General features: G+C 71.8%; 156 protein-coding genes and 2 pseudogenes (1 of these 158 running past the window's edge). 79 read left to right on the plus strand and 79 right to left on the minus strand.

Translation table 11 applies throughout. From position 1 onward, the window contains the following. Positions 1 to 200: the 3' end of an NAD(P)H-binding protein gene (locus tag ACIP63_RS26750; protein WP_401520326.1), read on the plus strand. 694 nt of this gene lie to the left of the window's left edge; only the last 200 of its 894 coding nucleotides appear in the window; its start codon lies off the left edge, out of view; the stop codon is at positions 198 to 200. An 89-nt stretch (positions 201 to 289) separates the two neighbouring features. Further along, complete coding sequence (locus tag ACIP63_RS26755) at positions 290 to 655, plus strand: darcynin family protein (protein WP_401520329.1); 366 nt, start codon at positions 290 to 292, stop codon at positions 653 to 655. Positions 656 to 690: 35 nt separating this feature from the next. Here the strand turns inward: ACIP63_RS26755 and ACIP63_RS26760 are convergent, their stop codons facing one another. Continuing rightward, positions 691 to 1,455 (minus strand): peptidyl-tRNA hydrolase, encoded by a 765-nt coding sequence (locus ACIP63_RS26760; RefSeq protein WP_401520332.1) that lies wholly within the window; start codon positions 1,453 to 1,455, stop codon positions 691 to 693. 73 nt (positions 1,456 to 1,528) lie between these two features. Here ACIP63_RS26760 and ACIP63_RS26765 point away from each other — a divergent pair, with 73 nt between their 5' ends. Genes ACIP63_RS26765 through ACIP63_RS26775 form a run of 3 tightly spaced genes read left to right on the plus strand, consistent with a single transcriptional unit; the run spans position 1,529 to position 4,043 of the window. Next, complete coding sequence (locus tag ACIP63_RS26765) at positions 1,529 to 2,203, plus strand: AIM24 family protein (protein WP_401520335.1); 675 nt, start codon at positions 1,529 to 1,531, stop codon at positions 2,201 to 2,203. Continuing rightward, positions 2,200 to 3,849: an ATP-binding cassette domain-containing protein gene (locus ACIP63_RS26770; RefSeq protein WP_401520338.1), complete on the plus strand. Its 1,650-nt coding sequence runs from the start codon at positions 2,200 to 2,202 to the stop codon at positions 3,847 to 3,849. The genes ACIP63_RS26765 and ACIP63_RS26770 overlap by 4 nt, the downstream gene beginning before the upstream one ends. Before the next feature lie 14 nt (positions 3,850 to 3,863). Beyond that, positions 3,864 to 4,043, plus strand: coding sequence for a hypothetical protein (locus ACIP63_RS26775; protein WP_401520341.1), 180 nt, complete (start codon positions 3,864 to 3,866; stop codon positions 4,041 to 4,043). Positions 4,044 to 4,058: 15 nt separating this feature from the next. Here the strand turns inward: ACIP63_RS26775 and ACIP63_RS26780 are convergent, their stop codons facing one another. The 4 genes from ACIP63_RS26780 to zapE form a co-directional block, all read right to left on the minus strand. Continuing rightward, positions 4,059 to 4,991 carry a polysaccharide deacetylase family protein gene (locus tag ACIP63_RS26780; protein ID WP_401520344.1) on the minus strand — a complete coding sequence of 311 codons (933 nt, stop codon included), beginning with the start codon at positions 4,989 to 4,991 and terminating at the stop codon, positions 4,059 to 4,061. Between the two features lie 95 nt (positions 4,992 to 5,086). Beyond that, the gene (locus ACIP63_RS26785; protein ID WP_401520346.1) at positions 5,087 to 6,463 is read right to left on the minus strand and encodes an alkaline phosphatase PhoX; all 1,377 of its coding nucleotides are present in this window, start codon (positions 6,461 to 6,463) and stop codon (positions 5,087 to 5,089) included. Positions 6,464 to 6,597: 134 nt separating this feature from the next. Continuing rightward, positions 6,598 to 7,023, minus strand: a complete 426-nt coding sequence (locus ACIP63_RS26790; RefSeq protein ID WP_362936546.1) for an OsmC family protein — start codon at positions 7,021 to 7,023, stop codon at positions 6,598 to 6,600. Between the two features lie 84 nt (positions 7,024 to 7,107). Continuing rightward, on the minus strand, positions 7,108 to 8,199 hold the full coding sequence (gene zapE / locus ACIP63_RS26795) for a cell division protein ZapE (RefSeq protein WP_401520350.1): 1,092 nt from the start codon (positions 8,197 to 8,199) through the stop codon (positions 7,108 to 7,110). Between the two features lie 37 nt (positions 8,200 to 8,236). Between zapE and ACIP63_RS26800 the strand changes: the two genes are divergently transcribed. The 4 genes from ACIP63_RS26800 to msrB all read left to right on the plus strand — a co-directional run bounded on the left by ACIP63_RS26800 (position 8,237) and on the right by msrB (position 11,485). Next, on the plus strand, positions 8,237 to 9,016 hold the full coding sequence (locus ACIP63_RS26800; RefSeq protein ID WP_401520352.1) for a pyrimidine reductase family protein: 780 nt from the start codon (positions 8,237 to 8,239) through the stop codon (positions 9,014 to 9,016). Between the two features lie 158 nt (positions 9,017 to 9,174). Next, on the plus strand, positions 9,175 to 9,627 hold the full coding sequence (locus ACIP63_RS26805) for an indole-3-glycerol phosphate synthase (RefSeq protein WP_401520354.1): 453 nt from the start codon (positions 9,175 to 9,177) through the stop codon (positions 9,625 to 9,627). A gap of 45 nt (positions 9,628 to 9,672) precedes the next feature. Continuing rightward, a complete protein-coding gene (gene murC / locus ACIP63_RS26810; protein ID WP_401520356.1) occupies positions 9,673 to 11,067 on the plus strand; it encodes a UDP-N-acetylmuramate--L-alanine ligase in 1,395 nt (464 codons plus the stop codon). 10 nt (positions 11,068 to 11,077) lie between these two features. Continuing rightward, positions 11,078 to 11,485 (plus strand): peptide-methionine (R)-S-oxide reductase MsrB, encoded by a 408-nt coding sequence (gene msrB, locus ACIP63_RS26815; RefSeq protein WP_393764154.1) that lies wholly within the window; start codon positions 11,078 to 11,080, stop codon positions 11,483 to 11,485. A gap of 51 nt (positions 11,486 to 11,536) precedes the next feature. Here msrB and ACIP63_RS26820 read toward each other — a convergent pair whose 3' ends face one another. The 7 genes from ACIP63_RS26820 to ACIP63_RS26850 form a co-directional block, all read right to left on the minus strand. Next, positions 11,537 to 13,714, minus strand: a complete 2,178-nt coding sequence (locus ACIP63_RS26820) for an MMPL family transporter (protein WP_401520360.1) — start codon at positions 13,712 to 13,714, stop codon at positions 11,537 to 11,539. A 40-nt stretch (positions 13,715 to 13,754) separates the two neighbouring features. Then, positions 13,755 to 14,309 (minus strand): TetR/AcrR family transcriptional regulator, encoded by a 555-nt coding sequence (locus ACIP63_RS26825; protein WP_401520362.1) that lies wholly within the window; start codon positions 14,307 to 14,309, stop codon positions 13,755 to 13,757. A 94-nt stretch (positions 14,310 to 14,403) separates the two neighbouring features. Beyond that, on the minus strand, positions 14,404 to 15,774 hold the full coding sequence (locus tag ACIP63_RS26830; RefSeq protein WP_401520365.1) for an amidohydrolase family protein: 1,371 nt from the start codon (positions 15,772 to 15,774) through the stop codon (positions 14,404 to 14,406). Between the two features lie 62 nt (positions 15,775 to 15,836). Continuing rightward, complete coding sequence (locus ACIP63_RS26835; RefSeq protein WP_401520367.1) at positions 15,837 to 17,129, minus strand: amidohydrolase family protein; 1,293 nt, start codon at positions 17,127 to 17,129, stop codon at positions 15,837 to 15,839. Between the two features lie 181 nt (positions 17,130 to 17,310). Continuing rightward, positions 17,311 to 17,997, minus strand: coding sequence for a GntR family transcriptional regulator (locus tag ACIP63_RS26840; RefSeq protein ID WP_401520369.1), 687 nt, complete (start codon positions 17,995 to 17,997; stop codon positions 17,311 to 17,313). 16 nt (positions 17,998 to 18,013) lie between these two features. Beyond that, the gene (locus ACIP63_RS26845) at positions 18,014 to 18,496 is read right to left on the minus strand and encodes a hypothetical protein (protein WP_401520371.1); all 483 of its coding nucleotides are present in this window, start codon (positions 18,494 to 18,496) and stop codon (positions 18,014 to 18,016) included. A gap of 95 nt (positions 18,497 to 18,591) precedes the next feature. Beyond that, positions 18,592 to 21,006, minus strand: coding sequence for a GTPase-associated protein 1-related protein (locus tag ACIP63_RS26850; protein WP_401520374.1), 2,415 nt, complete (start codon positions 21,004 to 21,006; stop codon positions 18,592 to 18,594). 196 nt (positions 21,007 to 21,202) lie between these two features. Between ACIP63_RS26850 and ACIP63_RS26855 the strand changes: the two genes are divergently transcribed. Beyond that, the gene (locus tag ACIP63_RS26855; protein ID WP_401520376.1) at positions 21,203 to 22,039 is read left to right on the plus strand and encodes an alpha/beta fold hydrolase; all 837 of its coding nucleotides are present in this window, start codon (positions 21,203 to 21,205) and stop codon (positions 22,037 to 22,039) included. Positions 22,040 to 22,102: 63 nt separating this feature from the next. Here the strand turns inward: ACIP63_RS26855 and ACIP63_RS26860 are convergent, their stop codons facing one another. Further along, positions 22,103 to 23,689 carry an MFS transporter gene (locus tag ACIP63_RS26860; protein WP_401520379.1) on the minus strand — a complete coding sequence of 529 codons (1,587 nt, stop codon included), beginning with the start codon at positions 23,687 to 23,689 and terminating at the stop codon, positions 22,103 to 22,105. Between the two features lie 131 nt (positions 23,690 to 23,820). Continuing rightward, positions 23,821 to 24,294, minus strand: a complete 474-nt coding sequence (locus ACIP63_RS26865) for a MarR family winged helix-turn-helix transcriptional regulator (RefSeq protein WP_401520382.1) — start codon at positions 24,292 to 24,294, stop codon at positions 23,821 to 23,823. Between the two features lie 161 nt (positions 24,295 to 24,455). Here ACIP63_RS26865 and ACIP63_RS26870 point away from each other — a divergent pair, with 161 nt between their 5' ends. The 4 genes from ACIP63_RS26870 (at position 24,456) to ACIP63_RS26885 (ending at position 28,278) form a co-directional block, all read left to right on the plus strand. After that, on the plus strand, positions 24,456 to 24,902 hold the full coding sequence (locus ACIP63_RS26870) for a MarR family winged helix-turn-helix transcriptional regulator (protein WP_401520735.1): 447 nt from the start codon (positions 24,456 to 24,458) through the stop codon (positions 24,900 to 24,902). Between the two features lie 175 nt (positions 24,903 to 25,077). Further along, positions 25,078 to 26,106: an L-threonine 3-dehydrogenase gene (gene tdh / locus ACIP63_RS26875; RefSeq protein WP_401520385.1), complete on the plus strand. Its 1,029-nt coding sequence runs from the start codon at positions 25,078 to 25,080 to the stop codon at positions 26,104 to 26,106. 42 nt (positions 26,107 to 26,148) lie between these two features. Next, entirely contained in the window at positions 26,149 to 27,342 is a 1,194-nt protein-coding gene (locus tag ACIP63_RS26880) for a glycine C-acetyltransferase (RefSeq protein WP_401520387.1), read from the plus strand. A 30-nt stretch (positions 27,343 to 27,372) separates the two neighbouring features. Further along, a complete protein-coding gene (locus ACIP63_RS26885; RefSeq protein WP_401520390.1) occupies positions 27,373 to 28,278 on the plus strand; it encodes a LysR family transcriptional regulator in 906 nt (301 codons plus the stop codon). A 16-nt stretch (positions 28,279 to 28,294) separates the two neighbouring features. On the opposite strand, the gene ACIP63_RS26890 is transcribed toward ACIP63_RS26885, so the two are convergent. Further along, positions 28,295 to 28,681: a VOC family protein gene (locus ACIP63_RS26890; protein ID WP_401520393.1), complete on the minus strand. Its 387-nt coding sequence runs from the start codon at positions 28,679 to 28,681 to the stop codon at positions 28,295 to 28,297. A gap of 86 nt (positions 28,682 to 28,767) precedes the next feature. On the opposite strand from ACIP63_RS26890, the gene ACIP63_RS26895 reads away from it, so the two are divergent. Next, positions 28,768 to 29,394, plus strand: a complete 627-nt coding sequence (locus ACIP63_RS26895; RefSeq protein WP_401520395.1) for a nucleoside/nucleotide kinase family protein — start codon at positions 28,768 to 28,770, stop codon at positions 29,392 to 29,394. Between the two features lie 67 nt (positions 29,395 to 29,461). Here ACIP63_RS26895 and ACIP63_RS26900 read toward each other — a convergent pair whose 3' ends face one another. Continuing rightward, complete coding sequence (locus tag ACIP63_RS26900) at positions 29,462 to 29,833, minus strand: winged helix-turn-helix transcriptional regulator (protein ID WP_401520398.1); 372 nt, start codon at positions 29,831 to 29,833, stop codon at positions 29,462 to 29,464. Between the two features lie 91 nt (positions 29,834 to 29,924). Between ACIP63_RS26900 and ACIP63_RS26905 the strand changes: the two genes are divergently transcribed. Next, positions 29,925 to 30,764, plus strand: a complete 840-nt coding sequence (locus ACIP63_RS26905) for an SDR family oxidoreductase (RefSeq protein ID WP_401520401.1) — start codon at positions 29,925 to 29,927, stop codon at positions 30,762 to 30,764. 153 nt (positions 30,765 to 30,917) lie between these two features. Continuing rightward, complete coding sequence (locus tag ACIP63_RS26910) at positions 30,918 to 32,048, plus strand: M24 family metallopeptidase (RefSeq protein WP_401520404.1); 1,131 nt, start codon at positions 30,918 to 30,920, stop codon at positions 32,046 to 32,048. 60 nt (positions 32,049 to 32,108) lie between these two features. On the opposite strand, the gene ACIP63_RS26915 is transcribed toward ACIP63_RS26910, so the two are convergent. Beyond that, positions 32,109 to 32,696 (minus strand): TetR/AcrR family transcriptional regulator, encoded by a 588-nt coding sequence (locus tag ACIP63_RS26915; protein ID WP_401520406.1) that lies wholly within the window; start codon positions 32,694 to 32,696, stop codon positions 32,109 to 32,111. Between the two features lie 70 nt (positions 32,697 to 32,766). Between ACIP63_RS26915 and ACIP63_RS26920 the strand changes: the two genes are divergently transcribed. Both ACIP63_RS26920 and ACIP63_RS26925 read left to right on the plus strand, forming a co-directional pair. Continuing rightward, positions 32,767 to 33,660 (plus strand): NADP-dependent oxidoreductase, encoded by an 894-nt coding sequence (locus tag ACIP63_RS26920; protein WP_401520408.1) that lies wholly within the window; start codon positions 32,767 to 32,769, stop codon positions 33,658 to 33,660. A gap of 147 nt (positions 33,661 to 33,807) precedes the next feature. Continuing rightward, positions 33,808 to 34,470, plus strand: a complete 663-nt coding sequence (locus ACIP63_RS26925) for a hypothetical protein (protein ID WP_401520411.1) — start codon at positions 33,808 to 33,810, stop codon at positions 34,468 to 34,470. A gap of 24 nt (positions 34,471 to 34,494) precedes the next feature. On the opposite strand, the gene treZ is transcribed toward ACIP63_RS26925, so the two are convergent. Then, complete coding sequence (gene treZ / locus ACIP63_RS26930) at positions 34,495 to 36,255, minus strand: malto-oligosyltrehalose trehalohydrolase (RefSeq protein WP_401520414.1); 1,761 nt, start codon at positions 36,253 to 36,255, stop codon at positions 34,495 to 34,497. Between the two features lie 204 nt (positions 36,256 to 36,459). Between treZ and ACIP63_RS26935 the strand changes: the two genes are divergently transcribed. Next, complete coding sequence (locus tag ACIP63_RS26935) at positions 36,460 to 37,854, plus strand: GH1 family beta-glucosidase (protein WP_401520417.1); 1,395 nt, start codon at positions 36,460 to 36,462, stop codon at positions 37,852 to 37,854. On the opposite strand, the gene ACIP63_RS26940 is transcribed toward ACIP63_RS26935, so the two are convergent. Further along, the gene (locus tag ACIP63_RS26940) at positions 37,826 to 38,737 is read right to left on the minus strand and encodes a GNAT family N-acetyltransferase (protein WP_401520420.1); all 912 of its coding nucleotides are present in this window, start codon (positions 38,735 to 38,737) and stop codon (positions 37,826 to 37,828) included. The genes ACIP63_RS26935 and ACIP63_RS26940 overlap by 29 nt on opposite strands. A 201-nt stretch (positions 38,738 to 38,938) precedes the next feature. Further along, complete coding sequence (locus ACIP63_RS26945) at positions 38,939 to 39,901, minus strand: GNAT family N-acetyltransferase (RefSeq protein ID WP_401520422.1); 963 nt, start codon at positions 39,899 to 39,901, stop codon at positions 38,939 to 38,941. A gap of 164 nt (positions 39,902 to 40,065) precedes the next feature. Here ACIP63_RS26945 and ACIP63_RS26950 point away from each other — a divergent pair, with 164 nt between their 5' ends. Then, positions 40,066 to 40,632, plus strand: a complete 567-nt coding sequence (locus ACIP63_RS26950) for a DUF1707 and FHA domain-containing protein (RefSeq protein ID WP_401520425.1) — start codon at positions 40,066 to 40,068, stop codon at positions 40,630 to 40,632. Positions 40,633 to 40,645: 13 nt separating this feature from the next. Here the strand turns inward: ACIP63_RS26950 and treY are convergent, their stop codons facing one another. Further along, positions 40,646 to 43,030, minus strand: coding sequence for a malto-oligosyltrehalose synthase (gene treY / locus ACIP63_RS26955; protein WP_401520428.1), 2,385 nt, complete (start codon positions 43,028 to 43,030; stop codon positions 40,646 to 40,648). A gap of 109 nt (positions 43,031 to 43,139) precedes the next feature. Then, positions 43,140 to 45,296, minus strand: a complete 2,157-nt coding sequence (glgX, locus tag ACIP63_RS26960; protein ID WP_104784647.1) for a glycogen debranching protein GlgX — start codon at positions 45,294 to 45,296, stop codon at positions 43,140 to 43,142. 377 nt (positions 45,297 to 45,673) lie between these two features. Between glgX and ACIP63_RS26965 the strand changes: the two genes are divergently transcribed. Then, positions 45,674 to 46,906 carry an SAV2148 family HEPN domain-containing protein gene (locus ACIP63_RS26965; RefSeq protein ID WP_401520432.1) on the plus strand — a complete coding sequence of 411 codons (1,233 nt, stop codon included), beginning with the start codon at positions 45,674 to 45,676 and terminating at the stop codon, positions 46,904 to 46,906. A gap of 78 nt (positions 46,907 to 46,984) precedes the next feature. Further along, positions 46,985 to 47,746, plus strand: coding sequence for a 3'-5' exonuclease (locus ACIP63_RS26970; RefSeq protein WP_401520435.1), 762 nt, complete (start codon positions 46,985 to 46,987; stop codon positions 47,744 to 47,746). On the opposite strand, the gene ACIP63_RS26975 is transcribed toward ACIP63_RS26970, so the two are convergent. The 3 genes and pseudogenes from ACIP63_RS26975 to ACIP63_RS26985 all read right to left on the minus strand — a co-directional run bounded on the left by ACIP63_RS26975 (position 47,729) and on the right by ACIP63_RS26985 (position 49,604). Continuing rightward, on the minus strand, positions 47,729 to 48,082 hold the full coding sequence (locus tag ACIP63_RS26975; protein ID WP_401520438.1) for a DUF4333 domain-containing protein: 354 nt from the start codon (positions 48,080 to 48,082) through the stop codon (positions 47,729 to 47,731). The genes ACIP63_RS26970 and ACIP63_RS26975 overlap by 18 nt on opposite strands. A gap of 91 nt (positions 48,083 to 48,173) precedes the next feature. Continuing rightward, positions 48,174 to 48,685: pseudogene (locus ACIP63_RS26980) on the minus strand (hypothetical protein). Positions 48,686 to 48,737: 52 nt separating this feature from the next. Beyond that, complete coding sequence (locus ACIP63_RS26985) at positions 48,738 to 49,604, minus strand: phosphotransferase (RefSeq protein WP_401520440.1); 867 nt, start codon at positions 49,602 to 49,604, stop codon at positions 48,738 to 48,740. Between the two features lie 126 nt (positions 49,605 to 49,730). Between ACIP63_RS26985 and ACIP63_RS26990 the strand changes: the two genes are divergently transcribed. The 4 genes from ACIP63_RS26990 to mgt all read left to right on the plus strand — a co-directional run bounded on the left by ACIP63_RS26990 (position 49,731) and on the right by mgt (position 54,074). Next, positions 49,731 to 50,669 (plus strand): carbohydrate ABC transporter permease, encoded by a 939-nt coding sequence (locus ACIP63_RS26990; protein ID WP_401520443.1) that lies wholly within the window; start codon positions 49,731 to 49,733, stop codon positions 50,667 to 50,669. Beyond that, positions 50,666 to 51,505, plus strand: a complete 840-nt coding sequence (locus ACIP63_RS26995) for a carbohydrate ABC transporter permease (RefSeq protein ID WP_393764077.1) — start codon at positions 50,666 to 50,668, stop codon at positions 51,503 to 51,505. Before ACIP63_RS26990 ends, ACIP63_RS26995 begins: the two co-directional genes overlap by 4 nt. Beyond that, positions 51,505 to 52,800 carry an extracellular solute-binding protein gene (locus tag ACIP63_RS27000; protein WP_401520446.1) on the plus strand — a complete coding sequence of 432 codons (1,296 nt, stop codon included), beginning with the start codon at positions 51,505 to 51,507 and terminating at the stop codon, positions 52,798 to 52,800. The genes ACIP63_RS26995 and ACIP63_RS27000 overlap by 1 nt, the downstream gene beginning before the upstream one ends. 65 nt (positions 52,801 to 52,865) lie before the next feature. Then, on the plus strand, positions 52,866 to 54,074 hold the full coding sequence (gene mgt / locus ACIP63_RS27005; protein WP_401520449.1) for a macrolide-inactivating glycosyltransferase: 1,209 nt from the start codon (positions 52,866 to 52,868) through the stop codon (positions 54,072 to 54,074). Positions 54,075 to 54,101: 27 nt separating this feature from the next. Here mgt and ACIP63_RS27010 read toward each other — a convergent pair whose 3' ends face one another. Beyond that, positions 54,102 to 54,848: a UDP binding domain-containing protein gene (locus tag ACIP63_RS27010; RefSeq protein ID WP_401520452.1), complete on the minus strand. Its 747-nt coding sequence runs from the start codon at positions 54,846 to 54,848 to the stop codon at positions 54,102 to 54,104. Between the two features lie 447 nt (positions 54,849 to 55,295). On the opposite strand from ACIP63_RS27010, the gene ACIP63_RS27015 reads away from it, so the two are divergent. From ACIP63_RS27015 to ACIP63_RS27040, 6 genes are all read left to right on the plus strand, one after another. Beyond that, the gene (locus tag ACIP63_RS27015; RefSeq protein ID WP_401520454.1) at positions 55,296 to 56,498 is read left to right on the plus strand and encodes a S8 family peptidase; all 1,203 of its coding nucleotides are present in this window, start codon (positions 55,296 to 55,298) and stop codon (positions 56,496 to 56,498) included. Positions 56,499 to 56,594: 96 nt separating this feature from the next. After that, the gene (locus ACIP63_RS27020; RefSeq protein ID WP_401520457.1) at positions 56,595 to 57,143 is read left to right on the plus strand and encodes a DUF1697 domain-containing protein; all 549 of its coding nucleotides are present in this window, start codon (positions 56,595 to 56,597) and stop codon (positions 57,141 to 57,143) included. Next, complete coding sequence (locus tag ACIP63_RS27025; RefSeq protein ID WP_401520460.1) at positions 57,136 to 57,531, plus strand: DUF4440 domain-containing protein; 396 nt, start codon at positions 57,136 to 57,138, stop codon at positions 57,529 to 57,531. The genes ACIP63_RS27020 and ACIP63_RS27025 overlap by 8 nt, the downstream gene beginning before the upstream one ends. Before the next feature lie 548 nt (positions 57,532 to 58,079). Continuing rightward, positions 58,080 to 58,997, plus strand: a complete 918-nt coding sequence (locus ACIP63_RS27030) for a S1 family peptidase (RefSeq protein ID WP_401520462.1) — start codon at positions 58,080 to 58,082, stop codon at positions 58,995 to 58,997. A gap of 103 nt (positions 58,998 to 59,100) precedes the next feature. Beyond that, positions 59,101 to 60,102, plus strand: coding sequence for a ketopantoate reductase family protein (locus ACIP63_RS27035; RefSeq protein ID WP_401520465.1), 1,002 nt, complete (start codon positions 59,101 to 59,103; stop codon positions 60,100 to 60,102). Positions 60,103 to 60,165: 63 nt separating this feature from the next. Continuing rightward, positions 60,166 to 60,639, plus strand: a complete 474-nt coding sequence (locus ACIP63_RS27040; RefSeq protein ID WP_401520467.1) for a TIGR03086 family metal-binding protein — start codon at positions 60,166 to 60,168, stop codon at positions 60,637 to 60,639. Here the strand turns inward: ACIP63_RS27040 and ACIP63_RS27045 are convergent. From ACIP63_RS27045 to ACIP63_RS27125, 17 genes and pseudogenes are all read right to left on the minus strand, one after another. Further along, the gene (locus ACIP63_RS27045) at positions 60,634 to 62,940 is read right to left on the minus strand and encodes an FdhF/YdeP family oxidoreductase (RefSeq protein WP_401520470.1); all 2,307 of its coding nucleotides are present in this window, start codon (positions 62,938 to 62,940) and stop codon (positions 60,634 to 60,636) included. The two genes, ACIP63_RS27040 and ACIP63_RS27045, sit on opposite strands and share 6 nt — an antisense overlap. A gap of 37 nt (positions 62,941 to 62,977) precedes the next feature. After that, positions 62,978 to 63,487, minus strand: coding sequence for an SRPBCC family protein (locus ACIP63_RS27050; RefSeq protein WP_401520472.1), 510 nt, complete (start codon positions 63,485 to 63,487; stop codon positions 62,978 to 62,980). 452 nt (positions 63,488 to 63,939) lie between these two features. Further along, positions 63,940 to 64,206 (minus strand): annotated as a pseudogene (locus tag ACIP63_RS27055) (DUF1345 domain-containing protein); the annotation flags it as partial. Between the two features lie 306 nt (positions 64,207 to 64,512). Further along, complete coding sequence (locus tag ACIP63_RS27060) at positions 64,513 to 65,265, minus strand: sirohydrochlorin chelatase (protein ID WP_401520474.1); 753 nt, start codon at positions 65,263 to 65,265, stop codon at positions 64,513 to 64,515. A 6-nt stretch (positions 65,266 to 65,271) separates the two neighbouring features. Continuing rightward, positions 65,272 to 66,150: an ABC transporter permease gene (locus ACIP63_RS27065; RefSeq protein WP_401520476.1), complete on the minus strand. Its 879-nt coding sequence runs from the start codon at positions 66,148 to 66,150 to the stop codon at positions 65,272 to 65,274. Next, positions 66,137 to 66,928: an ABC transporter ATP-binding protein gene (locus ACIP63_RS27070; protein WP_401520479.1), complete on the minus strand. Its 792-nt coding sequence runs from the start codon at positions 66,926 to 66,928 to the stop codon at positions 66,137 to 66,139. Before ACIP63_RS27070 ends, ACIP63_RS27065 begins: the two co-directional genes overlap by 14 nt. Positions 66,929 to 66,974: 46 nt before the next feature. After that, on the minus strand, positions 66,975 to 68,090 hold the full coding sequence (locus ACIP63_RS27075; protein ID WP_401520482.1) for an aliphatic sulfonate ABC transporter substrate-binding protein: 1,116 nt from the start codon (positions 68,088 to 68,090) through the stop codon (positions 66,975 to 66,977). Between the two features lie 234 nt (positions 68,091 to 68,324). Then, positions 68,325 to 69,668 carry a sulfate adenylyltransferase subunit 1 gene (locus ACIP63_RS27080; protein ID WP_401520485.1) on the minus strand — a complete coding sequence of 448 codons (1,344 nt, stop codon included), beginning with the start codon at positions 69,666 to 69,668 and terminating at the stop codon, positions 68,325 to 68,327. 2 nt (positions 69,669 to 69,670) lie between these two features. Beyond that, entirely contained in the window at positions 69,671 to 70,606 is a 936-nt protein-coding gene (cysD, locus tag ACIP63_RS27085) for a sulfate adenylyltransferase subunit CysD (RefSeq protein WP_401520488.1), read from the minus strand. Beyond that, positions 70,603 to 71,172: an adenylyl-sulfate kinase gene (gene cysC, locus ACIP63_RS27090; protein ID WP_099174957.1), complete on the minus strand. Its 570-nt coding sequence runs from the start codon at positions 71,170 to 71,172 to the stop codon at positions 70,603 to 70,605. Before cysC ends, cysD begins: the two co-directional genes overlap by 4 nt. Beyond that, positions 71,172 to 71,888, minus strand: a complete 717-nt coding sequence (locus ACIP63_RS27095) for a phosphoadenylyl-sulfate reductase (RefSeq protein ID WP_401520492.1) — start codon at positions 71,886 to 71,888, stop codon at positions 71,172 to 71,174. The genes cysC and ACIP63_RS27095 overlap by 1 nt, the downstream gene beginning before the upstream one ends. Then, positions 71,885 to 72,064, minus strand: a complete 180-nt coding sequence (locus ACIP63_RS27100) for a hypothetical protein (protein ID WP_401520495.1) — start codon at positions 72,062 to 72,064, stop codon at positions 71,885 to 71,887. Before ACIP63_RS27100 ends, ACIP63_RS27095 begins: the two co-directional genes overlap by 4 nt. Further along, positions 72,061 to 73,758 carry a nitrite/sulfite reductase gene (locus tag ACIP63_RS27105; protein ID WP_401520498.1) on the minus strand — a complete coding sequence of 566 codons (1,698 nt, stop codon included), beginning with the start codon at positions 73,756 to 73,758 and terminating at the stop codon, positions 72,061 to 72,063. The genes ACIP63_RS27100 and ACIP63_RS27105 overlap by 4 nt, the downstream gene beginning before the upstream one ends. A 115-nt stretch (positions 73,759 to 73,873) precedes the next feature. Beyond that, positions 73,874 to 73,957 carry a putative leader peptide gene (locus ACIP63_RS27110; RefSeq protein ID WP_349817346.1) on the minus strand — a complete coding sequence of 28 codons (84 nt, stop codon included), beginning with the start codon at positions 73,955 to 73,957 and terminating at the stop codon, positions 73,874 to 73,876. A gap of 169 nt (positions 73,958 to 74,126) precedes the next feature. Then, the gene (locus ACIP63_RS27115) at positions 74,127 to 74,720 is read right to left on the minus strand and encodes a GNAT family N-acetyltransferase (protein WP_401520500.1); all 594 of its coding nucleotides are present in this window, start codon (positions 74,718 to 74,720) and stop codon (positions 74,127 to 74,129) included. Positions 74,721 to 74,768: 48 nt separating this feature from the next. After that, entirely contained in the window at positions 74,769 to 76,061 is a 1,293-nt protein-coding gene (locus ACIP63_RS27120; protein ID WP_401520503.1) for a GAF domain-containing protein, read from the minus strand. A gap of 274 nt (positions 76,062 to 76,335) precedes the next feature. Next, the gene (locus ACIP63_RS27125) at positions 76,336 to 77,973 is read right to left on the minus strand and encodes an acyl-CoA dehydrogenase family protein (protein WP_401520506.1); all 1,638 of its coding nucleotides are present in this window, start codon (positions 77,971 to 77,973) and stop codon (positions 76,336 to 76,338) included. A 17-nt stretch (positions 77,974 to 77,990) separates the two neighbouring features. Here ACIP63_RS27125 and ACIP63_RS27130 point away from each other — a divergent pair, with 17 nt between their 5' ends. Next, positions 77,991 to 79,118: a YihY/virulence factor BrkB family protein gene (locus tag ACIP63_RS27130; RefSeq protein WP_401520509.1), complete on the plus strand. Its 1,128-nt coding sequence runs from the start codon at positions 77,991 to 77,993 to the stop codon at positions 79,116 to 79,118. A gap of 32 nt (positions 79,119 to 79,150) precedes the next feature. Beyond that, positions 79,151 to 79,912, plus strand: coding sequence for a DUF6597 domain-containing transcriptional factor (locus tag ACIP63_RS27135; RefSeq protein ID WP_401520512.1), 762 nt, complete (start codon positions 79,151 to 79,153; stop codon positions 79,910 to 79,912). Here ACIP63_RS27135 and ACIP63_RS27140 read toward each other — a convergent pair. The 4 genes from ACIP63_RS27140 to ACIP63_RS27155 form a co-directional block, all read right to left on the minus strand. Further along, positions 79,849 to 80,244, minus strand: a complete 396-nt coding sequence (locus ACIP63_RS27140) for a VOC family protein (protein WP_401520515.1) — start codon at positions 80,242 to 80,244, stop codon at positions 79,849 to 79,851. The genes ACIP63_RS27135 and ACIP63_RS27140 overlap by 64 nt on opposite strands. A 68-nt stretch (positions 80,245 to 80,312) precedes the next feature. Then, entirely contained in the window at positions 80,313 to 81,842 is a 1,530-nt protein-coding gene (locus tag ACIP63_RS27145) for a 3-hydroxyacyl-CoA dehydrogenase (RefSeq protein WP_401520518.1), read from the minus strand. A gap of 63 nt (positions 81,843 to 81,905) precedes the next feature. Further along, positions 81,906 to 82,682, minus strand: coding sequence for a CoA-transferase subunit beta (locus ACIP63_RS27150; RefSeq protein ID WP_401520521.1), 777 nt, complete (start codon positions 82,680 to 82,682; stop codon positions 81,906 to 81,908). A 26-nt stretch (positions 82,683 to 82,708) separates the two neighbouring features. Then, positions 82,709 to 83,626 carry a CoA transferase subunit A gene (locus tag ACIP63_RS27155; protein ID WP_401520738.1) on the minus strand — a complete coding sequence of 306 codons (918 nt, stop codon included), beginning with the start codon at positions 83,624 to 83,626 and terminating at the stop codon, positions 82,709 to 82,711. Between the two features lie 155 nt (positions 83,627 to 83,781). Here ACIP63_RS27155 and ACIP63_RS27160 point away from each other — a divergent pair, with 155 nt between their 5' ends. The 4 genes from ACIP63_RS27160 (at position 83,782) to ACIP63_RS27175 (ending at position 87,981) form a co-directional block, all read left to right on the plus strand. Next, entirely contained in the window at positions 83,782 to 84,672 is an 891-nt protein-coding gene (locus ACIP63_RS27160) for a LysR family transcriptional regulator (RefSeq protein WP_401520740.1), read from the plus strand. Positions 84,673 to 84,788: 116 nt separating this feature from the next. Further along, positions 84,789 to 86,015, plus strand: a complete 1,227-nt coding sequence (locus ACIP63_RS27165; RefSeq protein ID WP_401520524.1) for an acetyl-CoA C-acetyltransferase — start codon at positions 84,789 to 84,791, stop codon at positions 86,013 to 86,015. Positions 86,016 to 86,130: 115 nt separating this feature from the next. Next, positions 86,131 to 87,474, plus strand: coding sequence for an MFS transporter (locus tag ACIP63_RS27170; protein WP_401520527.1), 1,344 nt, complete (start codon positions 86,131 to 86,133; stop codon positions 87,472 to 87,474). A gap of 48 nt (positions 87,475 to 87,522) precedes the next feature. Then, on the plus strand, positions 87,523 to 87,981 hold the full coding sequence (locus tag ACIP63_RS27175) for a MaoC family dehydratase (protein ID WP_401520530.1): 459 nt from the start codon (positions 87,523 to 87,525) through the stop codon (positions 87,979 to 87,981). Here the strand turns inward: ACIP63_RS27175 and ACIP63_RS27180 are convergent. From ACIP63_RS27180 to ACIP63_RS27200, 5 genes are all read right to left on the minus strand, one after another. Continuing rightward, positions 87,972 to 90,854 (minus strand): FAD-binding and (Fe-S)-binding domain-containing protein, encoded by a 2,883-nt coding sequence (locus ACIP63_RS27180; protein WP_401520533.1) that lies wholly within the window; start codon positions 90,852 to 90,854, stop codon positions 87,972 to 87,974. The genes ACIP63_RS27175 and ACIP63_RS27180 overlap by 10 nt on opposite strands. Before the next feature lie 97 nt (positions 90,855 to 90,951). Continuing rightward, the gene (locus ACIP63_RS27185; protein ID WP_401520535.1) at positions 90,952 to 92,436 is read right to left on the minus strand and encodes a sialate:H+ symport family MFS transporter; all 1,485 of its coding nucleotides are present in this window, start codon (positions 92,434 to 92,436) and stop codon (positions 90,952 to 90,954) included. Positions 92,437 to 92,480: 44 nt separating this feature from the next. Then, a complete protein-coding gene (locus ACIP63_RS27190; RefSeq protein ID WP_401520538.1) occupies positions 92,481 to 93,161 on the minus strand; it encodes an N-acetylmannosamine-6-phosphate 2-epimerase in 681 nt (226 codons plus the stop codon). Beyond that, the gene (locus tag ACIP63_RS27195; RefSeq protein ID WP_401520541.1) at positions 93,158 to 94,102 is read right to left on the minus strand and encodes an ROK family protein; all 945 of its coding nucleotides are present in this window, start codon (positions 94,100 to 94,102) and stop codon (positions 93,158 to 93,160) included. Before ACIP63_RS27195 ends, ACIP63_RS27190 begins: the two co-directional genes overlap by 4 nt. Continuing rightward, positions 94,099 to 95,058, minus strand: coding sequence for a dihydrodipicolinate synthase family protein (locus ACIP63_RS27200; RefSeq protein ID WP_401520543.1), 960 nt, complete (start codon positions 95,056 to 95,058; stop codon positions 94,099 to 94,101). Before ACIP63_RS27200 ends, ACIP63_RS27195 begins: the two co-directional genes overlap by 4 nt. Before the next feature lie 165 nt (positions 95,059 to 95,223). Here ACIP63_RS27200 and ACIP63_RS27205 point away from each other — a divergent pair, with 165 nt between their 5' ends. After that, positions 95,224 to 95,937, plus strand: coding sequence for a FadR/GntR family transcriptional regulator (locus ACIP63_RS27205; protein ID WP_401520546.1), 714 nt, complete (start codon positions 95,224 to 95,226; stop codon positions 95,935 to 95,937). On the opposite strand, the gene ACIP63_RS27210 is transcribed toward ACIP63_RS27205, so the two are convergent. The 4 genes from ACIP63_RS27210 to ACIP63_RS27225 all read right to left on the minus strand — a co-directional run bounded on the left by ACIP63_RS27210 (position 95,907) and on the right by ACIP63_RS27225 (position 100,563). Then, positions 95,907 to 97,097 (minus strand): FAD-dependent monooxygenase, encoded by a 1,191-nt coding sequence (locus tag ACIP63_RS27210; protein ID WP_401520549.1) that lies wholly within the window; start codon positions 97,095 to 97,097, stop codon positions 95,907 to 95,909. The genes ACIP63_RS27205 and ACIP63_RS27210 overlap by 31 nt on opposite strands. 105 nt (positions 97,098 to 97,202) lie before the next feature. Continuing rightward, positions 97,203 to 98,639: an exo-alpha-sialidase gene (locus tag ACIP63_RS27215; RefSeq protein ID WP_401520551.1), complete on the minus strand. Its 1,437-nt coding sequence runs from the start codon at positions 98,637 to 98,639 to the stop codon at positions 97,203 to 97,205. Positions 98,640 to 98,702: 63 nt separating this feature from the next. Continuing rightward, a complete protein-coding gene (locus tag ACIP63_RS27220) occupies positions 98,703 to 99,686 on the minus strand; it encodes an acetylxylan esterase (RefSeq protein ID WP_401520554.1) in 984 nt (327 codons plus the stop codon). Between the two features lie 145 nt (positions 99,687 to 99,831). Beyond that, the gene (locus ACIP63_RS27225) at positions 99,832 to 100,563 is read right to left on the minus strand and encodes a FadR/GntR family transcriptional regulator (RefSeq protein WP_401520557.1); all 732 of its coding nucleotides are present in this window, start codon (positions 100,561 to 100,563) and stop codon (positions 99,832 to 99,834) included. Positions 100,564 to 100,731: 168 nt separating this feature from the next. On the opposite strand from ACIP63_RS27225, the gene ACIP63_RS27230 reads away from it, so the two are divergent. The 5 genes from ACIP63_RS27230 to ACIP63_RS27250 all read left to right on the plus strand — a co-directional run bounded on the left by ACIP63_RS27230 (position 100,732) and on the right by ACIP63_RS27250 (position 107,263). Next, on the plus strand, positions 100,732 to 102,327 hold the full coding sequence (locus ACIP63_RS27230) for an ABC transporter substrate-binding protein (protein WP_401520560.1): 1,596 nt from the start codon (positions 100,732 to 100,734) through the stop codon (positions 102,325 to 102,327). A gap of 71 nt (positions 102,328 to 102,398) precedes the next feature. Beyond that, positions 102,399 to 103,349 carry an ABC transporter permease gene (locus ACIP63_RS27235; protein WP_401520563.1) on the plus strand — a complete coding sequence of 317 codons (951 nt, stop codon included), beginning with the start codon at positions 102,399 to 102,401 and terminating at the stop codon, positions 103,347 to 103,349. Between the two features lies 1 nt (position 103,350). After that, a complete protein-coding gene (locus ACIP63_RS27240) occupies positions 103,351 to 105,327 on the plus strand; it encodes a dipeptide/oligopeptide/nickel ABC transporter permease/ATP-binding protein (protein ID WP_401520565.1) in 1,977 nt (658 codons plus the stop codon). Continuing rightward, a complete protein-coding gene (locus ACIP63_RS27245) occupies positions 105,324 to 106,331 on the plus strand; it encodes an oligopeptide/dipeptide ABC transporter ATP-binding protein (RefSeq protein ID WP_401520568.1) in 1,008 nt (335 codons plus the stop codon). The genes ACIP63_RS27240 and ACIP63_RS27245 overlap by 4 nt, the downstream gene beginning before the upstream one ends. Continuing rightward, on the plus strand, positions 106,328 to 107,263 hold the full coding sequence (locus tag ACIP63_RS27250) for a dihydrodipicolinate synthase family protein (RefSeq protein ID WP_401520571.1): 936 nt from the start codon (positions 106,328 to 106,330) through the stop codon (positions 107,261 to 107,263). Before ACIP63_RS27245 ends, ACIP63_RS27250 begins: the two co-directional genes overlap by 4 nt. 243 nt (positions 107,264 to 107,506) lie before the next feature. Here the strand turns inward: ACIP63_RS27250 and ACIP63_RS27255 are convergent, their stop codons facing one another. Then, complete coding sequence (locus ACIP63_RS27255; RefSeq protein ID WP_401520574.1) at positions 107,507 to 108,274, minus strand: chaplin; 768 nt, start codon at positions 108,272 to 108,274, stop codon at positions 107,507 to 107,509. 274 nt (positions 108,275 to 108,548) lie between these two features. On the opposite strand from ACIP63_RS27255, the gene ACIP63_RS27260 reads away from it, so the two are divergent. The 6 genes from ACIP63_RS27260 (at position 108,549) to ACIP63_RS27285 (ending at position 111,509) form a co-directional block, all read left to right on the plus strand. Further along, positions 108,549 to 108,950 carry a rodlin gene (locus ACIP63_RS27260; RefSeq protein WP_401520577.1) on the plus strand — a complete coding sequence of 134 codons (402 nt, stop codon included), beginning with the start codon at positions 108,549 to 108,551 and terminating at the stop codon, positions 108,948 to 108,950. Between the two features lie 221 nt (positions 108,951 to 109,171). Further along, positions 109,172 to 109,405, plus strand: a complete 234-nt coding sequence (locus tag ACIP63_RS27265; protein WP_401520579.1) for a chaplin — start codon at positions 109,172 to 109,174, stop codon at positions 109,403 to 109,405. Between the two features lie 189 nt (positions 109,406 to 109,594). After that, the gene (locus ACIP63_RS27270; RefSeq protein ID WP_401520582.1) at positions 109,595 to 109,897 is read left to right on the plus strand and encodes a hypothetical protein; all 303 of its coding nucleotides are present in this window, start codon (positions 109,595 to 109,597) and stop codon (positions 109,895 to 109,897) included. 184 nt (positions 109,898 to 110,081) lie between these two features. After that, positions 110,082 to 110,492 carry a rodlin gene (locus ACIP63_RS27275; protein WP_401520585.1) on the plus strand — a complete coding sequence of 137 codons (411 nt, stop codon included), beginning with the start codon at positions 110,082 to 110,084 and terminating at the stop codon, positions 110,490 to 110,492. 267 nt (positions 110,493 to 110,759) lie between these two features. Then, the gene (locus ACIP63_RS27280; protein WP_401520588.1) at positions 110,760 to 110,984 is read left to right on the plus strand and encodes a hypothetical protein; all 225 of its coding nucleotides are present in this window, start codon (positions 110,760 to 110,762) and stop codon (positions 110,982 to 110,984) included. Positions 110,985 to 111,101: 117 nt separating this feature from the next. After that, positions 111,102 to 111,509 (plus strand): rodlin, encoded by a 408-nt coding sequence (locus ACIP63_RS27285; protein WP_401520591.1) that lies wholly within the window; start codon positions 111,102 to 111,104, stop codon positions 111,507 to 111,509. 130 nt (positions 111,510 to 111,639) lie between these two features. On the opposite strand, the gene ACIP63_RS27290 is transcribed toward ACIP63_RS27285, so the two are convergent. Continuing rightward, complete coding sequence (locus ACIP63_RS27290) at positions 111,640 to 112,140, minus strand: DUF5949 family protein (RefSeq protein ID WP_401520594.1); 501 nt, start codon at positions 112,138 to 112,140, stop codon at positions 111,640 to 111,642. Between the two features lie 320 nt (positions 112,141 to 112,460). Between ACIP63_RS27290 and rsgA the strand changes: the two genes are divergently transcribed. Beyond that, entirely contained in the window at positions 112,461 to 113,624 is a 1,164-nt protein-coding gene (gene rsgA, locus ACIP63_RS27295; RefSeq protein WP_401520597.1) for a ribosome small subunit-dependent GTPase A, read from the plus strand. 53 nt (positions 113,625 to 113,677) lie between these two features. Here rsgA and ACIP63_RS27300 read toward each other — a convergent pair whose 3' ends face one another. Both ACIP63_RS27300 and ACIP63_RS27305 read right to left on the minus strand, forming a co-directional pair. Beyond that, complete coding sequence (locus tag ACIP63_RS27300; protein WP_401520600.1) at positions 113,678 to 114,160, minus strand: DUF456 domain-containing protein; 483 nt, start codon at positions 114,158 to 114,160, stop codon at positions 113,678 to 113,680. 70 nt (positions 114,161 to 114,230) lie between these two features. Further along, positions 114,231 to 115,217, minus strand: coding sequence for a helix-turn-helix domain-containing protein (locus ACIP63_RS27305; RefSeq protein ID WP_362939867.1), 987 nt, complete (start codon positions 115,215 to 115,217; stop codon positions 114,231 to 114,233). A 310-nt stretch (positions 115,218 to 115,527) separates the two neighbouring features. Here ACIP63_RS27305 and ACIP63_RS27310 point away from each other — a divergent pair, with 310 nt between their 5' ends. Next, positions 115,528 to 116,880: a protein phosphatase 2C domain-containing protein gene (locus ACIP63_RS27310; protein WP_401520605.1), complete on the plus strand. Its 1,353-nt coding sequence runs from the start codon at positions 115,528 to 115,530 to the stop codon at positions 116,878 to 116,880. 60 nt (positions 116,881 to 116,940) lie between these two features. Continuing rightward, entirely contained in the window at positions 116,941 to 118,683 is a 1,743-nt protein-coding gene (locus tag ACIP63_RS27315) for a pyruvate dehydrogenase (RefSeq protein ID WP_401520607.1), read from the plus strand. 16 nt (positions 118,684 to 118,699) lie between these two features. Here ACIP63_RS27315 and ACIP63_RS27320 read toward each other — a convergent pair whose 3' ends face one another. Continuing rightward, positions 118,700 to 119,089, minus strand: coding sequence for a barstar family protein (locus ACIP63_RS27320; RefSeq protein ID WP_401520610.1), 390 nt, complete (start codon positions 119,087 to 119,089; stop codon positions 118,700 to 118,702). 97 nt (positions 119,090 to 119,186) lie between these two features. Next, complete coding sequence (locus ACIP63_RS27325) at positions 119,187 to 119,585, minus strand: ribonuclease domain-containing protein (RefSeq protein WP_401520612.1); 399 nt, start codon at positions 119,583 to 119,585, stop codon at positions 119,187 to 119,189. A gap of 253 nt (positions 119,586 to 119,838) precedes the next feature. On the opposite strand from ACIP63_RS27325, the gene ACIP63_RS27330 reads away from it, so the two are divergent. Beyond that, on the plus strand, positions 119,839 to 120,249 hold the full coding sequence (locus ACIP63_RS27330) for an ATP-binding protein (RefSeq protein WP_401520615.1): 411 nt from the start codon (positions 119,839 to 119,841) through the stop codon (positions 120,247 to 120,249). Positions 120,250 to 120,252: 3 nt separating this feature from the next. Here the strand turns inward: ACIP63_RS27330 and ACIP63_RS27335 are convergent, their stop codons facing one another. Continuing rightward, on the minus strand, positions 120,253 to 121,338 hold the full coding sequence (locus ACIP63_RS27335) for a DUF2637 domain-containing protein (protein WP_401520617.1): 1,086 nt from the start codon (positions 121,336 to 121,338) through the stop codon (positions 120,253 to 120,255). Between the two features lie 204 nt (positions 121,339 to 121,542). Further along, on the minus strand, positions 121,543 to 122,391 hold the full coding sequence (locus tag ACIP63_RS27340; protein ID WP_401520620.1) for a (2Fe-2S)-binding protein: 849 nt from the start codon (positions 122,389 to 122,391) through the stop codon (positions 121,543 to 121,545). A gap of 143 nt (positions 122,392 to 122,534) precedes the next feature. On the opposite strand from ACIP63_RS27340, the gene ACIP63_RS27345 reads away from it, so the two are divergent. Then, positions 122,535 to 123,281, plus strand: coding sequence for a GntR family transcriptional regulator (locus ACIP63_RS27345; RefSeq protein ID WP_401520623.1), 747 nt, complete (start codon positions 122,535 to 122,537; stop codon positions 123,279 to 123,281). 62 nt (positions 123,282 to 123,343) lie between these two features. On the opposite strand, the gene ACIP63_RS27350 is transcribed toward ACIP63_RS27345, so the two are convergent. Next, a complete protein-coding gene (locus tag ACIP63_RS27350; protein ID WP_401520626.1) occupies positions 123,344 to 124,129 on the minus strand; it encodes a hypothetical protein in 786 nt (261 codons plus the stop codon). Between the two features lie 194 nt (positions 124,130 to 124,323). Then, a complete protein-coding gene (locus ACIP63_RS27355) occupies positions 124,324 to 126,036 on the minus strand; it encodes a PucR family transcriptional regulator (protein WP_401520628.1) in 1,713 nt (570 codons plus the stop codon). 270 nt (positions 126,037 to 126,306) lie between these two features. On the opposite strand from ACIP63_RS27355, the gene ACIP63_RS27360 reads away from it, so the two are divergent. The 6 genes from ACIP63_RS27360 (at position 126,307) to ACIP63_RS27385 (ending at position 136,925) form a co-directional block, all read left to right on the plus strand. Beyond that, complete coding sequence (locus ACIP63_RS27360) at positions 126,307 to 127,197, plus strand: xanthine dehydrogenase family protein subunit M (RefSeq protein WP_104784529.1); 891 nt, start codon at positions 126,307 to 126,309, stop codon at positions 127,195 to 127,197. Between the two features lie 2 nt (positions 127,198 to 127,199). Further along, positions 127,200 to 127,796 (plus strand): (2Fe-2S)-binding protein, encoded by a 597-nt coding sequence (locus ACIP63_RS27365; protein WP_401520630.1) that lies wholly within the window; start codon positions 127,200 to 127,202, stop codon positions 127,794 to 127,796. A gap of 2 nt (positions 127,797 to 127,798) precedes the next feature. After that, the gene (locus ACIP63_RS27370; protein ID WP_401520633.1) at positions 127,799 to 130,216 is read left to right on the plus strand and encodes a xanthine dehydrogenase family protein molybdopterin-binding subunit; all 2,418 of its coding nucleotides are present in this window, start codon (positions 127,799 to 127,801) and stop codon (positions 130,214 to 130,216) included. Positions 130,217 to 130,430: 214 nt separating this feature from the next. Continuing rightward, the gene (locus tag ACIP63_RS27375; RefSeq protein ID WP_401520636.1) at positions 130,431 to 131,888 is read left to right on the plus strand and encodes an NCS2 family permease; all 1,458 of its coding nucleotides are present in this window, start codon (positions 130,431 to 130,433) and stop codon (positions 131,886 to 131,888) included. A 42-nt stretch (positions 131,889 to 131,930) separates the two neighbouring features. Further along, a complete protein-coding gene (locus ACIP63_RS27380; protein ID WP_401520639.1) occupies positions 131,931 to 133,070 on the plus strand; it encodes an XdhC family protein in 1,140 nt (379 codons plus the stop codon). Positions 133,071 to 133,277: 207 nt separating this feature from the next. Continuing rightward, positions 133,278 to 136,925 (plus strand): S8 family serine peptidase, encoded by a 3,648-nt coding sequence (locus ACIP63_RS27385; protein ID WP_401520743.1) that lies wholly within the window; start codon positions 133,278 to 133,280, stop codon positions 136,923 to 136,925. A 118-nt stretch (positions 136,926 to 137,043) separates the two neighbouring features. On the opposite strand, the gene ACIP63_RS27390 is transcribed toward ACIP63_RS27385, so the two are convergent. The 5 genes from ACIP63_RS27390 to ACIP63_RS27410 all read right to left on the minus strand — a co-directional run bounded on the left by ACIP63_RS27390 (position 137,044) and on the right by ACIP63_RS27410 (position 141,784). Next, the gene (locus ACIP63_RS27390; protein WP_401520642.1) at positions 137,044 to 137,877 is read right to left on the minus strand and encodes a DUF3626 domain-containing protein; all 834 of its coding nucleotides are present in this window, start codon (positions 137,875 to 137,877) and stop codon (positions 137,044 to 137,046) included. Positions 137,878 to 138,215: 338 nt separating this feature from the next. Then, a complete protein-coding gene (locus tag ACIP63_RS27395) occupies positions 138,216 to 138,641 on the minus strand; it encodes a DUF3291 domain-containing protein (RefSeq protein ID WP_401520644.1) in 426 nt (141 codons plus the stop codon). Positions 138,642 to 138,805: 164 nt separating this feature from the next. Beyond that, positions 138,806 to 140,350 carry a peptidoglycan-binding protein gene (locus tag ACIP63_RS27400; protein ID WP_401520646.1) on the minus strand — a complete coding sequence of 515 codons (1,545 nt, stop codon included), beginning with the start codon at positions 140,348 to 140,350 and terminating at the stop codon, positions 138,806 to 138,808. A gap of 212 nt (positions 140,351 to 140,562) precedes the next feature. Then, positions 140,563 to 141,294, minus strand: a complete 732-nt coding sequence (locus ACIP63_RS27405; RefSeq protein ID WP_401520649.1) for a nitroreductase family protein — start codon at positions 141,292 to 141,294, stop codon at positions 140,563 to 140,565. A 76-nt stretch (positions 141,295 to 141,370) separates the two neighbouring features. Next, positions 141,371 to 141,784, minus strand: a complete 414-nt coding sequence (locus ACIP63_RS27410; RefSeq protein WP_393765478.1) for a nitroreductase family deazaflavin-dependent oxidoreductase — start codon at positions 141,782 to 141,784, stop codon at positions 141,371 to 141,373. Positions 141,785 to 142,053: 269 nt separating this feature from the next. Between ACIP63_RS27410 and ACIP63_RS27415 the strand changes: the two genes are divergently transcribed. From ACIP63_RS27415 to ACIP63_RS27425, 3 genes are read left to right on the plus strand one after another with little or no spacing between them, the layout of a single operon-like run. After that, positions 142,054 to 142,287 carry an acyl carrier protein gene (locus ACIP63_RS27415; RefSeq protein ID WP_401520652.1) on the plus strand — a complete coding sequence of 78 codons (234 nt, stop codon included), beginning with the start codon at positions 142,054 to 142,056 and terminating at the stop codon, positions 142,285 to 142,287. Next, positions 142,284 to 143,558 carry a beta-ketoacyl-[acyl-carrier-protein] synthase family protein gene (locus ACIP63_RS27420; protein ID WP_401520655.1) on the plus strand — a complete coding sequence of 425 codons (1,275 nt, stop codon included), beginning with the start codon at positions 142,284 to 142,286 and terminating at the stop codon, positions 143,556 to 143,558. The genes ACIP63_RS27415 and ACIP63_RS27420 overlap by 4 nt, the downstream gene beginning before the upstream one ends. Before the next feature lie 18 nt (positions 143,559 to 143,576). After that, positions 143,577 to 144,530, plus strand: a complete 954-nt coding sequence (locus tag ACIP63_RS27425; protein WP_401520658.1) for an alpha/beta fold hydrolase — start codon at positions 143,577 to 143,579, stop codon at positions 144,528 to 144,530. Between the two features lie 43 nt (positions 144,531 to 144,573). Here ACIP63_RS27425 and ACIP63_RS27430 read toward each other — a convergent pair whose 3' ends face one another. From ACIP63_RS27430 to ACIP63_RS27440, 3 genes are all read right to left on the minus strand, one after another. Continuing rightward, on the minus strand, positions 144,574 to 146,988 hold the full coding sequence (locus ACIP63_RS27430; RefSeq protein WP_401520660.1) for an endonuclease/exonuclease/phosphatase family protein: 2,415 nt from the start codon (positions 146,986 to 146,988) through the stop codon (positions 144,574 to 144,576). Positions 146,989 to 147,114: 126 nt separating this feature from the next. Beyond that, entirely contained in the window at positions 147,115 to 148,287 is a 1,173-nt protein-coding gene (locus tag ACIP63_RS27435) for a DUF1266 domain-containing protein (RefSeq protein WP_401520663.1), read from the minus strand. Next, positions 148,284 to 149,486 carry a DUF1266 domain-containing protein gene (locus ACIP63_RS27440; protein WP_401520666.1) on the minus strand — a complete coding sequence of 401 codons (1,203 nt, stop codon included), beginning with the start codon at positions 149,484 to 149,486 and terminating at the stop codon, positions 148,284 to 148,286. Before ACIP63_RS27440 ends, ACIP63_RS27435 begins: the two co-directional genes overlap by 4 nt. Before the next feature lie 414 nt (positions 149,487 to 149,900). On the opposite strand from ACIP63_RS27440, the gene ACIP63_RS27445 reads away from it, so the two are divergent. The 7 genes from ACIP63_RS27445 (at position 149,901) to ACIP63_RS27475 (ending at position 157,210) form a co-directional block, all read left to right on the plus strand. After that, entirely contained in the window at positions 149,901 to 151,163 is a 1,263-nt protein-coding gene (locus tag ACIP63_RS27445) for an ROK family protein (protein WP_401520668.1), read from the plus strand. Positions 151,164 to 151,515: 352 nt separating this feature from the next. Then, complete coding sequence (locus ACIP63_RS27450) at positions 151,516 to 152,073, plus strand: flavin reductase family protein (RefSeq protein WP_401520671.1); 558 nt, start codon at positions 151,516 to 151,518, stop codon at positions 152,071 to 152,073. A gap of 13 nt (positions 152,074 to 152,086) precedes the next feature. Further along, positions 152,087 to 153,151: an ABC transporter substrate-binding protein gene (locus tag ACIP63_RS27455; RefSeq protein ID WP_401520674.1), complete on the plus strand. Its 1,065-nt coding sequence runs from the start codon at positions 152,087 to 152,089 to the stop codon at positions 153,149 to 153,151. Continuing rightward, positions 153,148 to 154,032 carry an ABC transporter permease gene (locus tag ACIP63_RS27460; RefSeq protein WP_401520677.1) on the plus strand — a complete coding sequence of 295 codons (885 nt, stop codon included), beginning with the start codon at positions 153,148 to 153,150 and terminating at the stop codon, positions 154,030 to 154,032. Before ACIP63_RS27455 ends, ACIP63_RS27460 begins: the two co-directional genes overlap by 4 nt. Continuing rightward, entirely contained in the window at positions 154,008 to 154,754 is a 747-nt protein-coding gene (locus tag ACIP63_RS27465; protein ID WP_401520680.1) for an ABC transporter ATP-binding protein, read from the plus strand. Before ACIP63_RS27460 ends, ACIP63_RS27465 begins: the two co-directional genes overlap by 25 nt. Positions 154,755 to 154,775: 21 nt before the next feature. Continuing rightward, positions 154,776 to 156,164 carry an LLM class flavin-dependent oxidoreductase gene (locus ACIP63_RS27470; RefSeq protein WP_401520684.1) on the plus strand — a complete coding sequence of 463 codons (1,389 nt, stop codon included), beginning with the start codon at positions 154,776 to 154,778 and terminating at the stop codon, positions 156,162 to 156,164. After that, positions 156,161 to 157,210 (plus strand): aldo/keto reductase, encoded by a 1,050-nt coding sequence (locus ACIP63_RS27475; protein ID WP_401520685.1) that lies wholly within the window; start codon positions 156,161 to 156,163, stop codon positions 157,208 to 157,210. Before ACIP63_RS27470 ends, ACIP63_RS27475 begins: the two co-directional genes overlap by 4 nt. Here ACIP63_RS27475 and ACIP63_RS27480 read toward each other — a convergent pair. Next, positions 157,207 to 157,611, minus strand: coding sequence for a VOC family protein (locus ACIP63_RS27480; protein ID WP_401520688.1), 405 nt, complete (start codon positions 157,609 to 157,611; stop codon positions 157,207 to 157,209). The two genes, ACIP63_RS27475 and ACIP63_RS27480, sit on opposite strands and share 4 nt — an antisense overlap. A gap of 129 nt (positions 157,612 to 157,740) precedes the next feature. Here ACIP63_RS27480 and ACIP63_RS27485 point away from each other — a divergent pair, with 129 nt between their 5' ends. Then, complete coding sequence (locus ACIP63_RS27485) at positions 157,741 to 159,237, plus strand: MFS transporter (RefSeq protein WP_401520689.1); 1,497 nt, start codon at positions 157,741 to 157,743, stop codon at positions 159,235 to 159,237. Next, positions 159,234 to 160,265, plus strand: a complete 1,032-nt coding sequence (locus ACIP63_RS27490) for a glutathione S-transferase family protein (RefSeq protein WP_401520691.1) — start codon at positions 159,234 to 159,236, stop codon at positions 160,263 to 160,265. The genes ACIP63_RS27485 and ACIP63_RS27490 overlap by 4 nt, the downstream gene beginning before the upstream one ends. 9 nt (positions 160,266 to 160,274) lie before the next feature. On the opposite strand, the gene ACIP63_RS27495 is transcribed toward ACIP63_RS27490, so the two are convergent. Continuing rightward, a complete protein-coding gene (locus ACIP63_RS27495; RefSeq protein ID WP_401520693.1) occupies positions 160,275 to 161,144 on the minus strand; it encodes a DMT family transporter in 870 nt (289 codons plus the stop codon). Positions 161,145 to 161,250: 106 nt separating this feature from the next. Here ACIP63_RS27495 and ACIP63_RS27500 point away from each other — a divergent pair, with 106 nt between their 5' ends. Further along, positions 161,251 to 162,369, plus strand: coding sequence for a winged helix DNA-binding domain-containing protein (locus ACIP63_RS27500; protein WP_401520696.1), 1,119 nt, complete (start codon positions 161,251 to 161,253; stop codon positions 162,367 to 162,369). A 68-nt stretch (positions 162,370 to 162,437) separates the two neighbouring features. Here the strand turns inward: ACIP63_RS27500 and ACIP63_RS27505 are convergent, their stop codons facing one another. Beyond that, positions 162,438 to 163,289: a response regulator transcription factor gene (locus ACIP63_RS27505; protein ID WP_401520698.1), complete on the minus strand. Its 852-nt coding sequence runs from the start codon at positions 163,287 to 163,289 to the stop codon at positions 162,438 to 162,440. A 115-nt stretch (positions 163,290 to 163,404) separates the two neighbouring features. On the opposite strand from ACIP63_RS27505, the gene ACIP63_RS27510 reads away from it, so the two are divergent. Next, positions 163,405 to 165,081: an AMP-binding protein gene (locus ACIP63_RS27510; RefSeq protein WP_401520701.1), complete on the plus strand. Its 1,677-nt coding sequence runs from the start codon at positions 163,405 to 163,407 to the stop codon at positions 165,079 to 165,081. Continuing rightward, a complete protein-coding gene (locus tag ACIP63_RS27515) occupies positions 165,078 to 166,685 on the plus strand; it encodes an AMP-binding protein (protein WP_401520703.1) in 1,608 nt (535 codons plus the stop codon). The genes ACIP63_RS27510 and ACIP63_RS27515 overlap by 4 nt, the downstream gene beginning before the upstream one ends. 21 nt (positions 166,686 to 166,706) lie before the next feature. Here ACIP63_RS27515 and ACIP63_RS27520 read toward each other — a convergent pair whose 3' ends face one another. Then, positions 166,707 to 166,928: a hypothetical protein gene (locus ACIP63_RS27520; RefSeq protein WP_104784478.1), complete on the minus strand. Its 222-nt coding sequence runs from the start codon at positions 166,926 to 166,928 to the stop codon at positions 166,707 to 166,709. A gap of 71 nt (positions 166,929 to 166,999) precedes the next feature. Then, positions 167,000 to 167,737: a hypothetical protein gene (locus ACIP63_RS27525; RefSeq protein WP_401520706.1), complete on the minus strand. Its 738-nt coding sequence runs from the start codon at positions 167,735 to 167,737 to the stop codon at positions 167,000 to 167,002. Positions 167,738 to 167,994: 257 nt separating this feature from the next. Between ACIP63_RS27525 and gcl the strand changes: the two genes are divergently transcribed. Then, on the plus strand, positions 167,995 to 169,779 hold the full coding sequence (gene gcl / locus ACIP63_RS27530) for a glyoxylate carboligase (protein WP_401520707.1): 1,785 nt from the start codon (positions 167,995 to 167,997) through the stop codon (positions 169,777 to 169,779). 165 nt (positions 169,780 to 169,944) lie between these two features. Further along, complete coding sequence (locus tag ACIP63_RS27535) at positions 169,945 to 170,463, plus strand: hypothetical protein (protein WP_401520709.1); 519 nt, start codon at positions 169,945 to 169,947, stop codon at positions 170,461 to 170,463. Positions 170,464 to 170,616 lie beyond the last annotated feature (153 nt).

Below are 170,616 nucleotides of genomic sequence, written 5' to 3' on the forward strand. Positions count from 1 at the left end.
AACGCCGGCCGTTCGACGAGCTGTACGCCGACCTCATCGGCTACGGACTCGACGCGGCGTTCGCCCAGGGCATCGTCGACATGAAGCGGGCCAAGGACGAAGGGCTCGACGCGGGTGTCGCCCGCACGCCGGACACCGCCTCGCCCACCACCTTCGAGCAGTGGTGTGCCCGGACCCTCAAGCCCGCCGTCCTCGTCTGAAGACGCATCGCCTGAAGATGCGCCACCCCGTCACCGGCCCACAAGACGCCCACCGCACCACAACAACCGCCACCCCGGAGGCTCCCGTCATGTCCACCGAGGAAACCGCACCGCCGGTCACCGCGTTCATGCTCATCAAGACCATGCCCGAGTGGCTCGCCATGACCCCCCAGGAACGGGTGAACGCCTTCGCCACCCAGGTCATCCCCGCGATCAAGGCCAAGACCACCGGAGTCCGGTCACGCTTCTACGACACGGAGTTCTACTCCACCCGCGTCACCGACGTCTGGGTCTGGGAGGCCGACGACCACAACGCCTACCAGCTCCTCATCGACGCGCTGCGCGAAACCCCTTTCTGGGACCGCTACTTCGAGATCGTCGACCTCCTCGTCGGCACCGAGAACGGCTACGCCCGTACCTACGGGCTCGACCCCGTCGCCACCATCAGCACCTGACGGACCGCCCGCCCGGGCCGGCCGGCCCGGGCGGGTCAGCCGCGCAGGGCCGGGTGGTCGGCGACGACCGTGCAGGACCCCGGGGCGATCTCGGTGAATCCGGCGTCCCGCACCACCGGCAGCCCGGCGGAGGTGAGTTCGCGCCAGCGGGCGGCGTCCGGGGTGGCGACGGAGAGCGGGAACCCCGCCTCGCGCCACGCCTTGCGCTCCGTGTCCGACAGCTCCCACCAGGCGAGCTGGGCGCCGTGGCCCGCCTGAGCCATGGCCTTGCCCGCCGACATGTCGACGTCCGGACTCATCCACAGCACCGGACCGGCCGGATCGGGAGCCTGCGGAGGCTCCGGGTCGTCCAGGTCGGTGCCCGACACCTGGAGCTTGGCCAGCTCCTTGGGCCAGCCGTCCAGGGGCACCGGCGGGAACACCCGGACCTCGGCGTGCTCGCCCGTGACCGTGATCCCGGGCAGCGCGGAGGCCTTGCGCCACTCCGCGCCGCGCGCCCGCCGCACCACCTTGCGGATCCGGGCGTCCTGCCAGTCCCGCATGACCTGCGCCCACTCACCCTCCGCCCCGCCCTCGTCCTCACCGAGCGAGCGGGGGTCCGAGAGGATCGTGAGCACCGCGCGGGCCGCGGTCACCAGGGCGTCGTTGCGCGCCGGGGGGTCGGTCTTCTCGAGGTGGACCACCAGCGGCAGGACGAACTGCGGGGCCTCGTCACGGGCCGTCGGCTCCGTACGGAACGGGCTGTCGGCGGAGGTCTCCGGCGCGGCGGGAAGGGGTTCAGGAATGCTGTCGCTGCTCACGCGTCCAGTCTGCCAGGCCCCTGGGACAACGCGTTCTTGGCGGAACAGAGGGCTCCGGGTGAGGATGCGCGCTATGAAGAGCGACCTCTTTTCCAGCGAGCACATGGCGCAGCAGGCCACCGCCCCCGGCATGACCCTGCAGAACGCCAAGTCCATCAAGTACGCCGTCAACGGTGAGATGCACGCGCGTCAGGGATCCATGATCGCCTTCCGTGGCAATCTGAAGTTCGAGCGCAAGGGCCAGGGCATCGGCGGCATGCTCAAGCGGGCCGTGACCGGCGAGGGGCTGGCCCTGATGGCGGTCACCGGCCAGGGAGAGGCCTGGTTCGCCCATGAGGCGGCCAACTGTTTCATCGTGGAGATGGAGCAGGGCGACGTCCTGACCGTCAACGGCCGCAACGTCCTCTGTTTCGACGCCAGTCTGTCCTACGAGATAAAGACCGTGAAGGGCGCCGGAATGACCGGCGGCGGCCTCTTCAACAGCGTCTTCAGCGGATACGGCAAGCTCGGCCTGATCTGCGACGGCAACCCCATCGTGATCCCCGTCACCGCGCAGCAGCCGGTGTACGTCGACACGGACGCGGTCGTCGGCTGGAGCGCCCAGCTCTCGACCTCCCTGCACCGCTCGCAGAGTGTCGGCTCCATGGTGCGCGGCGGGTCCGGCGAGGCGGTCCAGCTGATGCTCCAGGGCGAGGGGTTCGTGATCGTACGCCCGAGTGAGCTCAAGCCGGAGAAGTCGTCCTCTTGATCCTTCGAGGAGTCGGCCGCCGATACGGCCTGCGCGGCCCCTGGGTGCTGCGCGGGCTCGATCTGGAGCTGCCCGCGCGCACCCTGGTCCGGATCGAGGGAGCCAACGGCGTCGGCAAGTCGACTCTGCTGAGGCTGCTCGCCGGCATCGACGCGCCGACCGAGGGGCGGCTCACGGACCGGCCGCGCACGGCGTACGTCCCCGAACGCTTCCCCGCGGCGCTCCCGTTCACCGCGGCCGGCTACCTCATCCACATGGGCCGCGTCCACGGGCTCCCCACCGCCGAGGCCGCCGTGAGGGCCCAGGAGTGGCTGGCGCGCTTCGGGGCCACCGGACACGCCCGTACACCTCTCGCGGAACTCTCCAAGGGGACCAGCCAGAAGGTCGCCGTCGCCCAGGCGCTCCTCGCCGAACCGGACCTCCTCGTCCTGGACGAGGCCTGGACCGGGCTCGACGCCGCGGCCCGCGGCGAACTGGACCGCGCCGTTGCCGAGCGGGTCGCCGAGGGCTCCACGGTGGTGTTCGTCGACCACGACCCGCGGCGGCTCGCCGGGGCGGCCGGCCTCGCGTACCGGCTGGAGGGCCGCACACTCACCCCGGCGGCGGATTCGCCCGGTGATACCGGCCCGCACGTCCGGATCGAGGCGACGGGCCGCCCGTCCTCCGCCCTCCCGCCAGGGCTGCCGGGCGCGCCCGTGGTGGAACGGGACGCCGGGAACCCGGCCGCGGTCCGGCTCACGACGACCGCGGCGCACTCGGACACCGTGCTCCACGCCCTCCTCACGGCCCGTCCGCCGTGGCACGTCACCGGGCTCTCACAGCTCCCCGCACCGGTGCCGGCCCCCGGACCCCCCGCCACGGACGGGGCGTCCGTGGATCTGATGCCCCGTCCGTCTCCCGGGACCGCGGGCACCGCCGCTCCCGTGCCGGAGACGGCCTCCCGCCCGGCCCGTGCGGTCCGGTCGCCGGTGGGTGCCACGACCGCCGTGATCCGCTACCAGGCCGCGACCCTGGCACGCTCCCAGCGGTGGCTCGCGCCCCTCCTCCTGTACACGGCGGTGCTCGGCATCGGCGTACGGGCGGGGCAGCCCCTGCTGGACTCGCTCGGCTACGCCGCCGCGGCGCTGCTCCCCGCGGCCGCCTGGTTCGTGCGGCTCTGCGTCACCCAGGAGCCGCTCGCCGCCCGGACGGTCACCGCCTCCGCCGCCGGGCCGTCGCGCGCCCACCTCGCCTCACTGCTCACCGGCCTGGGGTGCGCGCTCGCCCTGGGCGCCGTGGGTGCGGGGATCGTCCTGCTGATCAGCGAACCGGTCAGCACCGACCACACCGTCGCCGTCCCGCTCCTGCCCGCCGCACTCGCCGGACTGCTCGCGGCCGGGTGCTCCGCGCTGCTGGGGGCGGCGGTCGGGGCGCTCTGCGCCCGGCCGGTCCTGCACCGGCACGGCTGGTCGCTCGCCGCCACCGTGTCCGGCGCGCTGCTCGCCGTCGTGACCGAGGGTTCACCCGCGAAGGCCGCGGTGACGGGCCTGGTCTCCGGTTCGCTCACCGGCACGGTGCGGGTGCCGCTCCTGCCCCTGGCGGGGGCCCTCGTCATCGCCGTCGCGGTGGCCGCACTGACGTCCCGGACCGCCGCTCTGCGCGAGTGAGTACGCTCGGGCGTATGGACGATGCGTACTGCGAGACGCCCGCGCCGGACCCCGCACCCGTGGACGCGGGCCCGCCGTACGCCGAGTGCGTGCTGTGCCGGAAGCCGACCGAACCCCCCGAGTCGACGAAGGGCGCCACCCTCTGCCCGGTCTGCGCCTGGCAGGAGGCGGGGCGTAACGCCTGTTCCGGCTGACGCGGGCGGGGGTGCTCAGCCGCGCATCAGCTCGGAGACCTTGACGAAGCGGTAGCCGCGCTCGCGCAGCTCCGGGACGATCCGGCGTACGGCGTCCTCGGTGACGGGCGCCGCGCTGCGGGTGCAGTGCATGACCACCAGGGACCCCGGTTCCACCCCGTCCAGCACCTGCTCGGCCACCGCGTCCGCGTCCGTGGCGAAGGCGTCACCGCTGACCACGTCCCACTGGACGGCGGTCACCCCGGCCGGGCCCAGGGCCTTCAGCGACGCGTCGTCGTAGCAGCCGCCGGGGAAGCGGAAGTACGGCACGACGTTGCGCGCCCCGGTCTTCCGGATCGCGGTGAAGGCCCGCTCCACATCGCCCCGCATGTCCGCCTTCGCGACGGCCGGCAGGCCGTAGCAGGGGGAGGAGAAGGCGTAGTGGCTGAACGAGTGGTTGGCGATCTCGAACAGGGGGTCGGTGCCGATCGAGCGGGCCTGGGCGGGATACTCCTGCGCCCACCTGCCGGTCATGAAGACCGTCGAGGGGACCTTCAGCCGGCGCAGCGACGCGATCAGCCCGGGGTTGTCGAAGCGCTCGCCGTCAGCGGCACGAGGCCCCTGATCTGCCGTCATGTCCGCGTCGAAAGTGAGGGCCACGACCTTGTCGGCCCCGCCCGCCCCGCGCCGGGCGCCGGAGCCCTTGCCGGTCCCGCCCGCCCGTCGTTCGAAGACCGGCGTGAGACCACCGGGGCCGGGGGCCAGGACGGGCGGCTCGCTCTCCGGAACCCGCGACGGGGATGAGGGCCCCGTCGCGGGTTCGGTCGCCGGTGCCGTCGCCGTCGCCGGTGAAGGAGAGGCCGTCGGGAGCGCGGCGGTCGTCGCGCGGGTCGCCTCGGAGCTTCCGCAGCCGGTGAGCACTCCACCCACCACAGCCAGCACGATCATCGTACGAACGGATTTGATCATCGAAGGACGCTAGCCGTGGATCGGCGGATCGTGCTCGCGGCGCTCCGGCCGCCGGCCGGCCGGGCAGCCGGATCACCCGACTGCCCGTACCCCCGTCAGCGCCAGGGGCCCGTCACCGCGAACGTCGTCCCCGGCGTGTAGCAGTTCACGAACATCGTCCCGCCGTCCGGTGAGAACGTGACGCCCGCGAACTCGCCCCACTCCGGCTCCTCGGGCGTCCCGATGTTCTGCCGGCCGCGCGCCATCGCGTAGACCTCGCCGCGCCGCGTCACCCCGAGCACGTGCTGTGCGCCTCCCCCGTCCTCACAGACCATCAGCCCGCCCCCTGCGGCGAGGCAGATGTTGTCCGGGGACTCGCCGGGCAGCTGGACGTCGGTGTCCGGGCCGAAGACGATCACCAGGGTGAGCCTCCGCCGCTTCGGCTCGTACCGCCACACCTGGCCGAAGTGGTCGGCGGCCGATCCCTCCGCGCTGTGCGCGAAGCTGGAGACGAAGTACACCGAGGAACCGCCCCAGTAGCAGCCCTCCAGCTTCTGGGCGTGCGTGATGCCCTTCGGCCCGAAGTCCTGCAACCGGATCGGCGTCCGGGCCGCCTGCGGGTCGGGTACGGGGACCCACTCGATCCGGTCGAAGCTCGCACCCGTCTCCTGGATCACCGAGAGGTCGGGCACGCCGGGAACCCGCATGGCCTCGAGCGCGCCGCCCGCCCGGAGGGAGCCCGTGCCGCCGAGCGGCTTCTCGGGGAGGAAACGGTAGAAGAGCCCGAACGGCTTCTCGAAGGCGTCCTCCGTCTCGTACACGATGCCGTTCTTGGGGTCGACCGCGACGGCCTCGTGCTGGAAGCGCCCCATCGCGGTCAGCGGTACGGCCCCGGTGCGGCGCGGATCGGCGCCGTCCACCTCGAAGATGAAGCCGTGGTCCTTCGTGTAACCGTTGGTGCCGGCCCTGTCCTCGGTCTCCTCGCACGTCAGCCAGGTGTTCCAGGGGGTGGGCCCGCCCGCGCAGTTGACGGCCGTTCCCGCGATGGCGACGCGCTCGCCGCGTACGTTGCCGCGGCCGTCGAGTTCGAGGGACGTACAGCCGCCCTTGCCCATCGGGTCGTACGTGAGGCCCTCGACCGTGGGCACACCGATCTTTCCGGTGCTGCGGTTCTCGTGGTTGCGCACGAGGTGGACGCGGCCGTTGCGGCCCGCGAAGGCGGCCATGCCGTCGTGGTTGCTGGGGACCTGGCCCTCGCCGGAGCGGAGCTGGTCGCCCTCCCGGGAGAGCACCCGGTAGCGGAAACCTTTCGGCAGATCGAGCAGGCCGTCGGGGTCCGGCAGGAGGGGGCCGTAGCCGCTGTGCCCCCTGGCTTCGGCGGTGCCGGAGAAGAGCTCGGTGAAGGCCCCGGTGAAGGCGACGGAGGCTGCGGTCGCGGCGCTGCCGGCCAGGACCTGTCGTCGTGTTGCGAGGTGTCGGGATGTGGATGACATGAGGCAACTCCCTGTTGGCGGACAGGTGAAGTGACCCGCATGTGTGTACCACGCGCCGTGGCGCGCGGGAACCATGCGCGCCACGATGCCGCCTGTGCCCCCGGGGCGGACGAGGCCCCGGGGGCGGGTGGTTCTCAGGCCAGCGACGCGGTGAGCGTGATGGTGGTGCCCGAGAGCGCCTGGCTGACCGGGCAGTTCGCCTTGGCGTCCTCGGCGGCCTTCACGAAGCCCGCCTCGTCCAGGCCCGGGACCTCGCCCTCCACCGTGAGGTGGATGCCGGTGATACCGGTGCCGGGCTGGAACGTGACCTCGGCCTGGGTGTTCAGCCGGGTGGGCGGGGTGCCCGCCGTGGCCAGGCCGTTGGACAGGGCCATCGAGAAGCAGCTGGAGTGCGCGGCGGCGATGAGCTCCTCGGGGCTGGTCTTGCCGTTCGCCTTCTCCGCGCGCGACGGCCAGGAGACCGGGTACGCCCCGATCCCGGAGGAGTCGAGGGTGACAACGCCGTTGCCCTCGAGCAGGTTGCCTTCCCAGACCGTGTGCGCCTGACGCGTGGTAGCCATGCTGGATCCCTTCAAACGGTGTGCGCGGTTGTATCGGGCGTACGCGGCACCCGGAGGCACTCGTACGCCCTGCAACCCCCGAACCTACTGCGCCACCAGTCCCTTTGCGTCACGTGCCAGTGCTGTCAGCCGCGAGATGGCCCGGAAGTACTTCTTCCGGTACCCGCCGTTCAGCATCTCGTCGCTGAACAGCCGGTCGAAGGGAAGACCGGAGGCGAGCACCGGGACCTCGCGGTCGTACAGCCGGTCCGCGAGGACGACCAGGCGCAGCGCCGTCGACTGGTCGGGCACCGGCCGCACATCGGTGAGGCAGACCGCGGTGATCCCGTCCGTCAGCGCGCCGTACCTGCTCGGATGCACCCGGGCGAGGTGGTCGAGCAGGGCGGGGAAGTCGTCGAGCGAGGACCCCGGAGTCGCGTACGCGGCCCTGGTGACCTGGTCGTCGGAGTACGGCGGCGGTGCCTCGGGGAGCCCTCGGTGGCGGTAGTCCTCGCCGTCGATCCGCTGTGGCCGGAAGTGGGCGGACAGCCCCTGGATCTCGCGGAGGAAGTCGGCCGCCGCGAAACGGCCCTCGCCGAGCTTGCCGGGCAGGGTGTTCGAGGTCGCGGCCAGCGCGACACCCGCCTCGACGAGCCTGCTGAGCAGGGAGGACACCAGGACCGTGTCACCCGGGTCGTCCAGTTCGAATTCGTCGATGCAGAGCAGCCGGTGTTCGCTCAGGGTCCTGACGGTCTGCTGGAAACCCAGCGCGCCGACCAGGTTCGTCAGCTCGACGAAGGTGCCGAACGCCTTGAGCGAGGGGTCGGCCGGGGTGGCGTGCCAGAGGGAGGCCAGCAGGTGGGTCTTGCCGACGCCGTAGCCGCCGTCGAGGTAGACACCCCGAGGTCCGCTGGGCTCGGCGGCCTTCCTGCCGAACCACCTGCGCTTGCCGGTGCCCGTCGCGTGCGCCCCGCCGAGCCCCGCCGCGAACGAGCTGAGGACCTCGACCGCCTCGGTCTGGCTCGGCTGGTTCGGGTCGGGTACGTACGTATCGAAACGCACCGAGTCGAAGCGCGGCGGCGGCACCATCTCCGCGACCAGACGGTCGGCGGGGACGCGCGGCTCGAGGGCGCACAGGGACTGCGGGGCCGTTTCGGCTATGGGGCTCTGCCCCGGCACGGCTGTGGAGGACGACACAACCATCCACTCTAAGCGCCGTGCCAGACTGCTGGGCATGCGACGCCTGCTCCCTGTGACGGACCTGACAACCCCGCCCGCCGCCACCGCGGCCGCCGACCGCGAGTGGACGCTCGACGAGCTGGCGGACGCCTACGCGTATCCCGGCGGTGAGCGCCCCTGGCTCCGCGCCAACATGGTCACCACCCTGGACGGCGCCGCCCAGCACGACGGCCGCTCCCAGGGCATCTCCTGCCCCACCGACATGCGGATCTTCGGCACCCTGCGCGGCCTCGCCGACGTGGTCGTCGTCGGCGCCGAGACGGTGCGCCTGGAGGGCTACCGGCCGGCGCGGGCCCGCGAGGCCTTCGCCGCCCGGCGCGAGGCGGCGGGCCAGGGCCCCGCCCCGGCCGTCGCGGTCGTCAGCGCGAGCCTGGACCTGGACTTCTCGCTCCCGCTCTTCGTCTCCCCGCTGGTCCCGACCCTCGTCGTCACCGGGGCGACGGCACCCTCGGACCGGGTCCACGCGGCCCGGGAGGCCGGGGCCGAGGTGCTGTTCGCCGGGGACGGCGCCGCCGTCGACCCGGCGCGTGCGGTCGCCGCGCTGGGCCGTCGGGGCTTCAGCCGGCTCCTCACCGAAGGCGGACCGCGTCTGCTCGGCCAGTTCGTGGCGGCCGGGGTGCTGGACGAACTCTGCCTGACCCTCTCCCCGCTGCTGACCGCCGGAGACGCGCAGCGCATCGCGGCCGGTCCCGCGGTCACCGTGCCGGAACGTTTCTCCCTCCTCTCGCTCCTGGAAGAGGCAGGATTCCTCTTCACTCGGTACGGGAAGATCTGACACTTAGCGGAATTACCCGTTCCGGTTAGCTCCGGGTGGGCACACTTAGTCCTGCTACCCCGTGCAATTGCGGGGAAGGATGGTTTCAGCAACAGCGGCCGACCCTGCGGCCGACGAGATGAAGCGGAAGGGCGCCTGTCGTGTTCACAAGCGTTTTGATGATCGAGAAGCCCCTCACCCCCGAGGACGTGGAATTCGTCACGACCCTTCACGGCGAGGAGCGGATCTCGTTCGTCGTACTGATGCAGCCCCGCGGTGACCAGGCCGACGTGCTGCTGCGCGCGATCGACGACGTGGCGATCGGCGAGCTGCGGGAAGCCGTCCGCGAAGGGGAGCAGCCGGAGGGGAAGGAGGCCAGGGAGCCAGCGGAGATGGCGCTGGAGTTCTCGCTCCGGGAGCTGCGCGAGGCGGGGTCGGAGGCTGTCGGACAGGTGGTCGAGGACCACCCCCTGGACAAGCTGAAGACCGTCGTCGACGACTCCGGGGCCGACGAGGTGATCGTCCTGACGGCGCCGCACTACGTCGAGGAGTTCTTCCACCGCGACTGGGCGTCCCGGGCCCGCCACAAGGTCGGCGTACCGGTGCTCAAGCTCTTCGCGCACAGCGAATAGGCTGGGGCCGACCCAGACCCACCCCACAGCTCGGGAGAGACACGTATGGCACCCGGTATTCCTGCCGCCCTGGAACGGCCGCACTTCATCGGCATCGGCGGCGCCGGAATGTCGGGCATCGCGAAGATCCTCGCCCAGCGCGGCGCGAAGGTGGCGGGCAGCGACGCCAAGGAGTCCGCCACCGCCGAGGCCCTGCGCGCGCTGGGAGCTGCCGTCCACATCGGGCACGCCGCCGGACACCTGGCCGACGACGCGACCTCGGTGGTCGTCTCCAGCGCCATCCGCGCCGACAACCCCGAGCTGGTCCGCGCCGCCGAGCTGGACATCCCCGTCGTCCACCGCTCCGACGCGCTCGCCTCCCTGATGGACGGCCTGCGCGCCATCGCGGTCGCCGGCACGCACGGCAAGACGACCACCACGTCGATGCTCGCCGTCGCCCTCTCCGAGCTGGCCCTGGACCCCTCGTACGCCATCGGCGGCGACCTGGAGGGCCCCGGCACCAACGCCACGCACGGCAGCGGCGACATCTTCGTCGCCGAGGCCGACGAGAGCGACCGGAGCTTCCAGAAGTACGCCCCCGAGGTCGCGATCGTCCTCAACGTCGAGCTGGACCACCACGCGAACTACGCCTCGATGGACGAGATCTACGAGTCCTTCGAGACCTTCGTCGGCAAGGTCGTCCCGGGCGGGACCCTGGTCGTCGCCGCCGACCAGCCCGGCGCCGTCGAGCTGACCCGCCGGGTCCGCGAGCTCTCCTCCCTCGACGTCGTCACCTACGGCGAGTCCGAGGGCGCGGACGTACGCGTGCACAAGGTCACCCCGCGCGGCCTGACCAGTGAGGTCACGGTCGTCCTCAACGGCAAGTACCTCACCTTCACGGTCTCGGTCCCGGGCCGCCACTACGCGCACAACGCGGTCGCCGCGCTCGCCGCCGGTGTCGCCCTCGGCATCCCCGCCCACAATCTGGCCTCCGCCATCGGCAAGTACACCGGGGTCAAGCGCCGCCTCCAGCTCAAGGGCGAGGCGGCCGGCGTCCAGGTCATCGACTCGTACGCCCACCACCCCACGGAGATGACCGCCGACCTGGAGGCCATGCGCGGCGCGGCGACCGATGCCCGCCTCCTGGTGGTCTTCCAGCCCCACCTCTTCTCCCGCACCCAGGAGCTCGGCACGGAGATGGGCCAGGCCCTCGCCCTCGCCGACGCCTCGCTGGTCCTGGACATCTATCCGGCCAGGGAGGACCCGCTCCCGGGCGTCACGAGCGCACTGATCACCGACGCCGCGAAGGCCGCCGGCGCCGATGTCACGGCCGTGCACGACAAGGCCGCCGTCCCCGCGGCCGTCGCGGGAATGGCGAAGCCCGGCGATCTGGTTCTCACCATGGGAGCGGGCGATGTCACCGACCTCGGCCCGCAGATCCTGGACCACCTGTCGAGCTGAGGGAGCCACCGTGTCGTACGACGTCGAGAAGCCTGACGAACAATGGCGGGCGGAGCTGACGCCCGCCGAGTACGCGGTGCTGCGCAAGGCCGGCACCGAGCCCGCCTTCGTGGGTGAGTACACCGACACCAAGACGGCGGGCGTCTACTCCTGCCGTGCCTGCGGTGCGGAGCTGTTCCGCTCCGACACCAAGTTCGAGTCGCACTGCGGCTGGCCGTCCTTCTACGACCCGAAGGACACCGACGCGGTCGAGCTGCTCCAGGACAACACCCTCGGCATGGCCCGCACCGAGGTGCGCTGCGCCCGCTGCGGCTCGCACCTGGGGCACGTCTTCGAGGGCGAGGGCTACCCGACGCCCACGGACCAGCGCTACTGCATCAACTCGATCTCGCTGACGCTGGCGCCGGACGAGAGCTGAGCCGCCGCACCACCGGTGCCCCCGGCCTTCGGGCCGGGGGCACCGGTGCGCTCACGTCTTCACGAGCTCGACCGGCCCCCGCTGCGCCGGGATCTCCCGCCGCAGGCGCTCGCCCTCGATGTCGAGGTCGGGCAGCACCCGGTCGACGGGGCGTGGCAGCCACCACGCGGCGCGTCCCAGAAGGTGCATGACCGCCGGCACGAGGGCCATCCGCACCACGAAGGCGTCGACGAGCACGCCGATCGCCAGGGCGAACCCGATGGACTTGATGATCGGGTCGGGCATGAACACGAATCCGCCGAACACGGCCGTCATGATCACCGCTGCGGCCGTCACCACGCGTGCGTTGTGGCCGACACCGCTGATGACCGACTCGCGGGCGTCGGCGCCGTGGACGAAGTCCTCCCGCATACGTGAGACGAGGAAGACCTCGTAGTCCATGGCCAGCCCGAAGAGGATGCCGATCAGAAGGATGGGCAGGAAGCTGACCAGCGGCCCGGGCGTGTCGAGGCCGACCAGCTCCGACAGGTGGCCTTCCTGGAAGATCGCGACGGTGATCCCGAAGGTGGCGCCGATGGTCAGCAGGAAGCCCAGCGCCGCCTTGAGGGGCACCAGGACCGACCGGAAGACGAGCATCAGCAGCAGGACGGACAGCCCGACCACGAGCAGGAGATAGACCGGCAGCGCGGCGGCGAGCTTCTCGGAGACGTCGATGCCGACCGCGGTGGCGCCGGTCAGCGAGACGGCGGCGCCCCCGACGTCCGCCACCCGGTCACGGATCTCGTTGACGGTGTCCTCGGTCGCGGCGGCGGTCGGACCGGTCTCGGGTATCACGGCCAGGAGGGCGGTGGTGCCCTTCTCGTTCATCTGCGGGGCGGCGACGGCCAGTACCCCGTCGGTGTCCGTGATGAGCGCGGCGGTCTCCTTGGCCGCCGTACCGGTCGCCCGCGCGGTGTCGCCCGACACGACGGCGACCAGCCGGCCGTTGAAGCCCTCGCCGAACCCCTCGGTCGTCAGGTCGTACGCCTCGCGGTTGGGTGACCCGACCGCCTCCGTACTCGCGTCGGGCAGCGCCAGACGCATGTCCTGCACGGGCAGGGCGAGAGCGCCGAGCCCGGCCACCCCGAGGACGAGGACGGGCACCCGCAGCCGTGCCACGATCCTGCCCCAGCGGAAGCCGAAGCCGGCCTCGGCCCCGGCCTCGACGGGGGCAGGAGCGGGTGTCCGGTCCCGGGTCCGCTGCTTGCGGGGCAGTACGCGGGCGCCCGCGAAGCCGAGGACGGCCGGCAGCAGCGTGAGGGACACCAGCACCGCGAGAGCGACCGTGGCCGCGGCTGCCAGGCCCATCACCGTCAGGAAGGGCACACCGGCGACGGCGAGTCCCGCGAGCGCGATGACGACGGTGGCACCCGCGAACACGACGGCCGAACCGGCGGTCCCGGCCGCCCGGCCCGCCGCTTCCTCCCCGTCCATGCCCTCCAGGAGGTAGTGGCGGTAACGGGAGGTGATGAACAGGGCGTAGTCGATGCCGACCGCCAGGCCCAGCATGAGCGCCAGGATGGGCGCGGTGCTGGTCAGCTCCACGGTGCTGCTGAGGGCGAACAGCCCCGCCATGCCGGCCGCCACGCCGACCAGGGCGTTCAGCAGGGTCATGCCCGCGGCCACCAGGGAGCCGAAGGTGAGGACCAGGACGAGGGCGGCGACGGCTACACCGATGATCTCGGTCGAACCGATCTCCGGCACGCCCCGCATGATCTCGCCGCCGTGTTCGACCCGCAGGCCGGAGACGGACGCGCCCGCCTCGGTGAACGCCTCCCGCTGCGCGTCCGTGATGCCGTCGGCACCCGACTCGAACTGCACCTGGATCAGGGCGTAGCGGCCGTCCTGCGAGACGGCCTTGGACACGAAGGGATCGACGGCCGCGAGAACACCGGGAACCTCCGCGGCCTCCTCGGTCACGGGAGCCACAGCCGATGGCGTGAGCTTCCCGCCCTCGGGTGCGGCGACGACTATGGTCCCCGTCGCGCCGCCCGCCTGCGGGAACTCCCGGGCGAGCGAGTCCAGGGCCTTCTGGGACTCGGTGCCGGGGATCGAGAACTTGCTGGTGGTGGGCCCGCTGAAGGCCGCGGCGCCCCCACCGAGCAGGGCGAGCAGCAGGAGCCAGAGGGCGAGGACACGCCCTCGGCGCCGGAAGGACAGCCGGCCGAGCCGGTACAGCAGTATTGCCATGCGAAGGAGGCGTCTTTCTCTTCGGTCTGGACGGCTTCTGTCAGCTCCGGCCGGTCGGATGCCCGAGGGTTCTCAGGGCTCCCCGGACCAATTCGGCGCGCATCGTGCCGGGTTCGACATCCACGCCGGACGCGACCGTGACAGCCACGCCGCCGATCACCATCTGCGCCGTCACGCGTGCACGGGGCTCGTCCGAACCACCGGCCAGCGCGGCCGCGAGCTGGTCGACGGTCCGGGGGATGACGGCCAGCACGGGATGGCCGAGCATCTCGGGCAGCTCGGCGAAGATGATCTTTATTTCGAGGTGGAAGCGCATGGCGAGGCCGACGTAGCCCGTGACGGCGGATTCGACGGCCTGACCGCCGGTCAGCGCGGCCAGCTCCTCGCCCATGGCGGAGAGCCCCTCGGCCGGAGGGGTCAGCAGTTCGGTGAGGATCGCGTCCTTGCCGGCGAAGTGGTACAGCAGGGACGCCTTGGAGCAGTGCGCCTCGACTGCGATGTCGTGCAGCGAGGTTCCCTTGAAGCCGTGCTCGGCGAAGAGACGCAGTGCGGAGTCGAGAATCTGACGACGCATCGCGGAAGGCGGACGTGGCATGGGGCCACCGTAGCTGACCGATCGGTCAGAGCTGACCGATCGGTCAGGCGTTTCGGGTGACGCACGCCACATCCGGGTCCGTGGGGGAGGGGCGCTACTTCTCCGGTCGGCTCCGGCCGACGAGCTCTCCGTCGCGCGCCACGACCACTCCGCCGTGCACGACCATGTCCCGCCGGGGCATGTCCACGACGACCTGAGGCAGGCACTCGCCCCGCAGCAGGACGAAGTCGGCCGGGGCCCCGGGCCGGAGGTCCGCGTGCGCGAGGCCCATGACGTCCGCGCCCCCGTGGGTCGCGACGCGATAACAGTCCGCCAGCTCCTCGTCCAGGCGCACGTCCGTGACCCATCCGAGCAGATGGGCGCGGTGCAGCATGTCGGCGTCGCCGAAGGGGCTCCAGGAGTCGCGTACGCCGTCGGAGCCGAGCCCGACCCGCACGCCGTGCTCGCGCAGCCGTGCGATCGGCAGCACCAGGGAGTCGGAGGGCGCCACCGTGGTGAGCGCGATGTCCAGATCACCCAGTTCGGCGGCGAGGGAGCCGAGTTCGCCGTCCGCCAGCCCGGGCAGGCAGAAGACGTGGCTCACGGTGACTTTGCCGGTGAGGGACAGTGCGCGCGTCCGGTCGATGATGCCGCGCAGTGCCTCGATCCCCTGTGCTCCCCGGTCGTGCAGGTGGATGTCCACGCCGATGCCGTGACGGTCGGCGATACCGAAGACGAGGTCGAGCTGCTCGTCCGGGGCCTGGTCGAAACCGCCTGGGTCGATGCCGCCGATCATGTCGACGGCGCCGGTGCGTGCCGCTTCCTCCAGCAGCTCCGCCGTGCCCGGAGTGCGGATGACACCGTGCTGCGGGAAGGCCACGATCTGGACGTCCAGGGCGTGCCGGAGCCGCTCGCGGGCCTCCGACAGACCCTCGACCCCGGCCAGGTCGTAGGCCGGGGCCACGTCGGCGTGGGCGCGCATCGCCCGCGTGCCGCGCGTGACGGCGTGGGCCATCAGGCCGTACGCGCGTTCCGCGACGGGCCGGCGCTGACTGTGGAACAGGTCCACGTCCTGGGCGACGTAGTCCGCGATACCGCTCGCCGGCCGGCGCGACACCCAGGACCCGCCCCAGGTGGTCTTGTCGGGGTGGATGTGCGCGTCCACGAGGGACGGCAGTGCGATCCGGCCGCCACCGTCGACGACCTTCGCGCCGCGAGGTGCCGGGCCCCGTGAGACGCGGCCGGCGACGACCACGAGGTCCGTGGTCTCCGGAGCCCCGTGCAGGCGTACGTCGCGGAAGACGACGGTCCTGCCGTCGTCCGGTGCGGCACCGGACGCGGCTGCTCCGGCCGGGGCGGCGTCGGCCCGGGCGGCCGGGGCCACCACGGCCGCGGTCGTCGTGGCCGTGGTGCCGGCGAGTGCGGCGGCACCGGCCAGCACCGTGCGACGGGAGAAGGTGCCGGGAGCGGGCGATGACGGCTGCATGGGGACTCCTACTGCGGGTCGGCGCGGCGAGGGTGCGGGGGAGGGGCGGGGGCCCGGACGGGTCAGAGTGCGACGCCTGCCCGGATCACCCGCACCGGCTTCGTGAGGACGGAGACGTCGGCCAGAGGGTCGCCGTCCACGAGGATCGCGTCGCCCGCGTAACCGGACGCGAGACGGCCCACCGTGCGTTCCAGTCCGAGGAGGCGGGCCGCGCCCGTCGTGGCGGTGCGGATCGCGTCGAGGGCGGGCAGTCCGGCCGCGCGCATCAGCTCCACCTCCCGGCCGATGGGCCGCACCGTGCCGCCGGACGAGTCCGTCCCGGCGGCGAGCGGCACGCCGAGTTCGTGCGCGGCGAGGACCGCCCGTTCCAGGACGGGGAGGTAGGTGCGCCCCCGCTCGGCGAGGACCGGGTCCGTGGACTGTGCCAGGCCGGCGATGGCGGTGAGGGTCGGCGTGAAGTACGTACCCCTGCGGAGCATTTCGTCCAGAGTGCGCTCGCCGACGAACGCGCCGTGTTCCAGGGAGCGGATGCCGGCGGTGACGGCGTCGTGGCAGCCCTGCTCGCTGTAGCTGTGGCAGAGGACGCCCTTGCCCCGTCGCCGTGCCGCGGCGACGACCTCCGAGAGCTGCTCGTGCGAGTACACCTGGGTGAGCGGGTCCTGTTCGGGCAGCCCGGCGCGCTCGTTGACCCGCGTCTTGATCACGTCCGCACCACGCGCGATGTTCACCTCCACCACGCGGCGCAGGGCCTCGGCCGAGCGGACACCGTCCTTGAGCCGGGCAAGCGGGGTGAGGTCCGGGTCCGCGAGCACGGTCTCACCGAGGTCCGGGGTGACGAAGACGCCCGCCGCGGTCAGCCGGGGCGCGAGGCCGGGGCTGTGCCGGGCCAGTTCGCGGACGGCGATGTCCTGGTAGAACGACGTCGACCCGCTGCGTGCGCTGGTCGCCCCCTGGCGGACGGCGTCACGGGCCTCGGCGGCCGTGCTCAGGTGGATGTGCGCGTCGACCAGGCCCGGCAGGACCCAGCGCCCGTGCGCGTCCAGGACGTCGGCGTCGCCCGGTATACCGACACTGCCGCGTGGTCCGGCCGCGCGCACCGTCCCGTCGCGGATGACGACGACGGCGTTCTCGGTGACCTCACCGGTCGCCGGGTCGAGGAGAGTGCCGCCCCGGATGACGAGGCTGCCGCCTCGCACCGCGCCGCCGGAGGCGCTCCGGGCGGCCGCGCCCCGGTCCGCGGGAGCGGCCACCGCCGGAGCCGCCGCGGCCACGGTCCCGGCGAGGGCGGCGGCACCGGCGAGAACTCCGCGGCGGGTCAGCCTGCCTGAGGGTGGGGGGAGGGCTTCGACGCACATGAGAGCTCCTTGGGGGAGTGGGCCGATGGGTACGGAATTTGTATACCAAGCATCGGGCGACGAGCAAGGATCATGTCGACGAACAGCCGGAATGCGGGTTTTGGGGCCATCGGCACCCAAGGTGGCGCATGTGTGAGTCCGGCTTGGTATACAAGCTTGGCTCGCGGGCCCCTTGCCAGGATCAGGCGTCGCCGAACAGCGAGCGCAGGGCGACGGCTCGGCTGTCACGTACATGCAGGAGCGTGCAGGCCGCGGCGGCCTCCACGTCGCCGGCGGAGATGTGCCGGAACATCTGCGCGTGCTGGGCCCGCATGTGGGCGGGCTCCTCGCGCATGCCGAACAGCAGCCGGAGCTGCCAGCTCAGCTGCTCCATGGTGCGTGCCAGCAGGGGATTGCCCGACATCGCCACGACACCCTCGTGGAAGGCGGTGTGGGCGGCCACCTCGCGCGTCCCCTCGTCCGACGCGGCGGCCGACTCGGCCTGGCGGAGGGTGGATTCGAGAACGGCCAGCCCTCCGCTCCGGCCCGCCGCCACCGCACGGGCCGCGAGCCGCGACGCCTGGACGGCCAGGGGCTCCCAGACCTCGTACAGGTGCTCGACATCGGAGTATTCGAGGCGGCGCACGCGGACGCCGCTGTGGGGGAGCAGCTCCAGCAGACCTTCCGCGACCAGCGCGCGAAGAGCCTCGCGTACGGGCACGCGGGACATGCTGAGCTCCTCGGCGACCTCCCGCTCGACGAGGCGGGCGCCCTGCGCGTACCGCCGGTCGACGATGCGCTGCAGGACGGCTTCACGCGCCCTCGCGCTGAGCGAGGCCGGCACCGGCGCCCCCGGCGCACGTGAACCGCTGTCGCTTCCGTCCGCCACCTGTTCCGCCCTGAACCTAGTCCTCGTCGGACCCGGACCCGGACTCCGCGGCCGCCTCGGCCCGCAGCAACGGGTGCACCACCCCGGGGAACACCCTGGCCCGCACGACCTCCTCGGCCGCACCGCCCCGCACCACGGTCTCGGCCACGCCCCACGGGCGCCCCGCCAGGCGGACGGTGAGCGTGTACGACGACGAGCAGCCCATGCACTCGTAGCGGTCCGCCCAGACCTCGACGTCCGTGACACTGCCCGGGTAACGCTTCACGTGCCGGTGCCGGGCATGGCAGTGATCGCACGTCTCACCCGGCTCGCACGTACCGCCGCACGGACACGGCACGTCCAGCGACTCCGCGGGCTGCCACCGCTGGACGAGCCGGGCCTCGCGGGTGGCGCCCATGTCCTTCATCGCCTTGAGGTTCCGCGCGGCGACGTTGTACGACTCGCCGGTCGCGGCCATCCGGTCCCGGATGACGTCCTTGCGTCCGCGGTTCGTCGTCATGCCGTCTCCTCCTGGGGTGTCACGCAGCCCGCCAGGAGGCACACGAGATCAGAACATCCCACGGTACCCGCCGTCAGGAGCGTCCGGCGACCTCGTCACGCCCTCCGGACCCGCCCCGCGATGCGTCTGCCGAGGCGTCCCAGGGAGCGGGGCGGCCGGTTCCAGGCGCGGAACGCTTCGAGAGTGCGGCTGCTGCCCTCGCGTTCCACGGCCTCCTCCACCGCCGCGAGCCCCTCGGGGGAGAGGGCGCGTACCGCGGGGCGCAGCACCTCGTCGAGCAGCGCGGTCCGGGTCAGGGACCAGCCCGCGCCCGCGTGCGGGTGGGCGTTCCACACGGTGAAGCAGTCCGCCACGTACGCGGGATCCGCCCGCAGCAGCGCCAGGACCGCTTCGCGGCGGGCCGCCCCGCCGTACGCCGCGATCAGGTCCTCGTCCCCGCTGTGCACGAACGCGTACAGCTCGTCCCCGGGCCGGTCCGGAGCGAGCAGCCGCTCGGACAGCGCGGCCAGGGCGTGCTCCAGGGCCGGGGGCTCCGCCGGTCCGGCCTGGCCGCGCAGCGTCCGTACCCGGTCCGTCCAGCCGGGTTCCGCCGTTCCGGAGCGCATGTCGCGCGCGAAGTCGAGCAGCATCAGGCAGCCGCGTACCCGGGCGCCGATCTCCTGCGGGAAGCCGCGCAGCAGGTCGTGGGCGAGCTCGGGGGCGTCCTCGTCGCCGACGGGCGCGGCGAGCGCGGCGTCGACCAGCCGCGCCCAGGTGCCGGCCGTCCGGTGGGCGTCGGACGTGGTCTCGCCCAGCAGCGACCGCGCCTCGCCCGCCGTCGGGGTGTCCTCGCCCCACACCAGGCCGACGGCCGTCCGCAGCACCAGCGGCTCGGCGAACGGGGACATGCCCGCCGCGCGCAGCACCGTGTGCAGCACCCCCACCCGGTCGGCGCCCCGTGCCTTCGCCCCGGGCGCCTCGGCGCACATCCGCAGATGAGGCAGCGCCTGGGTCCCGGTGAAGGGCAGGGGCACCCGGACCAGCAGCCGTTCCGCGTCCGCCGGGCGGTCCGGGGCGAGCCGGTCCAGCTCACCCAGGAGCGCCGTACGGACGTCGAACTGCTCGTCCAGCAGGTCCGGCAGCGCGCGGCACGCGCCCGCCTCGGGGTCGTCGAGCAGTGCCCGCGCCAGCCGGCCCACCACGCCGGGCAGCAGCTCCGCGCGGTCGACGCCGAGCAGCCGGGCGATCCGCAACAGTTGCACGGTCCGGGCGACGCCCCCGGGCGTCGCGGCGGAGAGCTCGGCCAGCAGCTCCTCGCCGAGCTCCTCGACCAGTGCGGCGAGCGCGCGCTCCCCCGCGGGCTCCTCGAACGCCGAGCGCGCGGGCGGCTCCAGGTCCACATCGCCGCCCCGCACCGCCTCAGTCACCAGCAGCGCGGCCAGCGGCGCGGTGACGGCGGCGGGGCAGCGGCCGTCGAGCGCCGTCAGCAGCCGGAGCGCCGCCGCGCACTCGGCGGCCGTACGGTCGTCGGCGGGCGCGGTCAGGGCGTCGGTCAGCCGGCGGGTCCGCTTCTCGTCCAGCGCGTAGGGCCGCTCGGCAGCCCAGTCGGCCGCCGCCGCCCGCTCGGCCGACCCGAGCGCGATGCCGGCGCCCAGCGCGGTGACGGCGAGCGGCCCCGCGGCGAACGGCTCGCCCGGCAGCTCCGCCGCCTCCCGGAAGAGCTCCGGGGACCGGCTCCGCCAGATCCGGGCGGCCGTCCCCGCCCACGCGTCGTCCACCGTCCCGGAAGGCCGCGGACCGGAGGCGGCGTGCACGCGGAAGCGGGGGTCGCTGATGTCGGGCGCGTCCTCGGGGAGGACACCGATGACCTGGTGCGTGGTGAGTCCGGGCTGCCGGGTGTACGTGGTGAAGGTCAGCCGCTCCGCGTGCTCCGGGGGCAGCACGGCGCTCGCCAGCGCGACCCACCGGGCCACGTCCGCGCTCTGCCGCTCCACGAGCACGACCGGCGGCGCCGACGGATCCTCGCTCACCCGGCGCAGATCGCTGAGCACGGCGGCGAGCCACGGGCTGCGGGCCACGGCGAAGTCGCCGAGACCTTCCCGGGTGAGCCCCCGCGAAGGGCCGTGCGCGGTGAGCATGGAGGTCAGGGGATCGGGCGGCATGCGGTCCGGTGTGGCGGAGAGCCACCCCGCGGCCCCCCACGCGGCGACCGGCAGCACCCGGCCGGGTATCGGCGTGCCGGGCAGGAGATGTACGGCGTGGGCGTGGAACCCGCCCGCGCCCGTGGCCACCGTACGGCTGAGCAGATGACTGCCGTCGGAGAGCAGGGCGAAGCCGAACGCCACCGGCAGCGCGCGGAGTCCGGCGTCGGGGAGCCGCTCGGGGGTGCCCGCCGGAGCGTCGTACGCCAGGATCGGCGCGGCCTCCGCGCGCACCGGCCCGGGTATCGCGGGGTCCACGGCGGTGAACCGGCCGGAGGGCACCCGGTCCCCGGACACGACGGAGGTGTAGTGCAACTGCGGGAGGCTCATGCGTAGGCCCTCATCGTCCCTGCCACGTGCGTCCCCGTCACACGCACCGGCCGCCGCTCGCCGCCCTGTCGGTGCGGCCCGGCCCGGCGGAGCGACGACCCCGGCGGGGAGCTTTCCGCAGTCGTGCGGGCGACGCTATCAAGCCCTGACGCCCCGTTGGGCCCCACGGAGGCGGAGGACGCCCTAGGTTGACCGTATGACCGAGGTGACGCTTTCCGCGGGAGTGGTGGAGTACGAGGACACCGGGGGCGACGGGCCCGTGGTGGTCCTGCTGCACGGGGTGGCGATGAACGGCTCGCTCTGGCGTCACGTCGTCGACGGGCTGCGCTCGGACTACAGGTGCGTCGTGCCCACGCTGCCGCTGGGAGCCCACCGCAGGCCGATGCGCCCGGACGCCGATCTGACGGTGCTCGGAGTCGCCCACCTGGTGGCGGAATTCCTGGAGAAGCTGGACCTCCGGGACGTCACCCTGGTGATGAACGACTGGGGCGGGGCGCAGGCCCTCGTCGCGGACGGCCGGGACCAGCGGATCGGCAGGCTGGTGATCACGTCCTGCGAGGCGTTCGACAACTTTCCGCCGGGGCTGCCCGGCCGCAATCTGTACGCCGCGGCCAAGGCGCCCGGCGGCCTGCGGCTCGCCTTCGCTCTGCTGAAGTCGAAGCGGATGCGCCGGCTCCCCCTGACGTGGGGATGGATGAGCAAGCGGCCGGTTCCGCACGACGTGATGGACGAGTGGTTCCGGCCGCTGTGGACCTCCGCCGCGATCCGGCGGGACCTGCGGGCGTACGTGCTCGGGGTGCCGCCCGAGGACGAGCTGCTGGCCTGGGCGGAAGCGCTGCGCACGTTCGACCGCCCCGCGCTCGTCGTCTGGGCGACGGAGGACAAGGTCATGCCGATCGCCCACGGCCGGAGGCTGGCGGAGATGCTGCCCAAGGGCGAACTCGTGGAGATCGCCGACAGCTTCACGCTCATCCCCGAGGACCAGCCCCGGCGGCTGAGCGAGGCCGTCAGGTCGTTCGTACCGCTGTCCTGAGCGCGGCCCGGCCGGGTGCGGGAGGTGCGTGTCCGCCCCTCCCGCCCCCGGACAGGAGGGGCCTCAGCTCTCCACGGCCCCGGTGCGGCCGCGCATCCCGAACCCGGCCAGCAGCGCCCCGGCGGCACACAGGACCGCCGTGACGACCACCGCGGCGTGCATGCCGTTCATGAAGGCGTTGCCGCTGCCCTCGATCACGGCGGCCCTCAGCTGGGCCGGCATGTCGGCGGAGACCGGAGAAACGCCCATGGACACGGCGTCCTTGGCCTCTTCGAAGCGGGTCGCCGCCTCGGCCGGGACACCGGCGGAGGTCAGCTCGCCGGTGAGCGTGGACCCCACCTTGCCGCTGATCAGGGAGACCAGCACGGACGTGCCGAGCGCACCGCCGATCTGCAGCGAGGTGGCCTGGAGCCCGCCCGCGACGCCGCCGTCCTTCCGGGGGGCGTTGCCCACGATGGCGTCGGAGGAAGCGGACATCACCATGCCGACGCCCAGACCGATGGCCAGGAACGGCGGCCACATCGCGGTGAACGCCGAATCCGCGTCCCAGGTCAGCATCCACAGGGAGGCCGCCGCCTGGAGGACCATGCCGGCCGGCATGGTCACCCGCGGGCCGAAGCGCTGGGTCAGGGCGGCGCCGAGCGGCGCCGCCACCACGGTGGCCAGGCTGAACGGCAGCGTGCGGACACCGGCCTCGACCGGCGTGAAGCCACGCACGTTCTGCAGGTACAGCATCACGAAGAAGATGACACCGAGCATCACGAAGAAGTTGATCGCGGTGACGAACGTGCCGATGGTCAGCGAACGGTTGCGGAAGAGGCGCATCGGCAGCAGCGGGTGCTCCTGGCGCGTCTCGTACCAGCAGAAGACGGCCAGCACGGCCAGGCCCGCGACGATCGACCCCAGCGTTCCACCGGAGGTCCAGCCCCACGTCTCCCCCTTGACGACGCCGAAGATCAGGGCGACCAGACCGACGGCGAGCAGGAACACGCCGGGTACGTCGAAGCGGTGGCTCCCCGTGGAGTCCTTGCTCTTCGGAAGGACGAACAGGCTGAAGACCAGGGCGAAGACACCGATGGGGGCGTTGATGTAGAAGACGGACTCCCAGTTGACGTGCTCGATGAGCAGTCCGCCGACGATCGGGCCGAGCGCGGTCGAGCAGGACGCCACCATGGCCCACAGGCCCACGGCCATCCCGAACTTCTGGGGCGGGAAGACCGCGCGCAGCAGACCGAGGGTGTTCGGGATCAGCAGTGCGCCGAAGAGGCCCTGCACGGCACGGAAGGCGATGACGCCCTCGATGGAACCGGAGAGGGCGATAGCGACCGAGGCCAGGGTGAAGCCGACGGTGCCGACCATGTAGACCGTGTGCCGCCCGAAGCGGTCACCGAGCTTGCCGCCCAGGATCAGCAGGGCGGCCATGGCGATCAGATAGGCGTTGGTGACCCACTGCAGGTCGGCGGTGGACGCGTCGAGGTCCCGGCCGATCTCGGGGTTGGCGATCGCGACGACCGAACCGTCGAGGTTGACCATGAACAGGCCGATGGCGACGGCGATCAGCGTCAGCCAGGGATTGGCGCGCCTGCCCCGGGGCAGGTCGGGTGGACTGCTCTCGGGCAGGGCGGAGGTGTCCACGGTGGTGGAGGACATGAGGAAGCCTTGTCTGTGGAACTCGGTACGGAGGAAAGGGACTTCGGGACGGCCGAGGACGCGCCCCGGCTACGACGGCAGCGCCGCGGGCGCGTCGGCGGACCCGGTCACGGCCGGGCCCGGTGGCGGAGTCAGCCGAGGGGGGAGTGGAGGCCCCGGTTCAATGAGGTCAGTGCGCCCAGGGCGGCACCGAGAGCGTCGAGCTCCCCCTCGGTGAGGGTGCGCAGCGCGCCGGCCAGCTGGGCTTCCTTGAGCCCCCGCGCCTCGGCGAGCCGCTGCCGGGCCGTGGCCGTCGGATACAGATGGGCGACCCGCTTGTCGGCCGCGTCCTGCCGGCGTTCCAGCAGGCCCCGGTCGGTGAGCTGGGAGACGAGGGCGCTGACGTTGTTCGGCTTCATCAGCAGGGCTTCGGCCGCGTCCCTGACGGTGATCCCTTCGCGCTCCTCGACGAGGAAGAGCAGCGCCAACTGGCCGTCAGGGAGCCGTGGGTGCGGGAAATCGCGTGCGACCTGCCGCTCCAGACCCCGGTGCAGCGCAGGCAGGGACGCCACGAGCGCGGAGGCTACGTGGTCGATGTCCTGGTCGGGCGCGGTGGGGTCGGGCACGTCCACAGCATAGGTACCGGAAGATAGCTATGTCAACATACCTAAATGTGATGCGGTCCGCCGGGTGGTATATGTGCCGTGAAAAGAGCCCCCGAGGCGCCGCGCACGCGGTCGAGAGAAGGACCGTGGACAAGCCGACGCACTTGATCGAATTCGAGGCGATGCTGCTCGGGCGGCACCTCCAGCCGGGCGCGTCCCGGTCGAGGCGCGGCGGCGGACACCTCGACCGCAGCGCGTACACCCTGCTGAGCCGGATCCGCATGGAAGGCCCGATGTCCATCGGGCAGCTCAGCGACGCCTTCGGCCTCGACGCCTCCACCCTGAACCGGCAGACCGCCGCCATGCTGCGGGCCGGTCTGGTCGAACGCATCCCGGACCCCGAAGGGGGCATCGCCCGCAAGTTCCGCATCACCGGTGCGGGTGAAGACAGTCTCGACGCGGAGCGCGCGGCGAACATCAGCGGCCTGGAGCGGGTCATGGCCGACTGGTCGCCCGACGAGGTCGCGGCCTTCGCCGCGTGTCTCAAGCGCTTCAACGGCGACATCGAGAACCTCGCCGGACGGCCCTGGCCCCGGCCCTGCGTGAAGCGGAGCTGCGGCGGCGCTTAAGAAATCCTCGATGGACCTGCGGTCCGGCGTGCGGCATGGTCTCTGTGACGGCAGCGAGCGGCGGATGACGCGCTCACACGCGCCGTCACCCACCCAGCCACTCCGGGCCGCAGGCTGCCTCCGGCATGCCCCTGCCCGGGTGTTCACCAGGTACCAGGTACAGGGAGCCGCAGCTGTGAAGGCACTCGTGAAGCACAAGGCCGAGCCCGGACTGTGGCTGATGGACGTGCCGGAGCCGGAGACCGGCCCCGGGGACGTGCTGATCAAGGTACTGCGCACCGGGATCTGCGGCACGGACCTGCACATCCGCGACTACGACGGCTGGGCACAGCAGGCCGTGCGCACCCCGCTCGTCCTGGGCCACGAGTTCGTCGGCGAGGTCGCCGGGATCGGCGCGGACGTCGTGGACATCAAGATCGGCGACCTGGTCAGCGGCGAGGGCCACCTGGTCTGCGGGAAGTGCCGCAACTGCCTCGCCGGGCGCCGGCACCTGTGCCGCTCCACCCTCGGGCTCGGGGTCGGCCGCGACGGTGCGTTCGCCGAATACCTGGCGCTGCCCGCGTCGAACGTCTGGGTGCACCGGGACAAGGTCGATCTCGATGTCGCCGCGATCTTCGACCCGTTCGGCAACGCCGTGCACACGGCCCTGTCCTTCCCCCTGGTCGGCGAGGACGTGCTGATCACCGGCGCCGGCCCGATCGGCATCATGGCCGCCGCCGTCGCCCGCCACGCGGGCGCCCGCAACGTCGTCATCACCGACGTGAGCGAGGCGCGGCTCGACCTGGCCAGGAAGGTCGGGGTGGACCTCGCCCTGAACGTCGGCGGCGCGACCGTCGCCGACGGCCAGCGCACCCTCGGCCTGCGTGAAGGCTTCGACATCGGCCTGGAGATGTCCGGACGCCCCGAGGCCATGCGGGACATGATCGCGAACATGACGCACGGCGGCCGGATCGCGATGCTCGGACTGCCGTCCGCCGAGTTCCCCGTCGACTGGTCCCGCGTCGTCACCTCGATGCTCACCATCAAGGGCATCTACGGCCGCGAGATGTACGAGACCTGGTACGCCATGTCCGTACTCCTGGAGGGCGGACTCGACCTCGCCCCCGTCATCACCGGCCGGTACGGCTACCGCGACTTCGAAGCCGCCTTCGACGACGCCGCGAGCGGTCTCGGCGGCAAGGTCCTGCTCGACTGGGCCGCCTGACGCTCTTCGTACGCACCCGTATCCACCTGGGAGACACCCCTGATGTTCGATTCCGTACGCGATGACCTGCGCACCACCCTCGACGAGATCCGCGACGCCGGACTCCAGAAGCCCGAGCGCGTCATCGGCACCCCGCAGTCCGCCACCGTCGCCGTTACCTCCGGGGGCCGCGCCGGTGAGGTCCTCAACTTCTGCGCCAACAACTACCTGGGCCTCGCCGACCACCCCGAGGTCGTCGCCGCCGCCCACGAGGCGCTGGACCGCTGGGGCTACGGGCTCGCGTCCGTCCGCTTCATCTGCGGCACCCAGGAGGTGCACAAGGAGCTGGAGCAGCGGCTCTCGGCCTTCCTCGGCCAGGAGGACACGATCCTCTACTCCTCCTGCTTCGACGCCAACGGCGGAGTCTTCGAGACCCTCCTCGGCCCCGAGGACGCGGTGATCTCCGACGCCCTCAACCACGCCTCGATCATCGACGGCATCCGCCTCTCCAAGGCGAAGCGCCACCGCTACGCCAACCGCGACATGGCCGACCTGGAGCAGCAGCTCAAGGAGGCCTCCGGGGCCCGCCGCCGCCTCGTCGTCACCGACGGCGTCTTCTCCATGGACGGGTACGTCGCCCCGCTGGCCGAGATCTGCGACCTCGCCGACCGCTACGACGCCATGGTCATGGTCGACGACTCGCACGCCGTGGGCTTCGTCGGCCCCGGCGGCCGGGGCACCCCCGAGCTGCACGGCGTCATGGACCGCGTCGACATCGTCACCGGCACGCTCGGCAAGGCGCTCGGCGGCGCGTCCGGCGGTTACGTCGCGGCGCGCGCCGAGATCGTCGCGCTGCTGCGCCAGCGCTCGCGCCCGTACCTCTTCTCCAACTCGCTCGCCCCGGTCATCGCCGCCGCCTCCCTCAAGGTCATCGACCTGCTGGAGTCCGCGGGCGACCTGCGCGAGCGGCTGAACGCCAACACCGCGCTCTTCCGCTCCCGGATGACCGAGGAGGGCTTCGACATCCTGCCCGGCGACCACGCCATCGCTCCCGTCATGATCGGGGACGCGGCGAAGGCAGGCCGGATGGCGGAGCTGCTCCTCGAGCGCGGTGTGTACGTGATCGGGTTCTCGTACCCGGTCGTCCCGCAGGGGGCCGCGCGCATCCGCGTCCAGCTCTCCGCCGCCCACTCCACGGACGACGTCAACCGCGCCGTGGACGCGTTCGTCGACGCCCGGGCCGCCCTGGAGGCGTAGAACCGTCTCACGATCTGGGATCATGGGCGCATGATCGATGCACGGCGGCTGCGCATCCTCCGTGCGGTGGCGGACCACCGCACGGTGACGGCCGCGGCCGCCGCGCTGTATCTGACCCCCTCCGCGGTCTCCCAGCAGCTCGCCGCCCTGGAGCAGGAGACCGGCCACCGGCTGGTCGAGCGCGGGGCGCGGGGGGCCCGGCTGACCGTGGCGGGGGAGATCCTGCTGACCCACGCCAACGCGGTCCTCGCCCAGCTGGAGCGGGCGGAGGCGGAGCTCGCCGACTACAGCGCGGGCGTCGCGGGGACGGTCACCGTCGCCGCGTTCGCCACGGGGATCGGGCTCGTCCTCGCCCCCGCGATCGCCGAACTCACCCGCACGGCCCCGGGCATCCGGGTCCGGGTGCAGGACGCCGAGGGCGACGCCAGCGTGCCGATGGTGCTGGACCGGCAGGCCGATGTGGCGGTCGCCGTCGAATACCGGGGCGCGCCCGGTGACGACGACCGGCGGCTGACCCGGGTGCCGCTGTACTCCGAGCCCTTCGACGCGGTGCTGCCGGTCGGCCACCGTCTCGCGGGCCAGGACCACGTCGCCGTCGCCGATCTCGCCAAGGACGCGTGGATCGGCCCGTACCCCGGCAACCCCTGCCACGACGTGGTGGTCCTGGCCTGCGAGTACGCCGGCTTCGAGCCCCAGCTGGAGCACTCGTCGGACGACTTCCACGCCGTCGTCGCCCTGGCCGGAGCGGGCGCCGGGGTGGCGCTCGTGCCCCGCTCGGCGCTGCGCGGCACGGAGCTCGGCAGGGTCGTCGTACGTCCCGTGGAGGGCGCCGCCCCGACCCGGCGGGTCTTCGCCGCCGTACGCCAGGGGGCCGAGGGGCACCCCCTGATCAGGCCGGTCCTGGAAGCACTGCGCGCGGCGGCCGGGCCGGCGTGACGTCCCGGGCGGGCCGTCACGCGGGCTGCAGCAGGTCCCACCGGTTGCCGTAGAGGTCCTCGAACACCGCGACGGAGCCGTACGTCTCGTGCCTCGGCTCCTCCAGGAAGCGGACCCCGGCGGCCCGCATCCGCTCGTGATCGCCCGCGAAGTCCTCCGTGTGCAGGAAGAAACCGACCCGGCCGCCCGTCTGCGCCCCGACGCTCGCGAGCTGCGCCTCGTCCTTGGCGCGCGCCAGCAGCAGCCCCGTGCCCGTGGTGCCGCGCGGCCGCACGACGACCCAGCGGGAGCCGTCGCCGCGGTCCGTGTCCTCCACCAGCTCGAACCCGAGGGCGCCGGTGTAGAAGGAGAGGGCCTCGTCGTAGTCGCGGACGACCAGCGTGACCAGGGCGATGTGAGACATGGGGACCTCGTCCTCGACGTACGGACACTGACTGAGTTATACGTAACACTAACGTGCCCCGGTCCCGTGCGGGGACAATGCCCGCCATGGACACGATCGACCTCGCCGCGCTGGCGGACCGCGCCCGGGACCTCGCCGCCGGGGGGCACCGCCGCATCCTCGGCATCGCGGGTGCGCCCGGAGCCGGGAAGTCCACGCTGGCCGCCCGGATCGTCGAACGGCTCGAAGGCCGTGCGGTCCTCGTCCCGATGGACGGTTTCCACCTGGCGGGGGCGGAGCTGGTACGTCTCGGCCGGGCCGGCCGCAAGGGCGCCCCCGACACCTTCGACGCCGCCGGGTACGCCGCCCTGCTCCGGCGGCTGCGCGACCCCGGGGGCCGGGACCCGGTGTACGCGCCCGCCTTCGACCGGGCGCTGGAGGAGCCGGTCGCGGGCTCCGTGCGCGTCCCGGCGGACATCCCGCTCGTCGTGACCGAGGGAAACTACCTGCTGCTGGACGAGGGGCCCTGGGCGCAGGTGCGCGGACTGCTGGACGAGGTGTGGTTCCTCGACGCCGACCCGGGGCTGCGGGTGCGCAGGCTCGTGGACCGGCACGTGCGCTTCGGGAAGCCGCGTGACCACGCCGAGCGCTGGGTCGCCGGCTCCGACGAGCGCAACGCCCGGCTGGTCGAGCGCCACCGCGACCGCGCCGACCTGGTCGTGCGGCTTCGCTGAGCGGGGCGCGGGAGGGGGCGGTGGTGCCGCCCTGTCCAGGCCGCGCGCGGCTGCCGGTCGCTGCGCGCTATCCGGCGTCGCGCGGCGACAGCCGCCGTGTGATCCGGTCGAACAGCTCCGTCAGCGGCTCGCCGACATCCCGGCCGAACTCGGTCAGCCCGTAGGTGACCTGGGGCGGTGTCGTCGGTTCGACCTCCCGCCAGACCAGGCCGTCCTGGACCAGTGCGCGCAGGGTCTGGGCGAGCATCTTCTCGCTGATGCCCTGGATGCTCTCGCGCAGCTCGTAGAACCGGAGGCTGTTGCTCCGCAAGGAGATCAGCACCCAGACGCCCCACCTGCTGGTCACATGGTCGACCACGTCACGGGCTACGCAGTCCGTGTGAAACACGTCATACCGTCTGCCTGGCTCGACCTGCCTGCGCTGCACACCTTCCACCATGTCATGAGCTTACCTTGAGGTATGTCCTTACCAAAAGTTAGCCGCGCTCCTAGCGTCGAGCCCACAGAAGGCATCTGACGAGGAGCTGACCATGATCGTAGTGACCGGGGCCACCGGAAACATCGGCCGTCCGTTGACGCAGGCACTGGCCGAGGCGGGCCGGCAGGTGACGGCGGTGTCGCGGCACACGGCGGCGGTGCCGAACGGCGTCCGCCACGTGGTGGCCGACCTCACCGAGCCGGCCGGCCTCAAGCCGGCGCTGGCCGGGGCGGAAGAGCTGTTCCTGCTGCTCTCCGGCGACCTGCACGCCACCGGGGCCAACCCTGCCGACATCATCGGCGAAGCCGCTGCCGCCGGCGTCCGCCGGGTCGTCCTGCTGTCCACGCTGGGTGTGGTGACCAGGCCCTCGGGCCGGACGCGGATCGCGATGCGCGCCCTGGAGGACATGCTGCGGGAGTCCGGCCTTGAGTGGGTCATCCTGCGGCCGGGCGGCTTCGCCTCCAACGCCCTGTGGTGGGCCGAGTCCGTCCGCACGCGACAGGCCGTCGCCGCGCCCTTCGGCGACGTCGGGGTGCCGGTCATCGACCCGGCGGACATCGCCGCCGTCGCGGCGGCCTGCCTGCTGGACGAGCGGCACACCGGCGGCGTGTACGAGCTGACAGGTCCGGAGGTGATCACTCCACGCCTGCAGACGGAGGCGATCGCCACCGCGCTGGGCTCACCCGTGCGGTTTCACGAGCTCACCCGCGACGAGGCCAGGACCGCCATGAGCCGGAGCATGCCGGCGGAGCTCGCCGACGACACCCTGGACATCCTCGGCTCTCCGAACCCGGCCGAGCTGCGCGTCAGCCCGGACGTCCAGCGGATACTCGGCCGCGCTCCGCGTCCCTTCGCCGACTGGGCAGCCCGCAACGTCGACGCGTTCCGCTGAATCATGTGCATCCGCACGGCCGGTCCGGGCCGCACCTGACCCGCCGGCGTACGGCTTCGTCGGGCCGGGCGCGGCACACCCGGAATCCTGCTCGCGTCCGCCCCGGCGGCCGGGCAGGATGCTGTGTGCCGCGTCGCCCCGCCAGGAGGTCCCATGTCCAGCACCGACCAGCCCCTGCCCTTCACCGCCGACGACTACCGGGCCAGGATGACCCGCGCCGCCGAGACGGCCGACGCGGCGGGCCTGGCCGGCGTGCTCGTCGCGCCCGGCCCCGACATGGTCCACCTCACCGGCTACCGGCCGACCGCGGACACCGAGCGCCTCACCCTGCTCGTCCTGCGGGCGGGCCACGAACCCGTCCTCGTCGTACCGGCCCTGGAGGCGGCCGACGCGGAACGCGCGCCGGGTTCCCCCGCCCTGGCCCTGCGGGAGTGGACCGACGCGGCGAACCCCTACACCCTGACCGCCGGACTGCTGCACGCCAAGGGCCGGTTCGGGATCAGCGACAACGCCTGGGCGCTGCATCTGCTGGCCCTGCGCAAGCTCCTCCCCGACTCCTCGTACGCCTCGCTCACGGAAGCCCTGCCGATGCTGCGGGCGGTCAAGGACGCGGCCGAACTGGAGCGGCTCGCCGCCGCGGGGGCCGCCGCCGACGCGACGTACGAGGAGATCCTGAAGGTCCGCTTCTCCGGCCGGCGGGAGAGCGACGTGGCTGCTGATCTGGCCGCCCTGCTCACAGAACACGGGCACTCCCAGGTCGACTTCACCGTGGTCGGCTCCGGCCCGAACGGTGCCAACCCGCACCACGAGGCGGGCCACCGCACCATCGAAGGGGGCGACATGGTCGTCCTGGACTTCGGCGGGCTGATGCACGGCTACGGCTCCGACACCTCCCGCACGGTCCATGTCGGCGAACCCACTGCCGAGGAACAGCGGGTCCACGACGTCGTACGGGAGGCGCAGGAGGCCGGCTGCCGTGCGGTCCGGCCCGGGGTCGCCTGCCAGGAGATCGACCGTGCGGCCCGTGCCGTCATCACGGAGTTCGGCTACGGCGAACGCTTCATCCACCGCACCGGCCACGGCATCGGCGTCACCACCCATGAACCGCCCTACATGATCGAGGGCGAGGAGCAGCCGCTCGTCCCCGGGATGTGCTTCTCCGTCGAGCCGGGCGTCTACCTCCCGGGCCGCTTCGGCGTCCGCATCGAGGACATCGTCACGGTCACGGAGAGCGGAGGCAGGCGACTGAACACCACCGCGCGTGAACTGGCGGTCGTCGAGTAGCGGTTCCAGCCGCCGGGGCCGGGTCCGGGCCCCGGCGCGGTCCCGGCGGACCGCCCTCGCTCACGCGGGCCGAGCGGGGCGCGTGACCTCCCAGGCCGCCTCGATCATCCGGAAGATCTCGTCCACCGCTCCATCCGGATCGGCCGCCTCGCGGGCCAGCGCATGGGCGTCGACCACGAACCGCGCGATCGTCCGGCTCGCCGTCGTGCCCCGCGACAGTCCGGGACCGGCGGCGATGGCCGTCGCCAGCGTCTCCGCGTGGCGCAGCCTCATCGACTCCTCGTACTTCCGCAGAGCGGGCGACCCGTCGATCATGCGCCAGATCGTCGCGCCGCCGGGCGCCGTGCAGTGCCGCACCATCGCCTGGATCTCGCGGCGCAGAGCAGGGATGAGCGGCTCGTGCGGGGCCCGGCCGGTGACCGCCCGCGTGAGGCGTTGCTCGAAGTCCTCGTCCTGCTCGAAGACCAGGGCCTCCTTCGAGGCGAAGTGGGAGAAGAGCGTGGTGACGGCCACGTCGGCCTCGGCGGCCACCTCACGGATGCCCACCGCGTCGTAACCGCGTTCCAGGAAGAGCCGCAGGGCGGCGTCGGCGATCTTCTGGCGGGTCGCGGCTTTCTTGCGCTCACGGCGCCCGGGGGGCTCGGTCATGCCCGCACGCTATCAGCTAGGAAACCATAACCGTTTCAAAACACTAACCGTTAGTGTTACGGTCCACCGCATGAAGAAAGTGAGCTTCGCCGAGTTCGGCGGCCCGGACGTCCTGCACCTCGTCGATGCCGAGGAGCCCCATGCGGGCCCCGGCCGGATACGCGTCGCCGTGCGGGCGGCGGGCGTGAATCCCGTCGACTGGCGGGTCCGTGAGGGCCAGATGCTGAAGGCCCATCCGATCGAACTGCCCGCCGGGGTCGGGCTGGACGCCGCCGGGGTGGTGGACGAGGTCGGCGAGGGCGTCGAGGGGGTCGAGGTCGGCGAGCCCGTCTTCGGCGAGGGCTCCAGCACCTACGCCGAGTTCGCCGTCCTGTCGGCCTGGGCCCGTATGCCCGAGGGGCTGACGTTCCAGGAGGCCGCCGGGTACCCCTCCGTGGTCGAGACCGCGCTGCGCGTCCTCCGCGAGGTCGGCGTGCGGCCCGGGGAGACGCTGCTCGTCAGCGGTGCCTCCGGGGGAGTCGGGTCGGCGGTGCTGCAGATCGCCCGCGACCGCGGCATCGCGGTGATCGGTACCGCCGGGGCCGCCAACCAGGACTATCTGCGGAGCCTGGGCGCCCTCGCCACGACGTACGGCGACGGCTGGGCCGAGCGGGTGCGGCAGCTCGGCCGTGTCGACGCGGCGCTCGACCTGGCCGGCTCGGGCGTGGTCCGCGAGCTCGTCGGGCTGACCGGGGACCCGCGGAAGGTGATCTCCATCGCCGATCTCGACGCACCGGCGCTCGGTGTCCGGTTCTCCGGGGTGGCCGGGAGCGTGCCGGACGCGCTCGCCGAGGCCGTCCGTCTCATCTCGCTGGGGAAGCTCCACATCCCGGTCGAGAGGTCCTACACGCTCGCCGAGGCCGCGGCGGCGCACATCGACAGCCAGGCCGGTCACTCGCGCGGGCGCCGGGTCATGGTCGTCTGAGCCCCCCACCCGGCCGCACGGGCTCGCGAGGGGGAAACCCCTTGTCCGGAGGGCGAGTTGCCCGGCGCCTGAGGCGGAAGCGCCCTCGGGGTCGTAGGATCCGTACGCTCCTCGCACCGGCGGGGAGCGTACGAGGGGGGACACCGGATGGCCGGCATTCTGACGTTGAGTCACCCGAGGCGACAGGAAGGCGTCGCTCCCGAGCCGGTCGCCCGCAAGATCGACCTCTTCGTCAAGCCGGGGCCGCCCCGGACCGTGGCCCACGTGGAACGGGAGCTGCCGCCGGGTGGCGTGCCCGCCTATCTCGCGGCCCGGGGCAGCGGCGCGCGCTCCTTCGTCCTGTGGGCGGACGAGTACCGCGCGGCACGGGCCGCCACCGTGGTGACCGTCTCCTGCGGGAAGGGGACCTCGGTGTATCAGGTACTCGGCGCGCAGGGCGAACTCCTGTGCACCGTCGTACGCGAGAAGGCGTTGAGGAGGGGGCTGCGCGTCCGGTGGACGGTGAGCCGGCCCGGCGCACCCGACGCGGTGGGGTACAAGGGCCGGATCTTCTGGTGGTGCGTGTGGTGGCTGTTCTCGCCCCTGCTGCCGTTCCTCCTCGTGGGGGCCGTGTTCGGTGGCGACGTTCCTCGTGGACCGGGCCGCATCGTCTGGCGCGAGGGCGGCCGGGTGCCCCTGGAGTTCAAGGCGCACGGAAACCAGCTGCATCTCCAGGAGGCCTTCCTGGACCCGCGGTCGGGGGCCGCCGTACTGGCCCTGGTCCGCTCCTTCGACGGCGCTCTGAACTCATGGGACCGGGGCAAGGTCTGACGGCCGCCCGCAGGGGGCGCGGCCTCAGTCGTCGGCCAGCACCACGCACGACTCCGGCGGCAGGCGCAGCACCCCGTCGCCACCCGGGGCCTCGGCCGGCTCCCAGGCGGCCAGCACCCTGCCCCCGGGCGCACGGTGGCGGCCGGCCCCCAGCGGGATGGCGGCGGGCTTCGCGGACAGGTTGACCGCGATCCGCAGGTCGCCACGCCGGTAGGCGATCCAGCGGGCCTCCTCGTCGTACGCCGTCCGCACCGACGCCAGATCCGGATCGGAGAGGTCCGGCAGCGCGCGGCGCAAGGCGGTCAGCTCGCGGTACCAGGCGAGCAGCCGGGCGTGGGGCTCGCGCTCCGGTTCGCTCCAGTCGAGGCACGAGCGGGCCCTGGTGCCCGGGTCCTGCGGATCGGGGATGTCCTCCTCGGCCCAGCCGTGCGCCGCGAACTCCCGCCGCCTGCCGTCGCGCACGGCGCGGGCCAGCTCCGGGTCGGTGTGGTCGGTGAAGAACTGCCACGGGGTGCGGGCGCCCCACTCCTCGCCCATGAAGAGCATCGGGGTGAACGGCCCGGTGAGCACGAGCGCCGCGGCGCACGCCTGGAGCCCGGGGGAGAGCCCGGCGGCGAGCCGGTCACCGAGGGCACGGTTGCCGATCTGGTCATGGGTCTGGGCGTAGCCCACGAAACGGTGGGCGGGCGTCCGCGTGACGTCGACCGGGCGGCCGTGCGTGCGGCCCCGGAAGCTGGAGTACGTACCGTTGTGGAAGAACGCCCTGGTCACGGTCTTGGCGAGGGCCGCCAGCGGGGCGGCCGCGAAGTCGGCGTAGTAACCCTGGGACTCACCGGTGAGCGCGGTGTGCAGGGCGTGGTGGAAGTCGTCGTTCCACTGGGCGTGCAGCCCGGTGCCGCCCTCCGTGCGCGGAGTGGTCGTCCGCGGGTCGCAGAGATCGGACTCCGCGATCAGCCCGAGCGGTCTGCCGAGCTCCGAGGCGAGGGCGTCGACGGCCGTGGAGAGCTCCTCCAGGAAGGTGAGCGCCCTGCCGTCGGCCAGCGCGTGGACGGCGTCCAGGCGCAGGCCGTCCAGCCGGTAGTCCCGCAGCCAGGCGAGCGCACTGCCCAGCAGGTAGGCGCGCACCTCGTCCGAGCCGGGGGCGTCGAGATTGACGGCCGAACCCCAGGGGGTGTGGTGCGTGTCCGTGAAGTACGGGCCGAAGGCCGGGAGGTAGTTGCCCGAGGGGCCCAGGTGGTTGTGGACCACGTCCAGGACGACCGCGAGCCCCAGACCGTGCGCCGTGTCGACAAAGCGCTTCAGTCCCTCCGGGCCGCCGTACGGCTCGTGCACCGCCCAGAGGGACACTCCTTCGTACCCCCAGCCGTGGGTTCCAGGGAACGGGCAGACGGGCATCAGCTCCACATGGGTGATGCCGAGGTCCACGAGGTGTCCGAGCCGCTCGGCCGCGGCGTCGAAGGTGCCCGCCTCGGTGAACGTGCCGATGTGCAGCTCGTAGAGGACGGCGCCCGGCATCCCGCGCCCGGCCCAGACGGTACGCCAGGCGTGGGCGCCGTGGTCGACGACCGCGCTCTCGCCGTCGGGCCCGTCCGGCTGGCGGCGGGAGCGCGGATCGGGCAGCACGGGGCCGCCGTCGAGCGAGAACCCGTAACGGTCCCCGTCCGCCGCCTCGGCCTCCGCGGTCCACCAGCCCGCACGCAGCGGATCCCGCTCCATCGGCCGGCGGCCGCCCGCCACGCACAGCGCGGCGGAATCGGCCTCGGGGGCCCACACCTCGAACTGCATCCAGCACTCCTCGTCCATGAACCTGACGCCTCGCCGGAGGCCCCACGATCGGCGGAATTCGCACGCACGGCCCCAGGACACTGGAACGAGCCCGTAACTGGCGATTAGGGTCTGGTCCTGATCATTGCCCTACTGGGTTCTGCTCATTCGCGGCGAGCCCGGGTAGTACCCCCGAGGTCCCTCCTACGGCTGCTGGAGGCCGAGATGACCGTGCCGACCTTCCCACCCGGCTTCCTCTGGGGTGCCTCCGCCTCCGCCTTCCAGACGGAAGGGGCCTTCGACGCCGACGGCAAGGGTCCCTCCGGCTGGGACGCCTTCGCCGCACAGCCCGGCCGGATCAAGGACGGCACCGACACCACCCGGGGCACCGGCTTCCACGAGCACTACCGCGAGGACGTCGCCCTGCTCGCCGGACTCGGCGCGGACGCCTTCCGCTTCTCCATCAGCTGGCCCCGTGTCGTACCGGGCGGCAGCGGCGCGCTCAACCCGGCGGGACTGGACTTCTACGACCGCCTCGTCGACGAACTCTGCGCCCACGGCATCACCCCCGCCCCCACGCTCTACCACTGGGACACGCCGCTCCCGCTGGACGAGGCGGGCGGCTGGCTCAACCGGGACACCGCCTACCGCTTCGCCGAGTACGCGGGCATCGTCGCCGAACGCCTCGCCGACCGGGTCCCCATGTGGATCACCATCAACGAACCGGCCGAGGTCACCATGCTGGGCTACGCGCTCGGGGAGCACGCCCCGGGCCGCACGCTCCTCTTCGACGCCCTGCCGGCCGCCCACCACCAGCTGCTCGCGCACGGACTGGCCGTACGGGCGCTGCGCGCCGCCGGAGCCGGCAACATCGGCATCGCGCTCTCCCACTCACCCGTGTGGACGGCGGGGGACTCGGACGAAGACCGCATGGGCGCTGAGCTCTACGACACCCTGACCAACTGGCTGTTCGCCGACCCGGTCCTCACCGGCCGCTACCCCGACGAGGGCTTCGCCGCGCTGATGCCGGGGCCCGTCGAGGACGACCTCAAGGTCATCTCGGCGCCCCTCGACTGGTACGGCGTCAACTACTACAACCCGACGCTCGTCGGCGCCCCGCGCCCCGAAGCTCTCGGCTCCTTCTCCGGCTACACCATGCCCGAGGGACTTCCCTTCGGCATCAGGGAGATCGAGGGCTACGACACCACCGACTTCGGCTGGCCGGTCGTCCCCGAGGGGCTCGCCGAGACCCTCGGGCAGCTGAGGGACCGCTTCGGCGACCGGCTGCCGCCCGTCTACATCACGGAGAACGGCTGCGCCGTCGACGAGCCCGTCGCCGACGGCCGCCGCATCGCCTTCCTGGAAGGGCACCTGGAGGCGCTGCGTACGGCCATCGACGCGGGCGTCGACGTGCGCGGCTACTTCACCTGGTCGCTCACCGACAACGTCGAATGGACCGAGGGCGCCAGCAAGCGGTTCGGCCTGGTCCACATCGACTACGAGACGCTGCGCCGCACGCCCAAGGAGTCGTACGCCTGGTACCGCGACGTGATCAGCGCCCAGCGCACCGGGGGCTCGCAGGGCACGGCGCTCACACCAGGTGGACACGCTCCTGCGTGATGCGGTGACCGGCCCGGGCGAACGCGGCCGCCATCGGCGTGTTGCTCCGGTCCGTCGCCCCCGCGACGGACGTCGCGCCCTCGGCCGCCAGGAAGCGGGTGCACTCGACGAGCAGGTCGTAGCCGTAGCCGTGACCACGATGCTCCGGTACGACCCCGATGAAGCCGATGCAGGGCCCGCCCGGGTTGCGGGCCGGCACATGGATGCCCGCCAGGCTCCCGTCCGGGGTGTAGGCGAGCTGCCACCAGGAGCGGGGCGACGGGCACCAGTGGAAGAAGTCCAGCTCCTCCTGGGCGGCCTGCTCCAGACCACCCGGGCCCTCGATGGTGCGCCGGGCGTGGGCGTCCAGCGTCTCGGAGTGGACCCGGCGCAGGACCTCCAGGACCACCGCGTCGTCGGGCTCCTCGCGGAACTCCAGCCGGCCGGGCGGCTCGGGCAGCCCGTCGGCGGGCGTCCACTCGTAGCGGTAGCGCTCGACCAGCGGCCTCATACCGGCGGCCTCGGCCGCCGCGATCCGCGCCGAGGCCGCCGCCCGGACCGCGGGCACGTCCCGCCAGCGGGGCGGCACGATCAGCTCGTACTCGACGGACCACGGGGCACGGCGCAGCAGTTCGGTGCCCGCGGCGTCCTCGCCCTCGGCGAAGTCGAAGTAGTTGAGCAGCACGGGCTCGGTGTCCTCGGGCCCGCCCCACCAGGCCGCCCTGGCGACGACGACGCCGTCGCGCAGGGCCACCCAGGTCCACTCGGGCCGGTACTCGCCGCCCTCGTCGACGGTGGCGTAGCGATGGCCGAACGCGGCTCGGCCGACGAGAGAGGGACCCTGCAGGGAAGCGAAGAGATGTGCGTCGCCCGTGGTGAGCGAACGGATGACCGGAACGGTCATGGTGGTGTCCTCCGGGACTCGGCGCCCCCGGTCAGACCGAGTCCGACACCGCCCTGCGGACGGGACGGGAGCGCGTGAACGTGGTGCTACGGGTGGTGCCTGTGTCACGCACGTGTCTCGCCTCCTTCCTCGTCCTGGGCAGGCGCCCGAGGGGGTGCCGGGCGCCGACATTACGGCCTCCGGCACCCCGTGTCCACCGGTTTACGGCTGGTCCCACACCATGTCGAAGGCCCGCTCGAAGTTGACGTACCCCAGGCGCTCGAAGGACCTCGCCATCGGGACGTTGCCGAGGTCGGTCGCCGCCCTGATCCGCTCCACCCCCTCCTGCCCGGCGAGCACCCGGGTCCCCTCGGCGAGGATGTCGTCGATGTAGCCGTGCCCCCGGTGGGCCGGCAGGACCCCGATGTAGGCGATCATCGGGTGGTAGTTGTTGCGGGCCGGAACGACGAAGCCGACCGGCTCCCCGCCCGGCAACTCCGCGACCCGCCACCACTCCTGCGGGGTCCTGAGACCGGCGAACTCCTCGTCGTACTGCTTCTCCGCCGCCTCACGGGCACTCAGGCCGGAGGCCACGTCCGCCTGGCCGTGGGCGTCCAGGGTGCCTTCCATCACCGGGGTCATCAGCGCGACGAGGTCCTCGCGTCCGGTGACCCGGCGGAACACCAGCCGGCCGGTGTCCTCGGGCACCGGTGTGCCGGCCCGCCACTCCAGACGCAGCCGCTCGACCAGCATCCGGGCGCCGCTCGCCTCCATGACCCGTATCCGGGACTCGACGACCTCGCGGGCGGCGGGGTCCTCGCGCCAGTCCGGCGGGACGAACCGGCCGTACTCCAGGCGGGCGGACCCGGCGGGAACGACCGCCGCGCTCGCCTTCTCGACCAGTTCGAGCCCGATCGTCCCGCGCTCCGGCTGGGGCAGGGTGTCGTCCAGGTCGAAGAAGTCCAGGAGCTGAGGACTGCCGCCCTCCTGGCCCGTCCACCAGGCGATCCGCCCCACCACGCGGTCGCCGCGCAGGGCCACCCACATCCACTCGGGGCGGCGGCGACCCATGGCGAGGTCGTCCGCGAGCTCATGGTCGAGCACGTAGGACAGCCGCAGGAAGAGACCGAGTTCGTCCGCTCCGGTCAGCGGACGGATGGTCAGTTCCGATGGTGCAGGGGTCACGGGGTCTCCTCGACGCGAGTGCCGCCCACGACGGCGGCAGCGCGCGAGGGTAACAAGCCCCGGGCCCCCGGCGTGCGGTATTTACCCACTGCGGCGCAGGTCAGGGTGGCCGGAAACGGGCATCGTCTGGACACCTCGGGCCCCTCGGCCCGACAATCGGTGCTGTGACGTCCTCCTTCGAGCACTACACGTATCCCGCGCGGCTCTCGGACGCCGAGCGCGACCGTGTACTCGGTGTGCTCAGAGACGGCGCCGCCCAGGGCAAGCTCTCCCACGACACGTTCCTGCGACGCATGGAACTCGCCCTGACCGCCCGGCGCTCCGAGGAGCTGAAGGCGCTCACCTCGGACCTGGAGTCGGGCGGACGCTGGTCCCGCGGCCTGTACCGCGCGGTGGGCGGGGTCTCCGCCTTTCCGGCCCGGGTGCGCAGGGCGTGGCAGTCCGAGCGGCTGCCCAGACTCCTGCTGCCCGTGCCCGGACCGCAGCCGCTGCGCATCGGCCGCGACCCGGGCAACGGACTCCGGCTCAGCCACGAGACGGTGTCGCGGCTGCACGCCGAACTGACCGCGCACGGCAGCCGGTGGATCCTGCGCGACCTGGGCTCGACGAACGGCACCTGCGTCAACGGCCAGCGGGTCGTCGGCTCGGTCGTGGTGCGCGACGGCGACCAGGTGAGCTTCGGCCGCATGACCTTCCGGCTCTGCGCGTCGCTGCCCGTGCCCCCTCCCTGAGCGCGCGCCCCGCTCAGCGCCCCGCCCTCACCAGCAGTGCCACCGGCCGGTCCGCGAAGAGCTCCGCGACCGGGACCACGGGTCCGGTGAACTCCCGTCCGGCGGCCAGGAGATCGCTCCACGGCCCCTCGTCGGGCAGCGCCAGCTCCGTGTCGCGCCAGCCGCCCTCCTCGTCGAGCCGGAGCGACAGCCGGGTCACCGCCGTGACCACCTCGCCGGAGCGGCAGAACGCCAGACAGTGCGCGGCCGCCGGGCCCCGCGCAGTCAGCGGGGCGTAGGTCCCCGACTCGCCGAAGAGCTCCGGGCGCTCCCGGCGCAGCCGCAGCGCGGCCGTGGTCAGCGCCGCCTTCTCGTCCTCGCCCCCGGGGGGCCTGCCGAACGGCCTCCGGTTGTCCGGGTCGACCAGCGCGATGTACTCCCGCTCCGTGCCCTGATACAGATCGGGCACCCCGGGCATCGTCAGATGCACCAGCGCGGCACCCAGCACATTGGCCCGCACGAAGGGGGCCAGCGTGTCCGCGAAGCCCGTCAGCATCGACCGGGCCTCGCCCGCGTCGCTGCCCGGGCCGGCCGCCACGAAGTCGGTCACCGCGCGCTCGTACGCGGGATCCGGCTCCGTCCAGCTGGTGAACAGCCCCGCCTCGCGGACGGACTTCAGCAGCGCGGGCTCCAGCCTGCCCGCCATCTCACCGGCGGGAAGGCCCGCGCAGCCGTACGCCGACTGCCAGGCCTGCCAGGCCAGCTGGGGATCCGGGGCCGGCACGGAGGCCGCCCTGGCCAGCCGCCCGACCAGCGCGGACCACCGCTCGGGGCACTCGGAGAGCACCGCGATCCTGGCCCGTACGTCGCCGCTGCGTTTGGTGTCGTGGGTGGTCAGCACCGTGCCGGTGGCCGGCCAGTCCCGCGCGATCCGCGCGCAGAAGGCGTGGAACTCCTCCGGGCTCACCGCCGGCCGGCCCGGGTCGCCGCCCACCTCGGTGGCCGAGATCAGCGGGACGTAGCGGTAGAACGCCGTGTCCTCCACCGACTTGGCGTGCAGCGCCGAAGCGGTCTGCGCGAACCGGGCACAGAACGCCACGTGTTCCGGCCCGTCGCCGAGCCGGCCCAGCGCCAGATCCCGCACCACATCGACGGCGTCCGCCTCCTGGGCGACCGAGAACACCGCCCTGGCGTCCCGCACCGCCTCGGCCGGGAGCGTCGACTCCGCGACCTCCGTGAGCGGGCCCCCCGCGGTCACGTAGGGCCGGTAGACGGGCACCCGCACCAGCAGCTCGCGCACCGCCGTGTGGAGCGCCCACGGCGCGTGGTCGCGCAGCGCGGCGTCCCCGGCGCACGCCTCGACGGCGAGGCGGGTCAGCCACTCCGTCTCGGCGGCCAGCTCATGGGTGACCACGCGGTACGCCGCGCGGCGGACGGTCGCGGTCCAGTAGCCGCCGCGGTCCCCGGGAGGACCCGCGAAGTCCCGGTAGCGGCCCAGCAGGTCGGCCGCGCCCATCGGATCGGTGAACACGCCGTCGATCCGGTGCAGCGCGTCGTAGCCGGTCGTGCCCGCGACCGCCCAGCCGGCCGGCAGGGCCTCCGGACCGGTGAGGATCTTCTCCACCACCGTCCACCGCCCGCCGGTGGCGTCGCCGAGCCGCCCGAGATAGGCGGCGGGGTCGGCCAGCCCGTCGGGGTGGTCGATGCGCAGCCCGTCCACGACCCCGTCGCGGACCAGTTCGAGGATCTTGGCGTGGGTGGCGGCGAAGACCTCCGGGTGCTCCACCCGGACACCGATCAGATCGGAGATCGTGAAGAAGCGCCGGTAGTTCAGCTCCGTCCTGGCCAGCCGCCACCAGGCGAGCCGGTAGTGCTGGGCGGCGAGCAGCTCGTCCGGCGGAAGATCCGCTGTACCCTCACGCAGGGGGAACTCCAGGTCGCCGTAGCGGAGCACCGGCGTGCCGTCGTCCCGGGTGCCCGGCTCGATGCTGCCGCTCTCCTCGCCGAACCGCCCCGCCAGCACGGGCAGCAGCACCTTGCCGCCGCCCGCCGCCCAGTCGATGTCGAACCAGCGGGCGTACGGGGACTCCGGGCCCTCGCGCAGCACCTCCCAGAGCGGCAGGTTGTGCCGGGGCGCGGCGGCCATGTGGTTCGGCACGATGTCGAGGATCAGCCCGAGGCCGTGGGCGCGTGCCGTGACGGCCAGCTCCCGCAGCCCCTCCTCGCCGCCGAACTCGGCCCGCACCGTGTGGTGGTCGACGACGTCGTAACCGTGCCCCGAGCCGGGCACGGCCTCCAGGACGGGGGACAGATGCAGATGGGAGACGCCGAGCTCGGCGATATACGGCACGGCGTCCGCGGCGGCGGCGAACGGGAAGTCCGGTTGAAGCTGCAGCCGGTACGTGGCGGTGGGCGTCATGGACTCGTACGTACCCAGCCGGACGCCTCTCTCCCACCTTCTGCGCCACCCGGACCGACCGGGCGGCCCCGCCCGGTCGGTCCGGTCACCCCAACGGCCGAAGGCCGGCCTACGCGGGACGCTTGAGCACCGTGAGGCTCCGCCCGACGAGCGTCACCCGCTCGCCGGCCGACACCTTGGGTCCCGCGCCCGGCGGTACGCCGTCCGGGATCGCCGTGTCCACGACGACCTGCCACTGCTTGCCGTGGTTCATCGGAACGGCGAACTCCAGCGTCTCGGCACCCGCGTTGAACATCAGCAGGAACGAGTCGTCGGAGATCCGCTCACCGCGCGGCCCCGGCTCCGAGATCGCGTGGCCGTTCAGGAAGACGGTCATGGCCTTGGCGTGCGCCGCCTGCCAGTCCCGCTGGGTCATCTCCTCACCCCTGGGGGTGAACCACGCGATGTCGGACAGCTCGTCGTGCGTGCCCTCCACCGGACGGCCGTGGAAGAAGCGTCTGCGCCGGAAGACCGGATGGTCGCGGCGGAGCCAGACCATGGACCGGGTGAACTCCAGCAGGCTCGTGTCCGTGGAGCCGCCCTCCTCGTCGCCGTCCTCCGCGTGCGAGGCGGCGGCCGGATCGGGCCAGTGGACCCAGGAGAGCTCGTTGTCCTGGCAGTAGCCGTTGTTGTTGCCCCGCTGCGTCCGCGCGAACTCGTCGCCGTGACTCAGCATGGGCACGCCCTGGGAGAGCATCAGCGTGGCGATGAAGTTGCGCATCTGACGGCTGCGCAGCTCCAGGACCTCCTTGTCCTCTGTCTCCCCTTCCGCCCCGCAGTTCCACGAGCGGTTGTGGCTCTCGCCGTCCCGGTTGCCCTCGCCGTTGGCGTCGTTGCGCTTCTCGTTGTACGAGACCAGGTCGTGCAGCGTGAAACCGTCGTGGCAGGTGGTGAAGTTGATCGAGGCCAGCGGGCGTCTGCCGTCGTCCTGGTAGAGGTCCGAGGAGCCTGTCAGACGCCCGGCGAACTCCGCGAGGGTCCGGGGCTCACCCCGCCAGAGATCCCGCACCGTGTCCCGGTACTTGCCGTTCCACTCGGTCCACAGCGGCGGGAAGTTCCCCACCTGGTAGCCGCCCTCGCCCACGTCCCAGGGCTCGGCGATCAGCTTCACCTGGCTCACCACGGGGTCCTGCTGCACCAGGTCGAAGAAGGAGGACAGCCGGTCCACCTCGTGGAACTGGCGTGCGAGTGTCGCGGCCAGGTCGAAGCGGAAGCCGTCCACGTGCATCTCGGTCACCCAGTACCGCAGGGAGTCCATGATCAGCTGGAGGACGTGCGGGGACCGCATCAGCAGGGAGTTCCCGGTGCCGGTGGTGTCCATGTAGTACTTCTGGTCGTCCGCCAGGCGGTAGTACGAGGCGTTGTCGAGGCCCCGGAAGGAGAGCGTCGGACCGAGATGGTTGCCCTCGGCGGTGTGGTTGTAGACCACGTCGAGGATCACCTCGATGCCCGCCTGGTGCAGCGCCTTCACCGCCTGCTTGAACTCCAGCACCTGTTCACCGCGGTCACCCCAGGAGGCGTACGCGTTGTGCGGGGCGAAGAAGCCGATGGTGTTGTAACCCCAGTAGTTGGCCAGGCCGGCGTCGGCGAGACGGTGGTCCTGGACGAACTGGTGCACCGGCATCAGCTCGATCGCGGTGACGCCCAGCTCCGTCAGATGGGCGATGATCTCGGGATGCGCGAGTCCCGCGTAGGTGCCGCGGAGCTCCTCGGGCAGGCCCGGGTGGAGCATCGTCAGGCCCTTCACATGGGCCTCGTAGATCACCGTGCGGTGGTAGTCGGTGCGCGGGCGGCGGTCGTCACCCCAGTCGAAGTAGGGATTGACCACGACCGAGCTCATCGTGTGCGGTGCCGAGTCGAGGTCGTTGCGCTCGTCCGGCTTGCCGAACGGATAGCCGTACACCGCCTCGCCCCACTGGATCTGCCCCGAGATCGCACGTGCGTACGGATCGAGGAGCAGTTTCGCCGAGTTGCAGCGCTGTCCGTGCTGCGGCTCGTACGGTCCGTGCACCCGGAAGCCGTAGCGCTGCCCCGGCATCACCCCGGGCAGATAGGCGTGACGGACGAAGGCATCGGTCTCGCGGAGTTCCACCGCCGTTTCTGAACCGTCGTCGTGCAGAAGGCACAACTCGATCCGGTCGGCGGCCTCCGAGAAGACCGCGAAGTTGGTTCCGGCGCCGTCGTACGTGGCGCCGAGCGGATACGCGTGTCCCGGCCAGACCTGCATAGATAGGACTCTTCCACTTCTGATCCGGGTGCTGGGGGTTTTCGCCCCGATACTCCCCGAAAGACGGTCCCGTACCTAGTACGTCGACCGGTGCGGCCGGTTTCCGTCGTGGGATCCCACCGGTCCGGTCAACCCGGTACACCTCGGTGTCGCCCGGACAGGTGCACGGGCCGCCGGGCAGCTCCTCCGTCCGGTATGCGGCGTGCGAGGGGTGCGCAATCACTATGAACCATCTCACTCCACCCGATCTCACCGCAAGGAACGAGCCTGCGGCATAGGGGAGTTGAGTAAGGAGCCTGTGCATCCTGCTGCACCGGCTCCCGGTGGCGGAGTACCCTTCCTTGATCGTTGGTGGGGGAGCGGAAGGCGGTACACGGGTGAGCTCGGGAGGGTTCGAGCTGCCCCCAGGTGACGCGGGTCACGAGGGGGAATCGACCGATGCCCCGCCAGGGGCTGTCTCCCTCGCACAGCCCATGGAGATCGGTGCCGATCTGACCTGGGGAGCGGACGCCTGGAACGAGGTGCGCACACGCGCCCAGCGCGCCGGGCGGGCGTACATCTGGCTGAATCTGGTGGAACAGCGGCTGCGCGCCGTGGTCTCCGCCGTGATCCGGCCGATCTACGAGCCGGTGCACGGCGAGGACTGGGTGGTGGCCGCCGCGGGGCCCGCGGGGCAGGAGTGGGTGCAGCGCGCCGTCGCGGTCCGGGAGGTCTCGCGCCGCAAGGGCTATCTGCTCGACCCGGCCGACGACAACGTCCTGAGCTTCCTCACGCTGCCGCAGCTGCGTGAGCTGATGGTCCAGCACTGGCCCTGCTTCGAGCCGTACTTCGACGACCGCCGCGAGGTGGAGCTCGCGCTGGACGAGCTGGAGGTGGCGCGCAACGTCGTCTCCCGCAACCGCGCGCTCAACGAGGCGGTCCTGGCGCAGGCCGAACGCGCCTCCGCGCGGCTCCTGGAGATCCTCGGCAGCGGCGCGGCGGTCCCCTCCGCCGAGCGGCTGCCGGTGGACGCCGTGGAGGAGCTGGTCGGCGACCGCTACGCCGACGTGGTCTCCGTCCACCCGGACCGGGTGCGGCTGCAGCGTCAGCTGCCCGCCGAGGACCTGTTCGGGAACGCGCGCCGGCTGGACGCGATCGGCATCGGGCTCAACCTCCTCACGCAGAACTTCTCGGGACGCCGGCTGGTGCGCCTCGCCGAGTCGGGCTGCCGGGTCCGGCTGCTGTTCATCAATCCGGCGAGCAGCGCCGTCAAGCGCCGGGAGCGCGAACTGGGCCTCAAGAAGGGCGAACTGAGCCGCTCCGTCGAGATGAACATCCTCCATATGCGCCGGGTCCGCTCCAAGCTCCGCGACCCGGGCGCCTTCCAGATCCACGTCTTCGACGAGACACCGCGCTTCACGGCCTATCTGGTGGACGGCGACGGACCCGACGCGGTCGGGGTCGTCCAGCCCTATCTGCGGCGCGCACGCGGCATGGAGGCGCCCGTGCTGGTGCTGCGCGGCGGGGGGCGTGCGGTGGTCAGGGCGGGGCAGGACAGCGAGCACGGCCTCTTCGAGACGTACCGCGAGGAGTTCGAGTCGGTCTGGACGGACTCCAGGCCCGTCTCCTGACGCTCCTTCCAGCGTTGTCAGTGGTGCGTGCGAAGGTGGTCATCACTTGGGGGAACGCACCACAGAAGGAGGTACGGGATGAGCTGGATCAGCGGGCCGCTGCTGGCGTTCGACCTGGAGACCACGGGGACCGACGTCGAGACCGACCGCATCGTGACGGCGGCGGTCGTCCGGCTGGAGGCGGACGGCTCCGTTTCGCAGGAGCGGACCTGGCTGCTGGATCCCGGTGTGGCCATACCGGAGCAGGCGTCGGCCATCCACGGCATCTCGACCGAACGCGCCCGCGAGCACGGGATGCCGGCCGCCTCCGCGATCGAGGAGATCACCCGGGCCGTCGTCGACGGGCTGCGCTCGGGGACGCCTCTGGTGGTGATGAACGCGCGCTACGACCTCTCCCTGCTCGACCGTGAGTGCCGGAGGTACGGCGTGGAGTCGGTCAGCGAGCGGCTGGGGGACGCGCCCTCGCCCGTCATCGACCCGCTGGTGATCGACAAGCATGTCGACAAGTACCGCAAGGGGAAGCGCGCCCTCCACGCGCTGTGCGCCCACTACGGGGTGTCGCTGGAGGACGCGCACGACGCGAGGGCGGACGCCGTGGCCGCGGCCCGGGTCGTGCGGCGGATGGGGGAGAGGCACCAGCCCGTCGGGGTGATGCCGCTGGAGGACCTGCACGGCCTCCAGGTGCACGCGGCGGCCGAGCAGTCGCTCTCCCTGCAGGCATATCTGCGGCGCACGGCGGATCCGGCGGCCGTCGTGGAAGCCGCCTGGCCGCTCATCCCCCGGAGGCGCGAGCCGCAGCCGGACGAGAGCGATGCGGGGGCGTCAGTTCGGAGCCGGTGAGGCCGTTTCGTCGGCCTTGATGCCGAAGTCGATCCGGTCGCCGTCGACCGAGGTCACGGTGACGGACACGCCCAGGGTGCTGCCGTCGTCCGCCGTCAGTGTGCAACGCGTGGTGGTGCCGGTCTTCCCGACGAGGTCCTCGGGGCAGGTGACGTCAGGCTTCGGCTGGTTCATGGTGCTTGCGAGCTTCTCGGCCACCGTGTCGGCCAGCTTGTCCGCGGACATCTTCGGCTCGGAACTCCCGACGTCGACCGAGGCCGAGCAGCCGACGAGCAGCAGACCGGCGGCCAGGGCCGAGAGGCTCCATGTCGCCGCGGCCGAGCGGGTTATGACCATGGGGGAGCTCCAGTTCCGGATGTTCGAGGCAGTGGCCGGAAGCATACGCGGCGGGGGTGCGGCCGATACGGGGCGTCCGGATCCGGCCGGATCACAGCTTCCCGAAGAGCACTCCGCGCCAGGTCCAGCCGGACGTGAGGGCGGTGTCCCGCAACGGTCCGGTCAGCTCCGCGCTGTCGAAGCTGAAGGTCTCCGTCGTCTGGAGGCGGCCGTCCTCCCCGCGCTGGAGCGACCAGCGGCGCGAGACGGTCCTGCCCGAGCCGCGCCCGTACTCCGCCGACGTCCGGAGCCGAGGGGATCGCCGACGCGGGTGACCTCCCACTGCTCCTCGACGGCCCGCACCTCATGGCTCTCCCCGGCCAGGCGCATCCGGATCCGGATGGCGTGCGTCAGCTGGGACCCGATGAAGAAGGTCTGCCAGGCGGGCTCGGCGATCCGCCACTCCGCCACCAGGTCCGCGCCGTCCGACGCGCCGTCACGGATGACGTAGGGGACGTCGGGCCGGTTGAGAGCGAGCAGGGCGTTCCGCAGCTCCTCGGCCGGACGTGGCACCACCCCGTCCTCGGGGTGCCGGGTTCCGGTGAGCTTGTCGAGGATTCCCATGTGGTCAACCTATGCCACGCGCATCCGGGGCCGTGCGCGGCGGGGATGCCGTTCAGAAGGGGTACCAGCGCACCTCGGGGTCGTCCTCGCGCAGGGAGGCCACCCTGCGCCGGAACTCCGCCAGCGCCTTGGGGTTGGCCGGGGCGTGCTGGGACACCCAGGCGCAGCTCGCCGTCTCGCGGGCGCCGCGCAGCACCGCGCAGCCTTCCCAGGCGCGTACGTCCCAGCCGTACGCCTCCGTGAAGGCGTCGTAGGCCCGCGCGGGCAGGCCGTACCGGTCGCGGGAGAGTGCGAGGACCACCAGGTCGTGCTCGCGCAGGTCGGCGGAGAAGGTCTCCAGATCGACCAGCACCGGCCCGTCCGGGCCGACGTGGACATTGCGGGGGAGCGCGTCGCCGTGGATGGGACCCGGCGCCAGGTGCGGGGCGAGCGCCGCCGCGGCCTTGGCGAAACCGTCGCGCCGGCCGCGGAGATAGTCGGCGTCGGCCGGATCGATCGCGTCGCCCGCCAGACGCAGCCAGCGCTCGACACCGCCGAGCAGCTCACGCCGCGGCAGCGTGAAGCCCTGCGGGGCGGGCAGCGCGTGCACCTGGGTGAGCAGCGGGGCAAGATCGCGCGGTTCGGACGGGCGCACGGCGTCGGCCAGCCGGTGCCACAGGGTCACCGGGTGCCCCTCGACCACACGGGCCAGAGGTTCGGCGGCCCGCACGGCGGGTACGCCCGAGTCGGCGAGCCACAGGGCGACGGCCACTTCGCGCTCGGCCCGCTCACGGAGCTCGGGGTGGTGTGTCGAGTCCCGGCCGACCTTGACCACCAGGTCGCCGAGGCCGAACACCGCGTTCTCGCCGAGCGCGAGGAGCTCCGCACCGGCGGGCAGTCCGGCGGCCGTCAGTACCTCGCGCGCACGCATGTCGTCCATGGCTCGATTTTCTCATCCTCGCAGGCCACCTTGACGAACGGGCGGCCCGTCAGCACGATGACGGGGGCCGCCCGGGCGGCGATACGGGGATGAAACCGATCCAAGGAAGTAAAAGGGGTCGAATTCATGACATTGGCGACCGCAACGGAGCGGTCCGGGCGTAAGAGCCCACAGGGCGGCCGGAGTCAGGGCCGCGGACGGGACGGCGCCACCTGGTTCCTGGTGCTGCCCGCACTGATCCCGATCCTGATCCTGAGCGTCGGCCCGCTGGTCTACGGCATCCTGCTGGCCTTCACCGACGCCCAGTCGGGCCGCACCCGCTCCACCCAGTGGATCGGGGCGCTCAACTTCCAGGACCTGCTGCACGACACCCTGTTCTGGGACTCGTTCCGGATCGGTCTGCTGTGGGCGGTCGGGGTCACGGTCCCGCAGTTCGTGCTGGCCCTCGGCCTCGCCCTGCTGCTCAACGCGAACCTGCGGATGCGCTGGCTGGCGAGGGCGCTGGCGATCATCCCCTGGGCCATGCCGGAGGTCGTCGTCGGCATCATGTGGCGGCTGGTCTACAACCCCGACGCGGGCATCCTCAACGAGACCATCCGCGATCTCGGGCTCGGTGACGGCAGGGACTGGCTGACCGGCCTCGCCACCGCGCTGCCCGCCGTCATAGTCGTCGGCGTCTGGGCCGGCATGCCGCAGACCACCGTGGCGCTGCTGGCCGGACTGCAGAACACCCCGCACGAACTCCACGAGGCCGCCGCCCTCGACGGAGCGGGAGCCTGGCGCCGCTTCCGCACGGTCACCTGGCCCGCCATCCGGCCCGTGGCGCTCGCGATCAGCGCGCTCAACTTCATCTGGAACTTCAACTCCTTCGCCCTGGTCTACGTCCTGACCAGCGGCGGACCGGGAGGCCGCACCCGGCTGCCCATGCTCTTCGCCTACGAAGAAGCCTTCCGTTACGGGCAGTTCGGCTACGCCGCCGCGATGGGATGCGTGATGGTCGCCGTCATCTCGGTGCTCCTCGCCTTCTACCTCGTCGGCCGGCTCAGGGGAGGCGAGGACGCATGAGCCTCCGTACGGGCAGAACCGCGCGCGCCGGGCAGTACGCCGCGCTCCTGTGCTACCTCGTCTTCCTGGCGTTCCCCTTCCTCTGGCTGATCTCCACCGCCTTCAAGCCGGCCCGTGAGCTCGGCTCGCTGCACCCCACGTGGATCCCCGAGGACCCGACGCTGGACAACTTCCGGCAGGCATTCGACGAGCAGCCGCTGCTCCGGGCCGCGGCCAACTCGCTCACCGCGGCGCTCTGCGCCGCCCTGATCGCGGTCGTCATCGCCACGCCCATGGCCTATGTGATGGCCCGTCATCGCGGACGGCTGTCCACGGCGGCCACCGGGTGGGTCGTGGTCAGCCAGGCGTTCCCCTTCGTCCTGGTGATCATTCCGCTGTTCCTGGTCCTCAAGTACCTGCACCTGATCAACTCGCTGTGGGGGCTGATCCTGGTGTACGTCGTCTGGTCGCTCCCCTTCGCGCTCTGGATGCTGGCCGGATACGTACGGGCCGTGCCGCCCGAACTGGAGGAGGCCGCCGCTGTGGACGGGGCCGGGAAGGCGCGGATCCTGATCTCGGTCACCGCGCCGCTGCTGGCCCCCGGGATCGTCGCCACCGCACTCTTCGCGTTCATCACCGCATGGAACGAGTTCTTCTTCGCGCTCGTCCTGCTCAAGACACCGGAGAAGCAGACCTTGCCGGTCGTACTCACCCACTTCCTCGGCGCGGAGGGTGTGGCCGACCTCGGGCCGCTCGCCGCCGCCGCGTTCCTCGCCACCCTTCCCTCGCTCGTGCTCTTCGCGGTCATCCAGAAGCGCATCACGGGCGGTCTCACGGCCGGGGCGGTGAAGCACTGATGCGCCGCCGGATGCCCGCGCTCGCCGCGGCGACCACCGCCCTCGTCCTCCTGCTGGCCGGCTGCTCGGGGGAGGGCGGCGGTACGGACGCGGACGGCACGATCCGGCTCAGCTTCCAGTCGCTCGCCTGGCAGAAGGAGTCCGTCGACGCCAACAAGCAGCTCGTACGCGAGTGGAACGCCGCCCACCCCGACGTGCAGGTGGACTACGTCCAGGGCAGCTGGGACAACGTCCACGACCAGCTGCTCACCTCCTTCGAGGGCGGCGAGGCGCCCGACATCATCCACGACGCCTCCGACGACCTGGCGGACTTCGCGTACGGCGGATACCTCGCCGATCTGCGGACCCTGCTGCCGGACCGGCTGACCGAGGACATCCCGCAGGCGTCCTGGGACACCACCACCTTCGGCGACGGGGTCTACGGGGTGCCGTTCCTCCAGGAGCCCAAGGTCCTGATCGCCAACAAGAAGATCCTCGAGTCCTCGGGCGTCCGTATCCCCACCCCCGAGAAGCCCTGGAGCTGGGAGGAATTCCGGCAGGTCACCGAGAAGCTGACGAAGAAGGGGACGTACGGGGTCGCCTGGCCGCTCAAGGAGCCGGTCTCCGTCACCCTCAATCTGGGGCTCTCCGCCGGCGGGCAGCTCTTCCACCGCGGCGCGGACGGCAAGGTGACCATCCGGTCCGGCGAGGGTGACCGTGTCATGCCCGGTACGGTCCGGGACCAGGTCAACTCCGATCGGAGCGCGGCGCGTTCGGCGCTCGGCATGGGGGGTTCGGACACGCTCCCAGGATTCTTCGGCGGCAAGTACGCCATGGTCCCGCTCGGCTTCTCCTACCGCCAGCAGGTCGTGGAGCAGGCCCCCGAGGGCTTCGAATGGACGGTGCTGCCCACCCCGGCAGGCAGCGGAGGTCTCACCCAGGGGGTCAGCCCGCAAACCCTCTCGGTGGCCGAGGACAGCCCGCACAAGAAGGAGGCCGCGCGGTTCATCGACTTCCTCCTGCGTCCACCGAACATGGTGCGGCTGGCCAAGGGCGACTGGATGCTGCCGACCGGCACCGAGGCGCTCGCGGATCCCGCACTGCGCACCGAGGAGAACGGCTGGGCGACGGGCACCGCTCTCGCCCGGTCGCTGCGGCCGGCCCCCGCGCAGTCGGTGCGCGGCTATCCCGAGTGGAAGGACAAGGTCGCCACGCCCGCGCTCCAGGAGTACTACAGCGGGGCCATCGACACCGAGGAGCTGAGGAAACGCCTGGTCGACGACGGGAACAGGGTGCTGGCCCGCTATCAGCGCTGAGCCGGGCCCGGCGCGGACCGGGAAATAGGCTGGACGAGACGTTGCGTCTCGTTTACGGTGAGGGCATGACATCGACCCCGCGTGCCCACATCGCCATGTTCTCCATCGCCGCCCACGGGCACGTGAACCCGAGCCTCGAAGTGATCCGGGAGCTCGTCGCCCGTGGGTACCGCGTCAGTTACGCCATCCCGGCCTCCTTCGCCGAGAAGGTCGCCACGACCGGAGCCGAGCCGGTGATCTACACCTCGGTGCTGCCCACCGAGGACAACCCGGAGGACTGGGGGACCGAACTGATCGACAACCTCGAACCGTTCCTCGCGGACGCGATCCAGGCCCTCCCGCAGCTCGCCGACGCCTTCCAGGGCGACGAACCGGACCTCGTCCTGCACGACATCACCTCCTACCCGGCCCGCGTCCTCGCCCACCGCTGGGGAGTGCCCGCAGTCCAGCTCTGGCCCAACCTGGTCCCCTGGGAGGGGTACGAGAAGGAGGTCGGGGACCCCGCGACCGCCGAGCTGAAGCAGACCGAGCGAGGCCGTGCGTACTACGCGCGCTTCGCGGCCTGGCTCGGGGAGAACGGCCTGGGCGACCTCTCGTCCGACGACTTCGTGGCCCGGCCGCGCCGCGGGGTGGTGCTCATCCCCGAGGCGCTCCAGCCGAACGCCGACCGGGTGGACCACGCGAGGTTCACCTTCGTCGGCGCCTGCCAGGGTGAGCGTGCCGACCAGGGGGAGTGGCAGCGGCCCGCCGGGGCCGGGAAGGTCCTGCTGGTCTCCCTCGGCTCGTCGTACACCAACGAGCCCGCGTTCTACCGCGAGTGCGTCAAGGCGTTCGGCGACCTGCCGGACTGGTACGTGGTGCTGCAGATCGGCCTCCACGTCGACCCTGCGGACCTCGGGGACGTACCGGACAACGTCGAGGTGCACTCCTGGGTCCCGCAGCTGTCCGTGCTGAAGCAGGCGGACGCCTTCATCACCCACGCGGGCGCGGGCGGCAGCCAGGAAGGGCTCGCCACCGCCACCCCCATGGTGGCGGTCCCGCAGGCCGTCGACCAGTTCGGCAACGCGGACATGCTCCAGGCCATCGGTGTCGCCCGGCACCTGCCGAAGGAGGAGGCCGACGCCGCGTCCCTGCGTGACGCGGTGCTCGCCCTGGTGGACGATCCGGACGTCGCCGCGCGGCTGGCGCGGATCCGGGAGCAGATGGCGGGGGAGGGCGGGGCGAAGCGGGCAGCCGACATCATCGAGGCCGAACTCCCCGCCCGCCAGAGCTGACCGGCATCGGCGGGGCCGCAGGGGCCACTACCCGCGTCGTGCCGCGTCCTCCCCGTGCCGGAGCGGGGGGTCGGCGGGGGTGCCCCGTTGCTTGAGCGCCCGTATCCCGCTGGGGCGCAGACGCGCGGGGGCCGGCCGGTCCGGCCCCGCGCCGAGAAGCCGAAGAAAACCATCTCGGCGTTGTGGCCGCGCAGCCCGACCCCGCCCGCCTCCGTCAGCCGGCCCGGTTCCCGGTCCTCCGCGTCGAGGACCGCCCGTCCGTTCAGGGGCAGCGCGATCCGGACCCGGTCGCCGACCCGGCGTCGGGCGTTTGCGCTTGAGAACGACCATGCCGTCGCGACGGCGGAAGCTCAGGGCGTACAGCTCCTGCGCGCTGTGGTGGCGAAGCCGGAGATGACCGCGGGCGTCGACGCTGCGCCGTATGGCGCCTGGCCGGTCCGGGCTCGTTACCAGCGGGTCCGTGTGCTCGACGGTGGCGCCCTGGGCCGTGAGCCGGTCCATGCTCTCCAGGGCAGGGCTCTCGCGCAGATCCGCCGCACCGGGTTGGCAGGCAACGCCCAGGATCAGCACCCGGGCGGGCTGTTCGGCGATCGCCGTCGTCGCGGTGTCCATCAGGGGGCGTCCTCTTCCTCGCCCGCAACTGCCGCAGCAGGTGGTGCGGGTCGCAGGGGATGCAGTGCCCGCCGATGCCCGGGGCCGGGCAGAGGGGCATGAAGCCTCGTTCGCCAGTGCGATGTTCACCGCCCGGAAGGTGTTGTTCCACAGCTTGCTCATCTCCGCTGCCTCCGGGCTGCCACCCGGTGGACGGAGGGCGCGCGCCGCGCCTGCTGACGTTCGTCACCCCGACGTGTCGGCACAAGCGGTGTGCCGAGCTTTTCGTGTCAGGAAGGGGAGGGATCGCTGGGGGTGTGCACAACCGAAACATGGCATTCCGTTCCCGCCTTCATCAGCAATGAGGTGCGGTTATGCAGGCTCGATCGTGCGAAGTTCACCCGACCGGAACCCGCGTACGTCCTCATGTCCGGCCGGAGGTACGGCGGTTTGCCCGACATGGCGGGGAGTGCGCAGGTTTTCTGTGACGAAAGATTGCCGAGTACGTGACGGCTACATGAAGGTCTTGATCTGGGCGCGTCAATCGAGCAGGGTTTCGAGGCAGCCCCCGGAGATCTTCCGGCCGAGGGCCAATCCCCCCACAAAAGAATGACGAGGAGACCCCTCTTCATGGCAATTCACAAGCGTGTGCGTTCGGTCAAGCTCACCGCCGCGATAACCGCAGTGGCAGCGGCCGCCGGTGTCACCCTGCTCACCACCCCGTTCGCCGGAGCCGCCACGGCGCCCGCGACGGGCACCGTCTACGGCACGGACGCGGCGACGGCCGTCTCCGGCAGCTACATCGTGATGCTGGACCAGAAGGCCGACAAGGCCGGCCTGGCCGAGGAGTACGGCGGCACCCTCAAGCGGAACTACAAGTCGGCCATCAACGGCTTCTCGGCCAGCGGGCTTTCGGAGACCGAGGCCAAGCGGCTCGCCGCCGACCCGGCCGTCTCCAAGGTCGTCCAGAACAAGAAGTTCCACATCGACGCCACCCAGGACAACCCGCCGTCCTGGGGTCTGGACCGGATCGACCAGGCCGAGACCGCCGGTGACGGCGCGTACACCTACCCCGACGCCGCGGGCGGGGACGTCACCGCGTACGTCATCGACACCGGTGTCCGCGTGACCCACAAGGACTTCGAGGGCCGCGCCACTTCGGGCTTCGACGCCATCGACAACGACGACGACGCCGACGACGGCAACGGACACGGCACCCACGTGGCCGGAACCATCGCGGGCGCGTCCCACGGGGTGGCCAAGAAGGCGAAGATCGTGGCCGTCCGCGTCCTGGACGACGCGGGTTCGGGCACCACCGAGCAGGTCGTCGCGGGCATCGACTGGGTCACCGCGAACCACGAGGGCCCCTCCGTCGCCAACATGAGCCTCGGCGGATCCGCGGACCCGGCCCTGGACGCCGCCGTACAGAAGGCCATCGCCTCCGGCGTCACGTTCGCGGTCGCCGCGGGCAACGAGTCGAGCGACGCGGGCGAGGGCTCCCCCTCCCGCGTCCCCGAGGCCATCACCGTCGCCTCCTCCACGGTGGACGACGAGCAGTCCTCGTTCTCCAACTTCGGCTCGGTGGTGGACATCTACGCCCCCGGCTCGGACATCACGTCGGACTGGAACGACAGCGACGACGGCACGAACACCATCTCGGGCACCTCCATGGCGACCCCGCACGTCGTCGGAGCGGCCGCCGTCTACCTCGGCGGACATCCCGACGCCACGCCCGAGGAGGTCGCCACGGCGCTGACCGACGGAGCCACCCCGGACGCCATCTCCAACGCGACCGAGGGCACGGCGAACAAGCTCCTGAAGATCGTGGAATAGGCCCTGCGGGCCGGGTAGAACACGCAGGAGGCCGCCGCGCCCTCCCCCACGGGGCGCGGCGGCCGTCGCCGGTGGAAAAAGATCTAGGGTGGGGGCATGAGCACGATGTACGCGGCGCTGCTGCGCGGGGTCAACGTCAGCGGTCACCGGCGGGTTCCCATGGCGGAACTCCGTACGCTGCTCGGGGAGCTGGGACACGAGGACGTGGCCACCCATCTGCAGAGCGGCAACGCCGTGTTCCGCAGCGCGTCGGGCGACGAGAACGCCCTGGCCGCCGAGCTGGAGCGGGGGATCGAGGAACGGTTCGGCTTTCCGGTCGACTGCCTCGTCCGCTCGGGCGCCTATCTCGCGGGCGTGGCCGACGCCTGTCCCTTTCCGGCCGCCGAGCTCGAGGCGAAGCAGCTGCACGTCACCTACTTCGACCGGGCCGTGGACGCCGCCCGGTTCGCCTCGCTCGACGCCGACGCCTTCCGCCCCGAAGAGTTCCGGCTGGGGGACCGCGCCCTCTATCTGTACGCGCCCGACGGGCTCGGGCGCTCCAAGCTCGCCGTGGCGCTCGGACGGCCCGCCTTCACCCGTGGCCTCGTCGCCACGAGCCGTAACTGGAACACCGTGGTCAAGCTTGTGGAGATGACGCGTGACTGAGCACTCGCCCGCCGTGGCCGCAGCCATCGAGGGCGAGCTCCGCCTCCTCGACCCCGTGGTGCGGGCCTCCGCCGATGTGCTGGCCACGCTGCTGCACCCGGACTTCCGGGAGATCGGCACCAGTGGCCGTCTCTGGCAGCGGGACACGATCATCGCCATGCTCACGCAACCGGACGTGGACCCGGGTGCTCCGCCTCCCGTCGCGATCACCGCGTCACGGATGCGGGGCGACCAGCTCGCACCGGACCTGGTGCACCTCACCTTCGACACGGAGTCCCAGGGCCTGCGGTCCCACCGCAGTTCACTGTGGCGGCTGGCGGGGGACGGCTGGCTGCTCTACTTCCACCAGGCGACGCCCTTCATCGACGATCCGTTCGCCGAGGTCTGAGCCGGCGCCTCCCGCCGGTTCCCGCACCCCCGCAGCACACGCCCGGGCGGCCCCGCAAGAGTGCCGCGCCGGTCTGATCTGTGCCCGTCGCCCGGCCGGTTTTCGCCGGAGGGGCTGATTCCGGCCAATTGGGGCCGCCGGGCAAAACGCCGGTAAGCCACCCGAACGGGCCGCACGCCGACGGGCCCGGTCCGGGCCGCGGAGACCCGCGCCGCCGCGCTTTCCGGGCGGGGGTGGTGTGTGTGAACGCGATGCGCGTAGACAGGGGCCGACGTCCGCTCCCCGTTACGGGCTTTGCTGCAATTCGCTGTCCTCCTCCGTTCGGTGAGCGGACGCCGTTGTTCGGAGGTCATCCGCACGCATATCGGAGTTCAGGGTCCGTTCTCCGTTCCGGTCCGGAAGACGTCCTTGTCACCGGTTCAAGCGGAGTCAAGGATTCGAGGCGTGCGGTTGGCAGGTCCACGACTAGAACCCACTGGTCTCGGACGGCCGCATACTCCGGACCGCCCACCCAGCGGACCGGACACCCCCCAATGACGGAGGATCCTGTGACCTTCAAGCGCTTCGCCCCCCTCTCCTCGATCTCCAGACGCGCCCGTCTCATCGCCGCGACCTCAGGTCTGGTCACCGCCGTGGCGCTCGCCGCGCCCACCGCGGTCGCCCAGGCCGCACCGGACACCACCGTGACGAAGGCCGAGCTGGCCGAGGCCAGTTCAGCCGTACGCGGTGCCGACATCGCGGGCACCGCCTGGTACACCGAGGCGAGCACCGGCAAGGTCGTCGTGACCGTCGACAGCACGGTCACCGCCGCCGAGATCGCCACGATCAAGAAGTCGGTCACCGACTCGGGCGCGAAGGCCGACATCAACCGCACCGAGGGCACGTTCAACAAGCTCATCGCGGGCGGCCAGGCCATCTACGCCGGCGGCGGCCGCTGCTCCCTCGGCTTCAACGTCCGCAGCGGCAGCACCTACTACGCGCTGACCGCCGGGCACTGCACCGAGATAGGCAGCACCTGGTACACCAACTCCGGGCAGACCACCACCCTCGGCACGAGGGCCGGCTCCAGCTTCCCGACCAACGACTACGGGCTCATCCGGCACTCGAGTTCCGCCGCCGCCGACGGCCGGGTCTACCTGTACAACGGCAGCTACCAGGACATCACCTCCGCCGCGACCCCCAGCGTCGGCCAGTCCGTCAAGCGCAGCGGCTCCACCACCGGCGTCCACAGCGGCACCGTCACCGGCCTCAACGCGACGGTGAACTACGGCAGCGGTGACATCGTCTACGGCATGATCCAGACCAACGTCTGCGCCGAGCCCGGCGACAGCGGCGGTTCGCTCTTCTCGGGCACCACGGCCCTGGGCCTCACCTCCGGCGGCAGCGGCAACTGCTCCTCCGGCGGCACCACGTTCTTCCAGCCGGTCACCGAGGCACTGAGCGCCTACGGCGTCAGCGTCTTCTAGACCTCACGCACAGCACCCCCCGCCGACGGGCCGCGCTCACCGAGCGCGGCCCGTTGTCGTGACCGCTTCCCGTGCGGGCGGGCGCTGTGCCAGGCTCGTGGGCATGCGTCACATCATCGTGGGAACCGGCGCCGTCGGCGGCGCCATAGGCGGGCGGCTGGCGGAGGCGGGCCACGAGGTGGTGCTCGTCGCGCGCGGAGCGCAGTACGAGGCCCTGCGTGACGACGGGCTGCGCCTCACCACACCAGAGGGCACCCGCACCCACCGCCTCCCCGTCGTCGACGGCCCGGAGGCACTGGACCTCGGTCCGGACGACGTCCTCGTCCTCGCCGTCAAGACCCAGGACAGCGTCGCCGCCCTCGACGCCTGGAGCGCACGGCCCGTGGCGGGCGGCGGAACCGCGGGGGAGCGGCTCCCCCTGATCTGCGCGCAGAACGGCGTCGAGAGCGAACGCCTGGCCCTGCGCCGGTTCCACCGTGTCTACGGCTGCTGCGTCTACCTCCCCGCGAGCTTCGTGGAGCCGGGCAGGGTCCTCGCCGCCGGAGCCCCGCTCACCGGCATCCTCCACCTCGGCCGGTATCCGTCCGGCGCCGACGACACGGTGCGCGCCGTCTCCGCGGACTGGGAGAAGGCGAAGCCGGAGGCCCCCGTCGTCCCCGATGTGATGCGCTGGAAGTACGCGAAGCTGCTCTCCAACCTCGCCAACGCGATCGAGGCGGTCACCGGGGTGCTCGACGGCCCGGAGGGATTCGCCCTCTTCGACCGGGCCCGGGCGGAAGGGCGGGCGGTGCTCGCTGCGGCCGGCATCGAGGCGACGGGAAGCGAGGAGCAGGAGGAGGCCCGTGGCGGCAGGATCCGCTTCGACCCGTTCGACGGGGCCGAGCGCGGCGGCGGCTCGTCCTGGCAGAGCCTCAGCCGGGGCACGGGCACCATCGAGGCCGACTACCTCAACGGAGAGATCGTCCTGCTCGGCAGGCTGCACGGCATCCCGACACCGGTCAACGAGGTGCTGCGGCACACCGCGAACGCCTTCGCCCGGGAGCGCCGCGCCCCCGGCTCGATGACGGTCGCCGAACTCACCGCCCTGGTGGACGCGGCGTCCTGAGACCCGAGGGCGCTGTCGCATTTCTTCATGACCCGGCCGCCGGGCGGAACGCACGATGGGCGCATGCAGACCGCGTACACACACGTGGCCGAATGCGCCACGGAGTCCGCCCGGGTCGCCCGGGGCATCGAGGCCACGATGCCGCTCACCTCCACGACCCCCTGCCACGGCTGGGACCTGCGGGAACTGATCAACCACTGGGTGCTCTACAGCGCGTACGGCCTGGAGCACCGGGCCCTGCGCACCCCCATCCCCGGCGAACTGACGGCGCGTGACTTCACGGCCGACCCCGGCCGGCCCGACCGGTACGCGGCCCAGCTGGAACGCGCGGTCGCCGCCTGGTCCGACCCGGCGGCCCGGGAGGGCACCGTCGACACCGGGCACGGCTCCACCCCTGCCGGGGAGATGGCCGCGATGCTCCTCATGGAGATGGTGCTGCACGGCTGGGACGTGGCCCGGGCCACCGGACAGGAGTGCGGCCCGGAGCCGTGGGCCACAGTCTCCCTTCTTCGAGCCCGGGGCGCCCGGCCCTCATGACGATGGTTTCACCGAGACGGTGGGCTCCAGCCGGACCACGATGCCCTTGGCGGTCGGCTGGTTGCTGGTCGCGGCGACGCTGTCCAGCGGCAACAGGACATTGGTCTCCGGGTAGTAGGCGGCGGCGCATCCGGCCGACGTCGGGTAGGGCACCACCTTGAAGTCCTCCGCCCGGCGCAGGACATCGTCGGCCCACACGCTCACCAGGTCGACGCGCTGACCTTCCGCCAGGCCGAGCCGGTCCATGTCGTGCGGGTTCACCATGACCACCCGACGGCTTCCGTGGATACCCCGGTAGCGGTCGTTCTCGGTGTAGGGGATGGTGTTCCACTGGTCGTGGGAGCGCAAGGTCTGCAGCAGCAGGTGGCCCTCGGGGGCGCGCGACATCTCCCAGGCGTTGCAACTGAACAGGGCCTTGCCGACGGGGGTGGGGTAGATCCCTTCGTTGACCGGATTGGGCAGCCTGATGCCACCGGGGCGGATCACGCGCCGGTTGAAGTGGTGCAGCCCTGGCACCACGTGGGAGATGCGGTCACGGATGGTCCCGTAGTCGGCCTCGAACTGCTCCCACGGAATCCCGCCCTTGCCGTCGAGAGTCCGCACGGCGAGCCGGGCCAGGATGGCGACCTCGCTGAGCAGGAGTGTGGAGGCCGGCTTCAGACGCCCGTAGGAGGTGTGCACCTCGCTCATGGAGTTCTCCACGGTGACGAACTGCTCACCGGTCGCCTGCGTGTCCAACTCGGTACGGCCGAGGGTGGGCAGAATGAGGGCGGTCCGGCCGCAGACGGTGTGAGACCTGTTGAGCTTCGTAGAGATGTGGGCGGTGAAGTCGCACCGCCGCATGGCGTTCTCGGTGTAGGTGCTGTCCGGAGCGGCCCGGACGAAGTTGCCGGCGACGCCGAGGAAGACCTTGACACGGCCCTCCTGCATGGCCCTGATCGAGTTCACCGAGTCGAGGCCGTGGGCGCGGGGCGGTTCGAAGCCGAATTCCTGCTCCAGCGCGTCCAGGAACGAATCGGGCATCTGCTCCCAGATTCCCATCGTCCGGTCGCCCTGCACGTTGCTGTGCCCCCGGACCGGGCAGGTGCCGGCTCCGGCCTTGCCCAGGTTGCCGCGCAGAAGCAGGAAGTTCACGATCTCCCTGACGGTGGGGACACCGTGCTTCTGCTGCGTGACCCCCATGGCCCAGCACACGATGACACGTCTGCTGCTCAGGACCTCGTCGCGGACCGCCTCGATCTCCTCGCGAGTGAGATCCGTGGCGGTGAGGACGTCGTCCCAGGCGACGGTCCGGGCGTGCCGGGCGAACTCCTCGAACCCGCTGGTGTTCGAGCGGATGAATTCATGGTCGAGCACGGTGCCCGGCCGTTCGTCCTCGGCTTCGAGCAGAAGCCGGTTCAGACCCTGGAACAGCGCGAGGTCTCCGCCGCTGCGGATGTGAAGGAAACGATCGGCGATCCGGACGCCGTCGCCGATGACACCACGGGCCTTCTGAGGGTTCTTGAACCGCAGCAGTCCGGCCTCCGGCAGGGTGTTCACCGCGATGACGCGGGCGCCGTTCGCCTTGGCCTCCTCCAGCGCGGAGAGCTGTCGCGGGTGGTTGCTTCCGGGGTTCTGTCCCACCAGGAAGATCAGATCGGCGTGGTGGATGTCATCGAGGCTCACCGAGCCCTTGCCGGTGCCCAGGGTCTCGTGCAGAGCGAAGCCACTGGACTCGTGGCACATGTTGCTGCAGTCGGGCAGATTGTTGGTGCCGAAGACCCTGGCGAAGAGCTGAAGGAGGAACGCGGCCTCGTTGCTCACCCGGCCCGACGTGTAGAAGACCGCTTCGTCCGGCGAGTCCAGCGCCTTCAGTTCCTCGGAGAGCAGCCCCAGGGCGTCGTGCCAGCTGATCGGCTCGTAGTGGTCCGAACCGTCCCGCTTGACCATCGGCTCGGTGAGCCGGCCCTGCTGGTTGAGCCACAGATCGGAGCGCTTCCCCAGTTCGGAGACCGAGTGCCTGCGGAAGAAGTCGGCGGTGATGCGGCGCGTCGTGGCCTCATCGTTGATGTGCTTGGCGCCGTTCTCGCAGTACTCGTTGAGGTGCCGATGGCCCGGGGAGGGATCCGCCCAGGCGCAACCGGGGCAGTCGATGCCACCCACCTGGTTCATGGTCAGCAGCGTCGTGCCTGTCCGCCGGACCGATGTCTCCTCCAGGGAGTACTCCAGGGCGTGCGTCACCGCGGGCACTCCGGCCGCCCATTTCTTGGGCGGAGTCACGCTGAGTTCGTCACCGGGTTCTTGGCTCGGGGGCTTCTTCATCGGGCGTCTCTCGCTCTCTTGCGCTGAAGGAAGCGGGTCACCCGACAGGCCAGTGGGCAACCCGGCTTCTGGGCGGTTCCGGCTCCATCGGCTGGACGTGGCCGTTCCGGATGGAACCTCGCCAGGCGCCGCCCTCCTGGCCCAGACCCTCGATGAATTCTTTGAAATGCGCGAGTTCGGATCGGACCACGCGGTGCGTGAACCTGCTGAAGAGGTCCGCGGCTCCGTGCTGCTTCACTCTTATGCGTACGGAAATCTCGGTGCGGTCCGGTTCCGTCGTACGGAATGACACCTCACCCTGATGGCCGGAGCGCCCCCCGAGGCTTCGCCACACCACATGCGAGTCGGGAATCTGTTCCACGATCTCAGCCGCGAACTCGCGTCGCACCGGGCCGAAACCGATCACCCAGTTGGTGAGATTCGGCCGGATCTGCTCGACCCTCTTCACCGTGGACATGAAGCGCGGGAAGCTTTTGTACTGCGTCCACTGGTTGTAGGCAGTACGAACCGGCACCGCGACTTCAATTGTCTCTTCAATGATATTCATGTCCCACCTGTCCTGCCGCCGCCGCTCTCGGTGTCACCGCTTCTGTCCACGACGAAGCCGCTTCCGTGCCCGCCTCGTCAATTCCGTTCCGGGTTTCCGGCGTCGTTCGAGCGCGTCGATCCGCGGTCCGGTGCACCCACCGCTCCGTTTGACTTGTGGTGATGTGTCATCGCGTTCTCCTCGTGGCGTCGCGAGCGCATTGCATGGGCATGAGGCCGGGCAAGGAAAAAGGCACCGACCACCGGTGGTGGAGTCGCTGAGTCCCCGGGTTCCGCCCCCGCAGGAACAACGCGGGACAGGGGTACAGACAGTCAAACCTGCCGCATATCGCGCCGCAAGTGGCGGAGCCCGTGGCAGGGCCCGGCCGGGTACTTCATTCCCGTACATCGCTGTGGGCGGGGACGGGCAGTTCCGGTCACCTGCTTCTAGGCTTGGAAAAGCCGGATGGAACGACCGCACAGGGCGGACCCGACGACAGCGAGTTCCTCGGTGACAGGACGGAACTCCTCGCGTCGGGCGTTGTGGTGGGTGGTGGCGGCGTCCATGGGCCACAGTACGATCCACCCCGCGACGATGAAGATCGTCTCCGCCGAGGCGATGCCTGCGAGGATGCCCAGCGGCGTATTGGTCAGGCCACTGACGACCGCCCCGGCAACCGCTCCGAGGATCGACGCGCCGGTGAGCCGGGGAACGGCGGAGAGCAGCAACCTGCGGATCATGGGGACCTCGAAGCGGTGCCTCGGCTGTACCGAAAGGGGCCATGGCCTTCCGGCATCTTCAGCGTATTTACGCACGGGCCGGGCGGCAGTCCGGCCGTCGTGACGTCACCGCCGTCGGACGAGGCGCTCCAGGAGCGGGTGGGCGCGCTGTCCGCGGTGGCGAGGTACGGGCGGAGCGTGCGCCGGCCGCGTGCACGGCGGCGTCCGGGTGCGGACGATCCCGAGAGTGCTGCTCGGTGCCCGGTCCTGGAAGAGGGCCGCCGCTGACGAGGGGCGGCCCACGCCGACGGAGCGCGCCGGACGCGCTTAGGCGCTCAACGCCCCGTCGACCGGAACGAGCGCCTCGTCGTACCGGGTCAGCAGCAGCCGGGCCAGCGCGGGGGACGGCCCCAGGACCCCGGCCAGCACATCAGCCCCGGCCTCCTCCGCCCCCGCCGCGATGCGGTCGGGGAGACGGCCGGGCGCGATGACGTACGGGGCGACCGCGACCCGCCGTACGCCGTCGGCCCGCAGGGCGCGTACGACGTGGGCGGTGCGAGGGAGGGATGCGGAGGCGAACGCAGGCCGCACGGCGCACCAACCGGTGTGCCGCAGCTCCCGCGCGATTTCAGCGATCACTGCGATCGCCTCCGGGTCTGTGGAGCCCGCCGAGGCCAGGACCAGCCCGGTCGAGCGCTTGTCGCCGGGGGAGACCCCGGCCTCGTACAGCCTCTGTTCCAGCGCCGCGTTCAGCAGCGGGGACGGGCCGAGGACCTCGGCCTGGCCGATCCGCAGCCGCGGCAGCCGTGCGCGGGCCTCGCGCAGCACCGAGGGGATGTCCGACTTGGCGTGGAAGGCCCGGGTCAAGAGCAGGGGGAGCGCGACGACGTCGCCCGCCCCCTCCGCGGCCAGGCGCTCCAGCACCCGGGGCACGGACGGGGCGTTGAACTCCAGGAAGCCCGTCTCCACGCGCAGCCCGGGCCGCAGCGACCGTACCCGCGCGGTGAGCGCGTGGACGGTCGCCGCGTGCCGCGGGTCGCGGCTGCCGTGGGCGATGACGAGCAGGACGGGGGAGGCCATGGGAGATCAGCCCTTCACGAGGAGACCGCGGCTGCGCAGCACCCGCCGCTCCAGCGGGCTGAAGATCAGCAGGTCGATCGCGATGCCGACGAACAGGATCAGGAGGATCGCCAGGAAGATCCCCGGCATGTCGAAGTTGTTCCGGCCGTTCTCCAGCAACTGGCCGAGTCCCAGGCCCAGATCGGGCGAGGACGCGATGATCTCGGCGGCCATCAGCGAGCGCCAGGAGAACGCCCAGCCCTGCTTGAGGCCCGCCAGATAGCCGGGCAGCGCCGCCGGCAGGACGATGTGGATCGTCCCGCGCAGCCCCGTCGCACCGATCGTGCGGCCCGCGCGCAGGAAGAGCGGCGGCACCTGGTCGACACCGGAGACCAGACCGTTGGCGACGGACGGCACCGCGCCGAGCAGGATCACCGCGTACATCGTCTTGTCGTCGAGGCCGAGCCAGATGATGGCCGGCGCCACCCACGCCACGGACGGCAGGGACTGCAGCCCGGAGAGGATCGGGCCGATCGCCGCCCGGACCACCTTCACCCGTGCCACCAGCAGACCCAGCGGGGTGCCGATCGCGACGGCCATCACGAAACCGAGGAGACCGCGCGACACACTGGTCCAGACGACCTCCAGCAGGGTGCCCTGCATCCACATGTCGGTCAGGCTGTCCCAGACGGCCGCGGGCGGCGGGAGCTTGTAGTCGTCGGTGACCTTCGCCCAGACCAGCACCTGCCAGACGAGCACCACCAGGACGACCGCGACGACCGGCGGCAGGACCTTGTTGAGCAGGATCTCGCGGGTCGGCGTCCTGCGCACCTGTACGGCGTCGAGGGCGTCCAGGCCCGCCTCGAGCCCCGCCAGGTCGTCGGCCTTCGTCTCAGTGCTGGCCATGTCGGCGGATCTCCCCACGCAGTTGTTCGGTGATCTCGACGGACAGCTCCGCCACGGCGGTGTCCTCGATGCGGCGAGGCTGCTCGATGTCGACCGTCCACTCCCGGGCGATCCGGCCGGGACGCGACGACAGCAGGATGACGCGCTGGGCGAGCCGCACCGCCTCACGCACGTTGTGGGTGACGAAGAGGACGGAGGCGTGCGTCTCCCGCCAGATCCGGGTCAGTTCGTCGTGCAGCACATCGCGAGTGATGGCGTCGAGCGCGGCGAACGGCTCGTCCATCAGCAGCAGCTGGCTGTCCTGGGCGAGCGCCCGGGCCATCGCCACACGCTGGCGCATCCCGCCCGAGAGCTCGTGCACCCGCTTCCCGTACGCCCCGCCGAGGCGCACGAGTTCGAGCAGCCGCTCCGCCTCGGGGCGGCGGTCCGACTTCGGCACCCCGCGCAGCCGCAGGGCGAGTTCGATGTTCTTGCCCGCGGTCAGCCACGGGAAGAGGGCGTGCTCCTGGAACATCAGGGCCGGCCGCCCGCCGGGGGTCTCGATGGACCCCGCGGTCGGGCGGTCGAGTCCGGCCACCAGGTTGAGCAGGGTCGATTTGCCGCACCCGGATGCTCCCAGGAGGGTGACGAACTCGCCCGGAGCGACATCGAGCGTGATGTCGTCCAGGACGAGCTGCTGCCCCGTGGGCCCGGCGAAGGACTTGGACACGTTCGTGATGCGAGCGGCGTGCTCGACCGCTGCACGGTCCTCGGCCTTGGTGAGGGTGGTGGTCGCCATGGTCGTCACCTCCTGGGAGTCGTCAGTGATCCTGATGCGGTCGGGCTTACTTGACGCCGAGACCGGCGTCGGCGACCTCGGGCTGCCCCGCGGCCTTGAGGATCTTGTTCAGCGGCTTCAGGTCGTAGATGCCGCCCAGATCGGGCTTCTCCAGCAGGCCGGCCTTGACCGCGTGGTCCGCCTGCGCCTCGAGCGTGGCGGCCAGCGGGTCGTCGGTGATCTGGATGGACTCCCAGGCCGGGTCGAGTACCTCGGCGGGCAGGGCCTTGCCGCTCAGCTCCTTGAGCGCCGCGTTGGCCGAGGCCTTCGCCTTGTCCGGGTTGGCGTTGATCCACTTGTTGGTACTCACCGTGCCGCGCAGCACCGCGTCGACGACGTCCGGGTGCTCGGAGAGGAACTTCTGCGACACGATGATGTTCGTGATGACGAACTTGTCGTCCGGCCACAGGGACGACTCGTCCAGCAGGACCTTGCCGCCCTCGGCGACCAGCTTCGAGGCCGTCGGCTCCGGAACCCAGGCGCCGTCCAGGGACCCTGCCTTGAAGGCGTCGGGGGTCACCTTGTTGTCCGAACGGACCACGGAGACGTCGCCCTTGCCGCTCTGGGCGTCGACCTTCCAGCCCTTCTCGGAGATCCAGTTGAGGAACGCCACGTCCTGCGTGTTGCCGAGCTGCGGGGTGGCGATCTTCTTGCCCTTGAGGTCGTCCAGGGTCTTGATCTTCTTCGGGTTCACGACGAGCTTCACGCCGCCGGAGGCCGAGCCGCCGACGATCCGCAGGCTCTGGCCCTTGGACTTGCTGTAGCCGTTGATCGAGGGCGAGGGGCCGATGAAGCCGATGTCGATCGAACCCGCGTTGAGCGCCTCGATCTCGGAGGGCCCGGCGTTGAACGTCGAGGGCTTGACCGTGGTGCCGCCCAGCTCCTTGGCGATGAGGCCTTCCTGGATGCCGACCAGGGCGGTGGCGTGCGTGAGGTTCGGGAAATAACCGATCTTCACGGTGTCGGCCGAGAGCTTCTTCCCGCCGGCGGAGACGTTCGACTTCGCGGAGTCGTCGTCCTTCGCCTCGGAACCGTAGCCGCAGGCGGTGGCCGCCACGGCGAGCAGCGGCAGAGCGGCGGCAGCGGCGAGGCCGCGGCGGAGAGTGGTACGGGTGGCAGGCACGGGAGGCTTTCCTCTCGTTGGCCCGGTGCTCACGTCCCTCTGGGACCAGGGGGCGCGGCCGGGCGATCGGCAGGTCTTCGTCTGAACTGGCGGTGCGGTCGGTGCGAGCGGGCGCGCAGGCAGTGCGCGTACGTCATCACGCACATCGCCCGACCCCGCCCTGGCCGCTGCCGAGGGCGCCGCTGCCGACCCGGCCGCCCTCCTTCGCGAAGGTCGAGAAGAAGTCGGTGATCATCAGAAGTCCCACTCCGCGTCCTCGGCGGAGGTGTCCGCGTCCGCGTTCCCGTCGGTCACGGCGGCGAACGAGGCGCCCGCCATGCCGGCCGTCAGCGTGGTGCCGTCGGCCGGGTCGATCAGCAGGAACGAGCCGGTGCGCCGCGAGTCGGCGTAGGCGTCGAGCGCGAGCGGCTCGGCGGTACGCACGACGACCCGGCCGATGTCGTTGGCCACCAGCTGCCCGGGCGCCGGGTGCTGGGAGAGGTCGTCCAGCGTGAGCCGCGACGGGATCTCCTTGACGATCGCCTTGACCGTACGGGTGGTGTGCTTGAGCAGCACCCGCTGGCCCACCGTGAGCGGCTGGTCGGCCACGTGGCAGACGGTCGCCTCGACGTCCTGCGTGGTGGCGGGCACGTCCGCGCTCGGCGCGATGAGATCGCCGCGGGAGATGTCCAGGTCGTCGCTGAGCCGCAGGGTCACGGACTGCGGCGCCCAGGCGATGTCGACGCTATCGCCGAGCGCGTCGATCCCCTCGATCGTGGTGGTGCGTCCGGACGGCAGCACGGAGACCGACTCGCCGACCCGGAACACCCCGGCGGCGATCTGGCCGGCGTACCCCCGGTAGTCGGGGTGCTCGGCGGTCTGCGGGCGGATCACGTACTGGACCGGGAAGCGGGCGTGGCACTCGGTCAGGTCGTGGCTGACGGGCACCGTCTCCAGGTGCTCCAGGACGGTCGGTCCGCCGTACCAGTCCATGTGCGCGGACGGCTCCACGACGTTGTCGCCGGCCAGTGCGGAGATCGGGATCGCTGTGATCTCCGGGACGCCGAGCGAGGCGGCGTACGCGGTGAACTCCTCCGCTATCGCCGCGAACACGGGCTCCGCGTACTCCACGAGGTCCATCTTGTTGACGGCGAGGACGACGTGGGGGACGCGCAGGAGTGCGGCGACGGCGGCGTGGCGGCGGGTCTGCTCGACGACGCCGTTGCGGGCGTCGACCAGGACGACGGCGAGTTCGGCGGTGGAGGCGCCGGTGACCATGTTGCGGGTGTACTGCACGTGGCCGGGAGTGTCGGCGAGGATGAAGCGGCGGCGGGGCGTGGCGAAGTAGCGGTAGGCCACGTCGATGGTGATGCCCTGCTCGCGCTCGGCGCGCAGTCCGTCGGTGAGGAGTGCGAGGTCGGGGGTGTCCTGGCCGCGGTTGGTGGAGGCCAGGGTGACGGCTTCGAGCTGGTCGGTGAGGACCGACTTGGAGTCGTGCAGGAGGCGTCCGACGAGGGTGGACTTGCCGTCGTCGACGGAACCGGCGGTGGCGAACCGCAGCAGGGTGGTGGCCGAGAGCTGCTCGGTGGTGGTGGTCATTTTTAGAAGTACCCCTCGCGCTTGCGGTCTTCCATCGCGGCCTCGGACATCTTGTCGTCGGCGCGGGTGGCGCCCCGCTCGGTGAGGCGGGAGGCGGCGATCTCGGTGATGACGGCGTCCAGGGTGGTGGCGTCGGAGTCGACGGCGCCGGTGCAGGACATGTCGCCGACGGTGCGGTAGCGCACCTGGCGGGTCTCGACCTTCTCGTGGTCCTTGGGGCCGCCCCAGTCGCCCGCGGTGAGCCACATGCCGGAGCGGCTGAAGACCTCGCGCTCGTGGGCGAAGTAGATCTCCGGGAGCTCGATGCCCTCGCGCTCGATGTACTGCCAGACGTCGAGCTCGGTCCAGTTGGAGATCGGGAAGACGCGGACGTGTTCGCCGGGGGCGTGGCGGCCGTTGTAGAGCTGCCACAGCTCGGGGCGCTGGCGGCGGGGGTCCCACTGGGAGAACTCGTCGCGCAGGGAGAAGACGCGTTCCTTGGCGCGGGCCTTCTCCTCGTCGCGGCGTCCGCCGCCGAAGACGGCGTCGAAGCGGTGCTGCTGGATCGCCTCGGTCAGCGGGACCGTCTGGAGCGGGTTGCGGGTGCCGTCGGGGCGCTCGCGGAGCTTGCCGGCGTCGATGTACTCCTGGACGGAGGCGACGTGCAGGCGCAGCCCGTGCTTCTCGACGGTGCGGTCGCGGTATTCGAGGACCTCGGGGAAGTTGTGCCCGGTGTCCACGTGCAGCAGGGTGAACGGGATCGGTGCGGGGGCGAACGCCTTCAGCGCGAGGTGCAGCATCAGGATCGAGTCCTTGCCGCCGGAGAAGAGGATCACCGGCCGCTCGAACTCACCCGCCACCTCACGGAAGATGTGCACCGCCTCCGACTCCAGGGAGTCCAGGTGGCTCAGCGCGTACGGGTTGACAGTGCCTTCCGGCACGGTGGCGACAGTGCTCACGCCAGGCCCCTCTCGGTGAGCAGCGCACGGAGCGCCGCTGCGGACTCCTGCACGGTCTGCTGGTGCGACTCGATCCGCAGATCCGGCGACTCGGGTGCCTCGTAGGGGTCGTCGACCCCGGTGAGACCACTGATCTCGCCCGCTGCCTGCTTGGCGTACAGCCCCTTCACATCGCGCTCGGAGCACACCTCGACCGGGGTCGCGACGTGCACCTCCAGATACGCGGTGCCCTCCTGCTGATGGCGCTTCCGTACGGCGTCACGGCTGTCGGCGTACGGCGCGATCACCGGGACGAGGGCCTTCACGCCGTTGGCGGCCAGCAGTTCGGCGACGAAGCCGATCCGCTGGACGTTCGTGTGCCGGTCCTCGCGGGAGAAGCCGAGGCCCGCGGAGAGGAACTCCCGGATCTCGTCACCGTCGAGCACCTCGACCCGGTGCCCGTCGGCACGCAGCCGGCCGGCCAGCTCGTAGGCGATGGTGGTCTTGCCCGCGCTCGGCAGACCGGTGAGCCAGACGGTGGCTCCCGTCTCCGTCACGCTCATCGATATCTCCTGATCAGTCGTCATCAGCCGTGCAGCCCGCACTCGGTCTTGCCCCGCCCGGCCCAGCGGCCGGCCCGTGCGTCCTCGCCCTCCAGCACCCGGCGGGTGCAGGGCGCGCAGCCGACGGAGGCGTAACCGTCCATCAGCAGCGGGTTGGTGAGTACGCCGTGTTCGGCGACGTACGCGTCCACGTCGTCCTGGGTCCAGCGGGCGATCGGTGAGACCTTGACCTTGCGGCGCTTCTCGTCCCAGCCCACGACCGGGGTGTTCGCCCGGGTGGGGGACTCGTCGCGGCGCAGCCCGGTCGCCCAGGCCGAGTACGCCGTCAGCCCCTCCTCCAGCGGCTTGACCTTGCGCAGCGCGCAGCACAGGTCGGGGTCGCGGTCGTGCAGCTTCGGTCCGTACTCGGCGTCCTGCTCGGCCACCGACTGACGCGGGGTCAGGGTGATGAGGTTGACGTCCATCACGGCGTCCACCGCGTCCCGGGTGCCGATCGTCTCCTCGAAGTGGTAGCCCGTGTCCAGGAAGACGACGTCCACGCCGGGGAAGACCCGGGAGGCGAGGTGCGCGACGACCGCGTCCTCCATGGAGGAGGTGACGCAGAAGCGCTTGCCGAAGGTGTCGGCCGCCCACTTCAGGATGTCGCTCGCGGAGGCGTCCTCCAGGTCGCGTCCGGCCTGCTCGGCAAGGTCCCTCAGTGCCTCGTCGGTGAGCTCGGCGGTGTGCAGCGTGTCGGTCATGTCCCGTCCCCTTCCACGTCGTTGCGCTGGAGTCCCTGGGACAGCAGGCCCAGGAACTTCAGCTGGAACGCGCGATTGCAGGAAGCACATTCCCAGGCGCCGTGCCCTGCCTCGTGCGGGCGCAGGTCCTCGTCGCCGCAGTACGGGCAGTAGAACGGCGCGGCTCGCTCGCTCATGACAGCGACTCCGCACTGGCCCTGGCGGCCCAGGTCGCGAAGCGCTCGCCGTCCTCGCGCTCCTCCTGGAACCTGCCGAGCACCCGCTCGACGTAGTCCGGGAGTTCGGCCGAGGTGACCTTCAGACCGCGGACCTTCCGGCCGAAACCGGCCTCCAGGCCGAGCGCGCCGCCGAGGTGCACCTGGTAGCCCTCGACCTGGTTGCCGTCGCCGTCCAGCATGAGCTGGCCCTTGAGGCCGATGTCCGCGGTCTGGATGCGGGCACAGGCGTTGGGGCAGCCGTTGATGTTGATGGAGAGCGGCTCGTCGAAGTCCGGCATACGGCGCTCCAGTTCGTCGATGAGCGCGGCGCCGCGCGCCTTCGTCTCGACGATCGCCAGCTTGCAGAACTCGATGCCGGTGCAGGCCATCGTGCCGCGCCGGAAGGGGGAGGCGTTCACCTGGAAGTCCAGTGCCTCCAGACCGGCGGTCAGGGACTCGATCCGGTCCTGCTCCACGTCCAGGATGAGCATCTTCTGCTCGACCGTGGTGCGCACCCGGCCGGAGCCGTGTGCTTCGGCCAGGTCGGCGATCTTGGCGAGGGTGGAGCCGTCGACACGGCCGACGCGCGGGGCGAAGCCCACGTAGAAACGGCCGTCCTGCTGGGCGTGCACGCCGATGTGGTCGCGCCAGCGGGAGGACGGCTGCGCGGGCGGCGGTCCGTCCAGCATCGGGCGCTTGAGGTACTCGTCCTCGAGGATCTGGCGGAACTTCTCCGGACCCCAGTCGGCCATCAGGAACTTCAGGCGTGCGCGCGTGCGCAGCCGGCGGTAGCCGTAGTCGCGGAAGATCCCGACGACGCCGGCCCAGACGTCGGGGACCTCGTCCAGCGGCACCCAGGCGCCCAGGCGCTCGGCGAACCGCGGGTTGGTGGAGAGGCCGCCGCCGACCCACAGGTCGAAGCCGGGGCCGTGCTCGGGGTGGTCCACCCCGACGAAGGCGATGTCGTTGATCTCGTGCACCACGTCCTGGACCGGTGAGCCCGAGATCGCGGTCTTGAACTTGCGGGGCAGGTTGGAGAATTCCTTGCTGCCGATGTAGCGCTCATGGATCTCGTCGACCGCAGGCGTGCCGTCGATGATCTCGTCGGCGGCGATCCCGGCCACCGGGGAACCGATGATCACACGGGGGCAGTCGCCGCAGGCCTCGGTCGTCGAGAGCCCGACGGCCTCGAGCTTCTCCCAGATCGCCGGGACGTCCTCGATGCGGATCCAGTGCAGCTGGACGTTCTGCCGGTCGGTGACGTCGGCGGTGCCGCGCGCGTACTCCTGGGAGATCTCGCCGATGACGCGCAGCTGCCCGGTGGTCAGCCTCCCGCCGTCGATGCGGACGCGCAGCATGAAGTAGCGGTCGTCCAGCTCCTCCGGCTCCAGGACGGCGGTCTTGCCGCCGTCGATGCCGGGCCGGCGCTGGGTGTACAGCCCCCACCAGCGCATACGTCCGCGCAGGTCGTTCGGGTCGATGGAGTCGAACCCGCGCTTCGAGTAGATCGTCTCAATGCGCGTCCGCACGTTGAGACTGTCGTCGTCCTTCTTGAACTGCTCGTTCCCGTTGAGCGGGGTGTAGTGACCCATGGCCCACTGACCTTCACCACGGTGACGTCCGGCCTTGCGGCGGGGCGTGGCGGTAGCAGGCTTCTCGGGGATGGCGGCCATGGCTATACGTCCTTCGGGACTGCAGGAGGGCGGCTCTGAACTGCACACTCGCGTGAGGCGCGGCGGTGCGCAGGGGTGGAGCGGAGACTTCGGGAATTCGCGGTGCTGGAGACTCTCAGCGGACCGGACAGATGGCGCTGGACATGCGGCCGAGGTCGACGTGCCGCCGACTCACCAAGGCAATTCCAGTTCCAGACATGACGGAAGCGTGTCACGCGGATCTCGGGCCAGTCCACCACGATCCAACATGTGGACGAGATGGTCCCGAGGGGTGAGACGCTGTGGTGTCGGTCACGCCCTCGCTGTCGACAAGGCGACATGAGGGCGTGCGACCAGGCGGGCGATCAGGCGTGCGATCAGGCGTGCGATCAGGCGTGCGCACCGGGCCAGGGGCCGGGGTGGGCGACCTGGAGCTCCTGCTCGATCTTCGTGTCGAACAGCCGGAACCCCCGCCGCAGATAGTTGTCCATCGCGTGCGGGCCGTCGTCGGAGCACGTGTGCAGCCACACCCTCTTGGTGGGGGTCCGCTCCGGGTGGCGCTCCGCGAGGTCCCAGGCGCGCGCCACGCCGTACGACAGCAGGTGCCCGCCGATCCTGCGGCCCCGGAAGGCCGGGATCAGGCCGAAGTAGGTGATCTCGACGGCCCCGTCCTCCTGGGCGTCGAGCTCGATGAACCCCGCCGGGGTCCCCTTCTCGTACGCCACCCAGGTCTCGACCCCCGGCCGCTCCAGGAAGGCCCGCCACTGCGCGTGGGTGTGGTCCAGCCGGTCGGTCCACCGGACGTCCGCGCCCACCGCCGTGTAGAGGAACCGGCTGAACTCCGGCAGCGGTATCTCCGAGCGGGCGACCGTCACGCCGTCCGCGGGGAGGGCGGCGGGGCTCAGGTCGGAGGGCGACGTCTGTTCCAGATACCAGACGGTCACGTCGGAGACGGCGGAGGCGGAGTGGGTGGAGTCGCTCATGGCGGTCAGAAAACCACGGCCGCGACCTCCGGCCAAACCCGGGGCGGGTCAGAGCGTCCCCGCGGGCATACGCGCCCTGAGCACCACCGGAGCCGTCGAACGGGGCAGCAGATCGGCCGGCACGTCCGGGTGGACCACCTCCACCTCGACGCCCTCGCGGAAGCGGTACGGCCGATGGGTCAGCACCTCCGCGAGATGGCGGCGCATCCGGGATATCTCGGCCCGCACCGTCACCGTCCTGGAGGCGTCACCGAAGACGTCCTCGGCCAGCTCGGCCGCGGTGCGCCCCTCCCGGTGCAGGGCCAGGGCGTACAGCAGCTCCGCGTGGCGGGGCGAGAGCGGGTGCGTCCAGCTGCCCACCGGGCCCGTCACATGGATCGTGAGGCCCCGCTCCCGGCTCAGGTCGAGCACCACCCGGCGCGGCGGGCGGTCGTGCGCGCCCTCCGCGACCTGGACCAGCCAGCCGCCGGGCAGCGGCTCCACCCGGCACATCCCGAGCGAGGCCAGCCACACCGTGCCCGGCTGGAGCGACTTCGGAAGCGGCAGCCGGTCCATGGGCGGCATCCCGCTGACGGCGGCCAGCCAGCCGTGGGTGTCCACCACCAGCGCCCGGCCGCCCAGCCGGCACAGGAGCGGCGCGGCGACCGAGCGGAGCCGCTCGATCGCCACGAGGTGACGGCCGCGCAGCTCGCTCTCCGCCAGCGCCGCGACCGAACCCACCAGCGCCAGCGTCGCCGGGTGGAAGGTGGAGGCGGGCCCGCTGATGTCGACGATGCCCATCAGACGGCCGTCCCGGGGGTCTCGCACCGGGGCCGCCGCGCAGGTCCAGGTGTGCAGGGCGCGGATGAAGTGCTCGGCGGAGTGGACCTGGATGGGTGTGCGTGCGGCGAGTGCCGTACCGATGGCGTTTGTGCCCGTCGCCGACTCCGCCCAGGCGGCACCCTCCTCCAGGCAGATGTCCTTGGCCCGGCGCATCACGGCCGAGTGTCCCTGACGCCACAGGACCCTGCCCTCGGCGTCGGTGACGACCATGATCTGCTGCGTCGCGTCCGCGATCGTGGCCAGCCCCTCCCGCAGCACGGGCATGACCTCGCCGAGCGCCGTGTCCCTGCGCCGGTGCTCGATCTCGTCGGTCTCCAGCAGCCTGCTCTCCGGCGACTGTTCGGGATCGATCCCGCTGCGCAGCACACGGTCCCAGGACGCGCCGATCTCCGCGCGCGGAGCGGCCTCCGTACGCTCGCCCGCCAGCCGGGCCTCCCGTGCACGGTGGACCAGGCGCTCGGTCCGCGCCGGGTACGAGGCCTTCTCCGGCCGCGGTCGCGCGACAGGATCTGCTTCCATGACGGTCCCCCCAACACGACATGGGCCCGGTCCGGAAGAGAGAAACCCGGCCCAAAGGACACATCCTGCCGTGCAGGGTGCCCGTTGACTCGTACTCCACGCAATGGTTGCAACCCTTTGCAACTCTGGTGAACAGGCCGCGGACCGTACGAGAGTGGCGGGACGCCGTGCGACGAGTCCTCGACCCGCCGTGCGGTGGTGCACAAGCGTGGAGGGTGGTGCCGTGTCGGCGCAGCACCACCCTCCGTCGTTTGTCATCGTTCCTCCGGAATTCCTACCCCTCCTGCGCCCGCGCCCGCTCCACGACCGTGGCCAGATCCAGACTGTGCGGCAGCGTCCCGAAGGCCGAGCCCCAGTCCCCGCCCAGCCGTGAGGCGCAGAACGCGTCCGCGACCTCCGGCGGCGCCCAGCGCAGCAGCAGCGAGCCCTGCAGCACCAGGGCCATCCGCTCCACCACTCTCCTGGCACGTGCCTCGACCGCGTCCAGGTCGGCCAGTTCCGTCAGCAGGCCCTTGATCGCCGCGTCGAGCCGGTGGTCCGCGCCCCGCGCCTTCCCGACCTCCTGGAGGAAGGCGTTGAGCGCCTGCGGCTCCCGTCGCAGCGCCCGCAGCACATCGAGGGCCTGTACGTTGCCCGAGCCCTCCCAGATCGAGTTGAGCGGCGCCTCCCGCAGCAGCCGGGGCATTCCGGACTCCTCGACGTAACCGTTGCCGCCGAGGCATTCGAGGGCCTCTCCGACCACCGCGGTGCACCGCTTCGTCACCCAGTACTTGGCCGCGGGCACCGCGATCCGCAGGAAGGCCCGCTCCTCCTCCGTGTCCGCGTCGTAGGCGGCGGCCAGCCGCAGCGCGAGCGTCGTCGCCGCCTCCGACTCCAGGGCCAGGTCGGCCAGCACGTTGCGCATCAGCGGCTTCTCGATCAGCAGCCCGCCGAAAGCGCTGCGGTGGGCGCTGTGGTGGATCGCCTGCGCCACCGCCTGGCGCATCAGCGCCGCCGAACCGACCACGCAGTCCAGCCGGGTCGCCGCCACCATCTCGATGATGGTGCGCACCCCCCGCCCCTCCTCGCCGACCCGGCGGGCCCACGTCCCGTCGAACTCGACCTCGCCGGACGCGTTGGACCTGTTGCCCAGCTTGTCCTTGAGGCGCTGGATCGCGAAGACGTTGCGCGCACCGTCCGGCAGGACCCGCGGCACCAGGAAGCAGCTCAGCCCGCCCGGCGCCTGCGCCAGCACCAGGAAGCCGTCCGACATGGGCGCCGAGCAGAACCACTTGTGGCCGGTGAGCAGGTACTCCCCGTCGCCGGCCAGCGGCACGGCCCGGGTGGTGTTGGACCGCACGTCGGTGCCGCCCTGCTTCTCCGTCATGCCCATCCCGAAGAGCGCACCGGCCTTCTGCGACGCGGGCCGCAGCTCCTCCTCGTACACGTGCGACGTCAGCAGCGGCTCCCACTCCGCGGCCAGCGCGGGGTCGGTCCGCAGCGCCGGGACCGCCGCGTGCGTCATCGACAGCGGGCATCCGTGGCCCGCCTCGGCCTGCGTCCAGACGAGGAACCCGGCAGCGCGCCTGACATGGCCGCCCTGCCTGCCCCAGGCGTCCGTCAGCCCGGCCGTGACCGCGTGCCCCAGCAGCCGGTGCCAGGCCGGGTGGAAGTCCACCTCGTCGACGCGGTGGCCGTAGCGGTCGTGCGTACGCAGCTTCGGCGGGTTCTCGTTGGCCTGCGCGCCCCACTCCTGGGCCTGCACGGAGCCGGCGGACCGGCCGAGACCGCTGAGCTCCTCCCGGGCCTCGTCGAGGATTCCGGGCGCGAGATGCCGCTCGACGGCCTCCGTCAGCGCCCGGTCGGCCGCGAAGACGTCATAGCCGACCAGCGGCGGAACCTGGTTGGTCACTGTGTGGGTGCTAGGTGCCATGCCGATACGGTAAGGAGGTGCAGGCAGCAAATGAAACACCCGAGCGGCCACCGGGTCGGCTCCACCGGGCTCGAGTTCTCTACCGCAACGTCTCGAAGCGGCAGATGGCATGGCAGTTGCTCAAGGACACGGTCAATTCGTGCATCGAGTACCGCATCCTCGGCCTCGCGGCCGAGGCGGCGTTCTTCACCCTGCTGTCCCTGCCGCCGCTGCTGCTCGGCCTGATCGGGCTGCTCGGCTACGTCGACGACTGGACGTCCACCACGACGGTCGCCTCCATCGAGCGCAACATCCTGGGCGCGGTGCAGACGGTGCTCTCCGAGCGGGGCGTCAAGGAGATCGCCGAGCCCCTCATAGCCGACGTGACCACGGGCGCGCGCCCCGACGTCATCTCCCTCGGTTTCGCGATCGCGCTCTGGTCGGGCTCGCGCGCGGTGAACGTCTTCATCGACACCATCACCGTGATGTACGGACTCGACGGCCACCGCGGCATCGTCAAGACCCGTCTGCTCGCGTTCCTGCTGTACGTGGTCGCGCTGTTGCTGGGCGCGGTGGTGCTGCCGCTGCTGGTGGTCGGTCCCGACCGGGTCGTGGAGCTCGTCCCCTGGGGGACCGAGGTGCTCGCGGTCCTGTACTGGCCGCTCGTGATACTGCTGTCCATCGCGTTCCTGACGACGCTCTACCACGTGTCCGTCCCCGTCCGTTCGCCGTGGATAGAGGACGTGCCCGGGGCGCTCGTGGCGCTCGGGATGTGGGTGGTGGGAAGCTTCCTGCTGCGGATCTACCTGACGAGCACGGTCGAAGGGCCCACCATCTACGGCTCGTTGGCCGCGCCCATCGCCGTCCTCCTCTGGATAGGAATCTCTGCGTTCGCCGTGCTCGTGGGCGCCGCCGTGAACGCGGCGATCGACCGTGTCTGGCCCTCGCTAGCCACCGCCGCCGCCCGCGCCGCCAGTGACCGGATCAAGGCCGCCCAGGCCGCGCAGTTCGTGGCACGGGCGGCGAACTGGGACGCGTACGCCGACGAGGACGACGAGGAGGACGTGTCCATGCCGTCCGAGTTCCCCGAGCGCTGGTCACGCTTCCTGCCCCCGGACGACGTGAAGTCCCGCCTGCACGGGAACCGGGACAAGGATTCCCCCTGAGGACCCGGGGGCTCTCCCGATAGCCTGGTGACATGGGCGCACGGTACGAGGAGCGGGCATCGCGCTTCGGCGGCGCGGTCCTGTGGACCTGGTCCGGGCCGCGCGAACCCTCACGGCCCGTCCTGCCCGACGGTTGCATGGACCTTCTGTGGGCCGGCGGGCGGCTGCTGGTGGCAGGCCCCGACACCCACGCCTTCACCCCCGCCGCGGCGCTCTCCGGCAGCTGCGCGGGCATCCGCTTCGCCCCCGGCACGGCGCCCGCGCTCCTGGGCGTCCCCGCGCACGAGCTGCGCGACCGGCGGGTCGCGCTCGACGCCCTCTGGCCGGGCCCCGAGGTCCGCGGGCTCACCGAGCGGACCGGCGAGGCCGCCGACCCGGCCGCCGCGCTGGAGGGCATCGCCCTGCGCCGGGCGGCCGGCACCGAGCCCCCGGACCCGCTCACGGCGGCCGTCGCCGCACAGCTGCGGCAGGGGCGTTCCGTCGCCGCCACCGCGCAGGAGGTCGGGCTCGGCGCCCGCCAGCTGCACCGGCGCTCGCTGGCCGCGTTCGGCTACGGCCCCAAGACGCTGGCCAGGGTCCTCAGACTGCAGCGCGCCCTGGACCTCGTACGGGCGGGAACGCCCTACGCCGAGGCCGCGTACGCCGCGGGCTGTACGGACCAGGCGCACCTGGCCCGCGAGATGCGGGACCTGGCCGGAACGACCCTCGGCGGCTACCTGGCCGCGACGGGCTACGACGGGTCGGCCGCGAACAGCGAGACCCCGCTGCCGTCCGGGTCGAGGACGACCGCGTAACGCTGTCCCCAGACCGCGTCCCAGGGCTCCAGACCGCCCTCGTACCCGGCGGCGGTCAGTTCGGCGTACACCGCGTCGACCTCCGCCGGGCTGTCGCAGAGGAAGGCGAGTCCGAGGCGCTCACCGCCCTTCGGAGCCGTCCAGCCGGGGTCGAACGAGCGGATGACGTCCTCGGTGTCCCACAGCAGGCGCTGCCCGCCCGGAAGGGTCACTTCGACATGGGGTGCCGATTCGGCCCCGGCGGGGATGTCGAGCCCGAGCCTTCGGTAGAAGGCGAGCGATGCGGCCATGTCGGCGGTGACGACGGAGATCGCGTCGAGTCGTGGAGTCATGGAAGGACCGTACGGCGGAGGCCGTGACCAGGTCTTGTACGAAACGGTCACGGCCCCCGGCGTACGGCTCAGGCGCAGTCGGCCGGCGAGGTGCCCGGGTCCGTCAGCGCCAGCCCCAGCTGAGCGCGCTCGGTGAGCCAGCGGGTCGGCCGGTGACGCGGGTCGCCCGTCGTGGCGTGCAGGGACCGCTGCAGCTCCAGCATGCGCGCGGCGCCGACCCGGTCGCCCCAGGCCAGCGGCCCCGCCGGGTAACCGAGGCCCGTCGTGACGGCGAGGTCGATGTCCGCCGGGGTGGCCAGCGAGCGTTCCGCGATCGACGCGGCGACCGAAACCACCGACGCGAGCAGCCGCTGCGCCACCGAACCCGGGGTGTCCCGCACCACCGACACGGCCCAGGGGTCCTCACCGTCAGCCGCGCGGGCCAGGACGGCGCGGGCGTCCCGCGCGGCTGCCGGGTCCGCCGCGGGCGTCACCGCGAGCACCCGCCGTCGGCCCGCCGGGGCCAGCGGGTCGACGCCGAAGGTGCGTGCGGCGGGGAGCCCCAGCGAGGCCACTGCGGCCGCCACCGTCGTGCCCCAGACCGGGGCGAGGACGAGGGCCCGGCCGGAGGGCTCGGCACCGCTCTCCACCGCCGCACCGGCTTCGGACAGCGCGGTCCGCAGCCCCTCGGCGCCCTCGCCGCCCGCGACGAACACCGGCCGGTCCGCGTCACCCGTCACCGGCGCCTCCGGGGCCGGGGCGGGCGCCTCGGGGCCGTACGCGAACCAGCCCTGCCCGGTCTTGCGGCCGTGCAGGCCCGCGGTCACCCGGTTCGGCGTCAGGTAGGAGGGGCGGAGCCGGTCCTCGTGGCGGAAGCCCTGCCAGATCGAGTCGATCACGGCGGCCGTGACGTCGAGGCCGGTGAGATCCATCAGCTCGAAGGGGCCCATGCGCAGCCCCAGCACGTCCCGGGCGATCCGGTCGATCCCGGCCGGGTCGGCGACGGACTCCTCCAGCAGCGCCAGGGCCTCGGTCACCAGCCCCCGGCCCGCGTGGTTGACCAGGAAGCCGGGGGTGTCGGCGACGGTGACCGCGCGATGGCCGCAGCTCTCGACCAGCTCCGTGAGAACCGCCGGGATCCCGGCACGGGTGGCGGCGCCCGGCACGACCTCGACGATCCTCATCAGCGGCACGGGGTTGAAGAAGTGCAGCCCCGCGAGCCGCCCCGGATCCCGGAGCGACGCGGCGATCCGGGTCACCGACAGGGACGAGGTGTTGGTCGCGAAGACCGCCGACTCCGGCAGGACCTGCTCCAGCTTCCCGAAGACCTCGGCCTTGGTGTCCAGGTCCTCCCGTACGGCCTCGACGACCAGCCCGACCTCCGGGCCCGGAGCCCACGGGTCGTCCAGCGGGACCAGCCGCTCCAGGGCCGCGTCCCGGTCCCCGGCGGACATCCGCCCCTTGTCCACCGCGCGCTCCAGCATGGACCGTACGAAGCCGACCGCCGCCGTCACCGCCTCGGTCCGGACGTCGCAGAGCTCTACGGTGTGTCCGCCGGCCGCCGCCCACTGGGCGATACCGCGTCCCATGGCTCCGGCGCCGACGATCCTGATACGCATGGCAGTTACGGTCCTCTCGGGGTGGGGATCGGGGAAGTGCTCCCCGGGGTCGGGGTGGTGCCCTCAGCGAAGATAGACGCGGCCGGGGTCGACGTCCTCCCGGAGGAGCCGCAGCTCCGCGGCGGTCGGCGGAGGCACGGTGCCGACCTCGTCGGACACCTTCAGGTCCCAGCCGGTCGCCTCCCGGACCTGCTCGACCGTGACACCCGGGTGGACCGCGATCAGCCTCAGCTCCTCGCCGACGCCCTCGCGTGCCAGGATGCCCAGTTCGGTGATGACCCGGGTGACTCCCGCGCCCAGCGGCCTGATGCCCTCGGCGAGCGCGCGGTCCGGTCCCGGGGTGGTGCAGAAGTCCAGGGTCCCGGTGAAGGAGCGCGGGTTGTGACGGCGCATCACCACGAACACCTCGTGGGAGTTGGCCATCACCTCGACCGCGCCGCCGGAACCGGGGAGCCGTACCGCGGGACTGTCCCAGTCGCCGATGACGGAGGTGTTGAGGTTGCCCCACCGGTCGATCTGCGCGGCGCCGAGGAAGCCCACGTCGATGTGGCCGCCCTGGAGCACGCAGCCGAAGAGCGCCGGCATCGACAGCACGGCCTCCGCGCCCGAGATGAGTACCGCGTCGGCGATGGTCTCCGGCAGGTGCGAGGGGTGCGCCCCGCAGACCCCGGACTCGTACACGACCTCGATCTGCGGCGCGACGGTCAGACGGGCGAGCTCGGTGGCGAGCGTCGGCAGCCCGATGCCGGCGAACACCGTGCGGCGGGAGGCCAGTTCGCGGGAGGCGACGACGGAGAGCAGCTCGGACGAGGTGACGGTCTCCGGTGCGGTGGTGGTCATGGTCCGTTCCTTCCCCTGCGGCGCGCTCACAGCCGCCGCCCGTAGTTCACCGGTTCGCTGAGCGCCTCGCCCACCGCGAGCCCCGCCCAGAAGTCCTCGCCCAGCTTGTCGACGTACGCGGCGTGGTCCGCCGTGCCGTACACCCACTCCTCCAGCCACGCACGGAGCCGCTCCGGGTCCTTGCTGATGTGCGACCAGGCCCGGTAGAAGGCGTTGTCGCGGTCGTAGTACCCCTGCGCGAAGGACGGGTGCGCGCCGCGCGGACAGACGACGACGGCGTCCACGGCGTGCGACGGGACGAGCGTGCGGTTGGGGTCCGAGCGGACCACCTCGTCCCCGACGACCTCCTCGACGACGACGATCGCCTTGTCCGCCGCGTACACCGCCTCGGCCTGGATGCCGGTCAGCCCCCAGATCTGGGTGTTGCCCCGGCGGTCGGCCCGCTGCGCGTGGATGATCGTCACGTCCGGGTTCACGGGCGGCACGACGTAGATCTGCTCCGGCTCCCCGTCGGGCCCGGGGTAGGGCGACGTCACCTTGCGCAGATCGCTGTTGACGGACGGCAGATCGCTGCCGCCGTAGCTGCGCAGCGGATAGAACGGCAGCCGCTGGGAGCCCGCGAGGTAGCGGCAGACCATCCCGTAGTGGCTGTACTCCTCGAAGGTCAGCGGAGCCGGGTCGGCGCGCTCGATCCTGCGCCGCAGCTCACCGAGCGAACCGGCGGAGGAGTTGCCCACGAAGGAGGAGACCAGCCGCGAGACGCAGCCCGCCGCGATCATCTGGTCCACCACGATGTCCGCCGTCATCCGTACGACGGTGAGGTCCTTGCGGCCCTGCCGGATGATCTCGTGCCCCGCGGCGGTGGGGACGAGATGGGTGAACCCTTCGAGGCTGACGGTGGCCCCGTCGTGCACGAAGGAGGCGACGGCCTCCTTCATCGACATGACTTTGCCGGCCCCGTCGGCCGTATCCGTCCGCTCCACGGTGCTCCTCGGGCGAGTGCGTGCTGGTCGCCCTTACCGTGTCAGCGGCCATTGATTGCTGTCCAATACCAAATTAAGGTCGGATCAAGACTGATCGTTTATGAATGGAAGTCCTGATGGAACTGCGTCATCTGACCGCGTTCACCGCCGTCGCCGAGGAGCTGCACTTCGGCCGCGCCGCCAAGCGGCTCCAGATGGCGCAGCCCCCGCTCAGCCAGCAGATCCGGCAGCTGGAGAAGGAGCTCGGCGTCCAGCTCTTCGAGCGCAACACCCGCTCGGTGCGGCTCACCAGCGCGGGGGAGTCCTTCCTCGAACCCGTACGGACCGTGCTCGACGACCTCGACATCGCGGTACGGGCCGCGAAGGCGGCGGGGCGCGGGGAGTACGGCCGGGTCACCATCGGCTTCGCGGGAGCGTCGAGCCACGAGACGCTGCCCCTGCTCACCCGGGCCGTGCGGGCCGCCCATCCCGGGATCGAGCTGGCCATGAAGGGCCAGACCTACGCCAACGTCGCCCTGTCCCGGGTCGCCGACGGCTCCCTCGACCTGGGATTCGTCCGGCTGCCGGTCACCCAGCCCGGGGTGGCCTACCGGGTGATCGACGAGGAGGAGCTGCTCTGCGCGCTGCCCTCCGACCACCCGCTCGCGCGCCTGGAGAGCATCCCGATCGGGATCCTCGCCGACGAACCGTTCGTCTCCTTCCCCGCGAACGCCGGCTCCACGGTGCGCGACGCGATGGTCCAGGTCTGCGAGGGCGCCGGATTCAACCCGCGCGTGGTGCAGGAGGCCCCCGACTCGTACACGATCCTGGCCCTCGTCGCCGCGGGCGTCGGCGTCACCCTCACGGTCTCCTCCGTCCGCCACATCCAGCAGAACGGGCTGGTCTACCGGTCCCTCGCCGGCCCGCCCGTCCGGCGTCAGGCGGCGCTGGCCTGGCGCACGGACAACCCCTCGGCCGCGCTCCGAGCGGTGCTCGCGGTCGCCGAGGAGGCCCTGCCCACGCCCTGAAGGCACCGATTGAGACGCGTGGCGTCTTGAAAGTGCGGTAACTCGATATTGGACCGACTCAGTGGTCCAGTGCGAAGGTCACCCCACACACCCGAGCCGCCGAAAGGTGTTCCGCCGTGCCCGACCAGACCGATGTCGTCATCTGCGAACCGCTGCGCACCCCCATCGGGCGGTTCGGCGGAGCCTTCGCCCAGCAGACGCCCGCCGCGCTCGCCGCACGCGTCATCGCCGAGGTCGTCGCCCGTACGGGAATCGACCCGGACCGGGTGGACGAGGTGATCCTCGGACACGCCTACCCCTCGTCCGAGGCCCCCGCCATCGGCCGCGTCGCCGCCCTGGACGCCGGACTCCCCGACACCGTCACCGGCGCCCAGACCGACCGGCGCTGCGGCTCCGGGCTGCAGGCCGTCCTCGACGCGGCGATGCAGATCCGGGCCGGCTTCAGCGACGTCGTCGTCGCCGGCGGCGTCGACGTCATGAGCGCCGCCCCCTACTACACGCACGACGGACGCTGGGGCATCAAGGGCCCCGGCCTCCAGCTCCACGACTCCCTGGCCCGGGGCCGGGTCACCGCCGGCGGCGTCCACCACCCCGTGCCCGGCGGCATGATCGAGACCGCCGAGAACCTGCGCCGCGCGTACGGGATCAGCCGGGCCGACCAGGACGCCCTCGCCCTGCGCTCGCAGGCCCGCGCCGCCCGCGCCGTGCGGGAGGGACGCTACGACGCGGAGACCGTCCCCGTCACGGTGAAGACGCGCAAGGGCGGGACGGTCGTCACCGCCGACGAGCACCCCCGCCCCGACACCACCGCCGAGCAGCTCGCCGCACTCCGCCCGATCATGGCCAAGGCCGACCCGGAGGCCACCGTCACCGCGGGCAACGCCAGCGGGCAGAACGACGCCGCGGCCGCCTGCCTCGTCACCAGCGCCGCCACCGCCGAACGGCTCGGGCTCACCCCGCTCGTCCGTCTGGTCTCCTTCGCCCGCGCGGGTGTCCCCGCCGCGACGATGGGCATCGGCCCCGTCCCGGCCACCCACGCGGCCCTCGGCCGTGCCGGTCTCACCCTCGCCGACCTCGACCTGATCGAGATCAACGAGGCCTTCGCCGCCCAGGTCCTGGCCTGCACCCGGGAGCTGGGACTCGGCGAGAAGGACCACGAGCAGCGGATCAACGTCAACGGGTCCGGCGTCTCGCTCGGCCACCCCGTCGGCGCCACCGGCGCCCGCATCCTCGCCACGCTCAGCCGGGAGATGCATCGCAGCGAGGCACGCTACGGCCTGGAGACCATGTGCATCGGCGGCGGCCAGGGCCTCGCCGCAGTCTTCGAACGCATCGCCGCCTGACACCCCTCTCACGTCGAGAATTCCGTCCCCTCCCCACCACGCGACCAGGGCGTCCCGGACGACGCCGGGTCAGCCGTGTCCATCCGCTCGATCAACCATGTCCACGGGAGCCACCATGAGTGCGAACACCGCAACCGCACGCGAGCGAACGAAAGCCGCCAACCGCGCAGGGTTCGGAGCCTTCATCGGCTCCACCATCGAGTGGTTCGACTTCTACATCTACGGAACCGCGGCAGCGCTCGTCTTCGACAAGGTGTTCTTCCCCGAACTCGAAGGCCCCATAGGCACCCTGGTGGCCTTCGCCACCTTCTGGGTCGGCTTCCTCGCCCGCCCCCTCGGCGGCATCATCTTCGGCCACTACGGCGACAAGCTCGGCCGTAAGAAGACCCTCGTCATCACCCTGCTGATGATGGGCATCTCGACCACCGCGATCGGTCTGCTGCCCGGCTACGCCTCCATCGGCATCGCCGCCCCGATCCTGCTGGTCTGCATCCGCATGATCCAGGGCATCGGCCTCGGCGGGGAGTGGGGCGGCTCCGTCCTGATCGCCTCCGAGCACGCGCCCAAGGGCAAGTCCGTGCTGTACGGGGCGTTCGCCCAGCAGGGCTCGCCCGTCGGCAACACCCTGTCCACCGTGAGCTTCCTCGCCATCAGCCAGCTGCCCGACGACGCCTTCGTCTCCTGGGGCTGGCGGGTGCCGTTCCTCGCCTCCGCCGCACTCGTCATGGTCGGCCTGCTGGTCCGCCTGAAGGTCACCGAGTCCCCGGCGATGGCCAAGCTCATCGAGAAGAAGGAAGTCGTCAAGCTCCCGCTGACCGAGGTCCTGCGCAGCCACCCCATGCTGATCGTCCTCGGCATCGGCGCCTGCACCATCGGCCTCTCGGCCACGTACTTCAAGTCCACGTTCGCCCTGTCCTGGGCCACCACGTCCCTGGACTTCGACCGCAGCTCGTTCCTGACGATCATCCTCGTCGCCAACGTCACCCAGATCATCGTCCAGCCCTTCGGCGCCCTCATCGCCACCCGGATGAAGAGCTGGTCCCGCGCGGTGACCGTGATGCTGCTTCCCGAGCTGATCCTGATGCCGGTGATGTTCCTCCTCATCAGCACCGAGAACTACGGCCTCGCGATGCTCGGCGTCGCCGTCGCCACGATCCCGCACTGCCTCTACTACGCGGCCCTCGCCGGCATGCTCGCCAGCCGCTTCCCGGCCCACCTGCGCTACACCGGCATCTCGCTCTGCTACCAGCTCTGCGGCACGCTGCTCGGCGGCACGACCCCGATCATCGGCCAGTTCCTGCTCAACCGCACCGGCTCGATCACCGCCGTCATCGCGTACGCCGTCTTCCAGGTGGCGCTGACCCTGGGCTGCATGCTCCTCCTGCTCAAGCGCCCCAACCACGACGAGCAGGCCGCGGAGCCCGTCACCGCGCCCCGCACCGCGCCCGTCACCGCCTGACCACACCCCCGTACGAGACCCCCGTACGAGCAGAACGGAGCACCACCGATGCCCCTGACCGTCAACGGCATCCCGGAGATCCTCGCCCTCGGCGGGCGCGACCTCGGGCACTCGGAGTGGAAGGAGGTCACCCAGGAGCTGATCGACGCCTACGCGTACGTCTCGGGGGACCACCAGTGGATCCACACCGACGTCGAACGCGCGGCCGCCGGCCCGTACGGGCGCACCATCGCCCACGGCTACATGGTGCTGAGCTGGGGCATCCCGATGTTCGGCGAGCTGCTCCAGGTCCACGGCGTGGGACGTGCGCTCAACTACGGGGTCAACCGGGTCAGGTACCCGGCGCCCGTCCCCGTCGGCAGCCGCGTACGGCTGCACGCGTCCGTGGCCGGGGTGACCGAGGTCGCGCGGGGCGGCGTGCAGATGACCCGGGCCTTCACCTTCGAGCTCGAAGGGTCGCAGAAGCCGGCCTGCGTCGCGGAGTCGCTGACCCACTTCTATCCCTGACGGCCGTTGCTCCCGTCAGGGGCATCCCGGGGGAGTCCGCGCGTGAGGAGCTCCGCCAGGTGCAGGCCGGTCCGGCCGGTCAGGTCGGCGATCTGGGTCCGGCAGGAGTAGCCGTCGGCGAGGACGGCCGTGCCCTCCCGCGCACCGCGCAGGGCCGGCAGGAGCTGCTGCCCGGCCACCGCGACGGACACCTCGTAATGGCCTTTCTCGGCACCGAAGTTGCCCGCCAGCCCGCAGCATCCGCCCAGGCGCCGGACCGTGGCACCCGCCGACTCCAGGAGCTCCGCGTCGGTGTCCCATCCCATCACCGCGTGGTGGTGGCAGTGGGGCTGGGCGACGACCTCGCGCCCCCTCAGATCCGGGGCCGTCCAGGCCGGGGTCTCCGCCAGCAGTTCGGCGAGGGTGCGGGTGGCTTCGGCGACCGGCCGTGCCCTGTCCCGACCGAGCAGTTCCAGGGAGTCCGAGCGGAGTGTCGCGGTGCACGACGGCTCCATGCCGACGACGGGCGTGCCCGGGGCCGCCGCGGCCCCCAGGACGTCGACCGTCCTCCCGAGGAGCCTGCGTGCGGTGTCGAGCTGCCCCGTGGAGATCCAGGTGAGACCGCAGCAGAGCTGTTCCCGGGTGATCTGCGGCCGGTACCCGGCGGCCTCCAGGACACGGACGGTGGCGATGCCCACCTCGGGGGAGAAGTGGTCGGTGAAGGTGTCCACGAAGAGCAGCACGGGCCTGCCGCCCGCGTCGCGCCCGGGCCGGGTCCTCCCGAACCACTTCCGGAAGGTCTCGCGCGGGAACGACGGCACGGTCCGGCGGCTGTCCACGCCGGCCGCCGCCAGCGCGAGCGGGGCGATGCCGGGCAGCCGTGCCACCCGGTTGACCAGGCCGGGTGCGTGACCGGCGAGGCGCGCCCAGCGGGGGAGCCACCCCAGGGAGTAGTGGATGGCGGGACGGATCCGGTGCCGGTAACTCTGGTGGAGCACCTCGGACTTGTACGCGGCCATGTCCACACCCGTGGGGCAGTCCGAGAGGCAGCCCTTGCACGACAGACACAGGTCGAGGGCCTCGTGGACCTCCGGCGACCGCCAACCCGCGCCGACCAGCGTCCCGTTGGCCATTTCCTGGAGGACCCGGGCCCGGCCGCGGGTGGAGTCCTTCTCCTCCTTCGTCGCCAGGTACGACGGGCACATCACACTCCCGGCGGAGGTGTTGTCCGCCCGGCACTTGCCGACGCCCGTGCAGCGGTGCACCGCCTGGGTGAAGTCGCCGCCGTCCTCCTCGTACAGCAGGGCGAGCCCGCGGTTCACCGGTGGTGCGGCGGGGACCCGCAGGTCGGCGTCGACGGGCCGGGGATCGACCAGGACACCGGGGTTCAGGATGTTGCCGGGGTCGAACACGGCCTTGACGCCGGCGAAGAGCTCCAGGGCCTCGGGGGAGTACATGGCGGACAGGAGTTCGCTCCTGGCCCGTCCGTCACCGTGCTCACCGGAGAGCGATCCGCCGTACCCGGCGACGAGTTCGGCGGCCTCGCCGAGGAACGCGCGAAGGACGGCGCTGCCCCCGGGTCTGTCGAGCGGCAGGTCCAGCCGGATGTGGAGGCAGCCGTCGCCGAAGTGGCCGTACGGCAGCCCGGTGACGCCGAACCGGTCCATCAGCCGCTCGAAGTCGCGCAGATAACCGCCGAGTGCCGCAGGGGGGACTGCCGCATCCTCCCACCCGGCATGCGCGGGAAGACCCGCCGGGCTGCGCCCCGACAGGCCCGCGCCGTCCTCACGGATGCGCCAGAGAGCCGCCGCCCGGGCGGGATCGGGGACGACCAGGCTGTCCTGTGCGCCGCATTCGCGGCCCACCTCGCGGGCCCTGTCGGTGAGTTCGCCGAGGGAGTCGCCCGACACCTCGACGAACAGCCACGCCCCGCCCGTCGGCAGCGGAGGCACGGCACCGGCTCCGTGGCGCGCCCGGACCACGTCGACGATGCGTGAGTCGATCGCCTCGCACGCCGTCGGCAGGTGTGCGGCCGCCGCGGGCGCGTGGTCCGCGGCCGTGGCGATGTCCGGGTAGCCGAGGACCACGAGAACGCGGTGGCGCGGGTCGGTGACCAGGCGGACGGTGGCCTGTGTGGACACGGCCAGCGTTCCTTCGCTGCCGACGAGGAACCGGGCGACGTCGAAGCGGTTCTCCGGCAGGAGGTGCTCCAGCGCGTACCCGGACACCTGGCGCCCGAACGTGCCGAACTCGGTCCGGATGGTGGCCAGGCCCGCGCCGACGACGCTCCGCAGCGCGGACAGTTGCGTACTCCCGGGCACCCGGCCGGGCGGCGAGGTGAGGGCGAGTGTGCTGCCGGTGCCCGTCAGCACGGTGAGCCCGAGGACGTTGTCGGACGTCCGGCCGTACGCCAGCGTCCGGGTGCCGCACGCGTTGTTCCCGATCATCCCGCCGATCGTGCAGCGGGAGTGGGTGGACGGGTCGGGGCCGAAGCGCAGACCGTGACCGGCGGCGGACCTCTGCAGAGTGGCGTGCACCGTGCCGGGTTCGACGGTCGCGGACCTGTCGGCCGGGTCGATCTCCAGTACGCGGTTCATGTGGCGGCTGAAGTCCATGACGACGCCCGGCCCGATGGAGTTTCCCGCCACCGAGGTCCCCGCGCCGCGCGAGGTGAGGGCGACCCCCCGCCGCCGGCAGACCTCCAGCGTCGCGGCGGCCTCCTCGGCCGAACGCGGCCGGACGACGACGAGCGGCGGCACACGGTAGAGGGAGGCGTCGGTGGAGTGGGCCGCCCGCGACGTCGTGTCCGTGAGGACGTCGAGGACGCCCGCCCGGCGCAGGTCGGTGCGGACCGCTGCGCCGAGACGGGGGTGGCGGGACTCAGTCGTCGACAAGGCCACTTCCGACGGTTCCGGGCTTGCTCGTGGTGAACGCGATGGCCAGAGCATAGGGGAAGGAGAAACCGGGGGCCGGGAACCGCGGAGGAAGAGCTCAGGCCAGGTCTTGGCCCACCGGGTCCTTCCGCTCGGTGCCCACGGCCTCGGAGGGCGCGGCCAGATGGTCCCTCGGCGCGTCGGGGTCCGTGAGCCGGTTCAGCCGGGCCGGTACGTCGAAACCGACCAGCAGCACCACGATCACCGTCCCCGCGAAGGTCAGCACCGCCAGGGCCTGTCCCAGGTCCATCCCGGACGCCAGGTGCGCCCCGAGGACCGGCGCGACGGCCCCGCCGAGCGCCCCCACGTTGTACGTGAAGCCCAGCGCGGCCCCCCGGTTCGCGGTCGGGAAGTGGCCGCCGATGTAGCGCGGCAGCAGCCCCGAGATGCCGAAGCTGGTGGCCTGCAGCAGGAACAGCAGACAGCCGAGCACCAGCAGGTTGTCCCGCACCGCGAAGACCGGGTAGACGAAGGCCAGCGAGGCCAGCAGCGTCAGCGCGTACGCCTTCTTCGCCCCGATCCGGTCTCCCAGGAAGCCCGCGGCCCAGCAGCCGGCCATGGTGCCGAAGCCGGCGAAGTAGAGGACGTCGGTGACCTGGCCGGTGCTGTAGCCCAGCTCGGACTTCAGATACGTGGGCAGCAGGGCCTGGATGGGCCAGGAGTAGAGGAACGCGAAGAACAGCGTCACGATCATCGAGACGTACAGCAGCCAACCGCGCTTCCCGCCCAGCTGCACGGCGAACGCCACGAGGGCGAGTCCGGCGACCACCGACAGGACCGGGACCATCCCCTCACCGCTCGGGGTGAAGACCATGAAGAGCGCGAGGGTGGCGACCACGATCAGGACCGTGTTGACCAGGGCCGGCCGCGGGCTGCGGAACAGCGGCTGGAAGGGGTTGGGCCTGGCGCCCCGGTCCGCGACGTCCGCGGTCCACTCCTCCGCCTCCGGCAGCGCCCGCCGCATCCACAGCGCGACCACGATCGGGATCAGGCCCAGGTAGAACATCCACCGCCAGCCCAGCGACGGCACCACCCAGTCGTAGACCTGCGCCGCGAGGACCGAGCCGACGGAGAAGCCGGATATCAGGAAGCCGCTGGCGCGGCTGCGCAGGCGGGCCGGCCAGCTCTCCATGACGTACGTGGCGCTGGCGCTGTACTCCCCGGCCATGCCCATGCCGATGGCGAGCCGGGCGGCGAAGAGGCTGTGGTAGTTCCAGGCGAAGCCGCAGGCGAAGGTGCCGAGCGAGTAGAGGAGGATGCTCAGCACCATGGAGAGCTTGCGGCCGTACCGGTCGCCGATCGCGCCCAGGACCGCGCCGCCCAGCCAGCGTGTGATGAAGGCACCGGAGATCAGGCTCGCCGCCTGGACGGTGCTCAGTCCGAAGTCGTCACTGATCTCGGTGAGGACGAGCGTGATGAGGACGAAGTCGAAGCCGTCGAGGACGTAGCCGATCCAGGCGGCGAAGAATGACTTCCACTGCGTACCGCTCACCTCGCGGTACCAGGGGAGCGTGGGGGAGGATTTCTGCACGGTGCGCTCCATGGTGCGGAACGGCGACGCGTCGCCGCCCGCGTGGTGAGGGCTGCTCAGGGCCGGGCGAGACCGGCGACGAAGCGGGACGTCAGGGCGGTGGGTGCGGTGATGGCCGTGCCGACCACGACGCTGTGGGCGCCGCGGGCGAGGGCCTCGGCAGCCTCCTCAGGGGTATTGATACGGCCTTCGGCGACGACCGGTACAGGGACCGCGGCCGAGAGAGATGTCACAAGGTCCAGGTCCGGGCCGGTCTGCTCCGGGGACCCCGGCACATAGCCGGACAGGGTGGTGGAGACGAAGTCCGCCCCCTGCCCGGCGGCGGTGACCCCCTCGGCGAGCGTGGAGACGTCGGCCATGACCAAGGCGCCCGCCGCGTGCACGGCGGTGACCAGCTCGGCGAAGGTCGAGCCGTCGGGGCGCGGCCGGTCGGTGGCGTCGGCGGCGACGACGGCCGCACCGGCCTCGACGATCGCCAGGGAGTGCCGGACGGTCGGGGTGATGTAGACCCCGGTGTCGCCGTCCTTCCACAGGCCGATGACCGGCAGGTCCACGGCCCCGGCGATCGCGGCGACGACCTCCGGCTCGTTGGCGCGGATCGCGGAGCCGCCGCCGGCCACGGCCGAGAGGGCGAGGCGTACGAGGGTGGCGGTCTCCCGCATCGGGTCGCCGGGAGGCGCCTGGCAGGAGACGATCAGCCGGCCCCGGAGGGCGTCGGCCAGGTCCTGTGCGGTCATCGGAGAGCTCCCGGGTGGTGGAGGGGAAGGGTGGTGGTCAGAGCCGCGGCGCCCAGGACGGCGGCGTCGTGGCCGAAGCGCGGGGGCGCGGGGACGAGCCCGCGCAGCGGAGGCATCAGTTCGGCGGCGAAGGCGGCGGCCAGCGCGTCGCCGTACAGTGCACCGATCCGCGGGACCCCGCCCCCGACGACGACCCGGTCGGGGCCGAGCGCGTTGGCGAGACCGCCGAGGACCCGTCCGGCGGCGGTCGCGCCGGTGGTGACGGCGCGTACGGCGGCGTCGTCGCCACCGGCCGCCCTGAGGGCCACCGTTTCGAGCCGGTCCGCCGGGGCGCCGGTGAGCCGCTCGTAATGCGCGGTGATACCCGGGCCGGAGGCGATGACCTCCAGGTGCCCGGTGGCCCCGCAGGTGCAGGGCAGTCCGGCCGCCTCCGGGCTGGGGAGGTGGCCGAGGTGGCCGGCGATGCCGGACGCGCCGTGGAGCATCCGCCCGTCGACGGCGAGCGCGCCGCCCACCCCCGTACCGACGGCCGCGAACAGCAGCGAGCCGCGCCCGTCCGGCAGTTCGGCGAGCTCCGGTCCCGCGGTGGCGCGTACGTCGTTGTCGCAGGCCACCGGCAGGCCCGTACGGTCCGCGAGACCCGCGCCGAGCGCGGTGCCCGCCCAGCCGCTGATCGAGTCGGTGGCGCTGGTGACCATGCCGCTGCGGGGGTCGACGACCCCGGCGGCGGCGATGCCGAGCACCGTGGCCAGGCGGCCGGGGTCCACCTCGGCCGCCGCCGCGGCGAGCGCGTCGAGCACCGCCACGGCGCCGTCCCGGGCGGGGGTGGGCCGGGTGTGCCGGGCCAGCACCGTGCCGTCGGCTGCGACGAGCGCGGCCGCGATCTTCGTACCGCCGAGGTCGAGGCCGATCACCACGGTCCCGGTCGCCCGCCCGCTCATCGGACCGGCGGCAGACCGGCGGCGCGCAGCCGCTCGGCGATCAGCGCGACGGAGCCGTCGGAGAGCTGGATCTGCGGGAAGGCGGTGGCGCCGCTGTCGATGACACCGAGCAGCCGCAGCGCCTGCTTGAAGGAGCCCAGCGCCGAGGAGCTGCGGCCCATGTCCTGCTCCGGGCCGGCGTCGACCATGGCGAACAGCTCGACGAGACGCTCCTGCTCCCGGGCGGCGAGCTCCCAGTCACCGGCGCGCGCGGCGTCGTACAGCCGGACGTAGCCGGCCGGGTCCACGTTGCCGATGCCGGGCACGACACCGTCGGCACCGGCCAGCAGCGCCGCGTCCACGGTGAGTTCGGAACCGGTCAGCACGCTGAAGTGCGGCACCGGGCCACCCGCCCGGCCCTCGCGTCCGCCGAGCTCCACGACGAGCCTGCGGAGCCCGCCCTCGTCACCGCTGCTGTCCTTGAGGCCGGCCAGGGTGCCGTCCTCGGCGAGCTCGCGCACCAGGGCGGCGGAGAGCTTGGAGTGCACGGCCACCGGGATGTCGTAGGCGAACAGCGGGAGGTCGACGGCTCCACGCAGCCGGCGGAAGTGCCCGGCGATCTCCTTGGGGTGCGTACGGGTGTAGAAGGGCGCGGTCGCCACGAGGGCGTCCGCGCCGAGCTTCGCCGCGGTCCGGGCGTGCTCGACGACGCGGGCGGTCGTCGTGTCGATGACCCCGGCGAGGACCGGGACCCGGCCGGCGGCCGCGGTGACCACGGTCTCCAGCGCCGTGGCGCGCTGGTCGTCGGTCAGATAGGCGACCTCGCTGGTCGAACCGAGGGCGAACAGACCGTGCACACCGCCGTCGACGAGGTGGCCGACGAGCCGGGTGAGGGAGGCCGTGTCGACCTCCCCACGGGCGTCGAGCGGGGTGCAGACCGGCGGTACGACGCCGTGCAGCGGTGCGGTCAAGGACATGGTGTGGGGCTCCAGCTCGTTAGGAACATTGGCCCGTCGCCCGGGAAGGGAGGCGGGACCGAGACATGGGACGTAAGATGTCCTATGTCTGGACTCACCTTAGACAGATGCCCCGGCGACCGGTCAAGAGGTCCCGGCGGCCGGCGACACCGCAGGAGGACCGTTGTGGCCCGCCCCACCATGGCTCAGGACATCGAGCGAAAGATCAAGGAACTGATTCTCGAACGCAGGCTGGGACCGGGCGATCCGCTGCCCACCGAGACCGAGTTGATGGAGCTGTTCACGGCCGGACGCGTCTCGGTTCGCGAGGCGCTCAAGGCGCTCCAGGCCATGAACGTCGTCGAGATCCGGCGCGGCTTCGGGACCTTCGTCGGCTCCCTCTCCCTGTCGCCCTTCGCCGAGGGCCTCGCCTTCCGGGCCGCCGTCCGGCACAGACAGGGCGAACCGGGCCTGCTGGAGCTGATGAAGGTGCGCGAGGCGCTGGAGACCGGGCTGGTCGGCGCCGTCACCGTCGGCGTCCCCGCGGAGGACCTGGCCGTGCTGCGGGCCCTCGTCGTGACCATGGAGGGCGAGGCCGCCCGGGGCGGCCGGGTCGCCCGCTCCACCGACCGCGCCTTCCACCTCGCGCTCTACGCCTCCCTCGACAACCACCTGCTCAGCGAGGTGCTGGACGCGTTCTGGGCGGCCATGGACCGGGTGCGCGAGGACATGGACGACGGCCACCAGGACCCGGCCGTCACCTGCGCCCAGCACCACGAGATCGTCGAGGCGGTCGCCGCCGCCGACGGAGCGCGTGCGGTGCGCGCGATGAGCACCCACTTCGACGGGATCCGCGGCCGCCTGGAACCTCAGTCCGCGTCCGTGCCCGTTTCCGCGTAGAGATAGCTGCTCGTGCCCGCCAGGGTGGCGCGGCACCACGCGTCCACCGCTCCCTGGTCCATCGCGGTCCAGTCCGGGGCCCGCTCCACCTGGGCGCGGCCCAGTCTGCGGCCCAGCTCCACCAGCCGGGCCCCCTCCGGGGTGCGCTCACGGGCGTAGTGCCGCAGCGCCCCGGCGGCCGAGGCCGACGTCCGCAGCACCTCCTCCAGGCAGAGGGCGTCCTGCAGCGCCTTGACCGCTCCGCTCGCCGTGTGCGGGCGGGTCACCCCCGCCGCGTCGCCCGCGAGGAGGAACGGGAGCTCCGCGGCGAGGGGCGCGTGCAGATCGGCGACGGGGTGGCAGGTCGTCGCGGTGTGCTCCCCCCGGGCCACGATCTCGGCCCACTCCCGGGGGAAGTGCTCCTCGGCCAGCTGCCGTACGTACCCGGCCTCGCCCGGTGCCCGGCCGGGCGGGGTCGCGTAGATCGCGTAGGCGAGCAGGCGGTCGTCCGGCCCGGCGCCCCCGCCCCGGGGGATCAGGTAGAAGATGCCGTGCCCGCCGGGGAAACCGATCGTCACCCAGGCGCCGCGCAGCAGCTCCAGAGGGCGGCGGTGGTCCGCGAGCGCGGACAGGGGGAGCGTGCCGCGCCACACGGTGTACCCGGCGGGGGTGGGCCGCAGGTCAGGGGCCAGGACGCGGCGGGTGAGCGATGCGTGCCCGTCGGCGCCCACGACGATGTCGTAGGTGCCCTCGCTCACTGCCGTACGGACGACGGCGCCGCCGGAGGGTGCCCGCTCGACGGAGACGACGGGGCGTCCGCGGTGATGGCTCGCGCCGGCGGACGCGGTGCGCAACGCCTGCCACAGCAGACCCCAGTTGCACGGGGTCACGGGGCTGGACTGCCGGGCGAACTCGCGTGCCGAGCGGTCGCCGGGGGCCCGGGTCAGCCAGACGCGGGTCGCCACGGGAGCGGTGGGCATGGCGGCGTCGAGATAGCCCGTGGCGACCAGCCGCTCGTGCAGGGCGGGCGGGATCACGATGCCGAGCCCCCGGTCCTGGAGCGCGCCCGCACTGCGCTCGTACACGGTGACGTCGGCCCCCGCCCGGAGACCCGCGACCGCCGTCGCGCACCCGGCGATGCTGCCGCCGACGACGCCCATCCGTAAGCCCGTTGCCGCCATGCCGCTACCGCCTGTCGTCGTCCCGGGTCCGGCGAGATGCCGTCCCCCATCGTCGCAGCCGGGCGGGCGCGGACGGGGGAACCACACCACCCTCGGGACGGGGCGTCACGGCGTGACGGTCACCGTCCGGCTCCCCGAGGCCTGCTTGCCGTCGGCCTTGTAGGTCACGGTGAGCCTGGCGTCCCCGGAGGCGCCGGCCGGGATCGTGACCGGGACCTTGATGTTCGCGCCCTCGCCCGGGCGCGTCGCCGGGAAGGCCACCTGCTTCGTCGTCCAGCCGCCGGGCACCGTCAGGTCGAGCGTTCCCGCACTCCGGGTCACGTCCATCCGGTTGACGACCCGGACGGTGACCTCGGTGCTGGTCCCCGCCTTCAGCGTGGCCGGCGGGGTGATGGTGATGTCCGCGCAGGTGCCGCCGAGCCACTGGAGGTCGAAGGAGGAGTAGGTGATGTTCTTGTAGTGGTCGCGCTCGTGGAGCAGGCCGACCCGGCCGTTCGACAGCTTCGTCATCGTGGAGTACGCGGCGCTGCCCGCGTCCACGACCTTCCGGATCGGCCAGGACTTCCCGTTGTCGCAGGACATCTTCACGGTGAGGTTGCTCCGGGAGGAGGTGCTCTCGGTGTTGCTGAACAGCAGCCACGAGGACTGCGGGTCCGACGCCGCGGCGTCCGGGGCGTACCGGATGACCGAGGCGTTGTTCGCCGGGTCGGGCAGCTCGGTGTCCTGGGTGAACGGCGTGTAGTTGACGCCACCGTCGGTGGAGTAGGCGATCGTCCGGTAGGGCGCGGAACGGTTGTTCAGCATGATCCGGCCGTCGTTGAGCTCGACGGTCTTGTTCTCGTCCCCGCCGGGGCCGACCGGGTTGCCCGTCCTCCAGGTCGCGCCGTGGTCGTCGCTGTACGCGCTGACCGCGTAGTTGGCCCCGTTGTCGCGGATGGCGTACTGCTGGATCAGCCGCCCCTTGTACGCGCCGTTGCGCACCTGGATGCCCTCGCCCGAGGCCGCGAACATCCCGGCCCAGGCCGGGTTCTTGATCTGGCCGGTGATCCGGCGGTGGGTCCAGGTCAGCCCGTCGTCGTCGGAGTAGCTGTAGTCGGTCTGGAGGATGTCCGGGTCGGTCTCGTCGTTGCCGGTGCCCGATCCGAGGAAGCCCTGGTTCACGGAGCCCGCGTAGAAGACGAAGATCCGGCCCGTCGTGCGGTCCACGAGCAGGCTCGGATCACCGAAGCCCTTGGGTGCGGCCTCCTTGCGGACGACCTGCTGGGTCCCCCAGGTGATGCCGCCGTCGGTGCTGCGGCGCAGCACGATCCCGAGGTTGCCGGGCAGGTCGCCGAGGGTGGGACGGGCGTCGTAGGCGGCCAGCAGCGTGCCCTTGGTGGAGGTGGTCAGCGCGGGGATGCGGTAGTAGGGGGATCCGGCTCCCGCGGTCGCGATGTCCTGGGAGGTCAGTTCGCCGGCGGCGGGGGCGCCGTGCGCGGTGCCGGCCGCGGTGGCCACCATGACGGCGGCGGACAGCATGGCGAGGGTGACTCTGCGCTGCATGTACGGTCTCTCTTCTCGTGAGGGGGAGAGCTGCGGAGACGGAGCGGAGCGAGTGGGATCCGGTCAGGAGCGGCCGGCGAACAGGGAACGCACCCAGGCCAGTTGCCCGGCCCGATGGTGCTCGGCGCCGCCCTCGTGCCCGTTGAACTCGTAGACGCGTACGTCCTTGGGGCCGGCGTAACGGTTGTAGGCCGTGAAGCAGGTGGAGGGCGGGCAGATCTCGTCCATCATCGCGATGGAGAACAGTGCGGGCGCCGTCGCGCGGGTGGCGTGGTGCGCGGCGTCGAAGTAGGACAGCGTGCGGAAGGCCGACGCGGTGCGGTCGCGGTGGAGGCGGAGGTGGTCGGCGATCTCGGTGTACGGCGGCACCCCGGCGATCCGGGCGGCCCGGGGGATGTTGCACAGGAACGGCACGTCCGGCATCACCCCGGCCAGCCCCGGCACGAGCCCGGCCACGGCCAGCGCGATGCCGCCGCCCTGGCTGAACCCGGTCACCACGATGCGGGCGGGGTCGACCTCCGGGTGGTCGAGCATCGCCTCCACGCAGCGGACCGCGTCGGTGAACACCCGCCGGTAGTAGTAGGTTTCGGGGCTCTCGATGCCCCGGGTCACGAAGCCCGGCACGGTCCCGGCGGCCCCGGCGTCGGTGTCCGGGGTGACGCCGCCGGCCACCGACCATCCCTGGCCGCGGGTGTCCATGATCAGGTGCGCGTATCCGGCGCAGGCCCACATCAGCTGCTCGTGCGCGAGCCCCCGGCCGCGTCCGTACCCCAGGAACTCGACGACACAGCCGAGCGGTTCGGTGGCACCGGCGGGCATGTGCAGCCATCCGCGCACCGGCCGGCCGGCGTACCCCGGGATACTCACGTCGTACGTGCGCACCTGGCTCAGCCCGCAGTCGACCGGCCTGTAGCGCGGCTTGTCCGGGACGCCGTCGTGAGGCGCCTCGCTCAGGGTGCCGGACCAGAAGGCGTCGAAGCCGTCGGGCAGCGGCATTCCGGGCCGATAGGTGAGGCATTCCTCGAGCGGGAGATCGGCCGACGGCATGGCTGTGCCCTCCTGGGGACGGGAAGCGACAGGACAGAAGACGTCAGATGTCCTGGTGGCATCCGGACCCTAGGGAGCCTTGCGGCCGGCCGTCAAGGGTGGGGCGGTGCCGGGGCCCCCGCCCCGGGAGGCGGGGGACCCGCGGTCAGAGCGGGTCCGCTCCGCGTGACCTGGCCTCGGCGATGCGCCGCCTGACGGGTGCGTAGTGCTCGCCGAGAGCCTTGAGGAACGCGGTGGTGTCGCCCGCGCGGGCCGCGTCCACGATGTTCTGATGGGCGGTGATCGTCGCCGTCTCGTCGGCGTGTGTGAATCCGTCGAGGTGCGGAGCGACGATCGTGTACACGTCCCAGAAGGCCATCGAGAGCTGGCCGATCAGGTCGTTGCCCAGCGGGGCCACGAGCAGGGCGTGGAACGCCCGGTCCGCCGCGACGAATCCGTGGCCGTCGCCCGCGCCGGTGGCGCGCATGGTCGCCACCAGCCCGTCCAGGGCGTCGAGCTGTTCGGTGGAGAGCGAGGAGATGATCCGGTCGGCCATGCCCCGCTCGAAGAGCTCGCGCACGTCGACGAGGTCGGCCATCACCTGGAAGTCGTCGTCGGGGGAGAGCAGGCCGCGGAAGGTCAGGCTTTCCACCAGCGCGGACAGGCTCAGCCGGCCGACGTACGTCCCGTGGCCGTGGCGCACCTCGACGATGTCGAGGGCGGCGAGGATCTTGACGGCCTCCCGGACGCTGGACCGGCTGGCGCCGAGCGCCTCGCACAGGGCCGGCTCCGTCGGGAGCGGGTCCCCGGGGCGCAGCCGCTCGTCGAGGATGTAGCGCTTGATGCCCTCGACGACTTCCTGCCGCAACAAGGTGCGACCGGGGCGTGTGCCGGACATATGTGAACTCCCCACCTCTTGACCCTTCTCGATTGTCAAGCTACGTTCCCACGCTATCAAGGCATCAGACATCTGACGTCTGATGCTTGGCGCTTCATCGGCCTGCCGAGAACGCCAAAAACAGCCTTCTTCACCTGTTTCCCCATCCTCAACTCCCCTGGAGGACCCGTGCCCGAGCTGAGGCCGGCCGGCGTCGAGCGCCGCACCTTCCTGCGTTACACCAGCGCCATCGGGGCGGCCGCCGCCATCACGGCAGGCCTCTCGGCGTGCGGCGGGCCCTCCTCGACCGCCGACGGAGCGGCGGGCAGGAGCGACGGCAACGGCACCATCGAGGCCGGTCTGTCGTACCCCCTGTCGACCGGATTCGACCCGATGATCACATCGGGTGCCACGCCGTACGCGGCCAACATGCACATCTTCGAGGGCCTGGTCGATCTCGACCCGGCCACGCTCGTGGCCGCTCCCGCACTCGCCACCGAGATGCCGAAGAAGATCAACGCCACCACCTACCGCGCCACCCTCCGCGACGGCGCGACCTTCCACGACGGCTCGGCGGTCACCGCCGAGGACGTGGTCTTCAGCTTCGAACGCATCCTGGACCCGAAGAACTCCTCGCTGATGGCACAGTTCGTGCCCTTCATCGACACCGTCACCGCGGTCGACACCAAGACGGTCGAGTTCAAGCTCAAGTACGCCTTCGCGCTGTTCCCCTCCCGCATCGCCGTCGCCCGGATCGTGCCGAAGAAGATCGTCGAGGCGGACGTCAAGGGCTTCGACGCCAAGCCCGTCGGCTCGGGCCCGTACAAGTTCGTCGAGGCCACCCGCGAGGACAAGATCGTCTTCGAGAAGTACGACACCTACAACGGCCCGCACCCCGCCAAGGCCGAGAAGATGGTCTGGCGCCTGATGTCGGACCAGTCGGCCCGCGTCAGCGCCATGGAGTCCGGCCGTGTCCAGGCCATCGAGGACGTCCCGTACATCGACGTCAAGCGGCTCTCCGCGACCACGAAGACCGAGTCCGTGCAGTCCTTCGGCCTCCTCTTCCTGATGTTCAACACCGCCGACGAGCGGTTCGCCGACAAGCGGGTCCGCCAGGCCCTGCACTACGCGCTGGACACCGAGAAGATCATCTCCACCGCGATGGTCGGCAACGCGGCGGCCGCCACCGGCTACCTCCCCTCGACCCACCCCGACCACCACCAGGCCGCCACCGTCTACACGCACGACGTGGCCAAGGCGAAGAAGCTGCTCACCGAAGCGGGCGTGGGCAAGCTCGGGTTCACCGTCCTGACCACCGACACCGGCTGGGTCAAGGACATCGCCCCGCTGCTCAAGGAGAGCTGGGCCGCCGCGGGCATTGAGGCCACCCTCGACATCGCGCAGTCCCCGGCCCAGTACGCCAAGGTCGACGGCGGCGACTTCGAGGTCATGGTCGCCCCCGGCGACCCCTCGGTCTTCGGCAACGACGTGGACCTCCTGATGCGCTGGTTCTACTACGGCTTCTGGCCGGAGAAGCGCTACGGCTGGGCGAAGTCCGCCGAGTACAAGCAGGTCAAGCAGCTTCTCGACAAGGCAGCCCAGACCGCCGACGAGGCCACCCGCAAGCAGCTGTGGGGCCGGATCACCGACGTCGTCGCCGACGAGGCCGCGCTCTACCCGATCCTCCACCGCAAGCTGCCCACCGCCTGGAGCGAGAAGGCCCTGCCCGGCTTCAGGCCGCTGCCCACCACCGGCCTGTCCTTCGTGGACGTCGGCCGCGCCTGACGTCCACCGGTCCGGGCCGCCCTCCCCGGCGGCCCGGACCCGCCGTCCGCCCAACCGCAAGGAACCCGACGATGGTTGCTTTTCTCCGGCTCGCGCTGCGCCGCGTCGCGATGATGCCGGTGATGATCCTCGGCATCGCGCTGCTGGTCTTCGTGGTGCTGCAGTTCTCGCCGGCCGACCCGGCCTTCAACGCGCTCGGGGAGAGCGCCACCCCTGAGGCCAGGGAGGCCTTCGCCGAGGCGAACGGGCTCAACGCCCCGCTTCTCGTACGCTACTTCGACTTCCTCGGCCAACTGCTCCACTTCGACCTCGGGATGACCGCCCCACCGAGCCGGCCCGTGATCGACCGGATCACCGCGGCCTTCCCGCTCACCCTCCAGCTCACCTTCCTCGGGCTGCTCCTCGCGATCGTCCTCGCCGTCGCCGGCGGCGTCGTGGGCGCCATGTACCGCGACCGCTGGCCCGACCAGCTCTTCCGGATCCTCTCCATGGCCGGCGTCGCCATCCCGTCGTTCTGGCTCGGCGTCCTGCTCATCCAGCAGTTCGCGCTGAACACCCGGATCTTCCCGACCGGCGGATACACCAACCCCGCCGACTCGTTCGGCGGCTGGCTCACCACGATGGCCCTGCCCGCCGTCTCGCTCGCCGTGCCCGTCGCCGCGTCACTCGCACGCCTCGTCCGCACGTCGATGGTCGCCGAACTCGACCGCGACTACGTCCGTACGGCCCGGGGCAACGGCCTGCCGGTCCACCTCGTGATCCGCTCGGTGCTCCGCAACGCGCTCGTCACCCCCCTCACCGTGCTCGGCGTCAAGGTCGGCTACCTGCTCAGCGGGGCCGTCGTCATCGAGGCGATCTTCGACCTGCCCGGCATGGGCAAACTCATCCTCGAAGGTGTCACCGGCGGCGACGTCGCCCTGGTCCAGGGCACCGTACTGACCATCGCCATCGCCTTCCTGGTGGTCAACGTCATCGTCGACCTGCTCTATCTGCTGGTCAACCCGCGCATCAGGACGGTGTGACATGTTCGCCACGGGCCGTCTGGCCGACAAGCTCTCCCGACCGGGCATCGCCTTCCGCGCCCTCCCGGTCACCTCCCGCATCGCCCTCGGCGTGCTGATCGTCGTCGTCCTCGGCGCCGTACTCGCCCCTCTGCTCACCCAGGACCCGCTCACCACGGGCACCCCCGTACAGGCCCCGGACGGCGACCACTGGTTCGGCACCGACCGTGCGGGCCGCGACGTCTTCGCCCGTGTGGTGCACGGTTCGCGCTACTCGCTGGTCATCGGCCTCGGCGCGAACGCCGTCGCCCTGGTCGCCGGAGCCCTGCTCGGCTCGCTCGCCGCCACCTCGCGCAAGCTGGGTGACGAGTCCGTCATGCGCACCCTCGACGTCGTGATGTCGTTCCCGCCGATCGCCCTCGCGGCCGTCCTCGTCGCCGTCTTCGGCACCAGCGTCCCGGTGATCATCTTCACCATCGCCTTCGTCTACACCCCCTCCCTCGCCCGCGTCGTACGCGCCAACGTCCTCGCCCAGTACGGAGAGGACTACGTCGCCGCCGAGAAGGTCATCGGGGCCCGCCGCGGCTACATCGTGCTCCGCCACGTCGCCGTCAACTGCATGGCCCCGGTCATGGTGTTCGCGACCGTCATGGTGGCCGAGGCCATCATCTTCGAGGCCAGCCTCTCCTTCATCGGAGCGGGCGTGCAGGATCCCGACCCGAGCTGGGGCAGTGTCCTCGCCTACGGCCGGCAGATCCTCCTCGCCGGCGGATGGTGGGCCACCTTCTTCCCCGGCCTGGCCCTCCTCGTCACCGTCCTCGCGCTCAACATCCTCTCCGAAGGCCTCACCGACGCCTCGGCGGCGCCCAGGAGCGCACGCCCCGCCGCCGAGCCGGCCGCCACCACGGCACCGGACCCGGTCGAGGCCGCCTCCACCGCCGACATCGACGCCGCCCTGGCCGAGCTCGCCCGGCACATCGACGCCACCGAACCCACCATCACCCCCGTACGCGAGGACGCCGACGACCTCCTCGTCGTACGCGACCTGGCGATCCGATTCCCCGACCGCTACGGCGACATCCCGGTCGTCGACGAGCTGAACTTCACCGTCCACGAGGGCGAGACCCTCGGCCTGGTCGGCGAGTCCGGCTGCGGCAAGTCCGTCACCAGCCTCGCCGTCATGGGTCTCCTCGCCCGCAACGCCGAGGTCAGCGGCGAGATCCTCTACCGGGGCCGGGACCTGCTGAAGCTCCCGCCCAAGGAACGCCGCGCCCTGATGGGCCCCGAGATCGCGATGGTCTACCAGGACGCGCTCTCCTCCCTCAACCCCTCCGTGCTCGTCGGCACCCAGCTGCGGCAGCTGACCTCACGCGGCGGCACGAAGACCCCCGCCGAACTCCTCGAACTGGTCGGCCTCTCGCCGGAACGCACCCTGCGCAGCTACCCGCACGAGCTCTCCGGCGGGCAGCGCCAGCGCGTCCTCATCGCCATGGCCCTGTCCCGCAGCCCCCGCCTCCTGATCGCGGACGAGCCGACCACCGCCCTCGACGTCACCGTCCAGGCCCAGGTCGTCGAACTCCTCATCCGGCTCCGCGACGAGCTCGGCTTCGCCATGGTGCTGGTCTCCCACGACCTCGCCCTGGTCGGCGACCTCTCGCACCGGGTCGCCGTGATGTACGCGGGCCGGCTCGCCGAGATCGGCGACACCCGGTCCGTCCTCACCGACCCCGCCCACCACTACAGCCGCGGCCTCCTCGGCTCCGTCGTGTCCCTGGAAGCCGGAGCGAACCGCCTCCACCAGATCCGCGGCGTCGTCCCCGCTCCCCAGGGCTTCGGCGGGGGATGCCGCTTCGCCGGGCGCTGCGGTGCCGCGACCGACCTCTGCCGCACCACGCCCCCCGCACTCACCGGGCGCGGCATCAAGAGGGACCACGGCTTCGCCTGCCACCACCCGTCCGGGGCCGACGCCGCGAAGAAGCTGGAAGGGAGCGCCCTGTGATCAGGCTCGACGGAGTTCACGTACGCCACAAGGCACGCAGCGGAGGCCTCTTCAGCCGCGACGCGGTCCACGCCCTCACCGACGCCACACTGGAGGTCAGGCGCGGCGAGATCGTCGGGCTGGTCGGTGAGTCCGGCTGCGGGAAGTCCACCCTGGCCCGGGTGCTGACCGGACTGCAGAAGCCCACCGAGGGAGAGGTCCGCTTCCACGGGCGCGACCTGTGGCAGATGACGGGCGCCGAGCGGCGCAACGACTTCGGCTCGGCCGTCGGCGTCGTCTTCCAGGACCCCTCCACCGCGCTGAACCCGCGCCTCACGGTCCGGCAGATCCTCCGCGATCCGCTGGACGTGCACAAGCGCGGCACCCGTGAGGAGCGCGAGGCACGCGTCGAGGAACTGCTCGACCTGGTCGGGCTGCCCGGCCACACCCTCGCCGCGCTGCCCGGGCAGCTCTCCGGAGGCCAGCGCCAGCGCGTCGCCATCGCCCGCGCCCTCGCCCTCGAACCGGAGCTGATCGTCGCCGACGAACCGACCTCCGCGCTCGACGTGTCCGTACGCGCCCAGGTGCTCAACCTCCTCGTCGACCTGCGCGAACGCCTGGGTCTCGGCATGGTGTTCATCTCGCACGACATCCAGACCGTGCGCTACCTCGCCGACCGCATCGCCGTCCTCTACCTCGGCCGGATCGTCGAGGAGGGCCGCGCCGCCGACGTGGCGGGCACCCCCAGGCACCCGTACACCGAGGCGCTGCTCTCCGCGACCCCCAGCCTGCTGGAGGCCACGGAGCGCATCGTGCTCACGGGCCCGGTCCCCTCCGCGACCAACCCGCCGCCCGGCTGCCCGTTCAGCACCCGTTGCCGGCATGCGGACGCGGAGTGCACCACGGCCTTCCCGGCCGGGGCCTCCGGGTCCGGCGAACACCGCTGGCACTGCGTCCACCCCAGGCCCCCCGTCTCCCTCACCGGGGACCTGACCCCCGTACCGCCCGCAAGGAGCACCGCATGACCGCCCCCACCACCCCGTACTCCGGAGTGATCCCGCCCGTCGTCACGCCGCTCACCGCGGACGGCGAACTCGACAGGGCGTCCCTGGAGCGGGTCGTCGGCCACCTCCTCGAAGGGGGAGCCGGCGGACTCTTCGCCCTCGGAAGCTCCGGCGAGACCGCCTATCTGACACCCGCGGAGCAGGACGAGGTCATCAAGGTGATCACGTCGGCCGCCGCAGGACAGGTGCCCGTCCTCGTCGGCGCCATCGAGACCACCACCAACCGGGCGATCGAGCGGGCCCGCGCCGCGGCCGGCCTCGGCGCCGACGCGATCGTGGCCACCGCGCCCTTCTACACGCGCACCCACGCCCCGGAGATCGACCGCCACTTCCGCGACATCGCGGCAGCCGTGGACCTCCCGCTCCTCGCGTACGACGTGCCGGTCTGCGTGCACAGCAAACTGGACCCGGAACTGCTGCTGCCGCTCGCCGCGGACGGGGTGCTCGCGGGTGTGAAGGACTCCAGCGGGGACGACGGATCCTTCCGCCGACTGGTCATCGGGGCGCGTGAGCACCCGGGCTTCTCGGTCCTGACGGGGCATGAGCTCGTGGTCGACTCGATGATGCTGAGCGGCGCGGACGGGTCGGTGCCCGGCCTGGGGAATGTGGACCCGCACGGCTACGTCCGTCTGCACGAAGCCGCCGTGAAGGGGGACTGGGCCGCCGCCAGGGCCGAACAGGACCGGCTGGTCGCGCTGTTCGACATCGTCGGGGCCGCCGCACCCGGCACCGCCTCGGCGACGGCCGCCGGGCTGGGGGCCTTCAAGACCGCCCTGATGCTGCGCGGCGTCATCGCGACCAACGTGATGAGCCCGCCGATGCGCCGCCTGGACGCCGGCGAGGCGAAGGCGATCGCCGCGCTCCTGGACCGGGCGGGCCTGTCCCGCGTCTGACACCACGTCCCCGCACAGGAGGAGGGGCCGGGGGGGGGCCCCCAAAATGGAGGGGCGCCCCCCCCCCCCCGGGGGGGGGGGGGGGGGGCGCCCCGCGGGGGGGGGCCGGGGCACCCCCCCCCCCCCCCCCGCCCGCACCCAGCCGCGGGCGCGTACCCCCCCCTCGACCCGCGCGCCCCCCCCCGGGGGGGCGGCGGGCCCGCCGCCCACCGCGCCCCCCACCGCCCCTCCTCCTGTGCGGGACTAGTTGCGCGAACCGCGGGTGCGGCGCATGAGCACCGCGCCGCCCAGCAGCAGTGCGGCGCTGGCGCCGGCGGCCATGCCGATGTCACCCGCACCGGTCTGGGCCAGCTGGGTGTCGGGAGTGTTCGGACCGGGGTTGCCGGCCGGCGGCACCACGGCCGGGGGCTCCTCGGCCGGGGGCTGGACCGGCGGCTTCGAGGTGGGGGGCTCGACGGTCGGGGGCTCGACGGTCGGCGGCTCCACCACCGGCGGCTCGACCGGCGGGTGCTCGTAACCGCTGTCGTTGACGCAGGTGTTGCCGAAGGCCGGGTTCAGCAGGCCGACCACGTTGACGCTGTTGCCACAGGCGTTCACCGGGACGTGGACCGGGGCCTGGGCCACGTTGCCGGACAGGACGCCGGGGGAGCCGACGGCCTGGGCGTCCGCGCTCGCGCCGGAGCCCTGGCTGCCCTGTCCGCCCCCGTAGGCGTCGTCGTGCTCGTCCCCGTAGGCGCCGCCGTGCTCCTCCTTGTGCTCGTCGCCCGAGCTGACGTTCGCGCAGGTGTTGCCGAAGGCCGGGTTGAGCAGGGCGATCACGTCCACGGTGTTGCCGCAGAGGTTGACCGGAACGTGCACCGGGACCTGCACGGCGTTGCCCGAACCGACGCCGGGGGAGTTCGCGGCCACTCCGTCGGCCGAGGCGTCGGCGTGTGCGTAACCGCCTGCGGCGGTCAGGATGCCCGACGCCGCCGCCATGACGATCATGCTTTTGTTCAGAACCTGTCGCATTACATGCCCTTCTCCGGAAAATCGCGTGGGCGGTGACCCTGATGGCGGTCATGCCATCGACGCGGACGCATCCATAACGACGCGAAGGATGCGGGGGAAACTTGGAGATCCGTGGAAATCGTGTAACCACCCGAAAGGGTCACGTACGCGTGTTCGTCTCGCGGCGGAGTTCTGGCATTCGGGTGAATGGGGGTGAACGGGGGGAACCAAATGCCCGGCGGCGAGTTGATCAGGGTGCTCCGCTGCGGGGCACTCGGTACGAGAAGGGTTCATCGTGATCAAGAAGGTTCTGGCCACGGGCGCCGTCGCCGCCTCCATCCTCGGTCTCTCGGCGACCAGCGCCATGGCGATCGGTGACGACACGGGCACGACGTCGATCAACGGCAACGGCGCCGAGGCGGAGTACGGCAACAGCGAGACCAAGGGTGACCAGAGCCCGCAGCTCACGCTCGTCCAGGGCTCGCTGAACAAGCCGTGCATCGCCCTGCCGGTCAAGGCCAACGTGGGTTCGCTGATCGGCCTCGTCCCGATCGCGGTCCAGGACATCAACGTCCTGTCCAACCCGCAGAACCAGCAGTGCGCCGACAACTCCACCCAGGCCAAGGGCGACGAGCCGCTGTCGCACATCCTGTCGGACATTCCGGTTCTCTCCGGCAACGGTGCCGGCAACAGCTGACCGGCCCTCAACGACCGGCCCGGGCCGCCGACACTCCTCCATCGCGCGGCCCGGGCCTGCAGCATTCGGGCGGTTTTCCGAGAAACGGCTCCCATAGCGTTTCGATGTCGCCCGCCACTCGTTACGGATTACAGCTCCGGAGTCACGAGCGCATTCACGTAATCGCTCGTGCGGCACGAAAGACGTGCCCGCCCAGGACTCCGCTGCAGAAAGGGATGAAAGTGAAGTACACCAAGGTTGCCGCCGTCGCCGCCGGAACCCTCATGGCGCTCGGCGCCGCTGCCCCGGCCATGGCTGACGCCGGCGCCGGTGCCGCTGCCGTCGGTTCCCCGGGCGTCCTGTCCGGCAACGTCGTGCAGGTTCCGATCCACATTCCGGTCAACGTCTGCGGCAACACCATCAACGTGATCGGTCTGCTCAACCCGGCCTTCGGCAACACCTGCATCAACGACTGATCTTCTGTCGTTCGAGCCGACGGCTCGTCATGAGAAGGCCCCGGAGCGCATATCGCGCCCCGGGGCCTTTCCCACTTTCCGGGCCCAGCGCGAAGGGGGAAATGCCGGCGTACGCAGTTTCCCGGTCCGGGGCTCGGTCGTTGTCCCGTTCAGAGGCGGCGGACGCCGCCCGCAGAAGGGATTTGAGAAGTGAAGTACGCGAAGACCGTCGCCGTTGTCGCAGGTTCCGTGGCCGCTCTCGGAGCGGCTGCCCCCGCCTTCGCCGCCACCACCCCCACGGCCCCCAGGCTCAGCCTCACCACCGGCGTGAACGAGCTGACGTCCACCGCGCCGCAGATCCCCGACCAGGTGGTGAACCCCGTGGTGGACGCAGTCGGAGAGACCGCCGGAGCGGTTCACGAGGACGGCACGGTCAGCAGGTCGGCCGACGCGGTGAACGGTGTGGCCGATGCGGCGGGGCCGCTCCTGGGCGGGCTGCCGCTGGGCGGCTGAACGGCCGCGTGGCGCCTGGCCCGCCCTTTCACTCCGCACTGTTCCCATGACGGGGGTCCCCGCATTGTGCGGCGGTCCGGCCGAGGAATCGTTCGGGTGAAATGGCGCAACCATTGCCACGGGGCCGAGTTGAACAGAATGCTCCGGACAGGCGGGCAACAGAAATACCAGAAGGGCACGTTTCATGATGAAGAAGATTCTGGCGTCGGCGGCAGTCGCCGCCTCCGTCGCCGGCGTTTCCGCCGCCGCGGCCCCCTCGGCCATGGCGATCGGCAACGACCAGGGCACGACGTCGGTCAACGGCAACGGCGCCGACCAGTACTACGGCAACAGCAGCACCCACGGCGACATGAGCCCGCAGATCGGCCTGATCCAGGGTTCGTTCAACAAGCCCTGCATCGCGCTGCCCGCGAAGGCCAACGTCGGCTCGCTCCTCGGGCTCATCCCGGTCGCGGTCCAGGACATCAACGTCCTGTCCTCCCCGCAGAACCAGCAGTGCACCGAGAACTCCACCCAGGCCAAGGGTGACGAGGCGCTGTCGCACATCCTCAACGACATCCCGGTGCTCTCGGGCAACGGCGCGGGCAACAACTGACACCGCGCGACTCCGGATCCCCCTGCGCCATTCCGGCCAGGGTGCACCGTTTCCCGCCTCGTCGTAGTTCGTGAAGACGCGTGGGGCTGTTCCGTCCGTGCAGCTGCCGACCTCGGTCGGCCGCGGGGGCGGAGCGGCCCCACGTGTCTGTCCGCGCCCGGCCGGTCGTCCGCCGGTCTGCACGTCGGGTAGCCCGATAGTGCGGGGATTGGGCCGGTTGCCTCACGCGCGGCCCACGCCGCACGCGCGGCCGGGTAGATGCGCCTCATGGACCCGTACGACAGTCATCACGCCCCCGGCCGCGACCGGTTGCCCGAGAGCTCCACGCCGATCTACGACCGGCTGTTCGCCGAATGGCAGGAAGCGGCGCGGCGTGCCGCCCGGCCGGGCCCGGTGGACGCGTCGCCCGGCGCGCGGGTGACCCGCGGCTCCGCGCGACGGCGGAAGGGCGCGTTCGTCCCCGCCGCACGTGCGGAAGAGGGGCGCGGGTAACGGCCTCGTCGACCGCGAACGTGATCCAACTCGTTCGAGTGGTGTAGCGGAACCAAACCTTCCGTTCTTGGTTAACCAGTACGTTCCACAACGGGACGCTCCGAAAGGTGAAGCGTAATGAAGAAGATGACCGCCGCCGCCGCTGTGGCTGTGTCCCTTATCGGTCTCTCCGCCGCCGCGGCCCCCTCGGCCATGGCGATCGGCAACGACCACGGCACCACCACGGTCAACGGCAACGGTGCCGAGGCGGAGTACGGCAACAGCGAGACCAAGGGTGACCAGAGCCCGCAGCTCAGCCTCGTCCAGGGCTCGCTGAACAAGCCGTGCATCGCCCTGCCCGTCAAGGCCAACGTGGGCTCCCTGATCGGCCTCGTCCCGATCGCGGTCCAGGACGTCAACGTCCTGTCCAACCCGCAGAACCAGCAGTGCGCCGACAACTCCACCCAGGCCAAGGGTGACGAGCCGCTGTCGCACATCCTCAACGACATCCCGGTGCTCTCGGGCAACGGCGTCGGCAACAACTGACACGATCGAATGCGGGCGGCTCCGGGCGTATCGCCTGCGGGCCGCCCGCATTCGGCTGCGTGGCACACACGGCGGTGCCCACCACTCCACGGGGGGTGGTGGGCACCGTTCGCGCACGAGGGGGAGCGGGTCAGCCCAGGCTGCGTACCGGCATGAGGCAGTGGGCGGAGGTGCTGATGACCTCGGGGTCGCCCACGAAGGACCGCAGCAGATCCTCACCGACCGGCTGCCCGGGGACGGCCGCGGGCCAGGGGCGCGTGGCGAACATCCCGTGCACCGTGCCCTCCGACCGTGCCGCGGCCAGCCACTCCGGCGGAACGGTGTACTGCGCCGTGAAGTGAGGCAGCGTCAGGACGGCCTGGCCGGCCTGGATGAGGAGCTTCACCGGAAGGTTCGGCAGATCCGTGGCGTCCAGGGTCTCGCCCCCCACTCGCAGGCCGCTGCGCTCCAGGGCGGTGCGCATGGCCCTCTCGCCGGCCTCCGGTCCGCCCGGAGCGTCGCCGAGGGTGTAGGTGAGCAGGAAGGCGGTCTCACGCCCTGTTCCAGGGTTCGACCCGCTCCAGCCGATCAGGATCTGGGTGCCCAACTGGGCCGGTGAGAAAGGGGCGGTGGCGGATTTGGGTGAGGTCATGTCCGGCACCCTAACGGCCCGAGACCGGTCCTTGTGCATGCGTATCACCTGATCGGGGAATATTCCTGCCAACCCGGTCCAATCCGCCGCGCGCGAAGTGCTGTCCGGAAAAACCCTTTGACTGTCCGGGGAGCCCCCGGGCTAGGCTGTGCCCAGTTCGAGGAACCAGGAGGTGAGGACATTGATGACTGTCGTTGCGGTGGGCGCTGCCCACGACCCGAAGTGCATCGTTCCCACCCCTGCGGCCGCCGGCTGACCTTGACCTTCTCTCTCCGCGCCTGAACGCGCGGTGCCGGGGCCGCCCTTGTGAAGGGTTTCCCTTGTCTTTCCCGATCTCCCAGGCTTCCACCCCGTCGCACCCGCTGGCCCCGTACGGCTGGGACGACGCATGGGCCGACACCTTCGCCCCGTACGCCGAGCAGGGACTCCTGCCGGGACGCGTGGTGCGGGTCGACCGCGGTCGGTGTGACGTGGTCACTCCGGACGGCACCCTCAGGGCGGACACCGCCTTCGTGGTGCCCCGCGACCCCATGCGGATCGTCTGCACCGGCGACTGGGTGGCCGTCGACCCCGACGGCGACCCGCAGTTCGTCCGTACGCTCCTGCCCCGCCGCACCGCCTTCGTACGCTCGACGTCGTCGCAGCGCTCCGAGGGCCAGGTCCTCGCGACCAACATCGATCACATCGTCGTCTGCGTCTCGCTCGCCGTCGAGCTGGACCTCGGACGGCTGGAACGGTTCCTGGCGCTGGCCATGTCCAGCACCGCCGGCGCCGCTCTGCTCGGCGACGCGAGCCGCTCCGCCGCTCACGAGGGGTACGAGGCTCACCCGCTCGTACTGCTCACCAAGGCCGACCTCGTCCCCGACGCCACGACGCTGTCCCACCTCGTCGAGGACATCGAGCGCATCGCCCCCGGGGTTCAGGTGCTCCCCGTCAGCTCCGCCACGGGGGAGGGCGTGGACGTCTTCGGGGCGATCGTCGGCGGCGGGACGAGCGTGCTGCTCGGGACCTCCGGCGCCGGCAAGTCGACGCTGGCCAACACGCTGCTCGGCGAGGACGTGATGGATGTGCGGGCTGCGCGGGACGTGGACGGCAAGGGCCGCCACACCACGACCACCCGCAACCTCCTCGTGCTGCCGGGGGGCGGCGTCCTGATCGACACCCCCGGGCTCCGGGGGGTGGGTCTCTGGGACGCGGAGGCCGGCGTCGGCCAGGTCTTCTCGGAGATCGCGGACCTGGCCCGGCAGTGCCGTTTCCATGACTGCGCCCACGAGGCCGAGCCCGGCTGTGCCGTGCTCGGCGCCATCGAGGACGGGTCGCTGCCCGAACGTCGCCTCGACAGCTACCGCAAGCTGCTCCGCGAGAACCACCGCATCGCGGCGAAGACGGACGCCCGGCTGCGCTCCGAGACCCTGCGTGAGTGGAAGCGCAGGGGAGCGGAGGGCCGGGCGGCGATGGCGATGAAGCGCGGCAGGACGCGCTAGCCGGAACGGCGGGAGGAGGCCGGGCGCCGTCGCCGTTCCGGCCCCCTCCCGCCTCAGCCCCAGATGACCGCACCCAGCCACGCACCCACCGCCAGAAGACAGCAGAAGAGCTCCAGGAGCACCGAGTACCCCGTCGCCCGCATCACGGACCGGAGCGAGGTCCAGCCCGCCGCCCGGCTGCCGAGCCGCAGGCGTTCGGCGCAGTAGACCGCGCCCACGTATCCGAGGATCCCGCCCACCACCGGTACGACGAAGAAGCCGGCGATCGCCGCGAGGCCGCCGGCCATCAGCGTTTTGCGCGGCGCCCCCGACTCGCGGGGGCGCCGCGAGGGCAGCAGCGCCTTCAGCGCCTGGTTCAGCAGCAGGAGGCAGGTCGCGCCGATCAGCACGCCCCAGGCGACCGGGGTCGGGTCGGTCAGCGCCCACCAGAGCACCGCGGCCCAGACGATCGCCTGCCCGGGCACGCCCGGCACCAGGACGCCGACCAGGCCGAGCAGCATCACCGCCCCGACGGCAACGAGCTGCCACACACTCATTCGACCAGCGTGCCGGAGTACGCCGGGTCCCGCCCGTCAGCGCTGTCCCGACGAGCTGCCGAAGCCGCGGTCAGCGCGGGGCGCGGGCCACCCAGCCACGTTCGTACGCGTGCCAGCCGAGCTGCAGCCGGGTGGTGACCCCGGTGAGCTCCATGAGCCCCTTCACCCGCCGCTGCACCGTCCGCAGCCCCAGGTCCAGCTGCTTCGCCACGCTCGCGTCCGTCAGACCCGCCAGCAGCAGCGAGAGGATCTCCAGGTCGGTCGGGTCGGCGCCCGGCCCGTTCTCCTCACGGATCCCGCTCCCGCCGAGCCGCAGCGGCATCGCGTCCCGCCACACCGCCTCGAAGAGGCCCATCAGGGACTCCAGCAGCCCGCTGGCATGGATCACCAGGGCGGCGGGCTCGGCCCCCCGGCCGGTCAGCGGCACCATGGCCAGTGCGGCGTCGGCGACCACCAGTTTCGTCGGTACCCGGTCGACCACCCGGCACTGCTCGTCGCGGCCCAGCGCCGCCGACAGCTCCACGATCCCGGACGGCAGCGAGAGCACGTCGCGCTCGACGACCACGCGGTAGGACACACCGCGCATCGCCGCCCGTTCCTCGGACTCGTTCTCCATCCCGGTGACCGCGATCGGCTTCCCCGTGACCAGCGCGCAGACCTCGGACGTCGCGCCCAGCTGAAGCTGGTGGAACCGGTGGGCCACCGCGCTCGCGCCCGTCACCACCTCCACCAGGTCGTGCACGGCGGGTTCGGCGGCCTCCGCCCGGTACTCCTCGGCGAGCAGCGCGGACGCCAGCTCCGCCTGTTCGAGCTCATGGCGCTGCTGGGTCAGCAGCGCGCCCAGGGCGACCCCGGGCGGGGCGGCGACCCAGCGGTCCGCCCGTGACGACGACTGGGCCACGAGCCCCTGCTGCTCCAGCCGGCGCAGCGCACGCTCGGTGTCCGCCTCCGGCAGGGCGAGCCGGCGCGCGAGGTCGGAGAGCTCCGCGGCACCGGCCGCGACCAGTGCCCGGTAGGCCGCTTCCTGTCTCTCGTCGAGACCTATCGCTGACAGCATCCTCGGCCCTCCCCGGCTCCGTGCTCGCGCCTTCCCGCGCCCGTCGGGCGGGGTGTGCGGTGGCGGGAAACAGCCACGGCGTAAACCCGCCGGGCCCATCATGCCCCGTCGTACCCGTCTCTCTGACAATCTGGCGCCACCGAGGCGACGCCCGCGCCATGGGCGGCGGGCCGAGCACACAGACCGGCCCGCCGGGCGACCTTCCCGTGGGGGGTGGGGACGCCTGGCGGGTCACCTTTCCGGAGCCACTTCCGGGCCACTTTTCCGGATGACCCGGTTTCGTACGCCCCGAGCGGTCGACAATATGGGCATGAGCCAGCAGGGGGAGAAGCCCGCCGCCCATGAGGACGACTGGTGGCGGGCGCTGTACGACGAGACCGCGCCGGACGCCGGGCCGAGCGGCGCGGCCGACAGCCTCGACGACCGCTTCGACTCCGCGTCGGACGCCGTGGGCGGCCCGGAGACCGACCGGGCGGAGCACGTGGACCACCCGGTCACGGTGGTGCCGCTGCCCGACCCGCGCCTGCCGGAGGCGGACCTCGCGCCGGAACCCCCGCCTCCCGCGCCGGAGTCCCCGCCCGCGCGCACCGTCGCGGTCGGGCGCGCCCCCTGGGAGGCCCCCACCGGACCTCCTGAGCCGCGGACCTTCGCGGTACGGACGCCGGCCGCCGGCCCACCCGCCGTGCCGGAGCCGGCCGGGGCCCCGCCCGTACGCCCGGCCGTCGGCCACATCGGGGACCGGCCCCCCACCTACGACGCCGAGCCCGCCGCCCTGCCCGCCTCCGGCCCCGACGACCTCGACGGCCTCGTCCCCGACACGGTCCTCGACGGCGCCAGGTACGGGACGTACACCCTGCGGGCCGCGTCCGTACGCGGCGACTCGGCGCGCTTCCGCGGCGAGCCCCGCCGCGACGCCCTGCTCACCGCGCGTTTCGGCGCCGGGGACAGCGCCCTGGTCCTCGTCGCGGTGGCCGGCGGAGCCCGCGGCACGGAACAGACCCGCCTCGCCGCAGCCGACGCCTGTCGCTGGATCGGCGGATCCGTCGCCCGCAGTCATGCCCGGCTCTCCGACGACATAAGGGCAGGACGCAGGGGCGACCTCAAGTCGGGGCTGCAACGCCTCACCGACCGCACCTACGGCAAGCTGCGCGGCCGGGCCGCCGAGCTCGGCCTCCAACCGTCCGCGTACAACGCCGACCTGCGCTGTCTGCTGCTGTCCGCCGACCCGGAGTGCCGTACCCGGGTCTTCTTCGGCATCGGACGGGGCGGCCTCTTCCGCCTGCGCGACGGGGTCTGGCAGGACCTCGACCCCGTGCTCCCCGCGTCCGGCCGGGAGGCGGACGAGGAGAGCCCCGGCGGGGACCGGCTGACGATGGATCTGCAGATCACCACGGCCCGGCCCCCGCACGCCGGGAGTCCGCCGCCACCCCCCGCGGAACCCTTCCGCTTCCGTGCCTCCGTGGCACGGCCGGGTGACACGCTGCTGCTCTGCGGAAACGGCCTGGCCGAACCCATGCGCGGCGAGCCGGCGCTCGCCGCGGAGCTCGCGCGGCGCTGGACCGCCGACGGGCCGCCCGGACTGCCCGCCTACCTGGCCGACACCCAGCTGAGGGTCAAGGGGTACGCCGACGACCGTACGAGCGCGGCGGTCTGGGAGGCGTAACCCGGCACGCCATGGGTTGATGGAGGCACGGACAGCCGGAGGCAGAGAGGGTGCGCACCCATGGCCAAGCAGAACGTGTCGGAACAGTTCGTCGACATCCTCGTGCGGGCGGGGGTCAAGCGGCTGTACGGCGTCGTGGGCGACAGCCTCAACCCCGTGGTCGACGCCGTCCGGCGTAACGCCGCCATCGAGTGGGTCCAGGTCAGGCACGAGGAGACCGCCGCGTTCGCGGCCGGTGCCGAGGCCCAGATCACCGGCACCCTCGCGGCCTGCGCCGGTTCGTGCGGGCCGGGCAACCTCCACCTCATCAACGGCCTCTACGACGCCCACCGCTCCATGGCCCCGGTGCTCGCCCTCGCCTCGCACATCCCGTCGAGCGAGATCGGCCTCGGCTACTTCCAGGCGACGCACCCCGAGCTGCTCTTCCAGGAGTGCAGCCACTACAACGAGATGATCTCCAACCCGCAGCAGATGCCGCGGCTCCTCCAGACGGCGATCCAGCACGCGATCGGCCGGGGCGGCGTCAGCGTCGTGTCGATGCCGGGTGACATCGCCTCGCAGCCGGCCCCGGAGAAGTCGATCGAGCACGCCCTGGTCACCTCGCGGCCCTCCGTGAAGCCCGGTGACGAGGAGATCGACAAGCTGTGCCGGATGATCGACAAGGCCAAACGGGTGACGCTGTTCTGCGGAAGCGGAACGGCGGGCGCGCACGCCGAGGTCATGGAGTTCGCCGAGCGGGTGAAGTCCCCGGTCGGCCACGCGCTGCGCGGCAAGGAGTGGATCCAGTACGACAACCCGTACGACGTGGGCATGAGCGGACTGCTCGGCTACGGCGCCGCCTACGAGGCCACCCACGAGTGCGACCTGCTGATCCTGCTGGGCACCGACTTCCCGTACAACGCGTTCCTCCCGGACGACGTGAAGATCGTCCAGGTCGACGTGCGTCCGGAGCACCTGGGCCGGCGGTCCAAGCTCGATCTGGCCGTCTGGGGCGATGTGCGGGAGACGCTGCGCGCCCTGACCCCGCGCGTGAAGGTCAAGACCGACCGCAAGTTCCTCGACCGGATGCTGAAGAAGCACGCCGACGCGCTCGAGGGCGTGGTCAAGGCGTACACCCGCAAGGTCGAGAAGCACGTCCCGATCCATCCCGAGTACGTCGCCTCGGTCCTCGACGAACTCGCGGACGACGACGCGGTGTTCACCGTCGACACCGGCATGTGCAATGTGTGGGCCGCCCGCTATCTGACGCCCAACGGCAAGCGCAGGGTGATCGGTTCGTTCAGCCACGGCTCGATGGCCAACGCTCTGCCGCAGGCGATCGGAGCCCAGTTCACCGACCGGAACCGGCAGGTCGTGTCGATGTCCGGCGACGGTGGATTCACCATGCTGATGGGCGACTTCCTCACGCTCGTCCAGTACAACCTGCCGGTGAAGGTCGTCCTGTTCAACAACTCCTCGCTCGGTATGGTCGAGCTGGAGATGCTGGTCGCGGGGCTGCCCTCGTTCGGCACGGCCAACAAGAACCCCGACTTCGCGGAGATCGCGCGGGCCGCCGGGGCCTACGGGGTGCGGGTCGAGAAGCCCAAGCAGCTGGAGAGCGCGCTCAAGGCGGCCTTCCGGCACAAGGGCCCGGCGCTCGTCGACGTGGTCACCGACCCGAACGCCCTCTCCATCCCGCCGAAGATCAGTGCCGACATGGTCACCGGCTTCGCGCTCTCCGCCAGCAAGATCGTCCTGGACGGCGGGGTCGGCAGGATGCTCCAGATGGCCCGCTCCAACCTCCGCAACGTCCCGCGGCCCTGAGCGGGGCCCGTGCGGCTCACATCAGCCGTAGGGTGCCGGGCCGGGTCCGCTCCCTGATGATGTCGACCAACTGGTCGAACAGCGTCGGGCCCAGGCCCGCCCGGGCCTCGGCCAGCTCCCGCTCGACGCGCGCCCTGTTGGTGGGGTGGACCCGGGGGAGCAGACCGGCCAGCCGGCGGGCGGTCTCCTCGTGGCCCAGGGCGCGGGCGGAGCGGGCGTGGTCGTGCCACTCGATGACGAAGGAGCCGTCGTCCGGCGTGCCGAAACCGCCGCCGAGGCAGTCCGCGAAGGCGTCGAGACCACGGCCGAAGTAGCCGCCGGGGCCGTTCACCGCCTCGCCGACCGCATCCCAGAAGCCGTCCAGGCCGCTGATCCCGGAGCCGTCGATCACATAGGTCACGGTCATGCGTGGAGCGTACAAGCGCGAGTTCTCCCGACGCCGGTCCGATGGTCCGCGCCGCAGGTGGGGGACTACGGCGCGGACCGGTCCGTGGGTGTACGGCTCAGCAGTCGTGGTCGACCAGGTCGAAGGACTCGTAGTGGTCCGCGGTGTAGTAGTCCTCCTCGACCTCTTCGCCCGTCACGATCCGGCGGGCGCCGCGGTCCGAGGAGCCGGGCGTGATGACGGTGTACTCGTGGTAGTAGCCCGTGCTCCGGCTGGGCAGCAGGGCTTCCCGGTTCTGGAAGACGGTGCCGTCCTGTTCGTACGGGAACGGGCCGCCCGCGTCGATGAGGTCGAGTGTGTCGTGGGCCTGGGACGGCAGCGCGGAGTAGCAGACGCTGCCGACCGCGGCGGTCGAGGGAGCCGTCGCGGCCGATGCGGTGACCGGCCCGCCGACGAAGAGGACGGACAGGAGGGCGGCGACGCCGCCGAGCGTGGTGATCCGTGGGGGGATTCGCATGTCCACCATGATGACGCGCGTAGATCCCCATCCGTCAACGCCAACACGAGTGAATTTTTGGGGAGTTAACGGTGAGTACGAAAAACGTAACGTGCCGGCCGCCGACCGGGGGTTGCGCGACCGCCCGTTCATATGTTGACGCCCGGGGACGCGTGAGCGCTGCCCTGTGGGGCATGCATCCCGTGACGGCGTTCGAGACATGACGTCATGAAACGGAACTCAGGGAGGCCGATTCAGCGTGCGTGCGGGGGACATGACGAAGCGACAGGAGAGCCCGCCCAAGCGGCTGCACCGCAGAGTCGGCCATGCCGATCTGTCGGCCGTGGGGGAGATACGCGGAGCGCTGCGGGAGTTCCTGCGCAGCCGAAGACGGCCGGAGGAGACGGAGGTGGCGGAGCTCCTGCTCAGCGAGCTGGTGACCAACGCGCTCATCCACACGAGGAACGGCGCCGTGGTCACGGTGACCTCCGTGCCCGCGCGGGTGCGGGTGGAGGTGCGCGATTTCGTGACCGGACAGGAGCCCGCGCCGTACGTACCGAACGCCGACGACGGTACGCACGGCAGGGGACTGATCCTCGTCCAGAGCCTGGCCGACTCCTGGGGAGTCACGATGCAGGCCCTGGGCAAGGTGGTGTGGTTCGAGCTGAACGCCGGGAAGGCCTGACGCTCAGCCGAACTGCTGCTCCAGGTCCTTCAGTTTCTGCTCCAGCGAATCGAGCCGGGGCAGGGCCTGGGTGTCGTCCTCGGCCGTGAGGTCGACGGTCGCGGGTTCACCGCTGGGGGTCTGTGCCGAAGTACTCCTGGAGTTCGAGCCGTTCACGGCTTGGAGGGATGGCCGGGGGCGCAGTGGCAGTTGTCCCGGTTCTGTTATGGCAGGCTCCGCGACGGCCGGTGGGCCGCCGCCCGGTGCCGGGGCGATCGCCTGGACGTCCACCTGGCGGCCGGACCGGCCGCCGCGGCTCCAGACCCGGTTCTGCCGGTTCAGGGCCTTGATGTGGGCGCGGTCCAGCTTCGCCTGGTCCCTTCTGCGGTGCCGGTCCTGTTCCGCCTCCCGGCGGTCCTCGCGTACCTCGTCGACCGCCTCGTCCAGGGTGCGTACGCCCTCGAGGAGCATCAGCGACCAGGCGCCGAAGGTCTCCCTGGGGGCGCGCAGCCACCGTACGATCCGGATCTGCGGCAGCGGGCGGGGCACCAGGCCCTGCTCGCGCAGCGCCGCACGGCGGGTCTGCTTCAGCGCGCGGTCGAACAGCACCGCCGCCGAGAGCGACATGCCCGCGAAGAAGTGCGGGGCGCCCGCGTGGTCCATCCCGCGCGGCGCGTGCACCCAGTTGAACCAGGCGGCGGCGCCGGCGAACGTCCACACCAGCAGCCGGGAGCCGAGTGCGGCGTCCCCGTGGCTGGCCTCGCGCACCGCGAGCACCGAACAGAACATCGCGGCCCCGTCGAGGCCGAACGGCACGAGGTACTCCCAGCCCCCGGAGAGGCTGAGGTTTTGCCGGCCGAAGCCGACGAGCCCGTGGAAGGAGAGGGCGGCGGCGACCGCGGCACAGCAGAACAGCAGGACGTACGAGGCGGTGGCGTAGAGGGCCTCCTTGCGCCTGCGGCGCTCCTCGCTGCGTTCCCAGCTGTCGTCGGCCGCGGCCTTCCCAGCGGCGCGCTTGCCGCGCGCGACCACCGTCACCGCCGCCATGACCCCCACGAGCAGCACGGCGCCCGGAAGCAGCCAGTCAAGCGATATGTCGGTCAGTCTCATGCGCGGTCCCTTGCGTCACGTAGGGCGTTTCGGGCGCCATCGTGGCGGAAATACTGCCGCGCTCAGGGGGTTTCGGGGCAAGTGGACGCGATTGGGGTGACCGGCCTCATCGTTGGGCGGAATCTTTTCGAACGCCCTGTCGTGGAAGGCGAGTTGCATTCGAATTCCGGTCGCCCGCCCGGGTGGTGCGGACCATGGTGGGTCTCAGACGGCCGGGGTCAGCTTCCGGACGCGGTCGGCGTCGCAGGTGCGCGGGCAGGTCACGCAGGTGTCCTCGGGCCGCAGTGTGTAGAAGAGGCAGCAGCTGGCGCGGTCGCGCGTCGGGAGCGATTCCCCGTCGGGGCCCGTCAGTTCACGGAAGCCGGCCGTGCCCACGTACGGCTTGGTGGTGCCCGGCAGCAGCAGCTCCAGCTCCCTCATCGCCCGGCTCTCCTCGCCGAGCAGATGCGCGATGTACCAGAGGCCCTCGACGATCTCGTCGGTCGCCATGCCCCACAGGGCCCGCTTCCCGCGCCGCATGCGTGGCCGGAAGCCGTCCAGCACCGGACCGAGGTGCTGGGCCACGGAGTCGAGGACCTCGGCCCGGAGCGCCGACTCGTCCGGGACGACCCGGGCGCCGGGCAGTCCTGCCGCCGGGTCGTCGGGCAGGCAGGCGAACTCGCTCACGCGCAGGGTGAGATGGCCCAGGCCCCGGTGGAAGGAGACGTCACCGACGGGGATCCGCGGCACCCGGCGGTGCGTGAACCACGGCAGGGTCACCAGGAGGCAGGCCGGCCAGGCGTAGCGGTGGAGTCCGAAGCTCGCGATCACGTCGGGGCGGGCTCGGGTGCCGTAGTCCCGGAGCACCTGCGCCTCGTCCCAGGCCAGGAAGGCGTCCAGTGCGGCGCCGCCCGCCGCGAGCTCGGAGGCGCCGACCCAGCCGCTGTCCGAGGGGGCCGCGACGTCGTCGGTGAGCACCTCGGCACGCAGGCCGGGGAAGACCTCGGCCAGACGTTCGTACGCCGCCGTCAGTGGGGACGGGGCGGTGGCGGCGAGCAGAGCGGGCACGGTCATTCAGGGACCACCGAATCACGATCTTTTGCAGGTAAGCCTTACCTTACCCGAACTGATCGGTGTTTGAACTGAGGCCCGCTCCGCCTATCGTGCACAAGGGGCCGGACGCGCGCGAGTCGGCCCGGCAGTGGGAGGAGGGTCAGGTGGAGCAGGGCGGAGCGCGTGAGAGCGTGCGGCCGTACGCGTCCGCGGGCACCCCGCAGGACGTGCGCGTGCCGGAGCAGGCGCGCGGCGAGCACACCCACAGCGAACCCCCCGCGCCCCGCGTGGTCCAGCGGCACTCCGTGCGCGGCCAGGTCCTGGACGCCCTGCGCGCCGCGCTGGTCGGCGGGGAGCTGGCCCCCGGGGAGGTCTACTCGGCCCCGGCGCTCGGTGCCCGCCTCGGCGTGTCCGCGACCCCGGTGCGCGAGGCGATGCAGCAGCTGGCCGTCGAGGGCGCCGTCGAGGTCGTGCCGAACCGCGGCTTCCGGGTCAGCGAGCGGGGTCCCCGCGAGCTGGCGGAGCTCGCCGAGGTGCGCGCCCTGATCGAGGTGCCCGTCATGCTGCGGCTCGCCCGCGCCGTCCCCGCGTCCGGCTGGTGCGCGCTGCGGCCGCTGGCCGACGCCACGGTCGCGGCGGCCGCCGTCGGTGACCGTGCGGCGTACGCCGAGAGCGACCGCGCCTTCCACGGCGCCGTGCTCGCGCTGTCGGGCAACCAGCAGCTCGTCGCGGTGGCCGACGACCTGCACCGCCGGTCCCAGTGGCCCCTGGTCAACAGCCCCGCGGGCCGCCGGGCCGACCTCCTCGCCGACGCCTCGGAGCACACCGCGCTCCTGGACGCGCTCATCGCCCGGGACCTCACGGTGGTGCAGTCCCTCGTACGTGAACACTTCAACGGCGCGGACGTCTGAGACGGCGCGGTCGCCTGAGACGGCGCGGACGTCCGGGAAGGCGTGGCCGTCCGGGAAGGCGCTCAGTTCGCCTCGACGGTGTCCGGGGACGGCGGCTCCAGCCGGGGTGCGAGCCAGGTCGGTACGCCGCCGAGCAGCCGGAACAGCCGGCCCGCCTCGGCGCGCAGCCGGGCCGCCGCCTCGGGTTCGGGCTCGGCGTCGGCGAGGGAGATGAGCGCCGGAGCCGTGCCCACGAGATAGCCCAGCTCCTCCCTTATCCGCAGCGACTCCGCGAAGCCGTGCCGCGCCTCCGCCAGCTCCCCCTCGCCCAGGGCGAGCGAGGCGAGGTGCCGCCAGGTGAAGGAGAGCAGGAGTTCGTCGCCCCGGGCCGTGGCACCGGCGTGCGCCCTGCGGTAGGCGGCGCGGGCGGACTGGGGGGAATCGGCGATGTTCTGGGCGATCAGGCCCCGGCGGAAGTCCAGCAGAGGGCGGCCGGCGGCCGAGGGGGAGAGCAGGGCGGCGGCTCTGCTGAGCGCCACGCTGGCCTCGTCGGCCCGGTCGCGCGCCCCCAGCAGGGTCGAGGCGTAGGCGAGATAGCCGCGTTCGCAGGCGGCCGCCCCGCGCTCGGAGTCGTCCTGGGCGAGCGCCTCCGCGGTGCGCAGCGCGTCCTCGGCGTCCGTCCATCCGACGCCGGTGTAGAGGCACCGCTCCGTCAGCAGCGAGGTCCGCTGGAGGGCTGCCGCGGGGTCGGTGGCCGCCCGGGGTTCGAGCAGCGCGGCCGCGTCCGTCCAGCAGGCTCGTGAGCGCAGCCGCCATACCGCTGTCTGGAGCGGCGGATCGTCATCTGCGGTCGTTCCGGAACCAGACATGGCGGTATGCGCCACATTGCCCTCCCCGAGCGCGCCATCGAGCTGTGGAGGCCGGCCGGCGAGTGCCGGGGTCGGCCAGGGTCTGCGCGCATCTCAGCACGGAATGGCACGCTGGGCCAAGGGGTGGGATCAATGTCAGGTGAAAGATTTCACAATCACCTGGAGCCCGGGAGGGCGGTGATACACGCGCGAAGTCAGCTCATACGCAGGGCGAGGAAGAAGTCGAGCTTGTCCTCCAGGCGCGAAAGGTCACGTCCCGTCAACTGCTCGATACGTCCGACGCGATAGCGCAGTGTGTTGACGTGCAGGTGCAGCCGGGCCGCGCAGCGTGTCCAGGACCCGTCGCAGTCCAGGAAGGCCTCCAGCGTCTCGATCAGCTCCGCGCGGTGCCGCCGGTCGTAGTCGCGCAGCGGGTCGAGGAGCCGGGCGGTGAAGGCGCGGCGCACGTCGTCCGGGACGAAGGGCAGCAGCAGGACGTGCGAGGCGAGCTCGTGGTGGCCCGCCGCGCAGACCGGGCCCGGCCGGGCCGCGGCGACCCGGCGGGCGTGCCGGGCCTCCTCCAGCGCTCCGCGCAGCCCCTCGGCGGAATGCACGGCGGCGCTGACACCCAGTGTCAGGCGCCCGTCGTCCGCGAGGCCGGCCGAGAGCGGCGCGCGGACGGTGTCGAGCAGGGCGTCGGCGTGGAGCGCGGTGGCGTGGTGCTCCCGGTCCTCGGAGTCCCCGGACGCCTCGGACCCGTCGGCCGCCGGCGGAAGCGCCGTCAGCGGTACGAGGGCGATGGCCTCCTCACCGGTGTGCGCCACGGCGATCCGGTCCGCCGAGTCGGGGCCCGTCACCGCCGGGTCGACCAGGATCTCCTCCAGCAGGGCCTGAGCGGCCTGGCCGCCCGCCGGCTCCGTACCCTCGGCCGACCACTCGACGCGGGCCACCACGACCTGCCAGTGCGGCGCCGCGCCGAGGCCCGGCAGCAGGACCGGGGCGGCCACCCGCAGCCTCGCCGCGATCTCGGCCGGGGCGGCGCCCGTCTGGACCAGCTCCAAAACCTCCTGGGCCAGCCTGCGGCGTACCGCGCGGGCGGCGTCGCGGCGGTCCCGTTCGACGGCGATCAGCTGGGTGACGCCCTGAAGCAGGTCCAGGCGGGCCGCAGGCCAGTCGCCGGAGTCCGCCGCCACAGCCAGCAGCCAGTCCGAGAGCACGGACTCGCGCACATCGCGGGACGGGGCGGGCAGGGCTCCCCGGCCGGTGTTCCGGATCGGGAACAGCGAGTAGGCGGTGCCCTCCACCTCGGCGCGGTGCGGCCCCGGGCGTCCGGTGCGGGTCGCCGCCAGATGCCGGCCCGCCAGCTCCGCGCCGACGCGCGGGGGCAGGGGCTCACCGGCCCCGGCGATCTGCCGGCCCGTCGGGGACAGGACCCAGGCGCGCAGGTCCAGGTCGGAGGTGAGCAGGTCGAGGACCACCTCGGGGCCGCCACCCGCGGGGCCCGAGGTCATGAGCCTGCGGTGGCGGTCGACGACCGCGGCGAGGTCACCGGCACGCTCCCCGGATACCTGGCGCACCACGTGCTCGGTGATCGTCGCGAACGCAACCGTCTCGTCGACCGCGAACAGCGGGAGCCGGTGCCGCAGACACGCCTCGACCAGATCGTCGGGGACGGCCCCGAGCTCCGCCTCACCCGCCGCCAGGCCGGCCACGCCCGCGTTCGCCAGGATCCGTACGAACGGTTCCGTGTCCGACGCGTCCCGGCGCCACGCCAGACCCGTGAGGACCAGCTCACCGCCGGAGAGATAACGGCTGGGGTCGCGCAGGTCGGTCGTCATGACGCCCCGGACCGAACGGTCCAGCTCGTCCTCGCCGCCGAGCAGCCGCAGGCCCAGTACCTCGGTGTCCAGCAGTGCGCGCAGCCGCATCGTCGATTGCCGCCGATCTCTTCGTTGGTGCGGGGGAGGGCGGAGGTCACCTGTGAATTGCGGTGAGGTTACCGATACCCGCCATTCGTTCGAATCTACAAGACCGGGACGGGGACCAGCCAATTCCTTCATGGTTTCGGTGACTGCACCGAGTGGAGCAAGGCTTGTGTACTGGGCCACACACCGCGTGAACAACACATGAACGACCTTTCCCGGGCCGGCCGTCCCCAGCCCAGCCGAACGACCCGATTGAGAAGAAGAGAGCCACTCATGGACTTCCTTCGCCCCGCCAGCTGGGAGGAGGCGCTCGCCGCCAAGGCCGAGCACCCGACGGCTGTGCCCATCGCGGGTGGAACCGACGTGATGGTCGAGATCAACTTCGACCACCGGCGGCCCGAGTACCTCATGGACCTCAACCGCATCGGTGAGCTGTCCGAGTGGCAGGTGGGCCCTGACGCCGTACGCCTCGGCGCCTCCGTGCCGTACAGCGCCGTCATGGACCACCTGCGGGCCGAGCTGCCCGGTCTCGCCCTCGCCTCGCACACCGTCGCCTCGCCGCAGATCCGCAACCGGGGCGGCGTCGGCGGCAACCTGGGCACCGCCTCGCCCGCCGGCGACGCCCACCCGGCGCTGCTCGCCGCGGGAGCCGAGGTCGAAGCCGCGTCCGTACGGGGGACGCGGATGATCCCGATCGACGACTTCTACACCGGCGTCAAGCGCAACGCCCTCGCCCCGGACGAGCTGATCCGGGCCGTCCACATCAAGAAGGCCGACGGCCCGCAGCAGTACTCCAAGGTCGGCACCCGCAACGCGATGGTCATCGCCGTCTGCGCCTTCGGCCTCGCGCTCCACCCGGAGACCCGGACCGTGCGCACCGGCATCGGCTCCGCCGCCCCGACCCCGGTCCGGGCGAAGGAGGCGGAGGCGTTCCTGAACGCCGCGCTGGAGGAGGGCGGGTTCTGGGAGAGCGGAAAGATCATCACCCCTTCCGTGGCCAAGCAGTTCGCCCAGCTCGCCGCCGGGGCCTGCAACCCCATCGACGACGTACGGGGCACCGCCGCCTACCGCAGGCACGCGGTCGGCATCATGGCCCGCCGCACGCTGGGCTGGACCTGGGAGCAGTACCGCGGAGCGGGACGCACCCTCGAAGGAGCTGCTTAACCATGCGAGTGAATTTCACGGTCAACGGCCGGAAGCAGGAAGCCGACGACGTCTGGGAGGGCGAGTCCCTCCTGTACGTCCTGCGCGAGCGCATGGGCCTCCCCGGCTCCAAGAACGCCTGCGAGCAGGGCGAGTGCGGCTCCTGCACGGTGCGCCTCGACGGTGTGCCGGTCTGTTCCTGTCTCGTCGCCGCCGGCCAGGCGGAGGGCCGCGAGATCGTCACCGTCGAGGGCCTGGCGGACTACGCGAGGCACCGCGACGACGCCCACCCCGGCACCGGCTGCGCCGCCGGCACCTGCGGCACCTCACTGGACGCCGCCCAGCGGTGGCAGGCCAGGCCCACCGACGGGCAGAGCGCCGAGGCGGAGGAACTCTCCCCGGTCCAGCAGGCGTTCATCGACGCGGGCGCCGTCCAGTGCGGGTTCTGCACCCCCGGTCTGCTGGTCGCCGCCGACGAGCTGCTCGAGAAGCAGCCCTCCCCGTCCGACCAGGACATCCGCGAGGCGCTCTCCGGGAACCTCTGCCGGTGCACCGGTTACGAGAAGATCCTCGACGCGGTCCGCCTCGCGGCCGCCCGTCAGGAAGAGGCGGTCCGATAGCCATGACGCTGCACCCACGAGCCGCGTCCGTACCGGCCGGCACCCCCACCAGGATCACCCAGGGCTCCGAGACCCGGGGCGGCATCGGCGAGTCCACCCTGCGCCCCGACGGCACGCTCAAGGTCACGGGTGAGTTCGCGTACTCCTCCGACATGTGGCACGAGGACATGCTGTGGGGCCACACGCTCCGCTCCACCGTCGCCCACGCCGAGATCCGCTCCATCGACATCGGCGAGGCCGTCGCCACCCCCGGCGTGTACGCCGTCCTGACCTACGACGACCTGCCCGCGGCGATGAAGAACTACGGGCTGGAGATCCAGGACACCCCCGTGCTCGCCCACGGCAAGGTCCGCCACCACGGCGAACCCGTGGCCCTCGTCGCCGCCGACCACCCCGAGACCGCGCGCCGAGCCGCCGCCAAGATCAGGATCGACTACGCCGAACTCCCCGTGATCACGGACGAGGCGTCCGCGACGGCCCCCGGCGCGATCCTGGTCCACGAGGGCCGCGACGACCACCACATCGGGCACGTCCCGCACCCCAACATCGTCCACCGCCAGCCCATCGTCCGCGGTGACGCGGACGCGGCCGCCGCCCGGGCCGACGTGATCGTCACCGGCGACTACGTCTTCGGCATGCAGGACCAGGCCTTCCTCGGCCCGGAGTCCGGCCTCGCCGTGCCGTCCGAGGACGGCGGCGTGGAGCTCTACGTCGCGACCCAGTGGCTGCACTCCGACCTCAAGCAGATCGCCCCCGTCCTCGGCCTCCCCGAGGAGAAGGTCCGCATGACGCTCTCCGGCGTCGGCGGCGCCTTCGGCGGACGCGAGGACCTGTCGATGCAGATCCACGCCTGCCTGCTGGCGCTGCGCACCGGCAAGCCCGTCAAGATGGTCTACAACCGCTTCGAGTCCTTCTTCGGGCACGTCCACCGCCACCCCGCGAAGCTCCACTACGAGCACGGGGCCACCAAGGACGGCAAGCTCACCCACATGAAGTGCCGGATCGTGCTGGACGGCGGCGCCTACGCCTCCGCGTCCCCGGCCGTCGTCGGCAACGCCTCCTCGCTCGCCGTCGGACCGTACGTCGTCGAGGACGTCGACATCGAGGCGATCGCCCTCTACTCCAACAACCCGCCCTGCGGTGCCATGCGCGGCTTCGGCGCGGTCCAGGCGTGCTTCGCCTACGAGGCGCAGATGGACAAGCTGGCCGCCGCGCTGGACATGGACCCCGTCGAACTCCGGCAGCTGAACGCCATGGAGCAGGGCTCCCTGCTCCCCACCGGCCAGCGCGTCGACTCGCCGGCTCCGGTCGCCGAACTGCTCCGCCGCGTCAAGGCGAGGCCCCTGCCGCCCGAGCAGCAGTGGCTCTCGGCCGACGCGGAGGGCAGCTCCGTCGACGTACGCGCCCTTCCCGGCGGGCTGTCCAACACGACCCACGGCGAGGGTGTGGTGCGCGGCGTCGGTTACGCCGTCGGGCTGAAGAACGTCGGCTTCTCCGAGGGCTTCGACGACTACTCCACCGCCCGGGTGCGGATGGAGGTCATCAACGGCGAACCGGTCGCCACCGTGCACACCGCGATGGCGGAGGTCGGACAGGGCGGGGTCACCGTCCACGCCCAGATCGCCCGTACCGAACTGGGCGTCAACCAGGTGACCATCCACCCGGCGGACACCCAGGTCGGCTCGGCCGGCTCCACCTCCGCCTCACGGCAGACGTACGTCACCGGTGGTGCGGTGAAGAACTCCTGCGAGGCCGTCCGGGAACAGGTCCTGGAGATCGGCCGCCGCAAGTTCGGTACGTACCACCCCGCCTGGGCCACCGCCGAACTCCTCCTCGAAGGCGGCAAGGTCGTCACCGACGGCGGCGAGGTGCTCGCCTCGCTGGCCGACGTGCTGGAGGACGAAGCGGTCGACGTCGAGCTGGAGTGGCGCCACCGGCCCACCGAACCCTTCGACCTGCGCACCGGACAGGGCAACGGCCATGTCCAGTACTCCTTCGCCGCGCACCGCGCGGTCGTGGAGGTCGACACCGAGCTCGGCCTGGTCAAGGTCATCGAGCTCGCGTGCGCCCAGGACGTCGGCAAGGCGCTCAACCCGCTGTCGGTCGTCGGCCAGATCCAGGGCGGCACCACTCAAGGGCTGGGTGTCGCCGTCATGGAGGAGATCATCGTCGACCCGAAGACGGCGAAGGTACGCAACCCCTCCTTCACCGACTACCTGATCCCCACCATCCTCGACACCCCGACCATCCCGGTCGACGTGCTCGAACTCGCCGACGACCACGCCCCGTACGGGCTGCGCGGCATCGGCGAGGCCCCGACCCTCTCGTCCACCCCGGCCGTCCTCGCGGCGATCCGGAACGCGACGGGACTGGAACTGAACAGGACGCCGGTGCGCCCCGAGCACATCACCGGCAGCTGACGGCTCCTCAAGACCCTCCGGGCGGTGCGCGCCTGCCGTGAACGTCACACTTCCCCGCGCCGCGCACCGTCCGGAGCCATGGCACAACCGCTCCATCTGCACGAAGAGTTCGTCTCGGGCCGTCCCCCGGGTCGTGCGCCTCGCAGTCATCCCAAATCCCGCAGTCTCCAGAGCTCCACGCGGGTGCCCCTGTGAACCTTGGGAGTCAGGCAACATGACCCAGCAGTCCGTGGAACCCAGGACAGGCGCGGAGGACGCGGGCCCCGGCTCGCGTGTCCCCGCCGGACGGTCCTGGCTCGACCGGTACTTCCACATATCCGAACGGGGATCGACCGTCGCGCGCGAGGTGCGCGGCGGCGTCACGACCTTCATGGCCATGGCGTACATCCTCCTGCTCAATCCGCTCATCCTGGGCGGCAAGGACGTCGACGGCCAGCTCCTCGGCCAGTCCGGGCTGATCACCGCCACTGCGCTCGCGGCGGCGGCCACCACCCTGCTGATGGGCTTCGTCGGCAAGGTCCCCCTCGCGCTCGCGGCGGGACTGAGCGTCTCCGGGGTGCTCGCCTCGCAGGTCGCACCGGCCATGACCTGGCCACAGGCCATGGGCATGTGTGTGATCTACGGGGTGATCATCTGCCTCCTGGTGGTCACCGGGCTCCGCGAGATGATCATGAACGCCATCCCGCTCGCCCTGAAGCACGGCATCACCATCGGGATCGGCCTCTTCATCGCGCTCATCGGCCTCGTCAAGGCCGGGTTCGTCCACCAGGGAGTGGCGACCCCGCTGTCGCTCGGCCCCACGGGAGCGCTCACCGGGTGGCCGGTGCTCATCTTCGCCGTGACCCTGCTGCTCATCTTCATGCTGCAGGCCCGGAACGTCCCCGGGGCGATCCTCATCGGCATCGTCGTCGGAACCGTCATCGCGATCGTCGTCAACGCCGTCGGTGACATCGACCCCAAGGCCTGGAGCAGCGGCCCACCCGAGCTGAGCGGCAGTGCCGTCTCCTCACCGGACTTCTCGCTCTTCGGCGACGTCGAGTTCGGCGGCTGGGGTGACGTCGGGGTGCTGACGGTCGGCATGATCGTCTTCACTCTGGTGCTGGCGGGCTTCTTCGACGCCATGGCCACCATCATCGGGGTGGCCACCGAGGCGAACCTCGCCGACGACAAGGGCCGGATGCCCGGTCTGTCGAAGGCGCTGTTCATCGACGGCGCGGGCGGGGCGATCGGCGGTGTCGCCGGAGGCTCCGGCCAGACCGTGTTCGTCGAGTCGGCGACCGGGGTCGGCGAGGGCGCCCGTACCGGTCTCGCCTCCGTCGTCACCGGGCTCTTCTTCGCGGCCTGCCTCTTCTTCACCCCCCTCACCGCGATCGTGCCGGCCGAGGTGGCCGCCGCCGCCCTGGTCGTCATCGGCGCCATGATGATGCAGAACGCCCGGCACGTGGACTGGGCGGACCGCTCGGTGGCCGTACCGGTCTTCCTCACCGTGGTCCTGATGCCGTTCACGTACACCATCACCACCGGTGTCGCCGCGGGTGTCATCTCGTACTCCGCCATCAAGCTCGCCCAGGGCAGGGCCCGTGAGGTCGGCGTCTTCATGTGGGTCCTGACGCTCGTCTTCATCGTGTACTTCGCCCTGCACCCCATCGAGAGCTGGCTGGGCGTCAGCTGACCCCCCGCCGCGCCCCTCACCTCAGTCAGAAGGAGACACGCCATGCTGGACATCGCCGAAGAGCTCCACCGGTGGGTCGGGCAGGGACGCGCGTTCGCCGTGGCCACCGTGGTGGCCGTCGGCGGCAGCGCGCCCCGGCAGCCGGGCGCCGCCCTCGCCGTGGACAGCGACGGCACCGCCATCGGATCGGTCTCCGGCGGGTGTGTGGAGGGCGCGGTGTACGAGCTGTGCCGGCAGGCGCTCGAGGACGGCACCACCGTGCGCGAGCGCTTCGGCTACAGCGACGACGACGCCTTCGCGGTCGGCCTGACCTGCGGCGGCGTCATCGACATCCTGGTGACACCGGTGCGCGCGGACGACCCCGCGCGCCCGGTGTTCGCCGCCGCGTTCGCCGCCGCGGCGGAGGGCCGGGCGGCCGCGGTCGCCCGCGTCACCGAAGGGCCGGACGACCTCCTCGGCCGCCCTCTGCTGGTGCACCCCGACGGCACCCGCGAGGGCGGGCTCGGCGGACATCCCGAGCTGGACCGTACGGCCGGTGCCGAGGCCCGCGCGATGCTCGACGCGGGCCGTACGGGAGAGATCGTCATCGGCGCCGAGGGCTCCCGCTGCGGCAGCCCGGTCACCCTGCTCGTCGAATCGAGCGTCCCGCCGCCCCGGATGATCGTCTTCGGGGCCATCGACTTCGCCGCCGCCCTGGTGCGGGCCGGGCGTTTCCTCGGGTACCGCGTCACCGTCTGCGACGCCCGCCCCGTCTTCGCCACGGCGGCCCGCTTTCCGGACGCCGACGAGATCGTCGTCGACTGGCCGCACCGCTATCTCGCCGCCACCGAGGTGGACGCGCGCACGGTGCTCTGCGTCCTCACGCACGACGCCAAGTTCGACATCCCGCTGCTGGAACTGGCCCTGCGGCTGCCGGTCGCCTACGTCGGCGCGATGGGCTCGCGCCGCACCCACCTGGAGCGCAACGAGCGGCTGCGCGAGGCCGGTGTCAGTGAGCGTCGGCTGGCCGCGCTCCACTCGCCGATCGGGCTGGACCTCGGAGCCCGTACGCCGGAGGAGACGGCCCTGTCCATCGCCGCCGAGATCGTCGCGGTGCGCCGGGGCGGCAGCGGCCTGCCGCTGAAGGGCGCACACACCCCGATCCACCACGAGAGCGGCGCCCCGCTGGCCTCGGTGGCCTGATCCGGACCATCGGCAGGTGACCACGGTGGGCGGGTTGCCGCCACGGCGGTTTCACGCCAGGGGAGAAGCCGTCCGCAGCCCAGGATTTACCGATAGATCAGCTGCATGACATTTTCCCTCTCCTCCGTTTCCGGCCGGGCGAGACCCGCTCGCGCGGGACGCAGGGCTCTGCTCATAGCGACCTCGGTCGCCCTGGTGAGCGGCGTCATGCTTCCCGCAGCGGGTTCCGCCACCGCCGCCCCGAAGCCGTCGACCGCCGAGGACCGCCGAGGTTCCGAGGCCCGCGACTACGACATCACGCTGGTCACCGGTGACGTGGTCCACTACGCGGACGGCGCGGGCGGCCAGGACACCGTCACCGTCGACCGCCCCGACGGTGCGCAGGGCGGCGTGCATGTGCAGCAGGCCGGGGAGGACATCTTCGTCATCCCCGACGAGGCGAGCGCCCTCATCGCCGCCGACAAGCTGGACCGGCGGCTGTTCAACGTCTCGACACTGGTCGAGATGGGTTACGACGACGCGCGTGCCGGTGGCATCCCGCTGATCGCCACCTACCCCGCGAGCAGGGCGCGTTCGCTGCCCGCAGCCCCGCGCGGCAGCGAGACGGTACGCCGGCTCGAGTCGGTGAACGGCGCTGCCCTGAAGACCGACAAGGACGACGCCCGCGCCTTCTGGAGCGACATCTCCCGTACGGCGAAGAGCCGTTCGCTGGACAACGGCATCGCCAAGCTGTGGCTCGACGGCAAGGCAGAGGCGGCGCTCAAGGACTCCGTGCCGCAGGTCAACGCCCCGCAGGCCTGGGCCACCGGCTACGACGGCAAGGGCACCACGGTCGCCGTCCTCGACACCGGTATCGACGCGACGCACCCGGACGTCAAGGACCGCGTCACGCAGTCCAGGAGCTTCATCCCGGGTGAGGAGGTCGACGACAAGAACGGCCACGGCACCCACGTCGCCTCCACCATCGCGGGTTCGGGCGCGGCGTCGGACGGTGTCAACAAGGGTGTGGCCCCGGGCGCCGACCTGATCGTCGGCAAGGTCCTGAGCGACGAGGGGTCCGGCGCGGACTCCGGCATCATCGAGGCCATGGAGTGGGCGAAGGCCGAAGGCGCCGACGTCGTCTCCATGAGCCTCGGATCCAGCATCCCCGACGACGGCACCGACCCGATGGCACAGGCCGTGAACGCGCTGTCCGCCGACGGCGGCCCGCTGTTCGTGATCGCCGCGGGCAACGCGTACGGCGCGGGCACCATCGGGTCGCCCGGTTCCGCCGCGAGCGCGCTCACCGTCGCCGCCGTCGACAAGAGCGACAACCGCGCCGACTTCTCCTCCATGGGCCCGCTCGTCCGTTCCTACGGTCTGAAGCCGGACCTGTCCGCGCCCGGCGTCGGCATCAACGCCGCCGCCTCCCAGTCGGTGCCCGGCATCGAGGGCATGTACCAGTCGATGGACGGTACGTCGATGGCCACCCCGCATGTCGCGGGCGCCGCCGCCATCCTGAAGCAGCGTCACCCGGAGTGGTCCGGCGAGCGCGTCAAGAACGCCCTGATGAGCTCCTCCGAGGAACTGGCCGGCTACACGCCGTACGAGCAGGGCACCGGCCGCCTCGACGTGAAGGCCGCGATCGACACGACCATCGAGGCCACCGGCTCCGTCGAGGTCGCGTCGTACGACTGGCCGCACGCCGCGTCCGACCCGGTCGCCGAGCGTACGATCACCTACCGCAACACGGGTGACGACGACGTGACGCTGAACCTGGCGACCGGCACGGACTCCAAGGCGTACACGCTCTCCGCGTCCACGCTGACCGTCCCGGCAGGCTCCACGGCCCAGGCGGTGCTGTCCCTGGACCCCTCCGAGGTCCCGAACGACACCCAGTTCTCCGGCCAGGTCGTCGCCACCGACGCTTCCGGCGCGACCGTCGCGCACACCGGCTTCGCCCTGAACAAGGAGCAGGAGCTCTACGACCTGACGCTCCGGCTGCGCGACCACTCCGGTCAGCCGATGGACGGCAACGTCGTCATCGCCCAGCTCGGCGACCCCGACCTGGGCGTCGTGGCGGTCCCGGGTGACACCACCCTGCGGCTGCCCCCGGGCAACTACACCGCCTGGACCTCCGCGGACATCGACGGTGACCGCGCGGACTCCCAGGCCATCGCCTTCCTCGCGGCACCCGAGACCGTCCTGGACGGGCCCACCACGGTCACCCTGGACGCGTCGAAGGCCCGCAAGGTCGCCGTGCGCACCCCCGAGGAGACCGAGACCCGTCAGCTGCGGTACGACATGGCACGCACCGCCCCGGACGGCACCGTCCAGCGCGACGCGTACCAGATCCCGCTCGTCTACGACCAGCTCTGGGCGAGCCCCACGAAGAAGGTCACCCAGGGCAGCTTCAGCTTCCTGACCCGCTGGCGCCAGGGCGAGGAACTGCTCGACCTGACGGCCGACGGGCACGACATCCCCGTCACGGTGCAGAACGGCTCGGTCGTCGCCGAGGACAGCGAGCAGAAGCTCACCGGCGTCTACGCCGGCGACGGCGCCGCGGCCGACTACAAGGGCCGCGGCGTCAAGGGCAAGGCCGTCGTCGTCACCCGCAGCGATGCCGTCCCGCCCGTCGAGCGGCTGGCGAACGCGCTCGCGGCGGGCGCGAAGGCGCTCTTCGTCGTCAACGACGGCCGTGGAGTCGCGCTGGAGAGCTACGCGCCGTACGGCGAGCAGACGACCATCCCGGTCGCCTCGGTGCAGAGGATCGCGGGTGCGACGCTGATCAAGGCGGCGCAGCGCGGCAGCAAACTCTCCGTGGACCAGAAGAAGTTCGCCACGTACGTCTACGACCTGGTGGACCGTCACGACGGCACCATCCCGGACCGCTCGCTGGTCTTCGCCCCGTCGGCCCGTCAGCTCGCGAAGGTCGAGAACACCTTCTACGGCCACAAGGCGACCCTGGGCGCCGGATACCGCTACGACATCCCGGACTACGGACCGGGCCTCGGGTTCGAGGAGTACGAGAAGTTCCCCGGCACCCGCACGGAGTGGGTCACCCCGCTGCCCGGTGACTCCTTCTGGTACGAGAACCACTCGGTGCTGGGCGCCGACGGCTCCGGCACGGCGATGGAGATGCGCAGCGGTGAGCAGGACTACTCGGCGGGCAGGAAGTACCACGACGAGTGGTTCGCCCCGGTGACGGCGCCCCGCCTGGGCACCGGCTACTGGGGGCCGTTCCGTACGTCGTACAACGACATCCAGTTCAACATCACCCCGTGGACCGACTCGGGCGAAGGCCACTCCGGCGCGATGCCCGACGACGAGTACGACACCACCACCTACGCCTTCTCCCAGGGCGGCACCCTGATCAAGAAGGGGGCGGGCCGGGCCGGTTACGCCTGGGACCTGTCGGCGGAGGCGCTGCCGTACAGCCTGGTCATCGACTCGGCCCGCGACGAGGCCACCTGGAAGACCTCCACACGGACGCACACCGAGTGGGACTTCGTCTCGGGCGCCCTGCCCGAGGGCGTGGGGCAGACCGACATCCCGCTGCTCCAGCTCGACTACGACGTCGACACGGACCTGGCGGGCGACGTGAAGGCCGGCCACCAGATCGAGGTCGGACTGTCCGCGGGAACCCAGGCATGGCTGGACGGCGCCGTGAAGGCGACGAAGGCTTCCCTCTCGGTCAGCTACGACGAGGGCGGCACCTGGAGCAAGACCGAGCTGCGCAAGGGGTCGTCGGGCGAGTGGACGGCGAAGTTCAGGGCCCCGAAGCACGCGGACTCCGTCTCGCTCAAGGCCCGCGCCGAGGGCCCCGGCGGGCTCGCCGTGGAGCAGGAGATCATCAAGGCCTTCGGCCTGAAGTGACCGCCTGAACACCCCTGCTGAGAAACCTGGACGAGGTGGTCCCGCGCTCCTGCGAGGAGCGCGGGACCACCTCGTTCTCAGTATCGGCGTGCGCCGGACGACGGCTGATGGACCGGCGTCACCGGCCGAAGCGTGCCAGTAGGTGCCACACCCGCTTGAGGTCCTGCGGATCGTGCGCACCGGTGCGGTCGGCCTCGCCGAGGAGCAGGGGATCGAGGAATCCGCCGACGGCGAGAGCGCGGCCCAACTCGACGTACTCGGGGCCCCGGTACTCCGGATGCCGAGCCAACTCGTCGACGGACAGCTGGAATCCGCCGTGCCACTCCACGGGGAAGGGCAGCGCCTTCGCCGCGGCCTCCGTCTGCGTACCCGCGTAACACGGGTCCAGGACGACCGCCTCGACATCCCGGACGAGGCGGACCGGCCGGTGTACCTGGGCCTCGACGTAGTCGTCCAGGGCATCGCGGTCGTCGGCCGCGGCGAGCGCGACGACATGGCCGCCGGTCGCCACCACGCCGAAGTCGCCCGGCTCCATGAAACTGTCCGAGTAGCAGAACGTGGACCGCCCCAACGCCGCCGCTCCCAGCCGGAGATGGGCGGAGCCGAAGCGGGGCGCCGCGCCGTACGGGGAGCGGCGGAAGTTCAGCGCGCCGTAGACGGGCCGCTCCTGGGCGCTCGCGCCGTCGTAGGCGCCGCCGAAGATCCGGCTCTCCCAGCGCCACCGGTCACCGCCCGGGTGCGCGGTGAGACCGCCGTTGCTCGTGCCCGTGACGAACTGGGAGACGTACACACCGTCCTCGGCGAGCCGCTCCAGGACGGTGCGTCCGCCGCTGACGCGGTCGGGGTGGAAATTCAGCGTCACGCGCAGGGAGGGGTCCAGGGGCGGCCCTGCGGACAGTGACGCCACGTGTCGCAGGGCACGTGCCCAGGCCTGCGGCAGGTCGGCGCTCATGGGCCCATTCTGCACGGACGCCGGCCACGGGCGCAGACGGGTTCACCGGCGGCGGGCCGGCTCCTACCGCCCCTTGCGCCGTGCCACGGTGTAGTCCGACCAGTCGCCCCGGTGCCGGTCGCACCGGGAGGCGCCCTTCATCGCCAGCCGTTGGCAACGTGTGCCCTTCTGGGTGAGTGCCCCGCATTTCGACTGCGTACGAGCCATGTTCGACCGCCCTCCGGGTCCCGTCGGCCGGACGCCGACAGAGCCCAGGTTGGTCCGTGGGCGTGGTTCGGGGGAAGGCGCACCCCCGTCGGCCGGGTGCGCTCCGGAGTGCACGGGCGGCCGGGGCGGCGTCAGGAAGCCGCCTCTCCCACGCCGGTGGCGTCCGTCTCCCGCTGTTCCTCGATGCGCCGCTTCGCCTCGTCCCACGTGATCGGCAGTTGTCCGACCGGCGCCTCCCAGAAGGTGAACGTGGAGGAGCGCATCGTGGGCTTGAGGGCGGTCATGATGGAGCGGTGCGGCTCCGTCCTGGCGAAGGCGTAGAGCGCGTCGCGGCTCTCCCATGCCGAGAGCGTGAAGAACACCCGCTTGCCCGGCTGGGCGACGAGCGAGGCACCGAAGGCGCCCGGCGCGGAGCGGACCTGCTTCCACGCGGCCATCGACTTCAGGAAGAAACGCGGCACGTCGAGCAGGGAACGGACCTCGAAGCGCGAGGCCATGACCACGGTCGTGCCTTCGGACGGAGGCGGCTGGGGGGTGACCCACGGAAGAGTCGGCATCGCACTACTCACCTTCGATATAGATAGTGGTGCTGTCTGCTTCCTATGTTAGAGAGTGGCACTCTCCAACGCCACCGGAATGCGTGTACGCGATGTCGGGCCGGGCCGCCGGTCACCCGCCGCGCCGGGAGTCCGGTGCGGCGGGAGTTCAGGCGCGGCGGAGATCAGAGTCCGGACTGCAGTGCCTTCCAGGTGTCCGGGCCGACGCTGCCGTCCACCGAAAGCTTCCGTGTGCTCTGGTAGTCGCGGACGGCCTTGTCCGTGTTCGTGCCGAAGGCCCCGTCGACGGCCACGGTTCTGCCCAGCGCGGCGGTCAGTGCCCGCTGGAGCCGCTTCACCGCGTCGCCCGAGGCGCCCGTGACGAGCGTCGGCGTCGTGCCGGCCGAGAGCAGCGCGGTCCAGGTCTTCGGGCCGACCGCCCCGTCGGAGTCCAGACCGCGGGCGGTCTGGAACAACCGCACGGCGCTCTCCGTCTTCGTCCCGAAGATGCCGTCCTCGGTGCCCGCGTCGTAACCCTGCTGGTTGAGCAGTGTCTGGACGGCCTTGACCTGGGTGCCCGTCGAACCCGTCCTCTGGGTCGTGTAGGACGGGAAGCTCAGTCCGTCGGCCCCGCTGCCGGAGCCGCCGACGAGCTGCATGTAGTAGGTCCAGTTCCAGTTGGCGCCCGGGTCGGTGTGGTCGTTGCCGGGGGCCTCGCTGTGCCCGATGACGTGCGACCGGTCCTTGGGGATGCCGTACCGGTCGCACAGGTACGTCGTCAGTGCGGCCGAGGAGCGGTACATCGTGTCGGTGAACCACGACGGGTCGTCGACGAACCCCTCGTGCTCGATGCCGAGCGACGAGGCGTTGGCGCTCTTGGCGTGGTAGGCGGTGTCCGAGTCGCGCACCATCTGGGTGATCTGGCCGTCCGAGGAGCGGACCACGTAGTGGGAGCTGACCTTCGACGTCGCGTTCTGGAACCAGCTGATGGTCCCGGCGTACGAGCCCTGCGTGACGTGGATGACGACCTTGTCCACCGCCGCCGTGCGGCCTGCCGCGAAGTTGGCGGAGTTGGCGGCGACCCAGAGCGCCGCGGGGTAGTCCGGGCTCTTGGCCGTGACGTCGGCCTTCGCGAGGGGGCCCTTCTCGGGGGAGACGGGGCGGGAGGTGACCGTGACGAGTTCGCCCCCGGCGACGGCGGCCCGCAGGCCCTGGGCCAGGAAGGTGTAGACGGTGTCGGCGTAGAGCGCGGCGACGGCGCCGTCGGTGCCGCTGTAGCGGGCCACGGCCGGGTACCAGGCGTCGATGTCCGCCCGTTCGGCCGTGTCCAGGCCGAGCGCGTCGGCGTGGCTCCGCAGCACGGCCGCGCCGCCCAGGATGTTGGCATCGGTGTCCTCGCGCAGCTCGGCCGTGGACTCGCCCGTCAGCGCGGCGGCCTGCTCCAGGGAGTGGTTGACGGGGTTGCTCACGAGGTGCATGACGCCGTAGCCGTTGTCCTGGCTGGGGCGCCCGGAGTGGCCGTTCAGGTGCGTCTCGCCGTAGCCGACGGCGGCGAGCAGGTCACGCGGTACGTCGTACTCCTCGGCCGCCTGCTCGAAGGCCCGGTTCATCGGGTCCGTGGCCTCGGGAGCGGCGCCCGCCGGGTGGCCCGTGGCGACGAGTGCGGTGACGGTGAGAGAGGCCAGAACGGCTGCGCGGCCACGGGTGTGGCCGGCGGGACGTCGGGGCATACCTGCTCCAGGTCTGTGGGGGAGAGGGGGCCGCCGGTCCCGTGGGGGTGCGCCGAGGGCCGCTGAGTCCGCACAGGCTATCCATCGGTCAAGGGCATGACAATGACGCCTCCGTGTGTCCAAATGCCTTTCACTCCAATGGAGTTGAGGCGACCACGGACGGACGTCCGACTGGCCGTCACCCCCCGCAGAGGGTGACGGCGCGGGTGCCGTTACCAGCGGTTCCGGTGGATGACGTCGGCGACCGGGCGGCGGCGCACCGGCCCGAAGTTGCCCTGGGGCCACCCCACGGGAATGGCGGCGAAGGTGTGCGTGTCCGACGGGATCCCGAGGGCCTTCTTCCACTCCTGCTCCAGCATCAGATGCCAGATGGTGAGGTTGGCCGCGAGCCCCAGCGCCCGCGCCGCGAGCAGGATGTTCTGGACACCCGGATAGACGCAGGAGCCCTCCGCGAGCGCCTGGAAGCGCGTCTGCGTGTTCCCCATGTGCTCGAGACCCGCCGGGCCGAGCGACTCGGCGTAGACCCCCAGGCCCTCCTCGTCGAACTCCGGCTCCGGGAACGTGTAGCAGGGGATGATCAGCGCCGGCGTGTCCGCGAAGTGGTCGCGCTGGTGCTCGATCGCCGCCACCATCCGCCCGTACGCCGCGTCGTCCATGCCCTTCGGCGCGTGCTTGCCGGTCGTCGCGAGGTAGGCGTCCACGCACCGCTTCCAGAGCGGGGCCAGCTCGGCCATCACCGCGCGGTCGGTGACGACCACGTACTCGTAACACTGCATGTTGCCGCCGCTCGGTCCCCAGACGGCGGCCTGTATGAGCTGGTCGAGCGTCTCGTCCGGGACGGCGTCCGGCTTGAGGCGGCGCATGGCGCGCATGGTGGACATGGTCGGGAAGAGGGCGGGCCCGTCGGGGGCGGGCGCGTCGGCGTACACCGTTTCGAAGGTCATGATCGCGGAGTGTACGGCTCAAGGCCCGGCGCGGGCAGCCCCGTTGGCCGCCCCTTCCTCCCTTGCCCCGCGCAGGTCAGCGCCGTCGGAGCCGGACCACGGGAATGTCACGGGAGGTCTTCGCCCGGTACTCGGCGTACCGGGGGAAGACCTCCACCAGATGGGGCCACACCCGCTCCTTCTCCTCGGGGGAGAGTGTCTCGGCGAGGGCCGGGAAGCGTTCCGTGCCCACCCGTACGTCCACGGCGGGATCGGCCAGCAGATTCAGGTACCAGAGGGGGTGGCGGTCCGAGCCGCCGTTCGAACCGACGATCAGCCAGTCGTCGCCGTCCCGCCCGTACATCAGCACCGTCCGTCGCACGGCGCCGCTGCGCCGGCCGACGTAGTCCAGCAGCAGGCAGTCCACGCCGAGCTGCGTGGTGCCCTTCGTGCCGCCCGACGACTCGTACAACTCGGCCTGCGCCGCGACCCACTTGGCCGGGCTGGGCATGACCCCACCGTCGTTCCGCTCCGTCTCCACCGCTGCCTCGTCCTCCGCCAGGTCCTCGTGTCCGTACGTCCGTGCCCATCCTGTCACCCGCCGCCGCGGCGCGCCGGAATCGCACACCTGGCCGTCCCCCCTCCTCACGGGGGAACGGGGTCGGGAACAGCGGCCGTGGAGGCGTATAAAGGGTCCCTCCGAGCAGCCGGCGTCCCCGATGGCCATCTCACCCCCCACGCGGCCGGCGTCACCGCGTACCGAGAGCGGAGGAGCGTCCCATGAGCACCTCGGAAGAGATCAGCGCCTTGCTCGTCACCAGGTTCGGAACCGATCCGGATGCCATCCGGCCCGAGGTGCCGCTCAGGCAGCTGAGGCTGGACTCGCTCGCCCTGGAGGAGCTCCGGCTCCTCATCGAGGACCGGATGGACATCGACCTGGAGGACGTCGTCCTGTCGTCACGCGACACCGTGGAAAGTCTGGTCGCGGCCGTGCGCACCAAGGCCGGCGCGTGACACGCCGGGGGCCGTTCGCACGCAGGTCCGCCCGGCCGGGCATCGAGCCGTTCAGCGCCGCCGTCACCGGCGTCGGCCTCGTCACCGCCGCGGGGGTGGGGGTCGAGGAGGCCTGGCGCGGCGTGTGCGACACGGCGGTCGCCCCCTCCGTACCGCACCTGCCGGAACTCGACGGGCTGCCCTGCGACTTCATGTACACCGTCGACGCCCTGGACACGAGGGCCGCACTGGGCGTGGCCGCGCAGCGGCTGATGGACCGCTTCTCTCAGCTCGCCGTCGTCGCCGCCCGTGAGGCCGTCGCGGACGCGGGGCTCGACCCCTCGGTCTGGGACAGCGGACGGGTCGCCGTCGTCATCGGCTCCGCCCACGGCGGCCTGCCCTTCTACGACGAGCAGCACACCACCCTCACCGAACGCGGCGCACGCCGCGTCTCACCGAAGCTCGCCCCGCTGAGCGTCGTCAACGGCGCCGCCAGCAGCGTCGCCATGGACCTGGGCGTGCACGGCCCGAGCCAGGCGGTCTCCACGGCCTGCTCCTCCGGCACCGTGGCCATCGGCACGGCCCACCAGATGCTCCGCACCGGCGCCTGCGACATCGTCGTCGCGGGTGGCGCCGAATCGGTCCGCTCCCGGCTCCTGATCGCCAGCGCCTGCCAGATGCGGGCCGTCTCCACACGCCGGGACGACCCCCAGGCCGCCTGCCGCCCCTTCGACACGCACCGCGACGGCTTCGTCGTCGGCGAGGGCGCCGGCCTCCTCGTGATGGAGCACCCGGAGCACGCACGGGCCCGGGGCGCCACCGTCCGCGCCCGTGTCGCCGGTTACGGGGCCTCCAGCGACGCCCACTCCGCCGTCGCCCCCGACCCCGACGGCCTCGGCATCGAGCGGGCCCTGCGCACCGCCCTCGCCGACGCGGGCATCGACGCCCTCGACGTCGGCCACGTCAACGCCCACGGGACGTCGACCGTCGCCAACGACCTCATCGAGGCGACCATGCTGCGCCGCGTACTCGGCGAGCATCCCCTCGTCACCTCGACGAAGGCCATGACCGGGCACACCCTGGGCGCCGCGGGCGGCATCGAGACCGCGCTGACCGTGCTGGCGCTCCAGCACCAGCTCGTCCCGCCAACCGGCAACCTCGACGCCCCCGACCCGGCGATCCCCGTCGAGGTGGTGAGCAAGGAGGCCCGGCGCGCCGTGTTCGAGTGCGCTGTCAAGACCTCGCTCGGCTTCGGCGGCCACAACGCGGCGCTCGTGCTCACCAGGGCCTGACGGGAAGCGAGGAGCACCATGCCCGAGGAGATCATCCGGTCCCTCACCGTGGACGGACTGCGTTACGGCTATCGTCTCCTGCCCCGTGATCCCGCCGCGGGCGGAGCCCGTGCCACCGAACCGGTCCTCGTGATCGGCGGGGCGCTGCAGGGCATGTTCGGCTGGCCGCAGATGGACGACCACCTGGGCCCGGTGGCCGACGTGGTGACGGCCGACCTGCCGGGCATGGGCTCCGCCGACCCCCTGCCGCCCGGCCCCAGCGCCCCGGTCCTGCGCGCGGCGGTCACCGGGATCATCGACGATCTGGGCGCCTCCCGGATCAACCTCTTCGGCTTCTCCTACGGCGCCGCCATCGCCTTCGGCTGCGCACGGCACGCTCCGGGGCGCATCGCCCGGCTGGTGCTCGGCGGCGTTCCCACCCACATCGGTGAGGACCGGCGGATCCACTGGCAGCGGGCGACGCAGGCCCTGGCCGAAGGGGACGTGGAGGGCTTCGCGACGCTGGCCGCCGACGGGCTGATGTGCCTGGACCCGGAGCGCCCCGTGCACCGCAGGGAGCTCGCCCGGCGTTATGTGCGGCGCTCCTTCCTGCACGCGCTCGCCCACTCGGAGCACGCCGCCGACTCGTTGCGGCGGGCGCTGGGGGACCGGCCGGACTTCTCCGGCGGACTGTCGGGCGTGCCGGCGCTGGTCTTCGCCGGGGAGCACGACACGGTGACCTCGCCGGCGCTCCAGCGGGAGTTCGCCGGGACCATCGAGGGGAGCCGCTTCCTCACCCTCCCGGAATCCGACCACTGGGTCGTGCTGGAGCGGTCCGACGAGGTCGCCGCGCTGGTGACCCGGTTCTTCACGGACCAGCCGCTCGAACCGGTGACGGCCCGGCTCCCGCACCAGGCACGGGCCGGCGAGGCCGTACCGGCGGAGTCCGCACCCGTACCTCCTCCGGAGCCCGGTTCGTACGCACCGCGGTGAGCCCCCGTGGTGGCGGCCCGCACGGGGCCGCCACCGGGGTGGGTCAGTGCCGGTGACCCTGGCCCTTCACGTCGATCCGCACGATCTGCGGGTCGTGGTCGCTCGCCTGGTCGGCGAACTCAGCGTTGATGTGCACCACGTCGTAGTCGAAGCGGCGGATCGCGGGGCTGGTCAGGATGTGGTCCAGCGTCTGCGAGTTGCCGTCGTAGACGTAGCTGTACTGCTCGCCCGCGGGCAGCGTCGTGATGAGCGGCTTGAGCACCTTGCCACCGGTGAGCGCCGTCATCGTGGGGGAGAAGGCGAAGTCGTTCAGGTCGCCGAGCGTGACGACCCTCGCCGACCCGTCCGCCTTCAGCAGTGAGGTCACGAAGGTGTTGACCTCCGCCGCCTGCCGCACGCGCTGCGTCTCCGAGCTGCGCACCGGCTCCTGGTAGCGGCCGTGCAGGGACTGGTCGCCGCCCTTGGACGCGAAGTGGTTGGCGATGACGAAGACCGGCTCGCCACGGAAGCGGAACTCGCCCACCAGCGGCTTGCGGCTGCTGTCCCAGGCCGTGCTCGTCGGGTTGATCCGGCCGGGTGAGACCGAGAGCGTGGCGCCCTTCTTGGTCTTCACCGCCTTCACGGCGGTGGTCGCGTCGCCGCCGGGGCGGTCCACGAAGTCGACCCGGTCGGGGTTGAAGAGGAAGACGTTGCGGATGTTGCCACCGGGCTCCCCGCCGTCCTGGCCGTCGGCGGGCGTCACATAGCGCCAGGCGTAGCGGGGGCCGCCCGCCGCGAGGATCGCGTCCGTGAAGCGCTTCAGCGTCGCCTCGGAGCCCACGGTGCCGTCGTTCACCGCACCGTTGTCGTCCTGGATCTCCTCCAGCGACACGATGTCCGGGGCCGAGAGGCTGACCGCCACGCCCTGGGCGAGCGTGTCGAACTTCGCCTGGTCGTCGGCCGCGTCGAGGTTCTCCACGTTGTACGTGGCGACGGCGAGCTCCTTGCGCTTCTGCTTGCGCGTCACCTCGCGCTTCAGGCCGTTGTCCTTCAGCGTGCCCAGCTCGGTGGCCTGCACGTTGTAGCCGCCGTACGACGCGTAGTCGACGACGCCCGTGGTGGAGCCGGACAGCACGTCGCCCACGTCCGCGACCGGGACGGGCCGCGCGGCGTCCAGCGACATCACCTTGAGGCGGCCGGTGTTCTGGTCCTCGTACGAGGCGTACAGCGTGCCGCCGCGCCGGGTGGGGTTCTCCTGCGGCTTCACCGTCACCCAGACCTCGTCGTACGCGGTCGTCGCGCCGGTCACGCGGGTGTCCGCCATCGTGACGCGTGCGCCCTCGAGCGACTCGTACAGGTCCAGGGCGTAGGCCGCCGGGTCGAGGGAGAGGGCCTCGATCGAACCGCCGCCGGCCGTCGGCACATAGGCGTCCGGCACCGAGGAGGCGTCGAGGACGACCGCCTCCGGCAGGGGGTTGCCCGAGGACAGGACCGTGGTCAGCGGGGCGGTGATCTGGGTGAGCGACTGGGCGCCCGTGGCCGGGTAGTACTCCGCGACCTTGCCGCTGACCAGCACCGAGTCACCGACGGCGACGGCGGGGGCCGAGGATCCGGTGTAGACGAACAGGCCCTCGCTCGTACGGGAGTCGCCGTCCGGTGCCGTGTCCTGGATCCAGAAGCCGCAGGAACCCGTGGTCCGGACACCGGTGACGACGCCCGGGACGCCGGAGACCGGCTGCCCGGCGAGCGGGGAGAGCCGGGTCGTGCCCTGGATGTCGTGCACCCGCACCGTGCCGGGCTCGGTCGGCCCGCCGGGCTCGCCCGGTCCGGAGCCGCCGGCGGTCTCACCGGCCGCGTTGACCGGCGTCGGGGCGCCGGCGGTCAGGTCGGCCGCGTTGTCGTCGGTGTCCGCGAGGGACGTACCGCGCGCCACGGAGGTGGTCGCGGAGGCACCCGCCACCGGGCCGCCGCCCTCGCGCACGACCGCGGAGCCGTAGCCGACGAGGTCGACGATCCGGGTGTCGGCGGCGCAGTCCGCCGCGGTCTTGCAGGTCAGCGGGGTGGTGCCGGAGACGAGCGCGACGGTGCCGCTGGCCGCGGACATGGGAGTCGTGCCGGTCGCGTCGGGAGCGGGCAGGGCCACCGTGCCGCCGGTGCCCGCGGCCTGCGCGACGAGGTAGCGGCCGCCGGGCGCGACGGCGCCGGACAGCGCGGAGACCTGCCACAGCGATCCGGCGGAGGGCGCCCCCGGGAGGTACTGGACGCTGAAGCCGGACAGCGTGAAGGAGGCCCCGCCGGCGTTGGCCAGCTCGATGTAGTCACGGGTGAGCGTCGCGCCGGAGTTGCCCCCGCCGCCGTACACCTCGGAGATGACGGCCGACGACGACGGTGCCGCGAAGGCGGCGGGCAGCGCGGTCACCGAGAGGGTCACGGCGACGGCGGCGGCCAGCAGGGCGGAGCCGGGTCTGGCTATGTGCACGGGAACTGCCCCCAGTTGTGTAGTGAGGGGCCAAAAACTATGCGCGTAGAACGGCCGTGGCAAGAGACCGGAGGTTAATTCCGGGCGTCATCACGGTCCTTCACCGCCCGGGGCGGCGGTACGGGTTCAGCGCCAGGGGATGTTCCGCCACGGGCTGCCCTCGCTCTCCGTCAGCAGACGGTGCGCCGTGACATTGCTCGTGTAGTACCTGCCGTAGTCCTCGCCGTCGAACCGCAGGACGCGGCCCAGGGCGTATCCCGCGGAGAAGTCCTCCCAGGACCGGTAGGCCGACTTGCTCAGCGCACCGGCGTACACGACGGCCTGCTCCGCCTCGTGCGGGAAGCAGAAACGGGCGGACAGCCCCCACCTGGCCAGGTTCACGGCGCGCCCGTAGTCGTAGGCGACCGTCGTGCCGACCCGGCCGTCCGGCGGCAGCAGCCCGTCGGCGCGGAACCTGGCCTCGTACCTCAGGATGCGCCGTACCAGTGCCTCGATGTCGCTGACCGTGTCGTGGCCGACCCCGATGTCCTGGGCGTGCCCGGCGGCCGTCTCCCGCCACAGCTCCGCGGAGGGCTGCTCACCGAGCCCCGCCGCGAGCTGTTCACGCACGCGCAGTACGAAGTCGGGTTCGGGCGGACTGTTGTGCGCGTCCAGCAGGATGTCCAACTGCTTGCGCCAGCCCGTCGGTTCGGTGATGCCCCAGGAGTCGCGGAGCAGTTCCCGCTCGCAGGTGTACTCGTGGTAGACGCTGCCGACCTCGTTCCAGGGCACGCCGTTGCCGACCGCCAGATGCGCCCCGCAGGCCAGCCCGTAGGCCAGTGGGCCGTGGAGCGCCCCGTGGCGCAGCGCGATCAGCCGGTCGGACCGGGAGCGGTCGTTCTCCGCGTGGTAGCGCAGCCACATCGCGCGGTGCGGGGGTGTGGCCGGGAAGTACATCCCCGCCGGTGTGCCCGGATTGACGGCCAGCAACTGCTTCGGGTCCCGCCAGCCGAACTCCGCGATCCACTTGAGGGAGACGGCGTGGAACACCCACTCCGGGTGCCACGGCGGCAGCATCCCCCGGGTGAGCACCGGCCGGCAGCTCCGTCCGGCCTCGTCCCGGTGCGAGCGCCACGTGATCATGTCGGGAGCGGCGTCGACCTCGGCCTTCGGCGCGGCGATGAACAGCTCCTCGCCCGCCAGCACGCGGAGTTGGGCCTCCGCGTCACCGCGTGCTCCCGCCTCGTGCAGGAGGTGCTCCGTCACGGACGGCGGAGCCCAGGGGGCACCCTGGCCGGGGTAGGGGGGCAGTTGATTCATGACCAGGCGATGTTCCGGTAGGGGCTGTCGGGGTCCTGGGTCAGGACGCGGTGCTGGGCGAGTGACTGCTCGTACTTCACCCCGGACGGATCGTCCTCGTCGAAGTGCATCACGCGGGTCAGCGAGTAGCCGAGGGAGAACTGCGCCCAGGAGCCGTAGGCCTGCCTGGCCAGCGCGCCGATCCGCAGCACGGCCTGCTCGGCCTCGTGCGGATCGCAGAGGCGGGCACCCAGCGCGAGCCGTACGACGTTGACCGCCCGCCCGTAGTCGAAGGCGGCCAGGGTGTCCACCCGTTCGCCGGGGCCGAGGGCGCCGTCCGCACGGAACCGGTCCTCGTACGTGACGGCCAGCCGCAGCGCCTCATGGGCCTCGGCCGACTCCGAGGGGGAGGACCGACGGCGCGCCAGGGCGTCGGTGAGCGCGGCGGACCACTCCGGAGCGGTGGGGGTGTGCCCCAGCCGCCCGGCGAGGGTGCGACGGATCCCGAGCACCGACTCGTACGTACGGCCCACGAGCCGGGTGGACAGCAGTGCGTCGAGTGTCCCGTGGTAGCCGGCGCGGTCCAGCACCCTCCAGGGATGACGCAGCCGGGCGCGATCCGTCCCGTACCCCTCGTAGGCGGCGCCCAGGTCGTTCCAGACGAGACCGTTGTGCACGGCGAGATGGGCGCCGAGGGCGAGGCCGTGCGCCACCGGCCCGTGCAGCGGGCCGGCCCGGTGGGTCAACAACCGGCCCGCCTGGGGCCCGCCGGACCGCGCGTGGGCCTTCAGCCACGCCCGGCGGCGACCCGGCCCGGCCTCCAGGGTGACGGCGTACGGCGTGCCCGGATTGACCACCAGCCACTTCACGCCGTTCGGCCAGCGGCGCGCGAGGTCGTCGAGAGCGGTCGCCTCGAACACCCAGTCGGGGTGCCAGGGAGGCAGCACGCCGGAGGTCAGCACCGCCACACACATGCGGCCCTGCGTCGAGGGGTCGGGCTGCGTGGGGAGCGGGGGAGTGAAGCCGGGGGTGTCCGCGTGCAGCCTGGCGACGCGTACGAACAGCCTGCTCCGGGACAGCGCGGCCGGCAGCGCGCCCCGGTCGCCGGCCGACGCGGCCTCGTGGAGCAGTCGTTCCGTCTCCGTCGGCGGGGCCCAGCCCGCCCCGGAAACGGTGCTTCCCGGCGCCGGCGCCCCCGTCGTCCCTGTCCCCGTCGTCACGGTCGGATTCTACGGAACGCGTCCGACGGCCGGCTCGGCGACCTGCGATGCCCCGCGAAGCCGCGTACGGAGGACGGAAGTCGGCCGGGCCGGGCGGGAGTCCACCATGCGGTCAGGTGTTTGACCGCCTCACGGCGTTCCCGATACGTTGCGTGACATGCAGCGATCCGCACACCTGACGACGCGAGGTCATGTCGACCTGAAGCGCGTGTGCTCCGCGGCGTGTCACCGGGGCTGAACACCCCGTAGTCCACGCGCCCCTGGAGGATCCGCCTCCTCCCCGGCCACGCGCGGGACGCCCCGTCAAGGCTCAGCGGGACGCCGGCCGGCTCGATGCCGCCGGGTTCCGTCAGGAGGCCCCCGCTCCGGGGCGCTCACCTCCACGCCCGCTGCCATCGAGGACCTGGAAGACCTGTGACACGTCTGCCTGCGCCCACCCGCCTGCCCCGGCCCCCGCGCCGCTCCGAGATCCCCTCGTCCGGACCCGCCCGCCGTGCCTCCGGCACGGGATCCGTGCTGGGCGCGATCCTCGACCACGGCCCGGTGGCCCGCTCCACCGTCGCCCGGCTCACCGGCCTCTCACCCGCCTCGGTGACGGGCCACGTGGCGCAGCTCCTCTCCCGCGGTCTGGTCCGCGAGAGCGCCGAGACGACCGGACCGCGCGGGCTGGGGCGCCCTCATGTGCCCCTGGAGATCGACACCTCCCGCTTCCTGGTGGCCGGGGCCCACATCGCGGTCGCCCACTCGACGGTCTCCCTGATGGACCTGCGTGGCCGGGTCGTGGCCGAGGACCGCAGGCCGCACCTCGACACCGACCCGCGCCGCATCCTCGACGACCTGGCCGCCCGGCTTCCGCTGCTGACGGCGGCTCACGCCGCCGGCCGGGAGGTGCTCGCGCTGGGCTTCGCCACCGGACACCGGGTTGACCCCGCCGCCGGAGTCGTCGTGGAGCATCCGCACCTCGGCTGGCGCGCCGTTCCCGTACGCGAGATCCTGTCCGCTGCCACCGGCCTTCCGGTCCATGTGGACAGCCACTCACGGGCGTTGGCGCGTGCGGAGCAGATGTTCGGCGAGGTCTCGACCCGGCGGAGCACGGTGCTGCTCTTCATCGGCGCGGTCGTCGACGCCGCCTTCGCCACCGCCGGTGAGCTGCACCGGGGGCCCCGCTCCGGCGCCGGCAGCGTGGCCCATCTCCCCCTGGGATCGGGCGGATCGGGCGGATCGGGCGACGCTGAGTCCTGTAGCTGCGGGCGTACCGGATGCCTGCAGTCCGAGGTGTCCGAACGGGCCATGATCCGCCGCGCCGCCGCACAGAGCCTCTACGTCAGCACCTTCCAGGAGCTGCTGGACCATGCCATGGCCGGGGAGCCGCGCGCCGTGGCGCTGTTCCGCCGCCGCGCCCGGCTGGTGGGCAGGGCCGCCGCGCTGCTCCTCGACATGTTCGACCCGGAGTGCCTGGTGGTGGTCGAGCCAGGATCGGGCAGGCTGCCCGAGTGCCTCGCCGACCTCCGCGAGGAGGTGGGCCTGCGCTCCTGGGTCTGCGACGACCCCGAACGGGCCGTGGTGCCCAGCAGCTTCACCGGATCGGTGCTCGCCACGGCGGGCGGCGCGGTGGCTCTGGGCGCGCTCTACACCGACCCGCTGGGTTCCTGGCCCGCGCTGCCCGCGGTGTCCTGAACTCCGCCGGTACCCGCTTTAATTCAGAACGTTGCATTGTTGACCCGGCCCCACCCCGACGGGAAAGATGGATTCATGACCAGCCGACAGCGGAATTCGGAGGAAGCGCCGACAACGGCACGCTCCTGCCGCGCGGCCGCGCCGTCGAGCGAATACGCCCGGCGCTCCTGTTGTCGCCCCTGAACGGGAAACCGACAACCCCCAGCTGAATTCCGGGCGGTCCGCATCCCTGCGTGATTCCCCTTCCGCCCGAAAGTACTCACGCCCGTACGCCTTCGCGTGTTCCCGCAGCGCCCTCGTGCGATTCCGCATGCCCGCATTCCCATTTCCGATTTCCGACCGGGGAGAGACATTGACCGTCACCGTGTCCTCGTACGCCGCCGTCCGCCCCTCCGAACCCGCCACGACCCCAGCCGCCCCCGGTATCGCGCCGGAGCGCTTCAAACAGGCTTTCCGCAGGTATCCGGCGGGCGTCGTCGTCGTCACCGCCGACGCCGGAGGCGGGCCGGTGGGATTCACCGCCACCTCGCTCAGCTCGCTGTCCCTGGACCCGCCGCTGGTCTCCTTCGGGATCGGCACCTCCACCTCGTCCTGGCCGCACATCGAGCGGGCCTCGACGGCGGTGGTGAACTTCCTCGGAGCCGAACAGCAGCAGCTGGCCACCACGTTCGCCACCAGCGGCGTCGACCGGTTCGCCGCCCCGACCCGCTGGCGCCGGCTGCCCGGCGGGGAACCCGTGCTCGACGGGGTGACCGGCTGGCTGCGGCTCACCGTCCGGAGCATCGTCCCGGCCGGCGACCACCGCATCGTCGTCGCCGGGGTCGAGGAGTCCTGGCTGGACGAGGGGCGAAGCCCGCTGCTCTTCCACGACGGCTCCTACCACTCCATCCGCCCCGTGCCCGACCAGTGATCAGGAATTCACGATGACACGCCACGACAACAGGCGGGCCCTGGCCCGGAGGTCATTCCTCGCTCTCGCGGGAGGCAGCGTACTGAGCCTCGCCGCCTGCTCTCCGCAGGTGAAATCCGTCGCCGACGCGGAACCCGCCGGCGCCCTTCCGTCCGGAGATCCGGCCTCCGGGACGAAACTGAGGATCGCCGCCCGTACGACCCAGCTACAACTGGGCCCGGCGGGGCTGGCCGGGGAACTGCCCTTCACCGTCGCCGAGTGGCCGAACCTCTCCGCCGGACCCGATGTCATTCAGGGATTCCGCGCCAAATCGATCGACCTGGCCACCAATGCGGGAATTCCGCCGATCCAGGCGCACGCCATCGGTGTCCAGGCGAAAATCGTCGCCGTGCAGGTCCGCCGTCACCCGCTCTACACCTTCGCGACGGCCCCCGGCTCGTCCATCACCAGGGCCGAGGACTTCCGGGGGAGGAAGATCGGGTTCTCCCAGGGCCAGGCCCAGGGCGTCGTCGTCCTGCGAGCGCTCGAGGAGGCGGGACTGAAGAACTCCGACGTCGAACTGGTCGACCTGCCCAGCACCCAGTTCCTCACCGCCCTCCAGTCCGCGCAGGTCGATGTGGCCCCGCTGGGTGAGCCGACCCTGACGAAGTATCTCGACCAGTACGGCAAGGACGGCGCCCGCGGGGTGAAGACGAAGGTCGTCGACCTGCTGACCGTGCTCTGGGCTCCCAACGAGGTCCTCAACGACCCGGAGAAGGCGAAGGCCGTGCGCAGCTTCGTACCGCTGTGGGCGCGCGGTCAGGTGTGGGCCTGGGAGAACAAGGACGAGTGGATCGACACGTACTACGTGAAGGACCAGGGCGTGTCGAAGGAGGACGGCCGGCGCATCGTCGACTCCCATCGGAAGCCGCAGTTCCCGGTCAGCTGGGACGAGGCCGTCGACTGGGAGCAGAAGACCGCCGATCTGCTGGCCGAGGGGGGCTTCGTGCCGGAGCAGAAGGCCTCCGAGCTCTTCGACCGCCGATTCGAAAGGCTGGCGGCCGACGCCGTCGCCGCCGAGTACCGGGAGGGGTCATGACCGACCTGCTGGCGAAAGCGCGGACGACCGGCACGGAGACGGCGGAGCCGCAGCCGGCCCGACCACCGGTCGGCGGGGGGACGGCACATGTCTCCCGGGGCACCCGCCGGCGTCTCGGCCCCGGCCGGGCGCTGCCCTTCGGACGGCTGACCGGCCCCGCGCTGCTCGTGCTCGCGTGGTGGGCGGCCTCGGCGTCCGGCTATCTCGACCCGCGGATCCTGTCCTCGCCGGGCACGGTGTTCGCCACCGCCGTCGACCTGGTCACCACGGGCCGTCTCCAGGACAACGTCCTCATCTCGCTCCAGCGCGCCGGTCTCGGCCTGTTCTTCGGGGTGTCGGCCGGTGTGATCCTGGCCGTGGCGGCGGGGCTGAGCCGCACCGGTGAGTACCTGCTGGACGGCCCGCTCCAGATCAAGCGGGCCATCCCGTCCCTGGCGATGCTCCCGCTGCTGATCCTCTGGCTCGGCATCGGCGAGCAGATGAAGGTCACCGTGATCGCTCTCGGCGTCGCGGTGAACATGTACATCAACACGTACGCCTCGCTGACCGGCATCGACAGCAGGTACGTCGAACTCGCCGAGGGGCTCGACCTGAGCCGTGCGACGTTCATCCGCAAGGTCGTCGTGCCCGGCTCGCTGCCCGGCCTCTTCGTCGGCCTGCGGCTCGGCGTCACCTCGTCCTGGCTCGGCCTCATCGTGGTCGAGCAGATCAACGCCACCAGCGGCATCGGCTACATGATGTTCCAGGCCCAGCAGTACGCCCAGTCCGACGTGATCATCGTGGGCCTGGTGGCCTACGGGATCTTCGGGTTCGCCTCGGACGCGGCGGTACGCGCAGTCGAAAGGAAGGTCCTGTCATGGCGACGCACACTGGCGGGCTGACGGAGACCAGGCCCGCGATCCGCACCTCCGGGCTGGTGCGGCGGTTCGGTGACCGGGACGTCCTCCAGAAGCTCGATCTGACCGTGGCCCAGGGGGAGTTCACCGCGCTCCTCGGCCGCAGCGGCTCCGGTAAGTCCACCTTGCTGCGGGCCCTCGCCCGCCTCGACCACACCGTGGAGGGGTCCGGTGAACTCTCCGTACCCGACAGGGTCTCGCTGTCCTTCCAGGACTCCCGGCTGCTGCCCTGGCTGCGGGTGCTCGACAACGTCGTCCTCGGACTGCGCGGCCCCGGGACCCGCGAGCGAGGTCTGACGGCGCTCGCCGAGGTGGGCCTGGAGGGCCGTGACGGTTCCTGGCCCCATGAGCTGTCCGGCGGCGAACAGCAGCGCGCCGCCCTGGCCCGCGCCCTCGTACGCGAACCCGAACTCCTCCTCGCGGACGAGCCGTTCGGCGCCCTCGACGCACTGACCCGGATCAAGATGCACGACCTGCTGCGCGAGCTGTACGAACGCCACCGCCCCGCGGTGCTGCTGGTCACCCACGACGTCGACGAGGCCGTGGAGCTGGCCGACCGTGTCCTCGTCCTGGAGGACGGCCTCATCTCCGTCGATCTCAGGATCGACCTGCCGTCCCCACGCTCCCGCCGCGAACCCCGCTTCCAGGAGTACCGAGACACCCTGCTCGCCGCCCTCGGCGTGGCACAGCCCCCGATCACGCACTGATCCTCCGAGGAGAAGACACCCATGCCGCGCAAGCAGCTCCATCTGAACGCCTTCCTGATGTCCACCGGCCACCACGAGGCGTCCTGGCGGCTCCCCGAGAGCCACGCCGAGGCCGACTCGGACCTGGAGCACTACAAGACCCTGGCCCGCATCGCCGAACGCGGGCTCCTGGACTCCCTGTTCCTCGCCGACGGACCCGTCCTCATGGGCGACCCCGGCCGGCGGCCCGCCGCCAAGCTGGAACCCACCGTGCTGCTCACCGCGCTCGCCGGCGTCACCGAGCGCATCGGACTGATCGCCACCGCCTCCACCAGCTACAACGAGCCGTACAACCTGGCCCGCCGGTTCGCCTCGCTCGACCACGTCTCCGGCGGCCGGGCAGGCTGGAACATCGTCACCACCGCCGGTGCCGACGCGGCCCGCAACTTCGGCCTCGACGACACGCCCCTGCACCACGACCGCTACCGGCGCGCCGCGGAGTTCGTCGAGGTGTCCACGAAGCTCTGGGACAGCTGGGCGGACGACGCCGTCGTGGCCGACAAGGAGGCCGGCGTCCACGCGCTGGCCGACCGGGTCCGCGCCATCGCTCACACCGGAGAGTTCTTCCGGGTCGACGGCCCCCTCAACGTGCAACGGCCGCCCCAGGGCTACCCGCTGCTCGTGCAGGCGGGGTCCAGCGAGGACGGCAAGGACTTCGCGGCCCGTTATGCCGAGGCGGTGTTCACCGCGCAGCAGACCCTGGAGGAGGGCATCGCCTTCTACAAGGACGTCAAGCAGCGCGCCGAGGCGCTGGGCCGCAATCCCGACGGCATCAAGATCCTGCCCGGCATCGTCCCCGTCATCGGCGACACCGAGGCCGAGGCACTGGAACTGGACGCCGAACTCGACCGGCTCATCGTCCCCGAGTACGCCAAGCGCCAGCTCGCCAGGACGCTGAAGCTCGACCCGGCCGAGCTGCACCTCGACCGGGAGCTTCCCGAGAACCTTCCCGACGAGGACGAGATCGAGGGCGCCAAGAGCCGCTACACCCTGGTGGTGGAGCTCGCCAGGCGCGAGAGGCTGACGGTGCGACAGCTCATCGGGCGGCTCGGCGGCGGGCGCGGACACCGTACCTTCGCCGGAACGGCCGAGCAGGTCGCCGACACCATCGAGCACTGGTACGACAGCGGGGCGGCCGACGGCTTCAACATCATGCCCGCCGTACTCCCCTCCGGGCTGGAGGTCTTCGTGGACCGGGTCGTCCCGATCCTCCAGGAGCGGGGCCTCTTCCGCACCGAGTACACCGGAGCCACCCTGCGGGAGCACTACGGCCTGCCGAGGCCGGCCAACCGGCTGTTCGACACCGTCGACACCGATGCGGGCCACACCGGCATCGGCCTCGCCGGACTCGTCGGGGTGAACGCGGGATGACGGAGTACCGCACCCTCGGGCGTACCGGCGTGAAGGTCAGCCCGCTGGCCCTCGGCACCATGATGTTCGGCGCCCGCGGCAACCCCGACCACGACGACAGCATCCGGATCATCCACCACGCGCTGGACTCGGGCATCAACTTCGTCGACACCGCCGACGTCTACTCCGCGGGCGAGTCGGAGACCATCGTCGGCAAGGCCCTCGCCGGCGGCCGGCGCGACGACGTGGTGCTGGCGACCAAATTCCACGGAAGCCTCGGTGACGACCCGAACGAGCGGGGCAACAGCCGCCGATGGATCATCCGCGAGGTCGAGAACAGCCTCCGCAGGCTCGGCACCGACTGGATCGACCTCTACCAGGTGCACCGCCCCGAACCGGACACCGACTTCGACGAGACCCTCGGCGCGCTCTCCGACCTGGTCCACCAGGGCAAGATCCGCTACATCGGCACGTCGACCTTCGAGCCGTCCGCGATCGTCGAGGGCCAGTGGCTCGCCGAGCGCAGGGGCCGCGAACGCGTGGTCGCCGAACAGCCGCCGTACTCCCTGCTGGCACGGGGCGTCGAACGCGAGGTCCTGCCGGTCGTCCAGCGCTACGGGCTGGGGGTGCTGTCCTGGAGCCCGCTGGCCGGCGGCTGGCTCTCCGGCCGGTACCGCACGGGCGCCGAGCAGCCCGCGTCCAGCCGCGCCGACCGCCAGGCGGCACGCTTCGACGTCTCCGCACCGGAGAACGCGGCCAAACTGGCCGCCGCCGAAGCCCTGGCCCGGCTCGCCGAGGAGGCCGGACTCACCCTCGTACAGCTCGCCCTGGCCTTCGTGCTCGAACACCCGGCCGTCACGTCGGCCATCATCGGCCCGCGTACCTTCGAACAACTGGACAGCCAGCTGGGCGCGGACAAGGTGAGGCTGAGCCGGGACGTCCTCGACCGGATCGACGAGATCGTCCCGCCCGGCACCAACCTCTCGGCACGCGACACCGGTTACACCCCGCCGTCACTCACCGACCCCGCGCTGCGCCGCCGCACGGACCGGGGGGTGACCGCCTAGCGGTTCTCCGGCTGACGGGCCGGATACACGGCCAGGGAGAACGAGTGCCCGGCCGGATCGTTGTAGACGCGGACATCACGGGGGCCGCTGTTGCTGTCCCCCGTGTCCACGGGCCGGGCGCCGAGGCCTATCGCCTCGCGCTCGGCCTCGTCCATGTCACCCGGGTCCACCAGGATGCGCAGATGCGCCTGCTGGGAGTCCTCCGGGCGCGGCCAGCTCGGCGGCGCGTAGCCGTGGTCACGGCGGACGGCCAGGTGCACACCGGTGTTGCCGACGATCTCGACGAAGTCGGGATCGCTCCCGATCCGCGTCTCCGCGCCGAGGAGGTTCGCATAGAAGTCCGCGAGCTCGACCGGCTCGCCGCAGTCCAGGACCAGAACGCTCGTTTTCCCGACAGTCATGCCCCACGGCTACCCCCGATGGGGCCGGGCAAGCCGCACCGGCACCCCCGGGGCTGACGGGGGCTCACCGCACCGCCCCACGGCGCGCCCGGGACGACGACCGGGCGGACGCGAACTAGGGTGCGGGGCATGGCAGAGAGCACGGAGCACCGGCCCACGGGCATGCCTGGCCCCGGCCCCTCCGACCCCCGTCGCTGGCGTGCCCTCGCCGTCTGTCTGGTGGCGGGCTTCATGACGCTGCTCGACGTCTCCATCGTCAACGTGGCGCTGCCGTCCATCAAGGAGGGCCTCGACACCCCGGAGTCCGACCTCCAGTGGGTGCTGTCCGGCTATGCGCTCGCCTTCGGCCTCGTCCTCGTCCCGGGCGGACGCCTCGGCGACGCACGGGGGCGGCGCACGGTGTTCATGGCGGGGCTGACGCTCTTCACCCTGGCCTCCGCCGCTTGCGGGGCCGCCCAGTCCAGCCTCTGGCTGGTCATCGCCCGGCTGCTCCAGGGCGCGGCGGGCGGGCTGCTCTCGCCGCAGATCTCCGCGCTGATCCAGCAGATGTTCTCCGGCCGCGAGCGGGGCCGGGCCTTCGGCATGTTCGGCACCGTGGTCGGCATCTCCACCGCCGTCGGACCGCTCCTGGGCGGCCTCCTGATCCAGGGGGCCGGAGCACAGGAGGGCTGGCGCTGGGTGTTCTACGTCAACCTGCCGATCGGTGCCGTCTGCCTCCTGCTCGCCCGGAAGCTGCTCCCCGACACCCCGTCGGCAGGCCGGGTGCGTCCGCGTGACCTGGACCCCGTCGGAGTCCTGCTGCTCGGGGCGGGGGTGCTCGCCCTGCTGCTGCCGTTCGTCCAGGCCCAGCAGTGGCCGGGCAACGGCAAGTGGCTGCTCGTGCCGGTGGCCGTCGTCCTCCTCGCGGCGTTCGTCGCCTGGGAGTCCCGCTGCGCGCGACGGAACGTCCAGCCGGTGCTGAACCTGTCACTCTTCCGGCTCCGGTCCTTCTGGCTCGGCTGCCTGATGATCCTGCTGTACTTCGCGGGCTTCACCTCGATCTTCTTCATCAGCACGCTCTACCTGCAGTCCGGGCTGCACTACAGCGCACTGGAGGCCGGTCTCGCGATCACCCCGTTCGCCCTGGGCGCGGGCGCGTCGGCGAGCATCGGCGGCCGGCTGGTCGGCCGGTTCGGCCGGCCCCTCATCGTCGTGGGCCTCACCATGGTGGCCGTCGGACTCGGGCTCACCGCGCTGGCCGCGCACCTGGTGCCCGGGAGGGGCGCCGGGCTCGCGATGGCGGCCCCGCTGCTGCTGGCCGGCCTGGGCAGCGGACTCGTCATCGCGCCCAACCAGACCCTCACCCTCTCCGAGGTGCCGGTGGAGAACGGGGGCAGCGCCGGCGGCACCCTCCAGACCAGCCAGCGTGTCGGCTCGTCCATCGGGATCGCCGCGGTGGGCTCGCTCTTCTTCGCCCAGCTGGGCGACGGCGACTGGGCGGCGGCCTACGACCACGGGCTCCTCGTCTCGGTCGCGTTCGTCCTCGCGGGGCTGATCGTGGCACTGGCCGATGTCGCGGCGGGCAGACGGGGAAGGAGACGTGACCAGACGTCCGACGCGACCGATGCCACGAGGAGAACACCATGAGCGGCACCGAGGACCGGGAGCAGGGCGGGAACACCTCGTACGGCCACAAGCCCTTCAAGCGCTCCCGCAGCCACTTCGCCGACCGTATCACCGCCGACGGCCGGGACGGCTGGCCCGTCGAGGCCGGGCGTTACCGCCTGGTCGTCAGCCGGGCCTGTCCCTGGGCGAGCCGGGCCCTGGTCTCACGGCGGCTGCTGGGTCTGGAGAGCGCCCTCTCCCTGGCCGTCGCCGGTCCCATCCAGGACGACCGCAGCTGGCGCTTCACCCTCGACGAGGGCGGCAAGGACCCGGTGCTCGGCATCGGCTACCTGAGCGAGGCCTACGACGCACGGGAGCGCGGCTACCCGGGCGGGGTCAGCGTGCCCGCGATCGTCGACGTACCGACCCGGGCCCTGGTCACCAACGACTACCAGCAGATCACCCTGGACCTGGCCACCGAATGGACCGGCCTGCACCGCCCCGGCGCCCCCGATCTCTACCCGGAGCGGCTCCGCGGCGAGATCGACGAGGTGATGGACGGCATCTACCGGGACGTCAACAACGGCGTCTACCGCGCCGGGTTCGCCGCCGGGCAGGGGGAGTACGAGGCGGCGTACGTCGATGTGTTCCGCCGCCTGGACCTGGTCTCCGAACGCCTCGCCGGGCAGCGCTACCTGGTCGGCGACACGATCACCGAGGCCGACATCCGGCTGTTCACCACCCTGGTGCGCTTCGACGCCGTCTACCACGGCCACTTCAAGTGCAACCGCTCGAAGCTCGCCGAGGACCCCGTCCTGTGGGCGTACGTCCGTGACCTCTACCAGACCCCGGGCTTCGGGGACACCGTCGACTTCGACCACATCAAGCGGCACTACTACCAGGTGCACACCGGCATCAACCCGACCGGGATCGTGCCGCTCGGCCCCGACCTGTCGGACTGGACGGCCCCGCACCACCGGGAGCAGCTGGGCGGCCGGCCGTTCGGCGACGGCACCCCGCCCGGCCCTGTGCCGCCGGGCGAGGAGGTCCCGGCGCGAGGGCGGCCCTGACCGCCCCCGTCAGCTCACGCGCGGTGGCGGCGCCGGCTTCGCGGTCGCCAGCGGGGAGCGGGCGAGGACGACACAGCCGAAGGTGATCGCGGCCACCCCGATCAGCTGGGGCAGCAGCCACCACCCGGTCCGCAGCTCCTCCCCGAACAGGGTCACCCCGTAGCAGATGCTGATCAGCGCGTCCCCGAGCGTCAGCATCGGCTGCACCGCCACCAGTGAGCCGGCCTGGAGCGCGTTCTGGAGGAGGAACAGCGCGCCCACGCCGGCCACCGCGGTGGCGTACAGCTGCCAGGCGGTCAGCAGGCCGGCCACGCCGTCGGCGTCCAGCCGCGACATGGCGTCCTTCATCAGCGCGGCGGTGAGCGCGTACCCGCATGCGGCGGCCAGCCCCAGCAGCGCGGCCCGGGCGTTGCCGGACGTACCGAGCGCCGCGGCGATGAGCGCCGCCTCGAAGACCGCGGTGGCCACCAGGGCCGGGATCCAGGCCGCCCCCTGCACGTATTCGCTGCCGCCGACCGGCGCGGCGGCCGCCATGCCGAGGGCCAGGCCCACGGTCACGGCGGCCACCCCCAGCCAGACCTGGCGCGGCACCCCGACCCGCATGACGAACCCGGCGACCACCAGCGTCGCGGGCAGCTCGATCACGAAGATCGGCTGGACCACGGCGATGGGGCCCGTGGCCAGGGCCACCGCCTGGCAGACGGCGGCGACGATCACGAGAGCGATCCCGGCCAGCCACACCTTCTGCCGCAGCAGATGCCCGAACAGGGACAGGCGCATCGCCTCGCTGTCGGGCACCTCGAGGGCGGCGCGGCGCTGCAGTACCGAGGCGGTGCCGTTGCTGAGCGCGGTCAGAACGGCGAACAGGACGCTGATCACCGCCCCATCATGAGGGCCGACGCCCTCCGGGCAGCGGTGCCCCGCACCCGTGCGAGTGTCGCCCGTTCCGGGCCCGCCGCCACAGGGCACGCGTAGTCTGCGGGCCATGGCCGCCAGATACGCTCCCGTGCTCTCCACCCGCGCGCTCAACAGGGCGACGATGGACCGCCAGTTGCTGCTCCGCCGCACCGCCGTGCCGGTGAAGGACGCGGTCGGCCGCCTGGTCGGCCTCCAGGCGCAGAACACCAGGCCGCCGTACTTCCAGCTCTACTCCCGGCTGGAGGGCTTCACCCCGGCCGCGCTCTCGGAGCTGATGGAGTCCCGCGAGGTCGTCAGGATCGTCAGCCTGCGCTCCACCATCCACACCCACACCGCCGAGGACGCCCTCACGCTGCGCCCCCTGGTCCAGCCGGCGCGCGACCGGGAGCTGAACATGTTCCGCAGCGGGCTCACGGGCGTGGATCTGGACCGGCTCTCCTCGCTCGCCAGGGAACTCGTCGAGGAACGGCCCCGCACCATGAAGGAACTGCGGGAGGAGCTCCTCCTCCACTGGCCGGACGCCGACCCCCGGGCACTCGCGGTCGCCGCCCGCTGCCGGCTGCCGCTGGTCCAGGTGACCCCGCGCGGGCTGTGGGGGCGCAGCGGGCAGGTCGCCCTGACGACCGCCGAGCACTGGCTCGGCACCCCGCCGCAGCCGGCGGCCTCGCCCGACGGGACCGTGCTGCGCTACCTCGGGGCCTTCGGCCCGGCCTCGGTGAAGGACCTCCAGACGTGGGCCGGGCTCACCCGGATGCGCGAGGTCTTCGAACGCCTGCGGCCCCGGCTCGTCACCTTCCGCGACGAGAACGGCGTCGAACTCTTCGACCTGCCCGACGCCCCGCGCCCCGGCCCCGACACCCCGGCCCCGCCCCGCTTCCTCCCCGAGTTCGACAACATCCTGCTGGGCCACGCCGACCGGACCCGGGTGATCCCGCCCGCGTACAAGGGCCGCAACGGGTTGGGGAACCAGGCCTACGGGACCGTCCTGGCCGACGGCTTCCTCACCGCGCTCTGGCGGCTCGACGAGAACCGGGACACCGCGACCGTCACGGTGCAGGCCCTGGGCACGCTCGACCGGGCCACCCGCGAGGAGATCACCCAGGAGGCCGTGGGGATGCTGACAGTGATGTCCCCGGCGCCCGCCCACGACGTCCGGTTCGCCACCTTCGTCGACTTCGGGGACTGAGACTTCGGGGACTGAGCCTCCCGCTCCGCACGGCCCGGCTCACGGCGGCAGCCCGACGCGGCCCGGCTTCACGGCAGCAGCCCCGCGCGCCGGGCCGCCACCACCGCCTCCAGCCGGGTGTGCGCACCCAGCTTCCGCATCGCGGACCGCAGATAGCTCTTCACGGTCTCCGGCCGCAGTCCCAGCCGCTCGGCCGCCAGCGCGTTGGTCGCACCCGACGCCACGCAGGCGATCACATCCACCTCGCGGGGCGCCAGCCGTGTCCGCCCGGGTGCCGGAGGCCGGTCCGCCCCGGCCGCCGACGCCAGCCGCCCGCACACGGCGAGCAGTTCGCCGCGCAGCGCCGGGTCCACGATCTTCGGGGCGAGGGCGCGCAGCTCACGATGAGCCTCGCGGACGTCCTCCCAGGTGCCGGGACCCACGCCCGGATCGGCGATCTGTTCCCGGGTGGCGGCCAGCAGGCGCTGCACCTCGTCCCGTACGGCCAGGGCCTGCTCCACGTCGCGGGCCGCCGACGCCGCCGCGTCGAACGTACGGTCCCCGAGCGTGAGCGGCTCGCGCAGCGCCCCGTACAGCACACCGCGCACCGTCCGGCGTACGACGACGGGCACCGCGACGACGGAGCGCAGTCCCTCCGCCGCGACGACCGCGTCGTACTCGTGGCTGATGTGGCGCGCCGACGGGTAGTCCGTGACCGCGCACGGCCGTGACAGGGCGATCGCCTTTCCGCCGAGCCCGCTGCCCGCCGAGATGACGAGCCCGCGCAGCGCGGGGGTCTGCGCCCCGCTCAGCTCGGCGATCCGGGCGTGGCGGGCGTCGGACAGCAGCCCGCCGAAGACCACGGGCAGCCCGCTCGTCCTGCGCAGTCTGAGCATGGCCGCCCGCAGCTCGGTCGCTTCGCCCGGTTCCGGCACGCCCATGACTCTCCGTCCCGTCGGAGCCCTGTCGGACCACCCCCGTCCGGGGGTGGTGAGACCTGGGTCACTGTTTACATGATGTTACGGCCGAAGGACGGGTTCGCGACGAGGAGAGCACATGCCGGCAACGAATGCGACGGAGACGTTCCGGGCTGCCCGGGACTTCCTGATCGAGCACCGTGAGGACTACTCCACGGCGTACGAGGGCTTCCGCTGGCCCCGCCCCGACCACTTCAACTGGGCGCTCGACTGGTTCGACGTCATCGCCGAGGACAACGACCGCACCGCCCTGCACATCGTCGAGGAGGACGGCGGCCGCACCGAGGTCTCCTTCGCCCGGATGGCCGCCCGCTCCAACCGGGCGGCCAACTGGCTGCGGGACCAGGGCGTGGCCGCGGGCGACCGGATCCTCGTCATGCTCGGCAACCAGACCGAACTGTGGGAGACGGCACTGGCCGCGATGAAGCTGCGCGCCGTCGTCATCCCCGCCACCCCCCTGCTGGGGCCGGCCGACCTGCGTGACCGGGTCGAGCGCGGCAGGGTCCGCCATGTGCTCGTACGGTCGGCGGACACCGCCAAGTTCGAGGAGGTGCCCGGCGACTACACCCGGATCTCGGTCGGCGCCGACGTCCGGGGCTGGATCTCCTACGGCGGGGCCGACGAGGCGCCGGAGACCTTCACCGCGGACCGCGCCACGGACGCCGACGAACCCCTGATGCTCTACTTCACCTCGGGCACCACGGCCAGCCCCAAGCTCGTGGAGCACACCCATGTCTCGTACCCCGTGGGCCACTTGTCGACGATGTACTGGATCGGGCTCAAGCCCGGCGACGTCCACCTGAACATCTCCTCGCCCGGCTGGGCGAAGCACGCCTGGTCGAACCTCTTCGCGCCGTGGAGCGCCGAGGCCACCGTCTTCATCTTCAACTACACCCGGTTCGACGCCGCCCGGCTGATGGCGGAGATGGACCGCTCCGCGATCACCAGCTTCTGCGCGCCGCCGACGGTCTGGCGGATGCTCATCCAGGCCGACCTCGCGCAGCTGAGGACGCCGCCGCGTGAGGTCGTCGCGGCGGGTGAGCCGCTCAACCCGGAGGTCATCGAGAGCGTCCGGCGCGCCTGGGGCGTCACCATCCGGGACGGCTTCGGGCAGACGGAGACCGCCGTGCAGGTGGCCAACACACCGGGGCAGCTCCTGAAGGCCGGCTCCATGGGGCGTCCCAGTCCCGGCTTCGAGGTGGAGCTGCTGGACCCGGTCACCGGTGAACCGGGCGCGGTGGAGGGCGAGATCTCCCTCGACCTGGCCACGGCCCCCGTCGGCCTGATGACGGGCTACCACGGAGACCCGGAGCGCACCGCCGAGGCCATGGCGGGCGGCTACTACCGCACCGGCGACATCGGCGCGCGGGACGAGGACGGCTACATCACCTATGTGGGCCGGTCCGACGACGTGTTCAAGGCATCCGACTACAAGATCTCGCCGTTCGAGCTGGAGAGCGCCCTCCTGGAGCACGAGGCGGTGGCCGAGGCGGCGGTCGTCCCCGCCCCCGACCCGGTGCGGCTCTCCGTCCCGAAGGCGTACGTCGTGCTCGCCGCGGGCTGGGAGCCCGGCGCCGCCACCGCCAAGGTGCTCTTCGAGCACTCCCGGGCGGTCCTCGCCCCGTACAAGCGCATCCGCCGGCTGGAGTTCGCCGAGCTGCCCAAGACCGTCTCCGGGAAGATCCGCAGGATCGAGCTGCGGGAGCGCACCGCGCAGGGCACCGGTACCGAGTTCGACGAGGGGGACCTGCGATGAGCGGCCTGTCCTACGCGCACGGCACCAGCTCCACGGAACTGCTCGGCGACACCATCGGACGCAACCTCGACCGGGCGGTCGAGGCGTACGGCGACCGGGAGGCCCTCGTCGACGTGGTGTCCGGACGCCGGTGGACGTACGCCGAGTTCGGTGCCGCCGTCGAGGAGCTGGCCCGCGGCCTGATGGGTTCCGGGGTGGCCAAGGGCGACCGGGTCGGGATCTGGGCGGTCAACTGCCCGGAATGGGTCCTCGTCCAGTACGCCACGGCCCGCATCGGCGCGGTCATGGTCAACATCAATCCGTCCTACCGCGCGCACGAGCTGGAGTACGTGCTGAAGCAGGCCGGGATCTCCGTCCTGGTCGCCTCCCTCGCCCACCGCACCAGTGACTACCGCGCACTCGTCGGCCAGGTCCGCTCGAACTGCCCCGCACTGCGGTCCGTCCACCACATCGGCGACCCGTCCTGGGACGAGCTGACCGCCGCGTCGGGGTCGGTGACCGCCGGACAACTGGCGGACCGGGAGGCGGAACTGTCGTGCGACGACCCGATCAACATCCAGTACACCTCCGGCACCACCGGGTTCCCCAAGGGCGCCACGCTCTCCCACCACAACATCCTCAACAACGGTTACTTCGTGGGGGAGATGGTCGCCTACACCGAACAGGACCGGGTCTGTCTGCCCGTGCCCTTCTACCACTGCTTCGGCATGGTCATGGGGAACCTCGGCATCACCTCGCACGGCGCCTGCATCGTGATCCCGTCGCCGTCCTTCGAGCCCGCCGCCGCGCTGGCCGCCGTCCAGCAGGAGCGCTGCACCTCGCTCTACGGCGTGCCCACCATGTTCATCGCGGAGCTCGGCCTGCCCGACTTCGCCTCGTACGACCTCTCCTCGCTGCGCACCGGGATCATGGCCGGATCGCCCTGCCCGGTCGAGGTGATGAAACGGGTCGTCGCCCAGATGCACATGGAGGAGGTCTCCATCTGCTACGGGATGACGGAGACCTCGCCGGTCTCCACCCAGACCCGGCGGGAGGACGACCTGGAGCGCCGCACCGGCACGGTCGGCCGGGTGATGCCGCACATCGAGGTGAAGGTCGTCGACCCGGTGACGGGCGTGACCCTCCCACGCGGCGAGGCCGGTGAGCTGTGCACCCGGGGGTACAGCGTGATGCTCGGCTACTGGGACCAGCCGGAGCGGACCGCCGAAGTCATCGACGCGGGGCGCTGGATGCACACGGGGGACCTCGCGACGATGCGGGAGGACGGCTACGTCCAGATCGTCGGCCGGATCAAGGACATGATCATCCGCGGGGGAGAGAACGTGTATCCGCGTGAGATCGAGGAGTTCCTCCACGGTCATCCGAAGATCGCCGACGTCCAGGTGGTCGGAGTTCCCGACGAGAGGTACGGCGAGGAGATCCTGGCCTGCGTCGTACCGCGCGACCCGGCCGACCCGCCGACGCTCGACGAGGTGACGGCGTACTGCCGGGACCAGCTGGCGCACTACAAGATCCCGCGCGGGCTGCGCATTCTGGACGCGTTCCCCATGACCGTCAGCGGTAAGGTCCGGAAGGTCGAACTGCGGGAGGGATACGGCGCGTAGCCCGTGCCGGGGGCCGCGGGGTCAGGCGGCCTCTATGACGCCGGAGCCTATGCCCTGGGTCGCGGCCGCCCACTCGATGAGCAGGATCTCGTACTCCGCGGCTTCCACCGGCGTCCAGTCCTGGCCGGCCCGTGAGTCGACGAGCGCGCGGATGGCGTCGTTGGCCTCGACGACGGACGGGTGGACGGGCTGGGTCAGAAAAACGGGGGCTGAGTGGGTGGGAAGCCGAGGAGTTAAGACCATGCCTTCACTCTACGTCCTCATTCTGACAACAGCTCGAACATATGCGGCTGGCAGGGCACAGGTGACCGAAATCATTCGCCGGGGGCCGGTCCGACGCTGATCAGTTCCTCCGCGGGGCCGTTCACCGGCTGCGGGGTGCCGGTGAGATCCAGGACGAACAGCGGGACGGCGAGGCCGTCGGCGCGTGAGCGCGCCTCGTCCGTGTAACCGGCCAGGGAGAACAGCACGCCGGACACCGAGGTGTTCAGGGCGTTCAGCCAGAGGCACTCGACGTCACGCAGGGCGGTCGGGCGCGTGGTCGCGTCCACCTGGGCGATGAGACCGGCCGCCCTGAGGTCGATCCGGGAGCTGGGCCGCACCTCGGGCTGGACGATGTCGTGGAAGCCCAGCCATCTCAGATAGAGCGCCGCGGTGTTCACCGCGTCGCGGGCCGTCCGTATCACCAGCGGCCTGAACGACGGCCGCGGGTGGGCGGCCGTGCGTGGCAGCGGTATGTGGGCCGGGCCGGGCGAACCTCCCGCCGTGGACGGCGGCGTGGTGCCGCGCGTGGCCAGCGGGCGCACGGGGATCCGGAGTACCGCACCGCAGGGGCAGCAGAGTTCGGGGTGTGGCCACTGGTCGCGGCGCCCGCAGGAGTGGCACCGCACGCTCACCCAGTCGTCGTTCCAGGTGCGGTGCGTGATGAGCACGGCCGGCGCGCCGCGCATCAGCGGCGGGGCGGTCGGGGAGCCGCAGGGGCAGGGGTATACCGGCGTGATGTACGCGTGATCCCGGCGGCAGGCCGGGCAGCGCACCGGTACGGACTCCACGTGCTGCCCCCTTCTTCCGCCCCTGTGGCGGCGACTGCGTTCCGTACCTCCATCGTCCACGAGGAGCGACGCTCCGGGGGGTGATTCGCGCACTTCGGACCGACGGTCTCCGCCGCTTTCCCCGTCCTCCCTTGACGGCCGTCCCGAGCCGCCCTAAATTGTTTTCACATAGCAGAAAGAAGTTTCCGTAATGTGGAATTAGTGCTCTCAGGTGGCGCGACAGAGCCCGACTCCACCAGGTCCGAGCAGGAGCACTCATGCCTCGTATGACCGCTGCCCGAGCGGCAGTTGAGATCCTCAAGCGCGAAGGCGTCAGCAACGCGTTCGGTGTGCCGGGTGCGGCGATCAACCCCTTCTACGCGGCTCTCAAGGCCTCCGGCGGGGTGCAGCACACCCTCGCCCGCCACGTCGAGGGCGCCTCCCACATGGCGGAGGGCTACACCCGCGCCAAGGCCGGGAACATCGGCGTCTGCATCGGCACGTCGGGGCCCGCCGGCACCGACATGATCACCGGTCTCTACTCGGCCATCGCCGACTCGATCCCGATCCTGTGCATCACCGGCCAGGCGCCGACCGCAGTCCTCCACAAGGAGGACTTCCAGGCCGTCGACATCGCGTCGATCGCCGCGCCGGTGACCAAGGCCGCGACCACCGTCCTGGAGGCCGCGCAGGTCCCGGGCGTCTTCCAGCAGGCCTTCCACCTGATGCGCACGGGCCGGCCGGGTCCCGTCCTCATCGACCTGCCGATCGATGTGCAGCTCACCGAGATCGAGTTCGACCCCGAGCTGTACGAGCCACTGCCCGTCCACAAGCCCGCCGCGAGCCGCAAGCAGATCGAGCGGGCCGTCGAGATGCTCAACGCCTCCGAGCGGCCGCTGCTCGTCGCGGGCGGCGGCATCATCAACGCCGACGCGTCGGAACTCCTGGTGGAGTTCGCCGAGCTGACCGGCGTCCCCGTCGTCCCCACCCTGATGGGCTGGGGCATCCTCCCCGACGACCACGAGCTGAACGCGGGCATGGTCGGCCTGCAGACCTCGCACCGCTACGGCAACGCGAACTTCCTGGAGTCCGACTTCGTCCTCGGGGTCGGCAACCGCTGGGCCAACCGCCACACCGGCAAGCTGGACGTCTACACGAAGGGCCGCACCTTCGTCCACGTCGACATCGAGCCCACCCAGCTCGGCAAGATCTTCGCCCCGGACCTCGGCATCGCCTCCGACGCGAAGGCGGCACTCGAACTTCTCGTCGAGGTGGCGCGCGAGCTGAAGGACGCGGGCAAGCTGAAGAACCGCTCGCGGTGGGCCGCGTCCACGCAGGAGCGCCGTGCGACCCTGCAGCGCCGCACGCACTTCGACAACGTGCCGCTGAAGCCGCAGCGGGTGTACGAGGAGATGAACCGGGCGTTCGGCCCCGAGACCCGGTACGTGACGACGATCGGCCTCTCCCAGATCGCGGGCGCGCAGATGCTGCACGTCTACCGGCCGCGCCACTGGATCAACTGCGGCCAGGCCGGGCCGCTGGGCTGGACGATCCCCGCGGCCCTGGGCGTCGCCACGGCCGACCCGGACGGCTCCGTGGTCGCCCTCTCCGGCGACTACGACTTCCAGTTCATGCTGGAGGAGCTCGCCGTCGGCGCGCAGCACCGCATCCCGTACGTCCATGTGCTGGTGAACAACTCCTACCTGGGGCTCATCCGGCAGGCGCAGCGCAACTTCGACATCGACTTCCAGGTCAACCTGGAGTTCGAGAACCTCAACTCACCGGAGCTGGGCGTCTACGGCGTGGACCACGTCAAGGTCGTCGAGGGCCTGGGCTGCAAGGCGATCCGCGTCACCGAGCCGGACCAGCTGCTGCCGGCCTTCGAGGAGGCCAAGAAGCTCGCGGCCGAGCACCGGGTCCCGGTCGTCGTCGAGGCGATCCTGGAGCGGGTCACGAACATCTCGATGAGCGGGACCGACATCGCGTCGGTCAACGAGTTCGAGGACGTGGCCTCCGAGCCCGGCCACGCGCCGACGGCGGTCCTCCCGCTGACGGTGTCCTGACCCTGGCGTCCGGCCACTGACGCTCTCACCCCGGGATCCGCGGACACTGTTCCGCGGATCCCGGAGCTGTGTGCCGGGACGGTCGGGGCCCCGTCGGACCGGGCGCGGCACGTTCGCTGTCGCTACCCTTTCCCCATGCCGTGGCCGTGGGGGACCGAAGTAGCAATGAGAAGGCTCGCGTGGTCGACCGAGGGCCTCGCCGCTCGGCTGGCAGGCGTGACCACGCTGACGCTCCTGGTGGCTGCCGGTCTCTGGCTGGCCCGTGACGACGCGACGCTGCAGATGTCGGTCCTCGTCGTCAGCCTGTGGCTCACGGGCACCGCGGACAGCGTCCACTGGTCGTTCAGCAACGGTGTGGGGTTCTCGCAGACGGTCCTCTGCGCGGCTGTCTTCACTGTTCTCGCGTACGTCGCCCTGTCCGGGGTCCGGCACTCCCGTGGTCCGGACGCCTGGCAGCCCTGGCTCGTCACGAGCGGAGCGCTGCTCGGCGCGGCGTACGTCCTCGACCGCTACCGCAGCCCGGTCATGGCTCGCCTGTGGGATCTGGGGTTCATGTCAGGCCTGGCAGCCGGAGCAGTCGGCGGACTGTGGATCCTCGACAGCCACCTCCACCGGCTGCCCTGGGCCGTGGCCGGCGTGTGGCTGGTCCATGTGGCCCGTGCCGTCCACTCCCACCGCGCCTGAACACGGGTACCGCTCAGCCCTTGCAGTACGCCACCACGACGACAGGGGTGGGGGGGGCGCCCCCCCCCGGCCCCCCCCCCCACCGAGGCCAACCCGTGACACCCCCCCCCGGGGGGGCGGGCGGGCGGCCGGCGCCCGGTCGCGCAGGGGGTG

It is taken from the genome of Streptomyces sp. NPDC088746 (assembly GCF_044751065.1).
Lineage (GTDB): Bacteria > Actinomycetota > Actinomycetes > Streptomycetales > Streptomycetaceae > Streptomyces.

Coding starts and splice junctions, on each gene's coding strand:
- ACIP63_RS26755 (WP_401520329.1), top strand. CDS start 290: ATGTCCACCGAGGAAACCGCACCGCCGGTCACCGCGTTCATGCTCATC.
- ACIP63_RS26765 (WP_401520335.1), top strand. CDS start 1,529: ATGAAGAGCGACCTCTTTTCCAGCGAGCACATGGCGCAGCAGGCCACC.
- ACIP63_RS26775 (WP_401520341.1), top strand. CDS start 3,864: ATGGACGATGCGTACTGCGAGACGCCCGCGCCGGACCCCGCACCCGTG.
- ACIP63_RS26780 (WP_401520344.1), bottom strand. CDS start 4,991: ATGATCAAATCCGTTCGTACGATGATCGTGCTGGCTGTGGTGGGTGGA.
- ACIP63_RS26785 (WP_401520346.1), bottom strand. CDS start 6,463: ATGTCATCCACATCCCGACACCTCGCAACACGACGACAGGTCCTGGCC.
- ACIP63_RS26790 (WP_362936546.1), bottom strand. CDS start 7,023: ATGGCTACCACGCGTCAGGCGCACACGGTCTGGGAAGGCAACCTGCTC.
- ACIP63_RS26800 (WP_401520352.1), top strand. CDS start 8,237: ATGCGACGCCTGCTCCCTGTGACGGACCTGACAACCCCGCCCGCCGCC.
- ACIP63_RS26805 (WP_401520354.1), top strand. CDS start 9,175: ATGATCGAGAAGCCCCTCACCCCCGAGGACGTGGAATTCGTCACGACC.
- murC (WP_401520356.1), top strand. CDS start 9,673: ATGGCACCCGGTATTCCTGCCGCCCTGGAACGGCCGCACTTCATCGGC.
- ACIP63_RS26820 (WP_401520360.1), bottom strand. CDS start 13,714: ATGGCAATACTGCTGTACCGGCTCGGCCGGCTGTCCTTCCGGCGCCGA.
- ACIP63_RS26825 (WP_401520362.1), bottom strand. CDS start 14,309: ATGCCACGTCCGCCTTCCGCGATGCGTCGTCAGATTCTCGACTCCGCA.
- ACIP63_RS26830 (WP_401520365.1), bottom strand. CDS start 15,774: ATGCAGCCGTCATCGCCCGCTCCCGGCACCTTCTCCCGTCGCACGGTG.
- ACIP63_RS26835 (WP_401520367.1), bottom strand. CDS start 17,129: ATGTGCGTCGAAGCCCTCCCCCCACCCTCAGGCAGGCTGACCCGCCGC.
- ACIP63_RS26845 (WP_401520371.1), bottom strand. CDS start 18,496: ATGACGACGAACCGCGGACGCAAGGACGTCATCCGGGACCGGATGGCC.
- ACIP63_RS26850 (WP_401520374.1), bottom strand. CDS start 21,006: ATGAGCCTCCCGCAGTTGCACTACACCTCCGTCGTGTCCGGGGACCGG.
- ACIP63_RS26855 (WP_401520376.1), top strand. CDS start 21,203: ATGACCGAGGTGACGCTTTCCGCGGGAGTGGTGGAGTACGAGGACACC.
- ACIP63_RS26860 (WP_401520379.1), bottom strand. CDS start 23,689: ATGTCCTCCACCACCGTGGACACCTCCGCCCTGCCCGAGAGCAGTCCA.
- ACIP63_RS26870 (WP_401520735.1), top strand. CDS start 24,456: ATGCTGCTCGGGCGGCACCTCCAGCCGGGCGCGTCCCGGTCGAGGCGC.
- ACIP63_RS26880 (WP_401520387.1), top strand. CDS start 26,149: ATGTTCGATTCCGTACGCGATGACCTGCGCACCACCCTCGACGAGATC.
- ACIP63_RS26885 (WP_401520390.1), top strand. CDS start 27,373: ATGATCGATGCACGGCGGCTGCGCATCCTCCGTGCGGTGGCGGACCAC.
- ACIP63_RS26890 (WP_401520393.1), bottom strand. CDS start 28,681: ATGTCTCACATCGCCCTGGTCACGCTGGTCGTCCGCGACTACGACGAG.
- ACIP63_RS26895 (WP_401520395.1), top strand. CDS start 28,768: ATGGACACGATCGACCTCGCCGCGCTGGCGGACCGCGCCCGGGACCTC.
- ACIP63_RS26900 (WP_401520398.1), bottom strand. CDS start 29,833: ATGGTGGAAGGTGTGCAGCGCAGGCAGGTCGAGCCAGGCAGACGGTAT.
- ACIP63_RS26905 (WP_401520401.1), top strand. CDS start 29,925: ATGATCGTAGTGACCGGGGCCACCGGAAACATCGGCCGTCCGTTGACG.
- ACIP63_RS26910 (WP_401520404.1), top strand. CDS start 30,918: ATGTCCAGCACCGACCAGCCCCTGCCCTTCACCGCCGACGACTACCGG.
- ACIP63_RS26915 (WP_401520406.1), bottom strand. CDS start 32,696: ATGACCGAGCCCCCCGGGCGCCGTGAGCGCAAGAAAGCCGCGACCCGC.
- ACIP63_RS26920 (WP_401520408.1), top strand. CDS start 32,767: ATGAAGAAAGTGAGCTTCGCCGAGTTCGGCGGCCCGGACGTCCTGCAC.
- ACIP63_RS26925 (WP_401520411.1), top strand. CDS start 33,808: ATGGCCGGCATTCTGACGTTGAGTCACCCGAGGCGACAGGAAGGCGTC.
- treZ (WP_401520414.1), bottom strand. CDS start 36,255: ATGCAGTTCGAGGTGTGGGCCCCCGAGGCCGATTCCGCCGCGCTGTGC.
- ACIP63_RS26935 (WP_401520417.1), top strand. CDS start 36,460: ATGACCGTGCCGACCTTCCCACCCGGCTTCCTCTGGGGTGCCTCCGCC.
- ACIP63_RS26940 (WP_401520420.1), bottom strand. CDS start 38,737: ATGACCGTTCCGGTCATCCGTTCGCTCACCACGGGCGACGCACATCTC.
- treY (WP_401520428.1), bottom strand. CDS start 43,030: ATGACGCCCACCGCCACGTACCGGCTGCAGCTTCAACCGGACTTCCCG.
- glgX (WP_104784647.1), bottom strand. CDS start 45,296: ATGCAGGTCTGGCCGGGACACGCGTATCCGCTCGGCGCCACGTACGAC.
- ACIP63_RS26970 (WP_401520435.1), top strand. CDS start 46,985: ATGAGCTGGATCAGCGGGCCGCTGCTGGCGTTCGACCTGGAGACCACG.
- ACIP63_RS26975 (WP_401520438.1), bottom strand. CDS start 48,082: ATGGTCATAACCCGCTCGGCCGCGGCGACATGGAGCCTCTCGGCCCTG.
- ACIP63_RS26985 (WP_401520440.1), bottom strand. CDS start 49,604: ATGGACGACATGCGTGCGCGCGAGGTACTGACGGCCGCCGGACTGCCC.
- ACIP63_RS26990 (WP_401520443.1), top strand. CDS start 49,731: ATGACATTGGCGACCGCAACGGAGCGGTCCGGGCGTAAGAGCCCACAG.
- ACIP63_RS26995 (WP_393764077.1), top strand. CDS start 50,666: ATGAGCCTCCGTACGGGCAGAACCGCGCGCGCCGGGCAGTACGCCGCG.
- ACIP63_RS27000 (WP_401520446.1), top strand. CDS start 51,505: ATGCGCCGCCGGATGCCCGCGCTCGCCGCGGCGACCACCGCCCTCGTC.
- mgt (WP_401520449.1), top strand. CDS start 52,866: ATGACATCGACCCCGCGTGCCCACATCGCCATGTTCTCCATCGCCGCC.
- ACIP63_RS27010 (WP_401520452.1), bottom strand. CDS start 54,848: ATGAGCAAGCTGTGGAACAACACCTTCCGGGCGGTGAACATCGCACTG.
- ACIP63_RS27015 (WP_401520454.1), top strand. CDS start 55,296: ATGGCAATTCACAAGCGTGTGCGTTCGGTCAAGCTCACCGCCGCGATA.
- ACIP63_RS27020 (WP_401520457.1), top strand. CDS start 56,595: ATGAGCACGATGTACGCGGCGCTGCTGCGCGGGGTCAACGTCAGCGGT.
- ACIP63_RS27035 (WP_401520465.1), top strand. CDS start 59,101: ATGCGTCACATCATCGTGGGAACCGGCGCCGTCGGCGGCGCCATAGGC.
- ACIP63_RS27040 (WP_401520467.1), top strand. CDS start 60,166: ATGCAGACCGCGTACACACACGTGGCCGAATGCGCCACGGAGTCCGCC.
- ACIP63_RS27045 (WP_401520470.1), bottom strand. CDS start 62,940: ATGAAGAAGCCCCCGAGCCAAGAACCCGGTGACGAACTCAGCGTGACT.
- ACIP63_RS27050 (WP_401520472.1), bottom strand. CDS start 63,487: ATGAATATCATTGAAGAGACAATTGAAGTCGCGGTGCCGGTTCGTACT.
- ACIP63_RS27060 (WP_401520474.1), bottom strand. CDS start 65,265: ATGGCCTCCCCCGTCCTGCTCGTCATCGCCCACGGCAGCCGCGACCCG.
- ACIP63_RS27065 (WP_401520476.1), bottom strand. CDS start 66,150: ATGGCCAGCACTGAGACGAAGGCCGACGACCTGGCGGGGCTCGAGGCG.
- ACIP63_RS27070 (WP_401520479.1), bottom strand. CDS start 66,928: ATGGCGACCACCACCCTCACCAAGGCCGAGGACCGTGCAGCGGTCGAG.
- ACIP63_RS27080 (WP_401520485.1), bottom strand. CDS start 69,668: ATGACCACCACCACCGAGCAGCTCTCGGCCACCACCCTGCTGCGGTTC.
- cysC (WP_099174957.1), bottom strand. CDS start 71,172: ATGACGACTGATCAGGAGATATCGATGAGCGTGACGGAGACGGGAGCC.
- ACIP63_RS27095 (WP_401520492.1), bottom strand. CDS start 71,888: ATGACCGACACGCTGCACACCGCCGAGCTCACCGACGAGGCACTGAGG.
- ACIP63_RS27100 (WP_401520495.1), bottom strand. CDS start 72,064: ATGAGCGAGCGAGCCGCGCCGTTCTACTGCCCGTACTGCGGCGACGAG.
- ACIP63_RS27105 (WP_401520498.1), bottom strand. CDS start 73,758: ATGGCCGCCATCCCCGAGAAGCCTGCTACCGCCACGCCCCGCCGCAAG.
- ACIP63_RS27110 (WP_349817346.1), bottom strand. CDS start 73,957: ATGTCTGGAACTGGAATTGCCTTGGTGAGTCGGCGGCACGTCGACCTC.
- ACIP63_RS27115 (WP_401520500.1), bottom strand. CDS start 74,720: ATGAGCGACTCCACCCACTCCGCCTCCGCCGTCTCCGACGTGACCGTC.
- ACIP63_RS27120 (WP_401520503.1), bottom strand. CDS start 76,061: ATGGAAGCAGATCCTGTCGCGCGACCGCGGCCGGAGAAGGCCTCGTAC.
- ACIP63_RS27125 (WP_401520506.1), bottom strand. CDS start 77,973: ATGGCACCTAGCACCCACACAGTGACCAACCAGGTTCCGCCGCTGGTC.
- ACIP63_RS27135 (WP_401520512.1), top strand. CDS start 79,151: ATGGGCGCACGGTACGAGGAGCGGGCATCGCGCTTCGGCGGCGCGGTC.
- ACIP63_RS27140 (WP_401520515.1), bottom strand. CDS start 80,244: ATGACTCCACGACTCGACGCGATCTCCGTCGTCACCGCCGACATGGCC.
- ACIP63_RS27145 (WP_401520518.1), bottom strand. CDS start 81,842: ATGCGTATCAGGATCGTCGGCGCCGGAGCCATGGGACGCGGTATCGCC.
- ACIP63_RS27150 (WP_401520521.1), bottom strand. CDS start 82,682: ATGACCACCACCGCACCGGAGACCGTCACCTCGTCCGAGCTGCTCTCC.
- ACIP63_RS27155 (WP_401520738.1), bottom strand. CDS start 83,626: ATGTCGATGAAGGAGGCCGTCGCCTCCTTCGTGCACGACGGGGCCACC.
- ACIP63_RS27160 (WP_401520740.1), top strand. CDS start 83,782: ATGGAACTGCGTCATCTGACCGCGTTCACCGCCGTCGCCGAGGAGCTG.
- ACIP63_RS27170 (WP_401520527.1), top strand. CDS start 86,131: ATGAGTGCGAACACCGCAACCGCACGCGAGCGAACGAAAGCCGCCAAC.
- ACIP63_RS27175 (WP_401520530.1), top strand. CDS start 87,523: ATGCCCCTGACCGTCAACGGCATCCCGGAGATCCTCGCCCTCGGCGGG.
- ACIP63_RS27185 (WP_401520535.1), bottom strand. CDS start 92,436: ATGGAGCGCACCGTGCAGAAATCCTCCCCCACGCTCCCCTGGTACCGC.
- ACIP63_RS27190 (WP_401520538.1), bottom strand. CDS start 93,161: ATGACCGCACAGGACCTGGCCGACGCCCTCCGGGGCCGGCTGATCGTC.
- ACIP63_RS27195 (WP_401520541.1), bottom strand. CDS start 94,102: ATGAGCGGGCGGGCGACCGGGACCGTGGTGATCGGCCTCGACCTCGGC.
- ACIP63_RS27200 (WP_401520543.1), bottom strand. CDS start 95,058: ATGTCCTTGACCGCACCGCTGCACGGCGTCGTACCGCCGGTCTGCACC.
- ACIP63_RS27210 (WP_401520549.1), bottom strand. CDS start 97,097: ATGGCGGCAACGGGCTTACGGATGGGCGTCGTCGGCGGCAGCATCGCC.
- ACIP63_RS27215 (WP_401520551.1), bottom strand. CDS start 98,639: ATGCAGCGCAGAGTCACCCTCGCCATGCTGTCCGCCGCCGTCATGGTG.
- ACIP63_RS27220 (WP_401520554.1), bottom strand. CDS start 99,686: ATGCCGTCGGCCGATCTCCCGCTCGAGGAATGCCTCACCTATCGGCCC.
- ACIP63_RS27225 (WP_401520557.1), bottom strand. CDS start 100,563: ATGTCCGGCACACGCCCCGGTCGCACCTTGTTGCGGCAGGAAGTCGTC.
- ACIP63_RS27235 (WP_401520563.1), top strand. CDS start 102,399: ATGGTTGCTTTTCTCCGGCTCGCGCTGCGCCGCGTCGCGATGATGCCG.
- ACIP63_RS27240 (WP_401520565.1), top strand. CDS start 103,351: ATGTTCGCCACGGGCCGTCTGGCCGACAAGCTCTCCCGACCGGGCATC.
- ACIP63_RS27250 (WP_401520571.1), top strand. CDS start 106,328: ATGACCGCCCCCACCACCCCGTACTCCGGAGTGATCCCGCCCGTCGTC.
- ACIP63_RS27255 (WP_401520574.1), bottom strand. CDS start 108,274: ATGCGACAGGTTCTGAACAAAAGCATGATCGTCATGGCGGCGGCGTCG.
- ACIP63_RS27275 (WP_401520585.1), top strand. CDS start 110,082: ATGATGAAGAAGATTCTGGCGTCGGCGGCAGTCGCCGCCTCCGTCGCC.
- ACIP63_RS27280 (WP_401520588.1), top strand. CDS start 110,760: ATGGACCCGTACGACAGTCATCACGCCCCCGGCCGCGACCGGTTGCCC.
- ACIP63_RS27285 (WP_401520591.1), top strand. CDS start 111,102: ATGAAGAAGATGACCGCCGCCGCCGCTGTGGCTGTGTCCCTTATCGGT.
- ACIP63_RS27290 (WP_401520594.1), bottom strand. CDS start 112,140: ATGACCTCACCCAAATCCGCCACCGCCCCTTTCTCACCGGCCCAGTTG.
- ACIP63_RS27300 (WP_401520600.1), bottom strand. CDS start 114,160: ATGAGTGTGTGGCAGCTCGTTGCCGTCGGGGCGGTGATGCTGCTCGGC.
- ACIP63_RS27305 (WP_362939867.1), bottom strand. CDS start 115,217: ATGCTGTCAGCGATAGGTCTCGACGAGAGACAGGAAGCGGCCTACCGG.
- ACIP63_RS27310 (WP_401520605.1), top strand. CDS start 115,528: ATGAGCCAGCAGGGGGAGAAGCCCGCCGCCCATGAGGACGACTGGTGG.
- ACIP63_RS27315 (WP_401520607.1), top strand. CDS start 116,941: ATGGCCAAGCAGAACGTGTCGGAACAGTTCGTCGACATCCTCGTGCGG.
- ACIP63_RS27320 (WP_401520610.1), bottom strand. CDS start 119,089: ATGACCGTGACCTATGTGATCGACGGCTCCGGGATCAGCGGCCTGGAC.
- ACIP63_RS27325 (WP_401520612.1), bottom strand. CDS start 119,585: ATGCGAATCCCCCCACGGATCACCACGCTCGGCGGCGTCGCCGCCCTC.
- ACIP63_RS27330 (WP_401520615.1), top strand. CDS start 119,839: ATGACGAAGCGACAGGAGAGCCCGCCCAAGCGGCTGCACCGCAGAGTC.
- ACIP63_RS27335 (WP_401520617.1), bottom strand. CDS start 121,338: ATGAGACTGACCGACATATCGCTTGACTGGCTGCTTCCGGGCGCCGTG.
- ACIP63_RS27340 (WP_401520620.1), bottom strand. CDS start 122,391: ATGACCGTGCCCGCTCTGCTCGCCGCCACCGCCCCGTCCCCACTGACG.
- ACIP63_RS27350 (WP_401520626.1), bottom strand. CDS start 124,129: ATGTCTGGTTCCGGAACGACCGCAGATGACGATCCGCCGCTCCAGACA.
- ACIP63_RS27355 (WP_401520628.1), bottom strand. CDS start 126,036: ATGCGGCTGCGCGCACTGCTGGACACCGAGGTACTGGGCCTGCGGCTG.
- ACIP63_RS27360 (WP_104784529.1), top strand. CDS start 126,307: ATGGACTTCCTTCGCCCCGCCAGCTGGGAGGAGGCGCTCGCCGCCAAG.
- ACIP63_RS27365 (WP_401520630.1), top strand. CDS start 127,200: ATGCGAGTGAATTTCACGGTCAACGGCCGGAAGCAGGAAGCCGACGAC.
- ACIP63_RS27370 (WP_401520633.1), top strand. CDS start 127,799: ATGACGCTGCACCCACGAGCCGCGTCCGTACCGGCCGGCACCCCCACC.
- ACIP63_RS27375 (WP_401520636.1), top strand. CDS start 130,431: ATGACCCAGCAGTCCGTGGAACCCAGGACAGGCGCGGAGGACGCGGGC.
- ACIP63_RS27380 (WP_401520639.1), top strand. CDS start 131,931: ATGCTGGACATCGCCGAAGAGCTCCACCGGTGGGTCGGGCAGGGACGC.
- ACIP63_RS27385 (WP_401520743.1), top strand. CDS start 133,278: ATGCTTCCCGCAGCGGGTTCCGCCACCGCCGCCCCGAAGCCGTCGACC.
- ACIP63_RS27390 (WP_401520642.1), bottom strand. CDS start 137,877: ATGAGCGCCGACCTGCCGCAGGCCTGGGCACGTGCCCTGCGACACGTG.
- ACIP63_RS27395 (WP_401520644.1), bottom strand. CDS start 138,641: ATGCCGACTCTTCCGTGGGTCACCCCCCAGCCGCCTCCGTCCGAAGGC.
- ACIP63_RS27400 (WP_401520646.1), bottom strand. CDS start 140,350: ATGCCCCGACGTCCCGCCGGCCACACCCGTGGCCGCGCAGCCGTTCTG.
- ACIP63_RS27405 (WP_401520649.1), bottom strand. CDS start 141,294: ATGACCTTCGAAACGGTGTACGCCGACGCGCCCGCCCCCGACGGGCCC.
- ACIP63_RS27410 (WP_393765478.1), bottom strand. CDS start 141,784: ATGCCCAGCCCGGCCAAGTGGGTCGCGGCGCAGGCCGAGTTGTACGAG.
- ACIP63_RS27415 (WP_401520652.1), top strand. CDS start 142,054: ATGAGCACCTCGGAAGAGATCAGCGCCTTGCTCGTCACCAGGTTCGGA.
- ACIP63_RS27425 (WP_401520658.1), top strand. CDS start 143,577: ATGCCCGAGGAGATCATCCGGTCCCTCACCGTGGACGGACTGCGTTAC.
- ACIP63_RS27435 (WP_401520663.1), bottom strand. CDS start 148,287: ATGAATCAACTGCCCCCCTACCCCGGCCAGGGTGCCCCCTGGGCTCCG.
- ACIP63_RS27455 (WP_401520674.1), top strand. CDS start 152,087: ATGACACGCCACGACAACAGGCGGGCCCTGGCCCGGAGGTCATTCCTC.
- ACIP63_RS27460 (WP_401520677.1), top strand. CDS start 153,148: ATGACCGACCTGCTGGCGAAAGCGCGGACGACCGGCACGGAGACGGCG.
- ACIP63_RS27465 (WP_401520680.1), top strand. CDS start 154,008: ATGGCGACGCACACTGGCGGGCTGACGGAGACCAGGCCCGCGATCCGC.
- ACIP63_RS27470 (WP_401520684.1), top strand. CDS start 154,776: ATGCCGCGCAAGCAGCTCCATCTGAACGCCTTCCTGATGTCCACCGGC.
- ACIP63_RS27475 (WP_401520685.1), top strand. CDS start 156,161: ATGACGGAGTACCGCACCCTCGGGCGTACCGGCGTGAAGGTCAGCCCG.
- ACIP63_RS27480 (WP_401520688.1), bottom strand. CDS start 157,611: ATGACTGTCGGGAAAACGAGCGTTCTGGTCCTGGACTGCGGCGAGCCG.
- ACIP63_RS27485 (WP_401520689.1), top strand. CDS start 157,741: ATGGCAGAGAGCACGGAGCACCGGCCCACGGGCATGCCTGGCCCCGGC.
- ACIP63_RS27490 (WP_401520691.1), top strand. CDS start 159,234: ATGAGCGGCACCGAGGACCGGGAGCAGGGCGGGAACACCTCGTACGGC.
- ACIP63_RS27500 (WP_401520696.1), top strand. CDS start 161,251: ATGGCCGCCAGATACGCTCCCGTGCTCTCCACCCGCGCGCTCAACAGG.
- ACIP63_RS27505 (WP_401520698.1), bottom strand. CDS start 163,289: ATGGGCGTGCCGGAACCGGGCGAAGCGACCGAGCTGCGGGCGGCCATG.
- ACIP63_RS27510 (WP_401520701.1), top strand. CDS start 163,405: ATGCCGGCAACGAATGCGACGGAGACGTTCCGGGCTGCCCGGGACTTC.
- ACIP63_RS27515 (WP_401520703.1), top strand. CDS start 165,078: ATGAGCGGCCTGTCCTACGCGCACGGCACCAGCTCCACGGAACTGCTC.
- ACIP63_RS27520 (WP_104784478.1), bottom strand. CDS start 166,928: ATGGTCTTAACTCCTCGGCTTCCCACCCACTCAGCCCCCGTTTTTCTG.
- gcl (WP_401520707.1), top strand. CDS start 167,995: ATGCCTCGTATGACCGCTGCCCGAGCGGCAGTTGAGATCCTCAAGCGC.
- ACIP63_RS27535 (WP_401520709.1), top strand. CDS start 169,945: ATGAGAAGGCTCGCGTGGTCGACCGAGGGCCTCGCCGCTCGGCTGGCA.